The sequence below is a fragment of the Kosakonia sp. S42 genome (assembly GCF_016624785.1).
GTDB classification, from domain to species: Bacteria; Pseudomonadota; Gammaproteobacteria; order Enterobacterales; family Enterobacteriaceae; genus Kosakonia; species Kosakonia cowanii.
In genome coordinates, this window is the sequence record NZ_JACVTW010000006.1 from 1 (window position 1) to 224,237 (window position 224,237).

The following is a 224,237-nucleotide window of genomic DNA, read 5'->3' on the forward strand; positions in this document are numbered from 1 at the left end:
CGCCACCCGGCAAGCAATGCCTGATGGCGGCTCCGCCTTATCAGGCCTACGCAGTGTTGTAGGCCGGGTAAGCGCAGCGCCACCCGGCAAGCAATGCCTGATGGCGGCTCCGCCTTATCAGGCCTACGTGGTGTTGTAGGCCGGGTAAGCGCAGCGCCACCCGGCAAGCAATGCCTGATGATGGCTTTGCCTTATCAGGCCTGGAGAGTGTGTAACTCAAATCTTCTGCAAGAACGCCAGCAGATCGTTGTTAAGCTGATCCTGATGGGTAACGGCAAAGCCGTGCGGGCCATTGTCATAAACCTTCAATTCGGCACCGGGGATCATCTCGGCTGAAAGCTTACCGGTCGCTTCGAACGGTACCACCTGGTCATTGCTGCCATGAATCACCAGCGTCGGCACATCCACTTTTTTAATGTCTTCGCGGAAGTCGGTTTCTGAGAACGCGGTGACGCAATCAATCGTCCCTTTCAGCGACGCCAGCAGGGCGATATTCAGGGTCTGCGTCAGTACGCCGTCAGACACTTTCTGCCCGGCGTTAAGCCCATAAAACGGTGTGGCAAAGTCGCTAATAAACTGCGCGCGATCTTTACGCAGACCCTCTTTGATCTCATCAAATACGCTCTTATCGACGCCTTCTGGGTGGTCGTCCGTTTTGCCAAAAATAGGCGTAACGGCGCCCAGCAGCGCCAGGCCAGCCACGCGCGAGGTGCCATAACGGCCAATGTAGCGCGCCACGTCGCCGCCGCCCATGGAGAAGCCGACAAGCGTGACATCATGCAGATCCAGCGCGGTGATCAGATCGTTGATGTCGGAGGCAAAGGTATCGTAGTCATAACCGTTCCACGGCTGCTCAGAACGGCCAAAGCCGCGACGGTCAAAGGCGATAACCCGGTAACCACGCTCGGCGAGGAAGTTGAGCTGGCTGTCCCACATATCACCATCCAGCGGCCAGCCGTGGCTGAACAGCACCGGTTTACCTGAACCCCAATCTTTGTAGTAGATCTGCGTTCCATCTTGCGTTTTGATAGTACTCATTGCCTTACCTCATCGTTGAGTGGTGACACATTCTTGCTGGTTATTCATAAACGTTCGTATCGCGGCTGATTCGCCTCGCGTTTCGAATCACTACCGTAAAACTGTAGCAGCCCATCGCGCGCGTGCAGAGCATGCGGATGGAATCGGAGAATACGTAAGGAGATAAGGATGAAGATCAGGCTGGCACAACCCGATGAGGCACCGGCTATCTGGCGTGTTCGCAATGAAGCGATTCGCCACGGCTGCAAAGGGGTCTATAGCGATGAGATTATTGCCGCCTGGACGCCGGAGACGATGCCGCAGGGGCAGGTCATGATAATTAACGAGAACCCCTTTTATATCGCGCTATCAGAAGAGGGGCAGCCGGTAGCGACCGGCTTTCTCGATATTGCCACTGGCAGCATCGAGGCCATTTTTACCCTGCCGGAGTGGGAAGGCCACGGGCTGGCAACGCGCATTATGGATGCTCTGAAACAGGAGGCACTCAGGCGTGGCTTTAGCCATCTGACGCTTGCGGCAACGCCCAATGCCTGCAACTTCTATCAAAAGCGCGGGTTCACGGTGGTTCGGGAAAGTGTGTATCACTCGAAGCTAGCGGGAGCGGATCTGAAGTGCATTGATATGATCTGCGATTTGGCTAAGACCGCGTGTAAAACATAAGAGGGAGAAAAGGGGCGTTTCCGCCCCTGATCGTGCTTATCTGATGATTTTTATGCTCTTCGACAGGGGTTCAATTACCGTCGAGACCATAATAAAGCAGAGCGCGCAGAAGCCGGTCATTGCCATAAACACCGCATCCCAGTTCCAGGTGTCCAGAATCACGCCAACCAGCAGCGGCATACACATCCCGCCGAGCTGCCCGCCCATGTTGATAACGCTGTAGGCCACCGGGTAGATCTCTTTACTGGCGCGGCCCATGGCGTAAACGGAGTAGGCCGAGTAGCCCAGCGACAGCATCAGCCCCAGCATAAAGAGCATCAGCGAGAGGACTATTTTGCTCTCCGGCGCATAGACCAGCGAATACATGGTGAAGATAGTGGCGCCGGCGCTTAGCAGCATCAGCGGTTTGCGGCGTTTATTTAACACCCGGTCCGACAGCACGCCGCCGAGAAAATTGCCTAATACCGTGCCGAGGAAGGGGGCCGCCGCCAGCACGGCGGAGCTGGTTAAGTCGAAACCGCGCTCGGTAATCAGGTATTTGGGCAGCCAGGACATCAGCACGCTGACAATGCCGACCATCGAAAAGTAGCCCAGCGCCACGCCATAGATATCCCAGCAGCGAAACACCTGTTTCGAGGTAGTGAGTTCGTCCACCTGCCTGGTGCGGATCAGCTTATCAAGCCAGCCATATTTCAGCGTGTTCTGTTGCACACTCTGGGTTACCGCCGTCGACTCTTCGCGAATATAGGCCACCTCCTGCGCATTCACGAAGCGGCTCTCTTCCGGCTTGTTACGCACCATGAGATACCAGAACAGCGAGAGCAGGATGCCGGGAATGGCAAAGAAGACAAAGATATAGCGCCAGCCCCAGGTCATGATTATCCAGGCGCAGAGTGCGGGCACAATCAATGGGCCAAACTTGGATCCCGCGAGAAACAACCCGGTTGCGGTGCCTTTCTCTTTCGCCGGAAACCACTGATTGATGGTGGCCGTTGACCCAATCACCACCGGCGCTTCGCTGATGCCCACCAGGCAGCGCAGCAGCTTCAGCAACCAGACACTATTTACCACGCCCATAAAGCCGGTAAATATCGAGGTGAGCAGCATGCCGAGAGCGAAAATATTGCGCATGCCATAGCGTTTAATTAAGTAGCCGGCAGGGATTTGAAAGAAGGCGTAACCGGCAAAGAACAGGCTAATAAGCACGCCAGCCATGGTGTTGGAGAGATTAAACTCCTCCTGAATAAACGGGATGGCAAAGCCAATATTGGCGCGATCCGCATTGGCGACGGTGTAGATGACAAAAATAAAGCTCATCACCCACCATCTATAGTGCGTCATTTTTGGACTGACTGTTTTGTTATCCATAATAGGTAATTCCGTAGGGTTTATTATTTTTTATCGCCGCAAAAATCAAATTCGCTGTAAGGACGCGCGCGTGAAAGGGCGCTTAAAAGCTGCGGCTCAATGGTTTCCCGTATACCAGAGGCGACGGTTAACAGTGCTTCAAGAGAAATTCCGGTGTTGACGCCCATGCGGTTAAACATATTTACCGCGTCTTCCGTGGCGCAATTTCCCGCAGCACCTGGAGCGAAAGGACAACCGCCCAGACCGCCCACCGCCGTTTCGAAACGCCTGATACCGTTCTGATAACCGACCAACATATTGGCGAGCGCCATGCCGTGGGTGTTGTGCATATGCAGGGCGAAATCGACGTCCGGAAAGCGCAGCTGCACGCTTTGCAGCACCCGCGCAGTCTGGCGTGGATTAGCAACGCCAATGGTGTCGCACAGGGTGACGCGGCGGATGCCCAGTTGATGGGCGGAGTCGATGATCTCCAGCAGGGTGTTGCTATCCGTTGCGCCAATAAAGGGGCAACCGAACGCTGTCGCCAGCGACAGCGCGATCGTTAATTCCGGCCAGCGGTGGCGAATCGCATGGAGATCCTCCAGTGACTCCTGATGGCTGCGATTGATATTGGCCCGGTTATGCGCCGGGCTGACCGATATCACATAGTTGATGTGCCTAATCTGATGCTGGTGCGCTAACTGCGCACCTTTACTGTTAGGGACTAATACCCAGGGCGTTATCTGCGGATGTTTAGCCAGCACATGGGCGATAACATCACCGGCATCTGCCATTTGCGGGATCGCTTTCGGGCTGACCAGCGAGGTTATTTCGATCTGGGTTAAGCCTGCGTCAACGAGTTTATCGATGATCAGCGTTTTTAAATCCGTGTCGATAAACGATTTAATATTTTGAAAACCATCGCGCGGGCCTACTTCGGTAATCTGAATAGCTGTTGGCATCGTTATCTCCTTATAAAACGCCTGTCTGAATAAGCTCTGCGATCTTTTCATCGGAGTAGCCCAGCAGCTCTTTTAATACTTCGTGGTTGTGCTGGCCGAGAGTCGGGGCAGGGAAGCGAATCGAGGCTTTCTTATTGGTGAATTTGACCTGGTTTCCGGTCATGGTGATTTTTCCGGCTATCGGATGGTCAATATCGACGAACATCTCGCGCGCTTTGGCAATATGCGGATCTTGCGTGACGCGATCGATGGTATTAATCGGTGCGGCGGGAATACCGGCTTCCAGCAGGCGCTCGACGATGCGGTCAATAGGCAGCGTGCGCGTCCAGGTCTCAATAATAGGTTTCAGTTCTGCATGATGAGTGACGCGATCGATATTGGTGCGGAATTGTTCATCTTCCAGTGCCGGAATATTGAGCGTCTGTTTCAGCAGACCATAGAGTTTGTCGTTGCCGCAGGCGATGATGACGTAGCCATCTTGCGCTTCGAAGGAGTCGTAGGGGTAGATGGCTTCGTAACGGTTGCCGATACGTGTCGGAATACGCCCGGTATTCAGGTAGATGATATTGATGATCTCAAGGGAAGAGACCATTGAGTCAACCAGCGCAATATCGACTTTATCGCCAACGCCGGTTTTCAGGCGGTTCGCATAGGCCGCCAGCACGCCGATGGCGCAGCTCATGCCGCCGACGACATCCGCAATCGCCGTGCCGGTACGGGTTGGCGGCGTGTCTTGCCAGCCGGTAGTGCTCATCAGCCCGCTCATCGCCTGGCCGATAATGTCGTAACCCGCGCGCCTGGAGTAGGGTCCGGTATGGCCAAATCCAGAGACGGCGCCATAAATAATCGCCGGGTTAACTTTGCGTAAATCTTCGTAACCGAGACCCAGCTTTTCCATTACGCCGGGGCGATAATTCTCAAGAACAATATCGCTACTGCGCACCATCTCGAGAAAAATAGCACGGCCTTCTTCTGATTTTAAATTAAGTGTGATGCCGCGCTTGTTTCTATTTAAGTTCATAAAGTAGGCGCTTTCGCCATTTATTTGTGGTGCATTAGCGCGTGAATCATCGCCTCTGCCCGGTAATTCAACTTTAATCACATCGGCACCAAAATCGGCCAGCATCATACCGCAATAGGGGCCAGCTAATACGCGAGTTAAATCGAGAACCCGCACGCCGGATAGTACACCTGCCTGATGACTCATAATTTATTCCTTTAACGTTAAGAATGAATGCGTGGGTTTTTATTGCACCCATCAAAGAGCAATCAAGATGTATGCCAGAAATGATGTGCATTAATGTGATATTTAACTTATTGATAATTAATTCTTTTTAAGAGTAGCAATGATCTGAATGGCGTAATGGGCTCATAGCAATTGTGTTAGCAATTTCAAATGTGTTATTCAGTTAATAAGATAACAACAAAGCAGATCGAAAATATGAAACATAAATCATTACCAAGTTTAGCGTTAATTACACCTTATCCTTACTTAGCGGATGTCGTAATTGCACAGTGCGCCGGTTTATTTAATTGTCATGTTTATCATGGCAGCCTGGAAAAAGCGGCGACCATTGCGCGCACGCTCGATAAAGAGTATTACGATGTGATCCTGAGCCGGGGCGGAACCGCAGAGTATATTGCCCGCGCGACAGATATTCCTGTCGTCACTATTCAGATGTCGGTTTCTGATTTACTGAAAGCATTAATTCCGCTTAAAGATTGTCAGCGTCCGATTGCTTTTTTCAATTACCAGCGCTATTTACCCGATGTTGTGCTGCTGTCATCCTCCCTGAATATCGTTATCGATGAGTTTGTTTTTATTTCTCATGAGGATATGACATCACAACTGGAGCAGTGTTATGCCAGGCACTACACCATCGTGGCGGGGGGATGCCCGGTGACCGAAACGGCACGGCACTATCAGATGCAGGGGATTTTGATTGAAAACGGCGTGGAGTCAGTTAATAGCGCCCTGCGAGAGGCGCTGGCCATCGTTGAGACAACCAGACGCAAAATGCTGGATATGACGCGGCTGGAGATTATCTTGTCCTCCATCACCGAGGGGATTATCGTCACCAATGAAAACAATGATATTCAGCTCTTCAATAAAGCGGCTGAGAACATCATTGGGATAACCGCTCTGCAGGCGCTGGGAAAACAGATTGATGCCGTTATTAAAAACACGCGCATTAATCAGGTGCTGCTATCGAAGTCGCCGGAGATCCGCGAACTGCAGGAGCTGGAGAACACCTCAATCATTACCAGCCGCGTACCGATGTTTATGGGAAAAAACTGCATCGGCGTGGTCTGCTCATTTACCGATACGCCGCAGATCCAGAAAGTTGAGCGCATTATTCGCGGCAAATTACAGAAGAAGGGCTTTAATGCCCGCTATACCTTCGATCATATCCTGACCGCCGACAGCGCAATGCAGGCGGTGAAAAAGCTGGCGCAGGTCTATGCGCGAACCGATTCGCCGGTGATGATCTATGGCGAGTCCGGTACCGGTAAGGAGCTGTTTGCCCAAAGTATTCATAACCACAGTAACCGCAAAAGCGGCCCGTTTTTGGCCATCAACTGCGCCGCCATTCCGGAGAGTTTACTGGAGAGCGAACTGTTTGGTTATGAAGGCGGATCCTTCACCGGCGCAAAGCGGGAAGGGAAGGAGGGCCTGATTGAGCTGGCGCATCGGGGCACGCTTTTTCTCGACGAAATTGGCGAACTGCCGCTGCCGATCCAGAGCCGGCTGCTGCGCGTTCTTCAGGAGTATGAAATCATGCATATCGGCGGGAAAGATATTATTCCCGTTGATGTGAGAATTATTGGCGCAACCAATCGCGCGCTCTCCAGCATGGCCGGGGAGGGAAGCTTTCGCCGCGATCTCTTTTACCGGCTCAATGTTTTGCCTTTGACCGTGCCGCCGCTGCGCGAACGTGCAGGTGATTTCCGTTACCTGGCAAGTAAGTTTTTGTGTGACGCGGCGGCAGAACATCTGCTCGGGCAGTTTGTCGATTGTTTCGCGGCGTACGCCTGGCCGGGCAACGTGCGCGAGATGCGGTTTATCATTGAGCGGTTGGCGCTGCTCTCCGTCGGGTTTCCGCATTACTCATTGCCGGAGATGCTCTCGCTTACCGGATCAACTTTTTCCGCTGCGCCAGCGCCGCAATCCAACGCGCCGCTGCAGGTCAATCTGACCAAAGGCTCACTGAAAGAGATCACCAAAGATGTGGAGCGCCAGGTGATACGGTTTTATCTTGACCGGTATCAGCAGAATCAGGAGCAAGCCGCTTCTACGCTGGGCATCAGCAAAATGAGTTTATGGCGAAAGCTGAAGGGGAAAAGCCATTAATCTTGTGGAGGGAAGTTCGTGGAGGAGCGGCGGCTTAAGCGCACAAGCGCCGCAGCAAAGCGGCGCTGGCGTGAGCGATTAACGCTTACGTTTTTTCATCGCCATAACGATAAAAATGACAATCAGTGCACCGCAAATCATTCCTAATGTATGCATCTCTTCCTCTTATCTCTTTATAACACCTGTTTTAGGCAAGCAGCGAAGTATAGTCAGTAACGCCTTAAGATAATACCTGGCCTCCTATAATTAGGGGGCTGGCCGTATTTATCTTTTATTGCTGATAGTGACGCTGCGTAATTAAACCCCTCTGGTCAGGTTGCCACCAGAAATATTCCGCTTTATGGTTAGTTTTTTCTGACAGAAGGGAAGGTCATGTTCGTTTTATTGCATAAACTGTCGCGGCAGATACCCGCGCTAATTCTTTTCTGGTGCATTAACTGGGTCATTACGCTCATTCTGCTCGCCATTGCCAATAAAACCCATCACCCGTCCCTTGTCGGCGCGGCGGTCTGGTTCAATATGCTGTGGGTCTGTGCATATATCACCGAATACAAGGGGAGCGCACTGTTTCATGGGCAGGAGAGCAAGCGTCTGAAGCGTTTTCTGCCGCGCCAGCAATACAGTAAAGTGAAAGTGCTTGTGTCGATGGCGCGAGCAACAACGCTGTTGCTTTCGGCATGTTTTCTGCTGGCGATCGCCCATGCCAGCGCCACTATTGTCTGGTTTTTGGTCGCACTTTGCTGCGCACTGGGCTTCGCTTGTCTGGTGCGTTTCTATTTGCTCTGCACATCGGTATTGTCAAAGCAGGCCGCCTCGCTGCTCGGTAAACTCTGGCCGTTGGTGCTCGCGTTGATACTTTTTTTCGCAAAAATGTCTGCCAGCGCTATTTTGCTTGAGTCCTGGGATGTTTCCGCCGCGCAGATGCCTTACACCACCTGGTGCCTGACGCTATTTATGGCGGCCTTTATCGCTTTCAATATTGCCTATTTTTTAATTACGGTGATTTCAGGGGTGATGGAAACCAGCGTGCGGCGACGTAAAAAGCGCGTCACACTGCCGATGAGCAGCCAGATATTTTTGGTGGTTGCGTTTGCCTGCGTCATGCCGGGATTAATGATGGCCAATGTCCGTACTCTTGGCGGTGCGCTGATGAATACATTTTATCAATTCGATACGCGCAGTACGTTTCGCTGTGGCGACCGCTATCAGACGATTGATGAACTTGGCGAAAAAGCGCGTTATTTAGCGGTGGGTATTAATCAGTACCGTGGCTTTTTCCTGAAGGACGGGGATTTACACGGCGTGGTCGTGAGATGCACCACTGGTGATAAATTTACCCGTTATCGGGTTTTGAGCCGCGAGGAGCTGGGAGAAGCCAAAGAGAAGGGCGATAAGACCGCGCACTAAGGCTAAAAGGCGCTGCGGGATCGCCTCCCGCAGCCGCCTGGCTACTGCTGACTTTCAGCTTCGCGAAGTCAGTGACGAATTTAATAACTGGTTTTTAAACCATGCCGCGTTTTATAAAACTGGAGCAGATTATGGACGACAACCAAACGCTGTGCGCGAAGCTTCGCGCACGTGAGCGGCAGTTGCATTGCCCGGAAAACCGTAACCAACTCAGCGTGGTCGACGAATTGTTGCATGAACACTTTTTTGAGATTGGTCGCTCAGGTAGACGTTACGACAGAGCGCAGGTTGTTGATGCGCTGATCAACGACGCGCCGGAAGATGAAATCCACGCGGAGGATTTTGCAGTTACAGTGCTGAGCGAAGGATGCGCGTTACTGACGTATCGTAGTTTTGCTCTTAATGCTCAAGGCGAGATCGCCAGACCAACGCTGCGCGCGTCGATATGGATAAAAACAGGTGAAGCGTGGCAAATGCAGTTTCATCAGGGTACGCCGGAGGCGTTTTGAAACAACACGGTGATGTTGAAAAAGCCGCAATGGAATACTCTCGTAGCGGCTTTTTAGCATAAGTCATTACACTAACATTTAATTAATGAGTTCAACTGTCGCGACGGTTCCGTAATAAGTTATGTAAAGGAAACTTCCATTTTTAAATTGACCTACAGATGTTGAAACTTTTACTCCATAGATAACGTTTCCTTGTGTTCCGGCTGAATTTACAAATGCATCATATGCTTCCTGATGTTCATTTCTCTTGCGCTCCATAAACCCACGAATTAAGCCTTTATCAGAAATTTCAACAGGATATGTCTTTTCAATAAAGCCATGAATATCAATGACTTTCATGTTTGATGGTAGTGTGTCGGTGCTTAATACTAACATGCTTATATCCTTGTATTTATCAGTGATTTCCTTCTTTCATCTGTTTTCTCAGAACCCGGTTGTGTAAGCACAGGGCTACTGATCGATAAAAGAGAGAAGAGTTGAGCCATTTGCAGTTAATCAAAAGGAAAATCATACCTAGCAGAGCGGTAATTTGCGGCGTGTAGTTCGTAGTATTATCGGCGAGTAATGAGTAAAACGATGAGAAGAAGAAGATAGTGGCTACGATGCCTGTTAACGCAATTAAAAAAAGGTAAATTTTAAAACCGATAAGGGAGCCTCGCGCGGTGGCAAACATCGTTGTGACGATCAGTATGGCGTAGACTATCGCCGCGCAGAATACTCCGGCTAAGACTTTATACTCCGGTATCATTAACCATTTGAAAATGATAACCGAAACAGCAACTTGCTGCATGGCGTAACAAAAAAGGGCAAATATGGCGCTAATACCTAACGGAATGCCGGTCATATGCATACCGGTCGGCTTACCAAACAGGCTTTTCAAACGAACCCTTAGCTTTTCAAGCTGGTGAGGATCGTGGGTAGCCATTTTTTTGGCAACCACGGTGCTTAAGGCAAGGCTTTTTTTAATGTAGTTCATCATTGAACGCGAACTCAAATCCTCTGGTAATGATTGATTGTATTAAGCCCAAAACGTCTTTTCCAGACATGTATTTTGGTAGGTTTTTTAGGGTATAGCTTCGATACGCCAATGCCCAGTAGTAATGCTAACGAACCGTGTGAGGCTAACACCAAGTTATAACGCATATACATTCTGCCTACAGTTCACCCAATTTAGGCAGGGCTCGGCGGTAAAATGGCTTATGGATGCAGAATGGCATTAGTGTCATGGTGATTCATAGCATCCATCGTAGTGGCAAAAAGCCAGAATCTAGCTCCCTCTGCTTTGGTGCGTATAATGTATATTATGTTAAATGATGTATTTGGTTATCCATCCAGACTCTCAGTTGTCTCAAGCTTATCGCCCCGGCCATGTTGTTCCCTGCTCCACTCATCCTTATGGTCGGCAATGAGCAAACCTCATATCAGCCGACTGGTTACGTACTCGATATCAAAGCTGCTTCTCTTTGCAGAAACCGCTTCACCGTTATCACCATAAAAAAGCCGGGAGGATCCCCGGCTCTTTTATGCGTATCGTCAGAGAATCCCCATCTTCCTGGTCTCATCGATCCAGGGCCTGAACTCCTCCAACAAGTTGTCATAGAGTTTTTCGTCACTCATGGTGCCGAAATCATCCATCGCAAAGAAATCGGTGTTATCTACCCGGCGATCGGTAAAGTCATCCAGATTTTCGAGAATGCCGTAGTTCGAACCGCCAAGGCCGACGAACTTCCAGAAGATCGGATAATTTGCTGAGCGACGAATCGCCTCTTTAATCTCGCGCGTCTTGCTGATGCCGCCATCGGTAATAAAGACCACGTAAACCGGCAGTTTGGACTCTTTGAAGTAATCGACGATCTCTTCCATCACCGGCGGCTCATTATTCACACCGCCCAGCCCCGGCAGGATCTCAAACATCGTACGCTTGCCGTTCTTGCGTATTGTCTCGACGTAATCGTCAAGATTATCCAGCGTGACGTTCGGGTATTTTTTATGTTTCTTGCCGAACGCCCACAGATCCATCTCGCCGTCATCATCAAACTGAACGGCAAGCACCGCGATACGATCGAGTACAGCCTGGACGTTACCTTTGTTAAATTGCCCGCTCATTGAGCCGGAAGCATCCAGAACAAACGCAACGCTTGCCTGCAGCGTATCCAGTTTATTCTTCGTCAGGCTGACCGTGGCTTTCTTCGCCAGACTAACCAGCCGAGGCGATTTATCTTGCAGCTTTTTCTCAAGGCTAATGCGCGTCTGCGCTGGCGCTGGCGTTGAAGGTTGCGCGGCTGGCTGGGCAACATCAACACCATAGCTGACGGCTAATGGTTCAAGCCCGCCGTTAAAGCCCTGCCCCATTGCACGTAATTTCCAGGCGCTGTTGTGGCGATAGACTTCAGCCAGAATGATCGCTTTTTCGCTGCGTCCTGCGGTTTCAACGTGAAAATCCGCAATGCCCCGAGCCTCAATGCTTAACTGGCTCAGTGCATCAATGCTTTCGCTGCCGTCAATGACGACCGTGATGCTAATCTTGCTGACGCTGGCGGGAACCCGATCGAGCGCGATCGTGACGCTGGATTGCTGCTGCCCGAGCGCCAGTTTAACCGCGCCCTCCGCAGAGGTGAGATTATTGAAGAAGATAAAGTCGGCATCGCCGCTCACTTTTCCCCCGGCATTGAGCATAAACAGACAGGTATCGACTTCGCTCTTAAACCCTGCCCGTCCCGTGTAATGGAGGTTCAGGGTGATGAGGTTCTCCGCCAGCGGCGTGTTTTGTCCCGGTTGTAATCTCATACGTGTTGTCCTTATCAATAACCCTGCTCCCTGCCCTCAGACATGCGGGTATGCCTGAAGCGCTGAAGCGGATTCATCTCTTTTGCGTCGTTAAGGAAGTGATAGCGCGGATGCCACAATAGCCATAAAAATTGTAAACGCGGCAACGCTTTAAATATAAGAAGCAAATAAAAACCCCGGCTTACTCTCCGGGGTTTTATATTTTTATAGCGTTTAGATATTAACGCCGTGTTGGGAAGCAAGCGCAGCCAGGCCGCCCGCGAAGCCCTGCCCAACGGCTTTGAATTTCCACTCTGCGCCGTGGCGATAGAGTTCGCCGAAGATCATCGCAGTTTCAGTGGACGCATCTTCAGAGAGATCGAAGCGAGCAATTTCAGTGCCGTTGTCGTTGTTGTAAACGCGCATGAAGCTGTTGCTCACCATACCGAAGTTCTGTTTACGCGCTTCGGCTTCATAGATGGTTACCGCGAACACCAGTTTTTTGATGTCAGCAGAAACTTTGGTCAGATCGATTTTGACCTGCTCATCGTCACCGTCGCCTTCGCCGGTACGGTTGTCACCCTGGTGCTCGATTGCGCCGTCAGGGCTGGTTTTGTTGTTGAAGAAGATGAAATGGGCGTCTGACAGCACTTTACCGTCATCACCAACTGCGAATACGGAGGCGTCCAGGTCGAAACCCTGACCGTCAGTTACACGTGCATCCCAACCCAGACCGACCATGGCGATATTCATGGTAGGTGCTTCTTTAGTCAGAGATACGTTACCGCCTTTAACGAGAGAAACTGCCATTTTTAGCTCCTGCTAACAGTTGTGTTTGGGCTGAATAATCAGCCCATGTATGAGATCAAGATGCGTTGATGCCGTACTGCGCACAAACGGATGCCAGACCACCAGCATAACCCTGGCCGACCGCGCGGAATTTCCACTCGCCATTATGGCGATAGAGTTCACCAAACAGCATCGCGGTTTCGGTTGAGGCATCTTCGGTCAGATCGTAGCGAGCCACTTCAGTCTGGTTATCATCATTAACCAGGCGAATGAACGCGCCGGAAACCTGTCCGAAGCTCTGGCGACGCGCCTGCGCGTCATGAATTGTCACCACGAAGATGATTTTATCGACGTCAGACGGCACCGCATCCAGTTTGATTTTCAGCGATTCATCATCACCGTCGCCCTCGCCGGTGCGGTTATCACCGGTATGGGTTACGGAGCCGTCAGAAGAGGTTAAGTTGTTATAAAAAATGAAATCGGCGTCACCGCGCACTTTGCCGTTAGCGGCCAGCAGAAAAGCTGACGCATCCAGGTCAAAGTCCTGACCATCAGTCGAGCGCGCATCCCAGCCAAGGCCCACCAGGACATTTTTCATTGACGGCGCGGCTTTACTCAGGGATACGTTCCCACCTTTGGAAAGAGAAACACTCATAAAATAACCTCTCAAATTGTTGTGGATTTAGCGTAATACGTGAGGGGATTAACTCCCCTTTTCCTCTGAAGCGGGTTTCGCCGGGAACATCACGCTGGCGATAATGCCCAGCGCCAACACACCCAGTACAACATACAGGCTGGTCGTCGCCGAAATGCTGTAGCCATGGTGCCAGATGTGGTCGGTGGCATTCAGGCCAAGCTTCGCTGCGATAAAGAACAGCAGAACGATAACCGCCTTCTCCAGATGAACCAGGTACTGCTTCAGCGCTTCGAGCACGAAGTAGAGCGTACGCAGGCCGAGGATAGCAAACATCATGGCGCTATAAACAATCAGCGGTTCACGGCTAACAGCAATAATGGCCGGGACAGAGTCGAATGCAAACATAACATCCGAAAGTTCAACGACGGCCACACACAGGAACAGCGGTGTTGCATACAGGGCGGCTTTCTTACCGCGGCCGATGGTCACATCACTGTTTTCTGGTTTTGCCAGTTCCGCATCCACTTCCTTCTGATTAAGCAGGAAGGCATGACCCTTCAGCTTTGGCCAGATCGGGAAGAAGCGTTTCACCATGCGGTACGCCAGATGCTGGGAGTAGTCCTCGATTTCATCATCGTCGTCGCCGCTTTTCAGCATCATCACCGCAGTCCAGGCCACAATAATGGCGAAAACCACTTCAACGTATGGACCAAGGCTTAACAGGCTGGTACCAATCGCAACGAAAATACCCCTGAACACGATGGCACCAATTACGCCCCAGTAAAGCACGCGGTGACGGTAACGATCCGGCACGGCGAACCAGGAGAATATGGCCATCATCACGAACAGGTTATCGACGGAGAGCACTTTCTCCAGCGCGTAACCGGTCACAAACAGGCTGGCGACTTCCGCGCCGTGATGAATATAGAGGAAACCGGCAAATGCCATCGCAACCGCAACCCAGAAGAGTGACCAGAGCGCGGCACTCTTCAGGGATATTGGCTTGTCGTCACGGTGCATAAACAAGTCAATAAAGATGGCACCGACTGAGAGCGCGATAAAAACAATAACTGTTTCAGTCGGAAAACCGATGTGTGTTGAAACCATAATTTACCCTTAGGGATGCAGATCAGAGGCCAAATTCAGCCGGGTCGAAGCCCAGCGCGAGAGCAATTTCGCGCACGGCAGTTTTCTCATCCTGGTCAAAGTTACCGTCACTCTTCGCAACAGCAATACCAACACGCAGAGCCAGCTGCGCGGCTTCCGGTTGGTCTTTTAACGCCAGGATGTATTTCATGGTTTCGCCTTTACCGATTTCGATATCGAAATCAAAGCTCGAGACCAGTTTGTTAAAGAATTCGATCACCTCATTGGTATCGAACACTTTCAGTTCTTCGGAAGAGCGCAGAAAACCCATCATCTTCTGCTTCTCTTCAGAGCTTACGCCGTCGCTGGAGACGGCAATCCGCGCGCAGACCGCCACGGTGCCCTGCATAAATTTTTTGTTTTTGAAACGGCCAACCTGTCGGGTCAGTTCATCACGACTGGAGTTGATGGCGCCTTTTACTTTGTCAAAAAAACTCATAGTGGTGTCCTTTATTGCTGTGTTATTTAGAGCCGGCACTCCAGCGAAACCCCCAGCCAAATGCCCGGTCCATCTCATCCTGGCCTTTGAAGTACTGGTTAATTCGCTCGACTTTGATTGCCCCGTTTTCGTTTACCAGCCTGGCGATAGCGCACAGCGTGCGGCGGTTTTCACCTTCGGTAAGACGTGTCTCGATGGGTGGTTGATCCGGTATATGGATCGTGACAACACCATCCGTCTTATCCCAGCTCGGCACGCCCTGGTAGATAAAAGCGTAGATCAGGACTTCACGGATCTGCTTCCATTCACGACCATTAATGTGTAACCACTCGCCATCCGACACTTCACCGGTACGATCGTCGCCCTGCAGTTGAACGTACGGCTCGCCCTGATAGTTCCCGAAGGCGTTACCGAGCGCCTGGATAACCGACTTATAGCCATCCTGCAGCTCAACAAATGCGCCGAGATCGAGATCGATGCCCTTCGCGCCGAAAATACCGGCCAGGCCCGATTTTCCGTTGCCACGGTGCCAGTTGAGGTTAATGCGGATCTCGCCAAAGTTATCCCGTTTGGTCAGGCTGATCGCCGGTTTCTCTTTGGTGAGTGACACTTTGCTCAGGCTGATTTTGCTCTCTTTCGGCGGTGCCGGAGGCGCCACAGGCGGCGCGGGTGGCGGCGAAACTGGCGCTGGCGCAGTATCGTCGGCGATGTTGACACCGAAATGCTCTGCCAGCGGTTTCAGGCCGCCGTTAAAACCCTGCGCGACAAAGCGGAATTTCCACTCATCGTTACGGCGATAGAATTCACCCAGGATCAGCGCGGCTTCCTGACGACCGTTGACATCGACAACGCCGCTCACCAGGCTGGTTGCGCCCTGCTCTACATCAATAGTCAGCGTGCGCAGCCCGGCAACCGTCTGCCCGCCGTCACAGGTGACGGTAAAAGCGACCTTCTGAACTTCAGGCTTCAGGCGGTTAAGGGCGACAGTAAAGGTGGAGTACTGGCCTTCGCTGGCGAGGCTGATTGAGCCATCGTCGTTACGCGGCTGGCCGTAGAAGACCATATCCGCATCGCCCTGCACTTTACCGCTGGCATAGAGGCGAAACGCTGAGGCATCAACCGCGCCGCCAGAGGTGACGCGAACCCGAAGCTCTTGTGCTGGAACGGGGGCATTGCCCCCCGGCGTCAGGTTCATTAGCGTACGACCGTTGCGACGATATCAGTATGCATATCGTCAATGGTACGACCGCGGCAGGCGTGACCGTGGGCCGTAAAGTCCCAGTTGCCGCCGTTACAGCGCAGCGAGGAGATAACAATACCTGTGTGGGAGCCCTGCTCGGTCAGTTTGTAGCGGGCAAGCTCTTTGCCAGACTGATCGACCACGCGGCAGAACGCATTTTCAACGTCATTAAAGGTCTGGCCACGGAAGCTGTTTACCGTGAACGCGAGGTATTCAACGTTGGCAGGTAACCGGGTGAGATTAACGGTGATGACCTCATCATCGCCATCGCCTTCCCCGGTGAGATTGTCACCGCTGTGGACGACGGAGCCGCAGCTGGAGGTCAGTTTGCGAAACCAGATGGTGTCGATGGTATTGCCGGAGCTGTCCATCAATACGCAGCCCGCATCGAGATCGATAGAGTCGCTGCCGCTAAACAGCCCGCCGAACAGGCCCTTTTTCTTAATCGGATCCCAACCGAGACCAAACTGAAGCTGACTGAGTGCCGAAGATTGTTTGCTGAGTGATACCGTCTGGTTCTTCGTTAATGAAACCATGCTTTGTTCCTTAAATTGGTAATGGTCATGACAATCAAAGGTAGGCTAATCGCGAACGAAAAAAATCATATCATGATGAAGTTCTCTGACAAGGTAAATATTGGTAGGTTTTGGCGAAAAGGCAACATTACTGCGCTGGAATGTTCCTGTAAAAACGCGTCAAGACATTGAATTTATTATTTATTTTATTGGTTTATTTTTTTAGTAAAACGCAATCTGATGCCAGTTTTACTCATCATATTATGATTGACATGCTCTGATGACATTCTTAGACTCACCCATCACCTCCTGCTGCATGCTTTTTCGGGTAATAAAAAAATATGAATAACAAAATTTGGCTCATGGAAGGTTTGTCATCCCAAAAAGATATTATTCAGGGAATTAAAACCTTCGCCGCAGCGCAACATCTTCAGTTGACCGTGTATGCCTCACACCGCCATGAGCGTAATGAGATCTTATCCGTTGCAGACCACGCGCTGATCGAGCCACAAGAGGCCTCTGAGCGCCTGGCGTTTATCACCGATATTGTGGCAACACATGGGATTCACCATATTCACGCTGGCCGCAACACCCTGTGGTTTGAAGAGCACCGCGCCGCCATTGAGGCCACCGGCGTCACCCTCACTACCGGATCCACCAGCGCAGAGTGGCTCGCATTAGCCGAAGATAAAGTCGCATTTGCCGGGCTGATGCAGCAACACGCGCTGCCGGTCGTCCCCTCATGGCGGGTTGATTCGGTGAGCGATCTGCAAAACTACCTCGCGTCGCCGCCCTTCTCTGACAGCCCAGTCTGCGTAAAACCGGTAACCGGCATTTATGGCATGGGTTTTTGGCGTTTTGATGACACCGCAGCGGCGATGCATCTCTTCAACCATCCCGAAAACCGCACGGTTAACCCGCAGCACTATCTTGCCGCGCTCGCCAGTGCCGAATCATTTAAGCCACTGGTATTAATGCCCTACCTGCCAGGCCCGGAATACTCCGTCGATATTTTTGCCGACAACGGCGAAATCCTCGCGGCCGTTGGTCGCAGAAAAGAGGGCGCGATTCAGTATCTGGTTAATGAAGGTGCTGCCTTCGAACTGGCCTGTGAGTGTGCCCGCGTGATGAAAGCCGACGGGCTGGTTAACGTGCAGACACGCAACGATCGTCAGGGAACGCCGCTGCTGCTGGAGATTAACATGCGCCCTTCCGGCGGGATCGGTTATACCCAACATAGTGGTGTCAACTTACCGGGCCTGTTTGCGGCGTTTAAACTTGGCCTGCTGACAAAAGATGAGGTCATCGGGCGTGCAGCATCCGCCTTTTCCCCCGTCGCCGTAAGAGCGGTGACAGACGTGCTGCTCTATCCGCAGACCCTCTCTAACCGACTGAACTAAGGCTGGATTATGTCTTTAGTGCCTGAAGATGCACGCTATCGCCGTACGCTCTCCTGCGGCGTCATCCAGGTGACGCGCAACCAGGGAGAGATCGCGCTGCAAAACCTGTTCGAAATCGCCGAGCGACGCAACCCTAAACGGGCGTTTCTCTTTGTCAGTAAAGTGCTCGGCCGCCATATTCCCGTTTCGCCTGCCATCATGCGCCAGGCTTACAGGCAGCTTGCCAGTCAGTTCCCGGCCGATCTGCCGGGCCCGGTGCTCTTTATCGGCATGGCGGAAACCGCCGTCGGTCTGGGCGCTGGCGTATTTGACGAACTGCGCCATACCTATAGAGAGTCGGTTTATCTCACTTCGACCCGCCACCCTGTCGAGGGTGAACTGCTCTGCGAGTTTAAAGAAGAGCACAGCCATGCCACCGACCATCTGATCTACTGGCCTGATGATGAAGAGAAGCGCCGCCGGGTGAGCGACGCGCGCACGCTGGTGATGATTGATGACGAAGCGACAACCGGCAACACCTTCATCAACCTGCTGGCGGCGCTCCGTGAAACCGGCCACCTGCCGCAGCTGGAGCAGGTGGTTGCCATTACGCTGACCGACTGGAGCAATAATGCGTTACCGGCGCGCTGCCCGCTGCCGGTCACGGCGGTCTCCCTTGTCAGCGGCGAATGGAGCTGGACTCCGTTTCCCGATGCGCCTGTACCGGTCATGCCCGCCGTGAATGTCACCTCCCGCGGCACGTGGGAGATCACCGGCAAACAGAGCTGGGGCCGTCTCGGGATGATCGCGCCAGCCGCCGACCTGGGCCGCGAGATCCGCGTTGCGCCGGGTGAGCGCGTGCTGGTTCTCGGCAGCGGTGAGTTTGTCTGGGAGCCGTTCCTGCTGGCCGAGCGTCTTGAAAACGCTGGCGCGCAGGCCTTTTACAGCTCGACGACCCGCTCCCCAATTGCGCTGGGCTTTGCCATCGAGTCGGTTATCTCCTTTACCGACAATTATGGTCTCGGCATTGCCAATTTTGTCTATAACGTCGGCCACCAGCGGTTTGACCGCGTGCTGCTCTGCACCGAGACGGCGGCTGAGAGTATCGATACCCAGTTGCTGACGGCGCTGGCGGATGTTGCCCCTGTCGTTGAGGTTGTTACCTATGAATAAGCCAGTCGTATTGAGCGATCTTGATGACACCCTGTTCCAGACCCGCCGCAAAATGGTCGACGAGCTGGCGCTGGAGCCTTTTCGCACCGGTGCCGTGGACCGCTCGCTGTCGCCACGCAGTTTTATGACCGAAGAGCAGGCGATGTTAGTGGACTGGCTGCTGGAGCAGGCCGAGCTTATTCCGGTTACCGCCAGGGGAACGGAAGAGATTAGCCGCGTGCAGATCCCCTTCCGCTCCTGGGCCATTACTACCCATGGGGCGGTGATCCTGACGCCAGAGGGCAAGCCCGATGAGGTGTGGAAAGCCCATATGCTCGATAAATTGTCTGCCTATGGGGAGAGGCTCGTCACCATGCAGCGCCTTATCACCGAAATGATGGAGGCGAAGGGCATCAACGCCTGGGCGAGACTCAATTATGAGTATGATGGCACGCCGATCTATATGGTGATGAAACACCGGGACAGCACGCGCCTTGACGAGCTGAATGCCATTGCCGATGAGATCGAGCAGCAGTTCCCGACCGACGGTTTCTACATTCACCGCAACAGTAACAATGTTGCCTGGCTTCCTCAGCCCGTCGAGAAGGGGCTGGCCGTGAGCTGGTTGCTGGAGAAACTGCGCGCCGAACGCGGCATTTTCCCGGTGCTGGGTCTCGGCGACAGCCTGAGCGATCACCGTTTTATGCAGCTCTGCAGCTGGTTTGGGATGCCGCGTCAGAGCCAGTTTGCCGACGCCATTGCGCAGCGCATTTTTAATGAGGGTTAACATGCAGCCACAAGCGAGCTTTTCCGGTTCCTACTTACCCGGCGACGTGGAGTTCCTGCTTCAGCCTGTCGAGATGGAGATGACCCCGGTCGATCAAAAAGAGGCGTTGATCCAGTCAGGCAAAAAGCACTACTCCGACATGCTCAGCCAGGAGCCGGCACCGACACCGTGGCACCTCGATCTGTTTAAGCGGGCGCTCGACAGCGGTGCCGAACGGCTTGCCAGAGAGGTTACGCAACTTGCCCGCGAACTGGCGGCACGCTTTGGCGACGAACCGGTTATTCTGGTCAGCCTTGTTCGCGCGGGCGTCCCGCTCGGCGTGATGCTGCACCAGGCCCTGCGCGATATGGGCAAAGCCTCTTTTCACTACGGCATCAGTATCATTCGTGACCGTGGTATCGACAGTGAAGCGCTGAAGATTATCGAGCGTCAGCACGGCACGCGCGGCATTGTGTTTGTCGATGGCTGGACAGGTAAAGGCGCCATCACCGGGGAGCTGATCCGCACCCTCAAAGGACGCGAGGGCTATCCGCCGCAGCCGCGTCTGGTGGTGCTGGCCGATCCCTGCGGCTGTTCATGGCTGGCGGCGAGCGACGACGACTGGCTGATCCCCTTTGGTATTATGGGCGCGCCGGTATCGGGCCTCATCTCCCGCTCGGTGTGGACTGAAGAGGGGCTACACGGCTGTGTGGTCTGCGATCATCTGCGTGAGTATGAGTGCAGCCGCGTGCTGGTCGATACCGTTGCGCAGTTTCGTAAAACGCTGCAACCCGCGAGCCTCCCTGCCCTGCACTGGGATCTGGATGCCGCGCAGGCGTTATGGCAAAAGAGCCGCGAGGTGATCGCCGATCTCGCTGAGCGGTTTAACGTCGACAGCGTCAACCGGATCAAACCCGGGATTGCGGAAGCGACCCGCGCGGTGCTGCGCCGCGTACCCGATCACGTCTTTGTGCGTGCAACCGACGATCCGGACGTTGCCCTGCTCGTCGGGCTGGCGCGCGAAAAAGGCATTGCCGTTACTGAGATGGGCGCGCAGCTCGGGCAGTACCGGGCCGTCACGATAATCAAGAAGGTACTCTGATGACTACACGCCTCTCTCCCTGGCATCTGGGCGCGACGCTCTACATGCCCGCCACACGTAACGATATTGCCGGGGCGATCCTCGACGGGAAGATCCCCGGCCTGCGCTCGCTGGTGATCTGTCTGGAAGACGCGGTCAGCGAAGCGGATATGCCGGATGCCCTTGCCAACCTTGCGCAGCTGTTACACACCCTCAACGCTGCCAAACAGGCTGGCGGCAATGGTGACTGGCCGCTGGTGTTCATTCGCCCGCGCCACCCTGAGATGGGGAAATGGCTGAAGGAGCACCTCGATCTCTCTGCCGTTGACGGGTTTGTGCTGCCGAAATTCACCCTCAGCGCACTGCCGCAGTGGTGGGAGATTATGGGCAATACGCACCTCTGCATGATGCCTACCCTCGAAACCGAAGAGGTGTTTGACGTTGTTCAGATGCGTGAGCTGGCTATCGCCCTGCTCGCCCACCCCTGTCACAGCCGGATTATTGCGCTGCGCATCGGTGGCAACGATCTGATGAACGTGGTCTCCCTGCGTCGTCCGCGCGATCTGACGCTCTACGACAGCCCGATGGGGTACGTGATCAAAATGCTGGTGTCGGTTTTTGCACCGCGTGATTTCGCGCTGACCGCGCCCGTTTGCGAACACATTGACGATCATGATGTGATGGCGCGTGAGCTGGCGCTGGATATGGCGCATGGTCTGGTCGGTAAAACGGCGATCCACCCGCGGCAGATTGCAGTCATTGAACGCGCGTTGATGGTCACTCAGGGCGAGCACTCCGACGCCCTGCGCATTCTCAACTCGACCCAGGCGGTATTTAAATCCCAGGGGTCGATGTGCGAACCGGCGACGCACCGTCGCTGGGCCGTCGGTATTCTCGAACGCGCGCAGGTGTATGGTCTGGTGAATGAGCAAAGCGCCGATGGCATCAGGCTGCTTCCCGCGACTCAGCATCAATAAGGGCGCGCGTGATTTAGCTCATATTGAGGATCGGCCTGCTAGCATTGATGGCCATTTTGTTCAGGGAAGCGAACTGAGAGAAGAATAGCGCAACGTTAATGTCAGACGTTTGAACGCACTTGATCCACTACCTTTGAGGCAGGCTAAACCTAACGATGCAATTAAACACCAGACAGGAAAGGATTTTTAAGCTCGCCAATTTACTGGGTTCCGGTAAACCCGTCGCTGCGGCCGATATTATCACCAGCCTCGAGTGCTCAGAGCCAACGCTTACCCGGGCGCTGAAGGAGCTGCGTGAGTCCTACTCCGCGGAGATCAAGTACAGCAAGGCGGCGCACTCTTACCATCTTGTTAATCCGGGGCATCTGGATAAGAAGACCTTGCGTCGTATGAATGAAGCGCTCGCGGCGCACGCCGAGCTGAAAACCAGCGAATCGGGCGGCAGAGTTTATCTTGATAAAGATAAAAAAACCGCCGTTTCGCTCTCGCTGCGTATGCGCATCTTGCGCAAAATCGACCGGCTGGCGAATCTCAGCGGTACGACGCGCAGTGAAGCCGTGGAAAAGCTGGCCGAACGCGCCGTCGACGACCTGATTAAAGAGTTCAACGCCAAAAAGCTCGCGCGTTAATTCCCGTGCCCCGGCAGCAGGCCGGGCGCCACGTTTTGCCCCTCTTCTTATCTTTCCCTGTTGATGCCTATAAAAGTTGGCGTCTTGACACGCATTGCACATGGTCGCCACGCTGAATGCGGACTAAACTTCGCAGAGGCCGCGCGGCATAACGCTATGTAGTTGTTGAAAAAGCGCTAATTTCATTTAAGGCTCTCTTTTTTTTCCTGCGCTTCGCTGCAATTCACAGTCTCTCCCGGCTTTCTCTGCTATTGCTGGATACAAACCTTTCATACCTCTAACAGGATTAGATAATGCGAAGACTACCCGTTTATCTGTTGCTTGATACCTCTGGTTCGATGCATGGCGAACCGATCGAAGCCGTCAAAAATGGCGTGCAGACACTCCTCACTACCCTCAAGCAAGATCCCTATGCCCTGGAAACCGCCTATGTTTCGGTGATCACCTTTGACTCATCGGCACGCCAGGCCGTCCCGCTGACCGATCTGCTGAGCTTCCAGTTACCGTCCCTTGCCGCCAGCGGCACAACCTCCCTTGGTGAAGCGCTCTCGCTTGCCGCCAGCGCCATCAGCAGTGAAGTGCAGAAAACCACCGCAGATACCAAAGGTGACTGGCGACCGCTGGTGTTTCTGATGACCGACGGTTCCCCGACCGACGACTGGCGCAAAGGGTTGCAGGATTTTAAATCGGCGCGCACCGGCGTCGTGGTGGCCTGCGCAGCGGGTCATGATGCGGACACCAGCGTGCTGAAAGAGATCACCGAAGTGGTGCTGCAGCTTGATACCGCCGATAGCTCATCCATCAAAGCCTTCTTCAAATGGGTCAGCGCCAGCATCTCGGTAGGCAGCCAGAAGGTGGAATCCAGCAAAAAAGAGGTGATTGGCCTCGACGATCTGCCGCCACCGCCGCCGGAAGTGAATGTCGTTTTATAACTCATCGATTAAGGGGACGTTATGTCTGTCAGTCTGAGCAAAGGCCAGGGCGTGAGCCTGAAAAAAAATGAGCACGATCTCTCCTCCGTCACCATTGGTCTGGGTTGGGATATCAACGAAGAGAAGAAAGGCTTACTGGGCGGGCTGTTTGGTAAGAAAGAGGAGGAGTATGACCTCGATGTGATCGCCTTCCTCTGTAACGCCGCAGGAAAGGTGACCGATCTCGGCAAAGTGGAGAATGGCAAACCGACGCTGGTCGATGGCGACATTATCTTTTTCAACAGCCTGCGCCACAAATCGGGTGATATCTGGCTGACGGGCGATAACCGCACCGGCGCGGGTGACGGCGACGATGAGCAGATCATCGTCAAGCTGAATGCGCTGGACGCCAGATATGAAAAAATTGTCTTTATCGTGCAGATCTATAACGGGGAAAAATTGCAGCAGCACTTCGGTAAAGTGCAGAACGCGTTTATCCGTGCCGTTGATGCCCGTAACGTTGAGATGGCGCGCTTTGATCTCTCCGGCGGGCCGAACTTTACTCACCAGCGCTCCATGGTGTTTGCCGAACTGGTGCGCGAACCGACCGGCTGGAAGCTGAATGCCATCGGCGAACCCTCGCCTTCAGACTCCTTTGTTGCCCACCTGAGGAACTATATGTGATGCGCCGCTTACCTGTTTACCTGGTGATCGACACCTCCGGCTCGATGCGCGGCGAGTCGATTCACGCCGTTAACGTCGGTATCCAGGCGATGCTGAGCGCCCTTCGTCAGGATCCCTACGCCCTTGAAAGCGTCCATATCTCCATCATCACCTTCGATAATGCGGCGCGTGAGTTTATTCCGCTGACGCCGCTGGAGGATTTCCAGTTCGCCGACATCGTCGTGCCAAGCGCGGGAGCCACCTTTACCGGTGCGGCGCTGGAGTGCCTGATTGAGTGCGTCGACCGGGATGTGCGTCGCGCCGATGGCGACCAGAAAGGTGACTGGCGACCGCTGGTCTTTCTGATGACTGACGGCACGCCCTCTGATGCCTTCGCTTATGGCGAAGCGGTGAAAGCGATTCGCAGCCGCGCGTTTGGCTCAATCATCGCCTGTGCGGTTGGCCCGAAAGCGGGCCACGAGCACCTCAAACAGCTGACAGATAAAGTGGTGTCGCTCGAAACCCTCGACTCAACGGCCTTCGCGGGCTTCTTTAAATGGGTCTCGGCGAGCGTCTCATCGGGCAGCTCCAGCGCGGGCGTGAATAACGACTCGGATAACCTTCCGCCGCCACCGCCGGAGATCCAGCTGGTGCTGTAAGGAACAGGAGAGGCGTCTGCGCCTCTCTGCCACTCCCCTTTTGTTCGCGTTACACGGCCCTCACGAGGATAAGCAATGAGACGCCTTCCGGTATTTTTTGTCCTGGACTGCTCAGAGTCCATGATTGGTGAAAACCTGAAAAAAATGAACGATGGTCTGCAAATGATCGTCAGTGATTTAAGAAAGGATCCCCATGCGCTGGAGACCGCCTGGGTCTCGGTCATCGCCTTTGCAGGCATTGCGCGCACCATTGTTCCGCTCCATGAAATCGCCTCGTTTTATCCGCCGCGCCTGCCGATTGGCGGCGGCACGCACCTTGGTGCCGCGCTGCGCGAGCTAAGCGTGCAGATCGACAGCCAGGTGAGGGTCACCACCCATGAAGTTAAAGGGGACTGGAAACCGGTGGTCTACCTGCTGACCGACGGCCGCCCGACGGATGATCCCAGCGCGGAGATCAAACGCTGGAAAGAGCACTACGCCCGCAAAGTTAACCTTATTGCGGTCGGTCTTGGCCCCTCGGCGGATCTCAATATCCTCAGGCAGCTGACGGAAAATGTGATGCTGTTTACCGAGTCCCGTGAGGGTGACTTTACCCGCTTTATTAAGTGGATCACCGCCTCCGTCACCGCCCACAGCCGCAGCGTGGGCGAAGAGAAACCGCCCGAACTCAACCAGACGGAGTATATCGTCCGGCTGGCGAAAGAGGACGTTGTCCGCGCCTATGATGAGAACTGCGTGACGCTCACCGGGCGGTGTAGTAAAACCCGCCGCCCCTATCTGATGAAATATGAGCGCCCGCCGGTGAACGTCTCCGGTCTCGATTTCCGGCTTAACCTGAACAACTTCAATATTGCCGGTTGCTACCCTATCGATGAAGAGTATTTCGACTGGTCTGACGCCTCGACCTATAACGTCCAGGTGAATACCCGCGATCTGCACGGCGTGCCGGGCTGCCCCCACTGTGGCAACGCCAGCGCGTTTGCCATGTGCGCCTGCGGCAAACTGCTCTGCATCGATGGGCCTGATGAGGTGGTCTGCCCATGGTGCGAAAGAGTGCTCTCCTTCAGAGATAACGGCGGAGAGTCCGATTTTGACGTCAGCAGAGGACGAGGCTAATGAGCGTTAAAAAAGAGATTATCGGCTTTATTCTCCACTCGCACGGTCATCACGTCGGCGACGAAGAGTTAGACGCGTTATCCGGGGAGCCTGCGCTGCGGGACAAACTCGACGCGTTATTAACCGAACTGGAAAACCAGCTCGCGGCCGTTGAGGGTAAGGCCACAACACCGCAGGCTGAGGAGAGCGCTGAAGCGATCGAATCAGCAGACGACGCGGTAACAGAGCCCGACGCTGAACAGGCCGCGCCGCGCCCGGAGTTGTGGAAGCTAATGCCCTACTACGAATTTGAGACCCCGGCAAAATCGACCCTTGAGCCAACGCCGCCGGTGTTGAAGCCAGGCCAGGTGCCGCCAGCGCGATCCGCCGAAACGGAACGTCCACGCCCTGCGCCCTGCGCACGTATCAGCGTGCCCAATGCCCGCGCAGGCGAAGCCTTTTGTGCCCCGCTGGTGATTACCCTTGATGATGGGCAGACGGCAACCATTAATGATGTGGTGATCCCTGACGCGTGCGGGCTTCATTTCGACAAGGCGCAGCAGGTACTGAGCGGCGTACCGACACAGAGCGGCGATATCGAGATGCTGGTGCGCTGGTCCTGCGCCTCGCACGAAAGCGGTGAAACGCCTCTGCTGTTTGTGGTGAACCCCGATCCGCGCAGCCTGTGGAAAATCATTGAGCCACCAGCGGATGCCCCCTACCCGAAAGCGCATGTCGAACATGAAGGGATTGTGCGTGATGGCGTGAGGATCGCCGGGGCGAGCCGCCGCGGGCGCTCCCATGAGCATGCGGGCAGCTTCCGCGATGACGACTTCTATCTCAATCACAGCGAAGAGACAGGCTGGAGCGTGATGCTGGTGGCCGATGGCGCGGGCAGCGCGGCAAACTCCCGCGAAGGGTCGCGCATTGCCGCCGAAGTGGCCGGGGAGTATCTCTTTAGCCAGTTACGCGGGGCGCGAGGCGCGGAGTTAAAGCAGCAGATCGCGCGCTGGGGCACAGAAGAGCAGCAAAACACCATTAACGCGATGCTGCACCACTTTAAGCAGGCGGCAACCCTTGCTGTTAACAGCATCTCGAATGAGGCTATTCGCGCGGAGCAGCCGGTCAAAACCTACTCCACCACGCTGCTGGCAACCGTCTCACTGCGGCTTGGCGAGCAGCTGTTTGCCGCCTCGTTCTGGCTGGGCGACGGCGCAATTGCCGCCTACAGCCCCTCGGGCAAAGTGCGCGTGTTGGGCAATCCTGACAGCGGAGAGTATGCCGGGCAGACGCGCTTTCTCGACGCCTCGATTATTGCCGATCCCGCCTTCTCCGGGCGTATCAGCGTCGGCAAGTGGCAGGATGTCTCGCATCTTATCCTGATGACCGATGGCGTCTCCGATCCCCGCTTTGAAACGGATAACGGCCTGCGCAGCGACGAGAAGTGGACGCAACTGGTCAACGAGCTTTCACCCCTGCTTGCGGATGCCGGGCAGGCACCGGAACGTCTCGCCGAGTGGCTCAACTTTTTCTCCCCTGGCAACCATGATGACCGCACTCTTGTGCTGGCATGGTGACTGACACGCGTTACGGGTGACTGAATATGGCAAATATCGTTACATGTACAACAAAAGATGGGCAGACGGTGCAGTACGTCGACGACGTCATCGGATCGGGTTCGATGAAAGATGTCTACTTCTCACCGGACAAGTCCTATGTGGTGGCCTTCTACCACAAGCCGCAAAACGCCCAGGCGAGAGAGCGGATTGATATGATCACCGGGCGTTACCGGCAGAATATCTTTGAGCAGGCAGGCGGCGATTACTGGAAAGATCTCTTCTGCTGGCCGACGCATGTCGTGGAACACAACAACAAAATCGGTATTGTCGTTCCCGTCTATCAGCAGCACTTCTTCTTTAAGTATGGCTCGAAGAATGATGACTTCCTCGGCATCAAAGGACGCGAAAAAGAGGGGAAATGGTTCGCCAGCGCCAGTAACCAGAACAAATTCCTCGATCCGCGCGAGCGCGGCAACACCCTCACCTATCTGAAGGTCTGCCTGCTGCTGACCCGCGCGGTAAGAAGGATGCATGCCGCAGGCCTCTGCCACAGTGATTTGAGCTACAAAAACGTGCTCGTCGATCCCGAGCAGGGTCACGCCTGTATTATCGACGTCGATGGGCTGGTGGTGCCGGGAAAATACCCGCCTGATGTGGTCGGCACCCCCGATTTCATCGCGCCGGAAGTGGTGGAAACCAGCCACCTTGCGAAAGAGGATCCTAAGCGCGTGCTGCCGAGCATCGCGACGGATCGCCATGCGCTTGCGGTGCTGATCTATATGTACCTCTTTTTCCGCCACCCGCTCAGAGGTGGAAAAATCCACGATCTCGATGATGAAACACGGGACGAAACGCTGGCGATGGGCGAGCGGGCGCTGTTTATCGAACACCCGACGGACAGAAGCAATGCGGTGAAGCTTAATCAGATCTCCCCGTTTGCGCTGCCCTGGGCCGACCCGGAAAAAATTCCCTATACCATCATGGGACCTTACCTGACGCCGCTGTTCGATCGTGCGTTTATCGAGGGGTTACATAACCCCACCCGTCGCCCGACGGCTGATGAGTGGGAAAGCGCGCTGGTGAAAACCGTGGATCTGATCCAGCCCTGCCAGAACAGCAGCTGTGATCAGAAGTGGTATGTCTTCTCCGGCAAAACCAAACCGGTCTGCCCTTACTGTGGAACGCCCTACCGCGGGAAATTGCCGATTCTTAACCTCTACTCCTCCCGTAAGGCAGGCAGCTTCCGGCCTGACGATCACCGCTTAATGGTGTGGAGTGGTCAATCCCTTTACGCCTGGCATGTGAACCGGCTAATTGCGCCGAATGAGCGCACCACCGCGGAGCAGAAAAAGCGTGTTGGCTACTTTGTTTACCATAACGATCAGTGGTGGCTGGTGAACGAAGGGATTGAGGGGCTGATGTCGCTCCCGGATAAAAAGATCATCCCGATTGGCGACAAAATCGAGCTGACGGACAACGCGCAGTTCGTTCTCTCCCAGGAAGAAGGCGGCAGGCTTGTGGTAGTTCAGCTCCTTTCCAACTGATTAACATCAACAGCAGGCAGCCTTTGCCTGCTTTTTTTACCGGAGTTCATCATGCTGCCAACCCTTACTACCATTGATGGCCTTTTTTACCGGGCAATCGATCCTGCGTACCGCGATCTGGCGCTGGCGGGGTCGCGAAACGCCGGCAGATATTCGCGGGCCGATCAACCGACACTCTACCTGAGTTCCTCGCCCGAGGGCGTCGACGCGGCGATGCAGGCGCATAAAGCGAACCGCAGCGCGCAGCAGGAGATTATTCAACTGCGCGTTCACGCCGCCCGCATTTTCGATTTACGCAGCGATGCGGCGTTATCCGCCGCCGGTATCGATCTCGCTGATGCCGTTGCGCCGTGGCAGGAGATTGTCGCTTCGGGCGGTACGCCCTCCTCCTGGCGCGTGCGTCAGCAGCTGGAAACAGTGGGTGCGGCGGGATTGATTGACCCTTCGCGCAAAGCACCGGGTCTCTGGCATCTGGTGCTGTTTAGCTGGAATAACGGCGCCGGGCAGCCCGAGGTGGAGATGGTGACATAAAAGGCTGTGAACATAACAACTTGTTTATCAATGTAAAAAAATATGTTCACACACGCTTTTTGAGCACAGATAAATCTCAGATCATTGCAAAACCATTAATTATGGTAGGCAATTATTGTTGATCGATACTATTTTTATGCGATATTTACTCTTGTCTTGACGGTGTCTCCTGCCTAATCAAGACCCGCTCGTGACTGAGCAAAACTGATGATGTACTAAAAGAAAAAATAGTATTTTGACTCTGCTGCCCTCCCGTGAGGGCATTTTTTTTGCCTGCGTTCTAGTAACAACGCTGCATCGCAATCCGTCTGTTCGCATCCAGCCCGCTTGCGGCTTCTGCGGCAATCAGGTTTTTAAGCCGTGGCGAAAGCGCCTCCTCTTTGATCGGCTCAAACCCCAGTGAGGCGTAAAACGCAGCGTTGAATGGCGCATAGCGATCGGTGGTCAGCGACGCGCCCGCTAAACCGCGCCTCTCACCTGCGCTCAGCAGCGCCCGCAGCAGCTGGCGACCAATCCCCTTGCGCTGCCATGCCGGGTGAACATCCATTTCGGCGATATGCAGCCAGTTATCCACGATCTGCGCCCCGGCAAATCCGACCGGCTGTTGGTCGGCAGTAAAGGCCACCAACAGCAGCCCTTCGTGGGATAACTGTTCGAGATCTTCAAGGCTGGAGGCCGCCGGTTCACCGCTTACCGCCCCGGCGGCCCGCAGCGTTTCAAAAGCGGCGAGTTCAATCTCTCTTAGCGCGGCGAGATGCCCGGTGCGGGCTGGCGCAATAGTGATGTCATTCATTGGGTTCCTGAATTATTCGAGGCAATCAGTTCACTGTCGATTATCTCTTTAACCACCCCTTCTGTCTGCCAGCGCGTCAGCTTCTCCACTACCGTGTGAAAGAGCGCATCCTGCTGGCGCGGCAGGCAGATCGCCTGGGCAATCTGCATAAAATCATCCTCCAGCACGCGGTATCCGGGGTGTTGAGCCGCCGTTTGCTCCAGGGGCTGGCGGATCCCGGCGACCATATCGCCCTCTCCACTTAGAAAGGCCTCGATCGCCGCCTGGGATGAACTCAGGCGATTGAGCGTGGCGTGATCAAGCTTGCGGGTTAAGTAGAGATCGTAGGCCGCGCCCCGGCCGACGTTTATCACCACGCCGGGTTTATCCATCTGCGCCACGCTCTGCCACGGGCTTTGCGCCTTGACCAGCGCCGTGCCCTGAATGGTGATATAGGGCTGGGTAAAGCGTAATGTCTCTTCGCGTTTCGGATCGACGGCAAGGAAAGCGATATCCCAGACACCGTTCTCTGCATCCTCCACCACTTTTCCGGCGGTCGGATAGGTAATAAATTGCGCCTCTTTTGCCATATCGGCGGCAATCCGCCGGGCAAGTTCTACGGTGATCCCGGCAGGCTCACCCGCCGCGGTCTGGCGGGCAAGCACGGCGTTACCTAAATTGATGGCGAAACGAAGCGGTTGACTGGCTGACATAGTGCTTCTCCTGAAAGCAGTTTATGCCTTCAAAAGATAGCAGACGGGCGTCACTGCTGGCGGGCAATCAACCTTTTCAGCTCGGGAATACAGGAGCCGCAGTTGGTGCCGCACTTAAGCTTTTCACCAAGGCGCGAGACGCTGTTGCACCCGGACTGAATCGCCTCGCCGATCGCCCGCTCACCGACAGCAAAACAGCTACAGATTGTCGCACCGGCAGGCGCTTTGCCGCTGGCGCTGCGCCCGGCCAGCAGCGCCAGCCGTTGTGCGGCGCTTTGTGGCGGCCGGGAAAAGGCGGCGATCACCGCTGCCCGGTCCGGCTGCGGGCGCTGGCGGTGCGCGTAAAAGGCCAGTTGCAGTTCGCCATTCGCCCAGGCGAGCAGATTAAACCCCTCGTCGCCAAGAGTGGCGGGCTGGCACAGCCACGCGTCAGCCAGAACATGTTCGTGCAGCCACGCCATCCATGATGTTGGCCACGCACTGTCCGCGAGCGCAAAGTGCGTCACGCCGGGCTGAGTGATGCGGCTCCAGTAGGCGGTTTTCGGCGCGGAAAGCGTATCTTCACGCAGAAAGAGTTCGCCCTGCCAGGCGGCCTGCCAGCGCTGAATATTGACCGGCATCTGTTTGCTCTCCGGCTGGCCGGAAAGGGGATCGGTCTCGGCGGCAATCAGCGCATCGACTCTCGCCTGCTGGCTGAAGGCGCTGTTCCAGTGCATCGGCACAAACACCCTGCCGCGCGGTTGCAGCGCATCCGGCTGCGCACGCAGCAGCAGCCAGCCGTGTGTTGATGAAACGCGCAGCAGATCGTCGGCGCTAATCTGCGGCGCATCGTCGGGGTGAAACTGGCAAAACGGCTCGCTGATATGCTGCATCAGCCGTGGAGACTTACCGCTGCGCGTCATGGTGTGCCACTGATCGCGGATGCGCCCGGTGTTCATCACCAGCGGCCAGCGCGGCGTCGGTGGGTTGGCGGGCAGACGCGGCGTTACCGCAATCAGGCGTGCCTTCTCGTCGGCAAAAAAGAAGCGATTATCGGTAAATAAGCGCGCCGTGCCGTGGGGATGCAGCCCATTCACTGGCCACTGAATGGGGTTAAGATCGTCCCACTGCTGACGTGTGAGCGTCGCCAGGCCGCTGATATCAAACGCCCGCGTGCCCTCATTTTCAAACCCCGACAGTGCGGCATGTTCGCAAAAGATCTCCGACGGGTGCTGCCAGCTAAAGGCGTCGGCAAACCCCATGCGCTGCGCCACCTGGCTTATGATCCACCAGTCGGCGCGCGCCTCGCCCGGTGGCGGCAGAAAGGCGCGCTGGCGGGAGATGCAGCGCTCAGAGTTGGTGACGGTGCCGTTTTTCTCGCCCCACGCCAGCGCTGGCAGGCGGATATGCGCTGCGCGAGTGGTATCGGTGTCGCGCATCACATCCGAGACAATCACCAGCTCGCAGCGCGCCAGGCCGGCGCGCACCCGATCGGCATCCGGCAGCGAGACCAGCGGGTTAGTGCCCATAATCCACACCGCTTTTATCTCGCCCTTTTCCACGGCGCGAAAGAGATCGACGGCATTCAGTCCGGGATTTTTTGTGACGTTGTCACTCTTCCAGAAGCGCCCGACGCGGTCGACCTCCTGCGGCGAGAAGCCCATATGTGAAGCCAGCTGGTTAGCCAGCCCGCCCACTTCCCGGCCGCCCATCGCATTTGGCTGACCGGTTATCGAAAACGGCCCGCATCCTGCGCGGCCAATTTTTCCCGTCGCTAAGTGAAGGTTAATAATGGCGTTGCACTTATCAACGCCGGAGGTGGACTGGTTAATCCCCATTGAGTAGAGCGTCACCAGCGTATCGCTGGCGGCAATCATCTGGTAAAAGGCCCGCAGCGCCTCCTGCGGCAGCTGGCAATAGTCGGCGGTGCGCTCAGGCGTCCACTCCCCGACCGCCGCCAGCGTCTGCGCTGCGCCAGTGGTGTAATGGTTGAGAAACTCCCGGTCGAGCTTGCCCTGCTGCGCCATAAAATGGAGCGCGCCGCAAAATAGTGCCGCATCGCTGCCGGGGCGCAGCGGCAGGTGGAGGTCGGCGAGATCGCAGGTGGCGGTGATGCGTGGGTCGATAACGATAATGCGCATCTCTGGCCTCGCCTGTTTGGCTCTCATCAGCCGCTGATAGACCACCGGGTGCGCCCAGGCGGTGTTTGAGCCGGTGAGGATCACGCACTCGGCAAGCTCCAGATCCTCATAGCTGCACGGCACCGCATCGGCACCAAACGCCCGTTTATAGCCGACTACCGCCGAGGCCATACAGAGGCGCGAGTTGGTATCCATATTGCCGCTGCCGATAAACCCCTTCATCAGCTTATTGGCGACATAGTAATCCTCCGTCAGCAACTGGCCGGAGCCATAAAAGGCCACCGCCTGCGGGCCGAACTGCGCAATCACCCGCTGCAACCCCGCCGCCACCGCATCCAGCGCACGCGCCCAGCTTACCGGCTGCAGGTCGATCTCCGGCTGCAACAGTCGCCCGGCGAGCTCCAGCGTTTCGCCAAGCGCGCTGCCTTTCACGCAGAGCCGCCCGTGGTTCGCCGGGTGCAGCGTATCGCCCTGGGCGCTAAACCCTTGCCCTTCAGGCTGCATACGCACCCCGCACCCGACGCCGCAGTAAGCGCAGGTGGTGGAGACCGCCGCGCCCGTCACAGGCTCACCGTGGCGATGCGCTGTTCGCGCCCTGCCGCGACGCTTTGCGGCTGCGCCTGCACCCACACGCGCCCGCCCTCCACTTTTACCGGCCAGACGCTGAGCGCGGTCTGCTCATCATCGAGGCTGCGGCCATCGCGCAGGCGAAAGCGCTGCTTATAGAGCGGCGAAATCACTACCGGTTCGCCGTTAACATCCCCCAGCAGGCCGCGCGCCAGCACGTTTGCCTCGCTATCCGGTTCATGGTTGCTGAGGGCAAACACCTGCTGCGGATGATCCGGCAGATGGAAGAGCGCGATTTGCTGATGGCCGAGCCGCGCCGCCATCCCCGCATGGCGCGGGATTTCCGATAATGGGCAGAGATCGACCCAGCCCTGCGGTAGCGGTTTGTGCGTAGCAGAAGGCAACGCGGCGCGCTCCTGCGCCGTTACCGGGCGGATCTGCTGGCGCTCCGGCACCATCACCACCCCTTCATCGGGCTGGTCGCTGTTGACAAACGGGCGGAACAGCGCCAGCCGATCCGGGTCCGAGAGCGTGGTCTGCCATTCGCACTGATAAGCGTCGATCACCGTCTGCATCTCGCTCTCCAGCTCGGCGGCGATGTTCAGGCTATCCTCCAGCACCACCTCGCGCAGGTAAGCCATGCCGCCGTCGAGATTATCCATCCAGGTGCTGGTGCGTTGCAGGCGGTCGGCGGTGCGGATGTAGAACATTAAAAAGCGATCGACGGTGCGGACTAACGCCTCGGTGCTCAAATCCTGCGCCAGCAGATCGGCGTGGCGCGGCTTCATGCCGCCATTGCCGCAGACATAGAGGTTCCAGCCCTTCTCGGTGGCGATCACGCCAACGTCCTTACTCTGCGCTTCGGCGCATTCGCGGGTGCAGCCGGAGACCGCCATCTTGATTTTGTGCGGCGAGCGCAGCCCTTTGTAACGGTGCTCCAGTTGCAGCGCCAGCGCGGTGGAGTCCTGCACGCCGTAGCGGCACCAACTGGAGCCGACACAGGATTTCACCGTGCGCAGAGATTTGCCATAGGCATGCCCGGTCTCAAACCCAGCTTCAACCAGCTGCTGCCAAATCTCCGGCAGCTGTTCGAGGCGCGCGCCAAACAGGTCAACGCGCTGGCCGCCGGTGATCTTGGTATAGAGGTTATAGCGCCGCGCAATCTGCCCGATGGCAATTAGCCCGTCCGGCGTGATCTCCCCTGCGGGAATGCGCGGCACCACGGAGTAGGTGCCATCTTTCTGGATATTGGCGAAAAAGCGGTCATTGGTATCCTGCAACGGCAGGTGCTGCGGCTTCAGCAGGTACTCATTCCAGCAGGAGGCGAGCACCGAGCCAACCAGCGGCTTGCAGATCTCGCACCCGTGCCCGCGCCCATGTTTCGCCAGCAGTTCATCAAAGGTGCGGATATTGCCCACCCGCACCAGGTGGTAGATCTGCTGGCGCGAGTACGGGAAGTGTTCGCAGAGATCCTTTTTCACCTCGACGCCCATCTCTTCAAGCGCAAACTCCATCACCTGTTTGGTGAGCGCTGCGCAGCCGCCGCAGCCGGTCGCCGCTTTGGTGCAGGATTTTATCGCCGCCATATCGCCACTGCCGCTATTCACTGCCGCGCAGATATCCGCTTTGCTGACGTTATGACAGGAGCAGATCTGCGCGCTGTCGGGCAGTGCAGCGACACCCAGTGTTGGCGCTGCCTCCCCGCTGCTGGCAGGCAGGATCAGCGTCTCGGGCCGCGCGGGCAGTGGCATCTCATTGAGCATCATCTGCAACAGCGCGCTGTAAGACTCGCTGTCACCAATCAGCACCGCGCCGAGCAGCTTTTTGCCATCCTCTGAGACGACGATTTTTTTGTAGATCTCCGCCGGGCCATCAACCCAGCTGTAGCTTTCACTCCCCGGCGTGCGGCCATGGGCATCGCCAATCGACGCCACTTCAACGCCAAGCAGCTTCAGCTTGGTGCTCATATCCGCGCCGGTAAATGCCGCTTCACCGTCTGCCAGTGTCTCCGCCAGCGTGCGCGCCATCTGATACCCTGGCGCGACGAGGCCGAAAATCTGCCCATTCCACAGCGCGCACTCGCCAATGGCGAAGACGTCAGGATCGGAGGTGCGGCACTGATCATCAATCACAATGCCGCCGCGCGGCCCAATTGCCAGCCCGCAGTCGCGCGCCAGGTTATCGCGCGGGCGAATGCCTGCCGAGAAGAGCACCAGATCGGTTTCCAGAAAAGTGCCATCGGCAAAGTTCATGCGATAGCGGCTGGTCTCTCCGGCGACGATTTCGCGCGTCTCTTTGCCGGTATGCACCTGCACGCCAAGGGCTTCGATTTTGCGCCGCAGCATCGCTGCCCCGCCTTCATCCAGCTGCACGCCCATCAGCCGCGGCGCAAACTCCACCACATGGGTTTGCAGGCCGAGGTTTTGCAGCGCGTTCGCCGCTTCCAGCCCAAGCAGGCCGCCGCCGACCACCACGCCACACTTGCCCTCGTCGGCACAGGCTTTGATCGCCGCCAGATCGTCGAGAGTACGGTAGACCAGGCACCCCGGCGCATCATTACCGGGGATCGGCGGGACAAAAGGCGATGAACCGGTCGCCAGCACCAGCCGATCCCAGGCCGTCTGGCGACCCAGTTTATCGACGACAAAACGGTGCTGAAGGTCGATCTGCGTAATCCCCTGATTCAGGCGCAGCTCAATGCCGGTGGCCTCGAAAAAGCCCTCTTCCACCATCGACAGCGATGCGGCGCTGCGCCCGGAGAACCAGGCGGAGAGATGCACGCGGTCATAGGCCGGAACCGACTCCTCGGCAAAGACAATTACCTGGTAGCGCAGATGCAGTTCACGCTCCACCAGTTGTTGCAGAAAGTGGTGGCCGACCATGCCGTGTCCGGCGACAACTAAAACGGGTTTTGACATCACATCGCTCCTCGCTATCTCAGTGGATAACGGCTGGTTCAGAATGGGGGGAAGATCCTCTTCAGGGGTAAAGAGGCCCGGCTGGCCGGGGGTATTAAGCCGGGCGAAGTAACCCGGCCCGTCGCTGATATCGCCCCACAGCAGCACGCCGCGCAGCTGGTTATCGCTCATCACCAGGCGGCGGTAATCGCCGGTAAACGGGTCGGTTGCGGTGTAGACCGCATCGCCCTCGTGTGCCCCGGCGCAGTAGAGATCGAGGCCGCTCACTTTCAGGCGCAGCGGCACCTCTTCAAGGGCGAACGGCGCGAGCGCTTCACCGAGAAGCCTGGCGGCAAGGGTCTCCGCCTGCCGCCAGCAGGGTGCCACCAACCCGAAGGTGATCTCACCGAACTGGCAGCACTCGCCGATCGCTGAAATCGCCGCATCGTTGGTGCGCAAGTGACCATCCACCAGGATGCCGCGATCGCACGCCAGCCCGGCGGCCTGCGCGAGGGCGATATTGGGCCGCACGCCCGCGCAGACCACCACGGCCTGCGCCGGGATCCGCCGTCCATCCTGCAACTCCACCGCACAAACCCGACCCTGCGCATCGGCGCAGCAGGCGCGGGTCTCAACGGCCAGCAGCGTGTTGATGCCGCGCGCGTTGAGGCTCTCTTCCAGCAGCGTTGCCGCGTGCGCATCGAGCTGTTGATCCATCAGGTGCGGGCCGCGATGCACAATCACGCTGTGAATACCGCGCTGCGCCAGCGCCGCCGCGGCTTCAATTCCCAGCACCCCGCCGCCCAGCACCACCGCCGTCTCTTTGGCGCTGAGTTGGTTCAGCATCGCCTCAACATCCGCCTGCTGGCGAAAGGCGTAGACGCCGGGTAGATCGATGCCGGGAAGCGGCGGCATAAAGGGGCGTGAACCGGTGGCGATCACCAGTTGGTCGTAAGCGAGTGATTCCCCGCCAACGCACACGGTGCGGGCGGCGCGATCGATCGCCGTCACCGGCTGACCCGCAAGCCGCGTCACGCCGTGGCGGGCATACCAGGCCTCGTCATGCAGCACGATCTCATCGAAGGTTTTCTCGCCCGCCAGCACCGGCGTCAGCAGAATGCGGTTATAGGCCGCTCTCGCCTCCTCATCGATCAGCACAATGTGAAAGCGGTCAGGCGCGCGTTCGCAGAGCAGCGCGACCAGCCGCGCACCCGCCATGCCGTTGCCAATCACTATCAGACGCGGTTTCTCCATCGGCGTACTCCTCAGGCCACGGCTTTATGTTTTTCATGCAGGAAGTGCAGCACCTGCTGGCGGTAGTGATGAAACTGCGCATCGTTAGCCAGCGCCAGCCGTGAGCGCGGACGCGGCAGCGTCACCTCCAGCACCTCGCCCACTTTCGCCGCCGGGCCGTTGGTCATCATCATGACCCGGTCTGAGAGCAGCACCGCTTCGTCGACGTCATGGGTGATCAGCACAATGGTGGTGTTGAGCTGGGTCTGGATCTCCATCACCGCATCCTGCAAATGGGCGCGCGTCAGGGCATCGAGTGCGCCGAAAGGCTCATCCATCAGCAGCACTTTCGGCTTCATCGCCAGCGCGCGGGCAATGCCGACACGCTGCTTCATGCCGCCGGAGATCTCGCCGGGGCGCTTATGCATCGCATGCCCCATATGCACCAGTTCAAGGTTGTGGGCGATCCACGCCTGCATCTCGCTTTTGCTCATCTCGCCTTTAAATACCTGGTGTACCGCCAGCGCGACATTCTCCGCTGCCGTCAGCCACGGCAGCAGGGAGTGGTTTTGAAACACCACCCCGCGTTCGGGGCCGGGGCCGACGATCTCCTGGTTATCGCACAGCAGAACCCCTTGCGTCGGGCGGCTCAGCCCGGCAATCAGGTTTAAGAGCGTTGACTTCCCGCAGCCGGAGTGGCCAATCAGGCTGACCGTCTCCCCCTGGGCGATGGTAAAGCTGACATCATCAAGGGCGACAAACGGCCCACTGGCGGTGGCAAAGGTTTGGGTCACGTTTTCGACCCGGATAATGGCGTGCGTCTTTTTCATTTATGACTCCCGGCGAGTGTCGTAGCTAAAACGGCGGGCAATGGCCATCAGCCCCTGCTCCAGCGCCATCCCCACCACGCCAATCAGAAGAATGGCGATGATGATGTTTTGCACATTGAGGTTGTTCCACTCATTCCAGATCCAGAAACCGATGCCGACACCGCCGGTCAGCATCTCGGCGGCGACAATCACCAGCCAGGCGATACCGATTGATAAGCGCACGCCGGTGAGGATGTGTGGCAGCACGGCGGGAAAGAGGATTTTGCGCATCACGGTGAACTCACTGAGCTTCAAAACGCGCGCGACGTTGAGGTAATCCTGCGGAATACGCATTACCCCTTCGGCAGTGTTGAGGATCATCGGCCAGATGGAGCAGATAAAAATCGTCCACGTCGAGGCCGGTTCGGCGCGCTGAAACAGCAGCAGACCAATCGGCAACCACGCCAGCGGGCTGACCGGACGCAGCAGCGCGATCAACGGGCCAAACATGCGGGCGATAAAGCGGAAACGGCCAATCAGAAAGCCAACGGGAATGCCGACCAGCGCCGCCAGACCAAAGCCGAGCGCCACGCGCTCAAGGGAGGCGAGCACGTTCCAGCCGATGCCCATATCATTTGGCCCGTCGATATAAAACGGCTCGGCGAAGAGGGTTTTTGCCGCTTCCCAGGTTTGCAGCGGTGTCGGAAAGCCTTTGCTGTTAAGCGCCGCCACCTGCCAGAGGGCGATCAGCACAACTGCGCCGAGCAGGCCGGGAATTGCGGCGGTAATAAAGCGTTGCAGCATACTGCGCAGGCGGTTTACCGGCGCGCGTTTCGCCATTAAAGGCGCAGCCGCGCTCTTCAGCGGCACAATCGCCGCGCTCTGCGGCGTGGACTCCAGTGGGATCACTTTCGGTTGGGTGTTCGCAGACATTCTTGGCCTCACTTAGCGGTGGATGGCAAAACTGTTGGCGTAGGCCGCAGGATCGCTGCCGTCCCACACTTTTCCGTCAATCAGGGTGCTGCTGCGCATCGAACTTGTGGGCACGCTGATGCCGCCCACCGCCGTCGCGGCCTGTTTGTAGAGTTCGCTGCGGTTGATCTGGCGCGCGACGGCGAGGTAGTCGGGATCGCTTTTCAGCAGGCCCCAGCGTTTTTGCTGGGTCAGAAACCAGATGCCGTCGGAGAGCCACGGGTAGCTCACCGCGCCATCGTTGAAGAAGCGCATCGCATGGGCGTCCTGCCAGGTTTTCCCTAATCCGTCTTCATAGTGGCCGAGCATCCGGCCTTCGATGGTCTCAACGGCGGTGTTGATATAGGCGCGCGCGGCGATGGTTTTTGCCGTTTCGCGGCGGTTTTCATCGGAGGCGTCGATCCAGCGCGAGGCCTCCAGCACCGCGGCGGTCAGCGCGCGCGCCGCATTGCCGTTTGCCGAGACCCACGCCGAGGTGGTGCCGAGCACCTTTTCCGGGTGATCGGGCCAGATCTGCTGGCTGGTGGCGGCGGTAAAGCCGATGCCGTCAAGAATGGCGCGCTGGTTCCACGGCTCGCCGACACAGTAGCCGCTCATATTGCCAATCTTCATGTTCACCACCATCTGCGGCGGCGGCACCACCACATTGCGCACATCGGCAAAGGGATCGATCCCGGCATTCGCCAGCCAGTAGTAGAGCCACATGGCGTGGGTGCCGCTCGGGAAGGTCTGCGCAAAGGTGTAGGTGCCCTGCGGGCTGGCGGCGATCACCTTTTTCAGCGATGCGCCATCGGTAACGCCCGCTGCTTTCAGTTGGTTCGATAAGGTGATCGCCTGACCGTTGTTGTTGAGGGTCATCAGCACCGCCATCTCGCGCTGCGGGCCAGAGACGCCAAGCTGTAAGCCGTAGACCATGCCGTAAAGCACATGGGCGGCATCTAGTTCGCCGGAGAGCAGCTTGTCGCGCACCGAGGCCCAGCTCGACTCTTTACTCGGGATAATGGTGATGCCGTACTTCTCATCAAACTTCTTCACCGCCGCCATCACCACCGGGGCGCAGTCGGTGAGCGGGATAAAGCCGACGCGCAGGGTCTTCTTCTCCGGTGCGTCCGAGCCTGCCGCCCATACGCTGTTCATCAGGCCCGGGATCAGCAGGCTGCCGCCCAGCGCCGCGCTGCCCGCCAGAAAGCGGCGGCGCGAAAGTTTACTCACGGTGTTGTCATCGTCTTGCGTCATTGCGGCATCCTGTCAGTTGAAAAAGGGGCAAAAAAAAAGCGTCCGGTTAGCGCTCAGTCTCCTGAACGCTAACGGACGCCTTTATCCGGGAAGTGATGCTGACCGCCATTAGCCAGCACCTTCGTATATAAGATAAGCAGAATGTGTGCCAGGTTTCTGATGCCTGTAAAAACAGGCGATTAGCGAATTGGCTCACACAATTTGCACCGCAACGGGCGGTGAAATGCACACCTGCGGTGCAGCTACTCCTTTGGGGTTAGAGGGGCTTTTTGCCCATTACCGCCGCGACGGAGAGCATCGCATCGGCGATCTCCGCCAGTTTCTTGTTCTGCTGCATCGCCATCTCGCGCAGGGTTTTGTGCGCCTGCGGCTCGCTCATCGCGTGGTGCTGCATCAGCAGGCTTTTCGCCCGCTCCACCAGCTTGCGCTCGGCAAGGGTGGCGCGCAGCCCGGCGAGTTCGGCATCCAGCGCCTGCAACTGGCGGGACTGCTGCTCAACCAGCTCCAGCACCGCGCGGCTCAGTTGCGGCGGGATCAGCGCCGTAAAGTGATCCTCAGCCTGCGGCAGCTGGGCGATCTCCTGACGCTGCTGCTCGGCGTCGCGCTGCGCGGTAGCAATACGCTGGCGACAGCACTGCATCACCGCCTTCTCAAGTGCATCTTCAATACGTTTCATGGCATCGATACGCATTGTAGTGACCTCAAACCAGCGCAGCGCCGCCTCCGTTGGCTCACCCGGCGGCAGCGTGCGGCTACAGGCGAGGCGGCGAAAGCGCTCCAGCTCGCGGCTCTCCTCCTGCTGCTGTTGCTGCCACAGCCCGAGGCTTGCGGCATCGGCAAACTCGCTGAAGGTGTGAAAGCAGCGCTCCTGGGCATCAATCAGCTCCACCAGTTGCTGGCTTGCTGACTCATCAACCGAACCAATGGTAAAGCCTGCCGCCACCAGCGCCCGCTCCTGCCCGGCCAGCTCTTTGCCCTGCATAAAGCTGAACAGCGCCAGCAATGCGCGTGAGACGCTGGGATCGCCGGAGGTGTCTGCCGTTTCCACGATCAGCGCCAGATGGCAGCGGATCACCTCGTTGTAGCGCTGCATCGCTTCCGGCTGGGCGATGGCGAGCTGCTGCACCTGCTCGCGCAGCGGCGGCAGCGTGCTCAGGCTGTGCAGCACGCTGGCGATGCGGCTAAAGAGCCGCGCGGCGTTGCCCCGCGCCAGCCCCTCCTGATCGAGCGTTGCCAGCTGCTGATGCACCGCCTGCGCGGCGCGCTCCACCTGCTCTGCCCGCTCGCGCAGCCGCCCGCCCCAGGTTTTCCCCTGCGAGCAGAGAAAAATATTGGCCGTGCCGCGCTCGCGTTGTAGCAGATGAATAAGCTGGCTCACCGCGCCGACCAGCTTGCCCATCTGCAACAGCTGCTGCAGGCCGGTGATTTCGCTGCGCCGCGAGGCGAGCACAAAATCGAGAGCTGAAAGCGTCATCGCACACCCTTCTCCAGAAAACCGTAGCCTCACTAAAGCAAGAAGTGTGCCGCCGCGATTGACATCAGGCGCGGGCGGGTGAGAATGCCACTTCACATCACAGGGAGAGGCTCGGGATATGGTGAAAAAAACGGCGGCACTGCTGTTACTTATCGGCGTGGTCTGGCTGGCGTGGCTGTTTCTGCGCACGCCGCAGGCGATCCGAGCCGATGACAGCGCGCTCTACGTGAAAAACCTGCCGTTGAGTGATAAAGGCAAAGTGAACTGGTGGCGCGAGAACCGCGCGGCGCTGCAAAAGCAGTTTCCGCTGCTGGTGCGCCCCGGTAACGCCGTAGTGATGATCATGAACTTCGATCGCTACGATCGCCTGCCGACAGGCACCCGCGACGGCAGTATTGATGACTACAACTGCTTTACCGATATCAGCGCGCCGGAAAACTGCATCTATAAAGAGATGGTGATGTTGATTTTCATCCATCCCGGCAAGAAAACCGTCTATAGCTTTGGTAAAACCAGTTACGAGGAGAGGCCGGACGGCAGCCTGAAACGTGTTCACGAGACCTTTAGCATTCGCTAGATAGATTCACTCACTGAATTGTTTGACTTAGCCGGTAATCCGACCAGAATGTATTTGCCCCGTATCTCGCTGAAAAAACAGAAACCTATGACCACACACCCGCGTTGTGTTACCCGGACAGGCCGCCTGAAAAAGATGGCCGTGCTGATGGCTGCGTTGCTGCTGGCCAGCTGCGCGTCGAAAGCGCCGAAATCCCTTGTGACGCCGAACCCGCCGGTGAGCAAACAGCCGCTGCCTGATGGCGGGCTGAGCCAGCCGCAAACCATGCGCGGTATCTGGCTGGCGACGGTTTCCCGTCTCGACTGGCCGCCGATCAACTCGGTAACCCTCAGCCCGGCGCTGCGCGCAGAGCAGCAGAAGGCGGCGCTGATCGCAAAGCTCGATAAGCTGCAACGCCTCGGCATTAACACCGTCTTCTTCCAGGTGAAACCGGACGCTACCGCGCTGTGGCCGTCAAAAATTTTGCCGTGGTCGGATACGCTTACCGGGGTGATTGGTCAGGATCCGGGTTACGATCCGCTGCAATTTATTCTGGATGAGGCGCACCAGCGCGGCATGAAGGTGCACGCCTGGTTTAACCCTTACCGCGTCTCGACCAATACCAAACCCTCCACGGTTGCGGAGCTTAACCGCACCCTCTCCCTGCGCCCGGCGTCGATTTTTGTTCTGCACCGGGAGTGGATCCGCACGGCGGGCGACCGTTATGTGCTCGACCCCGGTATTCCGGAAGTGCGCGACTGGATCACCAGCATTGTCGCCGAGGTGGTAGCGCGCTACCCGGTGGATGGCGTGCAGTTTGATGACTACTTCTACAGCGAAACGGCGAGTTCGGCGCTGAATGACAGCCAGACGTTTCGCCAGTATGGGCAAGGTTTTGTCGCCAAAGCCGACTGGCGTCGGCACAACACCCAGCTGTTGATTGAGCAGGTGTCGCGCACCATCAAGCAACTGAATCCTAACGTGCAGTTTGGCGTCAGCCCGGCGGGCGTCTGGCGTAATCGCTCGTTCGATCCGGCAGGTTCAGAGACGCGCGGCGCGGCAGCCTATGATGAATCCTTTGCCGATACCCGCCGCTGGGTGCAACAGGGGTTGCTCGACTATATTGCGCCGCAGATCTACTGGCCCTTTACCCGCGATGCCGCGCGCTACGATGTGCTGGCGAAGTGGTGGGCGCAGGTGGTGAAACCGACAAACACTAAGCTCTATATTGGCGTGGCGCTCTATAAAGTGGGTGAGCCGTCGAGAATGGAGCCGGAGTGGACGCGCGACGGTGGCGTGCCGGAGCTAAGAAAGCAGATTGAGATGAATGAAACCCTGCCGGGTATTGCCGGGACGATCCTGTTCCGCGAAGGTTACCTGGCGCAGCCGCAGACCCGCCAGGCGGTAGACTACCTACAGGGGCGCTGGGGGCGGTAATTACGGGATCCATTTCCAGTAAAAATCGCCAAGTAAACGTATTACGCGCGCGGTTTTGTTCATAGCCCTCTCCAGCCAGTCCGCAAAGCGCGAGCGTAGCCGTGGCTCTTTCACGGCCACGCCACGCTCCCTTAACGCCTCCCATGCCGCGTGGCGCACGGCGAAGACAAAATCCTCATTCGCCAGCGTGACCAGCGCTTGTGTGCTGCGCGCACTCTGCTCCTGTTGCAGGCGGGCAATCAGATCCAGCCGCTTGCGGTAGTCGCTTTTGTCGTGCACGAGGCGAGTTAGCTCCTCATCCGTCACGCCCTTCTCCTTCCTGGTGGCTGTTAGTTACTCCCCGGTCAGCGCGTCATAGAGCGTTTGCATGCGCGCGCGCAGATAGAGCACCGCTTTATGCTTGCGCGACAGCAGGGTCTGCACGCTGACGCCCAGCTCCTGCGCCAGGGCTTTGCAAGTGTAACCCTGTAACTCGGTTTTTTCGAACACCTCGCGCTGTGCTTCGGGCAGCTCTGCCAGCGCCCGGCCCAACTCCTCCCACAAAAGCCCCTTCAGATACTCCTCTTCCGGCGTCTGGGCGATGCCAAACAGCGTTTCGGCTACCTCATCTTCAACGAAGTCTGACTCCTCATCACCGTCAGCAAACAGGCCCGATAATGGCACTTCCCGCTTTTTACGCGCCCGGTCGGTCATCTCGTTGCGGGCGGCGCGAAACAGCCAGGCGGCGACATTCTCCACCGGCTGCTCAACCTTCATTAACTGCCAGCTGATCTCCTGGAGGATATCTTCGCTCTCCTCTTTCACCGGCGAGCGGCTGCGGATAAAGGCTTTCAGCTTTGAGCGGCAGGCGTTCAGCGCCGTGATAAGTGCGGACTCAGTCGTCATGACGCGGGTCATCGCGCTCACCCGCGTTCGGACGCTGCTGCTCCGGCTCACCGCGACGTTCGTGCCAGCCGCAGTGGCCGTGGCGGCGAAAACCTTCGCGGCGTTTTTCGACAAACTCTTCGCGCTGCTCCGGCGTCATCGCCATCCAGCGCTCATGCATACGACGGTGGGCGCGGCCCATGCCGAACATGCCGGGGCGAAAACCGAGGCCACCAAAGAGAATGCGCGACAGCACCAGGATCCCGAGCGCCTGCCAGAAGCCGATGCTCTTTACCCCAAGGATCTCTGGCAACAGCGCGTTCCACAGCGACATCACCACCAGGCCGAGCACCACAAACAGCGCGGCGCCAATGATCAGCGGCTTCGCGCCGCGATGGCGACCAAAACCGTGCTGCCGTTCATTCATATGAAAATCTCTCATTGTTTTTCTTCCTCATCAGATTAGCGAATAAATACCTGTGATGAAGTAGACGAATGAGCGCGGGAAATATTGCTAAAAAAGTGAAATAAAAAAACAGGCGCAACGAGTGCGCCTGAAAAAGTGCGGAGTAACAGGAAACTATTACGGGCGGCGGAACAGCGCGATGCTGCGGCCTTCCAGCTCGAAATCCTTCTCTTTGGTGATAACGATCCCGCGTTTCACCGTATCGGAGGTGGTCAGTTCCAGCACCCAGCCTCCTTCACCAAACTGCGGAATGCGGAATGGTACGTTGCCTTCAAACGGGTTGAACAGCATCAGCACGTCGTGCCAGATGCCATCTTCCTCTTGCAGATCGGCGCGGCCAATATAGACGCCGAGCGTGGTTCCCTCTTCCCACTGTTCCGGCAGCTGCTCGCCGCCGCCGGCGTTGTACCACTTGATCTCCATCCCGTCGCGCCAGTTTTCGCGGCGCAGCAGCGGCTGCGCGGCGCGCAGTTCAATCACCTGGCGGGTAAACTCGCGCAGCGCTTCGTTCGCGCCGTTTAAGGTGTCCCAATGAATCCAGGAGATCTCGCTATCCTGGCAGTAACCGTTGTTATTGCCGGACTGGCTGCGGCCAAACTCGTCGCCCGCCAGCAGCATCGGCGTGCCGTGGGAGAAGAGCAGCGTGGCGAGGAAGTTGCGTTTCTGGCGCTCGCGCACGGCGTTGATGCCTTCATCGTCGGTCGGGCCTTCCGCGCCGTAGTTATAGGAGCGGTTGTCATTGTGACCGTCGTTGTTATCTTCGCCGTTCGCCTCGTTATGTTTTTCGTTGTACGACACCAGGTCGTTAAGCGTAAAACCGTCGTGGGCGGTGATGAAGTTGACGCTCGCCCACGGACGACGCCCGCGCAGATCGTAGAGATCGCCGGAGCCGAGCAGGCGGGCCGCGAAATCGGTCGAGACGTTATCGCCCTTCCAGTATTCACGCAGCGTATCGCGGTATTTGTCGTTCCACTCCGCCCAGCCCGGCGGGAAGCCGCCAACCTGGTAACCGCCAGGGCCGATATCCCACGGCTCACCAATCAGTTTCAGCTTTGAGAGCACCGGATCCTGGGTGATGGCGTCGAAGAAGCCGCCGCGCTGGTCAAACCCTTCCGGCTCGCGGCCAAGAATGGTGCCGAGGTCGAAGCGGAAACCGTCGATATGCATCGATTCCGACCAGTAGCGCAGGGAGTCCGTCACCATTTGCAGCACGCGCGGATGGGAGGTGTTCACCGTGTTGCCGGTACCGGTATCGTTGATGTAGTAACGATGCTGATCCGGCAGCGTGCGGTAGTAAGAGAAGTTATCGATGCCCTTAAAGGAGAGCGTCGGGCCGAGTTCATTACCTTCGGCGGTGTGGTTATAAACCACGTCGAGGATCACCTCGATACCCGCATCGTGGAAGGCGCGCACCATGTCGCGGAACCCCTGGATGCCGCGCGGGCCGTAGTAACGCGAGGCGGGCGCAAAGAAACCGAGGGTGTTGTAGCCCCAGAAGTTGTGCAGCCCTTTATCGAGCAAGTGCTGATCGTCCGGGAACCAGTGCACCGGCAGCAGCTCTACCGAGGTGATGCCGAGGCTCTTGATATAGTCGACCGTCGCCTTGTGCCCCATCCCTTCAAAGGTGCCGCGCAGATCCTGCGGGATGCCCTGATTAAGCTGGGTGAAACCCTTAACGTGGGTTTCGTAAATGATGGCGCTCGGCCAGGCGATATTCGGCCGGTTTTGATCCTGCCACTCAAACTCGTTGGGATCGATAACCCGGCACTTCGGCGTAAACGGTGCGCTGTCGCGCTCGTCAAAGGTTAAATCTTTATCTTCGTGCAGCAGATCGTAGGCAAAGTGCGCTTCGTTCCACTCAATATCGCCAACCAGCTCCCGCGCATAGGGGTCGACCAGCAGTTTGTTGGGGTTGAAGCGATGGCCGTTTTCCGGGTCGTACGGGCCATGCACACGGTAGCCATAGAGGGCACCGGGTTTCAGGCCTGGCACATAGCCGTGCCAGATTTCATGGGTATATTCCGGCATTTCCAGGCGGGCAATCTCCTGTTTGCCGCTCGGATCGTATAAGCAGAGTTCCACGCGATGAGCGTGAGCTGAAAAGAGCGCAAAGTTCACGCCCTCACCGTCGTAATTCGCACCGAGTTGCTGGCCGTGCCCCGCCGTGATGTGATATGGCTTACCGTTAGACATGATCCCTCTTTCTCTTATTTAGAGCGTCACCTGACTTAACCCAACCAGTCGCATAAAGTCGTTTTATGCGCTGACCAGTACTGCAAACGTAAAACCGCCAATCGACCGCAAATTGACGCGATCGTTGAGCAACACATCCTCTCCGCTAAGCATATCCCGGTAATGGCGATGCGCCAGCCGCTCCGGTAACGGGATCACCGCTCCGTTCAGGCTGCCATCCAGCGCGCCAAACAGCAGGCGCGGTGCCAGCACAATCAGCGCGTCATCCTCATCAACACGCGCGAAGGCGATGACATTATCTGCCTGCTCGCCGTCGGCGTTCAGCGGCAAATACTCACCGTGGCGGAACAGCGCCGGTTTCTCCTGACGCAGGTGCAGCAGGCGCGCGATAAAGGATTGCTTCAGCTGACCGCTCGACCACCCCTCCTGCAAACGCGGGTCGGCGTGCTCCTGGGCATCGAGCAGGCGCTCCAGTTCCGGATAGTCCGGCTCCAGGCGGTTGTCCGGGTCAACGAGGCTGAAATTGAGCGCTTCGCTGCCCTGGTAGATATCCGGTACGCCCGGCGCGGCCAGCTTAATCAGCGTCTGGGTCAGGCTATTCACCAGCCCGGCGCGGATAAATGGCAGTAAAGATGTGGTGAAATCCTGTAAAAATGGCTGATTATCCGGCGAAAGCAGGTGGCGAACGTAGTCCAGCACCGCGCTTTCATAGGCATCGTTGCTGTCGACCCAGTCGGTACGCTGTTTCGCTTCGCGCAGCGCCTTCTCGACAAACTCAACAAAACGCCCCTCCAGCGCTTTCAGCCCTTCGGCATCGTCCGGCTGCAACGTCACCGGCCAGACGCCTGCCAGCGCCTGGTAGATCATCCACGCTACCGCCGGACGTGGCGCGGGGCCATCCTCCAGCATGCTCACTTTCTCTTCGTTCATTTCACGCCAGCGGGTCACGCACTCGGCCCAGCGCGCGGGCGCTTCCGTCAGGGTGTAAAGCCTGGCGCGCGCATCTTCCCCGCGCTTGGTGTCGTGGGTCGAGGTGCCGGAGAGCGCGTCGGGCTGTTTCTCAAGCCGTGTCTGCATCTCCTGATGGAAACGGGCAAGGGAAAAGTTACGGCGTAACGGCTCGGCACCCACTTCGTTGAGGGCGAGATCCATGTTCTGACGGAAGAAGAGCGTATCTTCCACCGATTTGGCCATCAGCGGCCCGGTTAACTGCTGGAAGCGGGTACGGAAACGGGCAGCCTCTTCACGCGCGCTGTCAGGCAGATCGCCGGTCAGAATACGGGTAATAAAGTCGAGCGCGGTTGGCTCCGGGGCAAAGCTGCTGGCCTTCACCTTCGAGACCACTTTTTGCAGCAGCGCCAGGTCGGCAGGCGGCAGACCCTGCGCTGTGCCGTAGGTGCGATAGACCGGGAAAGCGATCAGCAGCTCGCGCAACGCCTGGCGCAACGCCTCTTCAGCAGGTGCAGAGGCTTCATGCCCGGCGATCTCACCGGCAAGTCGCAGCAGCACGCTGAACTCTCCGGCAAAGTTACGATCGACCATCAGCAGCTTCGCCGAGCGCAGCTCTGCTTTCATGTCGACCGGTTTACCGACCACCTGATCGTAAGCCTCGCGCAGGCCGTCGAGATTCTCATCATCAACCAGCACATCGGAGAGCGCAGCGATAAACTCATACCCGGTGGTGCCGGAAACCGGCCAGTCTTCGGGCAGATGCTCACCTTTACCGAGGATCTTCTCAACGGTGATATGGCACTCATCGCCCGCTTTCTGCCGCAAGCGCATCAGGTAGCCACGCGGGTCGGCAAGGCCGTCGACGTGATCGACGCGCAGGCCATCGACCGCGCCGCTGTGCACCAGTTCGAGGATCAGTTTATGGGTGTCATCAAAGACCTGATCATCTTCCACCCGCATGCCGACGAGGCCGGTGATTTCAAAGAAGCGGCGATAGGAGAGATCGCTCGCCGCATCGCGCCAGCTCATCAGCCGCCAGGGCTGCTGCTCGTGCAATTCGGCAATTTTCGCCGCATCGGTCAGGCCAAGAATTTCCTGCTCGCGCCCCTGCCAGCTCGCTTCCACCAGCGGGTAAACGCTCTCGTAATAGACAAATGCCGGTTTACCGGTTTGCGGGTCGGCTTCCACTTTCAGCTCGCCCTTCTCCACCACGGCGTCAAAATCTTCGCCGAGGAACGGCAGCGTCAGGCGGCGCGACCAGTCGATATCAAAATGGCGCGCCCATGGGCTCTTTTCGCCCTTAGCAATCACATCGCGCCACCAGGCGTTCTCCAGAGAAGCGGCCATATGGTTTGGCACGATATCAATGATCAGCCCCAGCCCGGCGGCTTTCAGCGCCTGCGCCAGCTTGTCGAACCCTTCCCGACCGCCAAGGGTCGGGTCGATCTCGTTAGCGTCGGTGACGTCATACCCGTGCGTGGAGCCGGAAGTGGCGGTAAAAATAGGTGAAGCGTAAAGGTGGCTGATGCCCAGCTTTTTGATATAGGGCACCAGCGCCACGGCGCGCTCAAAGGTCATGCCGTTACGAAACTGCAGGCGGTAGGTTGCGGTTGGCGTGCTCACTCGGCTTCTCCCTGCGATAAACGAACAATAATGGCATTCTGCGCCAGTTCGGCACCCGCCTCAGGCCAGGCAAAAAGCGTTTCGCCTGGCAGTTCCGGTAGCGGCTGGCTGGCCGTACCGATATTCAGCGCCATCGAGAGCGTGCCCTGCGGCAGCGCCCAGCGCACGGCGATAAAACCGGGCGCAGTGGCAATAATCTCGCCCTGCTGGCGGGTCGCGCCGCGTAACAGCGGCACAATCTGCTGCTGGCGCAGGGCGAGCAGTTCACGGCTAAACGCCAGCCAGCGCTGCCCTTCCACGCTGTGCGGGCGCGTCCAGTCGAGCTGGGAGCGGGTAAAGGTTTCCGGATCGTTCGGATCGGGCACATCTTCCCCTTCATGCCCGGCGTGGCCTTCAAATTCACGCGTGCGCCCTTCGCGCACCGCTTTTGCCAGATCGCCGTGGAAATCGGTAAAGAAGAGGAACGGATTGGTTTCGCCATACTCTTCGCCCATAAACAGCAGCGGAATATGCGGCGACAGCAGCAGCGTCGCGAGCATCACGCGGGTGCGATCGGCTCCGGCTAATGAGATCAGGCGATCGCCCTGCGCGCGGTTGCCTACCTGGTCATGGTTCTGGATAAAGTCAACAAACGCCACCGGCGGTTGTTGGGTGCTGTCGACCCCGCGCGGTTCGCCCGCGTGCTGCGACACTTCGCCCTGGTAGGCAAAGCCTTCAGCCAGCACGCGCGCTACCCATTTTTCCGGGCTGTCGGCAAAATCTTCGTAATAGGCGTGCGTCTCGCCGGTGGCGAAGACGTGTACCGCGTTGTGGAAATCATCGTTCCACTCGCCGGTAAAGAGCGTGGCGGTGCCGGATTCATCGCGCGGATGCAGCGAGACGATATTGCGGCTGTCTTCGGTGGTGAGATGGATCGGGCGGTCGGTGATCTCCTGGCGAATGCGTTTGGCGATCTCGACCAGGATATGCGGCTCGTTGGTGTCCTCAATCTGGTCGATAGCGTCGAAACGCAGGCCGTCGAGGTTGTACTCATGCAGCCAGTAGAGCGGCGCTTCGCTAATATAGGCGCGCGCGGCGTCGACGTCATAAGCAATGCCCGCGCCCCACGGCGTCTGGCGCTCTTTGTGGAAGAAATCGGGCGACAGCAGCGGCAGGTAGTTGCCCTCCGGCCCAAAGTGGTTAAGCACGATATCGAGCACCACCGACAGGCCGTAGCCGTGGGCAGCGTCAACAAAAGCTTTGAAATCATCGGGCGTGCCGTAGGCAGAGTGCGGCGCATAGAGCAGTACGCCGTCATAGCCCCAGCCGCGGGTGCCGCCAAATTGCGAGACCGGCATCACCTCAACCATGGTGACGCCAAGCTCAGCGAGATAGGGTAATTTTTCGATCGCCGCCTGAAAGGTGCCCTGCGGCGTAAAGGTGCCGATATGTAATTCGTAAACCACCGCCTCTTCCCACGGGCGGCCCTGCCAGTCAGCGTGTTGCCACTGATAGCTTTCAGGATCGACAACCAGCGACGGGCCGTTAACCTCTGCCAGCTGGCCGCGCGAGGCGGGATCGGGGATCGCCATACCGTCGGCGAGGACAAATTGATACTGCGCGCCTGCGTTCACGCGGGAGATGGTGGTTTCAAACCACCCCTCTTCGCTGCGCGTCATCGGCTTCTCTTGCCCGTCAAGACGTAGCGTTACGCTCTGCTGACCGGTGGCCCACAAACGGAAGCGAACCGCGCCGTCGGCCAGTCGCTCTGCACCCCATGTTTTTGAAAACGTTTTGGTCGCCATGCAATTACCTCTCCACGATGCCACGATGAACAATCATAGACGATAATTGGCAACCCGATGGGCGCAGGTCGGAGGTGTACGTCGCCCGGTACAGCGCTGTATACCGGGCGATGGCGGTTATTGTCTCTGCTTGTCCTCCTGCGCTTCGACCTCACGGTACCAGCGCGGATGGTGCTTTTTAGCCCAGCGGCGGCTCACTCTCCCCTCAATCATCCCGGTGATCGAGCCTTTAACCCAGAAGGCCATGTAGATATGCATGAGGAAAAAGGCGAGCATCATCGTCCAGTGGCGGAACAGCTTGGTTATCGAGTAGGTGGTGGCGACATAGGGCAATGTTTCCGCGTTGCCCATGTTGTTTCGGTCACTGGCAAAGATCCTTGCCGCCGGGCAGGAAGCAACTTGCGGGTGCAGCGGGTTGGTGCCAATCGGCAATTTGATGGGGTCGTCATGTTCCGGGAACGGGCCGTCGTTCATCTTGTCGAGGCAGAGATAAAATTCAACTTAAGCCGGTTTTATCCCTGCCCGTTTATTTAGCGCGTTGCCTCAAATATGCTTTTGCCGATGCGTGCAATGGCATCGTTACTTTGCGCCAGCGTCGCTTCTGTTTGCGTAATATAGACAGAGACAATTATTGGCTGCCCTTTTTTCGGCCACACCACGCTGATAATTGAGCGCGAACCGTAGGCGCCGGCGCCGGTCTTATCACCGATTTTCCAGCCGGATGGCAGCGACGCGCGCAGCAGCGCATCGGCAACGTTGTCATCCTTCATCCACTGCACCAGCTGCGCACGGCTTTCGGGTTTGAGCGCGTCGCCGAGCGTCAGTTTCTCCAGCGTGTGGCTGACGGCGAGCGGCGTGGTGGTGTCCTGCAGATCGCCGGGCACGGCGCTGTTCAGCTCCGGCTCTTTACGATCCATTCGCGTGACGTTGTCACCTAAACCGGCAAGCAAGGCGGTGACCTTCTGCGGGCCGCCCAGTTTCTGCGCCACCAGATTAGCGGCGGTATTATCGCTGTAGCTAATCGCCGCGCTGCACACCTGCTGCCAGCTCATGCTTTTTGGCGCGACAAATTTGCTGGTTACCGGTGAATAGTCCACCAGCGGCTCTTTGCTGAACTGCGTGGTGTCGCTGAGGGCAAACTCCCCCCGATCAACCTTGCTGAGCAGCGCGCCGCAGAGCAGCGCTTTATGGGTGCTGTTCAGCGGAAAACGCTCATCACCGCGGTAGCTGACGCTCTTACCCGAGGCGGTATCGATCACCGCGATACCGATGCGCGCGTGCAGCTTCTCCTCCTGCAAACGGGCAATGGCGGTGAGGGTTGCCGCATCGATGGTGGCGGCGTTGGCGGCTGACGCGCCGAGCAGAAGTAGCGCGAGAGATGATTTAGCAGGCAGATGCATAGCAATAATCCTTGTTAAGCGGTGAATATTATATCTGCCGGATTATGCCTGATGGCGTAGCGCTGCCATACTGCTGATTGATAACTCACCTCATCCGGGGACACGATGCGCATTGCTCAACTTAGCGATATTCACGCCGCAGCCGATAACGACAACCTCGCCCGGCTGCGTGCCGCCGTTGCTTGGCTTCTCGCCTTCCCGCCCGATATCGTGGTGGTAAGCGGCGATCTGGCAGATGATGGCTGGGCTGAGGGGTATCGCGATATCGCCGCACAGCTTAGCCGTTTGCCCTGCCGCACCCTGCTGCTGGCGGGTAACGCCGATGATAAAACGGTGATGTGCGCGACGATGCCGCAGCTGGCGGCATACTCCGCTGAAGAACCGCTGCATTTCAATGAAACGGTTGAAGGGATTTCGCTGATTGGCGTGGATGTGACGGTTGCCGGGAAAAGCGGCGGCGATATTACGCCCCATCTGCCGTGGCTGGAGCAGGCTTTGCGCGAGGTGGCGCAACCGGCAATGCTCTTTTTGCATCAGCACCTCTTCCCGAGCGGCATTGCGCCGCTGGATACGGCAATGTGCGAAGGTGGTGAGGCGCTGACGGCGCTGATTAACCGCCTGCCGCACCCGCCGCTGGCGATCTGCTGCGGGCATGTGCACCGCGCGATGGCATCGACCTTCTCCGGTGTGGCCGCCTACTGTTGCGGCTCCATCTGCCCGGCAAATCCGCTGCTGCTGGATGAGAACAACGTTCCGCCGATTACCGATCCCGTCTCCCTGATGCTTCACGACATCAGCCCGCAGGGTCGGGTCAGCCATTTTATCGGCGTAGAAACGGTTGAGGATCGGTAAAAAAAAGCTCCCCGCAGGGAGCTTGTTGCTGCTGGCTGTTACAGCGCGATACGGATGATATCGTCCGGCTGCGTGGCCTCTTTTTCGCGGCTCGACGCCTGTTTTACGCTGACGTAGAGCGTTTTGCCATCCGGCGACAGCGCGAGGCTGTTCGGGTGCGTCGGGGTGTCGAAACTCTTCACGACCTTGTAGCTCTTCGCGTCGATAACGCTCACTTTGCCCGCCTCGCGGTGCGTGACATAGACTTCGTTGCGCGCCGGGTTAAACAGCACCGCCAGCGATTCCGGGGCGGCGACGCGTTGCAGCACCTTGCCGGAGCGGGTATCAACAACCAGCACTTCCGCCGCTTTCGAGTCGGTGATAAAGGCGCGGTGACCGGCGGTATCAAGGCTCAGGTTAAGATAGAAGTGCTCTTTCCCGTCATCCTGCAACTTCTTGCGGTCGATAATTTTGTTAGTCGCGGTATCAATGGTCAGCAGTTCGCCATCACCGTTGGTGCTGTAAAGACGTTTCGCGGCGGCATCAAGCGCCAGCCCGGTGCTGTATGTGCCGGTGTTCGCAATTGTGCTTTTCAGCGTCATCGCTGCGCCGTCGACCACCCAGATGGCGCTCTCTTTACCGACGCCCGTCACGTAAAGCGTATTGGTGGTGTCATCTACCACCAGTTCTCGTGGGCTAAGCGGACGCACGGTGTCGGAACGTTTACGCCCATCAAGCACTACGCGGCCTTTGATATCACCGGTTTTTGCATCGACGGCAGTGACTGAACCATTCACGGTATTGCCGAACCAGAGCGTCTGCGTCTGCTGGTTGATCGCCGCGCCAAAGGGTTTCACATCGCTGTGAATGGCCTGGGTGATATCCAGGTTGGCGGGATCGAGGCGGTAGATCACACCGCCTTTATCGGTTTTGCGGCTTTGCGAGGTGGCAACCCATAAGGCGTTCTCCTGCTGGCTGACGGCCATCTCATACGCGCCCTTACCGACCGCTTTGCGCAGCATCTCTTCGGCTGCGTGGGCGCTGAATGAGCCTGCCAGCAGCAACGAACCGAGGAACAGCGCACGGTGCAGGCGCGACGAAGAAAAATGAGCTAAAGACATAACGACTCCCTTTGTTGAAATTATGATTACCGATTCACAAGCATCCAGTGCACGAAACTGCGGTTCCGCTTATTGTTGTAGGTGAGAATAGTAATCATTTATGTTCGTAAAGTGGAGTCTTAATCGTTGATCGCGGCAAATTTCCTGCCGCCATATAGACTCATTCTTAACCTAACGTGCGTTCAACATTTTCAAATAATTTACATATCCATTAACATGTTGCCGCATTTTTCTTTTTTTGCTCCTCTTTCAACTCGGTTCCGTCATGAAAATCATTTCAGTTACAAAGGTCACGCTGCCCGTTTTGCTGCTGCCTGTTGCACTCTCTACCTCCGCCTGGGCGGCCTCTGGTGAACAAACCATGATCGTCAGCGCTGCGCCGCAGGCGGTCTCGGAGCTTGATAGCCCCGCTGCGGTCAGCGTGGTTCAGGGCGATGATATTCGCCAGGCCGCGCCGCGCGTGAACCTCTCTGAATCAATGGGCAGCGTGCCGGGGTTGCAGGTGCAGAACCGACAGAACTACGCCCAGGATCTGCAACTCTCCATTCGCGGGTTTGGCTCGCGTTCCACCTATGGCGTGCGCGGCATTCGCCTCTATGTCGATGGTATTCCCGCCACCATGCCGGATGGCCAGGGGCAGACCTCGAATATCGATCTCAACAGCGTTGAGCATATTGATGTGCTGCGCGGCCCCTTCTCTGCCCTCTACGGTAATGCCTCCGGCGGCGTGATGAACGTGACGACGCAGACCGGGCGCGAACCGGCCACCGTCGAAGCGAGCAGCTATTACGGTAGCTTTGGCAGCTGGCGCTATGGTATGAAAGCCACCGGCGCCATGGGCGACGGCACCCACGCGGGCGATGTGGATTACACCGCCTCGACCACCCGCTTTGTTACCCACGGCTATCGCGACCGCAGCGGCGCGCGTAAAAATCTGGCTAACGCCAAACTGGGCGTGCGCATTGATGAGGCCAGCAAGCTGAACCTCATCTTTAACAGCGTTGATATTAAAGCGGACGATGCGGGCGGGCTGAGCCGCGAAGAGTGGCGGGCCAATCCGCGCCAGTCGCCGCGCGCCGATGCGTTTCACACGCGTAAAACCATCAAACAGACCCAGGCGGGCCTGCGCTATGAGCGTCAACTGACCGAGCGCGACGATCTGAGCGTGATGATGTATGCCGGTGAGCGTGAAACCACACAGTATCAGTCGATTCCCCGCGCGCCGCAGCTCAAACCGACCCACGCTGGCGGAGTGATCAACCTGAGCCGCCACTATCAGGGCATTGATACGCGCTGGACGCACAAAGGCGAGCTGGGCGTGCCGATGACCTTCACCGCCGGTCTGAACTACGAAAACATGAGTGAAGAGCGTAAAGGCTATGAAAACTTCATCATGAATGGCATCACGCCGGAGTATGGGCAGAAAGGCAACCTGCGCCGTAACGAGCGCAACCTGATGTGGAACGTCGATCCCTATCTGCAAACCGCCTGGCAGCTTACCGAGAAACTGTCGCTGGATGCGGGCGTGCGCTACAGCTCGGTCTGGTTTGACTCCAACGACCACTATGTGACCGCGCAGAATGGCGATGACAGCGGTGATGCGAGCTACCACAAGTGGCTCCCGGCCGCCTCGCTGAAATATGCAGTCACCCCGGCGTGGAATATCTATACCGCCGCCGGACGCGGTTTCGAAACGCCGACTATCAACGAACTCTCTTACCGCTCCGGCGATCAGAGCGGGCTGAACTTCGCGCTGAAACCGGCTACTAACGACACGCTGGAGATCGGCAGCAAAACCCGCATCGGTAACGGTCTGCTGACGGCGGCGCTGTTCCGCACCGATACCGATAATGAAATTGTTGCCGACAGCAGCAGCGGCGGACGCACCAGCTATAAAAACGCCGGGAAAACGCGTCGCCAGGGCGTTGAACTCTCTGTCGATCAGCAGTTCGCCGGTAACTGGCGTGCGAAAGCGGCCTGGACCTGGCTGGACGCAACCTACCGCAGCGAAGTGTGTGGTGACGCGTCCTGCGAAGGCAACCGCATTCCGGGCATCGCGCGTAATATGGGCTTTGCTTCACTGGGCTGGATGCCGGAGGAAGGCTGGTACGCTGGCGCGGATGTGCGTTATATGAGCAACATCATGGCTAATGATGAGAACAGCGCCAAAGCCCCCTCCTACACCGTCGCCGGGCTGAATACCGGGTATAAGTTCAACTACGGCAACTGGATGATGGATCTCTTTGGCCGCGTCGATAACCTCTTCGACCGTAACTATGTCGGGTCGGTGATCGTCAACGAATCCAATAACCGTTACTACGAACCGGCTCCGGGGCGTAACTACGGCGTTGGCTTATCGGTGGCCTACCAGTTTAATTAAGCCACACCGCAGGCAATAAAAAGCCCGGCCATCATGCGCCGGGCTTTTTTATCTCTTCAGGCCATTAAAATGTGGTCCAGCCCTCTTCAGCGAGCGCCGCTGCACGCGGTTTTGGCGGCACTAGTGTGCTTTTACCGCCCTTAACCTTCGCCGGTTTTGCCTCATCACTGGCGAGGCGGAAGGCGGCAACCAGCTCTTCCAGCAGGCGCGCCTGCTCCTCCAGCGAACCCGCGGCGGAGGAGGATTCGCTCACCAGCGAGGCGTTCTGCTGGGTGGTGCTGTCCAGCTCGCCGACCGCGCGGGCAATCTGCTCAATGCCGCGGCTCTGCTCTTCGGAAGCGGAGGAGATCTCGCCCATAATATCGTTGACGCGCGTGACGGACTGCACCACCTGATCCATCGTCTCGCCCGCTTTAACCACCAGTTTGCTGCCGATATTAATGCGCGAAACCGATTCGTTGATCAGCTGTTCAATATCTTTCGCCGCCTGCGAGCTGCGCTGCGACAAGCTACGAACTTCACCGGCAACCACCGCAAAACCGCGCCCCTGCTCGCCCGCTCTTGCCGCTTCCACCGCCGCGTTCAGCGCCAGGATATTGGTCTGAAAGGCAATGCTGTTAATCACCGCGGTAATGTCGGCAATCTTATTTGAGCTGGTGTTGATATCGCCCATGGTATCCACCACCTGGCGCATCACCGTGCCGCCTTCGCTGGCCGTTTTCGACGCCTGCGCGGCCAGGCTGCTGGCGTTGCGCGCATTATCGGCGTTGTTTTTCACCGTGGCCGTTAACTGCTCCATGCTGGCGGCGGTTTGCACCACGGCGGCAGCCTGCTGTTCGGTGCGGGAGGAGAGATCGGTGTTGCCATCGGCAATCTCGGTTGCCGCGCGGGAGAGCTGCGTAACGCTGTTACGCACTTCATGGATCATATCGCGCAGCCGGTCATTCATCCGCCCCATCGCGCCGGTTAACTGCCCCAGCTCGTCGCGGCTTTGCGCGCGGATTTGTGAGCTCAGGTCGCCGCTGGCAATGCGTTCCGCCAGCGCCAGGTTGCGGTGCACTGGCCGGGTGATCTGACGAATCACCCACCAGGAGACCAGCATGCCGAGCATAATGGCAATCGCGCCGGTAACGGCGGTAATTGAACTGGAGGTGTAGGCCAGCTCTTCGTTGTGCGCTTTCACTAGCGCGATAATGTCGCGCAGTGAGGCGCTGCTGGCGTCGCCGCCCACTTTGACTTTATCTTCCGCCGCTTTCAGTGCCTGCCAGGCGGTAAAGTAATTCAGCGCCTGGGTGCGATAGCTGACGGTGTTGTCCCAGATGGCCTGTAACGGGGCTTGCAGTTCGCCCGGCAACTGGCTGTTCAGCGCCTGCACGTGGCTTGCGGTGGCGGCGAACTGCTGCTCAAGGCGATCGCGCGTGGCTGCATCCGGGCTGTAACGCACGACCAGCGCCGCATCGCGCACGCTGCTGATGGCAAAGAGCTGCTCATAGATTTGTGCCATCACCGCCGGGTCGGCCACCGGGGTACGTACCAGCGTGGTATAGCGAGCGGAGAGATCTTCCGTGCTCAGTTTATCGAGGCTTTCACGCAAGGCGCGCAGATCGCCGGTCGCTTTTTGCATCTCGCCAATGCTGGCCTGAAAGGTTGCTAAATTGCGGGCGACATCATCAATGATTTTACGTTCGTTGCTTGACCAGCTGAGCGCGTCGGCGCTGGCGGTCAGTTCGGAGGCGTGACGAACATAGTTCGCCATCACCTGGCCTGATTTATCATCGGCATAAAAATATTTAAGGCGGTTAATTTTTGCCTGGAATACTTCAATATTGATGTTGTACATCAAATTTGTTTTTACATAGACATCGCGAATTTCTTTAAAACGCAGCACGCTGAGAATGGTGGCAAACGCGACCAGAAAAAGAACCACACCAAATCCGACCGACAGCTTTCGACTAATTTTTATATTGCTTACCCGTTGGCTAATTGACATTTTTTCCCCTTGTCTAACGTCCATAGTGAGTGCCCGACTGCGCACGCGACAAGTTATCGGCAGGAAAATAAGCAGATTCAGGTTGCGGGGAGGTTATAGATTAAAAGTGTGATATTGATGCGCCCCATTCGCAAATTATTACCGGGGTGCATCAATATTTTTCATGAATTATCGAGTCAGTGAATTATCACTTAGCGTTCAAACTGTCTGTGCACGATAGTTGAGCCTTCGTCAATTGCTCGCCAGACGGCACGCTCACTGGCAAAAGCATCACCCTCTTCTAATGCACAGAGCAGATCGTGATAATGCTGCACGCGCATCAGGTGTTCAGATGATGGATATAAGTAGTTATAGCAAGGGCCAATTCGCACCCATAGCTGCTCAATTAAAGCGCTGAGCGTCGGCATGCCAGCGTGGGCATAGACGCTAAAACGAAACACGCGGTTGGCCTGTAACGCCTGCTCGGTGTTGCCGCTTTTCATCGCTTCATCAACATTAATTGCCAGCGTGCGCAGCTCACGCAGCTTATCGCTGGTCATGTTCTGGCTGGCGGCTCGCGCGGCCATGCCTTCGAGGTTTTTACGAATCTGATTAATTTCGTTATAGCGTTCCGCACTGACCTCCGGCACGAGAAAAGCCTGCGCCGGTGTGGCGTGCAGCGCGCCTGCGGAAACCAATCGCAGTAACGCTTCACGAACCGGTGTAATGCTCGTACCCAGCTGATCGGCGATTTCCTTCGTGATAAGCCGGGCGCCGGGTCTCAGGGCTCCGACAATAAGCGCACTCTTTAAACTTGCCTCGACCTGCATGGTGAGACTCGTTCGCTGCGCTTTCTCCAAATCAAGCATGTTTGCATCCTGTATAAATTCTTTATTTTCTCAGCCTGGTAGCGTGTCCATATGGTTATGCCTAAAGATATATTTTATAAGTGCATGCCTGGTATTGGATGATTGCGTAAAGTTAGAACAAAAAGTTATTTATTATGCACGACCACCAGGAACTGCCTCCACAAGGTCAACAATTCCTTATGCATGTATAATTAAAGCTGTTTTTCACAGAAATGCCCAATTTAAAATGGCGGTTTTTACCGCCATTTTTTTATTTAGTTTTCTGAGGCTACTTTTACCACAACTTTACCGAAGTTTTTCCCTTCCAGTAAGCCTATAAACGCCTCTGGTGCCTGCTCAAGACCCTCCGTTACCTGCTCGCGGTAATGAATGCGATCCTGTTTCAGCCAGCTTGCCATCTCCTGCTGGAATTCATGCAGCCGGTGACCATAATCCTGCATGATAATAAACCCCTGCAACCGAATACGCTTCTTCAGAATCGTCGCCATTAATAATGGAACGCGATCCGGGCCTTCCGGAAGGTCGGTAGCGTTATAACCGCTCACCAGACCACAGAGCGGAATGCGCGCAGAGGTATTTAATAACGGCAGCACGGCATCGAATACTTTGCCGCCGACGTTCTCATAGTAAATATCGATGCCCTGCGGGCAGGCCTTCGCCAGACGGTCGCTAAAGTCGTCGGCATGGTGATCGATACACTCATCAAAACCGAGCACCTCCACGGCATGACGACACTTCTCGCTACCGCCCGCAACACCTACCACGCGACAACCTTTGATTTTGCCAATCTGACCAACCGTTGCGCCAACCGGCCCGGTTGCTGCGGCGACGACCAGCGTTTCGCCCTCTTTCGGCTGGCCGATATCCAGCAAACCCATATAGGCGGTAAAGCCCGGCATACCAAGGATCCCCAGCGCCCAGGAGGGGTGCGGAATGGTGCTGTCGAGTTTCACCAGATCGTCACCGCTGGCGATGTCGTAATCCTGCCAGCCGCTGCCGGCGAGAACCCAGTCGCCCTCGGCGAAGTCCGGGTGCTGGGATTTGACGACGCGGCTGACGGTGCCGCCGCACATCACTTCACCGATTTTTACTGGCGGCGAGTAGGATGGCGCGTCGCTCATGCGTCCGCGCATATAGGGGTCGAGGGAGAGATAGACCGTGCGCAGCAGCACCTGGCCTTCGCCCGGTGAGGCGACCTCATCCTCCTCCAGCCGGAAATTCTCTGTGGTTGGCGCGCCATGCGGACGCGAAGCCAGTACCCAGCGGCGGTTGCGGTGTGAATGTTGGTTCATTTTGCTCTCCTGTGCAGTATGGACTGACTAATGATAGTAGACGGTTAACGCCGCCCGCGCGTTGGTATTACGTGGCGGCATGATTGAGGCGCACCACCAGATAGCGGCACGGCGCAAGGGTTTCGTTGATAAATCGGCAGTCGTTCGGCGGGCCCAATTCCAGACAATCCCCAGGCTGCATCTCATGGCGCGTCTCGCCTTCAAGAAACACCAGGCTGCCTTCCTGTAACCAGATAAGCTGGCGTGCCAGCGCATAAGAGGAGGCAGGCATCGGGATATCGCTGCCGGGCGGCAGCTCAATCTGCACCAGATCGATCGGCAGGTCGCTGCGCGGCGAGACATGGCGGCGCAGATAATGGGTTTGCGGATCGCGCCACACCGGTTGGCTGGCGAAGCGCAGCAGCTTACCCTCCTGCATCTCCGCGCGGGCAATCAATGTCGACATGCTGATAGCAAACGCACCGCAGATGCGCGCCAGCAGCGTTGCCGTTGGGCTGCTCTCTGCCCGCTCGATTTTATGGATCATCGCCCGCGATACGCCCGCGCGTTCGGCAAGTTCCGTCAGCGACCAGCCGCGCGACTCGCGCTCAAGGCGAATTCGCGCACTGATCCGTTGATTTATATTGTCTGAGATAGTATTCATAACGTCATACTATAGTGTACAGATCAGGGGTTCAACCATGTCGATTCGTTATGCCGTGAAAGAGGATTGCGCGGCGATTGCCGCTATTTATAACCACGCCGTGATTAACACGGCGGCGATCTGGAATGATCAAACGGTGGATGCCGATAACCGCATTGCGTGGTTTGAGGCGCGCGCCCTGCTCGGCTATCCGGTGATTGTGAGCGAAGAAAATGGCGTTGTCACGGGCTACGCCTCCTTCGGCGACTGGCGCGCGTTCGACGGCTTTCGCCACACGGTTGAACACTCGGTCTATGTCCATCCGGAACACCAGGGCAAAGGCCTTGGCCTGGCGCTGATGGAGCGGCTGATTGAGGAAGCGAAGCGCATCGGTAAACATGTGATGGTTGCCGGTATCGAAGCGCAAAATCAGGGGTCGATTCATCTGCACCAAAAGCTTGGCTTTACCATTACCGGGCAGATGCCGCAGGTCGGCACCAAGTTTGGCCGCTGGCTGGATCTCACCTTTATGCAGCTTCAGCTCGATAACCGCAGCGATCCGGACGCGGCGGTATGAACCAGTCGCTGACCCTCGCTTTTCTGGTTGCCGCCGGTATTGGGCTGGTTATCCAGAACACGCTGATGGTGCGCATTACCCAGTCCTCCTCCACCATTCTGATCGCCATGCTGCTCAACTCGCTGGTCGGCATTGTGCTGTTTGTCTCTATTCTTTTGATCAAACAGGGCGTCGGCGGTTTTCAGGAGCTGGTTGGCAGCGTCAAATGGTGGACGCTGATCCCCGGCCTGCTCGGCTCCTTTTTTGTTTTCGCCAGCATCAGCGGCTATCAAAACGTCGGCGCGGCGACCACTATCGCCGTGCTGATCGCCAGCCAGCTTATTGGCGGACTGGTGATGGATGTGGTGAAGAGCGAAGGCGTGGCGCTGCGGGCATTGATTGGCCCGGTGTGCGGCGCGGTGTTACTGGTGATCGGCGCCTGGCTGGTCGCCCGGCGACAGTTTTGAGGAATAAAAAAAACGGGCCATTTGGCCCGTTTTTTCAGCGCACAATCAGAGAATCTCGCCACCTTTGGTGAGCTGCTCGCGCCGCGCTTCCGCATCCTCTTTATGCTGGCGTCCATGATGGGCGATGGCGTTACGCAGGCGCTGCTGCTGTTCGTAACGCGCGTCGCGGCTCAGTTCGCCATCATCGCTCAGGATAACCAGCAGCTCGTTCATGCCGATAATTGCCCCGTCGGCAATGGCGGCGTCGACGCGGGCGGTAACCTCATCAAGATGTGACATACCCTCTCCTTAATTCAGCTTCGCTTTGGAAAAATCACTGCCCATCAGGCTGACGCTGTAGCCGGTGACGTTGCTGCGCGTCGCGTAGAAGGTTATGCCGTTTGCCAGCGGGATCCACGGTGCCTGCTTATAGAAAATATCCTGCGCCTGGCCGTAGAGTTTCGCTCGCTCGGCCGGATCGCTCACCAGCTTCGCTTTTTTCACCAGATCGTCGTAAGGCTTGTCACACCAGCGCGCGGCGTTGGAGCCGGTCTTCACGCTGTCACAGCCGAGCAGCGTATCGGCGAAGTTATCGGGATCGCCGTTATCGGACATCCAGCCAAACAGCGCGGTGTCGTGCTCACCTTTACGCATGCCGGAAAGATACTCGCCCCACTCGTAGGAGACAATCTTCGCTTTGACGCCCACTTTTGCCCAGTCGCTCTGGATCATCTCGGCGATACGGCGCGAATTCGGGTTATAGGGGCGCTGCACCGGCATTGACCAGAGCGTCGCTTCAAAGCCCTTCTCCAGCCCCGCCTGCTTCAGCAGTGCTTTCGCTTTCTCCGGATCGTAGCTGTACTCCGGCAGGTCTTTGTTGTAGCCGAGCATATTTGGCGGCAGCGGCGATTTCGCCACGCTGGCTGAACCCAGGAACACCGCATTCACAATCGCTTTTTTATCGGTGGCGTAGTTCAGGGCCTGGCGCACCAGCACTTTATCAAACGGTTTTTTCTCGGTATTAAACGCCAGATAGCCGACGTTCAGCGCTTCAACCGTATGCAGAGTCAAATCCTTATTCTTTTTGATCTGCTCAAACTGCACCGGTGCCGGGGCGGGAATAATCTGGCACTCATTGGTTTGCAGTTTTGCCAGACGCGTCTGCACATCCGGAGTGATGGAGAAGATCAGGTGCTTAGTCGGCACCGGGCCATCCCAGTAGTTCGGGTTAGCGATATAGCGAATCAGCGCATCGGTTTTGTACTGCTGCAACGCGTAGGGGCCGGTTCCGATTGGCCAGTTATCAACATTTTCCGGCGTGCCTTTTTTCAGCATCGCGTCGGCATACTCGGCCGAAAGAATCGAGGCAAAATCCATGCCCCAGTCGGCAAGGAAGGCGGCGTTCGGTTCATTGAGCACGAACTGAACGTGGTAATCATCGACCTTCTTCACCTCTTTAATCAGCTTATCCAGCCCGACATCGGTGAAGTATTCGTAGTTGCCTTTTGAGACGTTGTGGTACGGATGTTTAGCATCCATCTGGCGCATGACGGAGAAGATCACGTCATCGGCGTTAAAGTCGCGCGTCGGTTTGAAATATTTGTTGCTGTTGAATTTAACGCCCTGGCGCAGCGTAAAGGTCCAGGTTTTGCCATCGTCGGAGACTTTCCACTCTGTCGCCAGCGACGGCACCGGAGTATTTTTCACCGGATCGAAGGTGACAAGGCGGTTATAGAGCACCTGCGAGCTGGCGACAAACGACGGGCCGGAGCTGGCAATCTGCGGGTTGAAAGACTCCGGGGAGGCTTCGGAGCAGTAGATCAGTGTGTCGTTGGAAGCCGCAAACGCGGCGCTTGCCGGTAAGAGTGTGCTCAACGCCAGCGCGAGCAGTGTTTTCCCTGTGGTCATGTGCAGGAGCCTTCTTTTTTTATATGGAGTGGTAATCTCAGCACAGGCCGGGCGAACTGGCAAATAACCAATCTCTATCAAGTTATGCTAAAGCGGTTGTTTTTGCTGAAATATCCACCATGCTTAATAAGAAAATTTACTGTAGGGCGTATTTTGACCGTCATAAGGTCTCGATGCGCTCAATGCGTCGAGAATTCAATGGTTTTGCGCTTTCCTCTGCCTTTTACTGGCGACGGGAACGCGTATAGTAGACGCGTGAAGAAGTCTATGGGATGAAAACGTGGCAAAAACACTCTTGCGCAGCGGCGATCTGGATGATTTCCAGGCCGTTGGCGGCGGCGGTCAGGCCGTATTCGATTCGGCACTACAAATTCGGGAAGCGCTGCGTCTGCGTAAACAGCAGGCGTTAGTGGATTGCCTGGCAATACCGCAGGTTAATGATGAAGGCGATCGTGTCGACTGGTACTCGCCCATCGACGGTCAATCCCGCTCGTGGAAAGCGGCTGAGCCGGAGGCGCGCGCCCGCGCCCTGCGTTTCCTCGAAAGCACGCTTGATAGCGCGGCCGCCCTGAGCCGTAAATGTATGCAGTCGCCCAAAACCGCCCAGCAACTCTTCGGTTCGCTGCTGGAAAAAGCGCTGCAATTCCCCGGCGAAAACCATGTTTTCCTCGTTGATGGCAAACCGGTCATCACCTTCTGGGGCTTCGTCAATCTTAATGAAAGCGCGCGCGAAAACGTGCTTGAGTGCCTCTACGAGCCTGAGCCGGAAGTGCCGGAGATTGTGATCGAACCGGAACCGGAGCCCGAGCCGCAACCTGAGCCAGAGCCGGAAAAAGAAGCGCAGAGTGAACCTGCAGCGGAAGCGAGCTTCAGCCAGGCCGATGCTCCGCTCTTAACTACCCCGCCGCCGCCGGTTAAACCGCAGCCAGTGAATGTCGCGCCGATCTATCAGGCGGTGCAGGATGCCGATCAGGAGCCTGCTCCGGCAAAAGAACCTGCCGCCGCGCCCGCACCGAAAACGAAAAAACGTCGCCGCACCGCGCTGTGGCTGCTGCCGATAGCGGCCGCTGTCGCCGCCGCCGTTGCCGTGCCGGTTGTGCTCAAACAACAGCAGCAGAAGGCAGAAACCGCTTCCGCGCCGGTTGCCGAGCAGGCAAAACCGGTCGCCATTGCACCGAAGCCGATTGAGGCAGAACCGATCCCGGCGCTTTCCGCCAACCTGCCGCTGCACCAGGCCGCGGTATTACCGGCTGAAGAGAAAGCCCCGGCAGAGAAACCGGCGGAAAACGAGCCGGTGGTAATTATGCCGATCCCGAAAGGCGCCATGGTGATGGATGCCCAGCAGGTCAAAATGGGCTCGACCAAATTCCTCAACGGCAGCTGGCGACTGGCGATGGATATTAAAGATCCGGTCACAGGCAAAGCGCCGAACGTGCGTTATCAGATTCAGAATAATAAAGGCAGCGCCCGCATTGTGATGGGCAAGAACGTCACCTGTCGCGCCGATCTCTTCTCCGGCCTGCATCAGACGGGCGAGTTGCTGATCAAGAGCCGCGGTAATGCGCGTTGCAGCGACGGGACGCGCTACCCGATGCCGGATATTTCCTGTAAAGCAGGCACCAACGACGTGGCGGAGTGCAGCGCGCGTTTTGACGCAAAAACCACCGTTCCGGTGACGTTCAGAAACACAGGTGATTGATTTATGTTGGTTAATCTTTGCGACTACAAACAGAGCGTCACGCTGATCGCCAATAGCGGCGTGCAGTTTCTCGATTTCGGCCTGACGCCACAGGACTCGGCGAACAGCGGCCGTTTTGTGCGTAAAACCGCGAACGGGCCGCTGCTGCGCCTCGATTTCGACGTGGTGAATGAGCGTTACACCCTGCCCAACCGCGACGGCGGTCAGCCGGAAGTGGTCAAACCCGAGAGCACTCACCCGCTGCAATACTCCCTGTCGATCCTCGACGGCGTCTGGTTGCCGATCCCGTTTCTGCGCTTCAACCCGCCGCGCACCTTCGTTGAAGGCCCGGATAACTGGGCGCGCGTGCAGATCCGCAAACTTCCCGAGCCGGACAGCGCCGGAAACACGCACCGCGTGGCGCTGGCTCTCGACAGCCAGATCAACGGCAACTCGCCCGCCGCCCTTGCGCCGCAGGAGAATGACATTCTCAACGGCACCCGCTTTTCGCTCGCCTGGCGCGATGATGAAGTGGCCGATTTTCTCGATCAGACGTGGGTTGATGGCTGGCTGCGCGAAGCGTTTTTGCACTTTATTACCCAGCATGAAAGCCGCAGCGAGCGCGAAATCCACCAGGCCCTGCGCGGTTTTGAGTACCAGGCGCACTGGCTGAACGTGATGTCGCTGCTCGGCATGCAGATTCAGGTGCCGGAAGTGAAAATCGTCACCCATACGCTCAGCACACCGGCTATTCCGGTCGATCTCATCCTCGATGTGGGCAATACGCACACCTGCGGCGTGATTATTGAAGATCATGGCGACGCCAACGATGGCCTGCGACAGACCGCTGAACTGCAAGTCCGCTCGCTCAGCGAGCCACAATTTCTTAACGAGCCGCTGTTTACCAGCCGGCTTGAGTTTTCTGAAGCGCGCTTCGGCAAGCAGCACTTTTCTGTCGAAAGCGGACGTGAAGATGCCTTTATCTGGCCGTCGATCGTCCGCGTCGGCGATGAAGCACGCAAGCTGGCAATGCAGCGTATCGGTACCGAAGGCAACAGCGGCATCTCCAGCCCGCGTCGCTATCTGTGGGATGAAACCCCGGTGTTGCAGGACTGGCGTTTCAGCCAGATGAACAGCAAAACCCAGCGTGAACCGCTGGCGACCGCCTTCCCGCTGATGAATCTGATGAATGACGAAGGCCAGCCGCTCTATAGCCTGCCGCTTGATGAGCGTCTGCCGGTCTTCTCGCCGCAGTACAGCCGCAGCACGCTGATGACCCATATGTTGTGCGAGCTGCTCTCGCAGGCGCTCGGGCAGATCAATAGCGTCGCGACCCGCCTGCGCCTTGGCTTCCCGGCTTCGCCGCGCCAGCTGCGCACCATTATTCTCACCCTGCCGTCGGCGATGCCGAAGCAGGAGCGCGAGATCTTCCGCCGCCGCATGTTTGAAGCGATTGCCCTGGTGTGGAAAGCGATGGGCTGGCATCCGCAGGATGAGGATTTTGCCCAGCGTAAGCAGCAGGAAAAGAGCGTGGTGCCGGTGCCCTATATCCAGATGGAGTGGGACGAAGCGAGCTGCGGCCAACTGGTATGGCTCTATAACGAAGCGATCTCCCGCTTTGCCGGGCAGACCGAAACCTTTTTTGCCTCTCTCGCCCGCCCGGATCGCACCGAAGCGCCGGGCGCGGTGCCGGGGCGCTCGCTGCGCGTGGCCTCCGTCGATATTGGCGGCGGCACAACCGATATGGCGATCACCCACTATCAACTGGATGACGGCACCGGCAGCAATGTCAAAATCACCCCGCAGTTACTCTTCCGTGAAGGGTTTAAAGTGGCGGGCGATGACATTCTGTTAGATGTGATTCAGCGCTGCGTGCTGCCTGCGCTGCAAACACATATGCAGAAAGCGGGCATTACCGACGCGGCGGCGATCATGGCGACGCTGTTTGGCGACTCCGGGCGTATCGACACCCAGGCGGTGCTGCGCCAGCAAACCACCCTGCAACTCTTTATGCCGGTTGGCCATGCGATTCTGGCGGCCTGGGAAGAGAGCGACATTAACGATCCGCTGGCTGGTCTTTATGCGACCTTTGGCGAGCTGCTGAAGCAGACGCCGACGCGCAACGTGATGAACTACCTGAAGCAGGCGATTGATCATGCCCTGCCTGCCGGTTCGGCGGAGTTTGATGTGCTGTCGGTACCGCTACAAATCACCTTCCGCGATCTGCAGGAGGCGATGCTGGCCGGGCAGTTTACGCTCACCGCCCCGCTGCACGCGGTGTGCGAAGCGATCAGCCACTATAGCTGCGACGTGCTGCTGCTTACCGGTCGTCCGGGCTGCTTGCCGGGCGTGCAGGCGCTGATTCGCCATCTGCAACCGGTGCCGGTCAACCGCATGGTGTGGCTGGATAAGTACCGCGTGCATGAGTGGTACCCCTTCAGCCAGCAGGGCAAAATCGGTAACCCGAAATCGACCGCTGCCGTTGGCGCGATGCTGTGCAGCCTGGCGCTCGATCTGCGCCTGCCGCGCTTTAACTTTAAAGCGGCGGATATTGGCGCCTACTCGACGGTGCGCTACCTCGGCGTGCTGGATAACGTGGTTAATACCCTGCGTGATGAGAACATCTGGTATCACGATATCGATCTGGATAAACCCGGCGCGAAGCTGGATGCGCGGCTGCACTTCCCGCTGCGCGGCAATGTGACGCTCGGTTTCCGTCAGCTGGCGAACGCCCGCTGGCCGGCCACGCCGCTCTATACGCTGAGTATCAACTCGCAAGAACTGGCGAAAACCATCGCCGGTGACGGGGTGCTGAATGTGCGGCTACAGTTTAGCGGCGGCAATAAACACCACGGCCCGGAGGCGTTTACCCTGAGTGAAGCCTGGTTGCAGGATGGCACCCCGGTTCCTGCCGATGCGTTAACGTTTAAATTGAATACGCTGGCCGACCGCCGACACAGCGGAAGCCATTACTGGATCGACAGCGGGAGTGTGTACCTGAAATGAGTGCGAGCGTAAAAACCACCCAAGCCTTAACTGCATGGATCACTAACAACCGTCAGCACTCACCGCTGCTCGATGATGACGCCGATGCTCTGCTGGCGCGCGTTACCGCTGCCGCGGCTGATGAACAGGCGCTGGCGGAGGTGGCTGAGGCTCCCTGCACCGTCGGGCTGTATGGTCGCTCGCAGGCGGCAAAAGCGCATCTGCTCGCCGCCCTGTGCGGCAGTGGCAATGGCCGCATGCATGTGCGCCCCGGCGAAAAGACGCTGGATTACTTCAGCCACATTAACCCCGGCCACGCCCTCACCAGCATGGCGCTGCGTTTTAGCCAGCGCCTGCCGTTTATGGATGAGGGTTTCCCGCTCTGCCTGCGCATTCTCAGCGAAGCGGAGCTGGTCCAGCTGTTTATCGCTCATGCGCATCAGCAGCCGGACCTGCGTGCGGTTGATAAAGCGGTAATTGAAGATCGGGTCGCGAAATGGCGCGCGCTGCGCCAGCCTAACGCTGTGCCGGGGATCACCGCCGAAGAGATTGGCGCTATCGCCCGCTTCTGGCGCTCGGTGGTACCCGCCGCGCAGCAGCAGATGGATGATGCGCTCTGGTATCAGTTCGCCACCCTGCTGCCCTCCCTTGATCTGAGCGCACGCGCCAGCGCCTGGTCGCTACTGTGGGGCGAACAGCAAGAGTTAACCCAGCAGTGGTTTGCCCTTGCGCATACCCTGCACCAGACCGGTAACGCCACCGAGATCGCCGCACCGCTGAGCATTCTGGTAGATACCTTCGCGCTGCCGACCGACGGCTTTTTAACCCCGGCGGTTGAGCAGGAAGAGGCGATCCAGGATGAAGTCGTAGTCCACCCGTGGGCCAATGAGCAGTTACAAAACGCCGTCAGCATTCCGCTGGCCACGCTGGCGCTGATCACCCGCGAGCTAGTACTGCCGGTGGAAAACAGCCTGTTACCTGGCGTCGATATTCTGGATATTCCCGCCCCCGGCCCGCGTGAAGGCCAGCCGTTGTGGCGCAGCAAATGCCGCTGGCTGCTGGAGAACTACCGCCAGCGCCTGCAACCGGATGTGTTGATGATCTGCAACGCCACGCTGGATCGCGCGGAGACCGCGATAATCGCACGCACGCTGCTGAACTGGGTGAAAGAGACCCAGTCGGGCCAGGAGTCGGCGCTGCCGGGGCTGGTCTGGGCGATCACGCCGCAGGATGCGCGCTTTACGCTGGCGCAAAATCTGGATGAGACCGTCCAGCAACTGATTGGTAAACCGGGCCAGCACTGGGGCACATTGCAGGCGCTGGATGCCAGCAGTTTGCAGCGTCTGCTCGAGTGGCTGGCGCAAGCCACCGCGCCCGCCCTGCGCCAGCAGCGGCTGAAAGCGCTGAGCGATCGCCAGCAACGCGCCCTGCGCGATCTGTTGCAGGCATGGGTCGTCAGCCCGGAACAGGATGCGGATGAGCAGCGTAAACGGGCGGAGTCCGTGGTGCGCGAACTGCAGGTTCAGGCTTCACGCCACGGTGAACTGCTGGAAGGATTGATGCCGGATATGCAGCAGTTCGATACGCTCTGGAAGGTACAGCAGCCGCGTGAAGAGAAAGTGAACGGCCTGTTTAACGAGTCGATCGATCTGTTTGCTGAATCGGCTGAGAGCGCCGAGCCGCAGGCAATGGCGAAAGATGTCGGTCAGCAGGCGCACGCGCTGTGGGTCAACCACGTGCGCCAGTGGAGCCGCGATGATGACAATGCCGTGCGCCTGGGCGTCAGCCCGGCGACGCTGCGCCAGATGGCCGAGATTGTGATTATCAGCAGCTACCGCCTGCGTCTGCCGGAAACCCTGCAGAAGATTATGCAGCGCGATACCGCCTGCGCAGCGCAGCTTCATGCCGCCATTGGCAACTTTGTCGCCTGGCTCGGCTATGCCGATCTCCCGCCGGAGAGCCGCCCGGCCAGCCGCGTGCAGAAAGGCAGCACCATTTTTGCTACCGCGCCGATTGAAGTGGGCGGCGAGCGGTTAACGCGTCTCGGCGATCAGCCGGTACACGCCGCAACCCGCTACGTCTACGACTGGCTGGTCGCGCTCTACAACCGGGCGATTGAAAACATCGGCTACCGCCACCCGCTCGATGTTACCCCCGAGGCGCGAGCGGCGCTAAAAGCGCTGCTGCCTTAACCCACAACCCGGCAAACTCCGCCGGGTTTTTTATTCGTGCTGCGCGATAAACGACCCTATCGCCTGCGCCAGCGCCGCTGGCTGCTCCCATGACATGGAATGCCCGGCGTCGGCGATAATCCGCAGATCGATCCCCTGCTGGCGGACTTCATCGGCGTCTTTATCCGGCAGCGAGTGTGCGCCGAAAATCAGCGTCTTCGGGCGCGGCAGGTCGGCAAACAGGCTCATCCAGCCGGGCGTGATGCCCTCAACCAGGCTTTTCGCTTCCCGCCACATCGCCCAGGGCGCCGTGCTCTGCAAACTGCCCGCCCACGGCGAGGTCTCCCGCGCCAGCATCGCCGCATAGCCGCAGGTGACAAAATCCCCTTCGTCCATGCTTGCCACCTCGCGGCTGAACTGCCCGCCGCCGGGGTAAAAATTAGGCTCGGAAACCGCAAGACCATTAAGACGTGCGTTAACTTGTGAGGCGACCTCAATGGCAATGCTGCCGCCCATGCTGTGACCGTAGAGCCAGAAGGCATCCAGGCCAAGATGATCGAGCACTTCCACTACCACGTTTGCCTGATCGGTGGTGCGATAGGCGTAGCTGGCGGGTCTTTCACTGTAGCCGCTGCCGGGCAGATCGATAAGTACGGCGCGACGTCCGGCGAGTGCCGGGTCGGTAATAATGCGTGGATATTCAAAGGATGATGCGCAGCCCAGGCCGTGAATAAAGACCACCGGGTCGCCTTCGCCCGGTAAGGCGTGCCAGCGAACGCGGCACTGCGCGTGGTGTGAATTGAGTTCGTCCATTTGCTCCCCCTCTTGCGTGATACTGGTATTTTATACAGCATTTCAGCGCAAGATTGCGAGCGAATTCAAAAGAGTGAAATAAGGAGCGCCACCGGGAAGCTGATCGGCCATGTTGCACCGACTAATAGCGCGCTCAATAAGCGCATGGTGCGCCTCTCTTTGGTGAGAAACCAGGTGACAAGCGCGCAAATCGTCGCCATTACCCCGTAAAAAATCAGCAGTTTTGTGTAGAGGTCCATCCGCTTTCTCCTGTCCATAGGCCAACGTGCAGTGCCTATGCTGCTCTCTTTCTTGCCCGCATGCTGTCGGGGCGGTCACGCTTTGCTTTAGCAGCAGGCAGAGATCAGAAAATGGAGAACAGCAGCGCGACCGGAAAGCTCATCGGCCAGGTGGAACCGACCAGAAAAGCACTCAGCAGGCGGATGCGTTTACGATCGTGCGACAGAAACCAGGTGATAAAGGCGCAGATCAAGGCCATGACACAATAGAACACCAACATTTTTTGGTATAACGACATAACAAGCATTAACCCAGAAGTAACAAAACGTGCGCAATATGCTCTTTTAATTGACCTTTATCAAGTTTAAATAGTTTCTCAAAACAGGCCATATGCCGCATTTTTGATCTAACGGGCTGAATCTATTCATAAACGTCCGCCGGGAGTAATCCTTGATGGGGAGGGTAAACGCAGCGCCAGCGGACGTCTCTTTTCTGATTATTGTTGGCGCTCGCGCCACGCTTTAATCATCTCCTTTGTCACTTCATTGGCGTAACAGATGGGCGCATAACCCCCTGCTTTGCTCCAGGCACTGCGCCGCCCGCACGAACTGCCGTTTCGCGCACGGTTAAACGGACAGGCGCAAGTGCCCGGATACTCGGCGATAGACTCTTCAATAATTGCCTGTTTGACCTGCGCGTCACTCAGCGTCGGACCTTTTGCCACCCCTTGCGGTGCAATCATCACGCTGGCAGCCACAATAACGCCTGCTAACCACGTCGCTATTTTCATTTTTTTATCCCGTGAAGGTATGAATCACAAAACTATTCTTATTATTCCTGCTCAATATTGATTAAAAACAACTCAGCTTATTCAGATGCATTTCTGCATGAGATTTAACTTAAGTCTGATTATTAATATCGAAAGGCAGTAATTAAGTGCTGCTATATTTGGCGAGCCAGAATCTTCTCTGTTATTGTTTTTAACAGGCAAAGAAAAGGTGAAACAAGGTAAGTTTATGCAGAAATATGACGATCTGTGGCAAGCCATTGAAGTTCGGGTACGTGAAAATAATGACATCACGCTTAACGATTGGACCACGGATAGCGTGCGGGGCCATGCCGCGAGGCAGCGCATTGCGCAAATATTTATCCTCGAAGTCCTGCTGGCGCGCCATCGTGACAAGTATGCCAGTAACTTTGTTCCCCTTGCCGGTGAGGAGGCGCTCTACCATCTCATCTTCAAACGCACCGGCTGGAAGCCGTTTGAAGTGAAACAGCTCTCCTTTATCGATACGCTGTTTGTGCTGGCCGAGCTGTTCCGCGACGAAAACTTACCGACAGAAGTCCGCGCCGTACTGCGCTCGCAGGGCATTAAAGATGAGGCGCTACCTACCTACGATTTTTCAGAGAAGGATTGGGCACCGCGCGAAAACGAGGTGTTTCTGCGCCGTTAAGCTATGCGATAAAAAAGGGGCTCAGTTGAGCCCCTTTTTTTTTATTACTGTGCCGCTACACTACACTCCATTGTTAGCGCGAGCGGCGCACGGGCAAAATAAAACTCCTCTCCTTCACACCAGTAGCTTTCAATCGGCATTGCGCCATATGAGAGTGTTGAAGAGATAGTTGTGTCGCCGTCATCCACCGTCAAAAACTCGGCAGCCCGCCCGGGAATCAGTACGACTACGATTTTACTCATTATGATTTAATTCCCCTGCCTGATTATTCAAAAAGCCAGCTATTATTACCGCTTTTTGTGACGGGGTAATGACATTATTTGTAAGTAATTTACTGCCGTCCCTGGCGACGATAAATATTAATTTTTGATTATCAGGCGCGTTTAGCTTCTGACAACAATACGGTGCCGGCCGTGCCAGAACCGTTGCGAAAACTTACTTCGCTTTATGCGCCATCGCATAGGCTTCTGGCAGGTTCAGACGTTGCCAGAAGTTCTGATCGGCGGTTTCGCCAGACAGCGGATAACCACCCGGCAGTGCCGTTTTCACCATCAGGTCACGACGTGCGGACGCCGACAGATTCGGTAACGCCACCTCCAGCAGCACTTCCGCCCCTTCCGGTACTTTCACCGGTTGCACGTTGCCTTTTTGCTGCGGAAGATCGTAGGTCATGGTGAAGCGGTAAAACTCTTTCATCGCCGGGTCACGATACGGATCATCTTTGCCAGCCGTTCTCGCGCACTCTGCCAGGGAGGTGCCGCACTCTTTTTCCAGTGCCGTACGCAGTTGATCGCGCGCTTCGTTAAACAACTTACGATAAGCCGGGTCATTGAGGTAATGCGCCACGTTACGCTGGGCCACCATTCTTGAGCCCATCACATCCAGCGGATAGTGCACGCCCAGCACGATGCGTGAATAGCCATAGCGCGCGCCGCGCTCTACCAGCGAGTCAAAGCGTTCCGGGATCATCTCCGCCATCAGCAGAGAATCGGTGTAACCGGTATTGGTATGACCGCTTGGGAAGGAGCCGCCGTCGGCCGAGTATGGTTTGTTATCCTTCACTACCACATCATCCGGGACCTGGTGAATGGTATTGCCCTGAATCAGAAATGGACGTTTGTAGTCAAAGTGCTTCTTCGCCGCGCCGGTGCTGACTTCGCTGGTTTTGATCAGCGCCGCGGCTTTGCTTAATTCGCCTTTATCATAGGCGGCGATAAACGCTTTACCCAGACGAGGACCGAGCGCGTCAGAGAGAAAATAGAGGTAGCTGATACCTTCAGCATCCGCCAGCGCCTGATGGCGCAGCCCTTGGGTAGCATCGAGGTTAATCGTCTCAACAGTTTTCAGGTTCTGATCCAGCACCGGTGCAGGAAGCTTGCTGAACGCGGAGAGCAGTTCAATGCCCGCCTTTTGGTTGTCTTTCACTTTGAAATCATAACCGCTGGCTTTCAGCCAGGCGGTATCGGCCTGTTTTGCGCTTTGCGCCGCTTTCTCCAGTTGTCCACGATCCACTTTTGCACCGTCGCCTTTCAGCGCGTCGCGCAGCGCGGACAGAGACTGGCTCTCCAGGTCATCAAATGCCTGGCTTACCGACGCCGGCGTAGTGGTATTTGCAATGTCGCGTGCAACAGTCAAAGGGACATCTTTCGCCATCGCCTGATGAGCAAGCAGCAGGGAAGCGGTTAACAGCGTCATACGGGCTTTCATTTTTTATCCTTTTATTCAAACAATAACCTTGCCTGCGCATGACGCTAGTCCTGTAAATTGACGCTTTTGTGACACGGAGACACTTTGAAACGTTTTATGGGAACCTGATACAAGCGCACCGGCCAGGCATTTTCATGCCCGATTTTTTGTCTAACCCAGCCGCTGCGTCCCTGTTCACACATCTCCCTATCCCAACAGTAACTTTGAATTCACTGCCCTATCCGTGCTCCAAAAGAAAGTGGCTGCAACACAATAATCTTGCATTACAGTCACTTAAACCTTTCTCAGTGTTTTATCATCACATGCCGAACCACCGTGTAATCCTCCAGCCCGTAAATCGACATATCTTTGCCATAGCCGGAGTGTTTTTGTCCGCCGTGCGGCATTTCGCTGACCAGCATAAAGTGGGTGTTGACCCAGGTGCAGCCATACTGTAGCCGTGCGCTGATGCGGTGCGCGCGTCCAACATCTTTGGTCCATACCGATGAGGCGAGGCCGTAGTTCGAATCGTTGGCCCAGCCGAGCACCTGCGCTTCGTCATCAAACTCTGTAACGCTGACTACCGGGCCAAACACTTCGCGCTGCACGATGGCATCTTCTTGCTTTGCCCCGGCCAGCAAGGTTGGCTGATAGTAATAACCCGCGCCCGGCTGCTTGTTGCCGCCGGTCACCACTTTGATATGCCCGAGCGCCTTCGCCTCGTCGACGGCGCGCGCTACGCGATCAAGGTGCGCCTGGGAGCTGAGCGGACCAAGCTCGGTGGACTCATCATTCGGCTCGCCCATCTTGAGGCTGGCGACGGCGGCGCCGAGTTTCTCAACCAGCGCATCATAAATGCCCTTTTGCGCATAGATGCGGCACGCAGCGGTGCAATCCTGCCCGGCATTGTAGAAACCAAAGGTGCGCACCACTTCGACCACCGCATCGAGATCGGCATCATCAAACACAATCACCGGCGCTTTGCCGCCGAGCTCCATATGGGTGCGCTTAATCGAGGAAGCGGTATGGGAGATGATGTGCTCACCGGTGGCAATCGAGCCGGTCAGCGAGACCATGCGCACCTTGTGATGGCCGGTTAAGCGATCGCCGACGCTCTGCCCGCGGCCAAACAGCACATTTAATACGCCCGCCGGGAAGATGCCTTGCGCTAGCTCCGCCAGCTTCAGCAGGGTCAGCGGTGTAATTTCGGAGGGTTTGATTACCACGCAGTTTCCCGCCGCCAGCGCCGGGGCGAGTTTCCATGCCGCCATCATCAGCGGGTAGTTCCACGGTGCAATAGAGGCCACCACGCCTAATGGATCGCGGCGAATCATTGAGGTGTGGCCCTCCAGATATTCGCCCGCCGCCAGCCCGTTCAGGCAGCGCGCGGCACCGGCGAAGAAGCGGAATACATCCACCACCGCCGGAAGTTCATCATTTAATACGCAGTGCAGTGGCTTACCGCAGTTGAGCGATTCGAGGCGCGCGAACATCTCGTCGTTATCCTCAATCACCTGCGCCAGTTGCAGCAGCGCATCGGCTCGCGCTTTTGGCGTGGTCTGCCCCCACTCGGCAAAGGCCCGGTCTGCTGCCTCGACGGCTGCGTCGACCTGCGCGTGTGACGCTTCGGCGATCGACAGCAGCACCTCGCCGGTGGCGGGATTATAGACCGCCTGCTCTTCACCTTCGCCGTTAACCAGTTCGCCATTAATAAACAGTTGATGTTGCATCGCGTTCCCTCTGCCCGGTCAATAAGTCTGTTTACGGATTAGCCGCAAGGCCCCCACGCTATTAAAAATAGACGGCGCGCAGAGAGAACGGGTGGGCAGCCAGTGCTGAACTGTGTTGCTATTCACATTTCCTATGAATAGCGCTCAGCGCAGCGGCAAAAGGTTATTGCATCATCTGGCGTATCAGTTCGCCGAGGCGCATCGCCGCCCGCTCCTCTTTCTCGCCCCACGCCCAGGCACAGTTAAAGCGAAAGAAGGAGATCCAGTTATCGGAGGTGGAAAACATCTTGCCCGGCGCGATGCTGATGTGGTGCGCCAGCGCCTGCTGGCTGAGCACGCCCGCATCCAGGCCGTTCGGCAACTCGAGCCATAAAAAATAGCCGCTCTCGTTGCGGTAGATTTTCACCTCCGGCGGCAGATGGCGCAGCAGCGCCTGCCAGGCGAGATGCTTGCGCTCCGCCAGCTGGCGACGTAAGCGGCGCAGGTGTGCGTCGTAGTGATGGGTGGAGAGATAATCAACCAGCGCCAGCTGTAGCGGCGAACTGGTGGATAAGGTGCTCATTAATTGCAGCTGCTGAATGCGCCGCGCGTGACGCCCGGCCGCTACCCAGCCGACGCGAAACCCGGCGACAAGGCATTTGGAAAAAGAGGAACAGTGCAGAGTCATATCCTGCTTATCCCAGGCTTTGGCGGGCAGCGGCTGTTCGCGACCATAATAGAGCTCGCTGTAGACATCATCTTCAATCAGCGTGACGTTGTGCGCGGTCAGCAACTCGACCAGCCGCGCCTTCTTCTCCGGGCTGAGGGTGAAGCCGAGCGGGTTCTGGCTGTTGGTCATCAGCCAGCAGGCTTTCACCGGGTATTCGGTCAGCGCCTGCTCAAGCGCGTCGAGATCGATGCCCACTTTCACATCCGTCGGTACCGAGAGCGCTTTCAGTTTCAGCCGCTCCAGCGCCTGTAGCGCGCCATAAAAACAGGGGCTTTCAATGATCACCCAGTCGCCCGGCTCGGTGACGGCCTGCAGGCTGAGGTTTAGCGCCTCGAGGGCACCGGCGGTAATCACAATCTCATCCGGCGAGATATTCATTCCCTGGCGGGCGTAACGCCGGGCGATAGCATGGCGTAACTGGCTGTTGCCCGGCGGCAGGTTCTCAATCACGCTCATTGCTCCCGCACTCTTGCTTACCTTTGCCAGCGAGCGGTTAAGCTGTGGCATCGGAAAGAGTTTCGGATCGGGAAACGCGGAGCCAAACGGCAGCACAGAGGCATCACAGCTCGCCTGCAAGACATCAAATATATAGGTGTTGATATCCACCGCTTCGTCACGCATTACCTGCGGCGCAGGCGCGCGCGTCATGCCTGGCGTCGGCGCGACAAAATAGCCCGACTGCGGGCGCGCAATCACCCGCCCCTGGCTCTCGAGCAGCTGATAGGCATGCCCGACGGTCATAAAACTCAGCCCGCTGCTCGCCACCTGTTCACGCAGCGAGGGCAGCTTTTCACCCGGCCGCCAGACGCCAAGTTCAATTTGTTCAACGATTTGCTGCGCCAGGCGCTGATATTTTTTCATGGTTGTTCACGTGACCGAAGAGTACGTCATGATGGCACGCTAATGGCGATCTCGCTATATCAGTTTAGAAAAAGTGCGCAATGCGTCGAACTGTTATAGACAGTTACAACCATGACTTTCTGGTGAATATTTCCCGTTTCGCCTGGACTATCCTGCAACCTGCCGTACCCTTGTAAAGGACTGTTATATGTAAATTGCTGTCAACTGTCTCTGCAAGTCGGCGGGCGTAGTCATTAACATTGACGCCACACCATTGATTCTGAGGATGTGCATGTTTGGTTTAGATGCGTTTTACCTGGCGAGGATACAGTTCGCCTTCACCGTTTCGTTCCATATTATCTTTCCGGCGATAACCATTGGCCTTGCCAGTTATCTCGCGGTGCTGGAAGGTCTGTGGCTGAAAACCCGGAACCCGGACTGGAAAACCCTTTACCACTTCTGGTCGAAGATCTTTGCCGTTAACTTCGGCATGGGGGTAGTTTCTGGTCTGGTGATGGCCTATCAGTTCGGCACCAACTGGAGCGGATTTTCGCAATTTGCGGGCAGCATTACCGGCCCGCTGCTCACCTATGAGGTGTTAACCGCCTTCTTCCTTGAAGCAGGTTTCCTTGGCGTCATGCTGTTTGGCTGGAATAAAGTCGGCCCCGGTCTGCACTTTTTCTCCACCTGTATGGTGGCGCTCGGCACGCTGATGTCGACCTTCTGGATCCTCGCATCCAACAGCTGGATGCATACCCCGCAGGGCTTTGCCATTGAGAATGGTCAGGTGATCCCGGTGGATTGGTTTAAGGTGGTCTTTAACCCCTCCTTCCCTTACCGCCTGTTCCATATGTCGATTGCCGCCTTCCTCAGCAGCGCGCTGTTTGTCGGTGCTTCTGCGGCCTGGCACCTGCTGCGCGGTAACAATACGCCGGCGATCCGCAAAATGTTCTCCATGGCAATGTGGATGGCGCTGGTTGTGGCACCGATTCAGGCGATGGTCGGCGATATGCACGGCCTGAATACGCTTGAGCATCAGCCAGCGAAGATTGCCGCTATTGAAGGCCACTGGGAGAACCCGCCGGGTGAAGCGACGCCGCTGCTGCTGTTTGGCCTGCCGGATATGGAGCAGGAGCGCACTCGCTACGCGGTGGAGATCCCGGCGCTCGGCAGCCTGATCCTGACTCACAGCCTCGATAAGCAGGTCCCGGCGCTGAAAGAGTTCCCCAAAGATGAGCGTCCCTATTCGCCGATCGTCTTCTGGTCCTTCCGCATTATGGTGGCGCTGGGCATGCTGATGATTGGTCTTGGCGTGATGGCGCTGTGGCTGCGTTATCGCAAGCGGCTGTATGCGTCGCGGCCGTTCCTGCACTTTGCCCTCTGGATGGGGCCTGCGGGGCTGATCGCCATTCTTGCCGGGTGGGTGACCACCGAAGTGGGCCGCCAGCCGTGGGTGGTTTATGGCCTGCTGCGCACCGCCGATGCGGTTTCCGGTCACGGCGATTTGCAGATGAGCCTCAGCCTGCTGGCCTTCTTTATCGTCTACTGCTCGGTGTTTGGCGTCGGCTATCTCTATATGGTGCGTTTGATCACCAAAGGGCCGCAGCCGCACGATGAAAACGCCACGCAGGGCACTCCGGCACGTCCGCTTTCAGCGGCAGGTGAACATCTTCCGGCTGATGAGGATAAATAATGGGTATCGATCTTCCGTTAATTTGGTTTGTCATTATCGTCTTTGCGACCCTGATGTATATCGTGATGGATGGTTTTGACCTGGGCATCGGCATCCTCTTCCCGGTGACGCGCGACGGCCACGATCGCGATGTGATGGTCAACAGCGTTGCACCGGTGTGGGATGGGAACGAAACCTGGTTAGTGCTGGGCGGTGCGGGGCTGTTTGGCGCTTTTCCGCTGGCCTATGCGGTTATCACCGACGCGCTGACCATTCCGCTGACGCTGATGCTGATTGGCCTGATCTTCCGCGGCGTGGCCTTTGAGTTCCGCTTTAAAGCGACTGAAGCGCACCGTCCCTTCTGGGATAAAGCCTTCTTGTCCGGCTCGCTGCTGGCGACCTTCTCGCAGGGCGTGGTGGTTGGCGCGTTTATCAATGGCTTTAAAGTGACTGGCCGCACTTTCAGCGGCGGCGCGCTCGACTGGCTGACGCCGTTTAACCTCTTCTGCGGCCTTGGCCTGGTGATCGCGTATGCGTTGCTGGGGGCAAGCTGGCTGGTGATGAAGAGCGGCGAACCGCTACAGGGCAAGATGCGCGCGGCGGCGAAAAAACTGCTGCTGGCGTTACTGGTGGTGATGGGCGTTATCAGCCTGTGGACGCCGCTCTCTCACGGTGCGATTGCCGATCGCTGGTTCAGCATGCCGAACCTGCTCTTCTTCTCGCCGGTGCCGCTGCTGGTGATTGCGCTCAGCATCTGGCTCTGGCGCTGCCTCGGCAATGAAGAGGTACACAGACGCCCGTTCCTGCTGACGCTCGGGTTAATTTTCCTCGGCTTTAGCGGCCTTGGGATCAGTATCTGGCCCAACATTATCCCGCCGGATATCAGCTTCTGGCAGGCGGCGGCACCGCCGCAGAGCCAGGGCTTTATGCTGGTTGGCGCGCTGTTGATCATCCCTATCATTCTGGTTTACACCTTCTGGAGCTACTACGTGTTCCGCGGCAAAATCCAGCATGGCGAGGGGTATCATTGATGAAACAACCGCTATGGAAACGGCTGATGTGGCTGGTCGTCATCTGGGGCGGAAGCGTACTGGCGCTGGCTGCCGTCAGCATGGTGTTCCGGCTGTTGATGTCAGCCGCCGGGTTTAAGTCCCATTAAGATCAAAGGCCGGAAACAGGTTAATGTTTCCGGCCTTTTTTATCGCTTTTTTTGCCGGATGGCGGCTCCGCCTTATCCGGCCTACGCGGACCGAGCGGTGTTGTAGGCCGGATAAGCGTAAGCGCCATCCGACAGATTGTTTCCGGCCTTTTGTATGGTTTTTCTGCCGGATGGCGGCTCCGCCTTATCCGGCCTACGCGAACCGAACGATGTTGTAGGCGGATAAGCGCGAGCGCCATCCGGCAAATAACCGCTACTTGTGCATCACCACACTGCTTTCCACCGGTATGCGCGGCATGCGCAGCGTCGCGGCGATATTGCTGGTGTCGGCGTAACCAAACGAGATACCAAACAACAGGCGGTACTCATCTGATACCCCCAACGCTTCACGCACCAGATCGGCATGAAAACCGAGCAGCGTCTGCGGAATACCGGCAAAGCCGCGGGCGGCTAAAGAGAGCAAAAAGGTCTGCCCGTACATGCCCATATCCGACGCCACGCGAACGTTATCGCCAACGGTCGGCATAAACAGAAACGCCGCGTGCGGCGCATCGAAAAAGCGATAGTTGCGCAGGTAGTATTCACGGCGCTTCTCTTTATCATCCCGCGCAATGCCCAGCGCTTCGTAATAGAGCTTCGCCTGCTGCTGGCTGCGGTCAAAATAGTCGCCGTGGAAATCCTCATAGGCGAAGGTGAAATCCGGCGTCTGTTTACCGGCAATATCATTCTCAATCATTAGCTGCGCAAGGCGATCTTTGGTTTCACCGGAAACCACATGCACATGCCAGGGCTGGGTGTTGCAGTTGGAGGGCGCGTATTGCGCATCCTGCAGAACGGCGTGGATCTGCTCATCCGTCAACGGCGTGGGCAAAAAGGCGCGTACCGAGGTGCGCTGGCGGACGGTTTCATCGAAAGCTAAAACAGGCGTACTCATAAATAGTCTCCGTGCTGAGTGTTGGCGTATCTTAACGATGAACTTCGTGCGTAAAAACACTACAATGCGCCATGGACCTTTGCGGATTACGCACAGATGAAAAACCTCAGCCAGATTAGCGCCCGATCGATGCACCTCTTTCTTGCCATCGTGCGTGAAGGCAATCTCTCGGAAGTGGCCCGCAACGAGGGGCTTGCCGCCTCGTCCTTATCGCGCGTGGTGCAGCAACTTGAGCAGGCGCTGGAAACCCAGTTGCTCTATCGCAACACCCGCGCGGTGATCGCCACCGACGCCGGGCATATTTATGCCCAGACCTTCCGCACGATGTTGCAGCAACTGAGCGATGCGCAGACGCAGGTCGGCGAGCGGCGCGGCGAACCGGGCGGCCGTATCCGCATCAATGCCCCCATCTCCTTTGGCCTGAACCATATCGGGCCACGCATCAGTGAACTGAGCGAGCGCTACGCCGCCCTGCAAATTGAGCTCAATCTTAACGATGACTATATCGACCCCTTTGCCGACGGCACCGATCTGCTGGTGCGTATCGCCTCGCTGAAAAACTCGGAGCTGCACGGGCGGCTGATTGCAAAGCAGACCTGCCACCTGGTGGCGACGCCGAACTATCTCCGCCGCTACGGCGCGCCCGCCTCGCCCGAGGATCTGCTGACGCACCGCCTGCTGGCCTATCGCGGGAAAACCGGCTTGCAGCGCTGGCGCTTTCAGCGCGGCGAGCAGGATTACGCCTTCTCGCCGCAGGCGAAAATTCTCTCGGATAATGCGGAGCTGCTGTTGCAGGCGGCGCGCAACGACGCGGGAATGCTGCTCTTTCCTGACTGGCAGGTGGGCGAGTTGCTTAATCGCGGCGAGCTGGTTGCCCTGCTGCCGGAGTACACTGCTTCCTATTCGCCGGGTGAGCAGTCGCTGTGGATGCTCTATCCGGGCGGGAAATACCCGTCGCTGAATACACGCACGGTGATCGACTTTCTGCTGGCGAGTTTCGGCTCGCCGCCCTACTGGCGCTACACCTCAACGCCATAAACAAAACAGGGTGGCATTGCGCCACCCTGCGGGTTATCTGTTTTTCGGTAAGGTTTTCAGCAGATCATCGGGGCTGATTGAGGCCACCACGCTGCCCGGCAGCGGCATCTTGAGGATGTGGTTTTTCATCTTGCCGATCACGTGCATTTCACACGGGCGGCAATCGAAGCGCAGGGTTAACACCTCATCGCCGTGTACCAGTTGCATCGGCGTCGCGCGCCAACTCTTGATATTGCCCTTCGCCTGTTTCGGACAGAGGTTAAAGGCAAAGCGCAGGCAGTGTTTGGTGATCATCACCGGTACTTCGCCCTTCTCTTCGTGAGCTTCATACGCCGCGTCAATCAGCTGCACGCCATAGCGGTGATAGAATTCACGCGCTTTATGGTTGTAAACGTTGGCGAGGAACGAGAGATGGGTTTCCGGGTAGACCGGCGCGGGCGTCGCCACTGCTTTACGGCTGCCACGCTGATAGTTTGCCAGACGTGCCTCTTCCAGCATCTCCACCGTTTCGCGGCGCAGCTGGTTGAGCAGGCTGTTGGGCACAAACAGCGCCCCCGGCAGGTTGATGTCGATCTTCTGCGCGTAGTAACGGGTTTGCCCCAGCTTCGCCAGGCCATCTTTCAAGTTATCGAGCGCTTTTTCCTCGTTATTAGCTTCATCGAACTGGCCATCCAGCGTATGAGTCACGCTGACGCCATCTTCGCTGGTCAGCGTCAGCACCAGCTGCTCCTGCCAGCCGCCCAGCTCAATATCAACGCCGATGCGCCGCTCGCTGGAGGTTTTCAGCAGCGCCTGCTGCCAGTTGTGATCGAGGTTGCGGTTGAGCGCGTGGTGCGGACGCAGTGTTTTCAGCGCATCCGGCATCTCGTTCGGGAAGACGCGGTAACGGTTTTCGGCGGTTTTTTCTGCCACGTTAACGCGGAAACCAACCACTTCACGCTTCACCAGCACGTTCAGCCCGTCGCCGTTGGCCAGCGGTTCGGTCACTTCCACGTCGAGATGATCTTTGCCCACTTTCAGCACTTCACCCACCGGCAGGCCGACAAACTTCGGTGAGTCAAACGCGCCGATATCGATTTTGCGCGCGTTAACAAAGTAGTCGGTGCTGCCGCGATGGAAGGTTTTATCCGTCGAAGGAATAAAGAAGTGCTCGGTGCGCCCGGCGGAGGCGCGCGCCAGCTCCGGGCGATCGTCGATAATCGCGTCGAGCATCTGGCGATAGTGAGCGGTGATGTTTTTCACGTAGCTCATATCTTTGTAACGCCCCTCAATTTTGAAGGAGCGCACGCCCGCGTCGATCAGCGCCGCCAGGTTAGCGGTCTGATCGTTATCTTTCATCGACAGCAGATGCTTTTCATAGGCCACGACGCGGCCCTGATCGTCTTTCAGGGTGTAAGGCAGACGGCAGGCCTGCGAGCAGTCGCCACGGTTGGCGCTGCGCCCGGTTTGTGCGTGGGAGATGTTGCACTGCCCGGAGTAGGCCACGCAGAGCGCACCGTGAATAAAGAACTCAATGGTCGCGTCCGTCGCCTGGTGAATGGCGCGGATCTGCTCAAGGTTCAGCTCGCGCGCCAGCACAATCTGGCTGAAGCCGACGTCAGAGAGGAATTTGGCTTTTTCAACGCTGCGGATATCGCACTGGGTGCTGGCATGCAACTCAATCGGCGGGATATCCATCTCCAGCACGCCCATATCCTGCACAATCAGCGCATCAACACCGGCCTGGTAGAGATCGCCGATCAGTTTCTGCGCCGGTTCCAGTTCATCATCATGAAGAATGGTGTTGAGGGTGATAAACACCTTCGCGCCATAGCGATGGGCGAACGGCACCAGTTCGGCAATATCGCGCAGGCTGTTGCCAGCGTTATGGCGGGCGCCGAAGCCGGGGCCGCCAATATAGACCGCGTCCGCGCCGTGAAGGATCGCTTCACGGGCGATGGCAGTGTCGCGAGCCGGGCTGAGCAGTTCAAGATGATGAGGGTGCAGGCGCATACAATCGTCGTTATCCATTATGTGCAAAATGGCGGCTATTGTAGTCAGAACCGGGGCGTTACACCACCTGTCGTGCCGGGAATTTGCGCCAGGCGACAATGCTATGCCGAAATCGCTATTTCCCCCGGCGGCGCTGGCGCGATAGTGTGGTGACAGGAACAGAAATCGTCACGTTGTGGATGTTATGGGGTATTAATCGTCGTCGTTTTTTGCCGCGGGTTCGCTCGCGGCTTTTTCTTTTGGATAGTGGATTAACGAGTGAAAATGTACGGTTTGCGCGCTGCTGTTGCGATAAGCATGCGCCTGGTCGGCCGCGAAACGCACCCCGCTCCCCGCCTCCAGCGTCTGCCACTCGCCGTTAAGCTGCATATCCAGCACCCCATTGATGACCACCACATGTTCAATCACCCCTTTTTCATGAGGCGTGGATTCACTCAGCGCGCCGGGCGCAAGCGTAATGGAGAAGAGATCAAAATGGAGCTGTTCATCCCACGGGAAAAGCGGCGTGATTACCATCGCCTGCCGATCGGGATCGTAAGCGTGCGGCGTGTCGCTCTGCGGCGGCGCAATAAAGGTTGAGAACGGCACATTTAAGCCGGTGGCGATTTTCCACAGCGTCGCCACCGTCGGGCTCGACTCGTTGCGTTCGATCTGCCCGAGCATCGCTTTTGATACGCCGGTCTCTTCTGCGAGTTTTGAAAGGCTCCAGCCCCGCGCCTGACGCAGCATTTTCAGGGTTTTTGCCAGATAATCCGCGATATTCATACCGTCTCCGGGAAATTAAAACGCAGCGAGTATAGCGCAGCGTTTCTATTTTAGAGAGCGAAACTAAAGCGAATGTAACTGCTCATACCGTTTGCGGTATTCCCGCGGCCCGACATGGTATTGCTGATGAAAAAGACGCGAAAAATAGAGCGCGTCGTCATAGCCCACGACCTGGGCGATTTGCGAAATAGTCAGCTGCGTATGCTGTAATAACATCGCTGCCCGGCTCATGCGCTGCTTTTCCCGCCAGCCCCAAATTGTCATGCCAATTTCCTGACGAAAAAGATGCGCCAGCCGCGAGGATGAAAGATAGGCTTTCGCCGCCAGTTCGCTAATCGTCAGTTTAGCCGCCAGATTCTCATCAAGATATTGGCAAATAGCGTTGATGCGCGGGTCAACCGAGGCGCGATTACTCGCCGGTTGCTGTTTGAAACAGTAAAGCAGCGCTTTCTCCAGGCTATTCATGGCGAGGATCTTATCCACGCGGTCTGGCGAGGAATTAAGCCGAATCACCTCTTTCACCGCTGTTTTTAGCTGCTCGACGAAAATCGAATCGGCGCTTTGCGTCAGGCCAATCTGATGCCAGTTACGATCCCATTTCAGCCAGTCAATCCAGTAAGGCCGTGGAATAAAATAGATCCACAAATGATCCCAGTAAGTGCTTTGCGCTTCACGGCCATAGTGATGCGGGCAACCGGGAGGGAAAAGCAAAATATCGTTCTCCCGGCAGATAAACGTCTCGTTATTACGGTGAATTACCCCTGCGCCACGCAGGGTAATATTTAAAATATAGCCTTTCATCCCCTGCTGGCGGTTAATAAAAAAGTCCAGCTTATTGCCTTTGACGATAGGCGTATAACCCGCCACCAGATAGGCGTTAAAGGTAAAGCTACGCATTAAAGGCGAGTAGATCAGCAATTCATCATCGACGTCATTCATGGGAAGTGTTTGCGGCCACATTATTGAACGTCCTTACGCTAGCACAGGCAAAGAGGAAAAGCCGCAGCCGCCTGCGGCGAGTCATTTATTTGGCGAATACACCACGCGAGAGATCGGCCGCCACGCGGTCATAAAAACCATCCAGTTTATAAAACCAGATCAGCACCATATTCACCATGGCGAGGATAAACGGGAAGAAAATAAACAAGAACTCAATCATATCAAGCACATGTTTTGACTGTTGGACGTTGCCGCCGCTGACGAAACCAGCCGCGCCAAGGATCCAGCCCACGCTCGCGCTGCCCAGCCCCATGCCGAGCGTCTGGCCTAACGTTCCGGCGCTGAATAAGATCCCCTCGATGCGCAGCCCGGTTTTCCACTCGCCGTAATCAATGGTGTCAGCAAGGAAGGCGAACATCGTGGCACCAATGCCGCAAAAACCGATGCTGCGCACCACGGTGGCAAGAATGACAAATAGCGAGCTGGTTTTATCAATTAACGGCAGTAAATAGGCAATGCTGCAAATGGTCAGCCCGAGCAGCGCTAAATTGCGTTTACCCAGCCGCTTGATGAGATAAGGAATAACCAATAGCGTGATCAGCCCCGGCAGGTATTGCGCCACGCTAATCCACGACATCATTGAGACATCCTGCAAAATATAGCGTGAGTAGTAGACGCTGGTGGTCGAGAGCGCCGTTAAGCTGGTAAAGGTGATCAGCAGGTAAAAGAAGATCATCAGCCAGTAGCGGTTTTTCAGCATCGAGGCGGCGACGACCCCCGTACGGATATTGTTGCGATTCTCCTTATTGACCGGTTTGATGCGCTCCCGTGTCCAGGCGGCGGTTAATAACAGGCACAACGCAGTAAAGAAACCAAAAATGGCGAACACAATTACCCATGAGGTGTGGCTATTTCCAAAGGCAGCGACCAGCGGCAGCGTAAATGCGCCTACCGTCAGCGAACCGCAGGTTGATAAGCCTTTGCGGAAGACGCTCAAAATACCGCGCTGATAGGTATCGCGGGTTATCAACGCCAGCAGCGAGCCATAGGCAATATTGTTGGCGGTGAAAAAGATGTTCGCCAGCAAATAGGTGACGCAAACATAGATAATCTTGCCGCTATCACTGATGCCGGGCACCGTCGCCATTAAAAATGCTGACAACCCAAATGGTACGGCGGTCCATAACACCCACGGGCGCGCTTTACCCAGCCGGGTATCGGTTTTATCGATGCGGATCCCGACAAAGACACAAATAACGCCATCGATAACGCGGGCGAAAAACATCAGCGACCCGACCAGCACCGCTGAAATACCGACCACGTCGGTATAAAAATAGGCGAGGAACGTCACCATTAGCGTATAGGTTAAATTCGTGCCGTAATCACCCAGGCCAAAGGCGAAACGTTCGCGAAAACCGGGCGTGCTGGTCTCGCTTTGCTGCTCTTCAATCGTTAATGCACTCATTTTGTACTCTCCACGAGAATAATTTGCACATCCCAATCCTTGAGCGTTATTACCTCATTCTGCCTGAGGGTTTTACCGCTAAACAGCAGTTGCCCGCCGGGCTCAGTAAACGTGACGGTTTGCGGCTCACTACTGTAGTTGAAGTAGTAGAGGAGGATATTTTCATCTTTATCAACGCCGCGCTTAATAATCACCGGGAAGGTTTCTGTCGGCATAGCGTCGTGTTGATAGAGGGTATTACGCAGGACATGGCGATACACTTTTTCCAGTGCTGCGGGGGTGATATGGCAGCCAATATAGCTGGCGGTTCCCTGCCCGTAGCGGTTGTGCGTGATTGCCGCATACTGTTGCCAGTAAGGATGGTCGTAACGCGCCAGCACCTCGGTGTTTTCATCAGGGGTGATTAACTCCATCCAGTCGCTGATTTGCACCTCGTCGGCAGAAAGATCGAGGCTATCTGAATGCAATAAGGTGCGGTCCGGATCAACAAAGAGTTGATAGTGGGCACCAATCGCTTCGCTGATAATTCCCGGCTGTGCGCAGGTGCGCACTTTCATATGCTCGTCGGCAAAAGCGGATTTAAAGGAGAAAATGGCATGGCCGCCCTGCGCAATATAACGATTAATCTGCTGTAAGCGCTCGTCGCTGACGCTATATAGCAGCGGGAAGATCAGCATTTCATAACGGAACAGGCGCGGATCGTCGACGGCGATAATATCCACTTCGATATTCATCTTATAGAGCGTGTCGTAATAGTCGCGGAACAGGTCGTTATATTGGTGCAGCGCATCGCGGTTAAACTGATGGCCGTGGTATGGGTGCCAGTCGATAGCGGTTAAACATTCATTACTGATCACCAGCGCCACCCGGCTGCGGCGTGAGAAACGCGTTACGGTTGCCGCGTGCTGGTTAAACTCGGCGCCGATCGTGCAGGCCTCATGATAGACCGGGTTGGGTTGCAGATCGTGGCTGAGCAACCCTTTCCAGTACGTTTCGTATGAGTTGTGAATCGAGTGCCAGTGCCAGTAACCCAGCAGCCTTGCACCGCTGGCAACATGGCTCCAGGCCTGCTGGCGCAGCTGCCCCGGGAAAGGCGTCCACTCTTTAAAGGCCTGCGCCTGGGTTTCCAGCACAAAATAGGGCTGATCTTTTGTCACTCGCGCAAGATCGCCGGTAAAAGAAATTTCCGCGCCGGTGAGTTGAAACTGGCTCGGGTGATAGACATCCACGCCGGTAATATCCAGCACGCTGGCGGTTTTAAAATGGTCGACCTCGGCGCGAATACCATACGACCAGTTGCGCCAGTCAAAATCAAAGTTATGGGTAATAAACTGCGTATCGTTTTTATAGCCTTTCACAATCTCTGCCTGCCAGCCGAGAAAACGCGTCACCAGCGAACGCTGAAATTGTTTAAAGGCGCAGCCGAGGCTGGCATTAATCGTCCCTTCAATTGGCGGAAAATCTTCCCAGGCATCAATGCGATTACTCCAGTAATCCAGCCCAAAAGCGTGATTCATCTCCTGCGTACTGTTGTTGAACTCTTTTTTAAGGTATTTCACGAACTCGATTTGCGCCCCGGCTGAGCAGGTATCGTAATATTTCGTTTCGTTGTCGATTTGAAAGCCAATGACTGCCGGATGGTTCGCCGTTGCCGTTAATAAGGCGCGAATAATGCGCTCGGCATACCATAAAAACGCGGGGTGAGTAATATCCATCTTTTGCCGGTGACCGTAGACATTTTTCCCGCTACTGGTGGTGGCCATCACATCCGGATATTTTTTTGCCAGCCATGCCGGTAAGGCATAGGTCGGCGTGCCGATAATCACAGCAATACCGTTTTTATGCATTTCATCCAGTACCGTAAGCACCGAACTGAAATCAAACTCCCCTTCCTGCGGCTCAAACGTGCTCCAGGTGCTCTCGGCGATGCGCACATAATTAATACCCGCCTCTTTCATCAATTTAATATCTTCGTGCAGGCGTTCCATCGGCAAATATTCGCGGTAATAGGCGGCACCAAACAGTAATTTATCCATCATCTTCTCCTCATTGTTACCGGAAACATAACGCAGAAAATTCCGGGGCGGATGAAATTAGCTGCTAGCAACATTGAGAAATCTGCTATCGCCATCAGGAGCAGAGATGGCTCACATTTTTACCTCTGGCGCATAGACAAAATCCTGCCCGCCATCTTGTGCGCTATAGCGCACGGTGCTACCTTGTGTGGATGTTATAACGCACAAGGCACCCACATGCGCCCGGCCACACTCTCACTCTCCTCCTTTCTTCCCTTTAACACGCTACTGGCGGGATTTGTCGCCGTGCTGGTCGGTTATGCCAGCTCGGCAGCCATTATCTGGCAGGCGGCCTCCGCTGCCGGGGCAACGCCTGAGCAGATCGCTGGCTGGATGACCGCCCTCGGCGTGGCAATGGGTGTCAGCACGCTGGTGCTGAGCGTCTGGTATCGCATGCCGGTGTTAACCGCATGGTCGACGCCGGGCGCAGCGCTGCTGGCAACCAGTTTGCAGGGTGTTTCACTTAATGAGGCGGTTGGCATCTTTATCTTTGCCAATGGGCTGATTGTGCTCTGCGGCGTGACTGGCCTGTTCGCCCGCCTGATGAAAGTTATTCCGCCGACGCTTGCCGCTGCGATGCTGGCGGGCATCCTGCTGCGCTTTGGTTTGCAGGCGTTTTCCCACCTTCAGGGAGATATTGTGCTTGGCGGATCGATGCTGCTGGCGTGGCTTATCGCCAAAGCCATTGCGCCGCGCTACGCGATTGTCGCCACGCTGCTGATTGGCGCATTGGTTGCATGGCTAAGCGGGGACGTGACGCCGCAGGCCATCAGCCTTGCTCCCGTTGCGCCACAGTTTACCGCGCCGGTGTTTCACTGGGCATCGCTGGTAAGCATTGGCCTGCCCCTCTTTCTGGTCACCATGGCCTCACAAAATGCACCCGGTTTCGCCACCATGCAGGCCGCAGGCTTCAGGCCCTCGGTATCACCGTTGATGATCTTTATCGGCGTGCTGGCGCTGCTGCTCTCGCCGTTTGGTGTCTTTTCGGTGTCGATCGCCGCCATTACCGCGGCGATCTGCCAAAGCCCGGATGCGCATCCCGATGCCAGCAAGCGCTGGTTAGCCGCCGCGGCTGCCGGGGTGTTCTATCTGCTTGCCGGAGTATTTGGCGGCTCGATTACCGGGCTGCTGGCGGCGTTGCCCGCAAGCTGGTTGCAGATGCTGGCAGGCCTTGCGCTGCTCGGCACCATCAGCGGCAGCCTGCACCAGGCGCTGAACGCTCCGCGCGAACGCGATGCGGCAATTGTCACCTTCTTAATCACTGCCAGCGGCATTACCTTGCTCGGTCTGGGATCGGCCTTCTGGGGGCTGGTTATCGGCGGTCTCTGCTACTTCATCTTCAGTCGTGTGCATAAAACCTGAGCAACGAAACAGGTGACTTTTTAATCACTCCTGATCATAATTCGTACAGAGGCATTCCGTTTAGTTATGGGATGGCCTCACCCTACAGCGGATCTGTAATGAATTAATGAAAGGAGTCTTTCGGTGAAAACTGCCACCTATCTGTTTTTTATGCTCTCGCTTGCGGCCCCACTGCCCTCGTCACTTGCCGATACCCTCTCTGATTATCGTCAGTCACTTGCATCGCACCCGGTCAATTATGTGCGGCTGGACACCCGCGAACTGCCCGGCACCAGGGTGCAGCGCTATGTGCTCCATTCGCAAAACTGGTCACCGCAAGATGCGGTACGCCCGATACGCTGGGAGCACCAGGTGGATATCTATCTTCCTGATGCCGCCAAACCGACCGTTGCGCTGATGGTGGTGAATAACGATGCCGGCAGAGCGACCAGTTTCAATGAAGCATCGCTGGCGCGCATTGCGCTCGCGACCCACACCGTGGTGGTCTCGATCAGCAATGTGCCGAACCAGCCGCTGCATTATCAGGGCAATTCAACGCCGTTGACGGAAGATGACAGCGTCGCTTACAGCTGGAAACGGTTTCTGGAGAGTGGTGATGCGCCATTGCAGCTCCCGATGGCTGCGTCGGTATCGCAGGCGTTCCGGCTGGTGAAACGGGAGCTTTCGCAACAGAAAATCGCAAAGTTTATCGTCACCGGCGCTTCAAAACGCGGTTGGGCTGCGTGGCTTGCGGCGATATCCGACCCGGACGTGGTCGCCGTGGTGCCGTTTGCTGTGGATCTGCTTAATACCCGCGCCGCGCTGGATCATATGTATCGCTCTTATGGCAACAACTGGCCTGTCGCCTTTTACCCCTACTATCGCCAGCAGATCGACCAGCAGATCGCCACCGATAATTTTGCCCGGCTGATGCGCGTGCTGGATCCGATGGCCTATTTGCGCAGCAAAGCGGGCGAGCGGCTGAAGATAAAGAAGTATGTGATTAATGCCAGCGGAGATGATTTTTACACGCCGGATAATAGCCGGTTCTACTACCCGCGCTTACCGGGCGAGAAGTCGCTGCGGGTCGTGGCGAACGCATCCCATGAGGCGGTGCTTTCCGTCGCTGAGCCATCGCTGATTGCCTTCGTTAACCGTTTCCAGGCGCGTAAAGCCCTGCCCGCCATCGCCGAGCGCCGCCAGGGTGCAAATAACCTGGTGCTCCATTTCTCCGGGCAGCCGGAAAAAGTGGTGGTCTGGCGCGCGAACAACCCGCTGGCACGGGATTTCCGTTATGCCTGCGGCGTGAGATACGAAGCCTCGCCGCCGCCTGCGATGTCCGGCAACACGCTCAGCCTGGCATTGAGGCCGCCGGAAACGGGCTGGCAGGCGACATTTGTGGAAGCGACCTTCAGCGATGGATTTGTGGCGACAAGCCAGGTCTATATCACGCCGGATGAGATCTACCCGGATGCGGCACCGTCGGCGCAAGGTGGCGCCTGCCGCACGCTGCCGGGGCGCGGGTTAACGCCTGCGGCGCAGGCGGCGAATTAACGTTTTTGCGTCGCGCGAAGCTGCGAGGGGGTGATGCCCTTCGCCGCTTTAAAGCGGTTGCTGAAGTGGCTGGCGGAGTTGAAACCGCAGGCCAGCGCGATATCGGTCAGCGACCGGTTGCTGCTTAGCAGCAGCGCTTTCGCACGCGCCATGCGGCGCTGCATCACAAACTGGTGCGGCGCCACACCCATCGACTGGCGAAACATCCGAGCGAAGTGGTACTCGCTGAGCGAAACCTGCGCGGCAAGATCGCAGAGCAGCAGCGGCTCGCCGAGGTGCGCCTCGATATACTCCAGCACATTGCGCAGCGCGACGGGTGACAGTCCGCCGGTAATTGTCGGCAGTTGCCACTGCACATTGCTGTAGTGCTGAACGAGGTGCGTCAGCAACAGCGTCGAGGCGGTGCTGAGGGTCAGCTGGTTGGCGTTTTGCTGCCAGTCGCAGCCGAGCAGAAACTGGCGGTAGAGCGCAGTGATGCTCGCATCCTGTGAAAAGGTCTTTTCATCGAGGGTAAAGCTTGCCGGGCTGCGATCCCACACTTTCTCCCCCACCTCACGCAGGTGCTCATCGGTGCAGTAGAGGTGCACAAAGGCGAGATTGTCGCGAATATCCCACACCGACTCGCTCTCTTTTGGCATCAAACAGAAGCGATCCGGCCCGCCGCCGTTTTTCCAGCCGGAGGCGGTTTTGTGGTAGCTCTCATAGCCGTCGGCAATATAAAGACTGAGGGTATGGTGGTTGCAATACTGGGTGATGGTATCGCGTTTGTTGGACCACGCCGCCAGCTGAATCCCGTCATGCAGCGCCACCGAGTTATGTAACACGGCGTTGTGTTTGCGCAGGTTTTCAAAGGCGTCATAGCTATCAGACATTCGCGGTACTTATCCTTTCTCAATCAGATCCCCAGTCTATGAAGAGCGAATCGCAGAAGCCAGCGTTGTGTAAAGAAAAGCGCAAGAATATGCAAGTTGCCCGCAAGCAGGTGCAAGCCAGCCTTGCCGCGCCAGATGACAATGGGCGTTCATGAAAGGGAACGGGAAGCGATATGAACGCATTACTTTATAGTCTGGTGGTGGTGATTTGGGGCACAACGTGGATTGCCATTTTTCTGCAGCAGGGGCCGGTGGCGGCACCGGTGTCGATCTTCTGGCGCTTTGCGCTGGCGACCACGGTGATGATGCTGGTGCTGCTGGCGCGGCGCAAACTGCGTGCGCTGTCACGCCGCGATCACCTCTTCTGCCTGTTGCAGGGCGCGTGCGTCTTTGGCTTCAACTTCTGGTGCTTTTATACCGCTGCGGCGTGGATCAACACCGGGCTGGAGTCGGTGATCTTTTCGATGGCGGTGCTGTTCAACGCCGTTAACAGCTTCCTTTTCTTCGGGCAGAAACCGCCCGCGCGCTTTTTTGCCGCCGCGCTAATGGGGCTGGCCGGGATCGTCACTCTCTTCTGGCAGGATCTGGTGGCCAGCGGCTGGAGCAGTAGCGTATTACTGGGCATTGCGCTGTCGGCGCTCGGCACGCTCGGCTTCTCGTTTGGCAATATGATCAGCCTGCGCCATCAGCGTAACGGGCTTGAGATCGCCACCACCAACAGCTGGGCGATGCTCTACGGCACGCTGATTATGGGAGCGGTTGCGCTGCTGCGCGGCGAGGATTTCACGCCGCTGTGGAGCGTCAGCTATCTTGGTGCGCTGGTCTATCTTGCCCTGTTTGGCTCGGTGATCGGCTTCGGTGCCTACTTTACGCTGGTCGGCCGCATCGGCCCCGGCAAAGCGGCATACAGCACCCTGCTCTTTCCCCTGGTGGCGCTGACCGTTTCAACCTTTTATGAAGGGTACCAGTGGCATGCGCAGGGGGTACTGGGGCTGGGGCTGATCCTGACGGGCAACCTGGTGATGTTTACCCGCCCGGAGACGTGGTTCGTGCGGCGCAAACCGTCACTCTGTTAAGAGAATGCCGCCTGCACAACAGGCGGCTAAACGTTTACTTTTTCAGATCCACCTGCCAGAAGAGGTGTTTACCAAACGGGTCGACCTCATAGCCCTGCACCTCTTTGCGCACCGGCTCGAAAATCGTCGAGTGAGCAATCATCACCGCCGGCATCTGGTCGTGCATCATCTGCTGCGCCTGTTTGTAGAGCGCGACGCGTTTGACGTGATCGGTGGTCGCCTTCGCCTCGGCAATCAGCTGATCGAACGGTTTGTAGCACCACTTCGCCGAGTTAGAGCCACCGTTAGCCGCAGTACAGGTGAAGAGCGGGCCGAAGAAGTTATCCGGGTCGCCGGTGGCAGTGGTCCAGCCCATTAATGCCGCCTGGTGTTCGCCGCTCTTCACCCGTTTCAGGTATTCGCCCCACTCATAGGTCACCACTTTCGCCTGCACGCCCACTTTTGCCCAGTCCGCCTGGATCATCTCTGCCATGCGCTTGGCGTTGGGGTTATAGGGGCGCTGAACCGGCATCGCCCACAGATCGATGGTGGTGCCCGGCGGCAGGCCGGCCTCTTTCAGCAGTGCCTTCGCTTTTTCCGGATCGTAGTCGTAATCTTTCAGCTCGCTGTCCGCACTCCAGACGCCCGGCGGCAGCAGGTTTTTCGCCGCCGTGCCGGTGCCCTGGAAGACCGCTTTGATGATCGCCGGTTTGTTAATCGCCATCGCCAGCGCCTGGCGCACTTTCACATTATCCAGCGGTGCTTTCTGCGTGTTGAAGGCGAGGAAGCCGGTGTTCAGCCCCGCTTTGCTCATCAACGTAATTTCTTTGTTCTCTTTCAGGCGCGGCAGATCCGCCGGGTTCGGGAACGGCATCACCTGGCACTCATTTTTCTCCAGCTTCGCCACCCGCACCGAGGCATCCGGCGTGATGCTGAACACCAGCCGGTCGATTTTCGAACGCCCCTGCCAGTAATCATCGAAGGCGGTGAAAAGAATGCGGGAGTCTTTCTGGTACTGCGCCAGACGGAACGGCCCGGTACCGACCGGGTCGCTATCGACGCGCTGCGGCGTTCCGGCTTTTAACATCGCATCGGCATACTCGGCGGAGAGAATCGAGGCGAAATACCACGCCAGATCGGCGACAAATGGCGCTTCAGGGTGCGCCAGCTTAAAGCGCACTGTGTGCTCGTCCACTTTATCGATGGCAGTAATCAGTGAGCCAAATTCGAGGCTTTCAAAGTTAGAGTAGGTGCCATTAGAGACGTTGTGGTAGGGGTTTTTCGGATCTTTTTGCCGCATAAACGAGAAAATCACATCATCAGCATTAAAGTTCCGCGTCGGCTTGAAGTATTTATTGCTCTGAAACTTCACATCTTTTCGCAGATGAAAGGTGTAGACCTTGCCATCTTCGCTAACGTCCCAGCGCTCGGCGAGGCTCGGCTGTAACTCGGTAGTGCCGGCTTTGAAATCGACCAGCCGGTTATAGACCGGAACCGCGCTGGCATCCACGCTGGTGCCGGAGGTGTAAAGCTGCGGGTTAAAGTTTTCCGGTGAGCCTTCAGAGCAATAAACCAGTGTTTTCGCCGCCACAGAAGAAGTGACTATCAACGTGGTCAACGCCAGAGCAAGTGTTGTCGGTTTGCTAATCATAGTGTTTCCTGTTGTTTTATTTTTAATGCTTGTTGTTTGCCTGCTCATAAATAACATTAAAGTGAAATTGCAAACACCTGATAATACGAATAAAGAAGGAATCACTATGCCCTCGCCGCTAGCCAGTCAATTAACGCAGCGCTTCTTTCGCTACCTGAGTATCACCAGTCAAAGCGACGCAAATGCCACCACCCTTCCCACCACGCCCGGTCAGTTTGATATGGCCCGCGAGCTGGCCAACGAGTTGAAATCCCTCGGTCTTGAGGAGATTGTTATCGACGATCGCGCCACCGTTACGGCGGTGAAAAAAGGCAACGTTGATGGCGCGCCGCGCATCGGTTTTATCACCCATATCGATACCGTTGATGTTGGTTTGTCGCCGCATATTCATCCGCAAATCCTGCGTTTTGAGGGTGAAGATCTCTGCCTGAATGCCAAAGAAGATATCTGGCTGCGCGTGCGGGAGCACCCGGAGATCCTCGCCTATCCCGGCGAAGAGATTATTTTTAGCGACGGCACCAGCGTGCTCGGCGCGGATAACAAAGCCGCAGTAACGGTGGTGATGACGCTGCTGGAGAACCTGACGACCGAACAGCGCCACGGCGATATTGTGGTGGCCTTTGTTCCCGATGAAGAGGTTGGATTGCGCGGCGCGAAAGCCCTGGATCTGGCGCGTTTTGACGTCGATTTCGCGTGGACTATCGACTGTTGCGAGCTGGGCGAGATTGTTTACGAGAACTTTAATGGCGCCAGCGCGCAGATCGACTTTACTGGCGTGACTGCGCACCCGATGTCGGCCAAAGGCGTGCTGGTTAACCCGCTGCTGATGGCGATGGATTACATCAGCCATTTTGACCGCCAGCAGACGCCGGAAAATACCGAAGGCCGCGAAGGCTATATCTGGTTTAACGGCATGGAAGCCGTTCAGGGGCACGCCAGCCTGAGCGCCAACATTCGTGATTTCGATAAAGAGAGTTTCGCCCGCCGCAAAGCGCAGATTGGCGACGTCGCTGAGATGATTGCCGCGCAATACCCGACGGCAAAAGTGGAGTACCGCGTCAGCGATATCTACAGCAATATCAGTAATGCGATTGGTGAAGACCGCCGCGCCATCGATCTGATGTTCGAGGCGATGGAGACGCTCGGCATTACGCCAAAACCGACGCCGATGCGCGGCGGTACGGACGGTGCGGCGCTTTCGGCTAAGGGTTTGTTAACGCCAAACTTCTTTACCGGCGCGCACAACTTCCACTCGCGCTTTGAGTTTTTACCCCTGCGCGCGTTTGAAGCCTCCTACAACGTGGCGTTGCAGCTCTGCCTGCTGGCGGCCCGTTAAGATAATGCAGCCCGGCAACGGGCTGCTTTTTTTATCACGCCGGTTTATGCGCCAGCAGCGTGGCGAAGCGCAGTTTGATGCGGTTGCCCTGCTCATCGGTGCGGTGCAGTTCCCCCACCTCTTCGTTATATTTCAGCAGCTCCCAGCCCGCGTAGTAGTTACGCAGCTCACCCTCTTTGAAAGCAAACGGAAAGCCGACGTTGCACGGATAATCGGCGGTATCCATCGCCGCGACAATCAGATTGTGACCGCCCGGTTTGGTGCAGCGCTGCATATTGGCTATCAGCCCCGGAATGGTTTTCGCCTCGAGGAACATCATCACCACGGTGGAGATAATAAAGTCATATTCGCCGTCGAAAGTGAGGCTGTTTAAATCAACGCTGTCGATATGCAGGTTATGCAGCCCTTCCGCGTCACGAATGCGCTGCAGATTGCTCAGGCTGTTGGGGTTTTTATCCCAGGCCGTGACATCAAAGCCTTTATTCGCCAGGTAGAGGCTGTTGCGTCCGTTACCGCAGCCGAGATCGAGCACCTTGCCTGGCGTGATGTAGTTCATCGCGTTCAGCACTTCTGAGTGTGTCGGGGTCATACCATATTTTTCAGTAAAGTAGTTCTCATCACGCATAGTCATTATTCACAGCCTTTAATGGGTATTCTGAATGCATTTTATGAATTTCACCCGTTGATAGCCAGCGTCCAAATATTTGCTACGGTTAAGTAATGTCATCCGGAGAAGATAAGCATGAGCAAATACCGCCTCAGTGATGAGACGCGCCTCTTCAGTTACCTGCTCGGCGGCGAGAAAAAGAGCGTCGCGCTGCGCCAGATTATCGCCCTGCGCGATTTTAATGATGTCGCCGCCGGCAGCGCGGGCGGCTGGGTTGATGATGAACAGGTGCTCGATCAGGCGGGGAACTGCTGGATATACGACGAAAACAGCATGGTCTTTGATGGTTGCCGCATCCGCGACAACGCGCGCATTACGGGATCGTGCGTCATCTGCCTGAATGTAGAAATCAGTGATAACGCCTGGGTAGATGGCTGCGAGTTAAGCCACGGTGCGATTTTACGTGACAACGTCACGGTTCAATCCTCCACCGTGCGCGGCGTCTGCCAGCTACGCGGTGAGGCGCGCATTCTTAGCGGTTGCGATATCATCGCCGCGCGCGGATTAACCCAGGAGCGCGAACAGGTGCTGCAAATTTACGATCGCGCGACGGTCAGCCATTCGCGCGTGGTTCACCAGGCGCAAATCTATGGCGATGCGACAGTCAATTACGCCTTTGTTGAGCACCGCGCTGAGGTGTTCGATTTTGCCCTCCTCGACGGCAATGAAATTAACGATGTCTGGGTGTGCGACTGCGCCAAAGTCTACGGTCACGCGCGGGTGATTGCCGGGCGGCAAGAGGATGAGATCCCCACCCTTCGTTACAGCGCCCAGGTGGCGGAAAATGCCCGCGTCGAAGGCAATTGTGTGCTGAAACATCACGTATTAGTTGGCGGCCATGCGCAGCTGCGCGGCGGGCCGTTGCAGCTCGATGAAAAGGTGGTGATTCAGGGTAATGCGCGTATTGAAGGGAATGTGCTTATCGCCCACGAGGTGGAGATTGCCGATAACGCGGTGATTATTGCCGCAGAGAGTGACAGCCTGTTGTTGCGCGGCCCGAAAGTGGTTAACGGCGAGCAGCACATTACCCGCACGCCGCTGGTCGGCTCGCTCTGATGGGCACCCATAAATTTATTTTCATCTGCCGGGAATAAAGCGCCGCGCCCTTCGTCTTATCTGCTCACTATGAGCAGGATGAGCGAATGATGAACAACACTCCTTTAACCTCCACGCAGCTAACGGTGCGCCTCGCGCTGGTTGGCCTGCTGCCGCTTCTGGTTATGCTGCTATTTCTTTGGGGCGGCGGCTGGCTGACGCCCGAGCGGCTCACCTCGGACAAACTCGTTAACGTGTTACAGCAGTCCGGTGGTGAGCATCCCGGTTTTCGCCGCAACCACGCCAAAGGGATCTGCGTCAGCGGCGAGTTTATCTCCAGCGGCAAGGCCAGCATGCTTTCGCGCGCCGCGCTGTTTGCGCCGGGAAGCACGCCGGTAATTGGTCGTTTTGCCATTGCGGGCGGCAACCCCGCCGCGCCAGATTACGCCGTACCGGTGCGTAGCCTGGCGCTGGCCTTTGAACTCCCGGACGGCGAGCAGTGGCGCACCGGCATGAACGCGATGCCCTTTTTCCCGGTGCGCGGCGTCGACGGTTTTTATGATATGCAGCTGGCAACGCGTCCCGATCCAGCCACTGGTAAACCGGACCCGGCAAAGGTAAAAGCGTTTCTTGAGAAGCACCCGGAAGCCGCGCCTTTTCTCGCGTGGGCAAAAACGAACGTGCCCTCCAGCAGTTGGGCCAGCGACCGCTTTAATAGCCTCAATGCCTTTCGCATGATCGACAAAACCGGTAACGAGCAGCTGGTTCGCTGGAGCATGGTTCCACAGACGCCTTATCAACCCATCAGCGCAGAGCAGAAGCAGGATAAAACCTTTTTACAGCGCGATCTGCGCCAGCGCCCTGATCAGGCCCCGCTGAAGTGGGATTTGGTCATTACCGTCGCCAGCGCGCAGGATGACGGCAGCGATGCCTCGCGAGCCTGGCCTGCCGGGCGGCAAACGATCAATGCCGGTACGCTGGTGCTGAACCGCGCCGTTGAGCAGGCGCAGGGTGACTGCAATGACATCAATTACGACCCGCTGATCCTGCCGGACGGTATCGCTGCCTCGAACGACCCGCTGCTGAATGCCCGTTCATCCGCGTATGCCAAATCCTATAATCTTCGCACCCGCGAACAAGCCGGAGCCCACTGATGAAACAGGTCGCTTACTTTCACCCGCTACTGCGCGCGGTTCACTGGCTGATGGCTATCGCCATTATTGCGATGCTGTTTATCGGTGTCGTGATGGTCTCTACGGTCTCCTCCCTGCACAGCCTGCTGGTGACGATCCATAAACCGCTGGGGTTGATGATCCTTCTGCTGGCGCTGGTGCGTTTGTGGTTACGTTTCTATACCGCCACGCCACCCTTGCCTGCCTCGCTGCCGGTCTGGCAACGCGCGATGGCGCATCTTTCGCACTGGGCGCTCTATGCGATGATGCTGGCACAACCGCTAATTGGCTGGGCGATGCTCTCGGCGGCCGGTTATCCGGTGACGCTCGGCGGCGGATTTGTGCTGCCACCGATAGTGCCGGTGAATAATGACTGGTACGCGCTGCTGCGTCCGTTGCATTCTGTGGTAGCGCTGGCGCTGTTTGTCACCGTAATGGCGCACCTCGCCGCCGCGCTGCTGCATGCACTGGTGCTGCGCGATGGGGTGTTTGAGAGTATGTCGGGAAGCCGGAGACGATGAATGATGATGAAATTCGCGAGGTGATGCCGCATCTCTACCGCTTTGCCCTGTGGCTGGCGCGTAACCCGCACACCGCGGAGGATCTGGTGCAAAGCTGTCTGGCGAAAGCCCTGACGCGACAGCGTGATAACGAACAGAGCCTGCGCGCCTGGCTCTTTACCATTCTCTATCGTCAGTTTGTCGATGGTGAGCGGCGGCGCAAACGCTACCTGAAAGTGCTCACCTTTTTCACCGGCGAAGAGCCTGGGGGTTTTACCACCGAGTCACTGGCTATCGCCGATGATACGCTTGCCCTCTTTGCCACGCTGCCGACGGAGTATCGCGCCGTGCTGCTGCTGGTGAGCGTTGAAGGGCTGAGTTATAAAGAGGTGGCGCAAACCCTCGACATTCCGCCCGGCACGGTGATGTCACGCCTGTCACGGGCGCGCAAAATGCTGCATGAAAAACTGGAAGGCCAGCCAACGCCGTTAGCGTTAAGGAGATTGAAATGACGTTGCCACCGGATGAACACGATCTGCACGCCTGGCTTGATGGCGAGACCGATGAGGCGACCTCAGCGCGCATTGAACACTATCTGGCGCAGAATCCGCAGGCCGCCCGCGAGGTTGCAGGCTGGCGGCAGGATGCGCAGCGCCTGCGCCAGGCAATGGATCGCCATAGCGCTACGCTTGAGATGCCGGAACCCCGTGCGCTGCGCCGCCAGCAGCGCCAGCTGCGGCAGTGGAAGCTGGCAACAGCCTTCGCGCTGGTAATGGCGCTCGGCGTCGGCGGTTTTACCGGCTGGCAGCTGAAAGAGTCACAGATGGTGCTGGCGCATGCGCCGATGGAGGATGCAGTACAGGCCTACAAACTGTTTGATAACACCGCCATCACCCCGATGGATGTGGCGACGACGCAGCAAACAGAGCTGACCCACTGGGTCGGGCGCTACTTTATCAACGGCAATCAGCCGCCAAATCTGGAGCAGTATGGCTTTACGCTGGTCGGCGCACGGCTTGTGGCGACGGCGCAGGGCCCGGCGGCGCTGATTATGTATCAGGATCCGCGCGGCACGCGGGTTGGCTGGTATATCCGCCCCTTAAGCCCGGGGAAATTACCCCACGGTGAACGTAAGGCCGAGGATGTGATGACGCAGTACTGGAGCGACGACCACTACAACTATGCGCTGGTTACGCCGCTGAACTCGCCGGCGGTAAACGGGCTTAGAAAAGCGGTTTCGCAGGCAAACAGCTAAGGCTTATTCATCATTGAGGGTGACGATTTTGCCCCAGATATTCTGATCGTCGAAGCGGCCATTGAGGAACTCCGCCTCTCTCTGGCAGCCTTCGAGGGTGAAGCCGTTACGCTCTGCGACACGGTTACTGGCCTCGTTGTCGACCCGGCATTTGATAACAAAGCGGCGGATATCGCCGCGCTGGACGTAGAAGCGCATCATCGCCTGCATCGCACGGGACAAGATACCCTGCCCCTGCGCCGCTTCATCCAGCCAGTAGCCGATGTAGGCCGCTTTGTTGGTCGGCTCAATAGCGTTGAGAGAGAGCACGCCGACCAGCACATCATCGCGCAGGATCAGGAACATCTTCGCGTAGCCGCGCTGATGTAACAGCCGGTTGCTCTGGGCGGTTTTACGGGTGGTCTCAATGGATGTGACATACTGCGGCCAGTCGAGATAGCGCTGTAAGCTGTCGCGGTTTTTGACAATTAACTGATGCAGGTCGTGAACAAAGCACTCATCAATCATTTCGAGGGTGAGCTGCTCGTCAACTTTAATCACCGCATCCGGGCAAGTCGGTTCCTGTAACATCGTTCCTCCTGAAAAACATCGCCCCCATTCGGGGGCGATTTAAAAGCTTAGCGCATGATGCGGTCGTCTACGTAGTTCCGCTTCTCCGGCGCGGGCGGGAAGTATTGATAGAGCCAGGTTTCGCTGATTGCCTCGCCCTGGCAGCGCAGGAACATGCGCATCTCTACCGGGTCGGTCGACGCATTGGTTGGATACCAGTCGAACTGGATGCGATAACCGTCGAACGGCTCGACGTAGAGGATCTCCACCTGTTTCGCTTCCCCGTTTGAGAGCGTAATCACTGGCTCAATCCCTTTCGGCGCGGCGGCTTTCAGATCGCCGCCGACAAAATCGATGGCGAAACGACGCGCCCACTTCTCAGGATAGTGCTCGCCCGGTGCCCAGCCTTCCGGGAAGCCGCCCATGCCGGTCCGCGTCGCATAGACGTTTGCCAGCGGTGAGCGCACCGGCGGCTGCGCGCTCCAGTAGAGGCGATACTCAAAGGCAAGCTCGTCTCCGGCTTTAATCGGTTTTTCCGGCTGCCAGAAGCAGACTACGTTATCCAGCGTTTCGCCGGTGGTCGGGATCTCCATCAGGCTGACCGCGCCTTTGCCCCACTTATTGCGCGGCTCCACCCACAGGCTCGGGCGTTTGTTGTACCAGCCCATCACATCCTGATAATGGCTGAAATCCCGGTCGAGCTGCAGCAGGCCGAAGCCTTTCGGGTTCTCATCCTGGAAAGCATTGAATTGCAGCTTCTGCGGGTTATTCAGCGGGCGGCAGATCCACTCGCCGTTGCCGCGCCACATCGCCAGGCGGTCGGAGTCGTGGATCTGCGGATGGATGGTGTCGCAGACGCGGCGCTCGTTATTACCGCAGCTGAACATGCTGGTCATCGGCGCGATGCCGAGCTGCTTGATCGCCTTACGGGCATAGAGGCGGTTGTCCACCTCCATAATCACCTGGCTCTTCTCGCAGTGGATGACGAACTTATACGCGCCGGTCAGGCTGGCGCTGTCGAGCAGCGCGTAAACGGTAAAGGTGGTGTCGCCCGGCTTTGCCGTTTCGAACCAGAAGGAGGTGAAGTCCGGGAACTCTTCCGGCGTATCGGTAAAGGTATCAATCGCCACGCCGCGCGCGGAGAGGCCGTACTGGAAGGTGTCATCTACCGCGCGGAAATAGCTCGCGCCAAGGAAAGAGACAACATCGCGGCGTGCCAGCTCCGGGGCTTTGAAGGCGCGGAAGCCGGCAAAGCCGAGATCGCTCTGCCCTTCAAGCTGTTTGGTGTCAACGCCCGCGTCGTGGTAGTTGAACAACTCGGGACGGAAGTGAATTTCACGCGCCTGATGAGTCCCCTGATCCAGCGAGAACATGCGTACGCGGCGGCGAAAACCCATGCCGACATGGAAGAACTGTACATCCAGCTGGCGGCCTTCAACGTTATTCCATAACGAGTGCTGCGCATCATACTGAATGCTGTTATAGGCTTGCGGCGTCAGGTTAGCCAGCGTCGGCGGCAGCGCTTTCGGCGCGCCTCCCCATGGCTGTTCGGCCAGATCGTGCGCCATAGATTGCAGCACGGAGAAGTCGAAACGGCGGCTTTGACCATCGGCAATATCGGTCTGCGCTGCAGATGCCGCTCGCGAAAAGAGCGAGGCAACGCCAGTGGTGCCGTAAGTTGCCGCGAGGGCCATGGATGCTTGAATAAATCGTCTGCGGTTCATGCCTGGTAACACGTCCTTCTGGTCGTAAAATGGCATTTCGCGATATCGCGAAACAGCGGCAAAAGCGTATGACTGATGAAGGCACCACTCTAGACAAAATTCATTGAGAATCCAATTGTTGGCCGTTGATTATCTGAGCAAATCGCGAAATTTTCCCAGGCTTTAGGAGCAGCCTGAAAAATGCGTAAAGTTGTGTATGAACATGTTGCACTGCGCTCAATCGAGATTGACATGATGGCGCATCACCCGGCGAAAGAAGCTTAACCGCGCGCGCATAAAGCGCTTCTCCAGCCGAAAACCAGCTTGCTTATTGATGCCGATGCGCAGCAGGCGATCGCGCCCGCCGGTGCAGGCTTCCCACGTCACCGGGCCGGGCAACGCTGTGGTTGCCGAACCCGCATGGGTGGCAAAATGAACCCAGTAATCGGCAACCTGCGCGGCAAAGGCGAGATCGCGCTCATTGACATAATCACATGACGGCTCCGACAGGCGCAGGTTGTCAAACACATAGGGCACGTCATTCCCGTGCCAGGCGCCGTTGATATAGGTGTCATGCATCGCTTCGGCGACGTAATCGAACCAGTAACGCCAGCAGGGCTGGTTCACCTGCTGCTGCGCCTGCATCACCACCAGGCCGAGGGTGGTAAACGCCATATCACGGCACACCTGGCGGCCAAGCTCTGTATCGCCGCGCACGCCCGGATAGAGCAGCCGGATAAGCCCGAGGCCGAAACGCTGCTTGCGGCGCAGCTCACCGATTTTCCCCGCCAGATCGACGCCAAACTCCGCCATCACACTCGCTTCATCGCTGTTCGAACCAACGATCACCGGCATCGGGTGCTGACGCCCGGCAAAGAAGGTATCAAGGGATGGTTCCGGCAGCACGATGTCGCCAGCGATAGGGACAGGATCGATTTTAAACGGGGTATCGAGCGGCCAGAATGCCTCCGCCGGGATCGCTCGCAGCTGTTCCGCGCTGGCATTTTCCAGGCCAAAGTGCGCCGCAATCGCTTCGCCTTTTGCCAGCGCAGCCTTACGCGGCGTATCCGGTAAGGTGTAGTTGCTCTGTACAATCGCTTTATGAAACAGCCCTTTTGCCAGCGGTGAGGCCATGAGTGACATCACGCTACGCGCCCCGGCCGATTCGCCAAACAGCGTCACATTGTCGGCATCACCGCCGAACGCGGCGATATTCTCCTGAACCCAGCGCAAGGCGGCGATTTGATCAAGCAAGGCAAAGTTGTAGATGCGCTCTCCGGCCTCTGCCTCCAGCGCCGGATGGGCAAAGAAGCCAAGATGACCGAGACGATAATTGACGGTAACCAGCACCACGCCACGCGCTGCCAGCACTCAACCGGCCGCGGCGCGCGCCAGCGCAGATCGCCGGTGGGCGGCGCGGCAAAGGGAATGCCGCGCCAGACGTCAATTCCCTCTTCGCGACACCCCATTACGCTGCCCTGTCGGGTATTCACAATTGGGGTTGATGCATTTTCCATAATCATATCCAGAACGTATTGAATTCTGGCAGATTACCGTTTTTACAGCAGACCGCAACGGCGTTTGCTGCGCTCTTCAGCCTGTTGATAGAGGGTAAACTCATCAAGCACCGGACAGCCGAGTGCGGCTTCAAACTGCTGCTGGCTGGCGTTGCCGTGGCTGCGCGCCTGGGTCGCATTGCCGAGATTGGACTGGAAAATCCCGGCGGCGCTGACGGGCAGGAAATCTTCATAGATGATGGGCTGCGCCACGACCCAACCGCGCTCAATCAGCGGCTGTGGATCGTCACCGGGGCGAATCGCCTGGCGGTGCGCCTCCCCGGTCGGCGTCAGGCGGTAGCGGAACCACGCCAGCCCCTGCTTGCGCAGCAGCATCTCGCTGTCGGGAAACGCTTTAAACACCTCTTGCAAATGGAGCTGATGCGTGAGGTTATCTTTGCCCGTCCCTGCACTGTTCAGCAGTCGGTCGTACAGTTCGCGCCCTTTCGGTGTCAGCGCGACGCCGCGCTGTTCAATCTCGCCAAAGCGTGCCGTGTGGGTGCCGTGATGCTCGCCGCTGAACAGCACCGGCTCATCAAGGGCTTTAAAACTGGTCTGGCGCAGCAGGATCGGCACTTCGCGGCGCGGCGGCCCTTCAATCAGGATTTTTGGCTCAATGCCGTACTCCGGCATCAGCGCCTGCACCCGGTCAATATCGAGCGTGCGCGGGGTTAAGTGGTTGATATGGCAGCCGGGGAAACAGACCACATCGGCAATTAAACGATGTTCGTCATGCAGCGCCTGATAGGTTTTTTCATCGACGGTGGCATGGCGGTGCCAGCGAAACGTCTCCAGCGCCTCTTTGACAAACAGCTCTGCCTGCTGAGCCGTAAAGCCGCCGTTCAGTTCATGTACTTCAATAAGTTGCCGACAGGCAGGCGTGAAGATGTCGCGCTTCGCCAGGATCGCGGCCGCACGATCGCGCAGTGCCTGGTTTTCAATCAACTCCAGGCGTAACAGCGAAGTGAAAATACGAAACGGATTGCGCGATAGCGCTTCATCGTCGATTGGGCGAAAGGCGGTGGAGTGAACCGGCACGCCGGCCTGGGAGAGGTCGTAATAGCTGACCGGAAACATCCCCATAATCGCAAACATGCGCCGCAGGGTGGAGAGTTCCTCCGCGCTGCCGACGCGGATCGCGCCATGGCGCTCAACGTTCAGCCTGGCAAGCTCATCGGCATTCACCAGATGTTCGTGAAGACGTGGATTGTGTTCCAGTACAGCGAGGTTCACATCAGCCACAAGCTCCAGCAAGGTGCCATATTGCGGGACTTCCTGCTGGTACATGGCCGACATCGCCTGCGAAAATTGTTCCCTGATCTCATCTGCCGTGATGCTGTACGTCATAGTCTTCTCTCTCCACGCTGTTATCTCTGGAGTGTAGAGAAGGCTGCCCGCGCCCGTGCGGGGAAATTTACAAAGTGTGATCGTGGCAAAAAACGCGCGTGTTCCGCTCGCATTCGAACATAACAAAAGATTATGAAACGCGGCGCGAACAAAACCCTGGAAACATGCTGGTTTCGTCACATTGCGGGCAGAATGTGTTTGTAACTCAAAAGGATTGGATGTTAATAATATTTTGCAAACTGGTTATCAAAATTAAATAAATCTGCGAGCCACCTTCGCCACTCGGTTTTAACATTATCTTATGGAAAAAAACGCTCTCTTTTCACAGCGCATCCGACTGCGCCACCTGCATACTTTCGTCGCGGTCGCGCAACAAGGAACATTGGGTCGCGCTGCTGAAACTCTTAACCTGAGCCAGCCTGCTCTCTCAAAGACCTTAAATGAACTTGAACAGCTTACCGGCAAGCGGCTATTTGAACGCGGACGCATGGGCGCGCAGCTTACCCACGTTGGCGAGCAGTTTTTAAGCCATGCGGTGCGGGTGCTGGACGCGGTCAATATTGCCGGGCAGTCGTTAAGCGATCAGGAAGAGAAAAACTGTGAGTTGATTCGCGTCGGCGCGCTTCCCACCGCCGCGCTGGGTATTTTACCGGCAGTGATAGGTCAGTTGCACAAGCAGCAACCGGATATCACCATTCAGGTGGCGACAGCCAATAATCCAATGCTGCTGGCCGGGTTGAAGACCGGCGAGCTGGATGTCGGTATCGGGCGCATGTCCGATCCGGACCTGATGTGCGGCTTACACTATGAGCTGCTGTTCCTGGAGTCGCTTAAACTGGTGGTGCGCCCGCGCCACCCGCTATTGCAGAGCACTGTCACCCTGAGCCGGGTGCTGGAGTGGCCGGTAGTCGTGCTGCCGCAGGGCACGGTGCCGCGGCAGAACGCCGAAGAACTGCTCGCCAGCCAAAACTGCACCCTGCCGACCGGCTGTATTGAAACCCTTTCAGCCTCTCTTTCACGACAGCTGACCGTTGAATATGACTATGTCTGGTTTGTTCCATCCGGGGCGGTGAAAGACGATCTGCGCCTCGGCTCCCTGGTGGCGCTGCCTATTCCGCCGCTGGGCATCGGCGATCCGATTGGCATTATCACCCGCGTCGACGCCCCGCTCTCTCCGGCGGTGCTTACCTTAATCAGCTATATCCGTAAAACGCTGCCCGATTAATGTTTCTCTGCTCTAAATCTGCTGTGAAAGAGGCTTGTTTACCTTTACCTGAAACCAATCTTAAACAAACATTTCAGCACGAGGACGCCAGCGAAAGGCGCTGATAGACTCAAAGGTACTCACGACAGCAAGAGGAAGATCATTGTTATGCAATATGATGAACAGCAGCTTATCAATGGGCTTTTTCAGCGCCTGAAACAGGCTGAACAACAAAACGGCCAGCGCGATGCGCAAGCCGAGCGGCAGATTGCTGAGCTGGTCAAACAGCAGCCAGCGGCACCCTACTATATGGCGCAATCGATGCTGATCCAGGAAGCGGCATTAAAACGTCTGCAGGCGCGGGTGCAGGAGCTGGAAAATCAGCTGGCGCAGCAGCAGAGCCAGCAGCCATCCGGCGGCGGGAGTTTCCTCAGCGGTCTGTTTGGCGGCAATAGAAACCAGCCTGCTCAGTCCGCGCAAAACTGGGGCGCGCCACCGGTGCAGCAGCAACCGCAGCAGTATGCCTCCCCGGCACCCACCGCGTCGCGCGGCAGCGGATTTATGGCGGGCGCACTGCAAACCGCCGCGGGCGTGGCGGGCGGTGTGGTGATCGCCGATATGCTGACCAGTATGTTTCACCACGCTCAGCCGCAAGAGATCGTGAATATCATCGAGGAACCCGCGGCTGCCGCAAGCGATGTCACGCAAAACGATGCCTTTAATTCCGATGCATTTAATAACGCTTCCGACACGCACTTTCTCGACAATAGCGATCCTTACCAGGCAGACAGCGCTGGCGATTATCAAAATGATGATTTCGGCAGTGACGATTTCAGTAACGATGACGACAGCTTTATTTAACGCTTAAATCACTTCCTGCGCCGGATAACACTGGGTTATCCGGCTCTTCACTGCATCCTGCACTGTTGTAACCGTAGGCCAGACAAGACATTCGCCTTGTTCTGCGCCGCTCGCCCCTCTCCCTACCAGATCCGGTAGTCTGCGCGAAGTGCATCATATATTGATGCTACGCTACGCAGCACTCACACCGGGTGGGTTCAAAAAAACACCATCATATGCTGAATATGGAGAAGGGAATGTTCGCAAAAACAATTGCTCGATCGCTGGCAGTTGCCGCCTGCTTGTTTGCGCTGTCGGCGTGTGACGATAAAAAAGCAGATGAGCCTCAACAAGCCTCGCAAAGCTCGGCAGAAAAAGCTGAGATCACAAAATATAACTCTTATATTGAGGCGGCTAATATGTCCTCCTCCTCATTTGGTGAGCAGCTGGAGCAGTATAAAAAATATATTGCTCCTGCCTTCTCCGGTGAAAAGTCGCGCAGCGATCTCTTCTTCCCCGGTTCTGACACCACCATCCCTCGCGTCAAGGATCTGTTAGATAAAGCCCACGCGATGGAGCCAGCGATGAAAGATCTCGATGACTCGGCCACTCGCTATAGCGAAGCGCTGGGGCAGGCTGAACCCGTTAACCGCGAACTCTATAACTACATCAACTCCAAAACCTATAAAAGCGACAACGGTGACAAAGGCCGCGAATTGCAGCCGAAGTTTATTAGTGCAATGGAGAAAGTGGTTGTCGCACAGGCAGATTTCTTAAATGCCATTGATAAAAAAGACCGCGAGCGTATTAAAGCCGAATACGAGAAAACGCCGAAAGATACCGCTGCTTATTACCGCATCGGCTCTATCTACTACCTGAAAGAGAGCATGGATGCCGCCAGCGGCTTTATTAATGGCGAAGGTTTAGGCGATAAGAAAGACGCCTTTAAGAAATCTCTCGATCAGTTCAACGACGCACTGACTGCGTATGACGCCAAAATGCGTGAGAGCAACAAAAAAGGGTGTTCAAGCCTGATCTTCACCGCTAACTCCTATCTCTCTACCGGTCGTGATGTCATTAGTCACACTGAAGATGGCACCTACGAAAAAGAGGCGAATGAGCCGAAGCAGTTCCACATGATGCAATCTACACAGGGAAATGATGTTCGCGATCTGATGCAGCATTACAACAATGTCATCAACGCGATCAATATCGGCACCTGCTAAGTTACTGCGTGCCTTAACGACAAAATAAAAGAGGCCGGATTATCCGGCCTCTTTTTTTATCTCAACGTTTATCTGAACGTCAGAAAGTTTCCCAGTTATCGCCGCTCGCCAGTGCCGGGCGCTGCGGGGTAAACGGTTTTGCCGTCGGCGTGGCGCTGCTCTGGCGCTGCGCCTCTGCGCCGTTCAGCCGGAATGCCCCAACCGCCTGCGTCAGCCGTGCGGCCTGCTCTTCCAGCGAGGTGGCGGCGGCGGTAGCTTCTTCAACCAGCGAGGCGTTCTGCTGCGTCACATTATCCATTTCGGTGATCGCCTGGCTTACCTGCGTGATGCCTTTGCTCTGCTCGTCCGATGCGGCGGCAATCTCCAGCATGATATCGGTCACGCGTTTAACGGCGGTCACGATCTCATCCATCGTTTCCCCGGCGGAAACCACTTCGCCGGAACCCTGCTCAATCAGGCTGACGGACTCGCTGATCAACGCTTCAATCTCTTTCGCCGCCTGAGCACTGCGGCTTGCCAAAGTACGCACTTCGCTGGCGACGACGGCAAAGCCGCGACCCTGCTCACCGGCACGCGCGGCTTCCACTGCGGCGTTGAGCGCCAGGATATTGGTCTGGAAGGCGATGCTGTTAATCACGGCGGTAATTTCAGAGATTTTGCGCGAACTGGTGGTGATATTACCCATGGTCTGCACGACCCCAGAGACAATCTGGCCACCTTTCGTCGCTTTACCCGACGCGTCGCGCGCCAGACCACTGGCGTGATGCGCGTTATCCGCGTTCTGCTTCACGGTCGCGGTGAGCTGCTCCATGCTGGCGGCGGTCTCTTCAATCGCTGCCGCTTGCTGCTCGGTACGCGAAGAGAGATCGGTGTTACCGGCAGAGATTTCGCTGGTCCCGCGGTAGATCTCTTCAGCACCCTGGCGCACGGTGGCAACGGTGGTAACCAGTGAGTGCTGCATGGCTTGTAAGTCGTGGCTCAGACGCCCAATCTCGCTGCGGCCTGTCGGTTCGTCCGGCAGCGTCAGATCGCCGGAGGCGATACGTGAAATACGCTGGGCGGCGCGCTGCAACGGATTAATGACCACACGACGCAGTACGGTAAAGGTGATGATGGTCAGCACCAGTGCAAAAGCAAACGCGGCGGCCATAAAGATTAGGCCAAGCTGCGTGCGGCTGTGGGCTTCCTCTTTCAGGTGCTGCGCGCGTTCGGTGCGGATCTCAATCGCTTTCAACAATACGGCGTTGTAGGCATCATCCAGCTGGCGCGCCTGCTCGCTTTCATGGTTGATAATCGCTTCAAACATGCCGTTTTTGGCATACTTCAGCATCGGCTGCAGCCCGGCAGTGTAGGCGTCGAAACGGGCGGTAAGATCGTTATCCAGCGTCAGGTCGGCCTCGGTTTTCACCGGGCGATCCATATATTGTTTAAAGTTTTCCTGCGACTGTTTAATGCGCTTTTCCGCTTCGGCGATGTTGGTTTTCACATCCTCCATTTCGGCGATACGGCTTGCAGCACCTGCGTGAATCAATTTAATTCGGGCGACGCGAAGGTTGTTGGAGCTGTTAGATAATCCCATGCGCACCTGGATCTCCTGCGTCACATCCTGCTGATCGCGGTCGGCTTGCATCAGGAAGTAACCCGCTAATCCGGAACTTAAGGCAAATAGCACCAAAATGCCGGAAAGGATAAAGGAAAATAGGGGAACCAGGCGAATATTGTGCATAAAACCAATGCCTTGTGTTTGTTGCATTGCTGCTTTGTTATCCATGGCGTCGACTCTCGTATTAGTCTGCTAAGTACAAAGGAATGATATATAGGCATCGGCAATAATTGGATTTTTCTTATGGTGAAAAGCGCAACGGCGGTCACAGATTTGGAGTTTGGTTGCGCCAGCGGAGGGCCCGCTGGCGCGAAGGGAGATTACTTTTCGCCGAAATGGATCACGGTGCGGATCGATTTGCCTTCATGCATCAGATCGAAAGCTTCGTTAATTTTGTCCAGCGGCAGACGGTGAGTGATGAACGGGTCGAGACGGATTTTGCCCGCCATCGCATCTTCCACCATGCCCGGCAGCTGGCTGCGGCCTTTAACGCCGCCAAATGCAGAGCCGCGCCATACACGACCGGTGACCAGCTGGAACGGACGAGTGCTGATCTCCTGGCCTGCGCCCGCCACACCGATAATGACGCTTTCGCCCCAACCTTTGTGGCAGCACTCAAGCGCTGCGCGCATGACATTCACGTTGCCAATACATTCAAAGCTGTAATCAACGCCGCCATCGGTCATTTCCACAATCACTTCCTGAATCGGGCGATCGTGATCTTTCGGGTTGATAAAGTCGGTCGCGCCCATCTCTTTCGCCAGCGCGAATTTATCCGGGTTGGTATCAATTGCCAGGATGCGGCCCGCTTTTGCCTGTACCGCGCCCTGAATGGCTGCAAGCCCGATACCGCCGAGGCCAAAGATGGCAACGGTATCGCCCTCTTTCACTTTCGCCGTGTTATGTACCGCGCCAATGCCGGTGGTAACGCCGCAACCCAGCAGGCAGACCTTATCCAGCGGCGCTTCTTCGTTGACCTTCGCCAGAGAGATCTCTGCACAGACGGTATATTCGCTGAAGGTGCTGGTGCCCATGTAGTGATAAATCGGCTCGCCGTTATAGGAGAAACGGGTGGTGCCGTCCGGCATCAGACCTTTACCCTGCGTGGCACGCACGGCCTGGCAGAGGTTGGTTTTGCCCGATTTACAGAATTTGCACTCGCCACACTCGGCGGTGTACAGCGGAATAACATGGTCGCCCGGTTTCAGGCTGGTGACGCCCTCGCCCACTTCCACAACGATACCGCCGCCTTCATGACCGAGCACCGCCGGGAAAACGCCTTCCGGATCGTCACCAGAGAGGGTAAAGGCATCGGTATGGCAAACACCGGTGTGCGTAATGCGAACCAGCACTTCCCCTTTCTTGGGTGGCGCAACGTCGATCTCGACAATCTTGAGGGGTTGGCCTGGCCCGAAGGCTACAGCTGCACGTGATTTCATCTCGCTTTCCTTTTTATGTATACGGTGTTGCTTATTTTAGATAAGAGCGTAGCAGATGGCCGACTTCTGCCATCCGCACTGCGCGTTGATTGGCGGTGGTCTCGCCGGCGACCAGCTCATCTTTCAGGTGAATTTCAACCATTTCGCCCATCAGGCCATTGGCTGCGCCGCGCACGGCGGCGATTTGTTGCAAAATTGCGATGCAGGGTTCGCCGTTTTCCAGCGCCCGCTCCAGCGCGTCAACCTGGCCGCGAATACGCCGCACCCGCGTCAGCACGCGTTTTTTATCTTCAGGTGAATGGGGCATAGAACCTCCTGGATACTATAGGGGGGTATGGTAACGTAGTGGCGATGGTCATGCAAACGAACGTTTAGGGGAGGAAAACGAGTATGGCTGTTAAAGCGCCAGAGCGGCCAATGGTGTTAATTATCCTGCTCGTCGCCTGACCCTCAGAGGGATTAATTATGAATTGATAACTCGCTAGCATCACAAAAGATAATAGCTAAAAGGGAGTTTTGGCCTGTCAGCAAAATAACCATATATTAACTCAGGTTATTAATTTCACAGAACACTTTCCCCGTTAGCATGTTTCAGCGCACAACTTAGCGTAAAAATTTTTAAATATTATTCTCGTTTAGCATATTGAACTTAAATTAACGTTTCGCTTAGGTTCTTTCTATATTGTTTGCTAAGATTCTTCCTGGCGAATGAGTAGATATTATGTAAGGAAGATGTATGCGCTGGAATATTACGGATATGTTAGTTTCCCCTGCCACAGGCACGGCATTTGCTTTAGCCAGGACACAGCAGGACAAAGCGGTGATTGTCTGGTACCGGGGCCACTATTTCCTGCGCCCGGGGAATATATTAGTTACTGATTCAAAAGGAATTATCATAGATGGCAGAATGCATGAATTCAAAGTTATCCATACCATGCCCTATTTCCCAACCATCTGGAATACTTTAAAAAATAGTTGCTCATGTCCAGGGAATGATAATATTTCTTTGCGCGAATGTGATAAACAAAACGAATGCTTATTTCCGCTGTGCCCCTATGGGATAAAACTTTCCACCTAAGTGCTTTCGCAGTGGATATATTATATTTCACAGCGAGAATATATCGATCATTTTATAACCCGGCGAGATAATCCCCACCGGGCATTATTTTAACGTTTTAAAGGTTGTCCGGCCGTTTCACGGGCGCGCATCACCGTAATGAAGGTGATTAACGCAGCCCCCATGACATAGAAGGCGGGTGAAAACTTATCGCCTGTCGACGTGATAAGCCACGCGGAGAACCACGGCGTGATGCCGCCAAAGAAGGCGACGGCAAAGTTATAGGCAATCGACAGGCCGCCGTAGCGCACGTTGGTTGGAAAGAGCTCGGCCATCGCCGCCGTGCAGGCGCCATCAAAGGCCGCGATAAACGCGCCGAGCATCACCATCGCCAGCACCGCTGACAGCACATCGCCATTGGCCATGATCATCATCGCCGGGTAACTCAGCAAAATAAACCCCGCACAACCCGCCAGCATCAGCGGCTTACGGCCGTACTTGTCAGAGAGATAACCCATAAACGGCACCAGCACCGCAACGGAGAAGAGGCCAATGGTGGTGATGGCGTAAGCGTTTAATTTACTGAAATGGAGCTCCGTGGCGAGATAGCTCGGCATAAACGTTTGTAGCGTCCAGTGCCCCACCGCTTTGATCACCACAAACCCGACACAGAAGAGCAGAGCGCGCCAGGCAGTGGTTACCGCTTTGCGCAGCGGCGCGGTTTCAATCTGCCCGCTTTTCATCGCCTCGAGAAATTCCGGCGAATCTTCCAGATGCCTGCGCAGATAGAGCCCGACCCAGCCGAGCGGCCCGGCGATCAGGAAAGGAATGCGCCAGCCCCAGTCGTTCATGGTGCTCTCGCCGAGTGTCGCGGTGAGCAGAAACACCAGCCCGGAGCCGACGACAAATGCCATAAAACCAAAGTTGTCGATCCAGCAGGTGAAATAACCGCGTCTGGCGGTCGGAGCGTACTCAGCCAGATACGTTGTGGCGCCCGAGCTTTCACCGCCTGCGGCAAAGCCCTGCACCAGGCGGGTGATCACCAGCAGTACCGTGGCGGTGATCCCAATCTGGTGATAGGTCGGCAGCAACCCCATCACAAAAGTTGCACCCGAGGTGAGCAAAATCACCGTTGCCAGCACCTTCTGCCGCCCTTTGCGATCGCCCAGCGAGCCGAAGAATAGCCCACCGAGCGGGCGCATGATAAACCCGGCACCAAACACCGCGAAAGATGAGAGCAGCGCAACGCTGGGGCTGGAGGATTGAAAAAATTGCAGACCGATAATAGCCGCCAGCGTGCCGTAGAGACCGAAATCAAACCACTCCACAAAATGCCCGATGCCGGTGGCAAGCAGAACTTTACGTAATTTGCGCGATCCGCCGGCCTGCGCATCGGCAGCCACCCGGTCGAATGATTCCTGTACTGGCTGTGTCATTTGCCTCTCCCGCTCTCGATAGTGTTTCTATAATAGATATACTATCTACACTGCTTGTTCGAATTTCGCCCACAGGCGATGATAGAAAATGTGATTTCTCCCCAGCTTTTTCTTACAAAAATCAGGCGGGATCACAGCATTCTGGGGCAAGTTACGCAAAAACGGGTAAGAAATTTCGCAGGGGGTGCAGCCCGGTCACGGATGTCACCGGGCAGAAGGCGTTATCGTTCGCGCTTTTTCGGCATCATACGCAGCAGCGTATTGTCCTTGAAAAAGTAATGGTGCAGCAGTGCGGCAGCGGCATGCAGGCCAACAATAAAGTAACCGAGCGTGGCGAGAAGCTCATGGTACTCCTTGAGCGTGTCGACCAGATCGAAATTAGCCTCGGCGGCGTGGGGCATCGGCAGGCCGAAGGCGATCCACGGGCCGCCGCGGTTATACATCATCAGCAGGCCCAGCAGCGGCAAGGCGATAAACAGCAGATAAATCGCCAGATGCCCGAGGTGCGCCAGCCCGGTCATCATCGCGGAAGGTTTGGGCGTAATAGGCGGTGCCGGATGTTTTAGCCGCACCAGTAGCCGCGCAACCATCAGCACGAGAACAGAGATACCGCATGAGACATGGACAATATTGAAATATGGCCGGTAACTGCGCGGCGCAAATCCGCGAAACTCCATGGCGCAGTATGCGCCGACGACCAGCAGCACCACCAACCAGTGGATGGCGATCTGCGGGCCGGAATAGTTGCTACGCATAAGAAACCCCTGAAAGAACGAACCGGCCTTCAACATAACGGGGTTTCCTTAAAAATTCATTAACTTTTCTGTATCACTTTTCAGCCACTTAGCGCGTACGCAGCGCGTATGGTTTGCGCAGTAAAACCCGACAACGTAATACTGAATAAGTACAAAACATAAGGAGCCTGTGTGGATAATCTGACGCCGCAAACACTACTGAGTTTAATGGAGCACGCCGTCGCGCGCGCCATCACGTTTCCCGTCTGGCCGCAGGGCGAAGCGCCAGGAGCGAAGGTCAGCCCGATACAATTTCAGCTGGAAACAGAACATACCGGCCCCTCGCCGTTCGATCGCTCGGTGACGGGCGTGCGGGCACCGGAAATCACCGTTTATGCGCCGCAGCACCCTAACGGTGTTGGCATTCTGGTCACGCCCGGCGGCTCTTATCGCCGCGTGGTGCTGGATAAAGAGGGCAGCGCCCTCGCCCCTTTCTTTAATGAACGCGGTTATACCCTATTTGTGATGACCTACCGCTTCCCCGGTGATGGCCATGCGGAGGGGGCAGACGCGCCGCTGGCAGATGTGCAGCGGGCAATGCGCCTTATCCGCGCCCAGGCGGAGCGCTGGCAGCTTGATGCCGACAAACTTGGCGTGATGGGCTTTTCCGCTGGCGGCCATGCGGCGGCGAGTCTCGGCACGCGTTACAACGATTCGGTCTATACGCCGCTGGATGCAATTGATGCGCAGAGCGCCCGCCCGGCGTTTATGGCGCTGGTCTACCCTGTGATCACTATGCATGCCGATATCGATCATCCGATGTCGCGCCAGCAACTGATTGGCGATACGCCCGATGAGGCGCAGATCCGCCGCTACTCCGCCGAGGAGCAGGTCAACAGCCAGACGCCGCCGACCTTTTTGCTGCATGCGGTCGACGACCCGGCGGTAAAAGTGGAAAACAGCGTGGTGATGTTCTCCGCACTGCGCCGCCTCGGCGTGCCGGTGGAGATGCATCTGTTTGAGGAGGGAAAACATGGGTTTGGTATTCGCGATGCGCTGGGCTTGCCGGTTGCCGTCTGGCCGGAGTTGATGATGGCGTGGATCGAAACCAAGGTGTGAAAACGCCCCCGCGACTGCGGGGGCAGGCTTATCACGATTGCAGGTAAACCACCTGGGTTTGCAGATATTCATTCAGGCCGTGGCGGCCATCCGCGCCGCCAATGCCGGATTTGCGCCAGCCCGCGTGGAAACCCTGCATCGCTTCAAAGTTCTCGCGGTTGATGTAGGTTTCGCCGAACTTCAGCCCGCGCACCGCTTTCATCGCCTGGTTGAGATCGCGGGTGTAGATCGAAGAAGTGAGGCCAAAGTCGCTGTCATTGGCCATCGCCAGCGCTTCATCAAGCGTGTCGAATGCGACTACCGGCAGCACCGGGCCAAAGGTCTCCTCGTGCATAATCGCCATCTCCTGCTTTACATCCAGCAGCAGCGTCGGCGGATAGAAGTACCCTTTTCCTGCAACCTTTTCGCCGCCGAGGACAACTCGCGCCCCTTCGGCGACGGCGTGCGCCACCTTCTCCTCCACTCGCTGCAAAGCCGCAGCATTGATAAGCGGCCCCATCGCAATGTCGTTGCGCTGCGCCGGATCGCCAAACTGCACCGCTTTCATCGCTTCGCCGAGGCGGTTGACGAAACGGTCATAAATCCCCTTCTGCACATAGACGCGCTCGGCACAGTTACACACCTGCCCGGTGTTGATCACTCTTGAATCAACAATCGCTTTCACCGCCAGCTCAAGGTCGGCATCATCGAGCACAATCGCCGGTGCTTTACCGCCCAGCTCGAGGCACACTTTGGTGATATTTTTTGCCGCCGCCGCCATGATCTTCTCCCCCGCGCCGACGCTGCCGGTCATGCTCACCATCGCCACTTTCGGGTTACCCGCCAGCTCCTGTCCGACGGTTTCGCCGCGCCCGAGCACCAGGTTGAAGACCCCTTTCGGTAAGCCAACTTGCTCAACGATTTTGGCGAATGCAATAGCGTTACTCGGAGTAAATTCGCTGGGTTTGATGACAATGGTGTTGCCAGTGATAAGCGCAGGAGCCATTTTGCGGGCGATAAGGAAAAACGGAAAGTTCCACGGCAGAATGCCGGTGGTCACGCCCAGCGCGCGTTTGAAGACAAAGATATTCTCGTTCGGGCGGTCGCTTTGCAGGATCTCGCCTTCGTAACGGCGCGCCCACTCGGCCATATAGTCGATGTAATCGGCGGTGAAAGAGACTTCGACATCGGCGAGCTGCTGGATTTTGCCCCCTTCGGCGACAATCAGTGCGCTGATCTCGCTAGCTTTATCACGAATGCCGGCGGCGATTTTTCGCAGCCAGCCGGCACGCTCAATGGCGGGCAGCGATTCCCAGCCGGGCTGTGCCCGCTCGGCGGCCTCGATGGCTTTACGTGCATCTTCGGCGCGTCCGTCTGGAATACGCGCGAGAACCTCTTCCGTTGCCGGATTGATCACATCAAGCCAGCCTTCGCCCTGCCAGCTGACAAATTGCCCATCAATAAACATCGGGTGTTGTACGGGTGCTGTCATGATCTGCTCCTGTAATGGCATTGTTTTTAAAAAGCTAACGTGTTGTTAAAAATCTATCGCCGCAGCGGGCGATGCCGAGGCTCAGGAGCAACTTTTGTGAGGGAACGCAAAAAAGCGGCGGGAAAAGCGAACAAAAAATTATGCGTTTAGAAGATGGCGCTGCCCGTTTGCGCCACAGCTGACGCAAACGGGCATTGGCTTTACAGCGCGCGCTGGGATAAGGCCTCGGTGAGCTGAGAATCCGCCTGCAGGGTTTGCCAGGCCTGCTCAATCTCCGGCGGGAACTCAATATGCGCCAGGTAATCGCGGCCGTTAGGGCCATACCCGTTCGCGTCATCCCGCAGGCGCGGCACTTCCCCCATCAGCAGTGAAAGATAACGTTCAACGGGCCATAACCCGCGAACGCGAGGCTGGAAAGCCAGCCCATCCGGCGTATTGATCAACCGTGGCGTAAAGCCCGGCCAGCTGAACCAGTACGGTGCATTAGTACACTGCTGGCTGGCGCGGGCAAAGGTCGCCATCGTGCGTCGCTGCATGGTCGGGTCCTGAACGATCACCGCCGTTTTCGGCGCGATGTGCTGGCTTATCAACATATCGAGGCTGAAACGGGCATTCTCGCCGCTGTTGGTTGAGCGGTCTTCAATCAGTAGCTGGCTCTCATCAATTTTCCAGAACTGTCGCGCGATGTCGGCGAGAATAGCCGCTTCGCCGCGCCCGGTAGTACGAATCACGTTATAGCGTGGATGGCGGGCAATGGCTGAATAGAGGAATGTCGTTGAATGGCCCAAACCGCCGCTAATCAGCAGCGGTGTTTTTTGCGCCGCCGCCAGCCCGCAGGCCGCTTCAATGGTCGGAATAACGGCATTACCCGCCAGGATCACCACATCTGCCCGCACCGGCGACGGTTTGCCGGTGAAGTCATTTTGCGCCAGCCATTCACCGAGCGTATTAACGGCGGCAAGCGTCGGCTCAGGCAGAGCGGGAAATGTTGTTTTAAGCATGGAAACCTCCTTCACATTGCTGTCTCAAGCCTAACCGCACGCCGGAAGCTGAACAGAGGATCTCTCCTAATCGCGCTTTCACCCCCTACGCACCGCACAAAAAGAACACTTTTCGTGACAACGTCACACGTTAAATGACTATTTTTCCTCGCTTCCCCTACTGCGATGCAGCGCGTAATCTATATTTTTCTTATGCACTTGCATTGCATTTATGGGCGCACGTAGAATCGTTAGCCCCCTAACTATTCAGTAAGATAATCTTTAGGTCTTCATGCATAACCACACTCGATGTTTTTATCTGCCGTCTATCGTTACCCATGAGGTCAAAAAGTAATGTCTGAACCCAAACGCGACCCCTACGCGCCGCGTGAATGGGCCGCTCATGAAAAGCCGATGCTGCTCGGCTCTCCCTCAACGCCCTGGCACAGCACGCCGCGGCGCATCGCCTATGGCATCGTTGGTTTGCTGGTCTCCATGACCGGCGCACTGGGTAACGCGATGGTGACGGCGAACCTGCAAAATTTGCAGGGCACCTTTGCCGCCTGGTCAACGGAGATCGCCTGGCTCCCGGCGGTGTACGTGATGACCAACGTCTCCATCAACCTGCTGCTAGTGAAGTTTCGCCAGCAGTATGGCCTGCGGGCCTTTACCGAAGGGTTTCTGGTGCTCTATGTGCTGGTCACCTTTTTCCACCTCTTTATTAACGATCTCAGCTCCGCGCTGTTTGTGCGCGGTGCTCACGGCATGGTGGCCGCCGCGCTCAGCTCGCTTGGGATCTACTACCAAATTCAGGCCTGGCCGGCGAAGCACCGCCTGAAAGCGCTGACCATCGGCATTACCGGTTCGACGCTGGCGATCCCGATTGCCCGCCTCTTCTCGACCGAACTGCTGCAACTCGACGAGTGGCGCGGGCTCTATCTGTTTGAACTGGGGCTGGCGCTTATCTCGCTTGGCTGCGTGATAGCACTGAAGCTGCCGCCAGGCGACCGCAAGAAGGTGTTTGAGAAGAAGGATTTCATCACCTTCTTTCTGCTGGCCCCCGGCATGGCCCTGCTCTGCGCGGTGCTCTCCCTCGGGCGTCTCGACTGGTGGTTTGAAACGCCGTGGCTCGGCTGGGCGCTGGCCGGTGCGCTGGTGTTAATCGTCTCGGCGATTGTGTTTGAGCACAACCGGAAGAACCCGCTGCTCAACACCCGCTGGCTCTCCAGCGGCAGTATTGTGCGCCTCGGCCTGATTATGCTGCTGATCCGCATTGTGCTTGCCGAGCAGAACACCGGGGTTTTTGGCTGGTTGCAGTATGTTGGCCTGCAAAACGAACAGATGACCCGGCTGGCGTGGTCGATTCTGGCCGGGATTATCTGCGGGATTGTCGCCAGCTGCCTGACCATCAAACCGCAGCGCCTCGGCTGGCCTATTCTCACCGCGCTGGCGCTGATGATTGTCGCCTCGCTGATGGATAGCCAGTCAACCAGCCTGACGCGCCCGGATCAGTTGATGATAAGCCAGTTCCTCTTCGGCTTTGCCAGCGCCTTTTTTATCGCCCCTGCGATGCTGGCCGGGATTGGTGGTGTCATTGCCGAACCGCGCAACCTCGTCAGCTTCTCGGTGCTGTTTGGCATGAGCCAGAATATCGGCGGGCTGATGGGCTCGGCGATCCTCGGCACCTTTCAGACGTGGCGCGAAAAGTACCACTCAAGCATGCTGGCGGATCAGCTCACCACTCTTAACCCGCTGGTCAATGAGCGCCTGCAACTCTACAGCCAGATGTACCAGAGCATGATCGGCGATAGCAGCCTGCTCAGCGTGCAGGCGGTAACACAGTTGCAGACCGCCTCGACGCTGCAGGCGACGATACTGGCTTATAACGACACTTATATGCTGACGGCGAGCGTCGCTGCCGCCACGCTATTATGGATTGCATGGCGTTTGCTGCGCCTGCGTATTACCGCTCGTCTGGCCCTGAAACGGGCAACGGGTAACAAATAATAATGATGACATTACTGGAGTTCTTACTATGAGCCAGCAGGACGCCGCTAAAGAGCAGGCAAGTACCCGCAGCAACGTGCGCGTGGTGTCCCTTATGACCGCCGCGGCGATCGTCATCGTCGGCGTGCTGGTGATCCTTTACGCCTGGCAGCTGCCGCCGTTTACGCGCCATACGCAGTCGACGGATAACGCCTATGTGCGCGGGCAGACGACGTTTATCAGCCCGCAGGTGAATGGTTATATCACCGAAGTGCCGGTGCAGGATTTCGTCAATGTGAAAAAGGGCGACCTGATTATGCAGATTGACGACCGCATCTATCGTCAGCGCGTCGATCAGGCAAAAGCGACGCTGGCGATGAAGCGCGCTGCGCTGGAAAACAACCTGCAACAGCGCAAAAGCGCGCAGGCGGTGATCGCGCGGAATGAAGCGGCGCTCGCCAGTGCCAAAGCGCAGAACCTGCAGGCGCAGGCGGATTTAAAACGCGTCAAAGCGCTGACGGCGGATGGTTCCCTCTCTGTTCGCGAGCGTGATGCCGCGCTGGCAACTGCCGCACAGAACAGTGCCAATATCGCCCAGGCGCAGGCAACGCTGGAGATGTCGCGCCAGGATCTGCAAACCACCATCGTCAATCGCGCCTCGCTGCAGGCGGATGTGGAAAATGCCCAAGCGGCGCTGGAGCTGGCGCAGATCGATCTGCAAAACACGCGCATCGTCGCCCCGCGCGACGGCCAGCTTGGGCAGATCAGCGTGCGCCTCGGCGCGTATGTCACTGCCGGGACGCATCTCACCTCGCTGGTTCCTGCCCAGCGCTGGGTGATTGCCAACCTGAAAGAGACGCAGCTGGCCGATGTTGTTGTCGGCCAGCCGGTCACCTTTAGTGTCGATGCCCTTGATGGCCGCAGCTTTAACGGCCGGGTTGAGAGCATCTCCCCGGCAACGGGCGTGGAGTTCAGCGCCATCAGCCCGGACAACGCCACCGGCAACTTTGTCAAAATCGCCCAGCGTATTCCGGTGCGCATTCAGGTGGAGGGCAAAGCCGATGAGATTGCCCGTCTGCGCCCGGGGATGTCCGTGCAGGTGCATATTGATACACGGGAGGCGCAGCAATGAGGCGCTATCCGACGCTTATCGCGCTCAGCCTGCTGCTGGCGGGCTGCCAGTCGGTTGATGTGGAACGCGCGCAGCCGTCGTTACAGATCCCGGCGGCGTGGCGCAGCGAAAGCGGGCCGCTGAGTAAAGTCGACAGCGTCTGGTGGCGCAACTTTCACGACAGCCAGCTCAACCGCTATGTCGATCAGGCCCTGCGTTATAACAGCGATGTGCTGGTCGCTCGCGAGCGGGTTAATGAGTACCAGGCGCGAGTCTATGCAGCCAACGGCGCGCTATTTCCTGAAGTGGATGTCGGTCTATCCGGCACCCGCGCCCGTTCGCAATCGGCCGCTACCGGTCAGCCGGTGCACAGCACGCTCTATAAGGGCAATTTAACCGCCAGTTACGATGTCGATATCTGGGGAGCCAGCCGCAGCGCATCGCGGGCGGCAGAAGCGTCGCTGGAGGCACAAAAAGCGGCGGCTGCGGCGGCCGATTTAACCGTTGCCACCAATGTCGCCTCCGGTTATCTCACCCTGTTATCACTGGATGAGCAGCTGCGTGTCACGCGCTCGACGTTAAAAGCGCGGGAAGATGCCTGGCGGCTCGCCCGGCGTCAGTATGAAACCGGCTATACCTCGCGGCTGGAGCTGATGCAGTCGGATTCGGAACTACGCGCAACGCGGGCGCAAATCCCGCAACTGGAGCACCAGATTAGCCAGCAGGAGAATGCGCTCAGCGTGCTGCTTGGCAGCAACCCGGGGGCAATCCAGCGCGGCGATTTCCAGGCACTGACGCCGCTGTCGCTGCCAGCGCAGTTACCGTCAACGCTGCTTAACCGGCGGCCGGATATCGTGCAGGCCCAGCGCCAGCTGGTTGCCGCCGATGCCGGGCTTGCGGTATCGCAGGCGAAACTGCTGCCCTCGCTCAACCTGACCGCCAGCGGCAGTATGCAGGACGACACCCTGCCCGGCCTGCTCGATAACCCGCTGCGGCTGTGGAACATCGGCGGCAGCATTCTGGCGCCGCTGCTGAACCGCCAGGCGCTGAATGCACAGGTGGATGTCTCCATGTCGCAGCGCAACCAGGCGCTCTATGGCTATGAAAGTACCGTGCGCAATGCGTTCAGAGAGGTGAATGACAGCCTGGATGCCATCACCCGCCTCGGCGAGCAGTTGACAGAACTGGAAGGTCAGCAGCAGGTGGCGGAAGAGACGCTGCGCATTGCACAAAATCGTTACCAGAACGGCTACTCCTCCTACCTGACGGTGCTTGATGCGCAGCGCACGCTCTTGAGCGCGCAGCTCAACGCCGTGCAGGTGAAAAATAATCTGTTACTGGCGCAGGTGGATCTCTATCGCGCGCTGGGTGGAGGCTGGTCCGGTATGCAGTAATTCTCAACAACACCAGGAGTTATGCTATGCAGCAGAAATGGTCCGCGGTAGATGAGTACTTAGCACAACAGCTTCTCCCTGAAGATGAGGTTCTGACGCAGATCCTCGCCAATAACCGGCGCGCCGGGTTACCTGAAATTGATGTTTCGCCAATGCAGGGTCAGTTGCTGGCGCTGCTGGTGCGGATGACGCGCGCTAAACGCATTCTTGAGATCGGCACGCTGGGCGCTTACAGCACGGTATGGATGGCGCGAGAGTTGCCCTCCGATGGTGAATTACTGACGCTGGAGTTCGATGCGTTACATGCCGCGATTGCCAGGGAGAACATCGAATTTGCCGGGTTAACCCGCCAGGTGAAAGTTAAAGAGGGCCCGGCGCTGGAAACGCTGGAATCTCTTGGCGAGCGCCCGCCGTTCGATCTGATCTTTATTGATGCCGATAAACCCAATAACCCGAACTACCTGAAGTGGGCGCTGCACTATTCGCGTCCCGGCACGCTGATTATTGGCGATAACGTGGTGCGCGACGGCGAAGTCACCAATCCCGCCTCCACCGATGACCGGGTACAGGGGGTGCGCAAATTTATTGAGATGATTGGCGACAACCCGCACCTGACGGCGACGGCAATGCAGACCGTCGGCACCAAAGGATGGGATGGCTTTACGCTGGCATGGGTGAATTCGTAAAAACCGCAAGCCGGATAAGCGTAGCGCCATCCGGCAATGCTGCGCGGATGGCGAACTGTTCCGTTTGCTAAGGCATGGTTAACTGCCGGATGGCGGCTGACGCCTTATCCGGCCTACAAAACCATTGCGTGCGGGTAAATTCGATACCGTAGGCCGGATAAGCGTAGCGCCATCCGGCGATCCTGCGCGGATGGCGAACTGTTCCGTTTGCTAAGCCATGGTTAACTGCCGGATGGCGGCTGGCGCCTTATCCGGCCTACAAACCCATCGCGTGTGGCCTACAAAGGCATTACGCGCTAATCTGCTCCATTGCCTGCAAAATGCGTTTATCGGAGATAGGGTACGGCGTGCCAAGCTGTTGGGCGAAGAAGCTGACGCGCAGCTCCTCGATCATCCAGCGAACCGCCTTCACCTCTTCATCGTCACGACGCGCGGGCGGCAGCTTGTTGAGCCACTGCTGCCACGCCTGCTGCACCTGCTCCACTTTCAGCATCTGCGCCCGATCGCGGTGCGGATCGACCGCCAGCTTCTCCAGCCGTTTTTCAATCGCCTGAAGGTAACGCAGCGTATCGCCGAGGCGGCGGAAGCCGTTGCCGGTGACGAAACCGCGATAGACCAGCCCGTTCATCTGCGCTTTGATATCCGATAACCCCAGCGCCATGGTCATATCCACGCGTCCTTTCAGACGCTTGTTGATATTTAACACCGCCATCAGGATCTGTTCGACCTGTTTAGCGATCTCCACCACCGTGTCGTTGAGCTCGGCGCGCACTTTCTCATGCAGCGCGGCAAAGCCCTCCTCCGTCCACACCAGGCCGCCCGCTTCATCAATCAGTTTGTCGATACCACAGGCGATGCAGTCGTCAATCAGCTCCAGTACTTTACCGTACGGGTTGAAGTAGAGCCCCAGCTTGGCTTTGTTCGGCAGCTTCTCGTGCAGATATTTAATCGGCGACGGGATATTCAGCAGCAGCAGGCGGCGAATACCGGCCCACATCGCATTTTGCTGCTCCTGTGGGTTATCGAACAGCTTGATCGCCACGCTGTCGCGCTCATCAACCAGCGCTGGCCACGCCTTCACTTTGTAGCTGCCGCGCTTCTGCTCGTAGCTTTCCGGTAACTGACCAAAGCTCCAGATATGCAGCCCGCTCTGCTCAATGCCGTCATCGGCCACCGCCGAGAGCGTCTCCTGCACTTTGCCCTTCAGCTGCTCTTTCAATTCGCTCAGGGAGCGCCCTTCAAGCAGCTTCTTATTCTTGTCATCCACCACGCGGAAGGTGATTTTCAGATGATCGGGCACCTGATCCCAGTGCCAGTCGTCGCGATCGACGGTTACGCCGGTCATGCGGCGCAGTTCGCGCTCCAGCGCGTCGAGCAGCGGCATCTCCAGCGGCGTCACGCGGCCTAAAAACGCTTCGGCATAGTTCGGCGCGGGGACGAAGTTGCGGCGCGTCGGTTTCGGCAACGATTTGATCAGCGCAATCACCAGTTCGCGGCGCAGGCCGGGGATCTGCCACTCAAAACCGCTCTCCTCCACCTGATTGAGCAGCGGCAGCGGAATGTGTACCGTCACGCCGTCGGCATCCGCGCCCGGTTCAAACTGATAGCTCAGACGCAGTTTGAGGTTGCCCTGATGCCAGAAGTTCGGGTAATCGAGCTTGCTGACATTGTCCGCGCCCTCTTTGATCAGCATGCTCTTTTCAAAGTTGAGCAGATCCGGCGTTTCACGGCTCGCCTTCTTCCACCAGCTGTCGAAATGGCGGGCTGAAATGACCTCATGGCTGATGCGCTGATCGTAAAACTCAAACAGCGTCTCATCATCCACCAGAATGTCGCGGCGGCGGGATTTATGCTCCAGCTCCTCCACTTCGGCGCGCAGCTTCAGGTTGTCGCGGAAGAAGGCGTGGCGGGTTTGCCAGTCCCCTTCCACCAGCGCGTGGCGAATAAAGAGCTCGCGACACAGCGCCGGATCGATCTGGCTGTAATTGACCTTACGCGCGGCGACAATCGGCAGACCATAAAGCGTCACTTTCTCCATCGCCATCACGGCGCCCTGCGAACGCTCCCAGTGCGGTTCGCTCCAGGAGCGTTTAATCAGATGCTGCGCAACCGGCTCGACCCACTCGGGATCGATGCGCGCGGCAATGCGGCCCCACAGGCGGCTGGTTTCTACCAGTTCGGCCACCATCGTCCACTTCGGCGGCTTCTTGAACAGACCGGAGCCAGGGAAGATGGAGAAACGGGCGTTGCGCGCGCCGGTAAACTCCTGCTTATCGGCATCTTTCATACCGATATGCGACAGCAGCCCGGTAAGCAGCGCGATATGAATTTCGCGGTACTCTGCCGGTTCGCTGTTCACCGGGATCCCCAACTCTTTCACCACCTGGCGCAGCTGGGTGTAGATATCCTGCCATTCGCGCACGCGCAGGTAGTTGAGGTAATCGACGCGGCACTGGCGGCGGAACTGGTTTGAGGAGAGCGCTTTCTGCTGCTCGCCGAGGTAGTTCCACAGGTTCACAAAGGCGAGGAAATCGGACTCTTTGTCGTGGAAGCGCTGATGTTTTTCATCCGAGGCCTGTTTCTTATCCAGCGGCCGCTCGCGCGGATCCTGAATCGACAGCGCCGAGGTGATGATCATCGCTTCACGCACGCAGCCATGTTTCTGCGCTTCCAGCACCATGCGCGCCAGACGCGGGTCGACCGGCAGTTGCGACAGCTGGCGACCGAGCGGCGTCAGTTTATAGGCGGTCTGCTGCTCGTCGGTGGCAATTGCGCCAAGCTCTTCCAGCAGGCGCACACCATCCTGAATATTGCGTTTATCCGGCGCTTCGACAAACGGGAAAGCGGCGATATCGCCCAGCCCCAGCGCGGTCATCTGCAGGATAACTGATGCCAGGTTGGTACGCAGGATCTCCGGGTCGGTAAACTCCGGGCGCGAGAGGAAATCATCCTCCGAATAGAGACGAATACAGATCCCTTCCGAGACACGGCCGCAGCGCCCTTTACGCTGGTTGGCTGAGGCCTGCGACACCGGCTCAATCGGCAGACGCTGTACTTTGGTGCGGTAGCTGTAGCGGCTGATGCGCGCAGTACCGGGGTCGATCACATACTTAATGCCGGGCACGGTGAGCGAGGTTTCCGCTACGTTGGTTGCCAGAACAATGCGCCGCCCGCTGTGCGGCTGAAAGACGCGGTTCTGCTCGCTGTTGGAGAGGCGCGCATAGAGCGGCAAAATTTCCGTATGGCGCAGATCGCGTTTATTTAACGCATCTGCCGTATCGCGGATTTCGCGCTCGCCGCTCATAAAGATCAGAATGTCGCCGGCGCTTTCACGTCCCAGTTCATCCACGGCATCGAAAATCGCCTGGAGCTGGTCACGCTCGGTGTCATCCGCCTCTTCAACAATCGGGCGATAGCGCACTTCCACCGGATAGGTGCGCCCGGAGACTTCAATAATCGGCGCATTGTTAAAGTGGCGCGAGAAGCGCTCAGGATCGATGGTCGCCGAGGTGATGATGATTTTCAGATCCGGGCGGCGCGGCAGCAGCTCGCGCAGGTAACCGAGCAGAAAATCGATGTTGAGGCTGCGTTCGTGCGCCTCATCGATAATGATGGTGTCGTACTGCATCAGCAGCCGATCCTGCTGAATCTCTGCCAGCAGGATACCGTCCGTCATCAGCTTAACGAGGGTGTTGTCGCTGACATGATCGTTAAAGCGGACTTTATAGCCAACGCAGCCGCCCGGCTCGGTCTTCAGTTCTTCAGCAATACGGTTCGCCACGGTGCGCGCAGCAAGACGGCGCGGCTGAGTATGACCAATCAGCCCTTTGATTCCGCGCCCCAGCTCCATACAGATTTTCGGCAGCTGTGTGGTTTTACCGGAGCCGGTTTCACCGGCGACAATCACCACCTGGTTATCGCGTACCGCTTCGAGGATCGCCTGTTTCTTCTGGCTGACCGGCAGATTTTCCGGGTAGTCAATTACCGGGCGAGACGCTTCGCGCTGCGCCACTTTCGCCGCCGCCTGTGCTGCTTCTTCGGCGATCTGTTGTAACAAGGCCTGGTGAGATTCAGGATTTTTAACTTTCTTGCTGCCCTGCAGACGGCGGGCGAAGCGCTGTTTATCGCGCAGCATCAGCGTGTCGAGCTGCGCGTAGAGATCGTTAATAGTCAATTTTTGTTGTTCAGTCATAGATTTATCGGGCAGAGCACTGCCGGGAAACTGGATCAGTTTGCAATGTGCGTAGAATAGCACATCGCAACATCCCTTTTCTTGTTCAAGAAATTCGAACATGGGCTTCGATATATTGCGCTATTCATGATTGCGGATTGTGAATAGAGTGTGACGAATTCACGGGGGCAACCCAGCGTAAATACAACAAAGGAAACAACCCAATGGGTAAAGTATTAGTTCTTAAATCCAGCATTCTGGCAGGGTATTCTCAATCTTCGCAGCTCTCTGATTATTTCGTTGAACAGTGGCGCGCAAAGCACGCTGATGACGAGATCACCGTGCGCGATCTGGCTGCAAACCCGATTCCGGTGCTGGACGGTGAATTAGTTGGCGCGCTGCGCCCGAGCGATGCGCCGCTGACACCGCGTCAGCAGGAAGCGCTGTCACTCTCTGACGAGCTGATTGCTGAACTGCAGGCGCATGATGTGATTGTGATCAACGCGCCGATGTACAACTTCAACATCCCGACGCAGCTGAAAAACTACTTTGACCTGGTGGCGCGTGCGGGCGTGACGTTCCGTTACACCGAAAACGGTCCGGAAGGTCTGGTTATTGGCAAACGTGCGGTAATCGTCTCCAGCCGTGGCGGTATTCATAAAGATACCCCGTCTGACCTGGTTGCTCCGTACCTGACGCTGTTCCTCGGCTTTATCGGTATCACCGACGTCAACTTCGTCTTTGCTGAAGGCATCGCCTACGGTCCGGAAGTGGCGGCAAAAGCGCAGGAAGACGCGAAAGCGGCGATCGACAGCATCGTCGTCGCATAAGCGTTATACCTCTCTTCCCCCCGTGGAAGAGAGGTATTAAGCCTGTTTTAGCGCATTCACTTCGCGCATAAAGGTTCTGAAGTAGTAGTTAATCTTGCGTACCAACTCCTGCACCATAAACTCATTGAGCGGCATGCCCGGCGGATTAATGTGTGAGCTGTCAAAGTCGATCAGGCTAAAGCTGTCTGTTTGCGGATCGTAGAGAATATTGCCGAGATTAATGTCATTGTGATCGACCCCGGCGAGTTCAAGTTTTTTCGCTAGCTGCGTGGCTACATCTCCTTTTGCATATCTGGCGACAGCCCTTTCTGCAAGCCCGATATCCCCCTGCGCCAGAATGTCCGTCAGCGACGCTCCGCTGATTCTCCTGAGTTTTACTGAGACCGCTTTCTGCAGAGGATTGTCCGTCTTTCTCATCATCACATTTGCACTGCCTGCGCCGTAAAGACGATTAAACGCCGCCGCATTGTTCATTGCGCTACGCAAACGCCCTTTGCGATCGGGATCGACGATACCGCTGTAATCCTTCATCACGTACTCATCGTCATAGTGATAAACGCTGCCAATGGAACCCGTGGCGATCAGGTTTTCCGCTTTTCGATAGCGTTCATGTGCGTCAGATCCTGCTCCGCTCTTTGCCTGAGATGAATGACGTCTAAAGGGAGAGATAATTCTTTCAAATCCCCCGCGTAGCGCAGCGTGCTTTCTGACGGGCGCCTCCTCTTCCGGCTCTTGCCGAGCGGAAGGCATCGGCTGTGCGGGTTTTTTATAAGCGTACATGGGCATCATCTCCGGGTAAGAGCACCTTTTGATGATAGTGAAAAGCGCTATTCACCTGCGCGCTTTTCAGAGGTTTCACTGGCCCTGGTCGCCCGGTTTACGTAGCCACTTACCGTTAATGCCGCGCACATACTCACCCGGCTTTGCCCGCTCAACCAGCTTCTGCCCCGCCATATTGGCGACATCATCTACCGGAATATTGTTGCTATCCGCCAGCTGCTGATAGCTCTCGGTACGCGCTTTATTGATGCGTTCAACCAGCGCCAGCGTCTCGCGATCCTGACGCAGCGGTGCGATATAGCCGTTCAGCGTTTCGCCGACGCGGCCCTGGCTGCGCGCCTCATCCAGCGTGAGCGCCTGAGCGATGCCGCTGACCAGGCTTAGCGCGAGCAGTGCTCCTATGACTCGTTTTTTCATCATCGCCTCAGAAGAGATCGCTACGGGATTTCAACAGGCTCTCCACATCTTTATCGACCTTGATATGGATCTCATGCTCAATTTTGACGTTCATGTTGATGGTGATCGGCTCTTTTGGCGCCGCCACTTCAATTCGCGGCGTACAGCCAGCCAGCAGCGTTACCGCCAGCAGGCCTGGCACGATTTTCAGGGTTCTCATCTCTTTTCCTCGCACGACGTGCCCTTTTTGCAGCGCGTATCGGGCAGCGCCGCATGTTGCTCCAGCCATGACTGTAAGTTGTCAGCAAAACGCAGACTGCGCCATAGCGTGAACAGATTTTCCTGATGGGTGTAGTTGAGATTAACACGCCCGCTTTTCCCTTCGGCATAACTGGTGCCGGAAAGCTTCGCTCGCAGGGTTAACTGCCCCAGATTATCGACATCGATCTTCGTCCACGAGCGCGAAATTTCCATATAGCGCAGCCAGTTAATCGCCGCGCCCGCCGCCATATGGTCGTTGACGATGGCGTCCGCGGTGTTTTTATCAAGCCGCAGCGTCATCGGCCCCGGGTTATGCAGCCAGCCATCTTTGATGATCCAGCGTGGGTTATCGAGCCATAGCGGCAGCGCGCCGTCAACGGGGCCGGAGAGCGCGAACTGCTTCGGATTCACCGCGCTTATCACTTCACTCGCTTCAATATGCTTCAGGCGCAGCAGCGCCGCGTCGTGCTGCGGCAGGCGGAGCTGTTGCAGCGTCACTTTGCCACCCAGCACATCGACGCTGACATCGCTGAGGGTAAGCGGGTCCTGCTCGCTGTAGGGCCACGTCCCCTGTAAATCGGCGGTGATATTTTTTGCCGTCACCTGGTTGACCACTTCACCGATGCGCAGCGACACCGGGTGGCGCGTGCCGAGTTGCCAGCTGGCATCGCGGTAGCGGAACGGCAACACAAAGTCGACGCCGTGGATCTCGTTATCCGGCGTCCAGACGCTGCCATTTTTCAGCACGCCGTGGCCGCCTGCTTCAAACCCCTGATCGGCTGCGGCGGAAAAGGCAACCTGCGCGTAGAGCGAGCCATCAAGCAGATTCATTTTCCACTCCGGCGGCACAAGCGGCTGGAACACGGTCAGGGATTGCTGTGGCCACCACGCCTGGCCGCGCAGGCGCTCACCGTCCCAGCGACCATTCACCTGCACCGGGCCAATCGCTTCGGCGTTAAGCGCCCCTTTGAACTGGAACCGTGTCGGCTCTGTGCCATCAACGCTGAAATGCAGGGTTGAGGGCGGTAAAACGCTGCCGCTGCTGAAGGTCGTTTTGCCTGCATCCAGCGTCAGAGCGCCGGTAAAGCGCGGTTTAGCCGCATTACGCAGCCAGCGCACCGGTTTATCCAGCACCAGCCTCGGCTTACTCATCTGCATGGCACCATATTGCAGCTGATCGAAGCCGGTAGAGAGTTCCGTTAAGGTGATTGCCTCGTCGCGCCACTCTCCCCGCCCGGCAACATCCCAGCGGGCGTGCATCGGCGTGAAATGACCATCGCCCCAGTAACGCCAGCGCCACAATCCGTTATCCGGCAGGAAATCCTCCGCCCGGCCGTCAAGATGGAGGGTGAAGTCGCCGAGCGCATTCTCATGGGCGCGCAGAATGGCCTGCAACCGCCCGTCGATGCCGCGCTGCGTCAGGCTGACACCCGCCAGCGGCCAGCGCACCTCATCAATATTTAGCGAATCAATAATGCGCCCTCGTGAGCGCAGCAGCGCGCCGGGGCTGAAGGCCAGGTGCGGATCCTCAAGGCTACCGCTGAGGCGGCCGGGGAGCACGGCATAGAAGATCAAATCGCCCTGCTTCGCCTCACCGGTCAGCTGCAACGGCATATCGCTGTTGCCAGGGCTGAGGCGTCCCGGCCCGAAGTTGAGCACGGCGTTACCTTTGCCGGCATCGCCCTGGGTCAAGACATTTAACCGCCCGCTGATACGTGCATTTTCAAGACCGGCCTGCCAGTTATCGATGTTCACGCCGACGCGGCCGCTCAACGGAAAGCCCTGATAGGGCCAGTTCCAGCGCCCGTCGCTGATGGCAAAGCGCTCTTCGCTCATCTGCCAGGGGAGATCCAGCAATGGCTCCCCTTCGCCACGCGCCATCACAATCAGTTGCCCCTGGTTATCGCGCCAGTCGAGATCGACATCGAGGATGTGCGGCTGCTGCGGCAGCGTTAAGGTGCTCTCCATATGCCCGTTCACCGGGATGCCCGCCGGATCGTTGGGCAACGTAAATTCACCGCCAAGGGTAAGTGGCGGCTGATCGCTAAACAGCTTTAGCGCCATGCGATTGACGTTCAGCTTCTGGCCCTGCAGGCGCGCATTCAGTTCGACGCGTTCACCCTGATAAGTGAGCGCCTGAACCTGCGGCGTCAGCGCCAGCGAGAGTTTGCCCTGCCACGTTTTCCACGGCGACACCGTCAGGCGATCGACGGTTACCCAGCTGTAAGGCAGCAGCGACTGCCACTGCGCCAGCGAACGCGGCGCGCTACTCTCTTCCTCGTTTTTGGCGAGTCTATTCAGGCAGTCGGTGTTAATCACCAGCGTATCGATATGCAACTGCCAGCGGCTGGGATGGGTCAGCCGGGCATTGCGGAGCTCGCCGAGGGTACACTCACCGGCGATGTAGCGTAAATCGGGGATATGCAGGGAGCGGAAGGTGATGCGCGGGCTGTCGCTCATGGCGATGCGCGTGTCGGCGGGCAACCAGATGCCGACCAGCGTCGGCACCCACTGCGCCAGCGTCAGCAGCAGCGTGAGCGGCAGCAGTATAAACAGTAGTGCCAGTGCGATGGCGGCCTTGTATTTACCCTTCATGGGCGGCTAATATCCTGATTTTGCATCTAATTGAGGCGAAACTGGCGTCTATTGTGCCACGTCGCGGCGCGATATTGAACGCACACGCCTCGTTAATCATAGACTGGCCGCTGCGTTTACCCCTAATGAGCGTTCAAGCGATGAGCCACCGATCTCTCTTCCCGGGATAGACATATACTCAATCTGGAAGCATTCACCTCGCCTCTGTCTCTAAACAATATTTGAGCATTTACTTAATAATTTTAAAACGTGATAATAGAGGCAGAAAATCATTGGAGAAAAGTCTTATGAAAATCGCGATATACAGCACAAAACAATACGATAAAAAGTATTTGCAGCAGGTAAACGAGCGCTATGGCTACGATCTTGAATTTTTCGACTTTCTCTTAACGGAAAAGACCGCCAAAACCGCCAATGGCTGCGAAGGTGTCTGTATTTTCGTCAATGATGACGGCAGCCGCCCGGTGCTGGAAGAGCTGAAGAAGCTCGGCGTGAAGTTTATTGCCCTGCGTTGCGCAGGCTTTAACAACGTCGATCTGGACGCGGCAAAAGAGCTGGGGCTGAGTGTCGTGCGCGTACCGGCCTACTCGCCGGAAGCGGTGGCTGAGCATGCTATCGGCATGATGATGACCCTCAACCGTCGCATCCACCGCGCCTATCAACGCACCCGCGATGCCAACTTCTCCCTTGAGGGCCTGACCGGTTTCACGATGTATGGTAAAACGGCGGGCGTGATCGGCACCGGGAAAATCGGCGTTGCCGCGCTGCGTATTCTGAAAGGTTTCGGTATGCGTCTGCTGGCGTTTGATCCCTACCCGAGCGCAGCGGCGCTGGATATGGGCGTCGAGTATGTTGACCTGCAAACGCTCTTTTCGCAGTCAGACGTCATCTCCCTGCACTGCCCGCTGACGCCGGAGAACTTCCACCTGCTCAACCAGACCGCGTTTGAGCAGATGAAAAACGGCGTGATGATCATTAACACCAGCCGCGGCGGACTGGTGGATTCCCAGGCCGCGATAGAAGCATTAAAGACGCAGAAGATTGGCGCGCTGGGAATGGACGTGTATGAGAATGAGCGCGATCTCTTCTTTGAGGATAAATCCAACGATGTGATTCAGGATGATGTGTTCCGCCGCTTGTCCGCCTGCCACAACGTGCTCTTTACCGGCCATCAGGCCTTTTTGACCGCCGAAGCGTTGACCAGTATTTCGGAAACGACGCTGGAAAACTTGCGTCAGTTGCATGAGGGCGAAAGCTGCCCGAACGCGCTGACCTGAGACCCGCTCCCCATTGCCGGGGAGAGTTTTAAGAGTAACCCCGGTGACACGGCTGTTCGACCGGGTACAATTCCCACCGTTTTGATGGAACGAACCCAGAGGAAAAGATGAAAAAATTGATCGCTTTGGTCGCGTTGAGCGCAGTGCTTGCTGGCTGCGTCAGTTCCCGCGCCGTACAGCTGAAACCAGAACAACTGGAAAATCAGCGCTTTGTATTGACTACATTTAATGGCAAAAGTATTGCGCCAGATGAGCCGAAACCCGAGATCCGCTTTGATAAAGATCTGCGCGTATCCGGCAAAATGTGTAACGGTTTTACCGGTCAGGGCAAACTCTCTGAAGGTGCCTTAACCGTGAAACATCTGGCGATGACGATGATGATGTGCCCGGACGCGCAGCGTAACGAACTGGACCACACCATTAATGCGATGCTCGCCGAAGGTGCGCAGGTTGATCTGACGGGGAATCAGCTGACGCTGACCACTGCGACGCAGACCCTGATTTACACCCGCGCCGCGAACGCTCAGTAACTTCCGCAACTGCCGGTGGCAAGCGACTGCTCGCTGCAGCGTTTGCCATTTGGCAGTGCACACATCCCTGTCATTGACCCATCAAGCTGGCGTGCGACGGACATTGAGCCGCCGATCATCGCACAGTTGGCCTGCCCACTATTAGACATCGCCGCTTTTAACCCTGGCGCAACGTGCGCGGCGGTTGCCTGCTGTACAGGTTCACTGCTGCAGGCTGACAATAACAGTGCGGCACACCCAATCCATAATGCTGAACGCATCTCTTCCTCTCCCCCATCAAAAAAGCGAAACCCAAGCATCATAGGCAGCCCGGCGCAATACGTCGAGGGCTGAAACTCATCTTTGTGGCGCGGTGAAACACTTTTTTGCGATTTTTCCTGCTTGATGCGCAACGCAACCGCTCAATTCATTGACTCACGTTATGAGTCAGGACACAAAAGCGAAAATTGTTCAGCGGGGCGTTTGCTAAGATCAAAGCACAACTACAGGACTCGTCGCCGTAAAACGCGTCCCTTCTCTTGAGCAATGTAAGGGTGCCTTATGATCACAATTGACGGTAATGGCGCAGTCGCATCCGTTGCGTACCGCACCAGTGAAGTTATCGCCATCTACCCGATTACCCCCAGTTCAACGATGGCTGAACAGGCAGATGCCTGGGCTGGCAACGGCCTGAAAAATATCTGGGGCGACACGCCGCGCGTGGTAGAGATGCAGTCAGAAGCGGGGGCGATTGCCGCCGTGCACGGGGCATTGCAGACCGGGGCGCTCTCAACGTCGTTTACCTCATCGCAGGGTTTACTGCTGATGATCCCGACCCTCTACAAGCTGGCCGGGCAGTTAACTCCCTTTGTGCTGCACGTTGCCGCGCGAACCGTCGCGACCCATGCGCTGTCGATTTTTGGCGACCACTCCGATGTGATGGCGGTGCGTCAGACCGGCTGCGCCCTGCTCTGCGCCAGCAGCGTGCAGGAAGCCCAGGATTTTGCCCTCATCTCCCATATCGCGACGCTGAAAAGCCGCGTGCCATTTATTCACTTCTTTGATGGTTTTCGCACCTCGCACGAGATTAACAAGATCGTGCCGCTCCCGGACGACACCCTGCGCGCGCTGATGCCCGAGCAGGAGATTGACCAGCATCGTGCGCGAGCGCTCAACCCGGAACACCCGGTTATCCGCGGTACCTCGGCGAACCCGGACACCTATTTCCAGTCCCGCGAAGCGACAAACCCTTGGTACAACGCCGTTTACGACCACGTTGAGCAGGCGATGGATGATTTTGCCGCCGCCACGGGTCGCCACTACAAACCGTTTGAGTATTATGGTCACCCGCAGGCGGAGCGCGTAATCGTACTGATGGGCTCGGCGATTGGCACCTGCGAAGAGGTGATTGATGAGCTGCTGACGCGCGGAGATAAAGTCGGCGTGCTGAAAGTGCGGCTCTATCGCCCCTTCAGCGCCGCGCACCTGCTGGCGGTGCTGCCGCAAAGCGTGCGCAACGTGGCGGTGCTGGATCGCACCAAAGAGCCGGGCGCGCAGGCGGAGCCGCTCTATCTCGATGTGATGACCGCGCTGGCGGAAGCCTTTAATTGCGGTGAGCGCGAAACGTTGCCGCGCGTGATTGGCGGCCGCTATGGGTTGTCGTCGAAAGAGTTCGGCCCGGAGTGTGTCTTAGCCGTTTTCAATGAGTTGCGTGCCGAGAAGCCGAAGCCGCGTTTCACCGTTGGCATTTATGATGATGTTACTCACCTCTCCCTGCCGCTGCCGGAGAACACCCTGCCGACGCACGCCAAACTGGAAGCGCTCTTCTATGGGCTTGGCAGCGATGGCAGCGTCTCGGCGACCAAGAACAATATCAAGATCATTGGTAACGCGACGCCGTGGTACGCGCAGGGCTACTTTGTCTATGACTCCAAAAAAGCGGGCGGGCTGACGGTTTCCCATCTCCGCGTCAGCGAAAGGCCGATCAACTCGGCCTATCTGGTGTCGCAGGCCGATTTCGTTGGCTGTCACCAGTTGCAATTTATCGACAAATACCAGATGGCAGAGCGCCTGAAACCGGGCGGTATTTTCCTGCTCAACACGCCTTACAGCGCAGATGAGGTATGGTTGCGCCTGCCGCAGGAAGTGCAGGCGGTGCTCAGGCAGAAAAACGCCCGTTTTTATGTCGTTAACGCGGCGAAAATTGCCCGCGAATGCGGGCTGGGCGCGCGCATCAACACTGTAATGCAGATGGCCTTTTTCCACCTCACCGCCATCCTGCCGGGCGACAGCGCGTTAACGGCGTTGCAGGGCGCGATTGCGAAAAGCTACAGCAGCAAAGGCCAGGAGCTGGTAGAGCGCAACTGGCAGGCACTGGCGCTGGCGCGCGACTCGCTGGCTGAAGTGCCGCTACAGGAAGTGGACAGCCAAAGCGCGCATCGCCCGCCGGTGGTCTCAGACAGCGCGCCGGACTTTGTTAAAACGGTGACGGCGGCGATGCTGACCGGGCTTGGCGACGCCCTGCCCGTCTCTGCGCTGCCGCCGGATGGCACCTGGCCGGTGGGCACCACGCGCTGGGAGAAGCGCAATATTGCCGAAGCGATCCCCATCTGGAAAGAGGAGCTGTGCACCCAGTGTAACCACTGCGTGGCTGCCTGCCCGCATTCGGCGATTCGTGCCAAAGTGGTGCCGCCACAGGCGATGGAGGATGCGCCGGCAAGCCTGCATTCGCTGGATGTGAAAGCGCGCGATATGCGCGGCCAGAAATATGTTTTGCAAGTGGCACCGGAAGATTGCACCGGCTGTAACCTCTGCGTTGAGGTCTGCCCGGCGAAAGATCGCCAGAACCCGGAGATCAAGGCGATCAATATGATGTCGCGCCTTGAGCATGTCGAAGAGGAGAAAGCGAATTATGACTTCTTCCTCGACCTGCCGGAGATTGACCGCAGCCAGCTGGAGCGCATTGATATTCGTACCTCGCAGCTTATTTCGCCGCTGTTTGAGTACTCGGGTGCCTGCTCCGGCTGTGGCGAAACGCCCTATATCAAGCTGCTGACCCAGCTCTATGGCGACCGCATGATGATTGCTAACGCCACTGGCTGCTCCTCGATTTATGGCGGCAACCTGCCCTCAACGCCCTACACCACCGATGCCAACGGGCGCGGGCCGGCGTGGGCCAACTCGCTGTTTGAAGATAACGCCGAGTTCGGGCTTGGCTTCCGCCTGAGCGTTGACCAGCATCGCCAGCGCGTTATGCGCCTGGTAGAGCAGTTTGCTGACGCGCTGCCCGCCGACCTGCTTGCGGCTCTGCGTGCCGATGCCACGCCAGAGCTGCGCCGCGATCAGGTAGCGGCCCTGCGCAGCGCCCTTGCCGATGTGGAAGGCGCGCAGCAACTGCTGACCGATGCCGATGCGCTGGTCGAGAAGTCGATTTGGCTGATTGGCGGCGATGGCTGGGCCTACGATATTGGCTTTGGCGGCCTCGATCATGTGATGAGCCTGACCGAGAACGTCAATATCCTGGTGCTTGATACCCAGTGTTACTCCAACACCGGCGGACAAGCCTCGAAGGCGACGCCGCTCGGTGCGGTCACCAAGTTTGGCGAGCACGGTAAGCGCAAAGCGCGCAAAGATCTCGGCGTCAGCATGATGATGTATGGTCATGTCTACGTTGCGCAGATCTCCCTCGGCGCACAGCTTAACCAGACGGTGAAAGCGATTCAGGAAGCGGAGGCTTACCCCGGCCCGTCGCTGATTATCGCCTACAGCCCCTGCGAAGAGCATGGCTACGATCTGGCGCTGAGCCACGATCAGATGCGCCAGCTGACCGCCACCGGCTTCTGGCCGCTCTATCGCTACGATCCGCGTCGCGAAGCGGAAGGCAAAATCCCACTGGCGCTCGACTCCCGTCCACCGTCGGATGCGCTGGCAGAAACGTTGCTTAATGAGCAGCGCTTTAAACGCCTGAATGCGCAGCAGCCGGAGGTGGCTGAGCAGTTGTGGAAAGATGCAGCGGCAGATCTGCAAAAACGCTACGACTTCCTCGCGCAACTGGCCGGGAAAGCGGAAAAAAGCGCGGCTGAATAACGCGCAAAGCAAATAAAAGCCGCCGGTTGTCCCCCGGCGGCTTTTTTATGTCACTGTTTTGCATGACAACGGGCGGCAAGCTGGCTAATAATCACCACTCAACCCGGCGGCAAGGACATCTTCATGCGTCATCACCCTGTTACATCATCACGAATTGCCTCTGTGGGGTATGACCCGCAAAGCCGCACGCTGGAGATCCGCTTTCACGATAAGCGCACCTATCAATATCACGAGGTGCCCGAGCGCATTTTTACCCTTTTTCTTACCGTCGTGTCGAAAGGCCGCTTTTATGATGGCGTGGTGAAAGGCAAATATAAGGAAAAGCGCATCGCCTGAGCCACCCTTGCCAAGTGATAAATACCTGCCACAGGCGTAAATCATTGGTACAATCCCGCCCTAATCGCGTATCTCTGCCCGTGGTTTACCGACCGCTGGCGCAAAAAAACCGAATTGAGCCTTTTTCATGTCGCAAAATCAAGAAATTAGCAAAAAAGAACAGTACAACCTCAACAAGTTGCAGAAGCGTCTGCGCCGTAACGTCGGCGAGGCGATTGCCGACTTCAATATGATTGAAGAAGGCGACCGGATTATGGTTTGCCTCTCCGGCGGCAAAGATAGCTACACCATGCTGGAGATCTTGCGCAACCTGCAGCAGAGTGCGCCGGTCAACTTCTCGCTGATTGCGGTCAACCTCGATCAGAAACAGCCCGGTTTCCCGGAGCATATTCTGCCTGAGTACCTTGAAGCGCAGGGCGTGGAGTACAAAATCGTCGAAGAGAACACCTACGGCATCGTGAAAGAGAAGATCCCGGAAGGCAAAACCACCTGCTCGCTCTGCTCACGCCTGCGCCGCGGCATTCTCTACCGCACCGCCACCGAACTGGGCGCGACGAAAATTGCTCTCGGCCACCATCGCGACGATATTCTGCAAACGCTGTTCCTAAATATGTTCTACGGCGGCAAGATGAAAGGCATGCCGCCGAAGCTGATGAGCGATGACGGCAAGCACATTGTTATCCGCCCGCTGGCCTACTGCCGCGAGAAAGATATCGAGCGCTTCTCCGAAGCCAAAGGCTTCCCGATTATTCCGTGCAACCTCTGCGGTTCGCAGCCGAACCTGCAGCGCCAGGTGATTGCCGATATGCTGCGCGACTGGGATAAACGCTACCCGGGCCGTATCGAAACCATGTTCAGCGCGATGCAGAATGTGGTGCCATCACACCTGAGCGATATCAACCTGTTCGATTTCAAAGGGATCAAACATGGTTCGGAAGTGGTCAACGGCGGCGACCTGGCATTCGATCGCGAAGAGATCCCGACGCAGCCAGTTGGCTGGCAGCCGGAAGAGGATGATGCCCAGCTCGATGCGCTACGGCTGAATGTGATTGAAGTGAAGTAAAAAAAAGCCTCTCAGGTCACTCACTGAGAGGCTTTTTTAATGGCGCTGGCATTATTTCAGCAATCGCACACGGCAGGCTTTGCCTTTGATTTTGCCGTTTTGTAGCTGTTTCCACGCCTGGCGCGCCACGCTCTGTCGCACTGCGACATAAACATGCGCCGGATGGACGGTGATCTTGCCGATATCGGCCCCGTCCAGCCCCATCTCACCCGTTAACGCCCCCAGCACATCGCCCGGACGCATTTTGGCTTTCTTACCGCCATCAATGCATAGCGTGGTCATCTCTGCCGCCAGCGGCGCGATGGCGACATTGGCTGGCGCAGAAAGCCAGTTCAGCTTCAGGTGCAGCATCTCCGAGAGAATATTTGCCCGCTGCGCCTCTTCCGGTGCGCAGAGGCTAATCGCCAGCCCCTGATTCCCGGCGCGCGCGGTGCGCCCGATACGGTGAACGTGCACTTCCGGATCCCATGCCAGCTCATAGTTAACGACCAGCTCAAGGGATTTGATATCCAGACCGCGCGCGGCGACATCGGTCGCTACCAGTACACGGGCACTGCCGTTAGCAAAACGCACCAGCGTCTGGTCGCGGTCGCGCTGCTCCAGATCGCCATGCAGCGCCAGCGCGTCCTGGCCTGCGGCGTTCAGCGCATCGCACACTTCCTGGCAATCTTTTTTGGTGTTACAGAAGACCACACAGGAGGCCGGGCGGTGGACGCTCAGCAGTTTTTGCAACAGCGGGATTTTGCCGTGACGGGAGACTTCAAAAAATTGCTGCTCGATAGCGGGCAGATCGTCAACGGTATCGATCTCTACTGTTTCCGGGTTGCGCTGCACGCGCCCGCTGATAGCCGCGATGGCCTCCGGCCAGGTGGCGGAAAAGAGCAAGGTCTGGCGCTGTGCTGGGGCAAAGCGAATTACCTCATCAATGGCGTCGCTAAAGCCCATATCGAGCATGCGATCGGCTTCATCCATCACCAGCGTTTGCAGGTTCTCCAGCGAGATCGTGCTTTTTTGCAGATGATCCAGCAGGCGGCCCGGCGTGGCGACAATGATATGCGGTGCATGCTGCAACGAATCGCGCTGCGCGCCAAACGGCTGGCCGCCGCAGATCGTCAAAATTTTGGTATTCGGCATTGAGCGCGCCAGACGGCGCAGTTCACTGGCAACCTGATCCGCCAGTTCGCGCGTCGGGCATAAGATCAGCGACTGGGTCTGAAAACGGCTGCTATCGATATGCTGTAACACGCCAAGACCAAACGCCGCTGTTTTACCGCTGCCGGTTTTTGCCTGCACGCGGACATCTTTTCCGGCCAGAATCAGGGGAAGCGCAGCAGCCTGCACGGGGGTCATGGTGAGGTAGCCCAGTTCGTTAAGGTTATCGATCTGGGCGGCGGGCAGCATATTCAGTGTTGAAAAAGCGGTCAAAATAGAGTCTCGCGATAAAAGGCTTCGGTTCAGCAGGCGCGTATCCTCTCAGATCTGCCCCCTTAACGCGACAATTTAATCGGCTCTTCATCCGGCGGCGGATCCGGCAACGGCTGCGGTTTTGGGATCGGGTCCGGGATTGGCACCGGGTCATTCGGCACGGGGTCGGGCGGCAGTGAATAGAGCGCGTTGCGTAACGTCAGAGTAGCCATGGTGATCTCCACTTCAGCATTGTCGTTACTTTAAAGGTAGAAGCTCATGGCGCAGAGGCAAAAAAAAGCCGACTGATTAAGTCGGCATCGTACGAATCAATTGTGCTATGCAGTAATTCAAAAAAAGGAAGTAAGACAATATGGAGCGCAACGCCCATCGCTTGACGTTGCATTCACCTGCGACGTGAATATTGCCCTGAATAGGCGCGGCGTTTATTGACCTCGCTCAACTTAAGTGGCGTTTTAATGTTCAATTAATGTTAAAAAAGTTAAATTTTACAGCCATTTACTACGATGCAGCCACCAGGTGACACCACCGATCAGCAGCGCTAACGCGGCGCAGAAGATGGCGAAACCTAAGTGCCAGCCGCCGCCGGGAATGCCGCCAAGGTTGACGCCAAACAGCCCGGTTAAAAAGGTGCTGGGGAGAAAAACCATCGCCATCAGCGACATGGTATAGGAGCGCCGCGCAAGTGACTCCTGCATCACCTGGGTGATCTCGTCGGTCATCACGGCGGTACGCGCAATGCAGGCATCAATCTCATCCAGCCCGCGTCCGAGGCGGTCGGCGATATCCTGCATGCGGCGGCGCTGATCGTCGCTCATCCACGGCAAACGTTCGCTGGCCAGCCGCGCAAAGACATCGCGCTGCGGTGCCATATAGCGACGCATCACAATTAACTGCTTGCGCAGCAGTGCCAGAATGCCGCGCGGCGGAACCTGCTGGTCGAGCAGGTCATCTTCGAGATCGATAATCCGGTCGTGAAGTGATTCGATAAACTCGCTGGCGTGGTCGGTGAGCGAATCGCAGACATCCACCAGCCAACCGCCGCAATCCGTTGGCCCGCTGCCCTCTTCCAGTTCGCTGACGACATCATCCAGCGCCAGCACTTTTCGCTGTCGCGTCGAGACGATCATCCGCTCGTCCATATAAACGCGTACGGCAACCAGCTGATCGGGGCGTTCGTCGGTGCTGCCATTAATGCAGCGCAGCGTAATCAGCGTCCCTTCGCCCATGCGGCTCACTCTCGGCCGTAAACTCTCGCCCGCCAGCGCGTTACGCACGCTGTTCGGTAAGACGGGCGTCGTTTCCAGCCACTGCGCGCTCTCCTGGTTGGTGTAATTCAGGTGCACCCAGCAGGGTGTCTGAGCGGTGATCTCATCATCCGCTGCCAGCGGTTTGACGCCGCCTTTGCCGTCCAGCTGCCACGCGTAAACTGCGTCCGGTACCTGCAGGTCGGCTCCTTTGATGGCTTCCACTGCGCCTCCACATTCAGTCTTCGTTGATGACAGTCTAGCCATGCGTCAACGTTAAGCAATCATGGCGCTGAATTTGCTAACAAATTACGACGGATTGCCATAAAAAAAGCCCGCATTGCGGGCTTTTTATCCACTAAACGCCATTAAAACGAGTGCCAGTAGTTCTCCTGACCGCCACCGACCGCTGCTGAAAGCGGCACCCGCTGTTTCTCTGGCTGCGCATCGCGCTGACGCGCAGGCGCTGGTTTTTCATCAGCCAGGCTAAATTTACTGGTGCGCTGCTGTAACTCTTCAACGCGATGTTTCAGTAGATCCGACGAGCCGGCAAGTTCATCAACCACCGATACGTTGCTTTGCGTAACCTGCTCCAGCTCAGCCAGCGCAAGGGTGATTTGCGCAATGCCCTTCTCCTGCTGCAGCGTGGAGACGGCAATCTCATCCATCAATTTACTGACAATGCTGGCACCGGAGACAATCTCCTGCATGTTCTGCCCGGCTTCGTTCACCACCGTCGCGCCCTGAGTAACGTTATCGGTCGTGACGGCAATCAGCGATTTAATGTTCTTCGCCGCCTCGGCGCTACGGTGCGCAAGGCTGCGCACTTCACCCGCCACCACCGAGAAACCTTTGCCGTGATCGCCGGCGCGCGCCGCTTCCACCGCGGCGTTCAGCGCCAGAATATTGGTCTGGAAAGCGATGCCATCAATAATGGAGATAATTTCGCGCATCTGCTCCGCGCAATCGGTAATGGATTGCATATTCTTCGCTACCTGCCCCATCAACTGGCCGCCGCGTTCAGCGCAGGAAGAGGCATCATTAGCGCGGGTGCTGGCAAGCCGCGTGTTATCGGCATTGTTTTTGGTACTGGAGGCCATCTCCTCCATGCTGGAGGCGGTCTGCACCAGTGCTGCGGATTGCTCTTCCGTTTTCACCGACAGATCGGCACTGCGTGAAGCGAGCTGGGCGGAAAGCCCGAGCGCATTATCGGAGGAGAGGCGTATCTCTTTGACCAGCACGGCAATACTGGCGGATAAGCTATTGATACCGGGAATTAAACGGCCGGCACAGTTATTACCAAACTCCGGAATAACAATCGACAGGTTACCTGCCGTCACCGCCTCAATACTTCTCTTCACCGTATTAATTGGCGTTACCAGATACTGCGTTAAATATATCCATATTAAGGCCAGCGAAATAATCGAGACGATACTTACCGCAGCAATTAATGGGATATTTTTTGAGAGCACAATTACTATCGCATCAACGATAACAAAAGAGACCAGAAGGTAAAAAAATATAAAGGTACGGACACTAAGATTTCTTAACATAATGAGACTCGCCAGAACACCGGAGAACGGTAGCCTCGTTATAACACTCGCAATCCGCTTTGACACGGCTAATTTAGCGCAATGCGAGGTTTGCCTTAAAGTGCCTTAGATTTTACTTAAGTGATATTAAATAACCTAACAGCAGCCAGGCAAGTAGCACAAAAGACCATAAATGGCGCAAAAACAGATCGCGGGCATAACAATATATCATATAAAAAGAGTTTAATTAGCGAGATAATTTTGGCGCGCTACATATTTAATTTAGCCAGAATAAAGCCTGTTTAAATAATTAAAGATTTGATTCTTAATGCCGATAATAATATGTTAAATCCAGCCTTGTATTTATTTAATAGCGAAATCAAACAGGCGCTGCTGCTTGTTTACAAGCCAGCATAACGCCTCTTTCGTTTTTAACGTGGTGCGACAATCAGTGGATGCCAAGCCGCCAGGCAAAGTCGATCTCCTCTTTCAGTTCGCTGTGGGAGAGCGTAAGCAGATCTTCAAACTCAAGTTTCAGCAGGTTCAGTCTCTTCAGGTATTCAGCCGGGGTGAGCGCGCTTTTGTCGCGACGCAGGTATTCGATGGCCAGTTCGGTAGGGTTGAGTGGGTTCGACATAACATCCTCTTGGTTGGTTAAAACATCAGCACTATAGCACAATTAGCTGCCTGTTTTTTGACCAAAGTCGGAAAAATCTGCCGGAAACGCCCGTTATACGCGGCCTGCGGGAAAAATGTAAAAAGGGGTTGCATGTTCAAATGATAAAGATTATCTTTCTCATTACTGAATAGTTGAGTAACCCACTCAACTATTCAGTACGACATTGCTCACATTGCTTCCAGTATTTTTTGCCCGCTCTCTGTAGCGGGCTTTTTTTTGTCCTTTGCTCATCTGCGGCTGCGTCTCCTTTTTTCCTCCATTGTGCCTCCACAATGCTTAACTAAAATTTTCGGCATACCTGCCCAGACAGGAAATATTCAGTAATCAACGACTTTCCCCCTTACCTCCCGTGATGTAAGGGGGATTTTTTTATCAGTGCTTAATGATGTAAAGCGTACGGCTATAGGCCACATCTTCCGGGTTGGTGATCGGGTAGCCCTTCAGCCACGGCTTGATCAACCGCGCGTTGGTGTACTGGTAAATAGGCGCAATCGGCGCTTTACTGGAAATAATCTGCTCTGCTTCGTTGTAATCTGCATTGCGGGCTTCCGCTGAATTTTCCTGTGTTGCCTGATTGAACGCTTTGTCATAAGCCGCGTCGCTAAAACGCGGGATATTGCTGCTGCTGTTGGAGGTCAGCACGGAGAGAAAGGTCGATGGCTCGTTGTAATCCCCGACCCACGAGGCGCGGATAACATCGAAATTGCCGCTGTTACGGCTGTCGATATAGGTTTTCCACTCCTGATTTTGCAGCTTCACCTCCGCGCCGAGATTTTTCTTCCACATCGACGCCACCGCAATGGCAATCTTTTGATGGTTCTCAGAGGAGTTATAAAGCAGCGTCAGCTTCAGTGGCCGCTGCGGACCGTAACCCGCCGCTTGCAACAGGGTTTTCGCCTGCGCGTTCAACTCTGGCTGGCTCATCTGTTCAAACGGCGACGGCTTCGGCGTAAACCCGGCGGTGACATCCGGAGTAAAGCGCCACGCTGGTTTCTCGCCGCTACCCAACACTTTCTCGGCAATCACGCGGCGATCGATGGTTAAGCTCAACGCCAGGCGCACGCGCGCATCTGCCGTTGGCCCCTTCTGAGTATTGAACGCGTAGTAATAGGTGCCCAGCTGCGGCGGTGTATAGACCTGGCCCGGGATCTCTTTTTGCAGCTTCTGGTAGAGGTTTTTCGGGAAGGATTCGGTGATATCAACGCCATTCGCCAGGTAGCGTTTGGTGGCGGCAGACTCCTGATTGATCGGCACAAAGGTCACCTTATTGATCACCGTTTTGCCATCGTCCCAGTACTGTTTATTGCGCGCCAGCTCCAGCTTTTCATTCACCACGCGGTCAGTCAGCACAAAAGCGCCGTTACCGACCAGATTGCCGGGACGCGTCCACTCTGCGCCGCTCTCGACGTTCTTCTTTTGCACCGGATAGAGGGCGAAACTGGCCGCAAGGTTCGGGAACCACGGCAGCGGTTTATCAAGCTGCACGCGCAGCGTTTTCGCATCCACCGCGCTGACGCCCAGTTTGTCGACTGCCATTTTGCCATCGGTGATCGCTTTCGCATTGCTGATGCCTGCTAAGGCTGCGAACCCGGCAAAAGGCGATGTGGTTTGCGGGTTAACCAGCCGCTGCCAGCTGTAGACAAAATCCTGCGCCGTGACCGGCGTGCCGTCGGACCAGCGGGCATCATCACGCAGCGTAAAGGTCCAGATGCGGTTATCGCTGCTCTGCCAGCTTTTCGCCACACCGGGAATGACTTCACCCTTCTCATTCTGATTGACCAGGCCTTCAAACAGATCGCGGATCACCTGAATTTCCGGCAGGCCAACCGCCTTTGCCGGATCGAGCGTTGCCGGCTCATCTTTGAGGTGGCGCACCACGTCTTGTTTTTCCGCAAGCGGGGTTCCCGGCGGCACATCCGCTGCAAACACGCTGACAGATAAGCCGCACAGCGCCAGCGCGCAGCAGAGTTTTGAAAATCGGTATGTCATGAAAGCCCCTTGTGATGTGCCACATCCCGCAAAAAAGATGCGGTAATTATTTGTTTTAGCTCTAAGGAATGCAAATTCATACATCAGGAAAATGATTTGCGTCGCACCGCTTTATATCCAACACTTGGTTTATTCAACGCAGAAACAGGTAAACCTATGCCAGCGACACGTCCGCGCTCTTTACGGGGAAACTTTGCCGACAGCCGTCAGCAGTATGGCGAGTCCCTACTCGGTGCCCCGCTTTTCTGGTTTCCGGCACCGCTGGCAACGGCAAAAAGCGGGCTGATTATTGCCGGTACGCACGGGGACGAAAATGCCGCCATGGTCGCCCTCTCCTGCGCCATGCGCACGCTCAGGAGCGATTTGCGCCATCATCACGTGGTGCTGGCGGTGAACCCCGATGGCTGTCAGCTCGGTTTACGCGCCAACGCCAACGGCGTCGATCTCAACCGTAACTTTCCGGCGGCAAACTGGAAGGCGGGCGACACCGTCTATCGCTGGAACAGCGCGGCGCCCGAGCGGGATGTGGTGTTGCAAACGGGTGCGGCTCCGGGTTCCGAGCCGGAAACCCGCGCGCTCTGCCAGTTAATTCATCGCCTGCATCCGGCGTGGGTGGTGACCTTTCACGATCCGCTGGCCTGCGTGGAAGATCCGCGCGAAAGCCCGCTTGGCGAGTGGCTGGCGCAGGCCTTTTCGCTGCCCTTAGTCAAAAGCGTCGGGTATGAGACGCCCGGCTCCTTCGGCAGCTGGTGTGCGGAGATCAACCTGCCCTGCATTACCATGGAGCTGCCGCCAGTCTCTGCCGATGCCGCCAGCGAAGATTATCTCGCGGCAATGACCTCGCTGCTTTGCTGGGATGCCGAAAGGTGAAGCTCACCGGTGGAGAAGCGCAGCGACGGCTCGACATCCACCGCCAGCCAGGTAGGGCCATCAAGATCGGCGAAGCGCACACCACTAATCAGCGGTAGCGCCGCTGCTATGGCGCGTGAGGTGCAGATCATGCAGCCGAGCATCAATCCGAAGCCGCGCTCAGCGGCTTCATGGGCCAGCGCCAGCGCTTCGGTCAGCCCGCCGGTTTTATCCAGCTTAATGTTGACCATCTCATAGCGCCCTTGCAGCGCATCAAGGCTTTCACGCGTGTGGCAGCTCTCATCTGCGCAGATCGGTAGCGGGTGGATAAAGTTGATCAGCGCCGCGTCTTCGCCAGCAGGCAGTGGCTGCTCAAGCATCGCCACACCTAAATCAGCCAGCAGCTGGCAGCGTGCTGCCAGCCCTTCGCTGTGCCACGACTCGTTAGCATCGACAATCAGCGTTGCCTCTGGCGCGGCGGCGCGGATGGCGACCAGCCGCTCGCTAATAAGATGATCATCCAGTTTAATCTTCAGCAGCCGGGCGCCGGTTTCGCTCAGTGCCGCCGCGCTGGCGGCCATCTGTTCTGGTGTGCCAATCACCACCGTTTGCGCGGTAATGACGGTTTCCGGCAGGGTTACGCCGGTATAGTGCGCCAGTGAACGCCCCGCTTTGCGCGCCGCCAGATCCCACAGGGCGCAATCGACGGCATTGCGCGCCGCGCCGGGCGGCAACAGGGTTTGCAGCGCTTCACGGCTGAGGCGGTTTTGCAGCTGCGGCACAATGGTCATGATTTGTGCCATCACTGAGGCCTCGCTCTCGCCGTAGCGCGCGTAAGGGGTACATTCGCCAACCGCTTTGATCCCGTCCTCTTCCAGTTCGACCACCACCACTTTCGCTTCACTGCGCGCGCCGCGCGAAATCACAAACGGCGAATGCAGCGGCCAGTTTTCCTCATAAACGTTCACATTTCTCATACATGCTCCTTTGACGGAATGTAAACCAGTATAGATACGAAAATTGGTTTGCCGTGGTCTCGGACGATGGCATAAACTAGCGCCGACGTTAACTATATGTAAACAGGAAGCTATTATGTCGCAACTCGTTCATTTTCAGGGCAACCCGGTTCCCGTTGCTGGCGCTATTCCGCAGGTTGGCGCAAAAGCGCAGCCGTTCACGCTTGTCGCTAAAGATCTTTCCGATGTTGCGCTGAGCCAGTTCGCCGGTAAGCGCAAAGTGCTGAACATTTTCCCGAGCATCGATACCGGTGTTTGCGCCGCTTCCGTGCGCAAATTCAATCAGCTGGCGACAGAGGTGAACAACACCGTTGTACTGTGCATCTCTGCCGATCTGCCGTTTGCCCAGTCCCGCTTCTGCGGTGCGGAAGGCCTGAGCAACGTTATCACCCTCTCCACCCTGCGCGGTGCAGATTTCCTCGACAACTATGGCGTCGGTATCGCCGACGGCGCGCTGAAAGGCCTGGCTGCACGTGCGGTCGTGGTGCTTGATGAGAACGATACGGTCATCTTCAGCGAGCTGGTGAATGAGATCACCAACGAGCCGGATTACACCGCTGCACTGGACGTGCTGAAAGGCTAATCGCGTCTGGAATGAAACAGGCCGGATAAGCGCTTACCGCTATCCGGCCTTTTTTATCGCAACAACGTTACTCGTCGCTCTTCTTCTGGCTTAAGCCATACTCCCGCAGCTTGTTAGCAATCGCCGTATGCGAGACGCCTAAGCGCTTCGCCAGCTTGCGCGTACTGGGGTAATTTCGATAGAGCTGGGTTAACACCGAACGCTCAAAGCGGCTGGTGATATCATCCAGCGATCCCTCCATCGCATCATCCCCGACCGGCACGGTGGCCGCATCGTAATCCGGCAGCTGGATATCCTGCGCGCGCAGTTCATACCCCTCCAGCTGGGTTAAGGCGCGATAGATGGCGTTTTTCAACTGGCGCACGTTGCCCGGCCATTTATAGCGGCTAAGCAGTTGCGTCAAATCGTGGGCGAGTTTCGGCCGGGGCAGACCCTGTTCATCGGCAAAGCGCGCAACAAACAGTTCGGTCAGCGGCACGATATCCTGCGGGCGATCGCGCAGCGGCGGCAGATTGAGGGTCAGCACGTTCAGGCGATAGTAGAGATCTTCGCGGAACAGCCCCTTCTGCACCAGCTCGACGAGGTTACGCTGCGTGGCGCAGATGACCCGCACATCCACATGCACTTCGTGATCTTCGCCAACGCGACGGAAAGTACCATCATTAAGGAAACGCAGCAGTTTCACCTGCATACGCGGCGACATTTCGCCAATCTCATCCAGCAGCACCGAACCGCCGTTCGCCTGCTCGAAAAAGCCCTTTTTGCCTTCCGGCGCATGGCCAAACAGCTCGCTTTCGACAGACTCTTCAGGAATCGAGGCGCAGTTCAGCGCCAGATAGGGTTTTGCCGCGCGCGGGCTGGAAAGATGACAGGCATGCGCCAGCAGATCTTTCCCGGTGCCGGTATCGCCGGTAATCAGCAGCGGCGCGGTGAGGGTTGCCAGCTTGCGCGCCTGCTCAATAACGTGACGCATTTTCGGGCTGACAGCGACAATCTGGCTGAACGCGCTGACATCCTGCTGGGTGATATTTTGCAGCTGGCGGCCCATCCGCGCCGTCGAGCGCAGCATCACTACCGCGCCGGTCAGCACCGCCTCGCCGGTTTCCCCTTCCAGGTGCACCGGCGTGATCTCCATCAGGAAGTTTTGCCCGCCAATCACTACATGTTCGTTATGCGAATGCTGCGGATTGCCCTCCAGCCAGCGCTGGAAGTTGAAACCGGTGATTAATTGAGCCGCATTATGGTTGAGCAGCTTATCCGGCTGTTGCCCAAACAGCTGCGCGCTGGCGGCATTCGCCAGCTCGATTTTGCACTTCATGTCGAGCGACAGCACCGGTTCCGGCAGCGCTTCAAGCAGCGCGCTCATCGCGCGGTGTTCGCGCTCGGAGGGCATCCACAGCACGGTGCGGACGTCGGTGACGCCCTGAATACGGCGGATCTCCGCCATCAGGCTGCTGAAGCTGTTAAAGTCGAGCGCGGCGAAATTGAGGTAGATACGCCCGATGGGATCGATCTCAATGCCGCGCAGATCGATACCGCGCAGCACCAGCAGATCAAGTAATTCGCGTGTCAGACCAAGCCGGTCCTCACAAAAAACTTCAAGACGCATGGGAACCTTCACCCTTATTCATTCACGTAATGAAAGGATGATATGCCACTTAACGGTCGGCAGGAAGATGTCTGTCAACAAATATTGACAGCCTGCGGAAAAAAGCGGCGCGGCGGCGTAAAGATAAGCGCGCAGCGCCTGCTTTCTAACCGGCTGTGCCGGAAGATTTGCCTTTCTGTAGCGTCTCTTTGACCTGAGTGATCAGCTGACGGCGGAAATCGCCCAGCCGGGGTTTGTCACCATCGATCCACGGCAGCGGACGGCAAAGCTCCATCGCTTTAATACCGAGGCGCGCGGTAAGCAGACCGGCACCGATCCCCTGCGCTGCGCGCGCTGAGAGACGCGCGGCAAGATCCTGCGACATCCAGTCCATCCCCACTTCGCGCACCAGTTCGCTGGCTCCGGCAAAAGCCATATTCAGCAGCACCAGGCGAAAAAGACGCAGGCGGCTGTAATAACCCAGCTCAATACCATTGAGCGCGGCGATGCGGTTAATTAAGCGCAGATTGCGCCAGGCGATAAACGCCATATCGACCATCGCCAGCGGGCTGACGGCGATCATCAGCGTCGATTCCGCCGCCGAGCGGCTTATTTCACGCCGCGCCTGCGCATCCAGCACCGGCTGCACCAGGTGAGCGTAGAGCGTAACGATTTCGCGGTCGCTCTGGGTTTCATGGATCGCCGCGTACCAGCGCTGCAAGGCGGGATGAGACTTATCCAGCCCCGCCTGCTGCGCCAGTTTTTCGCAAAAGGCGCGCCCTTTGCCGGTGCCGTGGCTCTGCAACAGTTCGCGGGCTTCATCGCGCTCGTGCGCCCGCTGACGTAAACGCCATAGCCGCCGCCACTCGCTGGCAATCGATCCGACACCTGCGCCGACGATCAGCGTCCCCGCCGCGCAGCCGCCAAGGGCTACCCAGTCCTGGGTCTGCCAGGCATTCATCGCCCACTGCACGCCCTGACCAATCACGGTAATGCCTGCCAGCGCCAGCCCGGCGGTGACCATTTTGCGCCATAACGTGCGCTTCGGGCGCAGCGCGGCTTCAACCACCGCTTCCGCCTGCCCCTCTTCGGGCAGCTCCTCAACGGCGACTGGCGCAAACTTCTCGGCGGCGAGAGCGTCAAAGCGCTGCGCCTGTTTAAACTGCTCCTGTGCTGGCGTCTCCAGCGGCCCGGTGAAATCGATACGCGGTTTTAGCGGCTCGGTCATCGCAATTTATCTCCCAGTAAAAACTCCAGCGCGGCATCCAGCCGGATGTGCGGCAGCGGCGAATCGACATCCATCACCTGCGGGCGAAACGCCTCGAAATTGAAGCCCTGCTTCTCCCAGAATGCCTGCCCCGGCAAGCGCGCCGGCACTTCGCCCGGGTAGAAGGTGAGCGGCGAACCGTCGCTTAATCGGTGACCGCGTAACGCCGGAATCGTCTCGCCGTTAACCTCAATCAGGCCGCTCTGCGTCGCCTGAATGGAAGCCAGCCCCATGCAATCCATGCTGATGCCTTCAAAGGCGGCGTTTTGCCACGCGTCCTGAATCAGCTGTTGCAGGAGCGACACCATATTGGCGTGCTGATCGACGGTGATGTGATCCGCCTTGGTGGCGGCAAAGAGCAGCTTATCGATCACCGGCGAAAAGAGACGGCGAAACAGCGTCCGCTGGCCGTAGTGGAAACTCTGCATCAACTGAGTAAGCGCGAGGCGCATATCGTTAAAGGCCTGCGGGCCGTTGTTGAGCGGTTGCAGGCAGTCAACCAGCACGATCTGGCGGTCAAATTTCAGGAAGTGGTTTTTATAAAAGCCTTTTACTACGTGGTCGCAATAGTACTGATAGCGTTCACGCAGCATCCCGGCGTTGGTGTGCCTGTCGGCTTGCGCCAGCTTCGCTTCGCCGGTGCCGTCAACATCCGGCCACGGGAAAAACTGCAATGCCGGTGCACCTGCCATATCGCCCGGCAGCACAAATCGCCCCGGCTGGATAAAGTGCAGCCCTTCGCGCTTGCACTGATGAAGGTACTCAGTCCAGGCGGCGGCGATCTCCGCCAGCCGGTTCTCATCGGCGGGCGCGAGCGGATCGAGCCCGGCGCAGAGCGCGCGCCACTTCTCAGACCACGCCTGACGCTGCCCGGTAAGCAGGCCGGTCATCTGCCGCGACCAGCTCAGGTAATCCTGCGCCAGCATCGGCAGATCGAGCAGCCATTCGCCGGGGTAATCGACAATTTCCAGATAGAGTGTGGAAGTCTCTTTAAAGTGACGTAACAGCGAATCGCGGGAGCGAAAGCGCAGCGCGAGGCGGATTTCACTCACGCCGCGCGTCGGGGTTGGCCATACCGGCGGCGAGCCGTAAAGCTGGGCCAGCCCTTCATCGTAGGTAAAACGGGGAATACCGAAATCACGCTGGGGAACGCGTTTAACGCCGAGTAAGCGCTCTTCGCGCACCGCGCTGAACAGCGGCAGGCGCGCGCCCGTGTGAATGGAGAGAAGTTGATTAACCAGCGCGGTAATAAACGCGGTTTTACCGCTGCGGCTAAGGCCGGTCACCGCGAGACGGAGATGCTTGTCCATCCCGCGGTTGACCAGCGAGTTGAATTCGTTTCGTAATCGTTCCATCGCCATGCGTATGCGCCCTTAAATCCAGAAGAGTCCTGCTCACTATGAGATATGGGCGGCGACGCAGTTGTCAACGCTTGCGCGTAACAGGCTTGTTATCAAAGCGGCGGGAGAGCTTGTTCGCCGCGCGCTTGAGAAGCGGCTCAAGTGCGAATGCCAGCACCATTTTCAAGGGTCGACGGGCAACGGATTTTACCGCCCAGCCCGCCACGCCCGCAGGTCCAACGCGCAGTGCGGTCAGCAACATCAGTTTGCCGACCAGCTTCAGGCCGGGTTTGACATTGCGGTTAATCTGTTGCCAGTGTCGATTCATATTCACCTCTTAAAGCTGACGAAAACGGCTACGCAGCGAGAACGTATCGGATGTGACATAACGCTCCATCTGGCGCAAACGGCTCTCGCCGGCGGCCAGCTGCGCATCTACCGCATCCAGCAACTCGCTGTTGCTGGCGGGCACCTCACCTTCAGTGTAGTTATCCGGCAGCGGATCAAGCGCAAAATAGAGCGCGATATAGGCCACGACGACAAAGAAAAAGAGGCCAAACAGCATCGCCAGCACGGTGACGATACGCACCAGTCTGACCTGAATATCGAGATATTCCGCGATACCGGCGCAGACGCCGCCGAGCTTACCGCGCTGCGGAATACGCCATAATTTTTTATTCAGATTGAGGGTAGCCATCAGCGATCTCTCCAGTTTGGATGTTCTGCATCCAGAATATCTTCCAGCGCCTGAATGCGTTCGCGCATGCGCGTTGCTTCATCCGTCAGCTGCAGCAAACGTTGCTGCTCGTTCTGGTTAAGCGCACCGCGTGAAGCGCGGTTGTTGTAGTGCAGCCATAACCAGACCGGTAAAACAAACAGAATGAATAACGTCAGGGGTATAGCCAGAAAAAGCGTGCTCATGTGTACTCCTTACAGGGATGCCAGCGGCATCTTCTGATGCCGCCGCTCGTTATTATTGGTTGTCCTGTTTCATTCTGGCTTTCAGTTGCGCCAGTTGCTCGCTGATTTCATCATCTGCCTGCAGATCGGCAAACTGCTGATCCAGCGGTTTTTGCTTACCAAAACCGTGGCTTTCCGCTTCGGCTTCCATCTGGTCGATACGACGCTCGAAGGACTCAAAGCGTGCCATCGCTTCATCCATTTTGCCGCTGTCGAGCTGACGGCGAACATCGCGCGATGAGCTTGCCGCCTGGTGACGCAGGGTCAGCGCCTGCTGGCGGGCACGGGTTTCGCTCAGTTTGTTCTCCAGCTCGCCAACCTCTTTCTTCATACGCGCCAGGCTTTCGTCAACCAGCGTCACTTCCTGCTCCAGCGTCTCGATAAGCGTGGTCACTTTCTGTTTTTCGATCAGCGCCGCACGCGCCAGATCCTCTTTCTCTTTACGCAGCGCCAGTTCGGCTTTTTCCTGCCATTCAGCCTGCTGCGCGCTCGCCTGCTCAATACGGCGCGTTAACTGTTTCTTTTCAGCCAGCGCACGTGCAGAGGTGGAGCGCACTTCAACCAGCGTATCTTCCATCTCCTGAATCATCAGGCGGACCAGTTTTTGCGGATCTTCCGCTTTCTCCAGCAGCGAGTTGATGTTGGCGTTCACGATGTCGGCAAAACGAGAAAAAATACCCATAATCTAATCCTCTTGATTTCTGTTATCGGGCTGAGCCCTGCTGCCTGATTAATACAATCTCCGTGCCAACTTTTCATCTGATTGATTATAAAGGGAATGAATGATTTTACCTTAACCATAACTTAGACTAGAGTGGTTAAAGAGACCAACTTGTGGCGAATTTCATCATGGCAGAACAGAAAGATAACCTTCTTGGCGAAGCCAACAGCTTTATTGAGGTGCTGGAACAAGTTTCCCGCCTTGCACCGATCGATAAACCAGTGCTGATTATCGGCGAGCGCGGCACCGGTAAAGAGCTGATTGCCAACCGCCTGCACTACCTCTCCTCGCGCTGGCAGGGGCCTTTTATCTCCTTAAACTGCGCGGCGCTGAATGAAAACCTGCTCGACAGCGAACTGTTTGGTCATGAGGCGGGCGCCTTTACCGGTGCGCAGAAGCGCCACCCTGGCCGCTTTGAGCGCGCCGACGGCGGTACGCTGTTCCTGGATGAGCTGGCGACTGCGCCGATGCTGGTGCAGGAGAAACTGCTGCGAGTGATTGAGTATGGCGAGCTGGAGCGTGTCGGCGGCAGCCAGCCGTTACAGGTTAATGTGCGGCTGGTGTGCGCCACCAACGCCGATCTGCCGCAGATGGTGCAGGAAGGAACGTTTCGCGCCGACCTGCTCGACCGGCTGGCGTTTGATGTGGTGCTGTTACCGCCGCTGCGCCAACGCCAAAGTGACATCATGCTAATGGCTGACCATTTCGCCATCCAGATGTGCCGCGAACTGCATCTGCCGCTTTTCCCGGGTTTTACCGAGCATGCCCGCGACGTGCTTATGAACTATGGCTGGCCGGGAAACATCCGCGAGCTGAAAAACGTGGTGGAGCGATCCGTCTACCGTCACGGCAGCAGCGACACGCCACTGGACACCATTATCCTCGACCCTTTCCGCCGCGACGTGAGTGAGAAAGCGCCAGCGCCGGGGCAAGGAAACAGCGCAACTTCGCTGCCGGGGCTGCCGCTGGATCTGCGTCAGTTTCAGCTCGATCAGGAGAAAAGCCTGCTCGAGCAGAGCCTGCAACAAGCAGAATTTAATCAGAAACGGGCGGCAGAGCGGCTTGGTTTAACCTATCACCAGCTACGCGCCCTGCTGAAAAAGCATCAAATACGCTGAAATCGTCGACAATAACAGCAGTTGTCCGCAGACATTTGTACGTAGCCCAGGTAAGTGCGATACACTTTGCCCATTACTTTAAAACCGTTGAAAAAATCATGCGTCTGGTTTTCTCTTCCCTGCTTTTCACCACACTGCTGGCGACCGGTACGGCTCAGGCTGCGCCTGCGGCCACGTCAGATATCCGCGAAAGCGGCTTTGTCTATTGCGTGAATGGCCAGGTTAATACCTTTAACCCGCAGAAAGCGAGCAGCGGGCTGATTGTCGACACCCTCGCTGCGCAGCTTTATAGCCGCCTGCTGGATGTTGACCCTTATACTTATCGTCTGGTGCCGGAGCTGGCGGAGAGCTGGGAGGTGCTGGATAACGGCGCGACCTACCGTTTTCGCCTGCGCAGCGGCGTCAATTTCCAGCATACCGCGTGGTTCACCCCCACCCGCACGCTGAATGCTGACGATGTAGTCTTTACCTTCCAGCGCATTTTCGATCGCCACCATCCGTGGCATAACGTCAATGGCGACAGTTTCCCCTATTTCGACAGCCTGCAATTCGCCGACTCGGTGGAGAGCGTGCGCAAGCTGGATAACCGCACCGTCGAGTTTCGCCTGAAAAAGCCGGATGCCTCCTTCTTATGGCACCTCGCCACCCACTATGCTTCGGTGATGTCGGCAGAGTACGCCGCGCAGTTGCAAAAAACCGACCATCAGGAGCTGATTGACCGCCAGCCGGTCGGCACCGGGCCATTCCAGCTGGATGAGTATCGCGCCGGGCAGTACGTTCGGTTACAACGTCACGAAAAGTTCTGGCTTGGCAAACCGTTGATGCAACAAGTGGTTGTTGATCTCGGCTCTGGCGGCACCGGACGTTTATCGAAACTGCTCACCGGCGAGTGCGATGTGCTGGCGTGGCCTGCTGCCAGCCAGCTGACCATTTTGCGTGACGACCCGCGGCTGCGTTTAACCCTGCGCCCGGGGATGAACATCGCTTACCTGGCGTTTAACACCAACAAACCGCCGCTTAATAACCCGGCGGTGCGCCACGCGTTAGCCCTGTCGATCAATAACCAGCGCCTGATGCAGTCGATTTACTACGGCACGGCAGAGACCGCAGCGTCGATCCTGCCCCGCGCGTCGTGGGCGTACGATAACGATGCCAAAATTACCGAATATGACCCGAAACAGGCGCGCGAGCGCCTGAAAGCGCTGGGGCTGGAGAACCTCACCCTGCAACTGTGGGTGCCAACCAGCTCGCAGCCCTGGAACCCCAGCCCGCTGAAAACCGCCGAACTGATTCAGGCAGATATGGCGCAGGTGGGTGTAAAAGTGGTGATTGTGCCGGTTGAGGGGCGCTTCCAGGAGGCGCGCCTGATGGATATGAACCATGACTTGACGCTCACCGGCTGGGCGACGGACAGTAACGATCCGGACAGCTTCTTCCGCCCGCTGTTAAGCTGCGCGGCGATTGATTCGCAAACCAACTTTGCCCACTGGTGCCAGCGCGAGTTTGATGAGGTGCTGCAAAAAGCGCTCGCCTCGCAGCAACTGGCGTCGCGCATCGATGAGTATGATGAAGCCCAGCAGATCCTCGCCCGCGAACTGCCGGTGCTGCCGCTCGCCTCCTCCCTGCGCTTGCAGGCATACCGGTACGATATTAAAGGCCTGGTGCTGAGCCCGTTTGGCAGCGCCTCTTTCGCTGGCGTGTCGCGGGATAAAAAAGAGGTGTCGCCGTGATTATTTTTACTTTGCGTCGTTTGCTGCTGCTGCTGGTCACCCTCTTTTTACTGACCTTTGTTGGCTTCAGCCTGAGCTACTTTACCCCCCATGCCCCCTTGCAGGGCGCGACGCTGTGGAATGCGTGGATCTTCTGGTTTAACGGCCTGCTGCACTGGGATTTTGGCGTCTCAAGCATTAACGGACAGCTGATCTCCGAGCAGTTGCAGGAAGTTTTCCCGGCGACCATGGAGCTCTGTATCCTCGCCTTTGGCTCGGCGTTACTGGTCGGTATTCCGGTGGGGATGTTGGCAGGCGTGATGCGCGGCCGCTGGCAGGATAAAGCCATCAGCGCCGTGGCGCTGCTCGGCTTCTCCATTCCGGTCTTCTGGCTGGCGCTGCTGCTCACCCTCTTCTTCTCTCTCAATCTCGGCTGGCTGCCGGTCTCCGGGCGTTTTGATCTGCTGTATGAAGTGAAAACCGTGACCGGTTTTTCGCTGATTGATGCCTGGATTTCTGACTCGCCGTGGCGCGATGAGATGCTGATGAGCGCCCTGCGCCACGTCATCCTGCCGGTGGTGACGCTGGCGGTGGCACCGACCACCGAAGTGATCCGCCTGATGCGTATCAGCACCATTGAGGTCTTTGAGAAAAACTACATTAAAGCGGCGGCGACGCGCGGTTTGTCCCGCTTTACCATTCTGCGCCGCCATGTGCTGCACAATGCCCTGCCGCCGGTGATCCCGCGTCTGGGGCTGCAATTCTCCACCATGCTGACGCTGGCGATGATCACTGAAGTGGTCTTTAGCTGGCCGGGGCTGGGCCGCTGGCTGATCAACGCTATCCGCCAGCAGGATTATGCTGCGATCTCCGCCGGCGTGATGGTTATCGGTTCATTAGTGATTATCGTCAATGTGCTCTCCGATATTCTCGGCGCGCTGGCGAACCCGTTAAAACATAAGGAATGGTATGCCTTACGATAGCGTCTACAGCGAAAAACGTGCGCCCGGCGCGCTGCGTACCGCGTGGCGCCACTTTTATGGCGATCCCACCGCGATGATCGGCCTCTATGGCTGCGGCGCGCTGGCGCTGCTCTGCCTGTTCGGTCACTGGTTCGCCCCTTACGGCATCGACCAGCAATTTCTCGGCTACCAGCTGCTGCCGCCGTCGTGGTCGCGCTATGGCGATGTGTCGTTTTTCCTCGGCACCGACGATCTCGGCCGCGATGTGTTAAGCCGCCTGCTGAGCGGCGCGGCGCCTACCGTTGGTGGCGCCTTTCTGGTTACGCTCGCCGCTACGGTGTGCGGGCTGCTGCTCGGCGTTTTCGCCGGGGCAACGCACGGCCTGCGCTCGGCGGTGCTGAACCATATTCTTGATACCCTGCTTTCGCTGCCAACGCTGCTGCTGGCGATTATTGTCGTCGCCTTTGTCGGCCCGCATCTCTCCCATGCGATGTTTGCCGTCTGGCTGGCGCTGCTGCCGCGCATGGTGCGCTCGGTCTACAGCCTGGTGCATGACGAGCTGGAGAAAGAGTATGTTGTCGCCGCCCGTCTTGATGGCGCGTCGACGATGAATATTTTGTGGTACGCGATTCTGCCGAATATCACTGCCGGTATGGTGACGGAGATTACCCGTGCGCTGTCGATGGCGATCCTTGATATTGCCGCGCTGGGCTTTCTCGATCTCGGCGCGCAGCTCCCCTCGCCAGAATGGGGCGCGATGCTGGGCGATGCGCTGGAGCTGATTTATGTTGCACCGTGGACGGTGATGCTGCCGGGCGCGGCGATTATGGTGAGCGTGCTGCTGGTTAACGTGCTGGGTGACGGCATCCGTCGCGCCATCACTGCGGGGGTGGAGTAATGCCGCTTCTTGATATCCGTAACCTGACCATTGAAGTCAAAACCGGTTCTGAATGGGTAAAAGCGGTCGACCGCGTCAGCCTGACCCTCGCTGAGGGCGAGATTCGCGGGCTGGTGGGTGAATCAGGATCTGGTAAGAGCCTGATTGCGAAAGCCATCTGTGGCGTTACCAAAGATAACTGGCGCGTCACGGCAGACCGTATGCGCTTTGATGATATCGACCTGATGCGCCTCTCGGCGCGCGAGCGGCGCAAGCTGCTAGGCCACAACGTGTCGATGATTTTTCAGGAGCCGCAATCCTGTCTCGATCCCTCCGAGCGGGTCGGCAAGCAGCTGATGCAAAACATCCCGCGCTGGACCTTTAAAGGCAAGTGGTGGCAGCGCATGGGCTGGCGCAAACGCCGGGCGATTGAGCTGCTGCACCGCGTCGGCATTAAAGATCATAAAGATGCGATGCGCAGTTTCCCTTACGAGCTCACGGAAGGCGAATGCCAGAAAGTGATGATCGCCATTGCCTTGGCCAACCAGCCGCGTCTGCTGATTGCTGATGAGCCGACCAACGCCATGGAGCCGACCACCCAGGCGCAGATTTTCCGCCTGCTCGACCGGCTGAATCAGAACAACAACACGACCATCATTTTGATCAGCCATGATTTGCAGATGCTGAGCAAATGGGCCGATCGTATCAATGTGATGTACTGCGGGCAGACGGTTGAGACTGCGCCGAGCGAAGATCTGATCGCCACGCCGCATCACCCCTATACCCAGGCGCTGATCCGCGCGATTCCCGATTTTGGCAGCGCGATGCCGCATAAAAGCCGCCTGAATACGCTGCCAGGCGCGATTCCGCTGCTTGAGCAGCTGCCGATTGGCTGCCGCCTCGGGCCGCGCTGCCCCTATGCTCAGCGCAAATGTATTGAAACGCCGCGGCTTGCAGGACCGCGTAATCACCTGTTTGCCTGCCATTTCCCGCTGAATATGGAGAGTGAGTGAGATGGTTGAAACCTTGCTTGAAGTGCGCAACCTGAGCAAAACCTTCCGCTACCGCACCGGCTGGTTCCGCCGCCAGACCGTGGAAGCGGTCAAGCCGCTCAGCTTTACCCTGCGTGAACGGCAGACGCTGGCGATTATTGGCGAGAACGGCTCCGGAAAATCGACGCTGGCGAAAATGCTGGCGGGAATGATTGCCCCTACCGCCGGTGAACTGGTGATTGACGATAAGCCGCTGCATTACGGCGATTACACCTTCCGCAGCCAGCATATCCGCATGATTTTTCAGGATCCGACCACCTCGCTTAACCCGCGCCAGCGCTTGTCGCAGATCCTCGATTTCCCTCTGCGCCTCAACACTGACCTCGAGCCGGAAGCGCGACGTAAACGTATTCTGGAAACCCTGCGCATGGTCGGCCTGCTGCCGGATCATGTCAGCTACTATCCGCACATGCTGGCACCGGGGCAGAAACAGCGCCTTGGGCTGGCGCGTGCACTGATCCTGCGCCCGAAAGTGATTATTGCCGATGAAGCGCTGGCCTCGCTCGATATGTCGATGCGTTCGCAGTTAATCAACCTGATGCTGGAATTACAGGAGAAACAGGGTATCTCTTATATCTATGTCACCCAGCATATCGGCATGATGAAACATATCAGCGATCAGGTGCTGGTGATGCATCAGGGGGAAGTGGTGGAGCGCGGCAGCACCGCCGATGTGCTCGCCTCGCCGCTGCACGATCTCACGAAACGCTTAATTGCCGGCCACTTTGGCGAAGCATTAACCGCCGACGCCTGGCGAAAAGACCGCTGAGACAAACCTTTCAGTGGTCGGATTAACGGAGACGGCGACTCATGATAGAATCGCCGCGTTTTAACGACGCTCGCCCCAACAGAGCCGCGAGCGCCACAACAATGAATATAAGGATTAAAGCTATGGGTTTTCTTTCCGGTAAGCGCATTCTGGTGACTGGCGTAGCCAGCAAACTCTCCATCGCATACGGCATCGCGCAGGCTATGCATCGCGAAGGTGCAGAGCTGGCGTTCACCTACCAGAACGACAAGCTGAAAGGCCGTGTTGAAGAGTTTGCCGCCCAGCTGGGTTCCAGCATCGTGCTGGAGTGTGATGTGGCGCAAGATGAGAGCATCGACGCCCTGTTTACTGACCTGGCGAAAGTCTGGCCAAAATTTGACGGCTTCGTGCACTCCATCGGTTTCGCACCGGGCGATCAGCTGGACGGCGACTATGTTAACGCCGTAACCCGTGAAGGCTTCAAAATCGCTCACGACATCAGCTCCTACAGCTTTGTGGCAATGGCTAAAGCCTGCCGCGAAATGCTGAACCCGGGCTCCGCGCTGCTGACTCTCTCCTACCTGGGCGCAGAGCGCGCTATCCCGAACTACAACGTGATGGGTCTGGCGAAAGCCTCTCTGGAAGCGAACGTGCGCTATATGGCGAACGCGATGGGTCCGGAAGGCGTGCGCGTCAACGGCATCTCCGCCGGTCCGATCCGCACCCTGGCGGCTTCCGGTATTAAAGACTTCCGTAAAATGCTGGCACACTGCGAAGCGGTCACCCCGATCCGTCGCACCGTGACCATCGAAGACGTCGGCAACTCTGCGGCGTTCCTCTGCTCTGACCTCTCTGCCGGTATCTCCGGTGAAGTGGTTCACGTCGACGGCGGTTTCAACATCGCTGCGATGAACGAGCTGGAAATCAAATAATTCCCCAATGCCCCTTCTGCCGAAGGGGCGTTTTTTTATGCCTTTCTGATATTTGTTATCACCTAACAATCTTTTATCCCGCCTCCCCCTTACGCCAGGATTAAGCAGCACCACCGATCCGGCAAGCTAAGACCTGACGTCGTCCCCGGATCGCCACTTTGAGACCAAGGAACGACCATGGAACAACGCCGGATTGCAGGCAAAAGCCACTGGTATCATGAGACCCAGTCAAGCGCCAGCCGGGTACACGCGCTACCGTTGGTTCCCGAAGCCGCTACCGTTAATGACCCCTTTCTGCTCGACCTCACTGTGCCGGATGATCTGTATGGCGATGTCGAGGCCATTGCCGCGCCCGCACGCAAACTCTATGCCCTGCTCTTTCCGCAGCGTGTACAGACGACGCGGCTGCGCACCTTCAGCGCCTACGATCGGCTCAGCACGGCGCTCACCGTGGCGCAGGTGTTTGGCGTCCAACGTTTGTGTAACCACTACGCCGCACGGCTCGCTCCTCTGGCGGCACCCGACTCATCGCGCGAGAGCAACTGCCGGCTGGCGCAAATTACGCAATATGCGCGTCAGCTTGCCGCTTCGCCGTCGGTGATTGATACCCGGGCCCGCCAGCAGCTCGAAGAGGTGGGCCTGACGCTGTTCGATATTGTGCTTTTCAATCAGATTGTCGGGTTTATCGCCTTCCAGGCGCGGGTGCTCGCCATTTTGCAGGCGCTGCTGGGACAACCGGTGCGCTATATTCCCGGCATGGAGACGCAGCCGCCCGCCGACGCCAGCCTGTTTGCCGATGAAAACGCGGGCTGGCAACCGGCGATTGAGGGGGTTGACCCACGAGTTTCAAACGCCGCGCAGATGGGCTCCCTTGCCCACTGGCAACCCCTCCCCGAGCTGCGCCAGCTTGCGCCGCTACTGGCGCACGAGCATCTGCTGCTTAACGAGCTGGGCGAGATTTGCCAGCAGGTGAACGCCATTACGCCGAATAAAACGCTGGGCTGGCTGGTCGGAGCCTCAACCGCGCGCATCAACGGCAGCACCGGCTGTTTTGCTGAACGGCTGCAGCGCGGCGTTCACGCTGCCGGATTGCGGGAAGCGCTGCGCCAGGGCGAACCTACCCTCAGCGCCTTTCTGGCGGATAACGATAAAGAGCGCGCGCTGGTGCAAGCGGTGCAGGTGCTGACCTGCGCGCCGGACAGATTCAGCCCCGCTCAGCTTGCAGCACTCTCAGATGCGGGTTTTAGCCCTCAGGCCGCATTCAGCCTGCTGCTGTGCTGTGCCCTGTGCGGCTGGATCAACCGGCTGAAGATCGCTCTCGGCGAGCCTGCGGCGTAAGGCTATAAACCGGGCGGCGCGCAGGAGATTTTGCTGAAACAGCGCTTGCTGCAACAGGCGGAATCGCGTAAAACTGTCAGCCGCTCTTTTAGCCACGAAAATAGATGATTATGCTCCAGGATAACCCGCTGCTCGCGCAGCTTAAACAGCAGCTCCACTCTCAGACACCGCGTGCAGAAGGTGTTGTTAAAGGCACCGAGAAAGGCTTCGGATTTCTGGAAGTCGATGCTCAAAAAAGCTATTTCATCCCGCCGCCGCAGATGAAAAAAGTGATGCACGGCGATCGGATTGTTGCCGTTATTCACACGGAAAAAGAGCGCGAAAGCGCGGAGCCGGAAACGCTGGTCGAGCCTTTTCTGACCCGTTTCGTGGGCAAAGTGCACAAAAAAGATGACCGCCTGTCGATTGTGCCGGATCATCCTTTACTCAAAGACTCCATCCCCTGTCGCGCCGCGCGCGGCGTGGAGCATGATTTTAAAGAGGGTGACTGGGCGGTCGCCGAGATGCGCCGTCACCCGTTGAAGGGCGACCGCGGCTTCTACGCGGAACTCACGCAATTTATCACCTTCTCCGATGACCACTTCGTGCCGTGGTGGGTAACGCTTGCCCGTCATAACCTCGAAAAAGAGGCGCCAAACGGCGTGGCAACAGAGATGCTCGATGATGGCCTGCAGCGTGTCGATCTGACCGCGCTTGATTTCGTCACCATCGACAGCGCCAGCACCGAAGATATGGATGATGCGCTTTACGCCGAAGAGCTGGCGGATGGCAAGCTGCAGCTGACCGTGGCGATTGCCGATCCTACCGCGTGGATTGCCGAAGGTAGCAAGCTTGACGATGCGGCGAAAATTCGCGCCTTCACCAACTACCTGCCGGGCTTCAACATTCCGATGCTGCCGCGCGAACTCTCTGACGATCTCTGCTCCCTGCGCGCGAACGAAGTGCGTCCGGCGCTGGTCTGCCGCATGACGCTGGACAGCGACGGCACGATCGAAGAGAACATTGAATTTTTCGCCGCCACCATCGAATCAAAAGCCAAACTGGCCTATGACGATGTCTCTGACTGGCTGGAAAACCGCGGCGAGTGGCAGCCGGTTAATGACGCCATCGCCTCGCAGATCCGCCTGCTGAAACGCGCCTGCGATTTGCGCGGCCAGTGGCGTCAGACCCATGCGCTGGTGTTTAAAGACCGCCCGGATTACCGCTTTGTGCTGGGCGAAAAAGGCGAAGTGCTGGATATCGTTGCCGAGCCGCGCCGCATTGCCAACCGCATCGTTGAAGAGTCGATGATTGCCGCCAACATCTGCGCCGCGCGCGTGCTGCGCGACAAGCTGGGCTTTGGTATCTACAACGTCCATTTAGGTTTCGACCCGGCGAACAGCGAGCAGCTGGTGGCGATGCTGAAAACCCACGGTGTTGAAGTGAAGGCTGAAGAAGTGCTGACGCTGGAAGGCTTCTGCAAACTGCGCCGTGAACTCGACGCGCAGCCTTCCGGCTTCCTCGACAGCCGCATTCGCCGCTTCCAGTCTTTCGCCGAAATCAGCATCAATCCAGGCCCGCACTTTGGCCTGGGGCTCGACGCTTACGCGACCTGGACCTCACCGATCCGTAAGTATGGCGATATGGTCAACCACCGCCTGCTGAAAGCGATCATCAAAGGTGAAACGCCGGTGCGTCCGCAGGATGAGACTACCGTGCAGATGGCGGAGCGTCGTCGCCTGAACCGTATGGCCGAGCGCGATGTCGGCGACTGGCTTTATGCCCGTTTCCTGCAAAACAAAGCCGGCACCGACACCCGCTTCGCGGCAGAGATTATCGATGTCAGCCGCGGCGGCATGCGCGTTCGCCTGGTGGATAACGGTGCGGTCGCCTTTATCCCGGCTCCGTTCATTCATGCCGTGCGTGATGAGCTGGTGTGCAGCCAGGAGAGCGGTACCGTGCAGATCAAAGGCGAAGTGGTGTTCAAAGTGACGGATGTCATTGATGTCACCATCGCCGAAGTGCGGATGGAAACCCGCAGCGTGATCGCCCGTCCGGTGATGTAACGCTTCTACGCTCCTTCCCGTCCGGGAGGGAGCGCTTTTCAAGCAATATATCGCGCATTTTTAAGCACTTTCCCTCCCACAAATAGCGAAAACCGACCACACTTCTCATCATGCAGCGGTTTGTTTACCGTCCACATTTGCGTGCGGCAGCCGTCTCTGCTTTTCCACACCAGGTAACGCTTTACTCAACACTCCTATAAAAACAATACGTTAACGGAGAACCGCCCTGTCATTAATGGCGGTTGTCGGTCATCAACAGGTGCCCGTCCTGTGGCGGGTAGGTTGGGAGAACGCATGAGAGAGACGCAGGAACAGAGCGTGCTGTTTCGCTATCTGGGTTCACACAGTCCTTACTGGCGGCTTACGGCTGACAGCAACGCCCTGCATTTCGCCCCTGAAGAGCATGCCGATACGACGCAGGTGGTGGCGCTGACCGATGAGCAGGCGGCGCAGATCCGCGCGATGACGGTGATCACCTCCAGCCTGACCATGCCCCTCACCCTGTTTGGCGAAGAGGTGACGGTTCACCTTGTCGGGCGCAAAATTACCCGTAGCGCCTGGGCGGGTAGCGCATCGGCATGGGACGATACCCAGGCTGTCGCTCGCGATCTGGTGCAGGGGCTCTCCTTTGCTGAGCAGGTGGTGTCGGAAGCCAATTCAGTGATTGTGATCCTCGACCGGCTGGGCAACATTCAGCGTTTTAACCGCCTCAGCGAAGAGTACACCGGCCTGAAAGAGCACGAAGTGATTGGGCAAAACGTCTTTAAGCTGTTTATGAGCCGCAGTGAAGCGGCGGCCTCAAAGCGCAACATCACCCAGTTTTTCCGCGATGGATCTTCTTATGAAGTGGAGCGCTGGGTAAAGACGCGCAAAGGCCAGCGGCTGTTTATCTTCCGCAATAAATTTGTGCACAGCGGCAGCGGCAAAAACGAGGTTTACCTTATCTGCTCCGGCACCGACATTACCGAGGAGCGCCACGCCCAGGAGCGGCTGCGGGTGCTGGCGAATACCGATACCGTTACCGGTTTACCCAATCGCAACGCTATCCAGGATCGCATCAGCGATGCGATTGCCGCACGCGGCGACACTCAGGTCGGCGTGGTCTATCTCGACCTCGATAACTTTAAAAAAGTGAACGATGCCTACGGGCATATGTTTGGCGACCAGCTGTTGCAAGCCGTTGCGCTGGCCATATTAGGCTGTCTTGATGAGGGCCAGGTGCTGGCGCGTCTTGGCGGCGATGAGTTTATCGTGCTGGCGACGAATACCTCGCAAATGGCGCTGGAAGCGATGGCCTCGCGCATTTTGTGCCGGTTGCGCGCGCCGTTCCGCATCGGGCTGATTGAGATCTACTCCGGCTGCTCGATTGGTATCGCCCTCGCCCCTGAACATGGCAACGATCGCGAAAACCTGATCCGCAATGCCGATACCGCGATGTATACCGCTAAAGAGAACGGTCGCGGCAAGTTTTGCGTGTTTTGCGCCGAGATGAACCAGCGGGTGTTTGAGTACCTTTGGCTCGACACCAATCTGCGCAAAGCGCTGGATAAAGAGCAACTGGTGATTCACTACCAGCCGAAAGTGAACCGCGACGGCGAAGTGCGCAGCCTCGAAGCGCTGGTGCGCTGGCAGTCGCCCGAGCGCGGGCTGATCCCACCGATCGATTTTATCTCCTACGCCGAAGAGTCCGGCCTGATTGTGCCGCTCGGTCGCTGGGTGATGCTGGATGTGGTACGGCAAGTGGCGAAATGGCGCGACCAGGGGATTAATCTGCGCGTGGCGGTGAATGTTTCTGCCCGACAGCTGGCCGATCAGACCATCTTTAGCGATCTGAAACGGGCGCTCAGCGAGCTTCATTTTGCTGACTGTCCGATTGATGTTGAATTGACCGAAAGCTGCATAATCGAAAACGAAGAGCTGGCGCTCTCGGTGATCCAGCAGTTCAGCGCGTTGGGATCGCAGGTGCATCTGGATGATTTTGGTACCGGTTACTCCTCACTGTCACAACTGGCGCGCTTTCCGCTTAACGCCATCAAACTCGACCAGAGTTTCGTGCGCGATATTCATCAACAGCCGATTTCGCAATCGCTGGTGCGCGCCATTGTCGCAGTGGCGGCGGCGCTTAATCTGCAGGTGATTGCCGAAGGGGTGGAGAGTGCACAGGAGGATGCGTTTTTGACCGACAACGGCGTCCATGAGCGGCAGGGGTTTCTGTTCGCCAGACCGATGCCCGCTGCCGCGTTTGAACGTTGGTTTACACGCTACCAGCCACGCAAGGCGCGTTAACCGGCTTTACTGAGCGCAACCGCCGTATGGCGGTTTTGCAACAGCACCAGGCGCTCCATATAGGCGATATCTTTCGCTTGCAGGCAGAAGGCGGCATCTACCCAATCTTCCGTGATATCCATTAACTCACTGCGTGGCAGTTGCAGCACGCGCTGACGCGCTCTGAGCATGGCACGCACGCCATTCAGACGCGATTGTAGCGTATCGATAAAGGTACGCACGGCCATAAAGCCTTGCCCCTCTTCAAACGCGATATCGACCAGCCCTTTTGGCGCATACCACTCCGCCGAATGGGACTCCCCTTTGTAAATAAGCTCTTCAGCCAGTTTCATCCCCGCACGGCGGGCGACCAAAGAGTAGGCTCCCATGCCAGGAAAGAGGTTAAAGGCGATCTCCGGGAAGCCGAGACGCGCATCGCGTTGCGCCAGCACAAAATGGTGCGCCAGCGCGGCTTCAAACCCACCGCCGAGCGCGCTGCCTTCGATCATCGCCAGCGAAATTGCGCCGGTGTCAAAACCGCGTGAAGCGGCATGCACACAGTCAACGCAAGCGCGGGCATAAGCGCGCAACGCTTCTCGCCGCCCGTTTTTGATGCACTCGACAAAAAAGTGCAGATCGCCGCCGGTGTTGAACATACCGGGAACCAGCGATCCGGTGACCCAGAAGTCGACGGCAAATCCGCTCTGCCTGACCAGCCAGGAGAGGTTCATGATCTCCTCAATCAGTTGGTGGTTGAAGCAGGGACGCGGCCTGGCGCGCAGCATCATCCACACGGTGCGCCGCTCCTCTTCGTAAAAACCTGAGAGTTGCGTGAAACGTTGTTCATCGGTAAAGAGTTTGCAGGTCGGTTGATTACTTATCGTCATTGCGTATTCCTCCAGATAGTGCGCGTTGCGCGCCTGAAAAGACTACGTCACGCGCTGAACCGACCACGGGCGGAGAGATGAATATATACTTCATGCAGAGAAGCCGTTGAGATGCGCTTTTTTCCCTTCTCTTTTTGTACGCTTTTCTGCATCATTGAATTTATTCGTTTTTCGATATGAAGGTGAAGGTATGGCAGAGATCGATGTAAAACAGCTGGCCGCCCGGATCGATACCGTGCTTGATATTCTGGTGGCCGGAGATTATCAGTCCGCTATCCGTAATCTGGAAATTCTGAAGACGGAGTTGCGGGATCTCGATAACAGCGACCAGCCCCCCCACTCAGGCACGCAGAAAACGCCCTGGGAAATTTAAGTAATCTCTTTTCGCCATGACGCGGCAGCCGGGAATGCCACCGCAGTCGTGGCGATTTACATTCGCGCGAAAGATAAAAAGTGTGGCTATGAATTCCCGACAACAACTTATTTTGCAAACGGTCATCGACAAAGGTCAGATGAGCGTCGCCGATCTTGCTCGTATGACCGGCGTTTCTGAAGTGACGATTCGCCAGGATCTGAATACGCTGGAAAAGCAGAGCTATTTACGTCGCACCCACGGGTTTGCCGTGCCGCTCGACAGCGAAGACGTCGAAACGCGCATGCTGACTAACTATGCCGTTAAGCGCGAGCTGGCTGACTTTGCCGCCTCGCTGGTCAGCGCCGGTGAAACGGTGTTTATTGAGAACGGCAGCAGCAACGCCCTCCTCGCCCGCAAGCTTGGCGAGCAGCGGGACATCACCATCATTACGGTCAGCAGCTATATCGCGCATCTGCTGAAATCGGCGCAGTGCGAAGTGATTTTACTCGGAGGCATTTACCAGAAAAAGAGCGAAAGCATGGTGGGGCCGCTGACGCGCCAGTACATTTCCCAGGTCCATTTCAGTAAAGCCTTTATCGGCATTGACGGCTGGCAGCCGGAAACGGGCTTTACCGGGCGCGACATGATGCGTACCGATGTAGTGAACGCGGTGCTGGAAAAAGGCAGCGAGGCGATTGTGCTGACGGACAGCTCAAAATTCGGCGTCGTACACCCCTACACGCTTGGCCCGGTTGACCGCTTTCAGCGGGTGATCACAGATGACGCCATTTCCGCCGAGGCACAGCGCCAGCTTCAAGCGGCGGGGTTAATTATCGATATTGTCCAAACTCCATCCAACGCCTGATCCCTTTGCCCGTGAAAACGGGCTATCTCTCTCTTTTCTGAGACGATTCTGAGTATTTTATTAAGAGTTTTTACCTGGTTTGTTGCGTGCCGCTGCGTAAAATTATTATCAGCGATATAACAGGGAGTAATTATCACTCAGGTGATTGCATTACCCCTGCGCAGCAAGGTTTCACGGAAGATATTTGAGATTATTTCTAAGACTATACTTAGAGAGCCTCTGGTTCCGTGAATCGATTATTCAGGAGAAAGTATGATGATGTTAACAAGTAAAAAAATGGCCGCGGCAGTACTGGCAGTTACCCTGGCAATGTCTCTGAGTGCTTGTGGTCACTGGGATAAACGTTCTCGTAACACCGCGATTGGCGCGGGTGCGGGTGCGCTTGGTGGTGCTGTATTAACAGACGGCAGCACGCTCGGCACGCTGGGCGGCGCGGCAGTCGGCGGTATTATTGGCCATCAGGTCGGTAAATAATTAGTCGGTACTACGGCAAATAAATATCAAGAAATCTACTTTCTTTCAGGTCTGATTTAAAAAATAGGTAAATAAAAGGCCGCGTTATTCACGCGGCCTTTCTTTTTTTAGCCACCGGCAAGTTTTACTTTCATGCCTTTTGCTTCCAGCAGTGATTTAAGCAGATCGCGTTTATCACCCTGAATCTCAATAACGCCCTCTTTCACCGCCCCGCCACAACCGCATTTTTTCTTCAGCTCGGCCGCCAGTTTGGTGAGCGCCTCGTCATCAAGATCGATGCCGGTGATTAAACAGACGCCTTTGCCTTTACGTCCGCTGGTCTGGCGCTGGATGCGCACAATGCCATCGCCTTTTGGGCGCTCTACGGCTGCTTTCTCTTCATCAATACGCCCGGTTTCGGTGGAGTAGACCAGACGGCTGTTGTTATCGCTCATGCTCTCCCCTTGCCTAACGAGGCGTTGATTGCTTTCAGGGTTTGCGCCGGATCGGCAGATTGCGTAACCGGGCGGCCAATCACCATGTAATCGACGCCTGCCTGCAGCGCCTGCTCGGGCGTCATAATCCGGCGCTGATCGCCTGCGTCGCTACCCTGCGGGCGAATCCCCGGCGTGACCAGTTTAAATGACTGACCAAGCTCGCTTTTGAAACGCACCGCTTCCTGCGCCGAGCAGACGACGCCATCAAGCCCGCACTGCTGAGTGAGACGCGCCAGGCGTTCGGCATGCTCCGCAGGGGTGGCGTTAATGCCGATATCCTGCAAATCGCTCGCTTCCATGCTGGTTAACACGGTAACCGCAATCAGCAGCGGTGCATCTGCGCCAAATGGCAGCAGCGCCTCTTTGGCTGCGGTCATCATGCGCGCGCCGCCCGAGGCGTGGACGTTGACCATCCAGACGCCAAGATCGGCCGCCGCTTTTACCGCATGCGCTGTGGTATTAGGGATGTCGTGAAATTTCAGGTCGAGGAAGATATCGAACCCGCGCTGCTGTAACTCACGCACGAATTGTGGCCCGAAGAGCGTGAACATCTCTTTGCCCACTTTCAGCCGGCAATCGCGCGGATCGATGCGGTCTACAAAAGCCAGGGCGCTGTCGCGGTTGGCGTAATCGAGGGCGACAACGACCGGAGAGTCGGTAACCGCGCGGGAAGTCGATAAAGCAGTGGACGTCATGATCAGACCTTCTGAAATGAGGGCACCCGCTCAGGCGCAAAATGGATAAACGGGCAGCATTCTACCTGCGCCGCGAGCGAAATGACAGTTCCCCTTACCTGCAAAGCGCTGACTGCACAGGAGTTGATGAAACCGTCTGAAAAAAACTCTTAAGTATGTTGTAACTAATAAAGATGTTTTTAAAAAAATTACTGTCCGTCGAGACCGCGAATTGGTTTAACCGTCGACCAGGCGCGGCAGGATGGGCAGTGCCAGTACATGGTATAAGCCGTAAAACCGCATTTATGGCAGCGATAGCGCGGCTTGCTGCGTACCTGCTCGCCGACCATCTCGCGCAGCACCATCAGGCTCTCTTTCGCGCGCCCCTCTTCCGCTTCATTGAGGTGGTAGTCCATCAGTTTATGGAACACACGCATAGTCGGATGACGCTGTAGCTGGCGCGTGACGTATCCCTGCGCGGCATCTGCCCCCTCACGACGCTCAACGATCTCTGCCAGCATCAGCTCGGCAGCGGCACCGGTATTCTCTTCGACGCAACGCTGCAGGAAAGCGGCCCACTCGTCGGTTTTACCCAACTGCAGATAGCAGGTTTGCAGCATCTCCAGCGTTTCGCTGACCAGGTCTTTATCCTGATCGATGACCTTCAGCAGGCTATCTACCGCTTTCGCGTAATCGCCGCTGGCCATAAAGACGCGCCCCATCATAATGGAGACACGCGCGCTGTCGCGATCGGCTGCTGCGCCCTTCTTCAGCAGCGCCATGGCGCGATCCATGTCCTCATTACCCATCTGCTGCAGCGCGAGCTCGCAGTAGAAGTGGGCGATTTCACCGCGCTGCTTATCTTTACCAAGCTTCACAAGGCGTTCAGCGACGTCGATCGCTTTCTGCCATTCGCTGGTCGCCTGGTAGATCTGCAGCAGCTGTTGCAGCGCGCTGACGCGAAAATCGGTCTCATCCACCAGTTGGTTAAACATATCTTCGGCGCGATCGTACATACCGGCCGCCATATAATCGCGGCCAAGCTGCTGCACCGCTAACAGGCGCTGATCGTAAGAGAGGGAGGCGCTCTCCATCAGGGTTTGATGGATGCGGATAGCGCGGTCAACTTCGCCGCGCGAACGGAACAGATTCCCGAGAGTAAGGTGCGCCTCAACCGTGCCGGTATCCTCTTTCAGCATATCGAGAAAGAGGTCTACCGCTTTATCCTGCTGATTGCTCAGTAAAAGGTTAACCCCGGCAACGTATTCACGCGACAGCCGGTTAGCCTCATCCTGTTTAGTTTGTTGAGCATTTCTGCGCCCCATGTACCAGCCATAGGCCGCTGCGACAGGCAACAACAGAAACAGCAACTCCAGCATAGAATATTATTCCTTCACCGCCGGCGTGCCGGACGTAACCGGAACATCCGCGGCGGGAGTAAGCTGCTGTTCGAGGCGTTTGATTTTACGTTCTGCACGGGCGAGAGAAACACGCACGCGTAACCAGAAGAGACCGCAAATCAGCCAGCCGATAGCGAAGCCGGTAGCAAACAGCACGGCCAGCAGCGTAGAGATGCGATATTCACCCTGTGCAAGGAGATAATTAAACGTGACTTGCTGATCGTTTTGCGCACCAAGCGTAATCGACACGACAAAAATCGCTAACACCAGTAGAAAAATGAGTAAATATTTCACATTACATCCCGTTATGTGGTTCGTGCGATGAATTTATGTGCAACTGACTGCCACAAGCCTTATAAACTACCATTTTAGCGCCCGCCGCGAAATGGGGATGCATAATGTTAATTTCTGATTTGCGGCCAAAATGATGGAAATCAAGTCTCGCTGTCACGCTCGACGATCTCCGGCACCTCTTCCGCTGGCGGCGTGAGCGGCCCGCAGATGCGCTGCGCCAGCCATGTCGCCAGCGTCACCAGAATCCAGGAGATAAGCGTCGCGACCGCTAAATCGCGCGGCCAGTGCATGCCGAGCAACAGACGGCTGCCCATCACGCTCGTCGCCCAGGCGAGCAGAATCACGATAGTCCATGTCCTTCTGCGCGGCCACAGCAGCCCGACGCCAAGCAATGCCCAGCTTGCCGCGAACATGGTATGCCCGGACGGGAAAGCAAACCCGGTCTCTTTTTGCCAGTGGTGGCGTAAAAACCCGGGAATATCATGCTGGCTGGCGAGCTGCTCTTTTACCAGCGCGCCGCGCTCTTTGCGCTTCAGGCTGTAGAAGTGATCGGTTGGGACAGCGTGCTCTTTTTCCAGCCATAAGACGAAGGGACGTGGCTCCTGCACCTGCCCTTTGACGAAGGATTTCACCCCCTGCCCGGCAACAATCGCACAGCCGAGGATCACAAAGAGCATCAATGCGGCTTTCAGGCGAAAACGTAAGCACCACAGGAACCAGGCACAAAGTACAACGTGGGTGATAATGCCCCAGGGCTGCGTCACCGTTTCGGTCATCCAGAAGAGCACACGCAGCCACCAGTGGTTTTGCCCGGGCTCCCAGTGCCAGCCGGAGATCCAGACCGCCAGCGGCATAATTAATAAAATCGCCGCACCGGCGGTTGTTCGCTTAGCAATAGACAGCATCTCATCTCCTTGTGCGTAAGTGACACAATCATAACCGAAAAATGACAGTTTCGCTGAAACGGCGCATTTGTGCGTTTATGCGGTATTCACCGCGCAGATGTAGGCGTCGTCAGGCAGCTTGTGGCAAAATGGCGCGACTCAGAAAACTTACAGGTTAACGGTGCGCGCGGCGCCCAAATAATCCGGAGATTCACATGCAACTTAAACGTGTGGCAGAAGCCAAACTGCCAACCCCATGGGGCGACTTCCTGATGGTGGGTTTTGAAGAACTGGCAACCGGACAGGATCATGTGGCCCTGGTCTATGGTGATATTTCCGGGCAGTTGCCCGTTCTCGCACGTGTGCACTCCGAGTGTTTAACCGGCGATGCGTTATTCAGCCTGCGCTGCGACTGCGGCTTCCAGCTTGAAGCGGCGCTCAATCACATTGCCGAAGAGGGTCGCGGTGTCCTGCTCTATCATCGCCAGGAGGGCCGTAACATCGGCTTGCTGAATAAGATCCGCGCCTATGCGCTGCAGGATCAGGGCTATGACACCGTCGAAGCCAACCATCAGCTTGGCTTTGCTGCCGACGAGCGTGACTTCACCCTCTGCGCCGATATGTTCAAACTGCTGGCGGTAGATGAAGTGCGTCTGCTGACCAATAACCCGAAGAAAGTGGAGATTCTGACCGAAGCCGGGATCAATATCGTCGAGCGCGTACCGCTGATTGTAGGGCGCAATCCGGAGAACGAGCACTATCTCGATACGAAAGCGGAAAAGATGGGACATCTGCTGAAGTGATAAAAAAGGCCTGCACAAGCAGGCCTTTTTGTTTAATTGAGCATATTACGGATCACATAGTGCAGGATGCCGTCGTTACGGTAGTAGGTAAGCTCTGTCGAGGTATCAATACGGCAGCGGCATGGAATCACCTCTTGCGTGCCATCAGCGCGCGTTAAGGTCACCGGCAGTTCGCCACCCGGTTTGATATTTTGCAGATCGGCAATATCTAGCCGCTCCTCCCCGGTCAGGCCCAGCGTCTTACGCGTGACGCCCTGCGGGAACTCCAGCGGCAGGATCCCCATGCCAATCAGGTTCGAGCGGTGAATACGTTCGAAGGATTCGGCAATCACCACGCGAATGCCAAGCAGACGCGGACCTTTCGCAGCCCAGTCACGGCTTGAGCCGGAGCCATACTCTTTCCCGGCGATCACCGCCAGCGGCGTGCCCTCTTGCTGATAACGCATCGCCGCATCATAGATGGAGATCACTTCACTGCCCGGCAGATGGCGCGTCATTCCGCCCTCAACGCCCGGGACCATCTCATTGCGAATGCGGATATTGGCAAAGGTGCCGCGCATCATCACTTCATGGTTACCGCGACGTGAACCGTAGGAGTTAAAATCGCCCCGCTCCACGCCATGGCTTTGCAGGTAGCGCCCCGCCGGGCTGTCCGCTTTAATACTGCCCGCCGGTGAGATATGGTCGGTAGTCACAGAATCGCCCAGCATCGCGAGGATGCGTGCACCGTGGATATCCTCAACCGGTTTCGGCTCTGCCAGCATCTCGTCAAAGAAGGGCGACAGACGGATATAGGTGGAGTCATCCTGCCAGCTGTAGGTATCGGAGCGTTCAACCTCGATCGATTTCCACTCGTCGGTGCCTTCAAACACCTCTGCATACTCTTTGCGGAACATATCGGTTGATACCTGCGCAACCGCGCGCGCAATCTCGGCGCTCGATGGCCAGATATCTTTCAGGTAGACCGGATCGCCTTTGCGATCGACCCCGAGCGGATCGGTGGCAAGGTTGATATTCATATTTCCGGCCAGCGCATAGGCGACAACCAGCGGCGGCGAAGCCAGCCAGTTGGTTTTCACCAGCGGGTGAATACGGCCTTCAAAGTTACGGTTACCCGACAGCACCGCGCCAACGGTCAAATCGCCTTCGCGAATTGCCTGCTCGATAGGTTCCGGCAGCGGGCCGGAGTTACCGATACAGGTTGTGCAGCCGTAGCCGACAAGGTTAAAGCCCAATTCATCGAGGTATGGCGTCAAACGCGCCTGCGCGAGATAGTCGGAGACCACTTTCGATCCCGGTGCCAGCGAGGCTTTCACCCACGGCTGGCGTTTCAGCCCGAGTGTGACCGCGTTCTTCGCCAGCAGGCCCGCAGCCATCAATACGCTCGGGTTAGACGTGTTGGTACAGGAGGTGATCGCTGCAATAACTACCGCACCATCCGGCAGCTCATACTGATGGCCTTTGTGAACATAGCCGACCGGTTTGCGATCTTTCTGCGCGGTGTTGAGTTCCAGCTCGGTGCTGGCAGCAAAGGCTTTCGGCACTTCATTAAGGGTTACACGATCCTGCGGACGCTTCGGTCCGGCGATGCTCGCCTCAACCTCGCCCATATCGAGCGCCAGCGTGCTGGTGAAAACCGGCTCATCGCCCGGATTACGCCACATTCCCTGCGCTTTCGCATAGGCTTCGACCAGTGCGACCTGCTCTTCGCTACGCCCGCTCAACTGCATGTAGCCGAGCGTGACGCTGTCAATCGGGAAGAAGCCGCAGGTTGCGCCATATTCGGGTGCCATATTGGCGATGGTTGCGCGGTCGGCCAGCGGCAGCGAGTCCAGCCCGTCGCCGTAAAATTCGACAAACTTCCCGACCACGCCATGTTTACGCAGCATCTGCGTCACGGTTAGCACGAGATCCGTCGCGGTAATGCCCTCACCCAACTTGCCGGTGAGTTTAAAACCAACCACATCGGGAATCAGCATTGATACAGGTTGACCGAGCATGGCGGCTTCGGCCTCAATCCCGCCCACGCCCCAGCCCAGCACGCCGAGCCCATTGATCATGGTGGTGTGCGAGTCGGTACCTACCAGCGTGTCCGGATAGGCGATCCACTCTTTATCCTGCAACTCGCTCCAGACCGCTTTGCCCAGATACTCCAGGTTGACCTGGTGGCAAATACCGGTGCCCGGTGGCACAACGCTGAAGCGGCTAAAGGCTTGCTGGCCCCAGCGTAAGAAGGCATAACGCTCGTGGTTGCGCTCCATCTCCAGACGGACGTTCTCTTCAAACGCGTCGTCATCACCGAAGTGGTCCACGGTGACGGAGTGGTCAATCACCAGATCGACCGGTGAGAGCGGGTTCACTTTGGCGGTATCGCCGCCGAGGCGTTTAACCGCTTCGCGCATGGCGGCAAGGTCAACAACGGCCGGGACGCCGGTAAAATCCTGCATCAACACCCTGGCCGGACGATAGGCGATCTCCCGGTCGGCATGGGCATTTTTCAGCCAGCCGGCCAGCGCCTGGATATCCTCTTCGGTGACGGATTCACCATCCTGCCAGCGCAGCAGGTTCTCAAGTAACACTTTCAGGGACTTGGGTAAGCGCGAAATATCCCCAAGTTGTTTCGCAGCCAGCGGCAAGCTGTAGTAGTGGTACGTTTTGTTCTCTGCCTGCAACGTGTCCTTACTGGCTTCGCGTAGGGTCGACGACATGTGCTCCTCCTTTATTACAGGGATAGCTTTACCCTGATGCTTATCAGGGTCTGTATTAAAGATAACACAAACATATCGTAACGTTTTGATAACACCCTAAATTGCTACAAAAGGGAAAATCTTACGGGCGGGGATAAGGTGCGGATAATAAAAAACCCCGCCGATGCGAGGTTTTTCAATTCGTTACTGCAGGGCCAGCCAGACCAGCTCACCCCAGATGAGGGCGGAAACCGAGAACGCTGTCAGCCATGACCAATATTTCATACCAAGGTTATTAATCATAAAAATTTACCTCGTGAATCTATTCATCGAAACTGAGTTTTTACTCAATTCATTTATGCTGCGTATTAATTAAAGAGTACAAAAGAGCACGTCAATGAATAGCGGGTTAATTCCCCACATTGATCTTGCTGGTATATTTATTGTTTTTTAATGTCGTCTTCAGCAAAGGCGTCAATAAACGCTTTCTGCTGCGGCGTCAGCTTCCAGGAGGCCGGGAGAACGGTCACCGCTTTGTTTTTTGCTTTTGGTGGCGTGTCACGAAGCTGACACACTCGCTTAACGGGTTCGCATCGACCTGCTATCGCCATTTTACCCCCAAAATTTCCAGACCAGTAACGCAACCACTGCCCAGAACAAGGCAGAGCCAAGAAATACCGCTAGCCAGGCTTTACGCTTCAGCTCAGGGTCCCTTTGCGGCTCTTCACTTCCTGTTGGCATTGCTAACCTCGTACAATCGACATCGCTTATCATTCTGTGCACCAACAATCGGTATTAGTAATCATGGGATGAGACAAATCCTAAAAGAACTTTAGCGGAAAATCCAGTGAATTTACTCACCATTTCCAAAGAAATATTAAATCTTTTGACAACAAAGAAATAATTGAAGTAATGAATTTGCAGAGTTGCTATTTAGTTTCTATGTTTGTCGCAAAATAGAGACGGTGCGGATTTGAAATGTGACGTCAATCACTCTGCGAAAGGATTTTATCAGAGTTGATGATAATTCTAATTTAGGTTTAGACGGCATTATGGGTATCTTTTCGGGCGATAAGATACCCGTCGGTATTATTTCTGCGGCAGCTTAATATCTTTAAACATCGCTTCGATATCGTCGTTAGAACGCAACGCCACGGCGGCATCGACCACATCGCGCGTTAAATGCGGCGCAAAGCGCTGAATAAAATCATACATATAGCTGCGCAGGAAGGTGCTGCGGCGAAAACCTATCTTGGTCGTGCTGTGGCTGAAAACACCATCAGCATCAAGTTTCACCAGATCCGGGTCTGATACGGGATCGACCGCCATGCTGGCAATCACCCCTACCCCTAAACCGAGGCGGACATAGGTTTTAATCACATCGGCGTCTGTCGCGGTAAAGACAATGCGCGGCGTTAACCCTGCGCGGTTGAAGGCGGTATCCAGCTCCGAGCGGCCGGTGAAACCAAATGTATAGGTCACCAGCGGATACTGCGCCAGCTCCTCAATCGATACGGACTGCTTCGCCGCCAGCGGATGATCCGGCGTCACCACAATCGAGCGGTTCCAGTGATAGCAAGGCAGCATCACCAGGTCGTCATAGAGATGCAGTGCTTCGGTGGCAATGGCAAAGTCAGCATTGCCTTTAGAGACCGCTTCAGCGATTTGTGTCGGCGATCCCTGATGCATATGCAACGAGACGCGCGGATAGCGCTCAATAAAGCCTTTAATCACATTTGGCAGCGCGTAGCGCGCCTGGGTATGGGTGGTCGCGACGTAGAGCGAGCCCTTATCCGGCCAGGTGTGTTCCCCTGCCACCGATTTAATGGCCTCCACTTTGGACAACACTTCCCGTGCGATGCGGATAATCTCCTGCCCGGCTGGCGTCACCTGCGTAAGATGCTTTCCGCTACGGGCGAAGATTTGAATACCGAGTTCATCCTCAAGCATCCGCACCTGTTTGCTGATGCCAGGCTGCGAGGTATAGAGGCCTTCGGCCGTAGAGGAGACGTTGAGGTTGTGGTTGACCACCTCAACAATATAGCGAAGCTGCTGTAGTTTCATGACAGACCATCCGAATGAGGCAAGCGGTGAGCGCTTAAGACGATTTGATAATAAAAAAGAGAAAAACTATAACCACTATATCATTTATAGCTTCTGTGTATAGCGAGGAACTAAGAATAATAACAGATAATAAAAAGGGCCGGATTATCCGGCCCTTCTCGATAGGTGCTTGATAGCGATTACTTTTTCGCTTCAGTCCATTCGTTGTCGATATAGAAAGCGGACCAGCCGGTGGCTTTACCCTCTTTCTCAGAGGCGACGTACTGCTGCTTGGTTTTACGGCTAAAACGCACGATGGTTTTATTCCCGTTCGGATCTTCCTGCGGCGCATCGGCGAGATAGCGCAGCTTCTCCGGCAGGCGATCGCGGAAGCGATAGAGCTCTTCCACCAGCGGCGCACGGGTCTCGCGCGATTTCGGGAAGGTGTTAGCCGCGAGGAAGACACCTGCCGCACCGTCACGCAGCACGAAATAGGCGTCTGATTTCTCGCACGGCAGCTCAGGCAGCGGCACCGGATCTTCTTTCGGCGGCGCGACTTCACCATTGCGCAGGATCTTACGCGTATTTTTGCAATCGTCGTTGGTACAGGCCATGTATTTGCCGAAACGTCCCATCTTCAGGTGCATTTCAGAACCACACTTTTCACACTCAACGATCGGACCATCATAGCCTTTGATGCGGAACTCGCCCTCTTCAATCTCGTAGCCGTCGCAGGTCGGGTTATTACCGCAGACATGCAGCTTGCGCTTCGGATCGATCAGGTAGCTGTCCATCGCCGTGCCGCACTTCTGGCAGCGACGTTTGGCACGCAGCGCGTTGGTTTCGGCGTCGTCGCCTTCCAGCACGTTGAGCACTTCATTTTCCGGGATCAGGTTGATAGTGGTTTTGCAGCGCTCTTTCGGCGGCAGTGCATAACCCGAACAGCCCAGGAAGACGCCGGTGCTGGCGGTACGAATACCCATCTTGCGCCCGCAGGTCGGGCAGTCGATGCTGGTCAGCACCATCTGGTTCGGGCGCATGCCGCCCTCTTCCGGATCCTGCTCAGCCTGCTCCAGCTGACGCGAAAAATCGCCAAAGAAGCGGTCCAGCACACTGCGCCATTCAGCTTCGTGGTTGGCGACGCGGTCGAGGCTATCTTCCATCTGCGCGGTGAAATCGTAGTTCATCAACTCGCGGAAGTTCTCTTCCAGGCGATCGGTGACGATTTCACCCATTTTTTCCGCGTAGAAGCGGCGGTTTTCAACGCGTACATAGCCGCGATCCTGAATGGTCGAGATGATCGACGCATAGGTAGATGGACGGCCGATACCGCGTTTTTCCAGCTCTTTCACCAGTGACGCTTCGCTGAAGCGCGCAGGCGGTTTAGTAAAGTGCTGGGCAGGTGTCAGTTCAACCAGCGTCAGCTCATCACCTTTATTGACCGCCGGCAGGGTGCGATCTTCATCGCCCTTACGCAGCGCAGGCATCACTTTCGTCCAGCCGTCGAAACGCAGGATACGTCCGCGCGCTTTCAGGCGGAAATCGCCCGCGCCGACGGTGAGCGTGGTGGAGTCATATTTCGCCGGTGTCATCTGACAGGCAACGAACTGGCGCCAGATTAGCTGATAGAGCTTCTGCGCGTCCGCTTCCATATCTTTTAACGATTCAGCCAACACACTCACATCGGAAGGACGAATCGCTTCGTGCGCTTCCTGCGAGTTCTCTTTGCTGGTGTACTGGTTGGCGTTTTCTGGCAGGTATTTTTTACCAAAATTATCGCCGATATAGCTGCGCACCATGCTGACCGCGTCCTGGCTCAGGTTGGTGGAGTCGGTACGCATATAGGTGATGTAACCCGCTTCATACAAGCGCTGGGCCATCATCATGGTTTTCTTCACGCCGTAGCCAAGACGCGTGCTGGCGGCCTGCTGCAGCGTAGAGGTGATAAACGGCGCGCCAGGCTTGCTGCTGGTCGGCTTATCTTCGCGATCGATAACGGTATAGCGCGCTTTTTCCAGCAGGCTGACCGCCGCCATCGTCTGCTCACGGTTAACCGGACGGAAGGCTTTATCGCCTTCGTGGGTCACCTGCAGCGGCAGAGTATCGCCGCCTGGCGTTGTCGTTGCGGCGTCAATTTCCCAGAACTCTTCCGGGACAAACGCTTTGATCTCGCGTTCGCGCTCTACCACCAGGCGGACGGCAACGGACTGCACACGACCGGCGGACAAACCACGCGCGATCTTTTTCCACAGCAGCGGCGAGACCATATAACCCACTACGCGGTCCATAAAGCGGCGCGCCTGTTGGGCATTCACACGGTCGATATTCAGTTCGCCAGGCGTTTCAAAGGCCTGACGAATCGCATTCTTGGTAATTTCGTTAAACACGACACGGCTGTAGCGTGTCTCATCGCCACCGATCACTTCCCGCAGGTGCCATGCAATGGCTTCCCCTTCGCGGTCAAGGTCGGTTGCGAGATAGATGTGGTCAGCTTTTTCAGCGAGGGATTTCAGCTCGGAAACCACCTTCTCTTTACCGGGCAGCACTTCATAATGCGCGTCCCAGTTGTGCCACGGGTCAATGCCCATGCGGTTTACAAGCGCGCCCCGCTCATCCTTTTTAGGCTTTTTAGCCGGCTTGGTGGCGGTGGAGTCGGCGCTCTTTTTAGGTGCTGAGCCGCTGGTCGGCAAATCACGGATATGCCCTACGCTGGATTTCACCACGTAGTCATTGCCGAGATATTTATTGATCGTTTTGGCTTTTGCCGGGGACTCAACGATAACGAGAGCTTTACCCATATTCACCTTTACCTATTGTATTCTTCCGGAAATGCGTCGCATGTTGCGTCACATCCACTGATAAACAGTCACTATTGCGGCGGCGCCAAGGGATATCAACCCTTTGACGTTGCCGGTCACGCGAATAGAGGCATTCAGGTGACTGAGATTTCAGGCTTTTTCATATCAGCGTGGTATAGCAAGACGATAATCCGGTCGAATGTCAAGCAATTCTGTTGCCAGATTGACGAAAGGGTCACACTGTACCTGATAAAATTTGTTAAGCAACTTTATTAGCATGCAAAAACGCATCGCGCCAGGTTAACGAGACCGTAAGCCCCTCACAAAACAAGGGAAAATTTGCCCCTCATCGCGGCTAGCAGTAAACTCCGACAAAAATTGAGGAGAATGAAAATGAGCGAGACATCTCAGCCTATCGATCGTCAGTCCCTGCTTGAGCTGGCAAATCAACTGATTCGCGATCATGACGACACGCTGGCGGGCATTGAAGCCACCGGTGTGACGCAGCGCAACGGCGTGCTGGTGTTCAGCGGAGAGTACTACCTGGATGAGCAAGGGTTGCCAACGGGGAAAAGTACGGCGGTATTCAATATGTTCAAATATTTAGCCCATGAACTTTCTGAAAAGTACCACCTGATCGATTAAAGAAGAACGCGAGGCCTGAGCCTCGCGTTTTTGTTTACATCATCGGTTTTTGCCCGCGCTGCCACCAGCGCATCAACAGATGATCTACGCTTTCTGTTGCGCTACCGGTAAAGCGCTCCAGCAACTTTTTCCGCTGCTGGTAACGCACGCCAATCGCTTCATGCTCCTGAATAAGCCCCAGTAACAGCTCATCGCTGGTGCCGACCTCATCCACCAGCCCTTTCTCCAGCGCCTGGCTACCGTACCAGTGCTCACCGGTCGCCACCTGCTCGATATCAAGCTGCGGCCGCATCTGGCTGACAAACTCTTTGAAGAGATCGTGCGTCTCATTAAGGTTCTCACGAAACTTCTGCCGTCCCTCTTCCGTATTCTCCCCCAGCAGCGTCAACGTGCGCTTATACTGCCCGGCGGTGTGCAGTTCGATATCAATATCTTTGCTTTTCAGGAAGCGGTTGAAGTTGGGAACCTGCGCCACCACGCCAATGGATCCAATGATGGAGAACGGTGCGGCGACAATTTTATCCGCCACGCAGGCCATCATATACCCGCCGCTGGCGGCGACTTTATCCACGGCAACGGTGAGCGGGATCTGCTTATCACGCAGTCGTTGCAGCTGGGAGGCTGCCAGACCGTAACCGTGCACCACGCCGCCCGGGCTTTCAAGACGCAGCAGCACCTGATCGTTCGGCGTTGCGACGCTCAGCACGGCAGTTACCTCTTCACGCAGGCCGTGCACTTCGCCGGCATCCATACTGCCTTTAAAGTCGAGCACATAGACGCGCGGTTTAACCGGATCTTTTGACACGCCCGCCTTCGCCTGTGCTTTTGCCGCCTTCGCATCTGCCTTCAGCTTTTTCTTCTGCGCTTTATGCCACTGCTTCTGCTGGTGAGCATCCATCAGGCCGACGGACATCTCCTCCTGCATCTCTTTATAGTGCTCGTTAAAGCGGGTGATCTTCAGCTCGCCGCGCTGACGTTTGCGCTGGCGCAAATTGATGATAAGCGTCATAACGATCGCCACCGCAACCACCACGGTGGCGACTTTGGCTAAAAACAGACCATATTCAGAGAGTAATTCCATGCATACCACCTCGGTGACTTCACTCAATAATCGGCTCAGTGTACATGAGCGCTGCGGGCGCGTCTCGCGCCAGGCGTGCGCCCGCTTCGCCATGTTGCTGAATTTTTTAGCACTCCTTAAGGTAAAGGGTGTGTAACTCTCCCCTTCACCGATTGAAATAGCCGGACGTTTAAGGCATAAAGCCAACACGTGAAGGTGATTACAGGCTGCAGCCTGAGGAGACAGAGTGCACTATCAGCCCAAACGCGACCTGCTAAACGGTCGCATCATTCTTGTCACCGGTGCCAGCGACGGTATTGGAAAAGAGGCGGCATTAACTTACGCTCGCCACGGCGCCAGCCTGATTCTGCTGGGTCGTAATGAAGAGAAACTGCGCCACGTCGCGCAGCAGGTGAAAGACGAAGGCCAGGCCGCACAGTGGTTTATCCTCGATATGGCAACCTGCACCCCCGAAGCGTGCCAACAGCTCGCCAGCGATATCGCCACCACCACACCCCATCTGGATGGCGTGCTGCATAATGCCGGCCTGCTCGGCGATATCTGCCCGATGAGCGAGCAGGATCCGGGTGTCTGGAACGAAGTGATGCAGGTTAACGTAAATGCGACGTTCTACCTTACCCAGACACTGCTTCCTTTATTACTCAAATCAGATTGCGGCTCGCTGGTCTTTACCTCCTCCAGCGTCGGTCGCCAGGGACGTGCCAACTGGGGCGCCTATGCAACCTCGAAATTTGCCACCGAAGGGATGATGCAGGTGCTGGCGGAAGAGTACCAGAACCGGCTGCGTGTTAACTGCATCAACCCCGGCGGAACGCGCACCAGTATGCGCGCCAGCGCTTTCCCGACGGAAGATCCGCAGAAGCTTAAAACCCCTGCCGACATTATGCCGCTTTACTTGTGGCTGATGGGCGATGACAGCCGCCGCAAAACCGGCATGACGTTCGATGCGCAGCCAGGCCGCAAACCGGGAATCGCCCAATGAGTGATGAACGTTATCAGCAGCGTCAGCAGAAGGTAAAAGAGCGCGTTGACGCACGGGTTGCCGCCGCCCAGGATGAGCGTGGAATTGTGATTGTCTTCACCGGCAACGGCAAAGGCAAAACCACGGCGGCCTTCGGCACCGCCACGCGCGCCGTCGGGCATGGCAAAAAGGTGGGTGTGATTCAGTTTATCAAGGGCACCTGGCCAAACGGTGAGCGTAACCTGCTTGAACCGCTGGGCGTCGAATTTCAGGTGATGGCCACCGGCTTTACCTGGGACACACAAAACCGCGAAAGCGATACCGCCGCCTGCCTTGAAGCATGGCAGCACGCCGAGCGAATGCTGGCCGACCCGGCGCTGGATATGGTGCTGCTGGATGAGTTGACCTACATGGTGGCGTACGACTATTTGCCGCTGGAAAAGGTGTTAACCGCCCTGCAAAACCGCCCGCCGATGCAGACGGTGATTATTACCGGACGCGGCTGCCATCGCGATATTCTCGAGGCGGCGGATACGGTAAGCGAGTTAAGACCGGTGAAGCATGCGTTTGAGGCGGGAATAAAAGCGCAGATCGGCATCGATTATTAGCGATAAAAAAAGGGGCTTGCGCCCCTTTTTCATTAATCGTTTTTAGTGCGTCCGCCACCCGGGCGGCGATTACCACCGGCAGGCTTACCGCCAGTCGGCTGAGCGTGGCGCTTCACGGCGCGACGGATCTGATTCGCTTTCATGCGACGGCGATCTTTCTCCACCGCGACTTTTGATTGCGTCTCAGCATCCAGCCCGACCAGCTCACGCAGGTAGTTGGTCTGCGCCAGATCCAGCTCGGTCCAGCCGCCGCGCGGCAGCCCTTTCGGCAACGGAATATCGCCGTAGCGTACGCGGATAAGACGGCTTACCTGCACACCGACCGCTTCCCACAGGCGACGCACTTCGCGGTTGCGCCCTTCGGTCAGCGTAACGTTGTACCACTGGTTAATACCTTCACCGCCGCTGAACTTAATGGTCTTAAACGCTGCCGGACCATCCTCCAGCTGCACACCGCGCGACAGATCGCGCAGCTTCGCGTCATCCACTTCGCCAAACACGCGCACGGCGTATTCGCGCTCGACTTCGCGGCTCGGGTGCATCAGGCGGTTGGCCAGCTCACCGTCGGTGGTGAAAAGCAGCAGACCGCAGGTGTTGACGTCCAGACGACCGACGGCAATCCAGCGCGCACCGCGCAGTTTCGGCAGACGGTCAAACACCGTCGGGCGCCCTTCCGGATCGTTACGGGTGCAGAGCTCGCCTTCCGGTTTGTAATAAGCCAGTACGCGGCAGATCTGTTCGACGGACTCTTTCACCGAAATGAGGTGACCATCGATACGGATTTTCAGCCCCGGCGTGACCTCGACGCGGTCGCCCAGCGTGGCGATTTTGCCATCAACGCTGACGCGGCCTGCCTGGATAATAGTTTCGATTTCACGGCGGGAGCCGTGGCCGGCCCGCGCCAGCACTTTCTGTAGTTTCTCGCTCATCGAGCATCCTTTATGTCGCCTTCACAGGCGTCGAATAGGGTCATCAGCCCGGCTTAAGCCGCGTCTGAAATGGCCGCGTAGTATAGCGACTTGCGCCGCTATAAGAAAGGCCTAACGTCACCGACGCCTTCACGGATCACCACCGGCGCAGCGTCGGTCAGATCGACCACCGTCGTCGGCTGCTGGCCGAGATAGCCGCCGTGAATCACCAGGTCCACCAGCTTCTCCAGACGATCTTTAATTTCATCGGGATCCGACTCGGTGAACTCGCTACCCGGCAGCATCAGTGACGTCGAGAGCATCGGCTCATTGAGCGTCTCCAGCAGCGCCAGCGCAATCGGGTTCGACGGCACGCGCAGACCGATGGTTTTACGCTTCTCCTGCAACAGGCGGCGCGGTACCTCTTTCGTCCCTTTCAGGATGAAGGTGTAGTTACCCGGCGTGTTGTTTTTGATCAGGCGAAACGCCACGTTATCGACGAACGCATAGGTGGATAGTTCGGAGAGATCGCGGCACATCAGCGTAAAGTTGTGGCCGTCCGGCAGGTGACGGATGCGGCAAATACGCTCCATCGCCCCTTTATCTTCAAGCTTGCAGCCCAGCGCGTAGCCGGAGTCGGTGGGATAGACGATAACGCCGCCTTTGCGCACGATATCGACGGCCTGGTTGATTAAACGCGGCTGCGGATTATCTGGATGAATATAAAAAAACTGACTCATACAACCCTCTCTGTGTTGTTCTGCGGCTGCTCCCACGCCGACCAGACGCCGTCGACGCCCGCCGGAAGCCAAAGTTTGCGTCCCAGTTCGATCCAGGGACAGGGCTGATGAAAATCAGACCCCTGCGACCCCAACAGACCAAACTGACGGGCATACTCCGCCAGCTGGGTTCGCTCATTGGGAGCCTGCTGACATTGGGCAACTTCCATCGCCTCACCGCCGCATTGAGCAAAATGCGCCAGCAGTCTTTTAAGCCATTTGGCAGAAAGATTATAACGCCCCGGATGGGCCATTACCGCCGTTCCGCCAGAATGATGAATCACATCAATGGCTTGTTCTATTGTACACCACTGAGGCGGAACGTAACCCGTTTTGCCACGGGCGAGATACTTTTTGAAAACATCGGCCATATTGCCCGCTTTGCCCTGCTCAACCAGGAAGCGGGCGAAATGGCCGCGCGTCACATTCGCGCCCTGCGCCAGGCGCATCGCCCCTTCCAGCGCGCCGGGAATATGCGCTTTCTCCAGCCGCTCAGCGATAAGCTTTGCGCGCTCAGTGCGGCGCTGTGATTGCTGCTCAAGGAAATCACGCATTGCAGGGTGGTCAATATCAATATTCAGCCCAACAATGTGGATCTCGTGGTTTTCCCAAAGCGTTGAGATCTCCACCCCGCTGATTAAATTGAGATCCAAACCGGCGCGGGCGATCTCAGCGCGGGCGGCAGGAATGGCGGCCGTGGTGTCGTGATCGGTGATCGCCAGCGTACCGATGCGCATCTCGACTGCGCGGCGCACCAGCGCCTCGGGAGAAAGCAGGCCATCAGAGGCGAGCGTATGGCTGTGAAGATCGTAAATAATGGCGTAATTCGTGTCGCTCAAAGCGGCTCCGCTAATTCATCAAACTGCAATTTGTGACCTATCATAACGGGTAGCACACATTTTCTGAATTCATGGTTGACTTTCTTTTCATGAACCAGTTAACTAGTACGCAAGTTCACTCGACAACGGTATCGCAAAAATGAATGCACATCTCTTTAACAATCGCTGGTGGCGCACTCCCTGTTAAGGGCTTTGTGATCACGTGCGCATTCAGCATACCGATACCAGGCCCGCTTTTTTCAGCGGGCTTTTTTTTGAACAAATTAATGAGAGCGATGCAGATGCAAAAACCAGCACTCGACCTTCTGACCACCCAGGCGCGTTACCATAACAACCCGACGGCGCTGTTCCACCAGCTGTGCGACGCCCGTCCTGCAACACTGCTGCTTGAATCTGCCGATATCGACAGCAAAGACGATCTCAAAAGCCTGCTGCTGGTCGACAGCGCACTGCGCATTACCGCCTTAGGTGACACCGTCACCTTAACCGCACTGACCGCTAACGGTGCCGCCCTGCTGACACTGCTTGATAATGTGCTGCCTTCAGGCGTCGAAAACCACGTGCTGGAAAACGGTCGCGAACTGCGCTTCCCGGCGGTCAGCCAGTTGCTGGATGAAGATGCCCGTCTCTGCTCGCTCTCGGTGTTTGATGCGTTTCGTCTGCTACAAGGGCTGGTTGAACTGCCGGCTGATGAGCGGGAAGCGATGTTTTTCGGCGGCCTGTTTGCCTATGACCTGGTCGCGGGTTTTGAAGATCTGCCGGAGCTGAAGCACGACCGCAACTGCCCGGACTACTGCTTCTATCTCGCTGAAACCTTACTGGTGATCGACCACCAGAAAAAAGAGACGCGCATTCAGGCGAGCCTCTTCACCCCGTCTGCGAATGAAAAAGATCGCCTGCTGCAACGCGTTGAGACGCTGCGCCAGCAACTGGATGCGCCGGTCACGCCGCTGCCGGTGGAAACCGTTGAACATATGCAGTGCGACTGCAACCAGAGCGATGACGCGTACGGTGATGTGGTGCGCAAAATGCAAAAAGCGATTCGCGCCGGTGAAATTTTCCAGGTCGTACCGTCGCGCCGCTTCACCTTGCCCTGCCCGTCGCCGCTCGCCGCGTATGAAGTGCTGAAAAAGAGCAACCCCAGCCCCTACATGTTCTTTATGCAGGATGCTGATTTCACGCTGTTCGGCGCCTCGCCGGAGAGCTCGCTGAAGTATGACGCCAGCAACCGCCAGATTGAGATCTACCCGATTGCCGGGACGCGCCCGCGCGGGCGTCGCGCCGATGGTTCACTGGATCGCGATCTCGACAGCCGCATTGAGCTTGAAATGCGTACCGACCACAAAGAGCTCTCTGAACACTTGATGCTGGTTGACCTGGCGCGTAACGACCTGGCACGTATCTGTACGCCAGGCAGCCGTTACGTGGCGGATCTGACGAAAGTCGACCGTTACTCCTATGTGATGCACCTGGTCTCCCGCGTGGTGGGCGAGCTGCGTCACGATCTCGATGTGCTGCACGCCTATCGCGCCTGCATGAATATGGGCACCCTCAGCGGCGCGCCGAAAGTACGCGCTATGCAGCTGATTGCCGAAGCTGAAGGTACGCGCCGCGGCAGCTACGGCGGCGCGGTGGGTTACTTCACCGCCCACGGCGATCTCGATACCTGCATCGTCATCCGCTCCGCCTGGGTTGAGGATGGTATTGCCACCGTTCAGGCCGGTGCAGGCGTAGTGCTGGATTCCGTTCCGCAGTCTGAAGCCGATGAAACCCGTAACAAAGCCCGCGCGGTTCTGCGCGCTATTGCCACCGCCCACCACGCACAGGAGATTTTCTGATGGCTGACATTCTGCTGCTCGATAATATCGACTCCTTTACTTACAACCTGGCGGATCAGCTGCGCGCAAGCGGACACAACGTGGTAATTTACCGTAACCATGTTCCGGCCCAAACCTTAATTGACCGCCTGGCGACCATGCAAAACCCAGTGCTGATGCTCTCACCTGGCCCGGGCGCCCCTTCTGAAGCGGGCTGCATGCCGGAACTGCTGACGCGTATGCGCGGCAAGCTGCCGATTATCGGCATCTGCCTCGGTCACCAGGCGATTGTCGAAGCTTATGGCGGTTATGTCGGCCAGGCCGGTGAGATCCTGCATGGTAAAGCCTCCAGCATTGAACATGACGGCCAGGCGATGTTCGCAGGCCTCAGCAACCCGCTGCCAGTTGCCCGCTACCACTCGCTGGTTGGCAGTAATATTCCGGCCGGGCTCACCATCAATGCCCATTTCGATAGCATGGTGATGGCGGTGCGTCATGACGCCGATCGCGTTTGCGGCTTCCAGTTCCACCCGGAATCGATTCTCACTACCCAGGGCGCGCGCCTGCTGGAGCAGACGCTGGCATGGGCGTTGCAAAAGCTGGAGCAAGCAAACACGCTGCAGCCGATCCTGGAAAAGCTCTATCAGGCTGAGACGCTGAGCCAGCAGGAGAGCCACCAGCTCTTCTCCGCAGTGGTGCGCGGTGAGCTGAAGCCGGAGCAACTGGCTGCGGCGCTGGTCAGTATGAAGATCCGCGGCGAGCAGCCGCAGGAGATTGCCGGTGCGGCGACTGCCCTGCTGGAAAACGCCGCGCCCTTCCCGCGCCCGGAATATGCCTTTGCCGATATCGTTGGCACCGGCGGCGATGGCAGCAACAGTATCAATATTTCCACTGCCAGCGCCTTTGTCGCTGCCGCCTGCGGCCTGAAGGTGGCCAAGCACGGCAACCGCAGCGTCTCAAGCCGCTCAGGCTCGTCGGATCTGCTGGCGGCCTTTGGCATCAATCTGGATATGAATGCGGATAAATCCCGCACGGCGCTTGATGAGCTCGGCGTCTGCTTCCTCTTCGCGCCGAAGTACCACACCGGGTTTCGCCACGCGATGCCGGTTCGCCAGCAGTTAAAAACCCGCACGCTGTTTAACGTGCTCGGGCCGCTGATTAACCCGGCGCATCCGCCGCTGGCGTTGATCGGCGTCTACAGCGCGGAGCTGGTGCTGCCGATTGCCGAAACCCTGCGCGTGCTCGGTTATCAGCGTGCGGCGGTGGTACACAGCGGCGGAATGGATGAGGTGTCGCTGCATGCGCCGACGGTGGTTGCCGAACTGCACGACGGGGAGATCAGGAGCTATCAGCTTACGGCGGCTGACTTTGGCCTGACCGCATACCACCAGCAGGCGCTGGCGGGCGGCACGCCGGAAGAAAACCGTGACATTCTGACCCGCTTATTACAAGGTAAAGGCGAGCCTGCTCACGAGGCTGCCGTCGCCGCCAACGTCGCCATGTTGATGCGGCTGCACGGCAAAGAAGATCTGAAGGCTAACGCGCAGCAGGTACTGGACGTCCTGCACAGCGGGGCCGCTTACGACAAAGTCACCGCACTTGCGGCAAGAGGGTAAACAATGCAGACCGTTTTAGCGAAAATCGTCGCCGACAAAGCTGTATGGGTTGCGGCGCGCAAGGAGCAACAACCGCTGGCCTCTTTTCAGAACGAGGTGCAGCCGAGCACACGCCACTTCTATGATGCACTGCGTGGAACACATACCGTGTTTATCCTCGAGTGCAAAAAAGCGTCCCCCTCGAAAGGGGTGATCCGCGCAGATTTCGACCCGGCGCGCATTGCGGATACCTATCAGCATCACGCCTCGGCAATCTCGGTGCTGACCGATGAGAAATATTTCCAGGGCAGCTTCGACTTCCTGCGTATCGTCAGCGAAATCGCGCCGCAGCCGGTGCTGTGCAAAGACTTTATTATCGACGCCTACCAGATTTACCTGGCGCGCTACTACCATGCGGACGCCTGCCTGTTAATGCTCTCGGTGCTGGATGATGAGCAGTACCGCACGCTTTCCGCCGTGGCGCACAGCCTCAATATGGGCGTGCTGACAGAAGTGAGTAATGAAGAGGAGCTGGAGCGCGCCATCGCGCTGGGTGCCAAAGTTGTCGGCATTAATAACCGCGACCTGCGTGACCTCTCAATCGATCTCAACCGCACCCGCGAGCTGGCCCCGCGTCTTGGCGCTGGCGTAACGGTAATTAGCGAGTCCGGCATCAACACCTATGCGCAGGTGCGTGAACTGAGCCACTTTGCCAACGGTTTCCTGATTGGCTCCGCGCTGATGTCTCACGACGATCTGGATGCGGCGGTAAAACGCGTCCTGCTGGGTGAAAACAAAGTGTGCGGCTTAACCCGCGCCGAAGATGCGCAGGCAGCATATGACGCCGGAGCGCTTTATGGCGGGCTGATTTTTGTTGCCGCCTCGCCGCGCGCGGTGAGCGTTGAGCAGGCAGAAAAAGTGATGCAGGGCGCGCCCCTGAATTATGTTGGCGTGTTCCGTAATGCCCCTGTCGACGACGTTGTGGCGACCGCAGCTAAACTTAAGCTGAGTGCCGTTCAGCTGCACGGCGATGAAGATCAGGCCTACATCTCCTCTCTGCGCACACAGCTTGGCGAGCAGACGCAAATCTGGAAAGCCCTGAGCGTCACCACCACACTGCCGCCGCGCAACCTTGAGCACGTGGATAAATATGTGCTGGATAACGGCCAGGGCGGCACGGGCAAAAGTTTTGACTGGTCACTGCTGACCGGCGAAACGCTCGACAATGTGCTGCTGGCCGGCGGCCTGGGCGCGGATAACTGCGTACAGGCGGCGAAAGCTGGCTGTGCCGGATTAGATTTCAATTCTGGCGTAGAGTCGGAGCCGGGTATTAAAGACGCCAGCAAACTGGCCTCGGTATTCCGTACGCTGCGTGCATATTAAGGAAGCAAGATGACGACACTACTGAACCCCTATTTTGGTGAATTTGGCGGCATGTACGTTCCGCAAATTCTGATGCCCGCGCTGCGCCAGCTGGAAGAGGCGTTTGTCAGCGCGCAGAGCGATGCAGCGTTTCAACAGCAGTTTAATGACCTGCTGAAAAACTATGCCGGTCGCCCGACGGCGCTGACCAAATGTCAGAACCTGACCGCCGGCACCCGCACCACGCTTTATCTTAAGCGTGAAGATCTGCTCCACGGCGGCGCGCACAAAACTAACCAGGTGCTCGGCCAGGCGCTGCTCGCCAAACGGATGGGCAAAACCGAGATTATCGCCGAAACCGGCGCGGGCCAGCATGGCGTGGCGTCTGCGCTTGCCAGCGCCCTGCTTGGCCTGAAGTGCCGCATCTATATGGGCGCAAAAGATGTTGAGCGCCAGTCGCCGAACGTCTTCCGTATGCGACTGATGGGCGCGGAAGTGATCCCGGTGCATAGCGGTTCAGCCACCCTGAAGGATGCCTGTAACGAAGCGCTGCGCGACTGGTCCGGCAGCTACGAAACCGCGCACTATATGCTCGGCACCGCAGCCGGCCCGCACCCCTTCCCGACCATTGTGCGCGAGTTCCAGCGCATGATCGGCGAAGAGACCAAAGCGCAGATCCTTGAAAGAGAGGGACGCCTGCCGGATGCGGTGATCGCCTGCGTTGGCGGCGGCTCTAACGCCATCGGGATGTTTGCCGATTTTATCGAAGAGAGCGCCGTCGGCCTGATTGGCGTGGAACCGGCGGGTCACGGCATTGAGTCTGGCGAACATGGCGCACCGCTGAAACATGGCCGCGTCGGCATCTACTTCGGCATGAAATCGCCGATGATGCAGACGGAAGATGGGCAGATTGAGGAGTCCTACTCCATCTCCGCCGGACTCGATTTCCCGTCAGTGGGGCCACAGCACGCCCATCTCAACAGCACCGGTCGCGCTGAGTATGTCTCGATTACCGATGATGAAGCGCTGGAAGCATTTAAAACCCTCTGCCGCCATGAAGGGATTATTCCGGCGCTGGAGTCCTCCCATGCGCTGGCCCATGCGCTGAAGATGATGCGCGAGAATCCTGAGAAGGAGCAGTTGCTGGTGGTTAACCTCTCCGGGCGCGGTGACAAAGATATCTTCACCGTCCATGACATTCTGAAAGCGCGAGGCGAAATCTGATGGAACGCTATGACAACCTCTTCAAGCAGCTCAACGCGCGCCGGGAAGGTGCCTTTGTCCCGTTTGTCACCCTTGGCGATCCGGAGCCGGGCCTGTCGCTGCAAATTATCGATGCGCTGATCGAAGGCGGCGCGGATGCACTGGAGCTGGGCATCCCCTTCTCCGATCCGCTGGCAGATGGCCCGACCATTCAGAGCGCCACGCTGCGCGCCTTCGCTGCTGGCGTTACCGTCGGTCACTGTTTCGAAATGCTGGCGGCGATCCGCCAGAAGCATCCGACCATTCCGATTGGCCTGTTGATGTATGCCAACCTGGTCTTTAGCCGCGGCGTTGATGAGTTTTACGCCCAGTGTGCCAGCGTTGGTGTCGATTCGGTGCTGGTCGCCGACGTGCCGATTGAGGAGTCCGCCCCGTTCCGCCAGGCGGCGATGCGCCATAATATCGCGCCTATCTTTATCTGCCCGCCGAATGCCGATGACGATCTGCTACGCCAGATTGCCTCTTACGGTCGCGGGTACACCTACCTGCTGTCGCGCGCTGGCGTGACCGGTGCGGAGAACCGCGCGGCGCTGCCGCTGCATCATCTGGTAGAGAAACTGACGGAGTATCATGCGGCGCCTGCGCTGCAGGGCTTTGGCATCTCCGCACCGGATCAGGTGGCTTCCGCAATTGAAGCCGGTGCCGCAGGGGCAATCTCCGGATCGGCAATTGTGAAGATTATCGAAAGCAATCTGGATAACCCGACCACGATGCTGGCCGAGCTGAAAGGGTTTGTGCAGCGCCTGAAAGCCGCCACGCTGGCGAGCTAAGGGCGTAAAAAACGGAAACGGGTCTGCAAAGGCCTGTTTCCGTTATTACCATCAGAAGCGGTAACCAGCAGAGAACATAAACACCCACGGATCGAGACGGGTATGCACACTCTGCTGAACGCCGTTGTGTTTGAAGCGCACATCGGTATCGATATCCATCCACCACACCGACATGTTGATCAGCCAGTCGCGGTTAATCAGATAATCCACGCCCGCCTGTCCCGCTACGCCCCACGAATCCTTCAGACTCAAATCAGAGAGCCCTGCCTCTTTGCCGGTGGAGTTAAATTTCTCATCGAAAAAGGTGGTGTAGTTGATACCGGCGCCAAGGTAGGGGCGCACTTTGCTCTGGGCATCAAAGAAGTACCACTGCGCCATCAGCGAAGGCGGCAGATGACTTACGGTAGCCAGGTCGCCGGTCGGGGCGGTGCCAACGTGGTGGCGGAACGGCGTTGCGGCCAGCAGTTCAATACCGACGTTGTCGGTCGCCATCCATGTCATGGTCAGGCCAAGCTGCGTATTGTTATCAACGTTAAAACTGCCCAGCGCGCCCAAAACGTTATCTGAACCTTCCGTTGGACGGACGGTGGCCGAACCGGCCCGGATGAAAAACTCGCCTGCGTCGTGCGCGTATGCTACCCCGGAAAGGGTGCTCAGGATCAGTGCTGCCACGGCTAACTTCTTCATATCCACTCCATGTTTGAGGTTTTATCGCCGCGCACTATACCTGGTATTAGGTAGGATGTGATCCAATGCAGATCACACTTAACCCTGTAATTTAACATTCATTGATCTGGGTTAATTTTTGCGTTTCGTTACACTCCTTAACTTTTGTTGTTGCATCAATTTTTGCCTTATGAAGGCAAAAAAATATTCTTTCCGACCCCTCTTGTGCGCCCGATTGGGCAGCGATAATTTATCTGCCTGACTTTTCCTGTTGATGCGTCGTTAAGTGCAGGTGCGCTATGAGTGATCTCAACCCGTGCATGTCGTGCGGAGCCTGTTGTGCGTATTTTCGTGTCTCTTTCTACTGGGCTGAAGCGGATGATGCTGGCGGCCCGGTTCCGGTTCAGTTAACTGAACCCCTCACCCCATTTTTGCGCTGTATGAGCGGGACCAACCAAAAACAGAGCCGCTGTACGGCACTGGTCGGCACGCCAGGCGAAAACGCCACCTGCAGCATTTATGCGCAACGCCCCTCGCCGTGCCGTGAATTTCAGATGTCAGGCGAAGCGGGCCAGGTGAATGAAGCCTGCGATCGGGCGCGGGCGCGCTACGGTTTAGCGCCCCTTTACAAAGATATGCTTTTCCATACAAGCCGTGATGCTGCCACTGAGGGGCTATTCGGGGTACAATCGCCCGTCAATTAATATCGCCATACTCAAGGAGAGTGCATGTCTATCACGGCGAAATCCGTTTACCGTGACACGGGGGATTTTCTTCGTTACCAGTTCATTACAATCTTACTGATTGTGCTGTCGTGTACCGTTATCACCGCAGTCATCGGGCACGTCCTTTCACCCAGTGAAGAGCAGTTCTCCAGCGTAATGGATGCTGATAACCTGGCGGAAACAAATAACCCATTCGAGCTGGTGCAGAGTATGACGCTGGAACAGCAAAAGATGCTGTTACACACCTCGGCTGCGGCAACGATTGCTGGATTGACGGGGTATGCGCTGCTGATAGGCGCGCTGGTTGTGCTGATGCAGAGGGTGACAGCCCGGCAGCCTGTCAGCGCGTTAAGTGCAATGGGTGCCAGCGTGCCGACGGCACCGAAGCTCTTTTTGCTGCTTCTGCTGACCATTTTTATCGTGCAACTCGGCATGCTGTTCCTTTACGTCCCGGGCATATTTCTGGCTATTTTCCTCGCCCTTGCGCCGATTCTGCTGGTGCAGGAGAAAATGGGCGTCTTTGCCTCGATGCGTAGCAGTATGCGCTTTAGCCGGGCAAATATGCGTTTCGTCGCTCCGCCGGTAGTAGCCTGGCTGCTGACGAAATTTCTGATGCTGAGATATGGTCACCATCTCATCGCGTTTTCGCCCGAAGGCGGCGCGATAATTGCCAATGCGCTGAGTAATCTCTTCTCGGCAGTGCTACTGATTTATCTTTTCCGCCTCTATATGCTGATGCGCAAATAATTACCCCGGCCACCCGTCCGGGTGGCCCTTTTGATGGAATCGTAGAATGAAGCAGTTTCTTGATTTTCTTCCGCTGGCGCTCTTTTTTGTGGTCTACAAGATGTACGACATTTTCACCGCCACCAAGGTGCTGATTGTCGCCTCGGCCATCGTGCTGATCTACTGCTGGATCCGCTATCGCAAGGTAGAAAAAGTTGCGCTGATTACCTTTGTGCTGGTCGCCGTGTTTGGCGGGCTGACAATTAAATTCCATGACGTGGAATTTATTAAGTGGAAAGTGACGGTGATCTACGGTCTGTTTGCCACAGCGCTGCTCTTCAGCCAGTGGGTGATGAAGAAGACGCTGATCCAGCGCATGCTGGGCAAAGAGTTGACGCTGCCGGACGCCGTCTGGTCGAAGCTCAATATCGCCTGGGCACTCTTCTTTATCGTCTGCGGGCTGGCGAATATCTATATCGCGTTCTGGCTGCCGTTTGACGTGTGGGTCAATTTCAAGGTCTTTGGCCTGACGATCCTCACCCTGCTGTTCACCGTGCTGAGCGGCGTCTATATCTACCGGCACATGCCGGCGCAGGATGAGAAATCCTGATGCTGAAAGCCAGGCGCAATGCCTGGCTTTTTTCTTTCCGAACCTCCCATATTCGTAGTAGCATCCCGCCGGAAATCCCTCATCACAGAAGAGATAATAATGACAACGCCTTCAACTGCGCCTCAGGGCGAACTTGTACTACGCACACTCGCCATGCCCGCCGATACCAATGCTAACGGCGATATTTTTGGCGGCTGGTTGATGTCGCAAATGGATATGGGCGGCGCCATTCAGGCAAAAGAGATCGCCCACGGACGCGTGGTGACCGTGCGGGTAGACGGCATGACCTTCCTGCGCCCGGTCGCGGTTGGCGATGTAGTCTGCTGCTACGCCCGCTGCGTCAAACGTGGCAACACGTCAATTACGATTAACGTCGAAGTGTGGGTGAAAAAAGTGATGTCTGAACCGATTGGTCAGCGCTATAAAGCCACCGAAGCGCTGTTTATCTATGTCGCGGTGGACAATGAGGGCAAACCGCGCCCGCTGCCCGCACAGCCATAAAAAAAGCCTCCGCAAGGAGGCTTTTCTCTTATTCCATCGAGGTGCTGCCGTCGAGGCGGAAGACCACGTTGACGATCAGCCCCGAGCCGGGCTTACCGGCTTCATAGCGCCATTTGCGCATTGCGGCTTTCACTTCGCGCTCAAACATATTCGCCGGCTGCGCCGAGAGGATCTGCACGTTCTCAACCCGGCCATCCGCCGTCACGTCAAATTTCACTCTTACACGCCCTTCAATGCGCAGCGCCTGCGCACGCGGCGGATATTGCGGCTGGTTGCGGCTCAGTGCGCGCGGGCCTGCCGGAACAGACGGTGCCGGTTTTGTCGCGGTGGAAGTCGTGGTGCTTGCCGCCGGACGTGACGGAGCGCTGTTCTCAAACGGATTCGCCTGCTGCGGCTCAACCGGCTTGCTTTCACGCTTCGGCTGCTCCACTTTTTTCACCGGCTTCGGTTTAGGCTTCGGCTTGGGTTTAGGTTTTGGCTTCTCAATCACCACCGGTGCCTCTTTGGGCGGCTCGGGGATTGGCTCTGGCTCAACAACCGGTTCGGGTTCCGGCTCGACAACCGGCTGCGGCGGTGCCGGAGCGGGAGCAGGCTCCAGCTCCGCAGGCGAGACCATAGTGACAGAGATAGGCTGCGCGGGTGCGGGCAGTTCAACAACCTGATGTACCGAGGTATAAAGCAGACCCGCCACAACAGCACCGTGAATGGCGACGGAGAGCAGCGTCGGCCAGGGAAAGCGGCGAGGTAAATCCAGGGTCATTGAAGTCATAATCGTGTCAGTTAAAAAACCAGGGCTCGATTTTAAATGCAAATAGCAATCATATTCAACAAGCCAGCCTGGTGCAGATCAAATTTATCGCTGCTACGGGTAAAAAAGCCCCGTTAATTGGCAGGGTTGCCTGCCCGTTGCAATCTTTGCATTGCAGTCACTGCACCTTTCACTTACGTTATGCCTTTCTGAAAAGACAGGAGCTTGCTCTGTGCTATACGTTATTTTTGCTGAAGATATTGCCGATTCTCTGGAAAAACGCCTCTCCGTACGTCCGGCCCACCTCGCACGCCTGCAACTGCTGCGTGATGAAGGCCGTCTGTTAACCGCAGGCCCACTGCCGGCAGTCGACAGTAACGATCCTGGTGTTGCGGGGTTTAGCGGCTCAACGGTGATTGCTGAGTTTGAATCGCTGGAAGCGGCGAAATCCTGGGCGGAAGCCGATCCCTACGTGGCGGCGGGCGTCTATCAGACTGTGACGGTTAAACCGTACAAGAAAGTTTTTTAAGTCAGTACGGGGCAATGCAGGTCATTGCCCCGCATGGCTTCAGCGCTTGCTTAGCGCTAAGCGGGTAGCAAAAAGCAGGAATACGATACCCGTGCAGCGATCCATCCAGCGGATCACACGCGGCTTGCGCAGGAAGTTTGCCAGTGGCCGGGTCGCCGAAATCAGTGCCGTTGACCAGCATGTGCCAATCAGCACATGAATCATCACCAGGCCAAATGTCCAGGCAATAAGCGGTTGCCCGTGAGGGATAAACTGCGGCAGAAACGAAACGTAAAAAATCCCTATCTTCGGATTAAGTACATTGCCGAACATCCCTTTGATAAACCAGTTCTGAGAAGGGTTCTCAACGCTATTGATACCGGTCAATGCCCCGCGCGGACGCAGCAACATCGTTAACCCCAACCAGCATAAGTACGCGGCACCGCAATATTTGAGCACGTTGTACGCCAGTTCCGAAACGGCAATTAGCGCCCCAAGTCCGAATGCCACCATTGCGCCCCAGATCAGGCAGCCGGCATTAATTCCCATCTGCGCCTGAAAAGCCTGTTTCCGCCCTTCTACCGTGGCTGTGCGCAAGATCAACGCGGTATCAAGACCCGGCGTGAGCGTTAAGAGCGTCGCGGCAAAGGTAAACGCCATAAGGCTGTCGGTCACTGACATCATCTATCTCCTGAAACTAAGGGGCTAAAAACGACCGCGGGCACCTTTTCGGTGCCCGGGATTCAGATATCGTAGATGGCAAACAGCAGCACATTACGATGGCGATTAACGCCGCATTTCCTGATGCTGTGGATTCGCATATTACGGCGGGACTGCGCTTCCAGCCAGCGCGCTTTCCGGCGGCCAACCTGGCGCAGCATACGCCAGCGCCCCACTTCCGTTCGACTACGCTTCATTGTTACAACTCTATACAAAATAGAAGCCGCCATTATAGTCTGTCGCCTCTTTCAGGCCAGCGCTTTTCGGCGTTTTTATTTGCCAGATGAATTCGTATGCGTAAACTCAACCAATACAGATTGTAAAAGGATTTTTGTCGATGTCCGCGTTTTACACCGTGATGAGTTGGCTCATTGTTGTTGGTTACTGGTTGCTTATTGCTGGTGTTACGCTGCGTATTCTGATGAAGCGCCGGGCGGTCACGTCGGCCATGGCATGGCTGCTTGTCATCTATATCCTGCCGCTGGTGGGCATTATCGCTTACCTTTCGCTTGGAGAACTACATCTCGGTAAACGGCGCGCGGAGCGTGCGCGCGCCATGTGGCCCTCAACCGCTAAATGGCTCAGCGATCTTAAACACTTCAACCATATCTTCGCCACTGAGAACAGCAGCGTTGCCTCCTCGCTGTTTAAGCTGTGCGAGCGCCGTCAGGGCATCGCCGGGGTCAAAGGTAATCAGTTGCAGCTGCTGACCACCTCGGATGATGTGATGCAGGCGCTGATCCGCGATATCCAGCTCGCCCGCCACAATATCGAGATGGTTTTCTATATCTGGCAGCCCGGCGGTATGGCCGACCAGGTAGCAGAGTCACTGATGGCGGCAGCGCGCCGTGGCGTGCACTGCCGTCTGCTGCTGGACTCGGCAGGCAGCGTCACCTTCTTCCGCAGCCCGTGGGCGGGAATGATGCGCAATGCGGGCATTGATGTCGTTGAAGCGCTGAAGGTCAATCTGATGCGTGTCTTCCTGCGCCGCATGGACTTGCGCCAGCACCGGAAAATCGTACTGATCGATAACTATATTGCTTATACCGGCAGCATGAACATGGTCGATCCGCGTTACTTTAAACAGGACTCCGGCGTCGGTCAGTGGGTTGACCTGATGGCGCGCATGGAGGGCCCCATCGCCACGGCTATGGGCATCGTCTACTCCTGCGACTGGGAGATTGAGACCGGCAAGCGCATTCTGCCGCCGCCGCCCGATGCCAATATCATGCCGTTTGAAGAGGCCAGCGGACACACTATTCACACCATTGCATCTGGCCCGGGCTTTCCGGAGGATTTGATCCACCAGGCGCTGCTGACGGCGGTGTATGCGTCGCGTGAATACTTGATCATGACCACCCCCTACTTTGTCCCGAGCGACGATCTGCTGCATGCGATCTGTACCGCCGCGCAGCGCGGGGTGGATGTGAGCATTATTCTGCCGCGTAAAAATGATTCCGTGCTGGTCGGCTGGGCCAGCCGCGCATTCTTTACCGAGCTGCTGGCAGCCGGGGTGAAAATCTACCAGTTTGAAGGCGGATTGCTGCATACCAAGAGCGTGCTGGTCGACGGCGAACTGAGCCTGGTCGGCACGGTGAACCTCGATATGCGCAGCCTGTGGCTCAACTTTGAGATCACGCTGGTGATTGACGACGCGGGATTTGGCGGCGATCTGGCGGCGGTGCAGGATGATTACATCTCCCGCTCGCGCTTGCTGGATGCGCGCTTGTGGGTAAAACGGCCCTTCTGGCACCGCATTGCTGAACGACTGTTTTACTTCTTTAGTCCGTTGCTGTAAAACGTGCCCAACAGACGTGATGAGGTAACTTATGGAAATGGACCTGAATAACCGCCTGACGGAAGATGAAACACTTGAGCAAGCGTATGACATCTTCCTCGAACTGGCGGCGGACAACCTGGATCCGGCGGACATCATTCTTTTCAACCTGCAGTTTGAAGAGCGTGGCGGTGCAGAACTGTTCGATCCCGGTGAGGACTGGCAGGAGCATGTGGATTACGATTTAAACCCCGATTTCTTTGCTGAGGTGGTCATTGGCCTGGCGGAGACGGACGGCGGTGAGCTGAATGATGTCTTTGCGCGCGTGCTGCTCTGCCGCGAGAAAGACCATAAGCTGTGCCATATTCTCTGGCGCGAATAAGCGCTGAAAAGAAAAAGGGCTGACAAATTGTCAGCCCTTTTTTTATGCCTCGCTTAAAGCGGATCGACCTTCAGGCAGGAGACTGCGTGGCGGAAGCTGCCCTCCAGCACCGGACGGGTTTTCGCACACTCCGGCCCGGCAATCGGGCAACGGGTGCGGAAGACGCAGCCCGATGGCGGGTTGATCGGCGATGGCAGATCCCCCTCCAGCAGCTGAATGGTTTTGTTCTTCTCGACATCCGGATCGGGCACCGGCACCGCTGACATCAGCGCTTTGGTGTAAGGGTGCAGCGGATTCTGGTACACCTCATCATAGGTGCCCAGCTCTACCGCATGGCCCAGGTACATCACCAGCACGCGGTCGGAGATGTGCTTCACCACCGCCAGATCGTGGGCAATAAAGATCAGCGACAGCCCCATTTCCCGCTGTAACTGTTGCAGCAGGTTGACCACCTGCGCCTGAATCGACACGTCGAGCGCGGAGACTGGCTCATCGCAGATAATCAGTTTCGGCTCAAGGATCAGCGCGCGTGCGATGCCGATACGCTGGCATTGACCGCCGGAAAACTCATGGGGATAGCGGTTTATCAGGTTAGGCAGCAGGCCGACCTTCATCATCATCGCTTTGACGCGGTCTTTCACTTCCTGACGCGGCATCTTCGGATGGTAGGTGCGCAGCGGCTCGGCGATGATTTCACCGATAGTCATACGCGGGTTCAGCGAGGCCAGCGGATCCTGGAAAATCATCTGGATATCGCTGCGCACGGCGCGCCACTCATCCGGCTTCATGCCGAGCAGATCGCGTCCCAGCCAGGCTACTTTTCCGTCGGTCGCTTTCACCAGGCCAATAATCGCGCGCGCGAAGGTTGATTTGCCGCAGCCGGATTCACCGACCACACCAAGGGTTTCACCTTCATAGAGGCGCAGCGTGACGCCATCGACCGCTTTCAGGGTTTTCGGCGGCTGCCAGAACCACTGTCTGCCATCTTTAATATCGAAATGCACCTTCAGATCGGCAATTTCGAGCAGCACTTTTCTCTCTTCGGTTACGGCGTTCATACTAACTCCTCCACCGGCTTAAAGCAGGCGCGCAGACGGCCCGGCGCGAACTCTTCCAGCGGCGGCGCATTATTACAGATCTCCATCGCGTGCGGACAGCGCGGCTGGAACGGGCAGCCTTTCGGCAGACGCAGCAGGTTTGGCGGGTTGCCCGGAATGGTCAACATCGCTTCACCATCGGCATCCAGGCGCGGCACCGCATGCAGCAGGCCGATAGAGTACGGGTGCGACGGCTGATAGAAGACATCGCGCGCTTTGCCATACTCCATGGTTCGGCCGGCATACATCACCAGCACTTTATCGCAGATACCTGCTACCACGCCGAGGTCATGGGTGATCATGATAATCGCGGTGTTGAATTCGCGCTTCAGTTCATTGAGCAGCGTCATAATCTGCGCCTGCACGGTAACGTCGAGCGCGGTTGTGGGTTCGTCGGCAATCAGCAGCTTTGGCCTGCACATCAGCGCCATGGCGATCATCACGCGCTGGCGCATCCCGCCGGAGAACTCGTGCGGGTACATGCGCATGCGCTTACGCGCTTCCGGCATTTTGACCGCGTCGAGCATTTTTACTGACTCTTCAAAGGCTTCGGCTTTGTTCATGCCTTTGTGCAGCATCAACACTTCCATCAACTGTTCGCCGACGCGCATGTAAGGGTTCAGCGAAGTCATCGGGTCCTGGAAAATCATCGAGATCTGCTCGGCGCGCAGTTTGTTCAGCGCATGTTCCGGCAGGTTCAGGATCTCTTTGCCGTTGAACAGCGCCGAGCCACCAATACGCCCGTTGGAAGCCAGCAATCCCATCAGCGCAAATGCGGTCTGGGATTTACCGGAGCCTGATTCGCCCACGATGCCCAGCGTCTCGCCGGCGCGCAGGGAGAAGTTCAGGTCGTTGACCGCGGTGACATCGCCATCCGGCGTGCCAAAGGTCACACGGAGATCTTTCACATCCAGCAGGAGGTCCGTTTGCTGCCGCGTCGTTGACGCTACTACGGTTTCAGTCATGCTCATAACGGCACTCCTTAACGATCTTTCGGGTCGAGGGCATCACGCAGGCCATCGCCGATAAAGTTGAAACAGAACAGGGTGATCACAAGGAAACCCGCCGGGAAGAGCAGCAACCATGGAGAAACCTCCATTGAGTTTGCGCCATCGCTTAACAGCGCGCCCCAGCTGCTGAGCGGCTCCTGCGTACCGAGGCCGAGGAAGCTCAGGAAGGATTCGAACAGGATCATGCTCGGCACCAGCAGCGAGGCATACACCACCACCACGCCCAGCACGTTCGGCACGATATGGCGCATCACGATATTGGCGGTAGAGACCCCGCCCACCTGCGCCGCTTCGATAAACTCTTTACGCTTCAGGCTCAGGGTCTGGCCGCGCACAATACGCGCCATATCCAGCCAGGAGACCATGCCGATAGCCACAAAGATCAGCAGGATGTTCTGCCCGAAAAAGGTGACCAGCAGGATAACGAAGAACATAAACGGGAAGGAGTTGAGGATCTCCAGCAGACGCATCATCACCGAGTCGGTTTTGCCGCCCAGGTAGCCAGAGAGCGAACCGTAGAGCGTACCGAGAACTACTGCCACCAGCGCCGCGGCGATGCCGACCATCAGCGAGATACGCCCGCCGATAGCCACACGCACCAGCAGATCGCGCCCGGAGGAGTCGGTGCCGAAGTAGTGCCCTGACTCCATATCCGGCGCGTTAGACATCATAGCCCAGTCGGTATCAAAGTAGCTGAACTGCGACAGCATCGGCGCCAGCGTCACGAACAGCGCAATCAGCACCAGTACAAACAGGCTGGCGACCGCCGCGCGGTTGTGCATAAAGCGGCGACGCGCATCCTGCCAAAGGCTACGCCCTTCGACTTCGAGTTTCTCACTGAAGTTTTCCAGCGCCTCGCTGTTTTTCTTACTTAACATCATGGCGAACTCCAGTCTCAATAACGAATTTTCGGATCGATGATGGCGTAGAGCACATCAACAATCGCGTTGAAGGTGATGGTCAGCGCGCCGACCAGAATCGTCAGGCTCAGCACCAGCGAGTAGTCGCGGTTAAGCGCGCCGTTCACGAACAGCTGGCCGATGCCCGGCAAGCCATAAATCGTTTCGATAACCATGGAGCCAGTAATGATGCCGACAAAAGCCGGGCCCATATAGGAGAGCACGGGCAGCAGCGCCGGTTTCAGCGCGTGACGGAAGATGATCCGGCGCATCGGCAGCCCTTTCGCGCGCGCGGTGCGGATGAAGTTGGAGTGCAGCACTTCAATCATCGAACCACGGGTGATACGCGCGATGCTGGCGATATAGGCGAGCGAGAGCGCGACCATCGGCAGGATCATAAATTTAGGTGCCCCGCCATTCCAGCCGCCGGCCGGTAGCCACTGCAGCACAATGGCAAATATCATCACTAACAGAGGAGCGACAACGAAGCTGGGTATCACTACCCCGGTCATGGCTAACCCCATTACCGTGTAGTCCCATTTGGTGTTCTGGTTTAACGCGGCGATAACGCCTGCCGTCACGCCGAACACAATCGCGAGGATAAACGCCGCGGCGCCCAATTTGGCGGAAACCGGGAAGCTCGCCGCCACCAGGTCATTCACGGTGTAATCTTTGTATTTAAACGACGGACCAAAATCCAGATGCGCCAGCTGTTTCAGGTAGCTGAAATACTGGGTGGTGATGGGATCGTTCAAATGGTATTTCGCCTCGATATTGGCCATTACTTCCGGCGCAAGCGCACGTTCACCGGTAAAAGGACTTCCCGGCGCAAGACGCATCATAAAGAACGAAATCGTAATCAGAATAAAGAGTGTTGGAATCGCTTCAAGAAAGCGACGCAGGATAAATTTCAACATTGCCCGTACCTTCTGGCCTGTGCCTTTTACACATTCTCTTTCAGACGACCCAGGTGCCGTCTGCGACCGATGTGTGTTCTGGTGCGATAAAAATAAGACACTGTGAGGCAGGTCGCCCTGCCCCACTCATTGCCATTAATGCTTGATAATATACAAGTTTTTCACGTAGATATTATCTAACGGGTCTTTACCGGTGTAGCCACCCACCCACGGTTTCACCAGACGGGCGTTCACGTAGTAGTAAACCGGAACGATGGCGGAGTCTTTATCAAGCTGCTGTTCAGCTTTGGAGTAAAGCTCAGCGCGCTGCGCTTCGTCGGTCACTTTCAGCGTGTCGCCGATCAGCTTGTCAAACGCCGGGCTCTTATAGTGCGAGGTGTTGTTCGAGCTGTCTGAAAGCATGGTGTTCAGGAAGGAGGTCGGCTCGTTGTAATCCGCGCACCAGCCGGCACGTGCAACATCAAAGGTGCCCTGATGACGCGTGTCGAGGAAGGTTTTCCACTCCTGGTTCTCCAGCTTGACGTTGGCACCGAGGTTTTTCTTCCAGATCGAGGCAACGGCAATCGCCAGTTTTTTGTGCAGATCGGAGGTGTTATACAGCAGGCTGAAACTCAGCGGTTTGTCAGCTGTGTAACCCGCTTCGGCGAGCAGTTTTTTCGCTTCGGCATTACGCTGTTCCTGGGTCATTTTGAACCAGGCCGGTTCGGTCAGTTTTGCACCGTCGGTGTATGGCGGGGTGTAGCTGTAAGCAGGCAGATCGCCCTGGTTTTTCACTTTATTAACGATGATATCGCGGTCCAGCGCCAGTTTAAGGGCGGTACGCACGCGAACGTCAGTGAATGGCGCTTTCTGGTTGTTGATCTCGTAGTAATAAGTACAGAGATACGGATCGACGTGAACTTCTTTCGGGATCTCTTTTTTCAGTTTCTGGAACAGTTCAATCGGCATGTTGTTATAGGTCATGTCGATTTCGCCGCTGCGGTAGCGGTTAACGTCCGTCACTTCTGCCGAGATTGGCAGGTAGGTCACCTGGGTAATAACGGTTTTGTCGTTGTCCCAGTAATTGGTGTTGCGCTCAAGAACGATACGTTCGTTGACCACCCAATCTTTCAGCTTGTAAGCGCCGTTGGTAACGATATTTGCAGGCTGGGTCCACTTATCGCCAAATTTTTCAATCGCGGCTTTTGGCACAGCGGAAACGGACGGGTGAACCAGCAGTTTATAAAAATAGGGAACCGGCTCGCTCAGCGTGACTTCGAAGGTATTATCATCGATCGCTTTTACGCCCAGTTCGCTGGTCGGTTTTTTACCGGCGATAACGTCATCGATATTGGCGATGTGGCCATATTGCAGATAGCTGGCGTACGGAGAAGCCGTTTTCGGATCTGCCAGGCGCTGCCAGCTATAGACGAAGTCATGGGCGGTAACCGGGGTGCCGTCTGACCATTTGGCGTTTTTACGCAGATGGAATGTCCAGACTTTAAAATCTTTGTTTTCCCATTTTTCAGCAACACCGGCAGTCGGGTGGCCTTCAACATCGGAAATAAGCAGACCTTCAAACAGGTCACGGCTAACGTTTGATTCCGGAACGCCCTCGATTTTATGCGGATCGAGAGATTGCACTTCAGCACCGTTATTGCGCACCAGCGTCTGTTTTTCCGCCAGTTGAACGCCAGCCGGTACGTCGGCCGCGAAGGCGGCGTTACCGGAAATTAGCGCTGCTAAAATACCCGCTGCAACTACGCTTTTCTTTGTGATGATGGACATTGTGTTGTGACTCCAATCATTATAATTACCGACATTTATGCCAGCTGTATCATCCCCTGTTCGGGGGCCTGAATAGCGCAGGAGCTTTTGGCGCTTTCAGACATCTTTTTTTTACTTCTGCTATCACCGACTTTTTTATTACGGATCGCTCGAACGGCAATCTCGCGTCGATTCATTAACGCGCCTCCCCTGTCGAGACGCGTTGTATTCATGCTATTTATTTTCTAATTGAAAACGATTCTCAACAAATCGCTTTACGCTGTAAATTATGAGGCTGATAAAGACATTCGCCGGAAAATAACAAATGCCCGAGACCGCCGCCAATACATTTTGCAAATTTGTTAACCATTTCTCTTTTACGGCGTAGCGACAGCCGCAGCGAGATGACGACTGCGTCTCCCTGTTGGTTTTTTCTTATGAATTATCAATCAGATAAAGAAGTATCACCGCCTTGTGATACTTGTTGGCTGCCTTCGCAGAGATTTGCACAAAAAATCAACAATTGACTACTTTTTAGCACATTACTCTGCGAGGAGATTGAAAGTACTAATATCATTTCGATAATGACTCGGCAAGCCCAATAGTATGATGTGAGAGAAATAACAGAGTTAATTGCTCAAAATGCAGACATTAATGATTCATGGAACTTATAATTCTATGATAGAAAACAGCTTTTCTGATTATTGTAATTTGTTATGTCTGCCGCCCTTCTGCTGATTCTTCATATCTTTTGCTAATTATGCGAGCAGGCTTACATTCGAAAGCGCGATGTTATCGCGCCCCGAAAAAATAAAACCTATATAAATGAAAGAATGAATCAATTCAGCAGGCCGGGGAAAAGCGATTTCGCGCCGGCAACAATAAACTCAATGCCTAACGCCATCAGCAGGAGCCCCATAATACGCGTAATGACGTTAATGCCGGTTTGCCTGAGCAGGCGCACCAGCCAGGGCGCAACGCGGAACAGCCCCCATGAGCAGAGCGCGAACAGCGCAATCGCCAGTGAGAAGCCAATCAAATGTGCAAGGGTGTGATAGCGCGTCCCCCAAACGATGGTGGAGCTGATTGCGCCCGGCCCTGCCATTAAGGGCAATGCCAGCGGCACCACGCCCACGCTTTCACGGATAGCGGTTTCTGATTTCTCCTGCTTGTTCTGTTTATCCTCCCCCAGCTTGCCGCTGATCATCGACATTGCGATGGTAACAACCAGGATCCCGCCGGCAATGCGGAAAGAGTCAATTGAGATACCAAACAGCTGCAGGATGGTGTCGCCCAGGAAGAGTGACGTCCATAGAATGATAGCGACTGAGACATTCGCCGTAAGATTGGTTTTATTACGGGCATCGGCCATTTGATAACTGGTCATACTGATAAAAACCGGGATGATGCCAACCGGGTTCACCAGCGCAAAAAGACCGACGAAAAATTTAAAATAGAGAGGAAAATCAAACCCAAAGTGATCCACAGCAAGCTCCGCGTTATCGCCAGTACTTTAGAAACAATAGCGTGACAGGAAAATCCATGCAGAAGATACGCGATTTTTTTCTGGAGTCCATCAGTTCATTCGCTAATAACCCTGATAAAACAGGGTGTTATTGAGTTAAGGCAAATGTGAAAAATCCGAGCCTTAATTAGCGGATAAACATTAACAATTGATACAACTCGCCAATAATGGCCAAGCTGAAAGGTGTCAGCTTGGTGAAAACTTGATATGGATCACGCATTAATTACTCTGAAGTGGGTAATCTTGATGCCACGAATAGAGAGCAGAAATGTCAATAATTGCTCCCGGTTCGTTAAGGCTCTTTTAGTAAACCAGCGGTATTTATGCTGTGTAACTTATTGACTTACATAGCTTTACACAACCTGTTTCGACGCTGTCTATACTGACAGTTTGCGCAGATGGTTTACTAAAAGAGTTTAAACATTATCAGGAGAGCATTATGGCTGTTACTAATGTCGCTGAACTGAACGCACTCGTTGAACGTGTGAAGAAAGCCCAGCGTGAATATGCCAACTTTACTCAAGAGCAAGTAGATAAAATCTTCCGCGCCGCCGCCCTGGCTGCCGCAGATGCTCGAATCCCCCTCGCGAAAATGGCCGTAGCTGAATCCGGCATGGGTATCGTCGAAGATAAAGTGATTAAAAACCACTTTGCTTCCGAGTATATCTACAACGCGTATAAAGATGAGAAAACCTGCGGCGTATTATCGGAAGATGATACCTTCGGCACGATCACTATCGCTGAGCCTATCGGCATTATCTGCGGTATCGTACCGACCACTAACCCCACCTCTACTGCAATCTTTAAATCACTGATTAGCCTGAAAACCCGTAACGCAATCATCTTCTCTCCGCACCCACGTGCAAAAGATGCCACCAACAAAGCAGCGGACATCGTGCTGCAGGCGGCAATCGCGGCAGGTGCGCCGAAAGACCTTATCGGCTGGATTGATCAGCCTTCCGTCGAACTCTCCAATGCGTTAATGCATCACCCGGATATCAACCTGATCCTCGCGACCGGCGGTCCGGGCATGGTGAAAGCCGCTTATAGCTCCGGTAAACCGGCTATCGGCGTGGGTGCGGGTAACACCCCGGTTGTTATCGACGAAACCGCCGATATCAAACGCGCTGTCGCCTCTGTGCTGATGTCAAAAACCTTCGACAACGGCGTTATCTGTGCTTCTGAACAGTCGGTTGTGGTTGTCGACTCCGTGTATGACGCAGTGCGTGAGCGTTTCGCCAGCCACGGCGGCTATATGCTGCAGGGCCAGGAGCTGAAAGCGGTTCAGGATATTATCCTGAAAAACGGCGCGCTCAACGCGGCTATCGTTGGCCAACCAGCGCACAAAATTGCTGAACTGGCGGGCTTTAGCGTACCGGCAAGCACCAAAATCCTCATCGGTGAAGTCACCGTGGTGGATGAGAGCGAGCCGTTTGCACATGAAAAACTCTCTCCGACCCTGGCAATGTATCGCGCGAAAGATTTCGACGATGCGGTGGTGAAAGCGGAGAAACTGGTCGCCATGGGCGGTATCGGGCACACCTCCTGCCTCTACACCGACCAGGACAACCAGCCTGAGCGTGTGGCGCACTTCGGCCAGATGATGAAAACCGCGCGTATCCTTATCAACACCCCGGCTTCTCAGGGTGGTATCGGTGACCTCTACAACTTCAAACTTGCGCCTTCCCTGACTCTGGGTTGTGGTTCATGGGGTGGTAACTCCATCTCAGAAAACGTTGGTCCTAAGCACCTGATCAACAAGAAAACCGTTGCTAAGCGAGCTGAGAACATGTTGTGGCATAAACTTCCGAAATCAATCTACTTCCGCCGCGGCTCTCTGCCTATCGCGCTGGATGAAGTGATTACTGATGGTCACAAACGCGCGATGATCGTGACCGACCGTTTCCTCTTCAACAACGGCTATGCTGACCAGATCACCTCCGTGCTGAAAGCTGCAGGCGTGGAAACGGAAGTGTTCTTCGAGGTGGAAGCGGATCCGACGCTGACCGTGGTGCGTAAAGGCGCTGAGCTGGCGAACTCCTTTAAACCGGACGTGATTATCGCCCTTGGCGGCGGCTCCCCGATGGATGCGGCGAAAATCATGTGGGTGATGTACGAACATCCGGAAACCCACTTCGAAGAGCTGGCGCTGCGCTTTATGGATATCCGTAAACGTATCTACAAGTTCCCGAAAATGGGCGTCAAAGCGAAAATGATCGCCGTGACCACTACCTCCGGTACCGGTTCTGAAGTGACGCCGTTTGCGGTGGTTACCGATGATGCTACCGGTCAGAAATATCCGCTGGCGGATTACGCCCTCACCCCGGATATGGCGGTTGTCGACGCCAACCTGGTGATGGATATGCCGAAATCCCTCTGCGCCTTTGGTGGTCTGGATGCGGTAACCCATGCGCTGGAAGCGTACGTCTCGGTTCTGGCTTCTGAGTTCTCCGACGGTCAGGCGCTGCAGGCACTTAAACTGCTGAAAGAGAACCTGCCGGCTTCTTATAACGAAGGGTCGAAAAACCCGGTTGCCCGTGAGCGTGTCCACAGTGCCGCAACCATCGCCGGTATTGCGTTCGCTAACGCCTTCCTCGGTGTGTGTCACTCCATGGCACACAAACTGGGCTCGCAGTTCCATATTCCGCACGGTCTGGCTAACGCCCTGTTGATCAGCAACGTTATCCGCTACAACGCGAATGACAACCCGACCAAACAGACCGCGTTCAGTCAGTATGACCGTCCGCAGGCACGCCGCCGTTACGCAGAGATTGCCGATCACCTGGGTCTCTCTGCACCGGGCGACCGCACCGCGGCAAAAATTGAGAAGCTGCTGGCCTGGCTGGAGAGCCTGAAAGCGGAACTGGGTATTCCGAAATCAATTCGCGAAGCTGGCGTGCAGGAAGCGGACTTCCTGGCCAACGTCGACAAACTTTCTGAAGATGCGTTTGACGACCAGTGCACCGGCGCGAACCCGCGTTACCCGCTGATTGCAGAGCTGAAGCAGATCCTGCTGGATACCTTCTACGGTCGCGAATATAAAGAGGGTGAAGCCGCTGCCGCGCCAAAAGTGGAAGCTGCACCGGTTAAAGCTGACAAAAAAGCGAAGAAACCCGCTTAATGATATAGCGTCATAAAAAAAAACCCGCTTCGGCGGGTTTTTTATTTTCTGCGCAACCAGAATCTATTTACTCTGGTCACGGAACGCAATCCCTACCCTCTTACCCGCGCCTGTATCGTCGCGAGAGAGCCTTCTGCCAGCGCTTCCTTATAATGTTTACGGCATACGGAGACGTAGCGCTCATTGCCGCCAATAACCACCTGCTCGCCTTCATTATAAGGACGCCCTTCGTGGTCAAGTCGCAGCACCATGCTTGCCTTGCGTCCGCAAAAACAGACGGTTTTAAGCTCCACTAATTTATCTGACCACGCCAGCAAATACTGGCTCCCGCCGAAGAGTTCGCCGCGGAAATCAGTTCTCAGCCCATAACAGAGCACGGGAATATCAAGCTCATCCACCACTTCTGACAGGGCGTATACCTGCTCTCGCGTCAAGAACTGGCATTCGTCCACCAGCACGCAGTGCACGGCTTCTTGCTGGTGTTGAGCTTTAATGTCGTCAAACAGCGAGGTGTGCTGATTAAACAGACGTGCGGGCGAGGATAAACCAATCCGGGAAGTGACTTTCCCTGCACCAAAGCGGTTATCAATTTCTGCGGTATAAACTACCGTTCTCATGCCTCGCTCTTGATAATTGTACGAGGACTGTAGTAATGCCGTCGATTTCCCTGCATTCATTGCTGAATAGTAGAAATAAAGCTGTGCCATTGCGCGCAAAACCCTAATCAAAGTGTGATGATCCTGCGGCGAATTGTATCATGTTTTAACGGCCGGACCTGAGCAACCGTTGGAGCTTAGGTTAATCCTGTAGACAGATTTACGCATAAATGCGCACTTTCCGAACGCAGCAGCTGTAGCTGCAAAAGAAACAGCCATAACAAATTCAGGTAGTTAGCATACTATTCTTATGCGATGATTCTCATCATATCATTCAGAAATTATTAATATTTTACTAAAGTAACCGCATTTAGCTCGGTAATAAACGCGGTTGTTATTTATCCATTATGGCTATTTCTCCCAAAGGAATAATCAAAAAATATCGCTTCGCCTTTGCATATGACCGAACCTGGATTGCACGCTTATACCTGTTTGGCAGTGTGGTTGTTGATTAAAAATTTAAGATAACGGTATTTAGAAAAAACTTAAATAAAGGGCTATTTTGAATTCCTTACATTCGCGGCTATTGCACTGCTGAATTTAACGCTCTATTATTAGCCCAACAAACCACCCCAATATAAGTTTGAGATTACTACAATGAGCGAAGCCCTTAAAATTCTGAACAACATCCGTACTCTGCGCGCACAGGCAAGAGAATGCACGCTGGAAACACTGGAAGAGATGCTGGAAAAATTAGAAGTTGTGGTTAATGAGCGTCGTGAAGAAGAGAACGCTGCCGCAGCTGAAGTTGAAGAGCGTACCCGTAAACTGCAGCAGTATCGTGAAATGTTAATTGCTGATGGTATTGACCCGAATGAATTGCTGAACAGCATGGCTGCGGCTAAAACGGGTACCAAAGCAAAACGCGCTGCGCGTCCGGCTAAATATAGCTACGTAGATGAAAATGGCGAAACGAAAACCTGGACCGGCCAGGGTCGTACTCCAGCAGTAATCAAAAAAGCTATCGATGAACAAGGTAAAAAGCTGGAAGATTTCCTGCTCGCGTAAGTGAGTAAAATCTTATCTGCTTTTAATATCCCGCCGCTGGCGGGATTTTTTTTATCCGTTCTACACAATTTCTTCACAAATAGCCCGGACAATGACGTCGTTTGTTTTCGTCATGGGCAGCGCTCAAAAACCCGCTACTTTTATTACCAGCATTATACGCTTTTTCTTATGCCCCCTTTTCACAGCGGGCCGCTGATAAACACGCAATAAAAAAGGCCGACGATAATCAGTGCTGAGCACGATTAACGTCGACCTTATTTACGGTCTGCGCTGGGGGTTATGCTTTAGCAGCGCCTACCGTTTCGTTCAGCCAGGCTTTAAACTCTTCACCCAGTGATTTATGGCGAATGCCATATTCTACAAAGGCGCGCATATAGCCGAGTTTATTACCACAGTCATGGCTTTTGCCTTTCATGTGATAGGCTTCAACGGTCTCTTTTTCGATCAGCATATCGATAGCATCGGTAAGCTGGATCTCATCACCGGCTCCCGGAGGCGTTTTCGCCAGCAGCGGCCAAATCTCAGCGCTCAGGACATAACGGCCTACAACTGCCAGGTTTGACGGTGCGACGTTCGCTTTCGGTTTCTCAACCACGCCAACCATCGGCACGCTGTCGCCCGGGTTCAGCGTGGCGCCTTTGCAGTCCACTACGCCGTAAGCGGTAACGTCATCTACCGGCTCAACCATGATCTGGCTGGCACCGGATTCGTCGAAGCGTTTGATCATCTCAGCAAGGTTATCCTGCGACAGATCGGACTCGAACTCATCAAGGATAACGTCTGGCAGGATTACGGCGACCGGCTCGTTGCCGACAACCGGATGCGCGCACATAACGGCATGACCCAGACCCTTCGCCAGACCCTGACGCACCTGCATGATGGTGACGTGCGGCGGGCAAATAGATTGCACTTCTTCGAGAAGCTGACGTTTAACGCGCTTCTCCAGCATGGCTTCAAGCTCAAAGCTGGTATCGAAGTGGTTTTCAATAGAGTTTTTAGATGAATGTGTTACCAGAACGATTTCAGTAATACCCGCGGCAATGCACTCATTAACCACATACTGAATTAATGGCTTATCAACCAGCGGCAACATTTCTTTCGGAATTGCCTTCGTAGCTGGTAGCATCCTCGTTCCCAACCCCGCGACCGGGATTACTGCTTTAGTCACTTTCGAATTTATTGCAGCCATTGAAATCTCCTGGACTGTCCATGATTTGAACAGGTTCATGAATTAACTCGCGTCTGAGTATATCAGTACCAACCCAATGACCAGGTCTGAAAAGGACGCGCTAACAACTAATTAGGATTAATACGAAGAAACTGCGGCGATATTAGCACCCGTTTTTATATGACGGGTAAATCTATCTGAGCTTCGCCACGCGATCGCTCATTCCGCGTTCAACATTAAGCGTAACCGCCCGCCTGCACCCCAGACCTGGCATTGCCACGCTTCGCTGCGCTGGCTTACCTGATTGAGATAGGTATTCCCAAGCGTACCGAGAGGAACACCACTGCTGATTTGAATTTGATGCTCCCCGGTATTTAACGTCGCGTTTAAACCGGCCGAGACTAATAACAAATTCTTAAGCTCACTGTGGTAATACCCCACCAGCAACGGGAACTGCCCCGGCAAATTTGCCTGGTGCAACAGTTGGTTTACCTGCTTAAGTAAAGCACCCATTTCAGGTAAGCGCTGGCGCTGATGTGACAATTGCTCCTGAAGTAAGCCATTAAATAATGCGCGCAGCAGCAGCGCTGCCAGCACGCCATTATTGCCGGCGCGGGTAACATCAAGACAATAGAAAGCGAGATCGTGTCCGGAAAGCGGTGCAATATCCAGCACCAGCCCGGGGCTTTCAGCGGAAACAAGCTGGCGATAATTTACGCGGCAGCCGGAAATGACCTGCTGAACAGGTGGCTGAAGCTCTTTTAATAAATTGGCTGCGGCCTGCGGGTTATCTACCAGCGCATCCCAATCCTGGAATAAACGCTCCTCCTCCTCCACCCGGGAATTAAACATATTTGGGTAGATGCAGGCGAAGATAGTTTCCCGCAGACGATTGAAATCTTTAACGGGCTTCAGCACGACATCCTGCACGCCAAGGCGCAGCGCTTTTGCAATGTCGGCCATATTTTCGGTAGCGGAAATCACCAGCACCGGCGTCTGCATGCCCTGGTTGCGCAGCGCTTCAACCAGCGCGAGACCATTCATACGCGGCATGGCCAGGTCGCAAATAATTAAATCGGGTTGATTGCCAGCCATCTGCTCCAGCGCATCCACCCCGTCTCCGGCCAGCAACGTCGTTGCGCCGAGAGATTGCAACCATGAATCCAGCAGCGATCGGAAAACGAGTTCGTCTTCCACTATCAATATCTGTTTCCCGACCAACGGCTGCGTCATCTCATCTCCCCTGCCTGACAGTAGATCAATAGTGGCATGCTTCGCCGACGCTCGCCTGTCAGAATTTGCTGAAGTCTTATAAAAATTATGTTCACGCTAAAGTCCGCACCAGCGGAAGTAACTCGTCCATGCTCTTTTCCACCGCTAGTTGCCCGGCGGCAATCGCCGCATCAGCACGATGAAAATCGAGAGTGGATATTTGCGGACAAATGGGTTGCAACAAAATATCCGGCGGATCGCCCGCCATACGGTTGCGCTTAAGGCGGTTTTCCAGCACCTGGATCGAGGTGGTCATAATCTCCATCGCGGTCGGCGTCACCGGGCGTTTCGGCGTGGAGCGGCTTAACCGCTCGCGCAGTCGCTGATGCCAGTGCAGTGCTTCACCGCTGCCTTTTTCCATCTCGCTATCGGCGGGTGTTACGGAGAGCAGATCCTGCTGCATTAAATGGGCGTCGTGCTGGAGATCAACGGCAATAACGATGTCAGCACCCAGCGCACGGGTTAATGAGACCGGCACCGGGTTAACCACCGCGCCATCGACCAGCCAGTAGCCATTATGCGCAACGGGCGACATCAAACCGGGAATACTGCACGAGGCGCGCACAGCGCGGTGCAGATCGCCCTCGGTAAACCATAACTCACGCCCGGTGCTGAGATTGGTTGCGACCGCGCCAAAACGCTTTTCGCAGTGGCTAAAGTCGTCGAAAGGAAGGAGCTGACGGTATTGATTGAACACGCGTTCACCGCGCAGCAAACCGCCGCGGCGCCAGGAGAGATCCATAAGCCGCAGTACGTCCCAGTAGCGGAAAGAGCGCACCCAATTCTCCAGCAGAGACAAACGTCCACAGGAGTATGCCGCGCCAACTAATGACCCGATTGAGCATCCCGCCACGACATCAATAGTAATGCCGGCGCGCTCTAACGCATTAATGACGCCGATATGCGACCAACCTCTGGCTGCGCCAGAACCCAGCGCCAGACCGATTTTTACCGTTCTCATTCCGCGTGCTTCACTTCCCCCGGCTTACTGTAGCCACAACGCGGCGGCTCAGTTAACATATTGCCACCCTGGCGCGTGCTGCGCCGTTATTATTGTTTCAGGAATGCTGTTTTGTCTCAAACATGTCCTTGCGGTAGCGCTCAGGAGTATAGCGTATGTTGCCAGCCTTATCTGTCTGGTCATCACACGGCGCCGGATCCCTCTCGCCTGATGCGTTCTCGCTATACCGCTTTTGTCCTACATCAGACGGATTATCTGGTGAAAACCTGGCATCCCTCCTGCGCGGCACACACCTTTCGGGAACAGATTGAGGCTGGTTTCGCCGCCACAACCTGGCTCGGACTGACGCTATTTGAGCACGCTTACGGTCACGATGACAATGAAGGTTATGTCTGTTTTGTTGCTCGCTTTCGCGAGAATGACAAAAATGGCGCAATTATTGAACGTTCCCGTTTTTTAAAGGAAAACGGCGAATGGTACTACATTGACGGTACGCGCCCACAGTTTGGTCGTAACGATCCCTGCCCCTGCGGGTCAGGTAAAAAATTTAAAAAGTGCTGCGGGCAATAAGCCCGGCATCACCCTTAACAAACACACTCAACAGGATTTACCCGGCAATGCACTCTTTACAACGTAAAATTCTGCGCACCATCTGCCCCGATCAGAAGGGCCTTATCGCTCGCATTACTAACATTTGTTATAAGCACGAGCTGAACATTGTTCAGAATAATGAATTTGTCGACCACCGTACCGGCCGCTTCTTTATGCGTACCGAGCTTGAGGGCATTTTTAACGATGCCACGCTGCTGGCCGATCTCGACAGCGCGCTGCCGGAAGGCTCTGTTCGCGAGCTGAACGCGGCGGGTCGTCGTCGGGTGGTGATTCTGGTGACTAAAGAGGCGCACTGCCTGGGCGATCTGCTGATGAAAGCCAACTATGGCGGCCTGGATGTGGAGATTGCAGCGGTCATTGGCAACCACGAAACGCTGCGCCCGCTGGTTGAACGCTTCGACATTCCTTTCGAGCTGGTCAGCCATGAAGGTTTAACGCGCGAAGCGCATGACAACCTGATGGTGAAAGCGATTGAAGCCCATCAGCCTGATTACGTGGTGCTGGCGAAGTACATGCGCGTCCTGACGCCGGACTTTGTCTCGCGCTTCCCGAATAAGATCATCAATATCCACCACTCCTTCCTGCCGGCGTTTATTGGCGCACGCCCTTATCACCAGGCTTACGAGCGCGGCGTGAAAATTATTGGTGCTACGGCGCACTACGTGAATGACAACCTGGATGAAGGCCCGATCATCATGCAGGACGTGATTCATGTTGATCACACCTATACTGCTGAAGATATGATGCGCGCCGGTCGCGATGTCGAGAAGAACGTGCTCAGCCGCGCGCTCTACCAGGTGCTGGCCCAGCGCGTCTTTGTTTACGGCAACCGGACGATCATTCTTTAAGCACTTACTCTTGAGGTTGCCTGGCTTTACAGCGTTACGGGTAAAAAGCAGGCAACCGATTCATTTTTCACGATTGAATGCTTTACAGAGACGCGTCATTTGGTATGATGCGCCGCGCTTCCCGAGAAGGAAGCAGCCAGTAAAATGTAGTGACCCCGTGGTGGGGTTCCCGAGCGATCATAAGGGAGCTGACTGCAAATCTG

Annotated in this window: 202 protein-coding genes, 3 pseudogenes and 1 other annotated feature; of the genes and pseudogenes, 90 read left to right on the forward strand and 115 right to left on the reverse strand. The window is 56.6% G+C overall.

Annotation, left to right across the window (positions count from 1 at the left end):
- Positions 1-216: 216 nt before the first annotated feature.
- Positions 217-1,038, reverse strand: coding sequence for an alpha/beta fold hydrolase (locus tag IAE50_RS09750; RefSeq protein ID WP_076769836.1), 822 nt, complete (start codon positions 1,036-1,038; stop codon positions 217-219).
- 168 nt (positions 1,039-1,206) lie between these two features.
- On the opposite strand from IAE50_RS09750, the gene IAE50_RS09755 reads away from it, so the two are divergent.
- Positions 1,207-1,698, forward strand: a complete 492-nt coding sequence (locus IAE50_RS09755; RefSeq protein WP_200580143.1) for a GNAT family N-acetyltransferase — start codon at positions 1,207-1,209, stop codon at positions 1,696-1,698.
- A gap of 36 nt (positions 1,699-1,734) precedes the next feature.
- Here the strand turns inward: IAE50_RS09755 and IAE50_RS09760 are convergent, their stop codons facing one another.
- From IAE50_RS09760 to IAE50_RS09770, 3 genes are read right to left on the reverse strand one after another with little or no spacing between them, the layout of a single operon-like run.
- Positions 1,735-3,066, reverse strand: coding sequence for an MFS transporter (locus IAE50_RS09760; protein ID WP_232044986.1), 1,332 nt, complete (start codon positions 3,064-3,066; stop codon positions 1,735-1,737).
- A gap of 23 nt (positions 3,067-3,089) precedes the next feature.
- The gene (locus IAE50_RS09765; RefSeq protein ID WP_200580144.1) at positions 3,090-4,007 is read right to left on the reverse strand and encodes a hydroxymethylglutaryl-CoA lyase; all 918 of its coding nucleotides are present in this window, start codon (positions 4,005-4,007) and stop codon (positions 3,090-3,092) included.
- Between the two features lie 10 nt (positions 4,008-4,017).
- Positions 4,018-5,214 (reverse strand): CaiB/BaiF CoA-transferase family protein, encoded by a 1,197-nt coding sequence (locus IAE50_RS09770; RefSeq protein ID WP_200580145.1) that lies wholly within the window; start codon positions 5,212-5,214, stop codon positions 4,018-4,020.
- A 234-nt stretch (positions 5,215-5,448) separates the two neighbouring features.
- Here IAE50_RS09770 and IAE50_RS09775 point away from each other — a divergent pair, with 234 nt between their 5' ends.
- The 3 genes from IAE50_RS09775 to IAE50_RS09785 all read left to right on the forward strand — a co-directional run bounded on the left by IAE50_RS09775 (position 5,449) and on the right by IAE50_RS09785 (position 9,275).
- Positions 5,449-7,359, forward strand: a complete 1,911-nt coding sequence (locus IAE50_RS09775; protein WP_200580146.1) for a sigma-54-dependent Fis family transcriptional regulator — start codon at positions 5,449-5,451, stop codon at positions 7,357-7,359.
- A gap of 372 nt (positions 7,360-7,731) precedes the next feature.
- On the forward strand, positions 7,732-8,766 hold the full coding sequence (locus IAE50_RS09780) for a hypothetical protein (RefSeq protein WP_200580147.1): 1,035 nt from the start codon (positions 7,732-7,734) through the stop codon (positions 8,764-8,766).
- A gap of 131 nt (positions 8,767-8,897) precedes the next feature.
- Positions 8,898-9,275: a DUF4440 domain-containing protein gene (locus IAE50_RS09785; protein WP_200580148.1), complete on the forward strand. Its 378-nt coding sequence runs from the start codon at positions 8,898-8,900 to the stop codon at positions 9,273-9,275.
- Positions 9,276-9,353: 78 nt separating this feature from the next.
- On the opposite strand, the gene IAE50_RS09790 is transcribed toward IAE50_RS09785, so the two are convergent.
- The 9 genes from IAE50_RS09790 to IAE50_RS09830 all read right to left on the reverse strand — a co-directional run bounded on the left by IAE50_RS09790 (position 9,354) and on the right by IAE50_RS09830 (position 16,828).
- The gene (locus IAE50_RS09790) at positions 9,354-9,650 is read right to left on the reverse strand and encodes a hypothetical protein (RefSeq protein WP_232044984.1); all 297 of its coding nucleotides are present in this window, start codon (positions 9,648-9,650) and stop codon (positions 9,354-9,356) included.
- Between the two features lie 19 nt (positions 9,651-9,669).
- Positions 9,670-10,254, reverse strand: a complete 585-nt coding sequence (locus IAE50_RS09795) for a hypothetical protein (RefSeq protein ID WP_200580149.1) — start codon at positions 10,252-10,254, stop codon at positions 9,670-9,672.
- A gap of 554 nt (positions 10,255-10,808) precedes the next feature.
- The gene (locus IAE50_RS09800; protein ID WP_200580150.1) at positions 10,809-12,062 is read right to left on the reverse strand and encodes a VWA domain-containing protein; all 1,254 of its coding nucleotides are present in this window, start codon (positions 12,060-12,062) and stop codon (positions 10,809-10,811) included.
- Between the two features lie 213 nt (positions 12,063-12,275).
- On the reverse strand, positions 12,276-12,851 hold the full coding sequence (locus tag IAE50_RS09805) for a TerD family protein (protein ID WP_023478842.1): 576 nt from the start codon (positions 12,849-12,851) through the stop codon (positions 12,276-12,278).
- A gap of 55 nt (positions 12,852-12,906) precedes the next feature.
- Positions 12,907-13,485, reverse strand: a complete 579-nt coding sequence (gene terD / locus IAE50_RS09810) for a tellurium resistance membrane protein TerD (protein WP_000116676.1) — start codon at positions 13,483-13,485, stop codon at positions 12,907-12,909.
- 48 nt (positions 13,486-13,533) lie between these two features.
- On the reverse strand, positions 13,534-14,574 hold the full coding sequence (gene terC, locus IAE50_RS09815; protein ID WP_200580151.1) for a tellurium resistance membrane protein TerC: 1,041 nt from the start codon (positions 14,572-14,574) through the stop codon (positions 13,534-13,536).
- Positions 14,575-14,596: 22 nt separating this feature from the next.
- Positions 14,597-15,052: a tellurite resistance TerB family protein gene (locus IAE50_RS09820; protein WP_042715814.1), complete on the reverse strand. Its 456-nt coding sequence runs from the start codon at positions 15,050-15,052 to the stop codon at positions 14,597-14,599.
- A gap of 22 nt (positions 15,053-15,074) precedes the next feature.
- Positions 15,075-16,247, reverse strand: coding sequence for a TerD family protein (locus tag IAE50_RS09825; protein WP_200580152.1), 1,173 nt, complete (start codon positions 16,245-16,247; stop codon positions 15,075-15,077).
- Positions 16,247-16,828, reverse strand: a complete 582-nt coding sequence (locus IAE50_RS09830) for a TerD family protein (protein WP_200580153.1) — start codon at positions 16,826-16,828, stop codon at positions 16,247-16,249. Before IAE50_RS09830 ends, IAE50_RS09825 begins: the two co-directional genes overlap by 1 nt.
- Positions 16,829-17,148: 320 nt before the next feature.
- On the opposite strand from IAE50_RS09830, the gene IAE50_RS09835 reads away from it, so the two are divergent.
- The 13 genes from IAE50_RS09835 to IAE50_RS09895 all read left to right on the forward strand — a co-directional run bounded on the left by IAE50_RS09835 (position 17,149) and on the right by IAE50_RS09895 (position 29,753).
- Positions 17,149-18,207, forward strand: a complete 1,059-nt coding sequence (locus IAE50_RS09835) for an ATP-grasp domain-containing protein (RefSeq protein WP_200580154.1) — start codon at positions 17,149-17,151, stop codon at positions 18,205-18,207.
- A 9-nt stretch (positions 18,208-18,216) separates the two neighbouring features.
- Complete coding sequence (locus IAE50_RS09840) at positions 18,217-19,359, forward strand: phosphoribosyltransferase domain-containing protein (protein ID WP_200133524.1); 1,143 nt, start codon at positions 18,217-18,219, stop codon at positions 19,357-19,359.
- Positions 19,352-20,125 carry a hypothetical protein gene (locus IAE50_RS09845; protein ID WP_200580155.1) on the forward strand — a complete coding sequence of 258 codons (774 nt, stop codon included), beginning with the start codon at positions 19,352-19,354 and terminating at the stop codon, positions 20,123-20,125. The genes IAE50_RS09840 and IAE50_RS09845 overlap by 8 nt, the downstream gene beginning before the upstream one ends.
- 1 nt (position 20,126) lies before the next feature.
- Positions 20,127-21,206 carry a cysteine protease StiP family protein gene (locus tag IAE50_RS09850; protein ID WP_200580156.1) on the forward strand — a complete coding sequence of 360 codons (1,080 nt, stop codon included), beginning with the start codon at positions 20,127-20,129 and terminating at the stop codon, positions 21,204-21,206.
- Positions 21,206-22,162 (forward strand): HpcH/HpaI aldolase/citrate lyase family protein, encoded by a 957-nt coding sequence (locus IAE50_RS09855; RefSeq protein ID WP_200580157.1) that lies wholly within the window; start codon positions 21,206-21,208, stop codon positions 22,160-22,162. The genes IAE50_RS09850 and IAE50_RS09855 overlap by 1 nt, the downstream gene beginning before the upstream one ends.
- Positions 22,163-22,317: 155 nt before the next feature.
- Positions 22,318-22,791, forward strand: coding sequence for a hypothetical protein (locus tag IAE50_RS09860; protein WP_042716798.1), 474 nt, complete (start codon positions 22,318-22,320; stop codon positions 22,789-22,791).
- 293 nt (positions 22,792-23,084) lie between these two features.
- Positions 23,085-23,723, forward strand: coding sequence for a VWA domain-containing protein (locus tag IAE50_RS09865; RefSeq protein WP_200580158.1), 639 nt, complete (start codon positions 23,085-23,087; stop codon positions 23,721-23,723).
- Between the two features lie 21 nt (positions 23,724-23,744).
- Complete coding sequence (locus tag IAE50_RS09870; RefSeq protein WP_023478766.1) at positions 23,745-24,386, forward strand: TerD family protein; 642 nt, start codon at positions 23,745-23,747, stop codon at positions 24,384-24,386.
- Positions 24,386-25,024, forward strand: coding sequence for a VWA domain-containing protein (locus IAE50_RS09875; protein ID WP_042716801.1), 639 nt, complete (start codon positions 24,386-24,388; stop codon positions 25,022-25,024). Before IAE50_RS09870 ends, IAE50_RS09875 begins: the two co-directional genes overlap by 1 nt.
- 75 nt (positions 25,025-25,099) lie before the next feature.
- A complete protein-coding gene (locus IAE50_RS09880; protein WP_042716803.1) occupies positions 25,100-26,140 on the forward strand; it encodes a TerY-C metal binding domain-containing protein in 1,041 nt (346 codons plus the stop codon).
- Positions 26,140-27,696, forward strand: a complete 1,557-nt coding sequence (locus IAE50_RS09885; RefSeq protein WP_200580159.1) for a PP2C family serine/threonine-protein phosphatase — start codon at positions 26,140-26,142, stop codon at positions 27,694-27,696. Before IAE50_RS09880 ends, IAE50_RS09885 begins: the two co-directional genes overlap by 1 nt.
- 26 nt (positions 27,697-27,722) lie before the next feature.
- Positions 27,723-29,222: a helix-hairpin-helix domain-containing protein gene (locus tag IAE50_RS09890; protein WP_200580160.1), complete on the forward strand. Its 1,500-nt coding sequence runs from the start codon at positions 27,723-27,725 to the stop codon at positions 29,220-29,222.
- Between the two features lie 51 nt (positions 29,223-29,273).
- A complete protein-coding gene (locus tag IAE50_RS09895) occupies positions 29,274-29,753 on the forward strand; it encodes an RES family NAD+ phosphorylase (protein WP_200580161.1) in 480 nt (159 codons plus the stop codon).
- 280 nt (positions 29,754-30,033) lie between these two features.
- Here IAE50_RS09895 and IAE50_RS09900 read toward each other — a convergent pair whose 3' ends face one another.
- The 8 genes from IAE50_RS09900 to IAE50_RS09935 all read right to left on the reverse strand — a co-directional run bounded on the left by IAE50_RS09900 (position 30,034) and on the right by IAE50_RS09935 (position 42,546).
- The gene (locus IAE50_RS09900; protein ID WP_200580162.1) at positions 30,034-30,546 is read right to left on the reverse strand and encodes a GNAT family N-acetyltransferase; all 513 of its coding nucleotides are present in this window, start codon (positions 30,544-30,546) and stop codon (positions 30,034-30,036) included.
- Positions 30,543-31,238 (reverse strand): transporter substrate-binding domain-containing protein, encoded by a 696-nt coding sequence (locus IAE50_RS09905; protein WP_200580163.1) that lies wholly within the window; start codon positions 31,236-31,238, stop codon positions 30,543-30,545. The genes IAE50_RS09900 and IAE50_RS09905 overlap by 4 nt, the downstream gene beginning before the upstream one ends.
- A gap of 50 nt (positions 31,239-31,288) precedes the next feature.
- Positions 31,289-33,922 (reverse strand): nitrate reductase, encoded by a 2,634-nt coding sequence (locus IAE50_RS09910; protein WP_309228087.1) that lies wholly within the window; start codon positions 33,920-33,922, stop codon positions 31,289-31,291.
- Positions 33,919-38,076 carry a nitrite reductase large subunit NirB gene (gene nirB, locus IAE50_RS09915; RefSeq protein WP_200580164.1) on the reverse strand — a complete coding sequence of 1,386 codons (4,158 nt, stop codon included), beginning with the start codon at positions 38,074-38,076 and terminating at the stop codon, positions 33,919-33,921. Before nirB ends, IAE50_RS09910 begins: the two co-directional genes overlap by 4 nt.
- Positions 38,077-38,087: 11 nt before the next feature.
- Positions 38,088-38,885 (reverse strand): ABC transporter ATP-binding protein, encoded by a 798-nt coding sequence (locus tag IAE50_RS09920; RefSeq protein WP_200580165.1) that lies wholly within the window; start codon positions 38,883-38,885, stop codon positions 38,088-38,090.
- On the reverse strand, positions 38,886-39,797 hold the full coding sequence (gene ntrB, locus IAE50_RS09925; protein WP_200580166.1) for a nitrate ABC transporter permease: 912 nt from the start codon (positions 39,795-39,797) through the stop codon (positions 38,886-38,888).
- A 12-nt stretch (positions 39,798-39,809) separates the two neighbouring features.
- The gene (locus IAE50_RS09930; RefSeq protein WP_042714883.1) at positions 39,810-41,072 is read right to left on the reverse strand and encodes a CmpA/NrtA family ABC transporter substrate-binding protein; all 1,263 of its coding nucleotides are present in this window, start codon (positions 41,070-41,072) and stop codon (positions 39,810-39,812) included.
- 256 nt (positions 41,073-41,328) lie between these two features.
- Positions 41,329-42,546, reverse strand: coding sequence for a nitrate regulatory protein (locus IAE50_RS09935; protein WP_200580167.1), 1,218 nt, complete (start codon positions 42,544-42,546; stop codon positions 41,329-41,331).
- 118 nt (positions 42,547-42,664) lie between these two features.
- On the opposite strand from IAE50_RS09935, the gene IAE50_RS09940 reads away from it, so the two are divergent.
- The gene (locus IAE50_RS09940; RefSeq protein ID WP_200580168.1) at positions 42,665-43,123 is read left to right on the forward strand and encodes a DUF943 family protein; all 459 of its coding nucleotides are present in this window, start codon (positions 42,665-42,667) and stop codon (positions 43,121-43,123) included.
- 87 nt (positions 43,124-43,210) lie between these two features.
- Positions 43,211-44,539, forward strand: coding sequence for a glycoside hydrolase family 10 protein (locus IAE50_RS09945; RefSeq protein ID WP_200580169.1), 1,329 nt, complete (start codon positions 43,211-43,213; stop codon positions 44,537-44,539).
- On the opposite strand, the gene IAE50_RS09950 is transcribed toward IAE50_RS09945, so the two are convergent.
- From IAE50_RS09950 to bla, 9 genes and pseudogenes are all read right to left on the reverse strand, one after another.
- Positions 44,540-44,845, reverse strand: coding sequence for a hypothetical protein (locus IAE50_RS09950; RefSeq protein ID WP_200580170.1), 306 nt, complete (start codon positions 44,843-44,845; stop codon positions 44,540-44,542). It lies immediately after the preceding gene.
- A gap of 27 nt (positions 44,846-44,872) precedes the next feature.
- Positions 44,873-45,424, reverse strand: coding sequence for an RNA polymerase sigma factor (locus tag IAE50_RS09955; RefSeq protein ID WP_232044982.1), 552 nt, complete (start codon positions 45,422-45,424; stop codon positions 44,873-44,875).
- Complete coding sequence (locus IAE50_RS09960; protein WP_023478826.1) at positions 45,414-45,845, reverse strand: hypothetical protein; 432 nt, start codon at positions 45,843-45,845, stop codon at positions 45,414-45,416. Before IAE50_RS09960 ends, IAE50_RS09955 begins: the two co-directional genes overlap by 11 nt.
- 141 nt (positions 45,846-45,986) lie before the next feature.
- Positions 45,987-48,062 carry a glycogen debranching protein GlgX gene (glgX, locus tag IAE50_RS09965; protein ID WP_200580171.1) on the reverse strand — a complete coding sequence of 692 codons (2,076 nt, stop codon included), beginning with the start codon at positions 48,060-48,062 and terminating at the stop codon, positions 45,987-45,989.
- A 63-nt stretch (positions 48,063-48,125) separates the two neighbouring features.
- Positions 48,126-50,591, reverse strand: coding sequence for a malto-oligosyltrehalose synthase (gene treY / locus IAE50_RS09970; RefSeq protein ID WP_232045497.1), 2,466 nt, complete (start codon positions 50,589-50,591; stop codon positions 48,126-48,128).
- Between the two features lie 41 nt (positions 50,592-50,632).
- On the reverse strand, positions 50,633-52,420 hold the full coding sequence (gene treZ, locus IAE50_RS09975; protein ID WP_200580173.1) for a malto-oligosyltrehalose trehalohydrolase: 1,788 nt from the start codon (positions 52,418-52,420) through the stop codon (positions 50,633-50,635).
- Positions 52,421-52,537: 117 nt separating this feature from the next.
- Positions 52,538-52,681, reverse strand: a pseudogene (locus IAE50_RS09980) (formate dehydrogenase cytochrome b556 subunit); the annotation flags it as partial.
- A gap of 18 nt (positions 52,682-52,699) precedes the next feature.
- Positions 52,700-52,903 (reverse strand): annotated as a pseudogene (locus IAE50_RS09985) (hypothetical protein); the annotation flags it as partial.
- Positions 52,904-52,950: 47 nt separating this feature from the next.
- Positions 52,951-53,820 (reverse strand): class A beta-lactamase, encoded by an 870-nt coding sequence (gene bla, locus IAE50_RS09990; RefSeq protein WP_200580174.1) that lies wholly within the window; start codon positions 53,818-53,820, stop codon positions 52,951-52,953.
- Between the two features lie 105 nt (positions 53,821-53,925).
- Between bla and IAE50_RS09995 the strand changes: the two genes are divergently transcribed.
- Complete coding sequence (locus tag IAE50_RS09995; protein ID WP_200580175.1) at positions 53,926-54,672, forward strand: metallophosphoesterase; 747 nt, start codon at positions 53,926-53,928, stop codon at positions 54,670-54,672.
- A gap of 38 nt (positions 54,673-54,710) precedes the next feature.
- Here IAE50_RS09995 and IAE50_RS10000 read toward each other — a convergent pair whose 3' ends face one another.
- Positions 54,711-55,772, reverse strand: coding sequence for a YncE family protein (locus tag IAE50_RS10000; protein ID WP_094419912.1), 1,062 nt, complete (start codon positions 55,770-55,772; stop codon positions 54,711-54,713).
- A 265-nt stretch (positions 55,773-56,037) separates the two neighbouring features.
- On the opposite strand from IAE50_RS10000, the gene pqqU reads away from it, so the two are divergent.
- Positions 56,038-58,152 (forward strand): TonB-dependent receptor PqqU, encoded by a 2,115-nt coding sequence (gene pqqU / locus IAE50_RS10005; RefSeq protein ID WP_200580176.1) that lies wholly within the window; start codon positions 56,038-56,040, stop codon positions 58,150-58,152.
- A gap of 64 nt (positions 58,153-58,216) precedes the next feature.
- Here the strand turns inward: pqqU and IAE50_RS10010 are convergent, their stop codons facing one another.
- The 4 genes from IAE50_RS10010 to IAE50_RS10025 form a co-directional block, all read right to left on the reverse strand.
- On the reverse strand, positions 58,217-60,142 hold the full coding sequence (locus IAE50_RS10010; protein WP_200580177.1) for a methyl-accepting chemotaxis protein: 1,926 nt from the start codon (positions 60,140-60,142) through the stop codon (positions 58,217-58,219).
- Between the two features lie 191 nt (positions 60,143-60,333).
- A complete protein-coding gene (locus IAE50_RS10015) occupies positions 60,334-60,990 on the reverse strand; it encodes a GntR family transcriptional regulator (RefSeq protein WP_042716634.1) in 657 nt (218 codons plus the stop codon).
- Positions 60,991-61,244: 254 nt separating this feature from the next.
- Positions 61,245-62,282, reverse strand: a complete 1,038-nt coding sequence (locus IAE50_RS10020; protein ID WP_139568955.1) for an NADP-dependent oxidoreductase — start codon at positions 62,280-62,282, stop codon at positions 61,245-61,247.
- A gap of 67 nt (positions 62,283-62,349) precedes the next feature.
- Positions 62,350-62,925: an XRE family transcriptional regulator gene (locus IAE50_RS10025; RefSeq protein WP_023478637.1), complete on the reverse strand. Its 576-nt coding sequence runs from the start codon at positions 62,923-62,925 to the stop codon at positions 62,350-62,352.
- 37 nt (positions 62,926-62,962) lie between these two features.
- Here IAE50_RS10025 and IAE50_RS10030 point away from each other — a divergent pair, with 37 nt between their 5' ends.
- Together IAE50_RS10030 and IAE50_RS10035 are read left to right on the forward strand one after the other, a co-directional pair.
- Positions 62,963-63,481, forward strand: coding sequence for a GNAT family N-acetyltransferase (locus IAE50_RS10030; protein WP_200580178.1), 519 nt, complete (start codon positions 62,963-62,965; stop codon positions 63,479-63,481).
- Entirely contained in the window at positions 63,478-63,927 is a 450-nt protein-coding gene (locus tag IAE50_RS10035) for a DMT family transporter (protein ID WP_200133551.1), read from the forward strand. The genes IAE50_RS10030 and IAE50_RS10035 overlap by 4 nt, the downstream gene beginning before the upstream one ends.
- A gap of 45 nt (positions 63,928-63,972) precedes the next feature.
- Here the strand turns inward: IAE50_RS10035 and IAE50_RS10040 are convergent, their stop codons facing one another.
- Together IAE50_RS10040 and IAE50_RS10045 are read right to left on the reverse strand one after the other, a co-directional pair.
- On the reverse strand, positions 63,973-64,206 hold the full coding sequence (locus tag IAE50_RS10040; RefSeq protein WP_200580179.1) for a YdcY family protein: 234 nt from the start codon (positions 64,204-64,206) through the stop codon (positions 63,973-63,975).
- A gap of 9 nt (positions 64,207-64,215) precedes the next feature.
- Positions 64,216-65,814: an ABC transporter substrate-binding protein gene (locus tag IAE50_RS10045; protein WP_200580180.1), complete on the reverse strand. Its 1,599-nt coding sequence runs from the start codon at positions 65,812-65,814 to the stop codon at positions 64,216-64,218.
- 280 nt (positions 65,815-66,094) lie between these two features.
- Here IAE50_RS10045 and IAE50_RS10050 point away from each other — a divergent pair, with 280 nt between their 5' ends.
- The 3 genes from IAE50_RS10050 to IAE50_RS10060 are packed head-to-tail and all read left to right on the forward strand — an operon-like array spanning position 66,095 to position 72,669.
- Entirely contained in the window at positions 66,095-67,513 is a 1,419-nt protein-coding gene (locus IAE50_RS10050) for an SrfA family protein (RefSeq protein ID WP_200133553.1), read from the forward strand.
- Between the two features lie 3 nt (positions 67,514-67,516).
- Positions 67,517-70,498, forward strand: a complete 2,982-nt coding sequence (locus tag IAE50_RS10055; protein WP_200580181.1) for a virulence factor SrfB — start codon at positions 67,517-67,519, stop codon at positions 70,496-70,498.
- Positions 70,495-72,669: a virulence factor SrfC family protein gene (locus tag IAE50_RS10060; protein WP_200580182.1), complete on the forward strand. Its 2,175-nt coding sequence runs from the start codon at positions 70,495-70,497 to the stop codon at positions 72,667-72,669. Before IAE50_RS10055 ends, IAE50_RS10060 begins: the two co-directional genes overlap by 4 nt.
- A gap of 30 nt (positions 72,670-72,699) precedes the next feature.
- On the opposite strand, the gene IAE50_RS10065 is transcribed toward IAE50_RS10060, so the two are convergent.
- The 4 genes from IAE50_RS10065 to IAE50_RS10080 all read right to left on the reverse strand — a co-directional run bounded on the left by IAE50_RS10065 (position 72,700) and on the right by IAE50_RS10080 (position 74,422).
- Positions 72,700-73,461 (reverse strand): alpha/beta fold hydrolase, encoded by a 762-nt coding sequence (locus IAE50_RS10065; RefSeq protein ID WP_200580183.1) that lies wholly within the window; start codon positions 73,459-73,461, stop codon positions 72,700-72,702.
- Positions 73,462-73,526: 65 nt separating this feature from the next.
- Positions 73,527-73,700 (reverse strand): GhoT/OrtT family toxin, encoded by a 174-nt coding sequence (locus IAE50_RS10070; RefSeq protein WP_076769866.1) that lies wholly within the window; start codon positions 73,698-73,700, stop codon positions 73,527-73,529.
- A 104-nt stretch (positions 73,701-73,804) separates the two neighbouring features.
- Complete coding sequence (locus IAE50_RS10075; protein ID WP_071789450.1) at positions 73,805-73,978, reverse strand: GhoT/OrtT family toxin; 174 nt, start codon at positions 73,976-73,978, stop codon at positions 73,805-73,807.
- Between the two features lie 198 nt (positions 73,979-74,176).
- Entirely contained in the window at positions 74,177-74,422 is a 246-nt protein-coding gene (locus tag IAE50_RS10080; protein WP_232045496.1) for a hypothetical protein, read from the reverse strand.
- A gap of 256 nt (positions 74,423-74,678) precedes the next feature.
- Between IAE50_RS10080 and IAE50_RS10085 the strand changes: the two genes are divergently transcribed.
- Positions 74,679-75,134, forward strand: coding sequence for a hypothetical protein (locus IAE50_RS10085; protein WP_232044980.1), 456 nt, complete (start codon positions 74,679-74,681; stop codon positions 75,132-75,134).
- A gap of 44 nt (positions 75,135-75,178) precedes the next feature.
- On the opposite strand, the gene IAE50_RS10090 is transcribed toward IAE50_RS10085, so the two are convergent.
- From IAE50_RS10090 to IAE50_RS10105, 4 genes are all read right to left on the reverse strand, one after another.
- Positions 75,179-75,376, reverse strand: a complete 198-nt coding sequence (locus IAE50_RS10090; RefSeq protein ID WP_054803609.1) for a hypothetical protein — start codon at positions 75,374-75,376, stop codon at positions 75,179-75,181.
- A 193-nt stretch (positions 75,377-75,569) separates the two neighbouring features.
- Positions 75,570-76,841 carry a phosphatase PAP2 family protein gene (locus tag IAE50_RS10095; RefSeq protein ID WP_200580185.1) on the reverse strand — a complete coding sequence of 424 codons (1,272 nt, stop codon included), beginning with the start codon at positions 76,839-76,841 and terminating at the stop codon, positions 75,570-75,572.
- A gap of 284 nt (positions 76,842-77,125) precedes the next feature.
- Positions 77,126-78,550 carry an aminobutyraldehyde dehydrogenase gene (patD, locus tag IAE50_RS10100; protein ID WP_200580186.1) on the reverse strand — a complete coding sequence of 475 codons (1,425 nt, stop codon included), beginning with the start codon at positions 78,548-78,550 and terminating at the stop codon, positions 77,126-77,128.
- A gap of 163 nt (positions 78,551-78,713) precedes the next feature.
- A complete protein-coding gene (locus tag IAE50_RS10105) occupies positions 78,714-80,120 on the reverse strand; it encodes a PLP-dependent aminotransferase family protein (RefSeq protein ID WP_200580187.1) in 1,407 nt (468 codons plus the stop codon).
- Between the two features lie 271 nt (positions 80,121-80,391).
- Here IAE50_RS10105 and IAE50_RS10110 point away from each other — a divergent pair, with 271 nt between their 5' ends.
- Genes IAE50_RS10110 through IAE50_RS10120 form a run of 3 tightly spaced genes read left to right on the forward strand, consistent with a single transcriptional unit; the run spans position 80,392 to position 82,930 of the window.
- Positions 80,392-81,792, forward strand: coding sequence for a cytochrome ubiquinol oxidase subunit I (locus IAE50_RS10110; protein ID WP_200133559.1), 1,401 nt, complete (start codon positions 80,392-80,394; stop codon positions 81,790-81,792).
- Positions 81,792-82,802: a cytochrome d ubiquinol oxidase subunit II gene (cydB, locus tag IAE50_RS10115; RefSeq protein ID WP_042718231.1), complete on the forward strand. Its 1,011-nt coding sequence runs from the start codon at positions 81,792-81,794 to the stop codon at positions 82,800-82,802. Before IAE50_RS10110 ends, cydB begins: the two co-directional genes overlap by 1 nt.
- Positions 82,802-82,930, forward strand: coding sequence for a DUF2474 domain-containing protein (locus IAE50_RS10120; RefSeq protein ID WP_023478887.1), 129 nt, complete (start codon positions 82,802-82,804; stop codon positions 82,928-82,930). The genes cydB and IAE50_RS10120 overlap by 1 nt, the downstream gene beginning before the upstream one ends.
- A 253-nt stretch (positions 82,931-83,183) precedes the next feature.
- On the opposite strand, the gene IAE50_RS10125 is transcribed toward IAE50_RS10120, so the two are convergent.
- The gene (locus tag IAE50_RS10125) at positions 83,184-83,864 is read right to left on the reverse strand and encodes a nitroreductase (protein ID WP_200133560.1); all 681 of its coding nucleotides are present in this window, start codon (positions 83,862-83,864) and stop codon (positions 83,184-83,186) included.
- A gap of 96 nt (positions 83,865-83,960) precedes the next feature.
- On the opposite strand from IAE50_RS10125, the gene IAE50_RS10130 reads away from it, so the two are divergent.
- Positions 83,961-84,902 (forward strand): LysR family transcriptional regulator, encoded by a 942-nt coding sequence (locus IAE50_RS10130; RefSeq protein ID WP_200580188.1) that lies wholly within the window; start codon positions 83,961-83,963, stop codon positions 84,900-84,902.
- Positions 84,903-84,935: 33 nt separating this feature from the next.
- Here the strand turns inward: IAE50_RS10130 and IAE50_RS10135 are convergent, their stop codons facing one another.
- The 5 genes from IAE50_RS10135 to IAE50_RS10155 all read right to left on the reverse strand — a co-directional run bounded on the left by IAE50_RS10135 (position 84,936) and on the right by IAE50_RS10155 (position 92,099).
- On the reverse strand, positions 84,936-86,894 hold the full coding sequence (locus IAE50_RS10135; RefSeq protein WP_200580189.1) for a U32 family peptidase: 1,959 nt from the start codon (positions 86,892-86,894) through the stop codon (positions 84,936-84,938).
- A gap of 192 nt (positions 86,895-87,086) precedes the next feature.
- Positions 87,087-87,659, reverse strand: a complete 573-nt coding sequence (locus tag IAE50_RS10140; RefSeq protein ID WP_200580190.1) for a helix-turn-helix domain-containing protein — start codon at positions 87,657-87,659, stop codon at positions 87,087-87,089.
- A 63-nt stretch (positions 87,660-87,722) separates the two neighbouring features.
- Positions 87,723-88,619 carry an arabinose operon transcriptional regulator AraC gene (gene araC / locus IAE50_RS10145; RefSeq protein ID WP_232044977.1) on the reverse strand — a complete coding sequence of 299 codons (897 nt, stop codon included), beginning with the start codon at positions 88,617-88,619 and terminating at the stop codon, positions 87,723-87,725.
- A gap of 64 nt (positions 88,620-88,683) precedes the next feature.
- Positions 88,684-90,063 (reverse strand): MFS transporter, encoded by a 1,380-nt coding sequence (locus IAE50_RS10150; RefSeq protein ID WP_200133563.1) that lies wholly within the window; start codon positions 90,061-90,063, stop codon positions 88,684-88,686.
- Positions 90,060-92,099, reverse strand: coding sequence for a beta-galactosidase (locus tag IAE50_RS10155; protein ID WP_200580242.1), 2,040 nt, complete (start codon positions 92,097-92,099; stop codon positions 90,060-90,062). Before IAE50_RS10155 ends, IAE50_RS10150 begins: the two co-directional genes overlap by 4 nt.
- Before the next feature lie 216 nt (positions 92,100-92,315).
- Here IAE50_RS10155 and IAE50_RS10160 point away from each other — a divergent pair, with 216 nt between their 5' ends.
- Positions 92,316-93,500 (forward strand): benzoate/H(+) symporter BenE family transporter, encoded by a 1,185-nt coding sequence (locus tag IAE50_RS10160; RefSeq protein WP_200580191.1) that lies wholly within the window; start codon positions 92,316-92,318, stop codon positions 93,498-93,500.
- Between the two features lie 123 nt (positions 93,501-93,623).
- On the forward strand, positions 93,624-95,033 hold the full coding sequence (locus tag IAE50_RS10165; protein ID WP_309228088.1) for a PhoPQ-activated protein PqaA family protein: 1,410 nt from the start codon (positions 93,624-93,626) through the stop codon (positions 95,031-95,033).
- Here IAE50_RS10165 and IAE50_RS10170 read toward each other — a convergent pair.
- The gene (locus IAE50_RS10170; RefSeq protein WP_200580192.1) at positions 95,030-95,905 is read right to left on the reverse strand and encodes a helix-turn-helix domain-containing protein; all 876 of its coding nucleotides are present in this window, start codon (positions 95,903-95,905) and stop codon (positions 95,030-95,032) included. The genes IAE50_RS10165 and IAE50_RS10170 overlap by 4 nt on opposite strands.
- A 173-nt stretch (positions 95,906-96,078) precedes the next feature.
- On the opposite strand from IAE50_RS10170, the gene IAE50_RS10175 reads away from it, so the two are divergent.
- A complete protein-coding gene (locus tag IAE50_RS10175) occupies positions 96,079-96,981 on the forward strand; it encodes a DMT family transporter (protein WP_076769873.1) in 903 nt (300 codons plus the stop codon).
- 34 nt (positions 96,982-97,015) lie between these two features.
- Here IAE50_RS10175 and IAE50_RS10180 read toward each other — a convergent pair whose 3' ends face one another.
- Positions 97,016-98,611, reverse strand: coding sequence for an ABC transporter substrate-binding protein (locus tag IAE50_RS10180; RefSeq protein WP_200580193.1), 1,596 nt, complete (start codon positions 98,609-98,611; stop codon positions 97,016-97,018).
- Between the two features lie 106 nt (positions 98,612-98,717).
- Here IAE50_RS10180 and pepT point away from each other — a divergent pair, with 106 nt between their 5' ends.
- Positions 98,718-99,947, forward strand: a complete 1,230-nt coding sequence (gene pepT / locus IAE50_RS10185) for a peptidase T (protein WP_200580194.1) — start codon at positions 98,718-98,720, stop codon at positions 99,945-99,947.
- A gap of 34 nt (positions 99,948-99,981) precedes the next feature.
- On the opposite strand, the gene tehB is transcribed toward pepT, so the two are convergent.
- Positions 99,982-100,578: a tellurite resistance methyltransferase TehB gene (tehB, locus tag IAE50_RS10190; protein ID WP_200580195.1), complete on the reverse strand. Its 597-nt coding sequence runs from the start codon at positions 100,576-100,578 to the stop codon at positions 99,982-99,984.
- 111 nt (positions 100,579-100,689) lie between these two features.
- On the opposite strand from tehB, the gene ydcK reads away from it, so the two are divergent.
- The 5 genes from ydcK (at position 100,690) to IAE50_RS10215 (ending at position 104,576) form a co-directional block, all read left to right on the forward strand.
- Positions 100,690-101,670: a YdcK family protein gene (gene ydcK / locus IAE50_RS10195; RefSeq protein WP_200580196.1), complete on the forward strand. Its 981-nt coding sequence runs from the start codon at positions 100,690-100,692 to the stop codon at positions 101,668-101,670.
- An 89-nt stretch (positions 101,671-101,759) separates the two neighbouring features.
- Complete coding sequence (locus tag IAE50_RS10200) at positions 101,760-102,803, forward strand: catalase family peroxidase (protein WP_200580244.1); 1,044 nt, start codon at positions 101,760-101,762, stop codon at positions 102,801-102,803.
- A complete protein-coding gene (locus IAE50_RS10205) occupies positions 102,803-103,342 on the forward strand; it encodes a cytochrome b (RefSeq protein WP_200580197.1) in 540 nt (179 codons plus the stop codon). The genes IAE50_RS10200 and IAE50_RS10205 overlap by 1 nt, the downstream gene beginning before the upstream one ends.
- Complete coding sequence (locus IAE50_RS10210) at positions 103,339-103,833, forward strand: RNA polymerase sigma factor (RefSeq protein ID WP_042718186.1); 495 nt, start codon at positions 103,339-103,341, stop codon at positions 103,831-103,833. Before IAE50_RS10205 ends, IAE50_RS10210 begins: the two co-directional genes overlap by 4 nt.
- Entirely contained in the window at positions 103,830-104,576 is a 747-nt protein-coding gene (locus IAE50_RS10215) for an anti-sigma factor (RefSeq protein ID WP_200133574.1), read from the forward strand. The genes IAE50_RS10210 and IAE50_RS10215 overlap by 4 nt, the downstream gene beginning before the upstream one ends.
- A 3-nt stretch (positions 104,577-104,579) precedes the next feature.
- Here the strand turns inward: IAE50_RS10215 and rimL are convergent, their stop codons facing one another.
- The 4 genes and pseudogenes from rimL to IAE50_RS10235 form a co-directional block, all read right to left on the reverse strand.
- Positions 104,580-105,146, reverse strand: a complete 567-nt coding sequence (rimL, locus tag IAE50_RS10220; protein WP_200580198.1) for a 50S ribosomal protein L7/L12-serine acetyltransferase — start codon at positions 105,144-105,146, stop codon at positions 104,580-104,582.
- A gap of 47 nt (positions 105,147-105,193) precedes the next feature.
- On the reverse strand, positions 105,194-106,849 hold the full coding sequence (locus IAE50_RS10225) for a glucan biosynthesis protein D (RefSeq protein WP_054803623.1): 1,656 nt from the start codon (positions 106,847-106,849) through the stop codon (positions 105,194-105,196).
- A gap of 216 nt (positions 106,850-107,065) precedes the next feature.
- Positions 107,066-108,345, reverse strand: a pseudogene (locus tag IAE50_RS10230) (carboxylesterase/lipase family protein).
- Positions 108,346-108,387: 42 nt separating this feature from the next.
- Positions 108,388-109,731, reverse strand: a complete 1,344-nt coding sequence (locus IAE50_RS10235) for a VOC family protein (protein ID WP_200580199.1) — start codon at positions 109,729-109,731, stop codon at positions 108,388-108,390.
- Positions 109,732-110,032: 301 nt separating this feature from the next.
- Here IAE50_RS10235 and IAE50_RS10240 point away from each other — a divergent pair, with 301 nt between their 5' ends.
- From IAE50_RS10240 to IAE50_RS10250, 3 genes are all read left to right on the forward strand, one after another.
- Positions 110,033-110,956 carry a LysR substrate-binding domain-containing protein gene (locus IAE50_RS10240; protein ID WP_042713059.1) on the forward strand — a complete coding sequence of 308 codons (924 nt, stop codon included), beginning with the start codon at positions 110,033-110,035 and terminating at the stop codon, positions 110,954-110,956.
- A gap of 147 nt (positions 110,957-111,103) precedes the next feature.
- Positions 111,104-111,796, forward strand: a complete 693-nt coding sequence (locus IAE50_RS10245; protein ID WP_200580200.1) for a DUF2076 domain-containing protein — start codon at positions 111,104-111,106, stop codon at positions 111,794-111,796.
- A 236-nt stretch (positions 111,797-112,032) separates the two neighbouring features.
- Positions 112,033-113,001 carry a YiiG family protein gene (locus IAE50_RS10250; RefSeq protein WP_200580201.1) on the forward strand — a complete coding sequence of 323 codons (969 nt, stop codon included), beginning with the start codon at positions 112,033-112,035 and terminating at the stop codon, positions 112,999-113,001.
- 79 nt (positions 113,002-113,080) lie between these two features.
- On the opposite strand, the gene IAE50_RS10255 is transcribed toward IAE50_RS10250, so the two are convergent.
- From IAE50_RS10255 to IAE50_RS10265, 3 genes are all read right to left on the reverse strand, one after another.
- Positions 113,081-114,772, reverse strand: a complete 1,692-nt coding sequence (locus tag IAE50_RS10255) for a methyl-accepting chemotaxis protein (RefSeq protein ID WP_094419943.1) — start codon at positions 114,770-114,772, stop codon at positions 113,081-113,083.
- A 152-nt stretch (positions 114,773-114,924) separates the two neighbouring features.
- Positions 114,925-116,043, reverse strand: coding sequence for an S-(hydroxymethyl)glutathione dehydrogenase/class III alcohol dehydrogenase (locus tag IAE50_RS10260; RefSeq protein ID WP_023478640.1), 1,119 nt, complete (start codon positions 116,041-116,043; stop codon positions 114,925-114,927).
- 31 nt (positions 116,044-116,074) lie between these two features.
- The gene (locus tag IAE50_RS10265; RefSeq protein ID WP_200580202.1) at positions 116,075-116,350 is read right to left on the reverse strand and encodes a metal/formaldehyde-sensitive transcriptional repressor; all 276 of its coding nucleotides are present in this window, start codon (positions 116,348-116,350) and stop codon (positions 116,075-116,077) included.
- Positions 116,351-116,779: 429 nt separating this feature from the next.
- On the opposite strand from IAE50_RS10265, the gene IAE50_RS10270 reads away from it, so the two are divergent.
- A complete protein-coding gene (locus IAE50_RS10270) occupies positions 116,780-117,121 on the forward strand; it encodes an anti-adapter protein iraM (protein WP_148285608.1) in 342 nt (113 codons plus the stop codon).
- 89 nt (positions 117,122-117,210) lie between these two features.
- On the opposite strand, the gene IAE50_RS10275 is transcribed toward IAE50_RS10270, so the two are convergent.
- Together IAE50_RS10275 and cybB are read right to left on the reverse strand one after the other, a co-directional pair.
- The gene (locus IAE50_RS10275) at positions 117,211-118,536 is read right to left on the reverse strand and encodes an MFS transporter (protein ID WP_200580203.1); all 1,326 of its coding nucleotides are present in this window, start codon (positions 118,534-118,536) and stop codon (positions 117,211-117,213) included.
- A gap of 221 nt (positions 118,537-118,757) precedes the next feature.
- Positions 118,758-119,291: a cytochrome b561 gene (cybB, locus tag IAE50_RS10280; protein ID WP_054803634.1), complete on the reverse strand. Its 534-nt coding sequence runs from the start codon at positions 119,289-119,291 to the stop codon at positions 118,758-118,760.
- A 171-nt stretch (positions 119,292-119,462) separates the two neighbouring features.
- Here cybB and IAE50_RS10285 point away from each other — a divergent pair, with 171 nt between their 5' ends.
- Positions 119,463-120,389, forward strand: a complete 927-nt coding sequence (locus IAE50_RS10285) for an alpha/beta hydrolase (RefSeq protein ID WP_200580204.1) — start codon at positions 119,463-119,465, stop codon at positions 120,387-120,389.
- A 31-nt stretch (positions 120,390-120,420) separates the two neighbouring features.
- Here IAE50_RS10285 and aldA read toward each other — a convergent pair whose 3' ends face one another.
- Positions 120,421-121,860 carry an aldehyde dehydrogenase gene (aldA, locus tag IAE50_RS10290; protein WP_200580205.1) on the reverse strand — a complete coding sequence of 480 codons (1,440 nt, stop codon included), beginning with the start codon at positions 121,858-121,860 and terminating at the stop codon, positions 120,421-120,423.
- A 200-nt stretch (positions 121,861-122,060) separates the two neighbouring features.
- Entirely contained in the window at positions 122,061-122,861 is an 801-nt protein-coding gene (locus tag IAE50_RS10295) for a YdcF family protein (protein WP_200580206.1), read from the reverse strand.
- Between the two features lie 333 nt (positions 122,862-123,194).
- On the opposite strand from IAE50_RS10295, the gene IAE50_RS10300 reads away from it, so the two are divergent.
- Genes IAE50_RS10300 through IAE50_RS10315 form a run of 4 tightly spaced genes read left to right on the forward strand, consistent with a single transcriptional unit; the run spans position 123,195 to position 128,017 of the window.
- On the forward strand, positions 123,195-124,847 hold the full coding sequence (locus tag IAE50_RS10300; RefSeq protein WP_200133586.1) for an MFS transporter: 1,653 nt from the start codon (positions 123,195-123,197) through the stop codon (positions 124,845-124,847).
- A 28-nt stretch (positions 124,848-124,875) separates the two neighbouring features.
- A complete protein-coding gene (locus IAE50_RS10305; RefSeq protein ID WP_200580207.1) occupies positions 124,876-125,958 on the forward strand; it encodes an HlyD family secretion protein in 1,083 nt (360 codons plus the stop codon).
- Entirely contained in the window at positions 125,955-127,331 is a 1,377-nt protein-coding gene (locus IAE50_RS10310) for an efflux transporter outer membrane subunit (protein ID WP_200580208.1), read from the forward strand. Before IAE50_RS10305 ends, IAE50_RS10310 begins: the two co-directional genes overlap by 4 nt.
- Before the next feature lie 26 nt (positions 127,332-127,357).
- Complete coding sequence (locus IAE50_RS10315) at positions 127,358-128,017, forward strand: O-methyltransferase (RefSeq protein ID WP_200580209.1); 660 nt, start codon at positions 127,358-127,360, stop codon at positions 128,015-128,017.
- A gap of 289 nt (positions 128,018-128,306) precedes the next feature.
- Here the strand turns inward: IAE50_RS10315 and hrpA are convergent, their stop codons facing one another.
- Positions 128,307-132,209, reverse strand: a complete 3,903-nt coding sequence (gene hrpA / locus IAE50_RS10320; RefSeq protein ID WP_200580210.1) for an ATP-dependent RNA helicase HrpA — start codon at positions 132,207-132,209, stop codon at positions 128,307-128,309.
- Positions 132,210-132,412: 203 nt separating this feature from the next.
- Here hrpA and azoR point away from each other — a divergent pair, with 203 nt between their 5' ends.
- A complete protein-coding gene (gene azoR, locus IAE50_RS10325) occupies positions 132,413-133,018 on the forward strand; it encodes an FMN-dependent NADH-azoreductase (protein WP_200580211.1) in 606 nt (201 codons plus the stop codon).
- 36 nt (positions 133,019-133,054) lie between these two features.
- Here azoR and IAE50_RS10330 read toward each other — a convergent pair whose 3' ends face one another.
- The 4 genes from IAE50_RS10330 to IAE50_RS10345 form a co-directional block, all read right to left on the reverse strand.
- Entirely contained in the window at positions 133,055-133,798 is a 744-nt protein-coding gene (locus tag IAE50_RS10330) for a lipopolysaccharide kinase InaA family protein (RefSeq protein WP_200580212.1), read from the reverse strand.
- A 75-nt stretch (positions 133,799-133,873) separates the two neighbouring features.
- Positions 133,874-134,215: a YdbL family protein gene (locus IAE50_RS10335; protein WP_200133635.1), complete on the reverse strand. Its 342-nt coding sequence runs from the start codon at positions 134,213-134,215 to the stop codon at positions 133,874-133,876.
- Between the two features lie 7 nt (positions 134,216-134,222).
- Positions 134,223-134,414 carry a YnbE family lipoprotein gene (locus tag IAE50_RS10340; RefSeq protein WP_054803764.1) on the reverse strand — a complete coding sequence of 64 codons (192 nt, stop codon included), beginning with the start codon at positions 134,412-134,414 and terminating at the stop codon, positions 134,223-134,225.
- Positions 134,411-137,050, reverse strand: a complete 2,640-nt coding sequence (locus tag IAE50_RS10345) for a YdbH family protein (RefSeq protein ID WP_200580213.1) — start codon at positions 137,048-137,050, stop codon at positions 134,411-134,413. Before IAE50_RS10345 ends, IAE50_RS10340 begins: the two co-directional genes overlap by 4 nt.
- A gap of 287 nt (positions 137,051-137,337) precedes the next feature.
- Here IAE50_RS10345 and IAE50_RS10350 point away from each other — a divergent pair, with 287 nt between their 5' ends.
- Both IAE50_RS10350 and hslJ read left to right on the forward strand, forming a co-directional pair.
- Complete coding sequence (locus IAE50_RS10350) at positions 137,338-138,327, forward strand: 2-hydroxyacid dehydrogenase (protein WP_094419953.1); 990 nt, start codon at positions 137,338-137,340, stop codon at positions 138,325-138,327.
- Between the two features lie 107 nt (positions 138,328-138,434).
- Positions 138,435-138,857 carry a heat shock protein HslJ gene (gene hslJ / locus IAE50_RS10355; protein WP_094419954.1) on the forward strand — a complete coding sequence of 141 codons (423 nt, stop codon included), beginning with the start codon at positions 138,435-138,437 and terminating at the stop codon, positions 138,855-138,857.
- Here hslJ and IAE50_RS10360 read toward each other — a convergent pair.
- On the reverse strand, positions 138,851-139,117 hold the full coding sequence (locus IAE50_RS10360; RefSeq protein ID WP_023478601.1) for a DUF333 domain-containing protein: 267 nt from the start codon (positions 139,115-139,117) through the stop codon (positions 138,851-138,853). The genes hslJ and IAE50_RS10360 overlap by 7 nt on opposite strands.
- A 280-nt stretch (positions 139,118-139,397) precedes the next feature.
- Here IAE50_RS10360 and nifJ point away from each other — a divergent pair, with 280 nt between their 5' ends.
- The 3 genes from nifJ (at position 139,398) to ttcA (ending at position 144,321) form a co-directional block, all read left to right on the forward strand.
- On the forward strand, positions 139,398-142,922 hold the full coding sequence (gene nifJ, locus IAE50_RS10365) for a pyruvate:ferredoxin (flavodoxin) oxidoreductase (protein WP_200580214.1): 3,525 nt from the start codon (positions 139,398-139,400) through the stop codon (positions 142,920-142,922).
- Positions 142,923-143,045: 123 nt separating this feature from the next.
- Entirely contained in the window at positions 143,046-143,258 is a 213-nt protein-coding gene (locus IAE50_RS10370; protein WP_094419956.1) for a KTSC domain-containing protein, read from the forward strand.
- Between the two features lie 127 nt (positions 143,259-143,385).
- Positions 143,386-144,321, forward strand: coding sequence for a tRNA 2-thiocytidine(32) synthetase TtcA (gene ttcA / locus IAE50_RS10375; protein ID WP_042712108.1), 936 nt, complete (start codon positions 143,386-143,388; stop codon positions 144,319-144,321).
- Positions 144,322-144,372: 51 nt separating this feature from the next.
- On the opposite strand, the gene dbpA is transcribed toward ttcA, so the two are convergent.
- The 6 genes from dbpA to IAE50_RS10405 all read right to left on the reverse strand — a co-directional run bounded on the left by dbpA (position 144,373) and on the right by IAE50_RS10405 (position 151,193).
- A complete protein-coding gene (gene dbpA, locus IAE50_RS10380; protein ID WP_200580215.1) occupies positions 144,373-145,746 on the reverse strand; it encodes an ATP-dependent RNA helicase DbpA in 1,374 nt (457 codons plus the stop codon).
- A 62-nt stretch (positions 145,747-145,808) separates the two neighbouring features.
- The gene (locus IAE50_RS10385) at positions 145,809-145,958 is read right to left on the reverse strand and encodes a hypothetical protein (RefSeq protein ID WP_164896942.1); all 150 of its coding nucleotides are present in this window, start codon (positions 145,956-145,958) and stop codon (positions 145,809-145,811) included.
- Between the two features lie 276 nt (positions 145,959-146,234).
- Complete coding sequence (zntB, locus tag IAE50_RS10390) at positions 146,235-147,218, reverse strand: zinc transporter ZntB (RefSeq protein ID WP_094419959.1); 984 nt, start codon at positions 147,216-147,218, stop codon at positions 146,235-146,237.
- A 143-nt stretch (positions 147,219-147,361) separates the two neighbouring features.
- Complete coding sequence (locus IAE50_RS10395) at positions 147,362-148,546, reverse strand: methyl-accepting chemotaxis protein (protein WP_200580216.1); 1,185 nt, start codon at positions 148,544-148,546, stop codon at positions 147,362-147,364.
- A 427-nt stretch (positions 148,547-148,973) separates the two neighbouring features.
- Positions 148,974-149,162, reverse strand: coding sequence for a YdiH family protein (locus IAE50_RS10400; RefSeq protein WP_023478583.1), 189 nt, complete (start codon positions 149,160-149,162; stop codon positions 148,974-148,976).
- A 414-nt stretch (positions 149,163-149,576) separates the two neighbouring features.
- A complete protein-coding gene (locus IAE50_RS10405; protein WP_200580217.1) occupies positions 149,577-151,193 on the reverse strand; it encodes an ABC transporter substrate-binding protein in 1,617 nt (538 codons plus the stop codon).
- A 156-nt stretch (positions 151,194-151,349) separates the two neighbouring features.
- Here IAE50_RS10405 and mpaA point away from each other — a divergent pair, with 156 nt between their 5' ends.
- Positions 151,350-152,063 carry a murein tripeptide amidase MpaA gene (gene mpaA, locus IAE50_RS10410; RefSeq protein ID WP_200580218.1) on the forward strand — a complete coding sequence of 238 codons (714 nt, stop codon included), beginning with the start codon at positions 151,350-151,352 and terminating at the stop codon, positions 152,061-152,063.
- On the opposite strand, the gene ycjG is transcribed toward mpaA, so the two are convergent.
- Positions 152,015-153,019 (reverse strand): L-Ala-D/L-Glu epimerase, encoded by a 1,005-nt coding sequence (gene ycjG / locus IAE50_RS10415; protein WP_200580219.1) that lies wholly within the window; start codon positions 153,017-153,019, stop codon positions 152,015-152,017. The genes mpaA and ycjG overlap by 49 nt on opposite strands.
- A 115-nt stretch (positions 153,020-153,134) precedes the next feature.
- Here ycjG and tpx point away from each other — a divergent pair, with 115 nt between their 5' ends.
- On the forward strand, positions 153,135-153,641 hold the full coding sequence (gene tpx / locus IAE50_RS10420; protein ID WP_023478815.1) for a thiol peroxidase: 507 nt from the start codon (positions 153,135-153,137) through the stop codon (positions 153,639-153,641).
- A gap of 67 nt (positions 153,642-153,708) precedes the next feature.
- Here the strand turns inward: tpx and tyrR are convergent, their stop codons facing one another.
- From tyrR to pspA, 7 genes are all read right to left on the reverse strand, one after another.
- The gene (tyrR, locus tag IAE50_RS10425; protein WP_200580220.1) at positions 153,709-155,250 is read right to left on the reverse strand and encodes a transcriptional regulator TyrR; all 1,542 of its coding nucleotides are present in this window, start codon (positions 155,248-155,250) and stop codon (positions 153,709-153,711) included.
- A gap of 145 nt (positions 155,251-155,395) precedes the next feature.
- Complete coding sequence (locus IAE50_RS10430) at positions 155,396-156,457, reverse strand: TIGR01620 family protein (protein WP_200133600.1); 1,062 nt, start codon at positions 156,455-156,457, stop codon at positions 155,396-155,398.
- Positions 156,454-157,851 carry a YcjX family protein gene (locus IAE50_RS10435; RefSeq protein WP_200133636.1) on the reverse strand — a complete coding sequence of 466 codons (1,398 nt, stop codon included), beginning with the start codon at positions 157,849-157,851 and terminating at the stop codon, positions 156,454-156,456. Before IAE50_RS10435 ends, IAE50_RS10430 begins: the two co-directional genes overlap by 4 nt.
- A 70-nt stretch (positions 157,852-157,921) precedes the next feature.
- Positions 157,922-158,164 (reverse strand): phage shock protein PspD, encoded by a 243-nt coding sequence (gene pspD, locus IAE50_RS10440; RefSeq protein WP_094419805.1) that lies wholly within the window; start codon positions 158,162-158,164, stop codon positions 157,922-157,924.
- A gap of 9 nt (positions 158,165-158,173) precedes the next feature.
- Entirely contained in the window at positions 158,174-158,533 is a 360-nt protein-coding gene (gene pspC, locus IAE50_RS10445) for an envelope stress response membrane protein PspC (RefSeq protein ID WP_094419804.1), read from the reverse strand.
- Positions 158,533-158,757, reverse strand: coding sequence for an envelope stress response membrane protein PspB (gene pspB, locus IAE50_RS10450; RefSeq protein WP_023478697.1), 225 nt, complete (start codon positions 158,755-158,757; stop codon positions 158,533-158,535). Before pspB ends, pspC begins: the two co-directional genes overlap by 1 nt.
- Before the next feature lie 52 nt (positions 158,758-158,809).
- Positions 158,810-159,478, reverse strand: coding sequence for a phage shock protein PspA (pspA, locus tag IAE50_RS10455; RefSeq protein WP_042714795.1), 669 nt, complete (start codon positions 159,476-159,478; stop codon positions 158,810-158,812).
- Between the two features lie 167 nt (positions 159,479-159,645).
- On the opposite strand from pspA, the gene pspF reads away from it, so the two are divergent.
- From pspF to pdeR, 10 genes are all read left to right on the forward strand, one after another.
- The gene (pspF, locus tag IAE50_RS10460) at positions 159,646-160,635 is read left to right on the forward strand and encodes a phage shock protein operon transcriptional activator (protein WP_200580245.1); all 990 of its coding nucleotides are present in this window, start codon (positions 159,646-159,648) and stop codon (positions 160,633-160,635) included.
- A gap of 98 nt (positions 160,636-160,733) precedes the next feature.
- On the forward strand, positions 160,734-162,365 hold the full coding sequence (gene sapA, locus IAE50_RS10465) for an ABC transporter substrate-binding protein SapA (protein ID WP_200580221.1): 1,632 nt from the start codon (positions 160,734-160,736) through the stop codon (positions 162,363-162,365).
- Positions 162,362-163,327 (forward strand): putrescine export ABC transporter permease SapB, encoded by a 966-nt coding sequence (gene sapB, locus IAE50_RS10470; RefSeq protein ID WP_054803435.1) that lies wholly within the window; start codon positions 162,362-162,364, stop codon positions 163,325-163,327. Before sapA ends, sapB begins: the two co-directional genes overlap by 4 nt.
- The gene (gene sapC, locus IAE50_RS10475) at positions 163,314-164,204 is read left to right on the forward strand and encodes a putrescine export ABC transporter permease SapC (protein WP_023478710.1); all 891 of its coding nucleotides are present in this window, start codon (positions 163,314-163,316) and stop codon (positions 164,202-164,204) included. The genes sapB and sapC overlap by 14 nt, the downstream gene beginning before the upstream one ends.
- Positions 164,204-165,196: a putrescine export ABC transporter ATP-binding protein SapD gene (gene sapD, locus IAE50_RS10480; RefSeq protein ID WP_094419800.1), complete on the forward strand. Its 993-nt coding sequence runs from the start codon at positions 164,204-164,206 to the stop codon at positions 165,194-165,196. Before sapC ends, sapD begins: the two co-directional genes overlap by 1 nt.
- A 1-nt stretch (position 165,197) precedes the next feature.
- Positions 165,198-166,004 (forward strand): peptide ABC transporter ATP-binding protein SapF, encoded by an 807-nt coding sequence (gene sapF / locus IAE50_RS10485; protein ID WP_023478701.1) that lies wholly within the window; start codon positions 165,198-165,200, stop codon positions 166,002-166,004.
- Between the two features lie 122 nt (positions 166,005-166,126).
- A complete protein-coding gene (gene fabI, locus IAE50_RS10490) occupies positions 166,127-166,915 on the forward strand; it encodes an enoyl-ACP reductase FabI (protein ID WP_023478625.1) in 789 nt (262 codons plus the stop codon).
- 177 nt (positions 166,916-167,092) lie between these two features.
- Positions 167,093-168,253, forward strand: coding sequence for a carboxymuconolactone decarboxylase family protein (locus IAE50_RS10495; protein WP_200580222.1), 1,161 nt, complete (start codon positions 167,093-167,095; stop codon positions 168,251-168,253).
- A 110-nt stretch (positions 168,254-168,363) separates the two neighbouring features.
- Positions 168,364-170,298, forward strand: coding sequence for an exoribonuclease II (locus IAE50_RS10500; protein WP_200580246.1), 1,935 nt, complete (start codon positions 168,364-168,366; stop codon positions 170,296-170,298).
- Positions 170,299-170,592: 294 nt separating this feature from the next.
- Entirely contained in the window at positions 170,593-172,584 is a 1,992-nt protein-coding gene (pdeR, locus tag IAE50_RS10505) for a cyclic di-GMP phosphodiesterase (protein WP_200580223.1), read from the forward strand.
- On the opposite strand, the gene IAE50_RS10510 is transcribed toward pdeR, so the two are convergent.
- Positions 172,581-173,450: a crotonase/enoyl-CoA hydratase family protein gene (locus IAE50_RS10510; RefSeq protein WP_200580224.1), complete on the reverse strand. Its 870-nt coding sequence runs from the start codon at positions 173,448-173,450 to the stop codon at positions 172,581-172,583. The two genes, pdeR and IAE50_RS10510, sit on opposite strands and share 4 nt — an antisense overlap.
- A gap of 190 nt (positions 173,451-173,640) precedes the next feature.
- Between IAE50_RS10510 and IAE50_RS10515 the strand changes: the two genes are divergently transcribed.
- The 3 genes from IAE50_RS10515 to osmB all read left to right on the forward strand — a co-directional run bounded on the left by IAE50_RS10515 (position 173,641) and on the right by osmB (position 175,144).
- Entirely contained in the window at positions 173,641-173,823 is a 183-nt protein-coding gene (locus IAE50_RS10515; protein WP_042715404.1) for a hypothetical protein, read from the forward strand.
- Positions 173,824-173,911: 88 nt separating this feature from the next.
- Positions 173,912-174,670 carry a DNA-binding transcriptional regulator YciT gene (locus IAE50_RS10520; RefSeq protein WP_200133608.1) on the forward strand — a complete coding sequence of 253 codons (759 nt, stop codon included), beginning with the start codon at positions 173,912-173,914 and terminating at the stop codon, positions 174,668-174,670.
- A gap of 255 nt (positions 174,671-174,925) precedes the next feature.
- Complete coding sequence (gene osmB / locus IAE50_RS10525) at positions 174,926-175,144, forward strand: osmotically-inducible lipoprotein OsmB (protein WP_034812242.1); 219 nt, start codon at positions 174,926-174,928, stop codon at positions 175,142-175,144.
- 107 nt (positions 175,145-175,251) lie between these two features.
- Here the strand turns inward: osmB and yciH are convergent, their stop codons facing one another.
- From yciH to pgpB, 5 genes are all read right to left on the reverse strand, one after another.
- Positions 175,252-175,578 (reverse strand): stress response translation initiation inhibitor YciH, encoded by a 327-nt coding sequence (yciH, locus tag IAE50_RS10530; RefSeq protein WP_200133609.1) that lies wholly within the window; start codon positions 175,576-175,578, stop codon positions 175,252-175,254.
- Positions 175,575-176,315, reverse strand: coding sequence for an orotidine-5'-phosphate decarboxylase (gene pyrF, locus IAE50_RS10535; protein ID WP_200133610.1), 741 nt, complete (start codon positions 176,313-176,315; stop codon positions 175,575-175,577). The genes yciH and pyrF overlap by 4 nt, the downstream gene beginning before the upstream one ends.
- Before the next feature lie 188 nt (positions 176,316-176,503).
- Positions 176,504-177,673, reverse strand: coding sequence for a lipopolysaccharide assembly protein LapB (lapB, locus tag IAE50_RS10540; RefSeq protein WP_094419792.1), 1,170 nt, complete (start codon positions 177,671-177,673; stop codon positions 176,504-176,506).
- A gap of 6 nt (positions 177,674-177,679) precedes the next feature.
- The gene (locus tag IAE50_RS10545; protein ID WP_200133611.1) at positions 177,680-177,988 is read right to left on the reverse strand and encodes a LapA family protein; all 309 of its coding nucleotides are present in this window, start codon (positions 177,986-177,988) and stop codon (positions 177,680-177,682) included.
- A 140-nt stretch (positions 177,989-178,128) separates the two neighbouring features.
- The gene (gene pgpB / locus IAE50_RS10550) at positions 178,129-178,893 is read right to left on the reverse strand and encodes a phosphatidylglycerophosphatase B (protein WP_054803443.1); all 765 of its coding nucleotides are present in this window, start codon (positions 178,891-178,893) and stop codon (positions 178,129-178,131) included.
- Positions 178,894-179,087: 194 nt separating this feature from the next.
- On the opposite strand from pgpB, the gene ribA reads away from it, so the two are divergent.
- Positions 179,088-179,675 (forward strand): GTP cyclohydrolase II, encoded by a 588-nt coding sequence (gene ribA, locus IAE50_RS10555; RefSeq protein WP_023478838.1) that lies wholly within the window; start codon positions 179,088-179,090, stop codon positions 179,673-179,675.
- A 32-nt stretch (positions 179,676-179,707) separates the two neighbouring features.
- Here ribA and acnA read toward each other — a convergent pair whose 3' ends face one another.
- The 5 genes from acnA to topA form a co-directional block, all read right to left on the reverse strand.
- Positions 179,708-182,383 (reverse strand): aconitate hydratase AcnA, encoded by a 2,676-nt coding sequence (gene acnA / locus IAE50_RS10560; RefSeq protein ID WP_200580225.1) that lies wholly within the window; start codon positions 182,381-182,383, stop codon positions 179,708-179,710.
- Between the two features lie 183 nt (positions 182,384-182,566).
- The gene (ymiC, locus tag IAE50_RS25990) at positions 182,567-182,665 is read right to left on the reverse strand and encodes a small membrane protein YmiC (protein WP_225975715.1); all 99 of its coding nucleotides are present in this window, start codon (positions 182,663-182,665) and stop codon (positions 182,567-182,569) included.
- Positions 182,666-182,974: 309 nt separating this feature from the next.
- The gene (locus tag IAE50_RS10565; protein ID WP_076769923.1) at positions 182,975-183,136 is read right to left on the reverse strand and encodes a YmiA family putative membrane protein; all 162 of its coding nucleotides are present in this window, start codon (positions 183,134-183,136) and stop codon (positions 182,975-182,977) included.
- Between the two features lie 315 nt (positions 183,137-183,451).
- On the reverse strand, positions 183,452-184,426 hold the full coding sequence (cysB, locus tag IAE50_RS10570) for an HTH-type transcriptional regulator CysB (RefSeq protein ID WP_023478728.1): 975 nt from the start codon (positions 184,424-184,426) through the stop codon (positions 183,452-183,454).
- A 179-nt stretch (positions 184,427-184,605) separates the two neighbouring features.
- Positions 184,606-187,203 (reverse strand): type I DNA topoisomerase, encoded by a 2,598-nt coding sequence (gene topA / locus IAE50_RS10575; RefSeq protein ID WP_200580226.1) that lies wholly within the window; start codon positions 187,201-187,203, stop codon positions 184,606-184,608.
- A gap of 393 nt (positions 187,204-187,596) precedes the next feature.
- Here topA and IAE50_RS10580 point away from each other — a divergent pair, with 393 nt between their 5' ends.
- On the forward strand, positions 187,597-187,848 hold the full coding sequence (locus IAE50_RS10580) for a YciN family protein (RefSeq protein WP_023478774.1): 252 nt from the start codon (positions 187,597-187,599) through the stop codon (positions 187,846-187,848).
- Positions 187,849-187,882: 34 nt separating this feature from the next.
- Here IAE50_RS10580 and sohB read toward each other — a convergent pair whose 3' ends face one another.
- Positions 187,883-188,929, reverse strand: coding sequence for a protease SohB (gene sohB / locus IAE50_RS10585; protein ID WP_200133616.1), 1,047 nt, complete (start codon positions 188,927-188,929; stop codon positions 187,883-187,885).
- 226 nt (positions 188,930-189,155) lie between these two features.
- Here sohB and IAE50_RS10590 point away from each other — a divergent pair, with 226 nt between their 5' ends.
- Both IAE50_RS10590 and cobO read left to right on the forward strand, forming a co-directional pair.
- Positions 189,156-189,911, forward strand: a complete 756-nt coding sequence (locus tag IAE50_RS10590) for a YciK family oxidoreductase (RefSeq protein WP_200580227.1) — start codon at positions 189,156-189,158, stop codon at positions 189,909-189,911.
- Positions 189,908-190,498: a cob(I)yrinic acid a,c-diamide adenosyltransferase gene (gene cobO / locus IAE50_RS10595; protein WP_054803446.1), complete on the forward strand. Its 591-nt coding sequence runs from the start codon at positions 189,908-189,910 to the stop codon at positions 190,496-190,498. Before IAE50_RS10590 ends, cobO begins: the two co-directional genes overlap by 4 nt.
- Before the next feature lie 32 nt (positions 190,499-190,530).
- Here the strand turns inward: cobO and rluB are convergent, their stop codons facing one another.
- The 3 genes from rluB to rnm form a co-directional block, all read right to left on the reverse strand.
- Positions 190,531-191,427, reverse strand: a complete 897-nt coding sequence (gene rluB / locus IAE50_RS10600; RefSeq protein WP_054803447.1) for a 23S rRNA pseudouridine(2605) synthase RluB — start codon at positions 191,425-191,427, stop codon at positions 190,531-190,533.
- 98 nt (positions 191,428-191,525) lie between these two features.
- On the reverse strand, positions 191,526-192,146 hold the full coding sequence (locus tag IAE50_RS10605) for an L-threonylcarbamoyladenylate synthase (RefSeq protein ID WP_023478797.1): 621 nt from the start codon (positions 192,144-192,146) through the stop codon (positions 191,526-191,528).
- Complete coding sequence (gene rnm / locus IAE50_RS10610; protein ID WP_200580228.1) at positions 192,143-193,024, reverse strand: RNase AM; 882 nt, start codon at positions 193,022-193,024, stop codon at positions 192,143-192,145. Before rnm ends, IAE50_RS10605 begins: the two co-directional genes overlap by 4 nt.
- Positions 193,025-193,184: 160 nt before the next feature.
- Positions 193,185-193,280 (forward strand) — a sequence feature (Trp leader region).
- Positions 193,281-193,299: 19 nt separating this feature from the next.
- Here rnm and IAE50_RS10615 point away from each other — a divergent pair.
- Genes IAE50_RS10615 through trpA form a run of 5 tightly spaced genes read left to right on the forward strand, consistent with a single transcriptional unit; the run spans position 193,300 to position 199,831 of the window.
- Positions 193,300-194,862 carry an anthranilate synthase component 1 gene (locus IAE50_RS10615; protein WP_200580229.1) on the forward strand — a complete coding sequence of 521 codons (1,563 nt, stop codon included), beginning with the start codon at positions 193,300-193,302 and terminating at the stop codon, positions 194,860-194,862.
- Positions 194,862-196,457 (forward strand): bifunctional anthranilate synthase glutamate amidotransferase component TrpG/anthranilate phosphoribosyltransferase TrpD, encoded by a 1,596-nt coding sequence (gene trpD / locus IAE50_RS10620; protein ID WP_200580230.1) that lies wholly within the window; start codon positions 194,862-194,864, stop codon positions 196,455-196,457. The genes IAE50_RS10615 and trpD overlap by 1 nt, the downstream gene beginning before the upstream one ends.
- Positions 196,458-196,460: 3 nt before the next feature.
- Positions 196,461-197,819, forward strand: coding sequence for a bifunctional indole-3-glycerol-phosphate synthase TrpC/phosphoribosylanthranilate isomerase TrpF (gene trpCF / locus IAE50_RS10625; RefSeq protein WP_200580231.1), 1,359 nt, complete (start codon positions 196,461-196,463; stop codon positions 197,817-197,819).
- Between the two features lie 9 nt (positions 197,820-197,828).
- Complete coding sequence (gene trpB / locus IAE50_RS10630; protein WP_023478707.1) at positions 197,829-199,022, forward strand: tryptophan synthase subunit beta; 1,194 nt, start codon at positions 197,829-197,831, stop codon at positions 199,020-199,022.
- Positions 199,022-199,831, forward strand: coding sequence for a tryptophan synthase subunit alpha (gene trpA, locus IAE50_RS10635; protein ID WP_200133622.1), 810 nt, complete (start codon positions 199,022-199,024; stop codon positions 199,829-199,831). Before trpB ends, trpA begins: the two co-directional genes overlap by 1 nt.
- Positions 199,832-199,882: 51 nt before the next feature.
- On the opposite strand, the gene ompW is transcribed toward trpA, so the two are convergent.
- Positions 199,883-200,518, reverse strand: a complete 636-nt coding sequence (gene ompW / locus IAE50_RS10640) for an outer membrane protein OmpW (protein ID WP_042711855.1) — start codon at positions 200,516-200,518, stop codon at positions 199,883-199,885.
- 278 nt (positions 200,519-200,796) lie between these two features.
- Between ompW and IAE50_RS10645 the strand changes: the two genes are divergently transcribed.
- The 4 genes from IAE50_RS10645 to yciA all read left to right on the forward strand — a co-directional run bounded on the left by IAE50_RS10645 (position 200,797) and on the right by yciA (position 203,059).
- On the forward strand, positions 200,797-201,201 hold the full coding sequence (locus tag IAE50_RS10645) for a YkgJ family cysteine cluster protein (RefSeq protein WP_042711854.1): 405 nt from the start codon (positions 200,797-200,799) through the stop codon (positions 201,199-201,201).
- 24 nt (positions 201,202-201,225) lie between these two features.
- Positions 201,226-201,969 carry a YciC family protein gene (locus IAE50_RS10650; protein WP_128482863.1) on the forward strand — a complete coding sequence of 248 codons (744 nt, stop codon included), beginning with the start codon at positions 201,226-201,228 and terminating at the stop codon, positions 201,967-201,969.
- A gap of 46 nt (positions 201,970-202,015) precedes the next feature.
- A complete protein-coding gene (locus tag IAE50_RS10655) occupies positions 202,016-202,558 on the forward strand; it encodes a septation protein A (RefSeq protein ID WP_023478762.1) in 543 nt (180 codons plus the stop codon).
- A 99-nt stretch (positions 202,559-202,657) separates the two neighbouring features.
- Entirely contained in the window at positions 202,658-203,059 is a 402-nt protein-coding gene (gene yciA / locus IAE50_RS10660) for an acyl-CoA thioester hydrolase YciA (RefSeq protein ID WP_076769929.1), read from the forward strand.
- Between the two features lie 28 nt (positions 203,060-203,087).
- Here the strand turns inward: yciA and tonB are convergent, their stop codons facing one another.
- Positions 203,088-203,819 carry a TonB system transport protein TonB gene (gene tonB / locus IAE50_RS10665; RefSeq protein WP_167552481.1) on the reverse strand — a complete coding sequence of 244 codons (732 nt, stop codon included), beginning with the start codon at positions 203,817-203,819 and terminating at the stop codon, positions 203,088-203,090.
- Between the two features lie 220 nt (positions 203,820-204,039).
- On the opposite strand from tonB, the gene IAE50_RS10670 reads away from it, so the two are divergent.
- Positions 204,040-204,336 carry a YciI family protein gene (locus IAE50_RS10670; protein WP_023478925.1) on the forward strand — a complete coding sequence of 99 codons (297 nt, stop codon included), beginning with the start codon at positions 204,040-204,042 and terminating at the stop codon, positions 204,334-204,336.
- 39 nt (positions 204,337-204,375) lie between these two features.
- On the opposite strand, the gene IAE50_RS10675 is transcribed toward IAE50_RS10670, so the two are convergent.
- Together IAE50_RS10675 and IAE50_RS10680 are read right to left on the reverse strand one after the other, a co-directional pair.
- Positions 204,376-204,996, reverse strand: coding sequence for a LysE family translocator (locus IAE50_RS10675; RefSeq protein ID WP_200580247.1), 621 nt, complete (start codon positions 204,994-204,996; stop codon positions 204,376-204,378).
- A 62-nt stretch (positions 204,997-205,058) separates the two neighbouring features.
- The gene (locus tag IAE50_RS10680; protein ID WP_023478828.1) at positions 205,059-205,232 is read right to left on the reverse strand and encodes a YciY family protein; all 174 of its coding nucleotides are present in this window, start codon (positions 205,230-205,232) and stop codon (positions 205,059-205,061) included.
- Positions 205,233-205,372: 140 nt separating this feature from the next.
- On the opposite strand from IAE50_RS10680, the gene cls reads away from it, so the two are divergent.
- Both cls and IAE50_RS10690 read left to right on the forward strand, forming a co-directional pair.
- Positions 205,373-206,833 (forward strand): cardiolipin synthase, encoded by a 1,461-nt coding sequence (gene cls / locus IAE50_RS10685; protein WP_094419775.1) that lies wholly within the window; start codon positions 205,373-205,375, stop codon positions 206,831-206,833.
- Positions 206,834-206,864: 31 nt separating this feature from the next.
- Positions 206,865-207,194 carry an HI1450 family dsDNA-mimic protein gene (locus IAE50_RS10690; RefSeq protein WP_042713297.1) on the forward strand — a complete coding sequence of 110 codons (330 nt, stop codon included), beginning with the start codon at positions 206,865-206,867 and terminating at the stop codon, positions 207,192-207,194.
- A 53-nt stretch (positions 207,195-207,247) separates the two neighbouring features.
- Here IAE50_RS10690 and oppF read toward each other — a convergent pair whose 3' ends face one another.
- The 7 genes from oppF to IAE50_RS10725 form a co-directional block, all read right to left on the reverse strand.
- The gene (oppF, locus tag IAE50_RS10695; RefSeq protein ID WP_023478603.1) at positions 207,248-208,252 is read right to left on the reverse strand and encodes a murein tripeptide/oligopeptide ABC transporter ATP-binding protein OppF; all 1,005 of its coding nucleotides are present in this window, start codon (positions 208,250-208,252) and stop codon (positions 207,248-207,250) included.
- Complete coding sequence (locus IAE50_RS10700) at positions 208,249-209,262, reverse strand: ABC transporter ATP-binding protein (RefSeq protein WP_094419774.1); 1,014 nt, start codon at positions 209,260-209,262, stop codon at positions 208,249-208,251. Before IAE50_RS10700 ends, oppF begins: the two co-directional genes overlap by 4 nt.
- Before the next feature lie 11 nt (positions 209,263-209,273).
- A complete protein-coding gene (gene oppC, locus IAE50_RS10705; RefSeq protein ID WP_023478831.1) occupies positions 209,274-210,182 on the reverse strand; it encodes an oligopeptide ABC transporter permease OppC in 909 nt (302 codons plus the stop codon).
- Positions 210,183-210,196: 14 nt separating this feature from the next.
- A complete protein-coding gene (gene oppB / locus IAE50_RS10710) occupies positions 210,197-211,117 on the reverse strand; it encodes an oligopeptide ABC transporter permease OppB (RefSeq protein ID WP_054803454.1) in 921 nt (306 codons plus the stop codon).
- Between the two features lie 135 nt (positions 211,118-211,252).
- Entirely contained in the window at positions 211,253-212,884 is a 1,632-nt protein-coding gene (gene oppA, locus IAE50_RS10715; RefSeq protein ID WP_200580232.1) for an oligopeptide ABC transporter substrate-binding protein OppA, read from the reverse strand.
- Positions 212,885-212,919: 35 nt separating this feature from the next.
- On the reverse strand, positions 212,920-213,060 hold the full coding sequence (locus IAE50_RS10720; RefSeq protein ID WP_180344334.1) for a hypothetical protein: 141 nt from the start codon (positions 213,058-213,060) through the stop codon (positions 212,920-212,922).
- 641 nt (positions 213,061-213,701) lie between these two features.
- A complete protein-coding gene (locus tag IAE50_RS10725; RefSeq protein ID WP_200580233.1) occupies positions 213,702-214,349 on the reverse strand; it encodes a YchE family NAAT transporter in 648 nt (215 codons plus the stop codon).
- Positions 214,350-214,827: 478 nt separating this feature from the next.
- On the opposite strand from IAE50_RS10725, the gene adhE reads away from it, so the two are divergent.
- Complete coding sequence (gene adhE, locus IAE50_RS10730; RefSeq protein WP_200580234.1) at positions 214,828-217,509, forward strand: bifunctional acetaldehyde-CoA/alcohol dehydrogenase; 2,682 nt, start codon at positions 214,828-214,830, stop codon at positions 217,507-217,509.
- Positions 217,510-217,601: 92 nt separating this feature from the next.
- On the opposite strand, the gene tdk is transcribed toward adhE, so the two are convergent.
- Positions 217,602-218,216, reverse strand: coding sequence for a thymidine kinase (tdk, locus tag IAE50_RS10735; RefSeq protein ID WP_200580235.1), 615 nt, complete (start codon positions 218,214-218,216; stop codon positions 217,602-217,604).
- Positions 218,217-218,762: 546 nt separating this feature from the next.
- On the opposite strand from tdk, the gene hns reads away from it, so the two are divergent.
- Positions 218,763-219,173: a histone-like nucleoid-structuring protein H-NS gene (gene hns / locus IAE50_RS10740; protein WP_023478663.1), complete on the forward strand. Its 411-nt coding sequence runs from the start codon at positions 218,763-218,765 to the stop codon at positions 219,171-219,173.
- Positions 219,174-219,450: 277 nt separating this feature from the next.
- Here the strand turns inward: hns and galU are convergent, their stop codons facing one another.
- From galU to rssA, 3 genes are all read right to left on the reverse strand, one after another.
- Positions 219,451-220,362, reverse strand: coding sequence for a UTP--glucose-1-phosphate uridylyltransferase GalU (galU, locus tag IAE50_RS10745; protein WP_094419769.1), 912 nt, complete (start codon positions 220,360-220,362; stop codon positions 219,451-219,453).
- A gap of 198 nt (positions 220,363-220,560) precedes the next feature.
- A complete protein-coding gene (rssB, locus tag IAE50_RS10750; protein WP_054803457.1) occupies positions 220,561-221,574 on the reverse strand; it encodes a two-component system response regulator RssB in 1,014 nt (337 codons plus the stop codon).
- A gap of 91 nt (positions 221,575-221,665) precedes the next feature.
- Entirely contained in the window at positions 221,666-222,574 is a 909-nt protein-coding gene (rssA, locus tag IAE50_RS10755; RefSeq protein ID WP_200580236.1) for a patatin-like phospholipase RssA, read from the reverse strand.
- 111 nt (positions 222,575-222,685) lie between these two features.
- Here rssA and IAE50_RS10760 point away from each other — a divergent pair, with 111 nt between their 5' ends.
- Positions 222,686-223,144, forward strand: coding sequence for a YchJ family protein (locus tag IAE50_RS10760; protein WP_200580237.1), 459 nt, complete (start codon positions 222,686-222,688; stop codon positions 223,142-223,144).
- Positions 223,145-223,191: 47 nt separating this feature from the next.
- Positions 223,192-224,034 (forward strand): formyltetrahydrofolate deformylase, encoded by an 843-nt coding sequence (gene purU / locus IAE50_RS10765; protein ID WP_023478636.1) that lies wholly within the window; start codon positions 223,192-223,194, stop codon positions 224,032-224,034.
- Positions 224,035-224,237 lie beyond the last annotated feature (203 nt).

Coding starts and splice junctions, on each gene's coding strand:
- IAE50_RS09750 (WP_076769836.1), bottom strand. CDS start 1,038: ATGAGTACTATCAAAACGCAAGATGGAACGCAGATCTACTACAAAGAT.
- IAE50_RS09755 (WP_200580143.1), top strand. CDS start 1,207: ATGAAGATCAGGCTGGCACAACCCGATGAGGCACCGGCTATCTGGCGT.
- IAE50_RS09760 (WP_232044986.1), bottom strand. CDS start 3,066: ATGGATAACAAAACAGTCAGTCCAAAAATGACGCACTATAGATGGTGG.
- IAE50_RS09765 (WP_200580144.1), bottom strand. CDS start 4,007: ATGCCAACAGCTATTCAGATTACCGAAGTAGGCCCGCGCGATGGTTTT.
- IAE50_RS09770 (WP_200580145.1), bottom strand. CDS start 5,214: ATGAGTCATCAGGCAGGTGTACTATCCGGCGTGCGGGTTCTCGATTTA.
- IAE50_RS09775 (WP_200580146.1), top strand. CDS start 5,449: ATGAAACATAAATCATTACCAAGTTTAGCGTTAATTACACCTTATCCT.
- IAE50_RS09780 (WP_200580147.1), top strand. CDS start 7,732: ATGTTCGTTTTATTGCATAAACTGTCGCGGCAGATACCCGCGCTAATT.
- IAE50_RS09785 (WP_200580148.1), top strand. CDS start 8,898: ATGGACGACAACCAAACGCTGTGCGCGAAGCTTCGCGCACGTGAGCGG.
- IAE50_RS09790 (WP_232044984.1), bottom strand. CDS start 9,650: ATGTTAGTATTAAGCACCGACACACTACCATCAAACATGAAAGTCATT.
- IAE50_RS09795 (WP_200580149.1), bottom strand. CDS start 10,254: ATGATGAACTACATTAAAAAAAGCCTTGCCTTAAGCACCGTGGTTGCC.
- IAE50_RS09800 (WP_200580150.1), bottom strand. CDS start 12,062: ATGAGATTACAACCGGGACAAAACACGCCGCTGGCGGAGAACCTCATC.
- IAE50_RS09805 (WP_023478842.1), bottom strand. CDS start 12,851: ATGGCAGTTTCTCTCGTTAAAGGCGGTAACGTATCTCTGACTAAAGAA.
- terD (WP_000116676.1), bottom strand. CDS start 13,485: ATGAGTGTTTCTCTTTCCAAAGGTGGGAACGTATCCCTGAGTAAAGCC.
- terC (WP_200580151.1), bottom strand. CDS start 14,574: ATGGTTTCAACACACATCGGTTTTCCGACTGAAACAGTTATTGTTTTT.
- IAE50_RS09820 (WP_042715814.1), bottom strand. CDS start 15,052: ATGAGTTTTTTTGACAAAGTAAAAGGCGCCATCAACTCCAGTCGTGAT.
- IAE50_RS09825 (WP_200580152.1), bottom strand. CDS start 16,247: ATGAACCTGACGCCGGGGGGCAATGCCCCCGTTCCAGCACAAGAGCTT.
- IAE50_RS09830 (WP_200580153.1), bottom strand. CDS start 16,828: ATGGTTTCATTAACGAAGAACCAGACGGTATCACTCAGCAAACAATCT.
- IAE50_RS09835 (WP_200580154.1), top strand. CDS start 17,149: ATGAATAACAAAATTTGGCTCATGGAAGGTTTGTCATCCCAAAAAGAT.
- IAE50_RS09840 (WP_200133524.1), top strand. CDS start 18,217: ATGTCTTTAGTGCCTGAAGATGCACGCTATCGCCGTACGCTCTCCTGC.
- IAE50_RS09845 (WP_200580155.1), top strand. CDS start 19,352: ATGAATAAGCCAGTCGTATTGAGCGATCTTGATGACACCCTGTTCCAG.
- IAE50_RS09850 (WP_200580156.1), top strand. CDS start 20,127: ATGCAGCCACAAGCGAGCTTTTCCGGTTCCTACTTACCCGGCGACGTG.
- IAE50_RS09855 (WP_200580157.1), top strand. CDS start 21,206: ATGACTACACGCCTCTCTCCCTGGCATCTGGGCGCGACGCTCTACATG.
- IAE50_RS09860 (WP_042716798.1), top strand. CDS start 22,318: ATGCAATTAAACACCAGACAGGAAAGGATTTTTAAGCTCGCCAATTTA.
- IAE50_RS09865 (WP_200580158.1), top strand. CDS start 23,085: ATGCGAAGACTACCCGTTTATCTGTTGCTTGATACCTCTGGTTCGATG.
- IAE50_RS09870 (WP_023478766.1), top strand. CDS start 23,745: ATGTCTGTCAGTCTGAGCAAAGGCCAGGGCGTGAGCCTGAAAAAAAAT.
- IAE50_RS09875 (WP_042716801.1), top strand. CDS start 24,386: ATGCGCCGCTTACCTGTTTACCTGGTGATCGACACCTCCGGCTCGATG.
- IAE50_RS09880 (WP_042716803.1), top strand. CDS start 25,100: ATGAGACGCCTTCCGGTATTTTTTGTCCTGGACTGCTCAGAGTCCATG.
- IAE50_RS09885 (WP_200580159.1), top strand. CDS start 26,140: ATGAGCGTTAAAAAAGAGATTATCGGCTTTATTCTCCACTCGCACGGT.
- IAE50_RS09890 (WP_200580160.1), top strand. CDS start 27,723: ATGGCAAATATCGTTACATGTACAACAAAAGATGGGCAGACGGTGCAG.
- IAE50_RS09895 (WP_200580161.1), top strand. CDS start 29,274: ATGCTGCCAACCCTTACTACCATTGATGGCCTTTTTTACCGGGCAATC.
- IAE50_RS09900 (WP_200580162.1), bottom strand. CDS start 30,546: ATGAATGACATCACTATTGCGCCAGCCCGCACCGGGCATCTCGCCGCG.
- IAE50_RS09905 (WP_200580163.1), bottom strand. CDS start 31,238: ATGTCAGCCAGTCAACCGCTTCGTTTCGCCATCAATTTAGGTAACGCC.
- nirB (WP_200580164.1), bottom strand. CDS start 38,076: ATGGAGAAACCGCGTCTGATAGTGATTGGCAACGGCATGGCGGGTGCG.
- IAE50_RS09920 (WP_200580165.1), bottom strand. CDS start 38,885: ATGAAAAAGACGCACGCCATTATCCGGGTCGAAAACGTGACCCAAACC.
- ntrB (WP_200580166.1), bottom strand. CDS start 39,797: ATGTCTGCGAACACCCAACCGAAAGTGATCCCACTGGAGTCCACGCCG.
- IAE50_RS09930 (WP_042714883.1), bottom strand. CDS start 41,072: ATGACGCAAGACGATGACAACACCGTGAGTAAACTTTCGCGCCGCCGC.
- IAE50_RS09935 (WP_200580167.1), bottom strand. CDS start 42,546: ATGACGCTTTCAGCTCTCGATTTTGTGCTCGCCTCGCGGCGCAGCGAA.
- IAE50_RS09940 (WP_200580168.1), top strand. CDS start 42,665: ATGGTGAAAAAAACGGCGGCACTGCTGTTACTTATCGGCGTGGTCTGG.
- IAE50_RS09945 (WP_200580169.1), top strand. CDS start 43,211: ATGACCACACACCCGCGTTGTGTTACCCGGACAGGCCGCCTGAAAAAG.
- IAE50_RS09955 (WP_232044982.1), bottom strand. CDS start 45,424: ATGACGACTGAGTCCGCACTTATCACGGCGCTGAACGCCTGCCGCTCA.
- IAE50_RS09960 (WP_023478826.1), bottom strand. CDS start 45,845: ATGAGAGATTTTCATATGAATGAACGGCAGCACGGTTTTGGTCGCCAT.
- glgX (WP_200580171.1), bottom strand. CDS start 48,062: ATGTCTAACGGTAAGCCATATCACATCACGGCGGGGCACGGCCAGCAA.
- treY (WP_232045497.1), bottom strand. CDS start 50,591: ATGACCTTTGAGCGCGCCGTGGCGCTGGTGCCCTATATCAAAAAGCTG.
- treZ (WP_200580173.1), bottom strand. CDS start 52,420: ATGGCGACCAAAACGTTTTCAAAAACATGGGGTGCAGAGCGACTGGCC.
- bla (WP_200580174.1), bottom strand. CDS start 53,820: ATGCATCTGCCTGCTAAATCATCTCTCGCGCTACTTCTGCTCGGCGCG.
- IAE50_RS09995 (WP_200580175.1), top strand. CDS start 53,926: ATGCGCATTGCTCAACTTAGCGATATTCACGCCGCAGCCGATAACGAC.
- IAE50_RS10000 (WP_094419912.1), bottom strand. CDS start 55,772: ATGTCTTTAGCTCATTTTTCTTCGTCGCGCCTGCACCGTGCGCTGTTC.
- pqqU (WP_200580176.1), top strand. CDS start 56,038: ATGAAAATCATTTCAGTTACAAAGGTCACGCTGCCCGTTTTGCTGCTG.
- IAE50_RS10010 (WP_200580177.1), bottom strand. CDS start 60,142: ATGTCAATTAGCCAACGGGTAAGCAATATAAAAATTAGTCGAAAGCTG.
- IAE50_RS10015 (WP_042716634.1), bottom strand. CDS start 60,990: ATGCTTGATTTGGAGAAAGCGCAGCGAACGAGTCTCACCATGCAGGTC.
- IAE50_RS10020 (WP_139568955.1), bottom strand. CDS start 62,282: ATGAACCAACATTCACACCGCAACCGCCGCTGGGTACTGGCTTCGCGT.
- IAE50_RS10025 (WP_023478637.1), bottom strand. CDS start 62,925: ATGAATACTATCTCAGACAATATAAATCAACGGATCAGTGCGCGAATT.
- IAE50_RS10030 (WP_200580178.1), top strand. CDS start 62,963: ATGTCGATTCGTTATGCCGTGAAAGAGGATTGCGCGGCGATTGCCGCT.
- IAE50_RS10035 (WP_200133551.1), top strand. CDS start 63,478: ATGAACCAGTCGCTGACCCTCGCTTTTCTGGTTGCCGCCGGTATTGGG.
- IAE50_RS10040 (WP_200580179.1), bottom strand. CDS start 64,206: ATGTCACATCTTGATGAGGTTACCGCCCGCGTCGACGCCGCCATTGCC.
- IAE50_RS10045 (WP_200580180.1), bottom strand. CDS start 65,814: ATGACCACAGGGAAAACACTGCTCGCGCTGGCGTTGAGCACACTCTTA.
- IAE50_RS10055 (WP_200580181.1), top strand. CDS start 67,517: ATGTTGGTTAATCTTTGCGACTACAAACAGAGCGTCACGCTGATCGCC.
- IAE50_RS10060 (WP_200580182.1), top strand. CDS start 70,495: ATGAGTGCGAGCGTAAAAACCACCCAAGCCTTAACTGCATGGATCACT.
- IAE50_RS10065 (WP_200580183.1), bottom strand. CDS start 73,461: ATGGACGAACTCAATTCACACCACGCGCAGTGCCGCGTTCGCTGGCAC.
- IAE50_RS10070 (WP_076769866.1), bottom strand. CDS start 73,700: ATGGACCTCTACACAAAACTGCTGATTTTTTACGGGGTAATGGCGACG.
- IAE50_RS10075 (WP_071789450.1), bottom strand. CDS start 73,978: ATGTCGTTATACCAAAAAATGTTGGTGTTCTATTGTGTCATGGCCTTG.
- IAE50_RS10080 (WP_232045496.1), bottom strand. CDS start 74,422: ATGATTGCACCGCAAGGGGTGGCAAAAGGTCCGACGCTGAGTGACGCG.
- IAE50_RS10090 (WP_054803609.1), bottom strand. CDS start 75,376: ATGAGTAAAATCGTAGTCGTACTGATTCCCGGGCGGGCTGCCGAGTTT.
- IAE50_RS10095 (WP_200580185.1), bottom strand. CDS start 76,841: ATGAAAGCCCGTATGACGCTGTTAACCGCTTCCCTGCTGCTTGCTCAT.
- patD (WP_200580186.1), bottom strand. CDS start 78,550: ATGCAACATCAACTGTTTATTAATGGCGAACTGGTTAACGGCGAAGGT.
- IAE50_RS10105 (WP_200580187.1), bottom strand. CDS start 80,120: ATGAAAAAATATCAGCGCCTGGCGCAGCAAATCGTTGAACAAATTGAA.
- IAE50_RS10110 (WP_200133559.1), top strand. CDS start 80,392: ATGTTTGGTTTAGATGCGTTTTACCTGGCGAGGATACAGTTCGCCTTC.
- cydB (WP_042718231.1), top strand. CDS start 81,792: ATGGGTATCGATCTTCCGTTAATTTGGTTTGTCATTATCGTCTTTGCG.
- IAE50_RS10120 (WP_023478887.1), top strand. CDS start 82,802: ATGAAACAACCGCTATGGAAACGGCTGATGTGGCTGGTCGTCATCTGG.
- IAE50_RS10125 (WP_200133560.1), bottom strand. CDS start 83,864: ATGAGTACGCCTGTTTTAGCTTTCGATGAAACCGTCCGCCAGCGCACC.
- IAE50_RS10130 (WP_200580188.1), top strand. CDS start 83,961: ATGAAAAACCTCAGCCAGATTAGCGCCCGATCGATGCACCTCTTTCTT.
- IAE50_RS10135 (WP_200580189.1), bottom strand. CDS start 86,894: ATGCGCCTGCACCCTCATCATCTTGAACTGCTCAGCCCGGCTCGCGAC.
- IAE50_RS10140 (WP_200580190.1), bottom strand. CDS start 87,659: ATGAATATCGCGGATTATCTGGCAAAAACCCTGAAAATGCTGCGTCAG.
- araC (WP_232044977.1), bottom strand. CDS start 88,619: ATGTGGCCGCAAACACTTCCCATGAATGACGTCGATGATGAATTGCTG.
- IAE50_RS10150 (WP_200133563.1), bottom strand. CDS start 90,063: ATGAGTGCATTAACGATTGAAGAGCAGCAAAGCGAGACCAGCACGCCC.
- IAE50_RS10155 (WP_200580242.1), bottom strand. CDS start 92,099: ATGGATAAATTACTGTTTGGTGCCGCCTATTACCGCGAATATTTGCCG.
- IAE50_RS10160 (WP_200580191.1), top strand. CDS start 92,316: ATGCGCCCGGCCACACTCTCACTCTCCTCCTTTCTTCCCTTTAACACG.
- IAE50_RS10170 (WP_200580192.1), bottom strand. CDS start 95,905: ATGTCTGATAGCTATGACGCCTTTGAAAACCTGCGCAAACACAACGCC.
- IAE50_RS10175 (WP_076769873.1), top strand. CDS start 96,079: ATGAACGCATTACTTTATAGTCTGGTGGTGGTGATTTGGGGCACAACG.
- IAE50_RS10180 (WP_200580193.1), bottom strand. CDS start 98,611: ATGATTAGCAAACCGACAACACTTGCTCTGGCGTTGACCACGTTGATA.
- pepT (WP_200580194.1), top strand. CDS start 98,718: ATGCCCTCGCCGCTAGCCAGTCAATTAACGCAGCGCTTCTTTCGCTAC.
- tehB (WP_200580195.1), bottom strand. CDS start 100,578: ATGACTATGCGTGATGAGAACTACTTTACTGAAAAATATGGTATGACC.
- ydcK (WP_200580196.1), top strand. CDS start 100,690: ATGAGCAAATACCGCCTCAGTGATGAGACGCGCCTCTTCAGTTACCTG.
- IAE50_RS10200 (WP_200580244.1), top strand. CDS start 101,760: ATGAACAACACTCCTTTAACCTCCACGCAGCTAACGGTGCGCCTCGCG.
- IAE50_RS10205 (WP_200580197.1), top strand. CDS start 102,803: ATGAAACAGGTCGCTTACTTTCACCCGCTACTGCGCGCGGTTCACTGG.
- IAE50_RS10210 (WP_042718186.1), top strand. CDS start 103,339: ATGAATGATGATGAAATTCGCGAGGTGATGCCGCATCTCTACCGCTTT.
- IAE50_RS10215 (WP_200133574.1), top strand. CDS start 103,830: ATGACGTTGCCACCGGATGAACACGATCTGCACGCCTGGCTTGATGGC.
- rimL (WP_200580198.1), bottom strand. CDS start 105,146: ATGTTACAGGAACCGACTTGCCCGGATGCGGTGATTAAAGTTGACGAG.
- IAE50_RS10225 (WP_054803623.1), bottom strand. CDS start 106,849: ATGAACCGCAGACGATTTATTCAAGCATCCATGGCCCTCGCGGCAACT.
- IAE50_RS10235 (WP_200580199.1), bottom strand. CDS start 109,731: ATGACGTACAGCATCACGGCAGATGAGATCAGGGAACAATTTTCGCAG.
- IAE50_RS10240 (WP_042713059.1), top strand. CDS start 110,033: ATGGAAAAAAACGCTCTCTTTTCACAGCGCATCCGACTGCGCCACCTG.
- IAE50_RS10245 (WP_200580200.1), top strand. CDS start 111,104: ATGCAATATGATGAACAGCAGCTTATCAATGGGCTTTTTCAGCGCCTG.
- IAE50_RS10250 (WP_200580201.1), top strand. CDS start 112,033: ATGTTCGCAAAAACAATTGCTCGATCGCTGGCAGTTGCCGCCTGCTTG.
- IAE50_RS10255 (WP_094419943.1), bottom strand. CDS start 114,772: ATGGATAACAAAGCAGCAATGCAACAAACACAAGGCATTGGTTTTATG.
- IAE50_RS10260 (WP_023478640.1), bottom strand. CDS start 116,043: ATGAAATCACGTGCAGCTGTAGCCTTCGGGCCAGGCCAACCCCTCAAG.
- IAE50_RS10265 (WP_200580202.1), bottom strand. CDS start 116,350: ATGCCCCATTCACCTGAAGATAAAAAACGCGTGCTGACGCGGGTGCGG.
- IAE50_RS10270 (WP_148285608.1), top strand. CDS start 116,780: ATGCGCTGGAATATTACGGATATGTTAGTTTCCCCTGCCACAGGCACG.
- IAE50_RS10275 (WP_200580203.1), bottom strand. CDS start 118,536: ATGACACAGCCAGTACAGGAATCATTCGACCGGGTGGCTGCCGATGCG.
- cybB (WP_054803634.1), bottom strand. CDS start 119,291: ATGCGTAGCAACTATTCCGGCCCGCAGATCGCCATCCACTGGTTGGTG.
- aldA (WP_200580205.1), bottom strand. CDS start 121,860: ATGACAGCACCCGTACAACACCCGATGTTTATTGATGGGCAATTTGTC.
- IAE50_RS10295 (WP_200580206.1), bottom strand. CDS start 122,861: ATGCTTAAAACAACATTTCCCGCTCTGCCTGAGCCGACGCTTGCCGCC.
- IAE50_RS10300 (WP_200133586.1), top strand. CDS start 123,195: ATGTCTGAACCCAAACGCGACCCCTACGCGCCGCGTGAATGGGCCGCT.
- IAE50_RS10305 (WP_200580207.1), top strand. CDS start 124,876: ATGAGCCAGCAGGACGCCGCTAAAGAGCAGGCAAGTACCCGCAGCAAC.
- IAE50_RS10310 (WP_200580208.1), top strand. CDS start 125,955: ATGAGGCGCTATCCGACGCTTATCGCGCTCAGCCTGCTGCTGGCGGGC.
- IAE50_RS10315 (WP_200580209.1), top strand. CDS start 127,358: ATGCAGCAGAAATGGTCCGCGGTAGATGAGTACTTAGCACAACAGCTT.
- hrpA (WP_200580210.1), bottom strand. CDS start 132,209: ATGACTGAACAACAAAAATTGACTATTAACGATCTCTACGCGCAGCTC.
- azoR (WP_200580211.1), top strand. CDS start 132,413: ATGGGTAAAGTATTAGTTCTTAAATCCAGCATTCTGGCAGGGTATTCT.
- IAE50_RS10330 (WP_200580212.1), bottom strand. CDS start 133,798: ATGTACGCTTATAAAAAACCCGCACAGCCGATGCCTTCCGCTCGGCAA.
- IAE50_RS10335 (WP_200133635.1), bottom strand. CDS start 134,215: ATGAAAAAACGAGTCATAGGAGCACTGCTCGCGCTAAGCCTGGTCAGC.
- IAE50_RS10340 (WP_054803764.1), bottom strand. CDS start 134,414: ATGAGAACCCTGAAAATCGTGCCAGGCCTGCTGGCGGTAACGCTGCTG.
- IAE50_RS10345 (WP_200580213.1), bottom strand. CDS start 137,050: ATGAAGGGTAAATACAAGGCCGCCATCGCACTGGCACTACTGTTTATA.
- IAE50_RS10350 (WP_094419953.1), top strand. CDS start 137,338: ATGAAAATCGCGATATACAGCACAAAACAATACGATAAAAAGTATTTG.
- hslJ (WP_094419954.1), top strand. CDS start 138,435: ATGAAAAAATTGATCGCTTTGGTCGCGTTGAGCGCAGTGCTTGCTGGC.
- IAE50_RS10360 (WP_023478601.1), bottom strand. CDS start 139,117: ATGCGTTCAGCATTATGGATTGGGTGTGCCGCACTGTTATTGTCAGCC.
- nifJ (WP_200580214.1), top strand. CDS start 139,398: ATGATCACAATTGACGGTAATGGCGCAGTCGCATCCGTTGCGTACCGC.
- IAE50_RS10370 (WP_094419956.1), top strand. CDS start 143,046: ATGCGTCATCACCCTGTTACATCATCACGAATTGCCTCTGTGGGGTAT.
- ttcA (WP_042712108.1), top strand. CDS start 143,386: ATGTCGCAAAATCAAGAAATTAGCAAAAAAGAACAGTACAACCTCAAC.
- IAE50_RS10385 (WP_164896942.1), bottom strand. CDS start 145,958: ATGGCTACTCTGACGTTACGCAACGCGCTCTATTCACTGCCGCCCGAC.
- IAE50_RS10395 (WP_200580216.1), bottom strand. CDS start 148,546: ATGTTAAGAAATCTTAGTGTCCGTACCTTTATATTTTTTTACCTTCTG.
- IAE50_RS10400 (WP_023478583.1), bottom strand. CDS start 149,162: ATGTCGAACCCACTCAACCCTACCGAACTGGCCATCGAATACCTGCGT.
- IAE50_RS10405 (WP_200580217.1), bottom strand. CDS start 151,193: ATGACATACCGATTTTCAAAACTCTGCTGCGCGCTGGCGCTGTGCGGC.
- mpaA (WP_200580218.1), top strand. CDS start 151,350: ATGCCAGCGACACGTCCGCGCTCTTTACGGGGAAACTTTGCCGACAGC.
- ycjG (WP_200580219.1), bottom strand. CDS start 153,019: ATGAGAAATGTGAACGTTTATGAGGAAAACTGGCCGCTGCATTCGCCG.
- tpx (WP_023478815.1), top strand. CDS start 153,135: ATGTCGCAACTCGTTCATTTTCAGGGCAACCCGGTTCCCGTTGCTGGC.
- tyrR (WP_200580220.1), bottom strand. CDS start 155,250: ATGCGTCTTGAAGTTTTTTGTGAGGACCGGCTTGGTCTGACACGCGAA.
- IAE50_RS10430 (WP_200133600.1), bottom strand. CDS start 156,457: ATGACCGAGCCGCTAAAACCGCGTATCGATTTCACCGGGCCGCTGGAG.
- IAE50_RS10435 (WP_200133636.1), bottom strand. CDS start 157,851: ATGGAACGATTACGAAACGAATTCAACTCGCTGGTCAACCGCGGGATG.
- pspD (WP_094419805.1), bottom strand. CDS start 158,164: ATGAATCGACACTGGCAACAGATTAACCGCAATGTCAAACCCGGCCTG.
- pspC (WP_094419804.1), bottom strand. CDS start 158,533: ATGGCTACCCTCAATCTGAATAAAAAATTATGGCGTATTCCGCAGCGC.
- pspB (WP_023478697.1), bottom strand. CDS start 158,757: ATGAGCACGCTTTTTCTGGCTATACCCCTGACGTTATTCATTCTGTTT.
- pspA (WP_042714795.1), bottom strand. CDS start 159,478: ATGGGTATTTTTTCTCGTTTTGCCGACATCGTGAACGCCAACATCAAC.
- pspF (WP_200580245.1), top strand. CDS start 159,646: ATGGCAGAACAGAAAGATAACCTTCTTGGCGAAGCCAACAGCTTTATT.
- sapA (WP_200580221.1), top strand. CDS start 160,734: ATGCGTCTGGTTTTCTCTTCCCTGCTTTTCACCACACTGCTGGCGACC.
- sapC (WP_023478710.1), top strand. CDS start 163,314: ATGCCTTACGATAGCGTCTACAGCGAAAAACGTGCGCCCGGCGCGCTG.
- sapD (WP_094419800.1), top strand. CDS start 164,204: ATGCCGCTTCTTGATATCCGTAACCTGACCATTGAAGTCAAAACCGGT.
- sapF (WP_023478701.1), top strand. CDS start 165,198: ATGGTTGAAACCTTGCTTGAAGTGCGCAACCTGAGCAAAACCTTCCGC.
- fabI (WP_023478625.1), top strand. CDS start 166,127: ATGGGTTTTCTTTCCGGTAAGCGCATTCTGGTGACTGGCGTAGCCAGC.
- IAE50_RS10495 (WP_200580222.1), top strand. CDS start 167,093: ATGGAACAACGCCGGATTGCAGGCAAAAGCCACTGGTATCATGAGACC.
- IAE50_RS10500 (WP_200580246.1), top strand. CDS start 168,364: ATGCTCCAGGATAACCCGCTGCTCGCGCAGCTTAAACAGCAGCTCCAC.
- pdeR (WP_200580223.1), top strand. CDS start 170,593: ATGAGAGAGACGCAGGAACAGAGCGTGCTGTTTCGCTATCTGGGTTCA.
- IAE50_RS10510 (WP_200580224.1), bottom strand. CDS start 173,450: ATGACGATAAGTAATCAACCGACCTGCAAACTCTTTACCGATGAACAA.
- IAE50_RS10515 (WP_042715404.1), top strand. CDS start 173,641: ATGGCAGAGATCGATGTAAAACAGCTGGCCGCCCGGATCGATACCGTG.
- IAE50_RS10520 (WP_200133608.1), top strand. CDS start 173,912: ATGAATTCCCGACAACAACTTATTTTGCAAACGGTCATCGACAAAGGT.
- osmB (WP_034812242.1), top strand. CDS start 174,926: ATGATGTTAACAAGTAAAAAAATGGCCGCGGCAGTACTGGCAGTTACC.
- yciH (WP_200133609.1), bottom strand. CDS start 175,578: ATGAGCGATAACAACAGCCGTCTGGTCTACTCCACCGAAACCGGGCGT.
- pyrF (WP_200133610.1), bottom strand. CDS start 176,315: ATGACGTCCACTGCTTTATCGACTTCCCGCGCGGTTACCGACTCTCCG.
- lapB (WP_094419792.1), bottom strand. CDS start 177,673: ATGCTGGAGTTGCTGTTTCTGTTGTTGCCTGTCGCAGCGGCCTATGGC.
- pgpB (WP_054803443.1), bottom strand. CDS start 178,893: ATGCTGTCTATTGCTAAGCGAACAACCGCCGGTGCGGCGATTTTATTA.
- ribA (WP_023478838.1), top strand. CDS start 179,088: ATGCAACTTAAACGTGTGGCAGAAGCCAAACTGCCAACCCCATGGGGC.
- acnA (WP_200580225.1), bottom strand. CDS start 182,383: ATGTCGTCGACCCTACGCGAAGCCAGTAAGGACACGTTGCAGGCAGAG.
- ymiC (WP_225975715.1), bottom strand. CDS start 182,665: ATGATTAATAACCTTGGTATGAAATATTGGTCATGGCTGACAGCGTTC.
- IAE50_RS10565 (WP_076769923.1), bottom strand. CDS start 183,136: ATGATAAGCGATGTCGATTGTACGAGGTTAGCAATGCCAACAGGAAGT.
- cysB (WP_023478728.1), bottom strand. CDS start 184,426: ATGAAACTACAGCAGCTTCGCTATATTGTTGAGGTGGTCAACCACAAC.
- topA (WP_200580226.1), bottom strand. CDS start 187,203: ATGGGTAAAGCTCTCGTTATCGTTGAGTCCCCGGCAAAAGCCAAAACG.
- IAE50_RS10580 (WP_023478774.1), top strand. CDS start 187,597: ATGAGCGAGACATCTCAGCCTATCGATCGTCAGTCCCTGCTTGAGCTG.
- sohB (WP_200133616.1), bottom strand. CDS start 188,929: ATGGAATTACTCTCTGAATATGGTCTGTTTTTAGCCAAAGTCGCCACC.
- cobO (WP_054803446.1), top strand. CDS start 189,908: ATGAGTGATGAACGTTATCAGCAGCGTCAGCAGAAGGTAAAAGAGCGC.
- rluB (WP_054803447.1), bottom strand. CDS start 191,427: ATGAGCGAGAAACTACAGAAAGTGCTGGCGCGGGCCGGCCACGGCTCC.
- IAE50_RS10605 (WP_023478797.1), bottom strand. CDS start 192,146: ATGAGTCAGTTTTTTTATATTCATCCAGATAATCCGCAGCCGCGTTTA.
- IAE50_RS10615 (WP_200580229.1), top strand. CDS start 193,300: ATGCAGATGCAAAAACCAGCACTCGACCTTCTGACCACCCAGGCGCGT.
- trpD (WP_200580230.1), top strand. CDS start 194,862: ATGGCTGACATTCTGCTGCTCGATAATATCGACTCCTTTACTTACAAC.
- trpCF (WP_200580231.1), top strand. CDS start 196,461: ATGCAGACCGTTTTAGCGAAAATCGTCGCCGACAAAGCTGTATGGGTT.
- trpB (WP_023478707.1), top strand. CDS start 197,829: ATGACGACACTACTGAACCCCTATTTTGGTGAATTTGGCGGCATGTAC.
- trpA (WP_200133622.1), top strand. CDS start 199,022: ATGGAACGCTATGACAACCTCTTCAAGCAGCTCAACGCGCGCCGGGAA.
- ompW (WP_042711855.1), bottom strand. CDS start 200,518: ATGAAGAAGTTAGCCGTGGCAGCACTGATCCTGAGCACCCTTTCCGGG.
- IAE50_RS10645 (WP_042711854.1), top strand. CDS start 200,797: ATGAGTGATCTCAACCCGTGCATGTCGTGCGGAGCCTGTTGTGCGTAT.
- IAE50_RS10650 (WP_128482863.1), top strand. CDS start 201,226: ATGTCTATCACGGCGAAATCCGTTTACCGTGACACGGGGGATTTTCTT.
- IAE50_RS10655 (WP_023478762.1), top strand. CDS start 202,016: ATGAAGCAGTTTCTTGATTTTCTTCCGCTGGCGCTCTTTTTTGTGGTC.
- yciA (WP_076769929.1), top strand. CDS start 202,658: ATGACAACGCCTTCAACTGCGCCTCAGGGCGAACTTGTACTACGCACA.
- tonB (WP_167552481.1), bottom strand. CDS start 203,819: ATGACCCTGGATTTACCTCGCCGCTTTCCCTGGCCGACGCTGCTCTCC.
- IAE50_RS10675 (WP_200580247.1), bottom strand. CDS start 204,996: ATGTCAGTGACCGACAGCCTTATGGCGTTTACCTTTGCCGCGACGCTC.
- IAE50_RS10680 (WP_023478828.1), bottom strand. CDS start 205,232: ATGAAGCGTAGTCGAACGGAAGTGGGGCGCTGGCGTATGCTGCGCCAG.
- cls (WP_094419775.1), top strand. CDS start 205,373: ATGTCCGCGTTTTACACCGTGATGAGTTGGCTCATTGTTGTTGGTTAC.
- IAE50_RS10690 (WP_042713297.1), top strand. CDS start 206,865: ATGGAAATGGACCTGAATAACCGCCTGACGGAAGATGAAACACTTGAG.
- oppF (WP_023478603.1), bottom strand. CDS start 208,252: ATGAACGCCGTAACCGAAGAGAGAAAAGTGCTGCTCGAAATTGCCGAT.
- IAE50_RS10700 (WP_094419774.1), bottom strand. CDS start 209,262: ATGAGCATGACTGAAACCGTAGTAGCGTCAACGACGCGGCAGCAAACG.
- oppC (WP_023478831.1), bottom strand. CDS start 210,182: ATGATGTTAAGTAAGAAAAACAGCGAGGCGCTGGAAAACTTCAGTGAG.
- oppB (WP_054803454.1), bottom strand. CDS start 211,117: ATGTTGAAATTTATCCTGCGTCGCTTTCTTGAAGCGATTCCAACACTC.
- oppA (WP_200580232.1), bottom strand. CDS start 212,884: ATGTCCATCATCACAAAGAAAAGCGTAGTTGCAGCGGGTATTTTAGCA.
- IAE50_RS10720 (WP_180344334.1), bottom strand. CDS start 213,060: ATGAATCGACGCGAGATTGCCGTTCGAGCGATCCGTAATAAAAAAGTC.
- adhE (WP_200580234.1), top strand. CDS start 214,828: ATGGCTGTTACTAATGTCGCTGAACTGAACGCACTCGTTGAACGTGTG.
- tdk (WP_200580235.1), bottom strand. CDS start 218,216: ATGGCACAGCTTTATTTCTACTATTCAGCAATGAATGCAGGGAAATCG.
- hns (WP_023478663.1), top strand. CDS start 218,763: ATGAGCGAAGCCCTTAAAATTCTGAACAACATCCGTACTCTGCGCGCA.
- galU (WP_094419769.1), bottom strand. CDS start 220,362: ATGGCTGCAATAAATTCGAAAGTGACTAAAGCAGTAATCCCGGTCGCG.
- rssB (WP_054803457.1), bottom strand. CDS start 221,574: ATGACGCAGCCGTTGGTCGGGAAACAGATATTGATAGTGGAAGACGAA.
- rssA (WP_200580236.1), bottom strand. CDS start 222,574: ATGAGAACGGTAAAAATCGGTCTGGCGCTGGGTTCTGGCGCAGCCAGA.
- purU (WP_023478636.1), top strand. CDS start 223,192: ATGCACTCTTTACAACGTAAAATTCTGCGCACCATCTGCCCCGATCAG.